The following is a 184,883-nucleotide window of genomic DNA, read 5'->3' as shown; positions in this document are numbered from 1 at the left end:
AGAGGGGTATAAGAGACAGGGGTGCGGGGGCAGGGGCGGGGTTTGCGGCGTCGGCGGCCGTGTCGGCGGGCTCGACGTCGAGCACCAGTCCCAGGCGGCCGGTCACGCGCACCGCCTGCCCGGTCTGCAGCGGCGCTGCGCTGCGCACGCGCCAGCGTTCGCCCTGCACCTCGGCCCAGCCTTCGTCGATGATGCGGCCGGCATTGCCGACCACGCGGGTGTCGGCGATCACCGCGGGCTGCCGGCGCGCACGCACGGCGGCCGTAGACACGCCGAAGCTCAGCGCGGCCGCCGCCAGCGATAGCGTGCCGATTAGCCACAGCGGCACGCCGAAGCCCGGGATATCGGTGTCGATCAGCATCACCGCGCCGAGCGCGAAGGCGACGATGCCACCCAGCCCGAGTGCGCCGAAGCTCGGCAGGAAGGCTTCGGCCACCATGCAGCCGATGCCCAGCGCGATCAGCGCCAGGCCGGCGTAATTGATCGGCAGCATCTGCAGCGCGAACAGCGCCAGCAGCAGGCAGATCGCACCGGCGACGCCCGGCAGCACCATGCCGGGCGTCGAGAATTCGAAGATCAGGCCGTAGATGCCGATCATCATCAGGATCAGCGCGACGCTCGGTTCGGTCAGCACCGCCAGCAGCCGATAGCGCCAGTCGGGCTCGAGCTCGACCACGCTGGCCTGCGCGGTACGCAGCGTGCGCGATGCGCCGGCGGCGACCACCGCGCGCCCGTCGACTGCACGCAGCAGCGCCGGCACGTCGGGCGCGATCAGGTCGACCACGCGCTGCGCCGCGGCCTCGTCGGCCGACAGGCTGACCGCCTCGCGCACCGCGCGCTCGGCCCATTCGGCATTGCGCCCGCGCAGCTGCGCCAGGCCGCGGATATAGGCAGCGGCATCGTGCAGCTGCTTGCGCTCGAGCGTGCTCAGCGAGTCGTCCTTCCTGTCCGAGGCGGCACCGCCGGGCGCGCTGGCCGCGCTGGCCGCACCTTCCGACGCCGGCACGGCACGCACCGGACGCTCCCCGCGCTGACCCCGGTCTTCGCGCTCCGGCCCGCCGATGCCGAGCCGCACGGGGCTGGCCGCGCCCAGATTGGTGCCCGGCGCCATCGCGGCCAGGTGGCTCGCGTAAAGGATGTAGGTGCCGGCGCTGGCCGCGCGCGCGCCGCCCGGATAGACGTAGCTGAGCACCGGCACCGGACTGGCGAGGATGTCCTGGATGATCTGCCGCATCGACGGGTCCAGGCCACCGGGCGTGTCCATCTCCAGCACGATCAGCTGGGCCCCGGCCTGGCGCGCCTGCTCGAAGCCGCGCCGCAGGAAGCTCGCGCTGGCCGGGCCGACGGCGCCCTTGAGCGGAATCAGATAGACCGGCGCCGCCGCGCTCGGCTGCGCACGCGCGGGGTTGGCCGTGCCGCCAGGCTGGGCCAGCGCCAGGGTGATGCCGGCAATCAGCAGCAGCACGGCGGCGAGCCGGCGCGCGAACCTTGCCTGTGCGTTCATGGATCTGCGCTCGTGAAGTGGAGGGCCGCCGATGTCGTCCTGGCCGGCCGAACCGCGGTGCGCGGCGGGCGCCTGGCGGCGCTGCTTCCAGTGTAGGCGACACGACACCGCTTGCCCGGGACGGTGGCGTGGTCTTGGCGGCCCCGCCATCGCGCTTTGCCGGTGGCGGGTACGATAGCGGGATTGCCGACGCGCCAGAACGGAGAATCCGCATCGTGTCAGTCTCGCCCTCCCGCAATCCCGAGCTGGTCCACGGCACGCTCGCCGGCAGCAAAGCCCACCGTCCGGGCGCCTGGGCGGTCGCGCTCGGCGGCCTGGTGTCGCTGGCGGTCGCCATGGGCATCGGCCGCTTCGCCTTCACGCCCCTGCTGCCGATGATGCTGCACGACGGCAGCGTGACGCTGCATCAGGGCGGGTGGATCGCGACCTGGAACTACATCGGCTATTTCGTCGGCGCGCTGGCCTGCCTGCTGATTCGGCCCGATGCCGCGCGGATGGTGCGCTGGGGGCTGGCGGCCACCGTCGCGCTGACGCTGGCGATGGCGCTGCCGCTGGGCATGCTGGCCTGGTCGCTGTGGCGCGCGGCCGCAGGCGTCGCCAGCGCCTTCGTACTGGTCTACACGACGGCCTGGTGCATGCAGCAGCTGGCCGAGGCCGGCAAGCCCGCGCTGGGCGGCCTGATCTTCTGCGGACCGGGCATCGGTATCGTCGCCACCGGGGTATCGGCCTTCGGCATGGTCGGCATGCACTGGAGCGCGGCCTGGGGCTGGATCGCGTTCGGCGTGCTGGCGCTGCTGCTGGTCGCGGCGGTGTGGCGCATCTTTGAGCCCGATGCGGTGCATCGGACGGCCGCAACGTCCACGAGCGCCGCGTCGGCCCGGCGGGCCGCGATCTCCGGCGAAGCCTGGGCGCTGACGGTGGCCTACGGGCTGGCCGGCTTCGGCTACATCATCACGGCGACCTTCCTGCCCGTGATCGCGCGCCAGGCGATGCCGGGCTCGCTGTGGGCGGACCTGTTCTGGCCGCTGTTCGGCGCCGCCGTGGCGCTCGGCGCCCTGACGGCGGTGCGCATCGGCGTGCGGCACGACAACCGCGTGCTGCTGGCGCTGGCCTATGGCATGCAGGCGGCGGGCGTGGCGATCGCGGCGGTGTGGCCGACGCTGGCCGGCTTCGCGCTGAGCAGCCTGCTGGCCGGGCTGCCGTTCACGGCGCTGGTGCTGTTCGCCATGCACGAGGCGCGCCGGCTTGCCGGCGATCAGGCGCCGCGGCTGATCGGCCTGATGACCGCGGCCTACGGGCTCGGACAGATCGTCGGGCCGCCGTTCGCCACCGCGCTGGTGGCCCGCACCGGCGGGTTTGCCGCGTCGCTGGTCGGCGCCGCGGTGGCGCTGCTGATCGGGGCGCTGATCTACCTGTGGCTGCGTCGGGTCGCGCCGCTGCCGTCCGCGGCGGCGCCGCACGCCTGAGCCGGGGCCGACGGTCCACGGCCCTTCGCGCTTGGGCTACAGTATCGCCTTCGCCGCGATCGGCGGCCGGCTTGCGGGCCGGCATCGCCGAACGCGCAAGGAGCCATCGATGTCCTTCGCCCTGCAACCCGCCCGCGCCACCGGCGCTTCCGCCAACGTATCTGCGGCGGCCTCCGAGGCCGAGCGCCGCACCCGCATCGATCTCGCCGCGGCGTACCGGCTGTGCGCGCTGGCCGGCTGGGACGACCTGATCTACACGCATATCTCGGCGACGGTCCCGGACGAGCCCGATCACTTCCTGATCAATCCCTTCGGCCATGCCTTCGACGAGATCCGCGCGTCGGATCTGGTCAAGATCAACGGCCGCGGCGAAGTGGTCGGCGACAGCCCGCATCCGGTCAACGTGACCGGGTTCGCGCTGCACGCGGCCGTGCACGCGGCGCGTCCGGACGCGGTCTGCGTGATGCACCTGCACAATACCGCCGGCGTCGCGGTATCGGCCCAGGCCGACGGGCTGCTGCCGTTGTCGCAGCATGCGATGCGCTTCTACGGCCGGCTCGCCTATCACGATTACGAGGGGCTGGCCTTCACGCCCGCCGAGGGCGCGCGGCTGACCGCCTCGCTGGGCAGCCATCCCGCCATGCTGCTGCGCAACCACGGCACGCTGACGGTCGGCCGCACCGTCGCCGAGGCCTATGTGCTGATGGCCACGCTGATCAAGGCCTGCGAAATTCAGCTCGGCGCGCTGACCGCGAACCGCGTGGTGCTGCCCGCGGTCGAGGTGGCGACGCGGACCTCGGCGCAGCTCGACGACGGCGGCGCCGTCGAGGGCGCGCTGGAATGGCCGTCGCTGCTGCGCAAACTCGATAAAATCGATCCTTCGTATCGGGACTGAGGCGCACCGCCCGCCTCCGTCCTTGCACCAATCATCCATAACAACAGGAGCCATCCATGCCGACTTTCCACGTAGAGATGTTCGAGGGCCGCACCGTCGAACAGAAGCGCAAGTTCGTCGAGGAAGTGACCCGTGTCACCTGCGAAACGCTCGGCTGCTCGGCCGGCGCGGTCGACATCATCATCACCGATGTCAAGCGCGAGAACTGGGCCACCGGCGGCGAGCTGTGGGCCGACAAGAAGTAAGCCCCCGCGCAAGCCCCGCCATCAGGGGGCATCGATGAACCGGCGCCTGGCGCCTCTGTACGGAACCGTCATGCAGCATTTCGCCTCGGACAACTACGCCGGCTTCTGCCCGGAATCGCTGAAGTACTTCCTCGAAGCCAACGGCAGCGGCCACGAGCAGGCCTACGGCGACGACTCGTGGACGCAGAAGGTCTGCGATCGCATCCGCGACCTGTTCCAGACCGATTGCGAAGTGTTCTTTGTGTTCAACGGCACGGCGGCCAACTCGCTGGCGCTGTCGGCGCTGTGCCAGTCGTATCACTCCGTGATCTGTCACGAGCTGGCCCATATCGAGACCGACGAATGCGGCGGGCCGGAGTTCTTCTCCAACGGCTCGAAGCTGCTGACCGCGCCGGGCGCGAACGGCAAGCTGACGCCGGACGCGATCGAGGCGCTGGTCACGCGCCGCAACGACATCCACTATCCGAAGCCCAAGGTGGTGTCGCTGACGCAGTCCACCGAGGTCGGCACCGTCTACACGGTCGAGGAGGTCCGCGCGATCTCGGCGATCGCCAAGCGGCGGCAGCTGCGGGTGCATATGGACGGCGCGCGCTTTGCGAACGCGGTCGCGTCGCTGGGCGTGCATCCGTCCGAGATCACCTGGCGCGCGGGCGTCGACGTGCTGTGTTTCGGCGGCACCAAGAACGGCCTGCCGGTCGGCGAGGCGGTGGTGTTCTTCGATCGCAAGCTGGCCGAGGACTTCGCCTATCGCGTCAAGCAGGCCGGGCAACTCGCCTCGAAGATGCGTTTCATCTCGGCGCCGTGGCTGGGGCTGCTGGAGAACGACGTGTGGCTGTCCAACGCCCGCCATGCCAACGCGATGGCGCAGCTGCTGCACGATCGCATCGCCAGCATTCCGGGCGTGCGCATCATGTTCCCGACCCAGGCCAACGCCGTGTTCGCCGAACTGCCGCTGCCGGCGATCGAGGCGCTGCGCGCGCGCGGCTGGCGCTTCTATACCTTCATCGGCGCCGGCGGCTGCCGTTTCATGTGCGCGTGGGATCTGCAGCCCGAGACCGTCGAGGCGCTGGCGGCCGACATGCGCGAGGTTTGCGCCGCGTGATTGCCGCGTGATTGCCGTGCGATCCGCGCGGATCGCCGTCCGACTCCGGCGCCTGGCGCCATCGAACAGGAAATCGAGCCATGCCCTCCTATCGCTATTGTCCCCACTGCGGCACGCCGCTGATGGCGCTGCCCATGTCCGGGCGCGAACGCATGGCCTGCGTGCAGGACGACTGCCACTTCGTCCAGTGGGACAACCCGCTGCCGGTGCTGGCCGCGGTGGTCGAGTACGAAGGCAAGCTGCTGCTGGCGCGCAATGCCGCGTGGCCGCCGTCGATGTATGCGCTGGTCACCGGCTTTCTGGAGCGCGACGAAACGCCGGAAGCGGGCGTCGCGCGCGAGCTGAAGGAAGAGACCAATCTGGATGCGCAGTCGGTGTCGCTGATCGGCGTCTACGAGTTCATGCGCAAGAATGAGCTGATCATCGCTTATCACGTGCGCGCGACCGGCACCATCGCGCTGTCGGAAGAGCTGGCCGACTACAAGCTGGTGGCGCCGGAGAAGATGCGGATCTGGAATGCCGGCACCGGCTTCGCGGTGGCCGACTGGCTGGCCGCGCGCGGCTATCCGGTGCGCTTCTTCGACCGCCAGAGCGGCGAGGACATCCCCGATCCGCGCCAGGCCGCGCAGGGGGAGGGCGCCGGCGCGACGCTACAATACCGGCCATGAAGCCTGATGCAAGGCTTGCCGACATCGCCCATACCAAGGAAGCAAGGAAGAGACCATGGAGTTCCAGAAGGAAGTGGACGCGCGGGGACTGAACTGCCCGCTGCCGATTTTGCGGACCAAGAAGGCGCTGGCCGATATGGCGAGCGGAGAAGTGCTGAAGGTACTGGCCACCGACCCGGGCGCCACGCGCGACTTCCAGGCCTTCGCCAAGCAGACTGGCAACGAGCTGCTGTCGCACCAGGAGGTCGACAAGGTGTTCGTGTTCTATATGAAGCGCCGGTAAGCCGTTCAACGGTCCGCGCCGCAGACGACAAAGCCGCCCGAGGGCGGCTTTGTTTTTTGGTTGCAGCGCAGACCTGTTGCCGTAGAAATACTTAGCCGTCGTCGTCGTCGGTCGACGGAAACGCCGCCCGCATCGCAGCGACGAAGACTTCGGCCTGCCGAACGATTTCCTCGGCGTCGACGAGTTCGACAGAGTCGTTCTTGTAATCGGCTACCAATCGAACTTCTTCCGCACGCTTGAGAAGGCGCCCCATCTCCTTCGGTATCGGGCCCTGCTTGATGAGATGGTCTCCGAATGCCTTGATCAGACCGCTATGCGTCTTGCCGATGTCCGCCCTTACCGCTGCGCCGGAGGCGAGCAACGCGGCTTTCGCTGCGTCGAACATGGCGTAGTAGGCCCGGTTGCACGCACCGTCCACATCGCCAAGATCCAACAGAGCACGGGCCGATGCACGCGCGCGGTCCGCCTTCGCCATCAATGCTGACGGCGTCAATTTTCCGTTCACAGGCGGACACCCTCCGCGGCAATGTTTCGGAGCAGAGCAGGATTGTCGTACGCCTCGGGATGCTCCCACTCATCCAGCCAGACGGGTAACGGCGAAATATTGACGCCGGTCTCGAGCAGGACATCGAAGGCGACATCAGCCATCGCCAGCTTGGTCGGGAGAAATCGCTGATGCTCGCCGGCGAGAAGGACCGCCACATCGGCATCGCTGTCGGGACGGTGCGTGCCACGGGCGCGGCTGCCGTAGACGATGGCGCCCGCGGTCGGGTAACGGCGAGAAATCAGGCGCAGGAAGCGCCGGACGGCGGCTTCGGTGTCATGGTCGAGGCGGTTCACGAAGGGCTCCCACGGCAAGTGCGGCTCGGATACCGCAGCCATGATAGTGGAATGGTCGGCGCTTCACCATAGCAGTCATTGGCGCGGGCGGTCGCATCCACTGTCGCCCGGCGCGTCCCGTGACCGCCGTGGCGGCCGGGACGACGCTGCTCCGCGCCCGCCTCAGATCCGCTCGCGCAGATAGCTGCCGAACTCGTCGCGGACCTCGGGATGCTTCAGCGCGAACTCGACCATCGCCTTCAGATAGCCGAGCTTGCTGCCGCAGTCGTAGCGCACGCCCTGGTAGCGGTAGGCCAGCACCTGTTCCTGGCCGAGCAGCGACTGGATGGCGTCGGTCAGCTGGAATTCGCCGCCGGCGCCGGGCTTCAGATTGCGAATATGTTCGAAGATGCGCGGGGTCAGGATGTAGCGGCCGACCACGCCGAGATTGGACGGGGCCACTTCCGGATCCGGCTTTTCGACGAGGCCGGCGACCTTGATCACGCCTTCGTCCCACTCGCGGCCATCGACCACGCCGTAAGATTTACTCTGCTCGGGTGCAATTTCTTCCACACCGAGGATGGAGCAGTTGTAATGGTTGTACAGGTCGACCATCTGCTTCATCACCGGCGGCTCGCCGTCGAGCAGGTCGTCCGCCAGCATCACGGCGAACGGGGTGTCGCCGACCAGCTTCTCGGCGCACAGCACGGCGTGGCCCAGGCCGAGCGCCTCGGGCTGGCGCACGTAGAAGCATTCCACATGCGACGGCTTGATCGAGCGGACCACCTCGAGCAGCGCCTGCTTGTTCTTCGCCTCCAGCTCGACCTCGAGCTCGTAGGCCTTGTCGAAATGGTCTTCGATCGCTCGCTTGGAGCGGCCGGTCACGAAGATCATCTCCGTGATGCCGGCAGCCATCGCCTCTTCGACCGCATACTGGATCAGCGGCTTGTCCACCACGGGCAGCATTTCCTTCGGGCTCGCCTTGGTAGCGGGCAGGAAACGGGTGCCGAGCCCGGCTACCGGGAATACGGCCTTGGTGACGCGGGTTTCCATAAAAGAGGCTCCTTCTCAGTTTTGATGTCGTCAGCCTTGCGTTAAAGCAAGGCGCATGCCCTGGACCGCGCTGCCGGCACGGATGCCGACACCGAACGCCGACGCGGCGGTGTCGACGTCATGCCGGCAGCCGTTGCAACTGGTCCTGCAGCTTGGCCAGCGTCTGCTCGAAGTCGGCCAGCCGCTGGTTTTCCTGTTCGACCACCGCCGCCGGCGCCTTGGCGACGAAACTCTCGTTGGCCAGCTTGCCGCGCGCCTTGGCGATCTCGCCGCCGATGCGCTGGATCTCCTTGCCGAGGCGAACGCGTTCGGCGGCGACATCGATTTCGATCTTCAGCAGCAGGTGACTGCCGCCGACGATGGCGATCGGCGCACCGGCGCCTTCGGCCATCAGGGTCTGCTCGTCTTCGAAGACGCGAACCTCGGAAAGTTTCGCCAGCGCCTGGATATAGTGCTTCGCCGCGTGCAGGAACGCGCTGTCGCCGTGCGCGTACAGCGGGATCCGCTGCGCCGGCGAGATATTCATTTCGCCGCGCAGGTTGCGGCAGGCATCGACCATCGCCTTGAGCTGCGCGACCCACGCCTCGGCCGTTTCGTCGATCTTGGCCGCAGCGGCGAGCGGGTAGGGCTGCAGCGCGATCGATTCGCTGCCGTCGCCCTTGCCGCGGCCGGCCAGCGGCCCGACCTTTTGCCACAGCTCTTCGGTGATGAACGGGATGATCGGATGCGCGAGCCGCAGCACGGTTTCGAGCACGCGCAGCAGCGTGCGGCGCGTGGCGCGCTGCTGCGCCGGCGTGCCGTTCTGGATCTGCACCTTGGCCAGCTCCAGATACCAGTCGCAGTACTCGTCCCAGACGAACTTGTAGATCGCGTTGGCGATATTGTCGAAGCGGTATTCGGCGAAGCCCTTGTCGACCTCGGCCTCGACCCGCTGCAGCAGCGACACGATCCAGCGGTCGGCCTGCGAGAAGTCCAGATAGCCGTCCGGGCCGCAGTCCTGGTTGCACGGCCCCATGCCGCAGTCGTGCCCTTCGGTGTTCATCAGCACGAAGCGGGTCGCGTTCCACAGCTTGTTGCAGAAGTTGCGGTAGCCCTCGCAGCGGCCGGTGTCGAAGTTGATGTTGCGCCCGAGCGTGGCGAGCGAGGCGAAGGTAAAGCGCAGTGCGTCGGCGCCGAAGGCCGGGATGCCGTCCGGGAATTCCTTCTTGGTCTTGGCCTCGATCTTCGGCGCATCCTTGGGCCGGCGCAGGCCGGTGGTGCGCTTCTTCAGCAGTTCGGGCAGCGCGATGCCGTCGATCAGATCGACCGGATCCAGCGTGTTGCCCTCGGACTTGCTCATCTTCTTGCCTTCGGAGTCGCGCACCAGGCCGTGCACGTACACGTCCTTGAACGGGACCTGGCCGGTGAAGTGCTTGGTCATCATGACCATGCGCGCGACCCAGAAGAAGATGATGTCGTAGCCGGTGACCAGCACCGACGACGGCAGGAAGTGTTCGAGTTCGGGCGTCTTTTCGGGCCAGCCCAGCGAGGAGAACGGCACCAGCGCCGACGAGAACCAGGTGTCGAGCACGTCCTCGTCGCGGCGCAGCGGCCCGTCGAAGCCGGCGGCCTGCGCCTGCGCGCGCGCTTCCTCTTCGGTGCGCGCGACATAGCAGTTGCCGGCCTCGTCGTACCACGCCGGAATCTGATGGCCCCACCACAGCTGGCGCGAGATGCACCAGTCCTGGATATTGGCCAGCCACTGGTTGTAGGTGCTGACCCAGTTCTCCGGGATCAGGCGGATTTCGCCGCTCTGCACGGCATCGAGCGCGACCTCGGCGATCGAGCGGCCCGGATGGAAGGTGCCTTCCGGCGCGGGCTTGCTCATCGCGACGAACCACTGGTCGGTCAGCATCGGCTCGATCACGCTGCCGGTGCGCTCGCTTTTGGGCGTCATCAGCTTGTGCTTCCTGATCTCGGCCAGCAGCCCTTGGCCATCGAGGTCGGCGACGATGCGGCGGCGCGCCTCGAAGCGGTCCAGGCCGACGTACTGCGCCGGCGCGTTGTCGGCGATCTTCGCGTCCAGCGTCAGCACCGAGATCTGCGGCAGGTTGTGGCGCTGGCCCACCGCATAGTCGTTGAAGTCGTGGCCGGGCGTGACCTTGACCACGCCGGTGCCGAATTCGCGATCGACGTAGTCGTCGGCGATCACCGGGATCTCGCGATCGGTTAGCGGCAGCTTCGCCATCTTGCCGATCAGATGCGCGTAGCGTTCGTCCTCGGGATGGACCATCAGCGCGACGTCGCCCAGCATGGTTTCCGGACGGGTGGTGGCCACCGTCAGATGGGTCAGCCCTGTGCGCGTATCCGGCTCGACCAGCGGATAGCGGATATGCCAGAGCGAGCCTTCTTCCTCGACGCTGTCGACTTCCAGATCGGAGACGGCGGTGCCCAGCACCGGGTCCCAGTTGACCAGCCGCTTGCCGCGGTAGATCAGCCCCTGCTCATGCAGGCGCACGAACACCTCGGTGACCACGGCGGACATCTTCGGGTCCATCGTGAAATATTCGCGGCTCCAGTCGATCGATGCGCCCATGCGCCGGACCTGCCGCGTGATGGTCGAACCCGATTCCTCTTTCCATGCCCACACCTTCTCGACGAAGGCCTCACGGCCGAGGTCGTGGCGCGAGACGCCCTGCGCGTCGAGCTGGCGCTCCACCACGATCTGCGTGGCAATGCCGGCGTGGTCGGTACCCGGGACCCACAGCGTATTGGCGCCGCGCATGCGCGCATGCCGCGCCAGGCCGTCCATGATGGTCTGGTTGAACGCGTGTCCCATGTGCAGCGTGCCGGTGACGTTGGGCGGCGGCAGCTGGATGGCGAAATCGGGCCGGTCCGGGTCGAGGGTCGGCTTGGCGATTCCCCGTTTTTCCCACTCGGGGCCCCATTTGGCCTCGATGGCGGCGGGTTCGAAGCTCTTGGCTAGGGACTGGTCTTGGGCGGTCATGCTTGGGATGTCGATCGATGCGTGAAGGCCGGGCGAGCCGGTGCGGCTCTCGCGGTCTGGTGCGCGCCTGGCGGGCGCGGCCAAAAGGGAGACAAGCCCTAAATTATAGGGGAGCCCGCTCGGTGACGCCCAAAATGCCCATGCGGGGCGCGCCTGCCCGCCGCGCGCCGCTTCACATCCACCGCAGGACGAACCGCAGTATCGCCCCTTCGTTGCCGCCGATGCGTTCGCTAGAGCACGGTCGCGGCGCGCCGCCGGGCCTATCGTCTGCGTTGGGGGCTCGGGCAGGGGACGCCGCATGGCGGTCCGGGCGGGTTGCCGGGGCACGGGCGGGCCCGGCGCAGCTGTCGGCCGACGGCCGGGTCATGGACATGAACCAGAACGATAACGAACAGAATCAGGGAGGCGCCGCCGGCCACAGCCTGGCGCCGCTGCTGCTGCGCTTGCGCCGGGCTCCGGTGCGGGCGCGCGGCCGGGTCACCTTCGAACGCATTCTCGACACCACCGCGTCGCTGCTGGACGAGGTCGGGGTCGAGCGGATCACCACCAATCTGATCGCCAGCCGCGCGGGGATCAATATCGCCACGTTGTACAAGTACTTTCCCAACAAGCTGTCGGTCATCAACGCGCTGTTCGAGCACCAGATGCGCCAGCGCGCGGCCGATTCGCTGGCGGTGCTGCCGTCGGCCGGGGCGGTGGCGGACTGGCGCGCGGTGGTCGATGCGGTGTTCGACCAGGTCCGCACCGCGCGCAGCCGCCAGCCGGGCAGCATCGCGCTGCGCCGGGCGATGCAGTCCTCGCCGGAGCTGCGCCGCATCCACGATGCCACCAGCCGCGAGGTCGCCGAGCTGCTCGCGCGCTGGCTGATGCAGCACCAGCAGGTGGCCGAGGAAGACGCCCGCCTGACCGCGCGCTGCGCCATCGAGGTGCTGACCGCGCTGATGGACCTGGCCGAAGTCGAGGACGAGGCGGTGCGCGAGCGGATCCACGGCGAGGCCCGGCGTCTGCTGAAGGCCTGCCTGGCGCCGTGCTTCGAGCCGCAGCGGCTCGACGACGCGTCGGCGCCATAGGGCGGGTGCCGCAGGGGCCGGAGAGGGGCGCGCCGTTATAATGGCCCGATTCCTCAAGGCCCCTCCCGATGTCCGATCTGCTTGCCAATCTGAACGCCGAACAACTTGCCGCCGTCACGCTGCCGGACGAACCGGCGCTGATCCTGGCGGGCGCGGGCAGCGGCAAGACGCGCGTGCTGACCACGCGCATCGCGTGGCTGATCCAGAACGGACGCGTGTCGCCGGCGGGCATCCTGGCGGTGACCTTCACCAACAAGGCCGCCAAGGAGATGCAGACGCGGCTCTCGTCGATGCTGCCGATCAACACCCGCGGCATGTGGATCGGCACCTTCCACGGGCTGTGCAACCGCATGCTGCGCGCGCATTTCCGCGATGCCGGCCTGCCGCAGACCTTCTCGATCCTCGACAGCCAGGACCAGCTGTCGGCGCTCAAGCGCCTGCTGAAGTCTTTGAGCGTCGACGACGAGAAATACCCGGCCAAGAACCTGCAGTACTTCATCAACAGCGCCAAGGAGCAGGGCCTGCGCGCGGCCGATGTCGAGGCCAACGACGACTTCAACCGCCGCTTCGTCGATCTGTATGCCGCCTACGACGAGCAGTGCCAGCGCGAGGGCGTGGTCGATTTCGCCGAGCTGCTGCTGCGCTGCTACGAGCTGCTGCGCTACAACGACGCGATCCGCCAGCACTATCAGCACCGCTTCCGTCATGTGCTGGTCGACGAGTTCCAGGACACCAACGTGCTGCAATACCAGTGGCTGAAGCTGCTGGCTGGCTTCGGTACCGGCAACGCGGCCGCGGTGTTTGCGGTGGGCGACGACGACCAGAGCATCTATGCGTTCCGCGGCGCCAATGTCGGCAACATGCGCGACTTCGAGCACGAATTCCGCGTGCGCCATCTGATCAAGCTGGAGCAGAACTACCGCTCGCACGGCCATATCCTGGACTCGGCCAACCACCTGATCGCCCACAATGCGCGCCGGCTCGGCAAGAACCTGCGCACCGATGCGGGCCACGGCGAGCCGGTGCGGGTGTTCCAGGCCGGCACCGACGGGCAGGAGGCGAGCTGGCTGGTCGAGGAGATCCGCGACCAGATCGCGCAGGGCACCAGCCGCGCGGAGATCGCGATCCTGTATCGCAGCAACGCGCAGTCGCGGGTGATCGAGCACGCGCTGTTCTCGTCGGGCATTCCGTACCGCGTCTATGGCGGCCTGCGCTTCTTCGAGCGCGCCGAGGTCAAGCACGCGCTGGCCTATCTGCAGCTGCTGGAGAACCCGCGCAACGACGCCGCCTTTGCCCGCGTGGTCAACTTCCCGACGCGCGGCATCGGCGCACGTTCGATCGAGTCGCTGCAGGACGCGGCGCGGCAGTACAACTGCGCGCTGTCGGAGGCGGTGGCCTATGTCGCCGGCGCGGCCGGCGGCAAGCTGGCGTCGTTCGTCCGGCTGATCGACCAGATGCGCTTCGAGACCCGGCAGATGACGCTGCCTGAGACCGTCGAATACGTGATCAATACCAGTGGGCTGATCACGCATTACCAGGCGGAGAAGGAAGGCCAGGACCGCATCGAGAACTTGCGCGAACTGGTGACCGCGGCGCAGGCCTTCGTGGTCGAGGAGGGCTACGGGCTCGATGCGCCGGCCAACGCGATCCCGGTCAGCCGGCGGCAGAGCCTCGATCGGCCGCTGCCGGCGCTGGCCGAGGGCGACCAGGAACAGCAGGTGCTGGACCCGGAAGCGCTGCCCGAGGTGATGACGCCGCTGGTCGCGTTCCTGACCCACGCCTCGCTGGAAGCCGGCGACAACCAGGCGCAGGCCGGCCAGGACGCGGTGCAGATGATGACCGTGCACGCGGCCAAGGGCCTCGAATTCAATGTGGTGTTCATCACCGGGCTGGAGGAAGGGCTGTTCCCGCACGAGAACAGCATGCTCGACGCCGACGGGCTCGAGGAAGAGCGCCGGCTGATGTATGTGGCGATCACGCGGGCGCGCGAGCGGCTGTACCTGTCGTTCGCGCAGAGCCGCGTGCTGCATGGTCAGGTGCGCTACCACATCCGCTCGCGCTTCTTCGACGAGCTGCCCGAGGGCGCGCTGAAGTGGCTGACGCCGCCGGCGCAGAGCTACGGCGCGCAGCGGCGCCAGTCATCGGAAAGCGCGTGGGGCCGCGACTGGTACAAGCGCGCCGAGGACGTGCCCTATACCGGCAGCCGTTCGACCGGCGGCATGGATACCGGCAACGGCTATGCCGACCAGAAGCGGCAGGCCGAGTCCGGCTGGCGCATCGGCCAGCAGGTCTTCCACAACAAGTTCGGCGAGGGCGTGATCAAGGCGCTGGAAGGCGAGGGCGCCGACGCGCGCGCCAATATCGAGTTCAAGCGCCACGGCGCCAAGTGGCTGGCGCTGTCGGTGGCCAAGCTGGACGCGATCGATTGAGGTGGAGCGGTGGGCGAGCGCTGCTTGCCCTCTCCCCCGGCCCCTCTCCCGCAAGCGGGAGAGGGGAGAAAACCAGCGGCAGCGTATTGCGCTCTGTGTTCTCCCTCTCCCCCTCAGGGGGAGAGGGGGTGGTGTCACGCGGCCGCCTGCGTCTCCCCCTCCGGCGGCGCAATATTGAAGCACCCGCGATAGGTCGCGTAGAACGAGCAGTACAGGATCGCCAGCATCAGCAGCGAATACGGCGTCACCAGGAAGGACAGCACACCCTCGGCGCCGAACGCGCTGAAGATCGCCTCGAGGAAGAACGGCACCGCCACCAGCAGCAGCGCGAACAGCATCGCATAGGTGAAGAACGCCCCACGATTGCGCCAGCAGGCGGTCCAGCTGAAGAACAGCGCCTTGACCGGCGGCACGTTGTGCCAGGCGGCCAGCAGCGGCGCGAACCAGAACATCATCGCGATCGGCGTGTACAGCGCCGCGCCGACCAGCAGCGCGAAATACAGCTGGCGGATCGCCTCTTCCGTCGGCGGCTCCTCCTTGAGCAGCACCGGCAGCAGCGCGCGCATGTCGACCAGCGTGCCGGCGATCAGGCTGAGCACGAACACCAGCCCCGCATAGATGCCGCCCAGGATCAGCAGATGGCGAGCGGCCTGCTTGCCGTTGCTGCGAAAGCCCGCCAGCAGCACGGTCGGCATCACCCTGCGGTTCTGGATCACCTCGCGGCAGGCGGTCATGATGCCGACCGACAGCCCCGGCGTCAGCACCAGCAGCGCGATGATGCCGATCAGCGGAATGAAGATCGCGATCTGCGCGGCGATCAGGTAGATGAACAGCAGCATCAGGAAGGTCAGCGGGTTCTTGCGGAACAGCCACAGACCCTGGCGGAACCAGACGTAGCCTTCCTTGGCGGGGACTTCCAGTAGTTGCATGACGAATCGGGTCCGAATCAGGTGCGGCGATCAAGGGCTGCCATCGGTGTGGCGCCCATCAGGTCCAGGGGAGCGCGGTGGCGGCGATGCGCCGGCGCAGGATGCGTTCGAAGTGGGTCGGGTCGTGCGGCTCGAGCATGTCGGCCTCGCGCGGCAGATGGTAGTCCCACAGCCGCGAGACCCAGAAGCGCAGCGCGCCGGCGCGCAGCATGTGCTGCCAGTGCCCGGCCTCGACCGCGTCCAGGGGTCTGACCGCATGATAAGCCCGCAGCAAGGCCGTCGCGCGCGGCGCGTCCAGCTCGCCGCTGGCCAGGTCGATGCACCAGTCGTTGACGGTCACGGCCAGATCGAACAGCCACTTGTCGTCGCCGGCAAAGTAGAAGTCGAAGAAGCCGCCCAGCCGCGACTGGCCGTTGCCGGCGTCCTCGAACAGCACGTTGTCGCGGAACAGGTCGCAATGGCAGGGACCGCCCGGCAGCGCGGCATAGGCGGCGCCGCCGAAGAACGCGCTCTGGAACGCGAGCTCGTCCTGCAGCAGCGCGCGCTGGCGGTCGTCGAGGAACGGCAGGATCTCGCCTTCGGTCTCGCGCCACCACGCCAGGCTGCGCAGGTTCGGCTGCTGGCGCGGATAGCCGCGGCCGGCCAGATGCATGCGCGCCAGCATGTCGCCGACCTCGGCGCACTGCTGGGCGTTCGGCGACAGCTGCGAGCTGCCCGGCAGCCGCGTGACGATGGTGGCGGGCTTGCCCTTGAGCGTGCGCAGGATCTCGCCGTCCTTGCCGGGCATCGGCGCGGGCACGCGAATGCCGCGTTCGGCCAGATGCGCCATCAGATGCAGGTAGTACGGCAACTGGTCGAAGCGCAGGCGCTCGAAAATGGTCAGCACGTAGTCGCGCGTCTGGCCGTCCTGCTCCATCGTCACGAAGAAATTGCTGTTCTCGATGCCCGACGGAATGCCGCGCAGCGCGCGCAGCGTACCGAGGTCGTAGTCGAGCAGCCAATGCGCGATCTCGTCGTGCGAGACCGTGGTGAATACAGCCATACTGTCTTGTCTGGTTGGAACCGGATGTAAAGCCGGATGGCGCCGGCGGACATGGGCCCGCGGCATGCCGTGGCGCCGCGGGCAGCGGCGTCCGGCGCGGCCCGGGAGCGAACCCCCGGCCGGGAGCGGTGAAACGTCGGATGGCGCGCGCGGGCGGGGCGGCCCCGTCCGCGGCAGGCTCAGAACTGCAGCACGCGCACCGAAGGCACGCGATTGACTTCGCGTTCGCGGATGCGCGGCGAGCTGTCCTCGGGACGGCTCATCTGGTACTGCGTGCCGGCGCCGGACTTCACTTCGATATCGACCTGCTGGCCGCGGCGATCGCGGTACTCGCGCACCTGCGTGCCGTCGGCCTCGTTCAGCTGGAAGCTCGGCTCGCGCGGGTGGTTCAACTGCGTGCGCTGCGCCGGGGCGATGGGCTTGTTGTTGATCTCGTTCAGTTCCTGCTGGGACAGCGCGCCGTTGTCGTCCGCGGCCTGCTGGGCCGCCTGCTGGGCCAGCGCCGCCGGCGCGGCCATCAGCGCGAGCACCGTCGCGGCCAGCGTCAGGCCGCGTCGCGCCACCCCGGGCAGGGGCTCCGGCTCGTCCGCGCTGGCGGCCGGAAGGGAATGGGAGGTCATCTCGGGCTCCTGTGCGATGCGCGCGGCGTGCCGGCGCATCCGAATGGGCGCCGCGCGCCGGCAGGGCCGGGGCGCGACTCGGGCATCAGGCTTGCATTCTAGCAATTCCTGCCGCCCGCGGGCCCGCGGCGAGGCGGTTCGGGCACTCCGGGCCGGCCCCGCCGGCCGCCGCCTCACAGATAGAACATCTCTTCCTTCGGCGGGATCGGCGTATCGCCGCCGCGGCGCTCGTAGTAGTCGTAGACGGCTTCGAGTACCTCGTGCGGCTCGTCGACGATCTGCATCAGATCCAGATCGTGTTCGGCGATCAGGCCCATCGGCAGCAGCGTGAAGCGGAACCAGTCGAGCAGGCCCTTCCAGAAGCGGCTGCCCACCATCACCACCGGCACCGCGCGCGACTTGCCGGTCTGCACCAGCGTCAGCACCTCGGCCAGTTCGTCGAGCGTGCCGAAGCCGCCCGGCATCACGATGAAGGCGTCCGAGTTCTTGACGAAGGTCACCTTGCGCGTGAAGAAATGGCGGAAGCGCATGGCGATGTCCTGATACGGATTGCCCTGCTGTTCGTGCGGCAGTTCGATATTGAGGCCGACGCTGGCGGACTTGCCCGCATGCGCGCCCTTGTTGGCCGCTTCCATGATGCCGGGGCCGCCGCCGGAGATCACGGCGAAGCCCGCGTCGGAGAACAGCCGCGCGATGTCGATGGTCTGCTGGTAGTACGGCGAATCCTCGCGCAGGCGCGCGCTGCCGTAGATCGACACGGCCGGCCGGACCTCGGACAGGTACTCGGTCGCCTCGATGAACTCTGCCATAATCGTGAACATTTGCCACGAGGCGCGCGCCTTCTTTGCGGTCGCGCGATCTTCGTCGGCCAGCGCACGCAGGCTGGGAATCATCTTGCGCGGGTTGGCCCGCGCCGCCTTGGCGGACGCCGGCGCATCGGCGGGCGAGGCGGTATCGCCCGGGCCATCGTCGGCCGGGCCGACGGTGACGTTCACATCCATATCCGCAGCCGTGGTGATCTTGCCTTCGTTGGCACGGACCGCCGCGGTCACGGGGTTGCTGCGGCTGCCGGCCACGCCATTGGCGTGGTCGGGGGCGGTGGGTTCACCGCTTGCCGCGGCACCAGTCAATTTCGAGTCCATGGGAATGTCGGATAGTCCTAAAACACTGCTGCTCGTCGATGGGTCGAGCTATCTGTACCGCGCGTATCACGCGCTGCCGGATCTGCGCAACGGCGAAGGCCTGCCCACGGGGGCCATCTACGGCATGATCAACATGCTGCGCAAGCTGCGCAACGATTACCCGGCAGAGTATAGCGCCTGCGTGTTCGACGCCAAGGGCAAGACCTTCCGCGATGCGCTGTACCCCGCATACAAGGAACATCGTCCGCCGATGCCCGACGATCTCGCGCGGCAGATCGAGCCGATCCACGAAGCGGTGCGCGCGCTGGGCTGGCCGATCGTCGTGGTCGATGGGGTCGAGGCCGACGACGTGATCGGCTCGCTCGCCTGCCAGGCCACCGCCGAGGGCATCCGCACCGTGGTGTCGACCGGCGACAAGGATCTGGCCCAGCTGGTGAACGACAGCGTCACGCTGGTCAATACGATGAGCGGCGAAGTCCTCGATCCGCCGGGCGTGATCGCCAAGTTCGGCGTGCCGCCCGAGCGCATCGTCGACTATCTGTCGCTGATCGGCGATGCGGTCGACAACGTGCCGGGCGTGCCCAAGGTCGGTCCCAAGACCGCGGTCAAATGGCTGACCGAATACGGTTCGCTCGACGGCATCATCGCCAACGCGGACAAGATCAAGGGCGTGGTCGGCGAGAACCTGCGCAACACGCTCGAATGGCTGCCGCGTGCGCGCGAGCTCGTCACGGTGAAGATCGACTGCGATCTGTCCGACCCGATCCCCGATTTTCATTCGCTGCGCGACGTCGGCGAGGACAAGGAAAAGCTGGTCGCCTTCTTCTCGCGCTACGGCTTCAAGACCTGGCTGCGCGAGCTGACCGGCGAGAAGCTCCCCGACGCGCGCGCGCAGGCTGCCGCCGCGGCCTCGCGCAACGGTGCGGGCCAGGGCAGCCTGTTCGATGGCCCCGGCGCGGCAGCGGGCGACGACACGCCGGCCGAAGCGCCCCCGGCCGAGATCCGCTACGAGACGGTGGTCACCGAGTCCGCGCTCGAGGAATGGGCGCGCCGCATCGAACGCGCCGAGCTGACCTGCATCGATACCGAGACCACGTCGATCGATCCGATGCAGGCGCAGCTGGTGGGCATCTCGCTGTCGGTCGAGCCGGGCATCGCCTGCTATATTCCGGTCGCGCATCAGGGCCCCGATGTGGCCGGCATGGATGGCCGCGGCCAGCTGCCGCGCGACTTCGTGCTGGCGCGGCTGCGCGCGTGGCTCGAGGATCCGGCTCGCTACAAGGTCGGCCAGCATCTGAAGTACGACGTGCATGTGTTCGCCAACCACGGCATCGCGCTGCGCGGCATCCGCCATGACACCATGCTCGAGAGCTACGTGCTGGCCTCGCACCGCAATCACGGCATGGACAGCCTCGCCGAACGGCTGCTGAACCTGAAGACGCTGACCTACGAAGAGGTCTGCGGCAAGGGCGTCAACCAGCTGTGCTTCGATCAGATCGATCTGGCGCGCGCCACAGAATACGCGGCCGAGGACGCCGACGTGACCCTGCGCCTGCATCGCAAGATGTATCCGCAGTTGGAGGCGGCGAAGGGCCTGCGCTACGTCTACGAGCGCATCGAGATACCGGTGTCGGTGGTGCTGCAGAAGATCGAACGCAACGGCGTGCTGATCGACGCGCAGCGCCTCGCCGCGCAGAGCGCGGAGCTGGGTCAGCGGATGATGGAGCTGGAGCAGCGCGCCTACGAGGCCGCCGGCCAGCCCTTCAATCTGGGCTCGCCCAAGCAGATCGGCGAGATCCTGTTCGGACGGATGCAGCTGCCGGTCATCAAGAAGACCAGCAGCGGCGCGCCGTCGACCGATGAAGAAGTCCTGCAGAAGCTGGCCGAGGACTATCCGTTGCCACGCCTGCTGCTCGACTATCGCGCGCTGTCCAAGCTCAAATCGACGTACACCGACAAGCTGCCGCGCATGGTCAATCCGGCCACCGGCCGCGTGCATACCAGCTACGGCCAGGCCACCGCGGTGACCGGCCGGCTGGCGTCGACCGAGCCGAACCTGCAGAACATTCCGGTGCGCACCGAGGAGGGCCGGCGCATTCGCGAGGCCTTCATCGCCTCGCCCGGCCATGCGATCGTCTCGGCCGACTATTCGCAGATCGAGCTGCGCATCATGGCCCATATCTCGGGCGACGAGAATCTGCTCGGCGCCTTTGCGCGCGGCGACGATATCCACCGCGCGACCGCGGCCGAGATCTTCGGCGTGGCGACCGATGCGGTCAGCAGCGAGCAGCGCCGCTATGCCAAGGTCATCAACTTCGGCCTGATCTACGGCATGAGCGCGTTCGGCCTGGCCAGCAACCTCGGCATCGAGCGCGAAGCGGCCAAGCACTATATCGACCGCTATTTCATGCGCTATCCCGGCGTGGCCCGCTACATGGAAGAAACGCGCCAGACGGCGCGCGAACAGGGCTATGTCGAGACCGTGTTCGGCCGCCGGCTCTGGCTGCCCGACATCAACGGCGGCAACGGCCCGCGCCGCCAGGCCGCGGAGCGCGCCGCGATCAACGCGCCGATGCAGGGCACCGCGGCCGATCTGATCAAGCTGTCGATGATCGCGGTGCAGGACTGGATCGAGCGCGAGTCGCTGGGCACGCGCCAGATCATGCAGGTGCACGACGAACTGGTGCTGGAGGTGCCGACGGCCGAGCTGGAGCTGGTGCGCACGCGCCTGCCGGAACTGATGTGCGGCGTGGCCGAGCTGCGGGTGCCGCTGGTCGCCGAGACCGGCGTGGGCGCGAACTGGGAAGAAGCGCACTGAACCGTCTGAGCCCGCTGAGCGCCGTGATCGGCTCGATGCGGCGCCTTGCCAACCTTGCTGCGTTGCAGCAAACTGACGCAAACGGAAGCAAAAGCACAAGCAAGCAGAAGCAAGCACAAGCAAGCGGCAGTACCCGCCGGCATGCCGGCGGTCCGACCATCCAGAACGGGTAGAACATGCAAACAAGCGCGCATCGGATTGTCGTAGTCGGCGGTGGAGCAGGTGGGCTGGAACTGGTAACGCGTCTGGGCGACAAGCTGGGCAAGCGCGGCGCCGCCCATGTCACGCTGGTCGACCGATCGCCCACCCATATCTGGAAGCCGTTGCTGCACGAGGTCGCTGCGGGCAGCATGGATCAGAACACGCACCAGCTCGAATATGCCGCGCAGGCGCTCTGGCACCATTTCGAGTTCCAGCAGGGCGAGCTGACAGGCCTGGATCGCACGCGCAAGACCATCTCGGTCGCGGCCTGCGTCGATCAGGACGGCATCGAACTGCTGCCCGCGCGCGAGATTCCCTATGACACCCTGGTGCTGGCGATCGGCTCCGTCACGCATTTCTTCGGCACGCCGGGCGCGGCCGAGCATGCGATCGCGCTCGATACCGTCGAGCAGGCCGAGCGCTTCCGCCGCCGGCTGATTTCGGCATGCGTGCGGGCCCAGAACGGGCTCGCGCGGGGCGACAGCGATGGCGATGGCCGGCCCGACGTCGATGTCGCGATCGTCGGCGCCGGCGCGACCGGCGTCGAGCTGTCGGCCGAACTGCGCAATACCGCGCAGGTGCTGAACGCCTATGGGCTGCACCGGCTGGACCAGCGCCGCGACATCCATATCACGCTGATCGAGGGCGGTCCGCGCATCCTGCCCGCGTTGTCCGAGCGTGTGTCGAAGGAAACCGCCGAGCTGCTGCGCAAGCTCGACGTGCGCATGCTGGTCGGCGAGCGTGTCACCGAGATCGGGCCCGACGCGGTCCTGACCGCCAGCGGCAAGCGGATTCCAGCCGATCTGACGGTCTGGGCGGCGGGCATCACCGCACCGCCGGTCCTGAAGACGCTGGGCCTGCCGTTGAGCCGGCAGGGACAGATCGTCGTCAAGCAGACGCTGCAGAGCGAAGAGGACCCGGACATCTTCGCATTCGGCGATTGCGCCAGCTGCCCATGGCCGGCCAAGCAGACCACGGTACCGCCGCGCGCCCAGGCCGCGCACCAGCAGGCCAGCTTCCTGTACGACGCGCTGCGGGCGCGGCTGGAAGGCCGGCCGCTGCCGGAATTCCAGTTCAAGGATCTCGGCTCGCTGGTATCGCTTGGCCGTTTCACCGCGGTCGGCAATCTGATGGGCGGGCTGATCGGCGGCTCGATGTTTATCGAGGGGCTGATGGCCCGGCTGATGTACACCTCGCTGTACCGGATGCACGTGATGGCGTTGCATGGCGCGGTACGCATGGCGCTCGATACGGTCGCCCACTGGCTGCGCAGCAAGACCCATCCGCGCGTGAAGCTGCACTGAGCGACGGCTGCGCGCCGACGCGCGTGGCCACCGGGCGCGGGTGTTTGCCGGCCCGCCGCCCTGCAGCGTGCGCTGAACACCATGTTTGCTTAGAATCGCCTTCCTGATGCCCCGGCTCGTCCGCTGGCGCAGCGTCCGCCCGTCCGCCAACATCAGGAGAGACCGCATGCTCAAGCCCGAAGTGGAAAGCCTCGTACCCGGCCAGACGTTCGACCGGCGCAGCTTCGTCAAGACCGCCCTCGGCTCGGCCTTCGCCGCCGCCGCGCTGCCGGTCACCGCGCAAGCGATCAAGACCGATTTCGACGGGCTGACGGCCGGCGAAGTCACGATCCCGTCCGGCGACTTCAAGATGCCGATCTACCGCGCGATGCCGCAGGGCAAGCGCGATCTGCCGGTGGTGCTGGTGATCAGCGAGATTTTCGGCGTGCACGAATACATCGCCGATACCTGCCGGCGCTTCGCCAAGCAGGGCTATCTGGCGATCGCGCCCGAGCTGTTCGCGCGCCAGGGCGATCCGACCGGCTTCGGCACGATCCAGGAACTGCAGCGCGAGATCATCGCCAAGACGCCGGACAGCGAGGTGCTCGGCGACCTCGATGCGGCGCTCGCATGGGCCGGCGCCAACGGCGGCAACCTTGGCAAGGTCGGCATCACCGGCTTCTGCTGGGGCGGGCGCATCGTCTGGCTCTACGCCGCGCACAGCAGGCAACTGAAGGCCGGCGTGGCCTGGTATGGCCGCCTGAACGGCGATACCACCCAGCTGCAGCCGCGCCATCCGATCGATCTCGCCGCGCAGCTCAACGCCCCGGTGCTGGGCCTGTACGGCGGCAAGGACACCGGCATTCCGCTGGAGGCCGTCGACAAGATGAAGGCGGCGCTGGCCGCGGCCAACAACCCGGCGGCCAAGGCGTCGAAGTTCATCATCTACCCCGAGTCCGGCCACGCGTTCCATGCCGACTATCGACCGAGCTACCGCGAGGCCGATGCGAAGGACGGCTGGCAGAAGTGCCTGGCGTGGTTCAAGGAGCATGGGGTGGCGTAGCGGCATCGCGACGTCGCCTGGGAGTGACGGAACACCTTGGTTGGGATCATCCCTATAATGGGTACGATCGTACCTAAATTGGGGATATAGATGGGACTGGCCGACTTCATGTTCTCGCCGGGGGTCCAGCGTGTACTGGCTCGTGTCTACGGCGAGCCGATGCGGACGTTCACCCTGAGCGAGCTCATTGAGCATGCCGGCGGCGGGCGTGGCAACGGTCAACGTCATATCCAGCGGCTCCTTGACGCTGGAGTGCTATCGGAGGAGCCACGACGGGGCAAACAGCGCGTGATCCGCGCGAATACGGATTTCGCGCTGTACCCGGAATTGCAAAGTATTTGCACCAAGTCGTTTGGCCTGCTGGAGCCGATACGGACTGCATTGCGTCCGTTTGCGACCGAAATCAGCGAAGCGTTCCTCTTTGGATCGGTCGCCCGCGAAGAGGACAACCATCGCAGCGATATCGACGTGATGGTGATTGGAACGGCGCCGATGATGGCGCTAATGGACGCAATGCTGAAAGTCGAGGCGGAACTTGGTCGCCCTGTACATCTGAATGCGTACTCTCCTGCCGAATGGGCGGATCTCGTGAGCAACGACCCCGTCGTTGCACGAATTGCCGCCGGTTCGATCGTGAGGGTGCTACCTGATGTCCCGGCCACATGAGTATGACAATCTGATTCGTCTCCATTGCTTCACCGAGCAACCTCGAACGCCGGGCGCGCTTGAAGCTTATCTAGGCAATGCACAGGCTTACTTGGCTGCCGGACGGCAACTGGATGCTGACGAAGCGCCTATGCCGGTCTTTTCCATCGCCTACGAAGGGTTTTTCCAGGTGGTCCAGGCAGTGCTGGAATTCCATGAGGTACGGATTCGCGATGCCGGACGCAATATGGCGATTCAGCGCGTCTGTGGGGATCTGGGAATGACAAACGCGGAATTTGCTTTTGTGGTCAATGCCCATATGCGGCGCAACGGCACGAGCTATACCTCGCCCTTTCCTCCCATTTCGGCGAGTCAGGCAAGAACCCTGCTGTCGATACTCGAAAAGTATTTGGAAGAGGCGCGCCGCTTGACCGGTGCCTGATGGATTGCACAGTAGCGGGGCGATGAACAGGCGGCTTGCTCCAAGCCCATTGCAAAACCGCCCCCGACCTCCGTACAATGCGGGCTTTGCGCCTCTTGCAACAGTGTTGCGTTTATACGGGCCGACGCGGACACGCCGCGCGGCCCGCGACACGGGCAGGGGCGAACCCTCCGGGAGCCCATCATCTTTTCCACGCTCGTCCTGATCCTGCTGGCCACCGCGATTTCCGGCGTGGGCAGCATTCTTGGTGCCGCCTTGCTGTCCCTGACCGCGGCTTCGCGTGTGGTGGAGCGCATGGTCAGTTTTTCGGTCGGCGTGCTGCTGGCCACCGCCTTGCTGCATTCGCTGCCCGAGGCGTTCGCCTCGGGTGCCGATCCGCGCGCGCTGTTCGGCACGCTGCTGGCCGGCCTGCTCGGCTTCTTCCTGCTGGAAAAGATCTCGCTGCTGCGTCACTCGCACCATCACGAGGGCGACGGGCATCACCACCATCACGGCCATGATCGGGAAGAGGCCGGCCGCAGCGGGCTGACCATCCTGGTCGGCGATACCTTCCACAACTTTGCCGATGGCATCGTGATCGCCGCCGCCTTCCTGGCCGACCCGAAGATCGGCATCGTGACGGCGCTGGCGATCGCCGCGCACGAAATTCCGCAGGAAGTCGGCGACTTCATCGTGCTGCTCAACGCTGGGTTCTCGAAGGCGCGCGCGTTCGCCTTCAATCTGCTGTCGAGCCTGGCCGCGGTGGCCGGCGGGCTGGTCGGGTATTTCCTGCTCGACGAGATGAGCAGCTGGGTGCCGTATGTGCTGGTGATCGCCGCCAGCAGCTTCCTCTATATCGCGGTCAGCGATCTGATGCCGCAGATGCAGCGCAAGCCGCGCTGGCGCGAATCGATCGTGCAGGTGGTGCTGGTCGCCGCGGGCATTGCGGCGATCGTCTGGGTGACCGACGGCACCCACGACCACCACGGGCACGGCGAGGCCGGCCATGGCAGTGCCGGCCATGCGCATGCCGACCACTGACTATTGCTGATTCTCACCAGCCGCCGCTCGACGAGGACGGCCGGCTGGTGATGATGCAGGCTTACCGCTCCCCAGTCGCGACCGGCCGCGCCGGATCCGCGCACCACTCGCTCCACGAGCCCGGGTAGAGCGCCGCGCCGGACATTCCGGCAACTTCCAGTGCCAGCAGATTGTGGCAGGCCGTGACCCCGGAGCCGCACTGCATCACCGCGCGCTCGGCCGGCGTCGTGCCCAGCACGCCACCGAATTCGCCACGCAGCGCTTCGGCCGGCTTGAAGCGGCCATCGGGCTGCAGGTTGTCCTTGAAGCAGCGGTTGACCGCGCCGGGAATATGGCCGCCGACCGGGTCCAGCGTTTCGTTCTCGCCGCGGAAGCGATCCGGCGCGCGGGCGTCGACGACCAGCAGGCTCGGCGACTGCAGATTGGCCATCAGCGTATCGGCATCGACGGTGCCGACCCGCGAGGGGCGCCGGGTCAGGTTGCCGCCGGCATGGGCTTCGGGCTCGGGCGTGGTGCCGCTCTCCAGCGGCAGGCCGGCGGCGACCCAGGCCTGCTTGCCGCCGTCGAGCACGGCAACGGCTTCATGACCGATCCAGCGCAGCAGCCACCAGGCGCGGGCCGCATACATGCCGCCCTGCGCGTCGTAGACCACCACCTGGCTGTCGTCGTTGACGCCGAGGGCGCGCAGGCGCGCCGTCAGCGCGTCCGGGTCGGGCAGCGGATGGCGGCCGTTGCGGCCGCTCTTCTCGCCCGACAGCTCGTTGTCCAGATGCAGATAGAAGGCGCCGGGCAGGTGGCTCTGGTGGTAGGCCGCGCGGCCGGCGGCGGGATCGGTCAGGTCGAAGGAGCAATCGATCAGCACGCTGTGCCGGCCCGGATCCTGGCGCAGCGCATGCAGGTCGGCGCAGGGGATCAGCGTGGTCCAAACGGCTTGGGGCATCGTGAAACCTGTCTAGTGGCGACGGATCGTCGAGGAATCCCGATGATCGCCGAAAGTGACGCCAGCCGCTATCGGCGCGAGGCTGACGGGGGCCGGTGCGGCATGCTTGCCGTGCCGATTTTGCCCGAGATGCTCTCCCTCTCCCGCTTGCGGGAGAGCGCCGGGGAGAGCGCAGTCCCGGGCCGAGGGCCTACACCTCGGGATGCACCTCCGCCTCCGCCGACTTGACGGGCGTGGCCGCCGTCGGCTGGCTGGTGCTCTCCCGCGCGCGCGTCAGCGTGGTCGCAATGCCGCTGGCGATGATCAGGCCCATGCCGAGCCACGACAGCCAGTTCAGCGCGTCGTTCCAGATCATCATGCCCCACAGGCTCGAGAACACGATGCCGGCGTACTGTAGGTTCGCCGTCAGCAGCGTGTTGCCGCGCTTGTAGGCACGCGTCATCGCGGTCTGGCCGAGCGTGGCGAGGATGCCGATGCCCAGCAGCAGACCGGCGCCGTGCCAGGTGTGGCTGCTGACACCGGAGAACATCATCCAGACGAGCCCGGCCAGCGTGCCGACCAGCGAGAAATAGAACACGATGCGGCCTTCGGGTTCGCCCAGCTGGCCGAGCTGCCGCACCTCGACATAGGCCAGCGCCGTGAACATGCCGGAAATCAAACCGACCAGGCCGCCGGTCAGCTGATCCTTGCCGACCGAGGGCTGCAACAGGCAGATCACGCCCGCGAACGACATCACGATGGCGCCGATCAGCTTGCGGTCGGCGCCGCCCGCTGTACCGGCCAGCGCCGCGCCGGCGCCGACGATCAGCGCGATCCAGACCGGCGACATGTAATTCAGCGTCATCGCCGTGGCCAGCGGCAGCAGGGTGATCGAGGTGAACCACAGCATCAGCGCGGTCACGCCGAACAGGCTGCGCTTGATGTGCGTGGTCATGTGGGGCGTGCGCACCGAGATGCCGCTCGAAGCCAGGATCGCCCAGATGATCAGCATGCTGATCATGCTGCGGTAGAACACGATCTCGCCGGTGGTGTACATCTCGGAAGCCAGCTTGACGCCCACCCCCATCAGCGAGAACGAGAAGGCGGCGAACAGCATCCAGAGCGATTGCATGGCGAGGAAAGGCGAGAACGGCGGGAAGTCGGATACGCGGCGCCGCGCCAGGCGGCGCGGCAGCGTGCCGGGCGGCAAGTGAGGTGACAGCCGCTTGGGCGAGCCGATTGTAGCAGTGCTGATGCAATGCACCAAAGCCCATGGGCGGTCATCGCCCAACAGCGTGCGAAGCCGCAACGTCCGGGCCGGCGCAAATAAAAACGGACCGCCGTGGCGGTCCGTCTTGGGGCAGGGAACGGCCGGCGCTCAGGCCGCCGGTCCCATCGCTCGCCGATACCACTCGTGGAAGTGCTGCATGCCGTCTTCCATCGGCGACTGGTACGGGCCGACTTCGTTGTCGCCGCGCTTCATCAGCGCCAGTCGGCCAGCGTCCATGCGTTCGGCGATCTCGTCGTCCTCGATGCAGGTCTCCATATAGGCGGCCCGCTCGGCTTCGACGAACTCGCGCTCGAACAGCACGATCTCCTCCGGGTAGTAGAACTCGACCACGTTGCGGGTCTTGCGCGGTCCCATCGGGTGCAGCGTCGAGATGACCAGCACGTTGGGGTACCACTCGACCATCACGTTCGGGTAGTAGGTCAGCCAGATCGCGCCATGCTTGGGCAGCTCGCCGTTGTTGAAGCGCAGCACGGCGTCGTGCCACTTCTGGTAGGTCGGGCTGCCGGGGCGCTTCAGGCCGGCATGCAGGCCAACGGTCTGCACGCTGTACCACTCGCCGAACTCCCACTTCAGGTCGTCGCAGGACACGAAGCTGCCCAGGCCCGGGTGGAACGGCACGACGTGGTAGTCCTCGAGGTAGACCTCGATGAACGTCTTCCAGTTGTAGTCGCAGTCGTGGACCTCGACGTGGTCGAGCATGTAGCCGTCGAAGTTCAGGTCCTGCGAGACGCCCAGGCGCGCGAGGTCGGTGCGCACGTCGCGCTCGCCCTCGAACAGCAGGCCGTTCCAGTTCTGCAGCGGCGAACGTTTCAGGTGCAGGCACGGCTGCTGGGCGAAATGCGGGGCGCCGAGCAGCTCGCCCTTCAGATCGTAGGTCCAGCGGTGCAGCGGGCAGACGATATTGGAGGCGTTGCCGCGGCCGTTCAGCATGATGGCCTGGCGATGGCGGCAGACGTTGGACATCAGCTCGATGCCTTCCGGGTTGCGCACCAGCATGCGGCCTTCTTCCTCGGCGGCAAGCGTATGGTAGTCGCCGACTTCGGGCACCATCAGCGCGTGGCCGACATAGCCCGGGCCCTTCTTGAACAGCAGCTCCAGTTCCTGTTGATGCAAGGCCTCGTCGAAGTATGCACGGACGGGCAGCTGTGTATCAGCCGGCGCAAGGTTCAGCGCGGTGCTGAGATTGGACATTATCCCCACTCCCTAATAAACAGGCGAAAGCAGTGAACAACCCAACCATCGAAATTGAAATCGATATGGGAAAGACGGTCAGACCCGATGCGCGGGGCACGGTGCCCCGGTTTTCGCTGACGAACCGGGGATTGTACCCTACCCCTGGCATAAGGGTCTGATTTTTTTGCCTTTTTGGCGCGACCGAGGGCACTGACAAGATTAAAAGTGATGTGTCGTTATCTTGTTGAGCGCGTGTGGCGAGGGACTTGGACGGGTTTGCGTCCCGGCCGCGCCGACCCCCTCCATCGGATCGGGCTTGGCCGCGGCGATTTGCCGTAAAATCGCGGTTTCTGGATCGAAACCTTTATGCCAAAGACAACCACCGTGCCAGCCGGCGACGTCGAGCAGGTCCCCACCAGCGCGCCGCCGGCCTCGTACGAGGCCGCCATGGCCGAGCTCGAAGCGCTGGTCACCAGCATGGAAAGCGGTGCCCTGCCGCTGGAGGAATCGCTGGCGGCCTACCGGCGCGGTGCCGAACTGGTCAAGTATTGCCAGCAGATGCTCGAGCGCATCGAGCAGCAGGTCAAGGTGCTCGAGGGCGACGCGCTCAAGCCCCTGGCCGAGCCGGGCAATCAGGCAGAGACCGAATGACCGCCTTCGCGCAGTGGATGCAGGACCAGGCCGCCCGCACCGAAGCGGCGCTGGCGGCCGCCTTGCCGCCGGCGGACCGCCTGCCGGCGCGGCTGCACGAGGCGATGCGTTATGCGGCGCTGGGCGGCGGCAAGCGGGTGCGCCCGCTGCTGGTCCATGCGGCCGGCGAGGTCGGCGGGGCCGACCCGCGGGCCTGCGACGCGGCGGCCTGTGCGGTCGAGATGATTCACGCGTATTCGCTGGTGCACGACGACATGCCGTGCATGGACGACGACGATCTGCGTCGCGGCCGGCCAACCGTGCACAAGGCTTATGACGAGGCCACTGCGCTGCTGGTCGGCGATGCGTTGCAGACCCAGGCCTTCATCGTGCTGGCCGAGACCGACGCGCTCGAACCCGCGGCGCGGCTGCGGCTGGTCGCCGAACTGGGCCGCGCCTCGGGCTCGATCGGCATGGCCGGCGGCCAGGCGATCGACCTGCAGCATGTCGGCCAGCCGATGTCGCTGGACCAGTTGGAAACCATGCACAGGATGAAGACGGGGGCGCTGCTGCGCGCCAGCATCCGCATGGGCGCGCTGTGCGGGCACATCGACGAGGCGGGGCTGGCGGCGCTGGACCGCTATGCCGCGGCGATCGGTTTGGCGTTCCAGGTGGTAGACGATATTCTGGACGTTACCGCGGATACCGCCACATTGGGCAAGACCGCCGGCAAGGATGCCGAGCAGCACAAGCCCACCTATGTGTCGCTGCTGGGCCTGGAGAAGGCCCGAGAACTGGCCGCCAGACTGCGCGACGACGCGCGCAAGGCGTTGGGCGATTTCGGCGCCCGCGCCGCAAGGCTGGCGGACCTGGCCGACCTGATCGTGCTGCGCACGCATTGACAGCGCGCCACGCGACCGATCGCCGTAAAACGACGAGCCGGACGGGAGAATCCGGCGGCAGGACGGATACCATGACTTACGCATTGCTCAATACCATCGACGACCCCGCGGACCTGCGCAAGCTCGACCGCCGCCAGCTGACCACGCTGGCCGACGAACTGCGCGCCTTCGTGCTGGAGTCCGTCTCGCAGACCGGCGGCCATCTGTCGTCCAATCTCGGCACGGTCGAACTGACGATCGCGCTGCACTATGTGTTCGACACCCCGGTCGACCGGCTGGTGTGGGACGTCGGCCATCAGAGCTATCCGCACAAGATCCTGACCGGGCGGCGCGAGCGCATGCAGACGCTGCGCCAGTGGAACGGCATCTCGGGCTTCCCCCGCCGCAGCGAGAGCGAATACGACACTTTCGGCACCGCGCACTCGTCGACCTCGATTTCGGCCGCCCTCGGCATGGCGCTCGGCGCGCGCACGCTGGGCGAGCAGCGCGTGTCGATCGCGGTGATCGGCGACGGCGCGATGACCGCCGGCATGGCCTTCGAGGCGATGAACAATGCCGGCGTCTACAAGGACCTGCCACTGGTGGTGGTGCTCAACGACAACGACATGTCGATCTCGCCGCCGGTCGGCGCGCTGAACCGGCATCTGGCGCGGCTGCTCAGCGGGCAGTTCTATGCGGCGACCAAGAAGGGCATCGAGCGCGTGCTGTCGGTGGCGCCGCCGGTGCTCGAATTCGCCAAGCGCTTCGAGGAACATGCCAAGGGCATGGTGGTGCCGGCCACGCTGTTCGAGGAATTCGGCTTCAACTACATCGGGCCGATCGACGGCCACGATCTCGATTCGCTGGTGCCGACGCTGCAGAACATCCGCCGCCGCGCGCTGGAAGGCGCCGGTCCGCAGTTCCTGCATGTGGTGACCAAGAAGGGCCAGGGCTACAAGCTGGCCGAGGCCGATCCGATCCTGTATCACGGCCCCGGCAAGTTCAATCCCGCCGAAGGCATCCGTCCGGCTGCCAAGCCGGCGCGCAAGACCTATACGCAGGTGTTCGGCGAATGGCTGTGCGATCAGGCCGCGGCCGATCCGCGCCTGATCGGCATCACGCCGGCGATGCGCGAAGGCTCGGGCATGGTCGAATTCGAGCAGCGTTTCCCGGACCGTTACTACGACGTCGGCATCGCCGAGCAGCATGCGGTGACCTTCGCCGGCGGGATGGCGTGCGAGGGGCTGAAGCCCGTCGTGGCGATCTATTCGACCTTCCTGCAGCGCGGCTACGATCAGTTGATCCACGACGTCGCGCTGCAGAACCTGTCGGTGGTGTTCGCGCTGGACCGCGCCGGCCTGGTCGGCGCCGATGGCGCGACCCACGCCGGCGCCTACGATATCGCCTATCTGCGCTGCATCCCCAACATGATGGTGATGACGCCGGCGGACGAGAACGAATGCCGCCAGTTGCTGAGCACGGCCTTCGCGCAGGACTGCCCGACCGCGGTGCGCTATCCGCGCGGCGCGGGGCCGGGCGTGGCGACGCAGGCCTCGCTGGAGACGCTGCCGGTCGGCAAGGGCGAGATGCGCCGCAGCTGCGGCGCGCGCGCCGGTCAGCGGGTCGCCGTGCTGGCGTTCGGCTCGATGGTGCATCCCGCGCTGGGTGCGGCCGAGAAGCTCGACGCCGCGGTGGCCAACATGCGCTTCGTCAAGCCGCTCGATGTGGAGCTGGTCAAGACGCTCGCGCGCGAGCACGACTACCTCGTCACGGTGGAAGAGGGCGTGGTGATGGGCGGCGCGGGCAGCGCGGTGCTCGAGGCGCTGGCCGCGGCCGGCATCGAGATCCCGGTGCTGCAGCTCGGCTTGCCCGACCACTTCGTCGACCACGGCGATCCCGCCTTCCTGCTGTCGCAATGCGGGCTGGATGCGGGCGGCATCGAACGCTCGGTACGCGAGCGTTTCGGCCTGGCGACGCCCGCTGCCACGGCGGCATCCGCCGCAGCAACCAAGGCCGCCTGAGCGGTCGTTCCCACGCACCCGCACCGGCTGCCATCGGCCCGGTGCGGGCGGCATCACCCGAATTCCCTTAGAATCGCTGGTTTTCGTGTTCGCAGCTGCGGGCTGGCGCCGCCGTGTTTTCCGGCGCGCCCGTGGTTTCACACTCGTTGCGCGGCAAGGTGGACTGCGAAGATGCCGCGACCGTAAAGGAAACCGAGGAAATCCGTCATGAATGACATCAATCCGGCCTTCGTGATGCCCGATGTGCAATCGAGCCTGGACACGCGCCAGATCCCGATCCAGCGCGTCGGCGTGCGTGGCGTGCGTTACCCGCTCACGCTGCGTAGCCCTCAGGGTGTGCATCCGACCGTCGGCACCTTCAACCTCGACGTGCATCTGCCGGCCGACCAGAAGGGCACGCATATGTCGCGCTTCGTCGCGCTGCTCGAGGACGAGCGCGAGCCGCTCGATCTGGCCTCGTTCCGCGCGCTGGTGGGCAAGATGCTGCAGCGGCTCGAAGCGCAGGCCGGCCGTATCGAGGTCAGCTTCCCGTATTTCATCAACAAGGTCGCGCCGGTGTCCGGCGTCGCTTCGCTGATGGACTACGAGGTCACGCTGATCGGCGAAGTGCGCGACGGCGTCACCAGGGTCTGGCTGAAGGCGCTGGTACCGGTCACCAGCCTGTGCCCGTGCTCGAAGAAAATCTCGCAGTACGGCGCGCACAACCAGCGCTCGCACATCACGATGTGCGTCGAGCTGGCCGCCGATCTGCCGATCGAGGCGCTGGTGCGGATGGCCGAAGAAGAGGCCTCGTGCGAGCTGTGGGGTTTGCTCAAGCGTCCGGACGAGAAATACGTGACCGAGCGCGCCTACGAGAATCCGAAGTTCGTCGAGGACCTGGTGCGCGACATCGCAATGCGGCTGAACGCCGACGAGCGCATCGTCGCCTATGTGCTGGAAGCGGAGAACTTCGAGTCGATCCACAACCACAGCGCCTATGCGGTGATCGAGCGCGACAAGCGGCTGGGCTGATTGCCGACAGCCAACAAAAACGCCACCCGATGGGTGGCGTTTTTGTTGATGCGGCGCGCGGCTCAGGCGTCCGTCATTGCGCCGCCGGCAGCCGCAGATCGGCCAGATCCCAGCGTGGCGTGACGCCGTAGCCGTACTCGCGCTGCGCCAGCTGCGGCGCCGCCTGCAGCCGCATCGCACCGGCGAAGGCGATCATCGCGCCGTTGTCGGTACAGAAGGCGAGATCGGGATAGAACACCTGTGCGCGCCGCTTGGCCGCGAGCTCGTCGAGCCGCTCGCGCAATTGGCGGTTGGCGCCCACGCCGCCGGCCACCACCAGCCGCTTGTGGCCGGTCGCCTTCAGCGCGGCCATCGACTTGGCGGCCAGCACGTCGACGATCGCGTCGACGAAGCCGCGCGCGAGGTTGGCGCGGTCCTGCTCGCAGATGTTGCCGAGCTTGCGGGCCTGCGTCAGCACCGCGGTCTTCAGGCCCGCGAACGAAAAATCCAGATTGCCCGAATGCAGCATCGGCCGCGGCAGCTCGTAGACGCCCGGCAGGCCGAACTCCGCCAACCGCGACACTTCGGGCCCACCGGGGTAGCCCAGGCCCAGCAGCTTGGCGGTCTTGTCGAAGGCTTCCCCGGCGGCATCGTCCAGCGTCTCGCCGAGCAGCGCGTAGTCGCCGATGCCGCGTACTTCCATCAGTTGCGTGTGGCCGCCCGATACCAGCAGCGCGACAAAGGGGAAGGCGGGCGGATTGGGCGTCAGCAGCGGCGACAGCAGATGGCCTTCGAGATGATGGACGCCCAGCATCGGCACATCGAGGGCGAAGCCCAGTGCGTTGGCCACCGAGGCGCCGACCAGCAGCGCGCCGGCCAGACCCGGACCCTGCGTGAAGGCGATCGCGTCGATGTCGCCGCGCTTGCGCCCGGCCTCGTCCAGCACCTGCTGCAGCAGCGGCAGCACGCGGCGGATATGGTCGCGCGAGGCCAGCTCCGGCACCACGCCGCCGTAGTCGCGATGCATCGCGATCTGCGAATGCAGCGCGTGCGCGAGCAGGCCGGCCTCGGAGTCGTAGAGGGCCAGGCCGGTTTCGTCACAGGAGGATTCGATGCCGAGAACGAGCATGGTGGGGTGCGGAACGTAGAGCCAAGGGCCGGGGGCCAAGGGCCGCGGGGCAAAGCCTGCGAGGGTAGCACAGCAGGCCGTGGCCCGCTTTTCGCTACAATTGCCGATTCTCCAGCGGGACAGTCATGCCACAGTCGCACCCAGCAGCCCAGCCATCGGCGCGCCCATTATCGCCCGAGCAGTCGCGTCGGCGGTCGTCCTCGTCCGTGGGCGGACGTTACGACGTCGCCGTGCTCGGCGCCGGGGCGGCCGGCATGATGTGCGCCGCGGTGGCGGGGCAGCAGGGTGCCCGCGTGGTGCTGATCGACCACGCCACGCGGCTTGCCGAGAAGATCCGCATCTCCGGCGGCGGGCGCTGCAATTTCACCAATCTGCATGCCGGTCCCGCCAATTACCTGTCCGACAACCCGCATTTCTGCCGCTCGGCGCTGGCACGCTATACGCCGCAGGACTTCCTCGCACTGATGCGCCGCCACGGCATCGACTGGCACGAGAAGCATCGTGGCCAGCTGTTCTGCAATGACAGCGCCGAGCAGGTCATCGAGATGCTCCGCGCCGAATGCGGCGCCGGGCAGGTGCATTGGCGCACCGGCTGCACGGTGGCCGAGATCCGGCGCGAAGGCGACGATTTTCTGCTGCTGACGCCCGACGGGCCGGTCGGGGCCGGCGCGCTCGTCGTCGCCACCGGCGGCCTGTCGATCCCGAAGATCGGCGCCACCGATTTCGGCTACCGGATCGCGCGCCAGTTCGGCCTGCCGATCGTCGAAACGCGGCCGGCGCTGGTGCCGCTGACGTTCGATGGCGCCGCCTGGCAGCCGTTCGCGCCGCTGGCCGGGCTGTCGAAGGAAGTCGATATCGCCACCGGCAAGGGCAAGGAGGCCGGCGCCTTCCGCGAGGATCTGCTGTGGACGCACCGCGGGCTGTCCGGCCCGGCGGTGCTGCAGATATCCAGCTACTGGCGTCCGGGCACACCCATCACCATCGACCTGTTCGAGGGCGAGGACGCCGCGGCCTGGCTGCTCGAGGCCAAGAACGGCACCCGCAAGCATCTGGGCAATCTGTTGGCCGCGCGGATGCCGGCGCGGCTGGCCGAAGCCTGGTGCAAAGCCGCGGGACTCGATGCCGCCAGGCTGCCGCACGATCTGCCGGACAAGGCGCTGCGCAAGCTGGGCGAGGCGCTGAACCGTTGGCAACTGGTGCCGTCCGGCACCGAGGGCTACCGCAAGGCCGAGGTGACCCGGGGTGGCGTCGATACCCGCGCGCTGTCTTCGAGCACGATGATGGCGCGTTCGGTGCCGAATCTGTACTTCATCGGTGAGGTGGTCGATGTCACCGGCTGGCTCGGTGGCTACAATTTCCAGTGGGCCTGGGCGTCCGGCGTCGCCGCCGGCAAGGCTGTTGCGGAGAACGCACGGACCGCCGCCCAGGCGGCCGGCAATGGGGTCGCAGCATCGCCGTAAACGCGCACGCTTGACGGATTCCGTGCTAGACTCCAAGTCTTCGTAAAACCGCTAACTCCTTTTTTGGCACATGACCACGATTCGCCTCAAAGAAAACGAGCCGTTTGAAGTTGCGATGCGACGCTTCAAGCGCACCATCGAAAAGAACGGTTTGATTACTGAACTGCGGGCGCGCGAGTTTTATGAAAAGCCGACGGCAGAGCGGAAGCGCAAGAAGGCAGCGGCGGTGAAGCGCCACTACAAGCGCATTCGCAGCCAGATGCTGCCGAAGAAGCTGTACTGATCGACCAGTCGATCGGCTGATCGCCTTTCCGCGTCAGCATCCCGACCCGCTGTGGGCCTTGCTCCGGCGGGTTTTTGTGTTGGTGCTGCGCTTCCCTGTCCGTCCTCGCTCGTCGCGGCTTTGTGCTGACGAGTTCACCTGGAAAGATTGCCATGTCCCTCAAGCAACGAATCAGCGATGACATGAAGGCCGCCATGCGGGCGCGCGAGTCGGAGCGGCTCGGCACGATCCGGCTGCTGCTGGCCGCGATCAAGCAGCGCGAGGTCGACGAGCGGACGGAACTGGACGACGCGGCCGTGCTGGCCGTGGTCGAGAAGCTGATCAAGCAGCGCAAGGATTCGATTTCCCAGTTCCAGCAAGCGGGCCGCACCGATCTGGTGGACAAGGAGAGCGCCGAAGTCGAGGTGCTGCAGGTCTACATGCCGGCCGCGCTGTCCGAGGCGGAAGTGGCCGCCGAAGTCGCCAAGGCGGTCGCCGAGAGCGGCGCCGCCGGTCCGCAGGACATGGGCAAGGTGATGGCGCTGCTGAAAGGCCGGCTGGCAGGCCGCGCCGATATGAGCGCCGTGTCCGGCCAGGTCAGGGCCGCCTTGACCGGCAAATAGCGCGCCGCACCCGTGCGATCGCGTGCCGCAGCACAGCATAGTGGCAATATAGTCACAAATTTCTGGCAAGCTGCGATCGGCGCACTACAATAATTTCACTCTTTGCCGGGTGCAGCACCGCCCGGCTTGCATTTCTACAAGGGTCGCCCGAACTTCGCGGCGGCCCCGTCGTCAGGACGGCCAACCGGGTGATTCCGCAATCCTTCATTCAGGACCTGCTGAACCGCGTCGATATCGTCGATGTGGTGGGCAAGTATGTCCAGCTGAAGAAGGGAGGCGCGAACTTCATGGGGCTGTGCCCCTTCCATAACGAGAAGTCACCATCGTTCACAGTGTCGCCGGCCAAGCAGTTCTACCATTGCTTCGGCTGCGGCGCGCATGGGTCGGCCATCGGCTTCCTGATGGAGTATTCCGGCCAGAGCTATCCCGACGCGGTGCGCGAACTGGCGCAATCGGTCGGTCTGTCGGTGCCCGAGGAGCGCGACCGGTTGCCGCCGGCGCAGCGTGCCGAACAGCAGGCCAAGTCGCTGGCGCTGTCCGAGGCGATGACTAGGGCCAGCGAGTTTTACCGCCGGCAACTGCGTGGGGCGCCGACGGCGATCCAGTACCTGAAGGGACGCGGATTGACGGGCGAGATCGCGGCGCAGTTCGGCCTGGGCTATGCGCCGGACGACTGGCAAGGGCTGGAATCGGTATTCGGCAGCTATCGCGACGACGCCATCGCGGGGCCGCTGATCGAGGCGGGCCTGCTGATCGAGAGCGAAAAACGCGACGCCGACGGCAAGCCGCGCCGCTACGACCGCTTCCGCGATCGCATCATGTTCCCGATCCGCAATACCAAGGGGCAGGTGATCGGTTTCGGCGGCCGCGTGATGGGGCAGGGCGAGCCCAAGTATCTGAATTCGCCCGAAACGCCGCTGTTCAGCAAGGGTACCGAGCTGTACGGGCTGTTCGAGGCGCGGCATGCGATCCGGGAAACCGGCTACGTGCTGGTGGTCGAAGGCTATATGGATGTGGTGGCGCTGGCTCAACTCGGATTCGCCAACGCGGTGGCCACGCTGGGCACGGCCTGTACCCCCGTGCATGTGCAGAAGCTGCTGCGCCAGACCGACGCGGTGGTGTTCTCGTTCGACGGCGACGCCGCCGGGCGCCGTGCCGCGCGCCGTGCGCTCGAGGCGTGCCTGCCCTACGTCGCCGACAACAAGACCATCCGCTTTCTGTTCCTGCCCGCCGAGCACGATCCCGACAGCTATGTCCGCGAGGAGGGCACCGACGCCTTCGCCGCGCAGGTGCGCGATGCGATGCCGCTGTCGCGCTTCCTGTTGCAATGCGTGACCGAAGAGCAGGATCTGCGGCAGCCGGAGGGACGGGCGCGCGCGCAGTACGAGGCCAAGCCGCTGCTCAAGGCGATGCCGGCCGGCGGCCTGCGCCTGCAGATCGTGCGCGAGCTGGCCGAGGCCACCGATACCACGCCGGCCGAGATCGAGGCGGTGTGCGGCCTGGGCAGCGACGCCGCCCGGGTCGGCCGCTTTGCCCAGCCGCGAGCGCGTGCGCGGCGGCAGGCACCGGCCGGGCTGGAGCAGCGCGTGCTGCAACTGCTGATGCGGTATCCGGCGCTGTCGGCCCGGCTGGACGACGACGCCCGTGCGCTGCTGCTCGATGCCGAGTCCGGCGGCTCCGAGGTGCTGTCCCATCTGGTGGCCAGTTGCGACGCGCTGGAGGGCGAGGTCAATTTCGCCGCCTTCAGCGAGCAGCTGGCGCAGTCGCCGTTTGCCGACGTCTATGCCAATGTGCGCGCCGGCGTGCTGCGCGAGGACATCGACGAGGAGCCGGCGACGCTGGAATTCGATGCGGCGATCGCCAAGCTGCTGATCGAGCCGCTGCAGCGCGAGTTGGCGCAGCTGCAGTCGGCGCTGGAGAACGGCACGGCGGACGAGGCGGGCAAGACGCGCATGCGCTGGCTGATCGCGGAGATCCATCGGCGCAAGCGTCTTGGTTGAAAAACGGAATCTGGCCGCCATACCGAAGACAGGCACGCGGCCAGGTGACAGAAGGGCAGCAAAACAGGGAAAAGTCCGTGGGTTTTGGGCTTAAGCCTTGATTTTTCAGGTGAAAACCTCACCTGTCGGGAAGGCCGGCTAGTGGCGACGTGCTACAATAGCCGGTTTGGATTGCGAAATCTTTCTCTCCAGTTCTGGTGAAAGTGAGCGTGCCAATGGCAAAGGCCAAAGCAACCGAAAAGGTTTCCACTAAGGCTCCCCGTTCCGGGAGCGGCAAGGCGTCGACACAAGCGACCGCGGCGGAAAAGCCCGCCACGCGATCTGCGACGCAAGCCAGGTCTGCGCCAGCCAAGTCCGCGCGTCCCGCCAAGGCGGCCGCAACGACGACACCCACCAGAACCCGCGCATCCGAGAAACAGCCCTCGACTTCGGCACGCGAGAGCGGCAAGAACGCCAATGCAAGCGCGAGCGCAAGCGCGCATACGGCAACAGCGGGCGGCAAACGTGCCGCGTCCGAACCTGTTAAAGGCAAGAGTATCCCCGTGGCGAAACAGCAGAACACCGAAGTCGAGAGCAAGCGAACGGCAGCCGCCGGCGCCAAGACCGCCAGCGCCAAGTCCGGCGCCACCGCGGCGGCGTCCAAGGCGCGCGCCGCCACCTCCGCACCCGTAGCATCCCAGCAGCCCGTTGCAGCCGTCGCGCCGGAGCCCAAGAAGCGCGGCCGCAAGCCCAAGGCCGAGATGCTGCAAGATGAAAGCCATACTGACGACGTGAACGACGAGCTTTACGAAGACGACACGCGTGCCGCCGCGCCGGCGGCCGCCCCGAAGACCGAGAAGCAGAAGGCCAAGGACCGCAAGGCCAAGGAAAAGGCGCTGCTCAAGGAGTTCGCCTCGGCCCAGCAGGGCACCGAGGAAGAGCTCGAAGCGCGCCGCCAGAAGCTCAAGGCACTGATCAAGCTGGGCAAGTCGCGCGGCTACCTGACCTATGCCGAGATCAACGATCACCTGCCGGACGACATGGTCGATTCGGAGACGATCGACACCCTGGTCGCGACGCTGAACGACATCGGCATCGCCGTCTACGAGCAGGCGCCCGACGCCGAGACGCTGCTGCTCAACGACAATGCCCCGTCCGCCACCAGCGAGGAAGAAGCCGAGGAAGAGGCCGAAGCCGCGCTGTCGACGGTCGACTCGGAGTTCGGCCGCACCACGGACCCGGTGCGCATGTACATGCGCGAGATGGGTACCGTCGAGCTGCTGACCCGCGAAGGCGAAATCGAGATCGCCAAGCGGATCGAGGCCGGCCTGAAGGACATGGTGATGGCGATCTCGGCCTGCCCGGTCACGATCTCCGAAATCCTGGCGCACGCCGAGCGCGTCGCCAATGACGAGATCAAGATCGACGAATTCGTCGACGGCCTGATCGATCCGAACGCCGAAGAGGCAGTCGAGGAAGTCGGCGTGACGCCGGCTGCGGCGGCCGCCTCCGACGACGAGGAACTCGAATCGGACGACGAGGAAGCCGACGAGGAAGAGGATGACGACGCCGCCGGCGCCGGCGCCTCGGCACGCCAGTTGGAAGAACTGAAGGTTGCCGCGCTGGAAAAATTCCGCGTGATCGCCGACCAGTTCGACAAGATGCGCCGTGCGTTCGAGAAGGAGGGCTACAAGTCCAAGCCTTACATCAAGGCGCAGGAAGCCATCCAGAACGAACTGATGGGCATCCGCTTCACCGCCCGCAACGTCGAGCGTCTGTGCGACACGCTGCGCGGCCAGGTCGACGAAGTGCGCAAGCTCGAACGCGCAATCCTGAACATCGTGGTCGACAAGTGCGGCATGCCGCGCGCCGATTTCGTGGCCCGCTTCCCGGGCAACGAGACCAATCTGGACTGGATCCATACGGTCGTCGCCGACAACAAGCCGTACAGCCCGATCGTCGAGCGTAACGTGCCGGCCGTGCACGAGCTGCAGCAGAAGCTGATCGACCTGCAGGCCCGCGTGGTGCTGCCGCTGAAGGAGCTCAAGGAAGTCAACCGCAAGATGTCCGAGGGCGAGAAGCGCGCCCGCGAGGCCAAGCGCGAGATGACCGAGGCCAACCTGCGTCTGGTGATTTCGATCGCCAAGAAGTACACCAACCGCGGTCTGCAGTTCCTGGATCTGATCCAGGAGGGCAACATCGGCCTGATGAAGGCGGTGGACAAGTTCGAATACCGTCGCGGCTACAAGTTCTCGACCTACGCGACCTGGTGGATCCGTCAGGCCATCACGCGTTCGATCGCCGATCAGGCGCGCACCATCCGTATCCCGGTGCACATGATCGAAACGATCAACAAGATGAACCGCATCTCGCGCCAGATCCTGCAGGAAACCGGCAACGAGCCGGATCCGGCGACGCTGGCCGAGAAGATGGAGATGCCCGAGGACAAGATCCGCAAGATCATGAAGATCGCGAAGGAGCCGATCTCGATGGAAACGCCGATCGGCGACGACGACGATTCCCATCTGGGCGACTTCATCGAAGACACGAACACGCTGGCGCCGGCCGAGGCCGCGCTGCATGGCTCGATGCGCGACGTGGTCAAGGACGTGCTGGACTCGCTGACGCCGCGCGAAGCCAAGGTGCTGCGCATGCGCTTCGGCATCGAAATGAGCACCGACCACACGCTGGAAGAGGTCGGCAAGCAGTTCGACGTCACCCGTGAACGGATCCGTCAGATCGAGGCCAAGGCACTGCGCAAGCTGCGCCACCCGAGCCGCTCCGACAAGCTCAAGAGCTTCCTGGAAGGCAGCTGAACGCTTCCGGGCCTCTAGCTCATGCCTGGTTAGAGCAGCGGACTCATAATCGGTGAGTACGAAAAATAAGGGAGTTTTCTGGCATCCGAATTGCTGTGCTCACGTAGGCTACAAGAAGTCCCTCTTTAAGCAGGGGCCAATTGCGGTAAAATAACCAGTTTTTGGGCCTCTAGCTCATGCTTGGTTAGAGCAGCGGACTTAGCAAGTGCCGTCCTACAGCTTGCAAGAGTACGGACCGCACGGAATGGGTTGCCTTGGGGTAAGTTGGCTCTGCCCCTTGGTAGAACTGCTCAAATTCGGGGAAACCTCTGCTGCTCTAGCAGCGTGGCAATCCCGAGCGAAGCTCTCTTCGAGAGAACGTGTAGAGACTGTACGGGCAGGTCGTAAAGACAAGAGACAGTCCAGACCACAAACCCGAAAGGGGTGGCGAAAGCCATAGCTGGTAAGCATAATCCGTTGGTGCCGGGTTCGACTCCCGGGGGGCCCACCAAATACCTTTAGAAAGCTCCTTCGGGAGCTTTTTTTTACGCCCGTTATGTCTGGTGGTTTTAAATGCTAGATCCATGAAAGAGCTAGGCTATGATTGTGAGTATCGACATGCTCGCCCTTCTGTTACGGGTGAAACGTATCGGCCTAAGGGCATGGAAGGGTTTGATGGTATAGCCTACTCGCCTAGGATTCGAGATCAAGATAGGAAAAAAGCTGGCGTAGCTTAAAGACTGGAACAAAAACGCTGGCGAAAAATAAAAATCTCTCTGGAGGGGTGATGTCCGATTCGTCAAACAATGCAAGATTGCAGCAGGAAGACCTCTTCTATGAAGATCGCTTTCTTGAAAGCTGGGCAGGTGCAATTATCACCAATCCCAGCACGGCCATTGTCGAACTCGTTGCCAACTCTTGGGATGCCTATGCCACTGAGGTCAAAATAAGCTGGCCCGATCCGAAGAGCAACAAGCAGTTCTCCATCTCGGACAATGGCAAGGGCATGACGAAGGCCGAGTTCGATTACATCTGGCGTGCGATGTCCTATGACCGCATCGCCAAGGGTGGTGCCACAACTGTGCCGCCACCAGGCGTAGAAGGCCTTCCTCGCTTCGTCTTCGGCAAGAATGGCAAGGGCCGATTTGCCAGCTTTTGCCTTACGAAGAACTACCAGATCACCTCGATAAAAGACGGCCAGAAGTTCGTTTACAAAGTCAGCAGGACACCCAACAAACCGCTGATCACTGAACTCGTGGAGTTCGTTGAGAAGGATGTGGAGGGGCATGGAACGACCATCACCGGTGAAGGTGAAATCCGTCAGGTCAACCTCTCCGTGGAGCAGGCTAGAGAGCTTCTGGGTGGGCGGTTCCTCGCCAATCCTTCCTTCAAGGTCATCCTGAATGGGGCGCCGATTTCGTTTGCCGATATCAGCAAGTCATCCCTATCCATTGTCGACGTTGATGTGCCAGGCTATGGCACGGTGAAGATCTACCACATTGATACCCGTAAGGCCGATAAGACCACCAAACAGCATGGGATCGCGTGGTGGGTGACGAATCGCGCAGTGGGTGACTGCAAGTGGCGCGGGACAGATGTGGAGCGCATTCTTGATGGCCGAACCGAGAAGGCCAAGCGTTTTACCTTCATTGTTCAGGCTGATTTTTTGAACAAGGAAAATGCGGTCAAGGAGGATTGGTCCGGTTTCCAGGACAACAACGAGGCATGGCTGAAGACCAGGTCAATCGTTCAAGACAAGATCAAGGAGATCATTTCCAACACGAGCTATGCCGAACGCGAAGGGAAGCGGATCGCAGTTCTGGAACGTGTTGGCGAGTCGGTCAATCTTCTTCCGCTACTGAGCAGGGAGCGAGTTACCACCTTCGTCAATGAGGTTGTGGATACATGCCCGAACTTTGGTGAGCAGGAAGTCGTTCAGCTCACCTCCATCCTGGCGAAGCTGGAGAAGAGCAAATCGCAGTATGGCTTGCTGGAGATCTTGCACAACCAAGCTCCGAACGACTTGGACGCCCTTCATGAAGTGCTGAGCCAATGGACCATTGGCATGGCGAAGGTGGTGCTCGACGAGATCCAAGGGCGCTTGAAGGTCATCAACGAACTGCGGATCAAGATTCAGGTGGCAGGCATTGACGAGGTCAAGGAACTTCAACCTCTGTTTGCCAAGGGTCTTTGGATGTTTGGCGACAAGTTTGAATCAATTCACTTCACGTCCAACAAAGGGATGACGACGGTCATCCGTGAGCTATTTGATGGCAAGGCGGAGAAGGCTTCGCTGAACCGTCCTGACTTTGTCATTCGTGGTGACGCTAGCACAGGCTTCTATTCCCTTCCGTCTTACAACGAAGATCACGAAGAGGTTGGCGTCGGCCACCTTGTAATCGTTGATCTGAAAACCACCAAGCTCTCGCTCGGCTCCAAGGAAAAGGAGCAGATTTGGAAGTATGTGAAGGAGCTGAAGAAGAAGGGCTACATTCAGCCTGAGACACGGGTAGATGGCTTCGTTCTTGGTGACCAGATTGAAAGTGGGGAAGGTGGGACCCGCACCGAAGACAATGACAAGGTCAAAATTCAGCCCTTGCTCTATAGCATCATTCTGAGCAGAGCCGAACAACGATTGCTCAAGCTCTATGAACAGGTAAGGGAAGCACCGTTTCTTCTGGAGCAACAGGAAGAGCTAAATAAGTTCGTTGAACCTGTCGCTGTCACACAACTGTCGCTTGCCGAGACGGCGGGTGCGAAATGAACCAGAACGTCAATTGGATCGCCGCGTATAACTACCTGTTTGCATCTCTCAACAGCGAGAACAAGGAGCTCTATGTTGGGGGCTCAACGTTTTGCCGTATGGTTCAGCAGGTCGATCCCGGTTCGCCCAGCTATCAACAATTGCTTGCTTTGAGGCAAAGCCAGGGCAAGTCCAACTCTCGCAAAGATTTTTACTGGGATCTGATCCAAGGGCTTTCTGAGCCTCAACGCTTCCGACTTTACCGTGTGTTTGTAGATCACATTGAGCCGCATGACAAGACTGCGGCCGAAACGATCAGGGACATTGTGTTTGGTGGTAGTCGAGCGGTACCTACAACGTTTGTACCTTTGGACTTGTGGAACTCTGAGAAGCTGAACAATAGCCTCAAGGAAATTGATCACGCCATTGATGCTCACCAGTATAACAGGGCAACAACGCTGAGCTACACCTGCCTTGAAGGACTCTACAAGACGTATGTTCGCAAGCACGTTCCAGAACAGGCAGGGCTGTCCGACCTGATGCCCTTGTGCAAGGCTGTAAAGGACGACATCAGCAGGAAATTACAGGCGCAGGGGCCGTTTCCCGTCGAGATCGTCAATGCCATGCCGACCTTGACCAATGCAATTGCGAACTCAAGGAATGGCTTCAGCGAGTCTCACTTTGCCGACGACTCACAACGATGGCTTGCTCTTTTTGCTCGTGATCTGACCAACTCTATTGGTCGCCTCATGCTCCATTTCATGTGAGGCATTAATCGAAATAAGCGTCGAGTCTATTGATGCGGCATAAAAAGGAAAAACATGAGTAATGACTCCGCTACAACTCGTTGGTGGGAGAACTATCTTGTTCGTTACTTTCTGCCATCCCTTGCGGGAATGGTCATTGTGAGATGGTTGGGTATCAATGTCAAAGATTCTATCGGTAACTATATCCCAACTTTCTTGCTGACAGATTGGAATGATTTTGGAACCGCTCATCTCCTTATCTGGCTCTTGTTTGGCTCACTCTATTGCTACATTGCTTCCTACCCCATCCTTGTTTTCCATTCTACGCGAGTCTTGGATTTCGTGGATAGAAAGGGGACAATGGGGAATCATTGGTTGAACCCGTATGGTCATTCAATCATATTTGCCGTGCTTGCCTACATCTCTGCATGGAAAGATATGCTGTGGCTGGCCGTTGGTGCTGTAGTGATATTTTCTGCCGTCCAGCTTGTTCGGCTTTATGAGGTTTACGCTCGACAGGAATTATTTGGGTTTAATCAGGGCTATGAGGCGAGCATTGCTTACGCTTACCTAAACCGGTTATCAAAAAGGCGGGGTGTTAAGGCGGAGAAGAGTGCGTGGGAGGATGATGAGGGGAATAGTGGTGAAGTAACAAATTCAAGGCTTGTCGATTTGGCTGAGTCATATAAACACCTGAGAGAGCATGGCAATACGGCATTTATATTCCTGCTGGAACTGGCTCTTTGTCCAATCTTCTTTATTGCACTGAAACACCAGAAGGGTGTGGTGGATTTTGGATATGTTGCTATCCTGGTTCTGATATGGATAGTACCGGCAGTGCTAGTTCATCTTCTTGGTCAGCACTTGGAGAGGCGGTATTCTCTTTTTCATCACTGATTGCTGGTTGATCGAGCAAAAAGGCCCTACTTCAATCAGGGTGCCTTTTATGCTTATCAAGGATTGGGCTAGTATCCGTGAACTCCAAAGAGTTGTTGGGCCATGTTGTGCGGTGCAACCATGTTGATGCCAATGCCATTGATTCTGTCGCTATGGCTTCGCAATAGATCCATTGCTTGATCGAGGATCGAAAGTCTCTTTTTTTGTAGATGAGTCCAATACCAACGCATGGCTAAGCCTGCAACGATGTCAGCGAGCTGTATCCCTGTGCTTTCTGGCGAGGCTTTGAAAAATAAGCTGGCAGATTGAGTGATGTTGTAATCTGAGAACGGTGGCTTGTAGCCGAATTTATCCATTTCGATGCCTTCGATTTGCATTTTCGCAAACGCAATGATTTCATCGAAATGAGCTTGCTCATCATGGAATATCTTGCAGCCAGTCAGGTTTCCTGAAAGGCGAAGATTAATTCTGGCATAGATGTTGGTAAATGACGAAAAATTCGGAAGGAGCCAAACATCTTGCCCCCGTTTGCCAGAATCAGGGACAGGCAAAAATCGCTCGTAGGCTTTTTCGCCTTCTTGTTCGATCATCAAGAGGAAATCATCCTTGCTTTCTTCTACCTGCGAGGCGATTTCCTGTGCCATCTCATGATCGTGCGTGCTGACGCAGTCCTTCAATAGATCGAAGAACTCATTGGTCTTGTCATTGGATGGGTTATCCAAGCATCGAACAAACCTGAAAAATATCTCATCAGGAATATTGTGATAAACATAATCTGCAAAGATATTCTTGAGCCATACCGTTTGTTGGGATTCTTCGGTGTTGAAGTATGGCGGCCAGATAAAGCCATTTGTGATGCTGACTGCTAACAGATACTTCTTATCGACAATTTCTATGAAAAATGGGAAGCCATTTTTGGCCACAAGCTCAGTAGCTTCAAGGGCAAAATTTGGCTTTTTCTTTATAACCTTGCTTAGTTTGATTTCGTCGGCTTGGACGTTGTGCTTCCTTTTCAGCGAATTTAGCTCTTCCGTAAGTTTTTTCTCATCAGAAATCCCTACAGCGGCCAGGCAAAAAACTGGTTGTCCCCCAAAGCTAAGATCGGCTTTTGTTTTGCTGAGATCTCCGGTGTTTCCGCTCTCATCAATATAGAATTCATATCGTCCATGCCTTCTGCCATTTAAGGTCAAGCTTCTCAATTCCATAAACTTTGGCTCCATTAGCCTTCTCTGCCTCGCGCACCATCCTCAATTTCCAATGGTGAGTGTAACGGCTTCCTTGATTTCACTATCCTACACAATGGCGATGATGTCTCAGGGGCACATAGAATCGTCTTTGTGCTCTGCAGGCCAAAAATAAACCTGTAAATTTTCTCGGGTGATGCAATCATCTTGGTTGCTTGCCTTGGGTATTGCGTGACCTATTGACAAAAAGATAAATTTTATTATCTATTTGATGTCAATGGCGGGAATATTAAAAATCACTATGAAATGAAGCGAAGCGGAAAACTTGATCTCAATCTTTGGTTGATATCTACTGCTGGATTTTCCCCGGTGCTCTTGATTGCTAGCCATGCCACAACATGCCAGGATCCCACGGCTCGATGGTTTTGCGCCAGGCTTTCGTGCCACTGATATTTCGCTGGTATGTCGGTTTTTTAGACCGCATTTTCATTGTCATAGAACGCCACGGACTCCCCTCTCATGAGTTGGTGAGAAGCCCCCTTGTTGTGTCGATGAAGAGACGGTCGCTCTTAAGATAGCAGCTTCTATCAATCTCTCGTGCCCTCACTTGCCGGACTGGCTGTTCGTCAGGGAGGTATGCCGTTGGCAAGCCTCCGGGGCGGTCTGCTGTTGGGGCAAAAATTGCTCTGGGAGAACGAGGTGCTGGCATCGCCCCTCTCATTCACAGCAAGATGGTTGGTACCACAAGCTTTGCCCGGGCTACGGCGGATAAATAATGGCCTTGAGCAAATGACTTCGGTGTACGAACTCCCGAACACGCGTTCGTCCTCGGTGGTGAGAAAACAAGTCTCACGTATAGCTGGCGGGCCTTAGCGGGGTGCGGCGCGAGAGAGCGAAGGGCTATGGACAGAGGACCTTTGCTGAGAGCTGTGGACTCTTTGTTGTCTGGTCACGCAAGGCTACTCCTAGGCTACATAAAAGCGTTATCTCAAAAAACAGCAACTTGATGCTCATAAGTGGTTGATTTTTAAGGGGCCAAAATTTCGACCAGCAACCTCATAATCCGTTGGTGCCGTGTTCGACTCACGGAAGGCCCACCACTGTAGTAAAAAGGGGTTACGTGCGAACGTAACCCCTTTTTGTTTGCGCTTCAGGCCTGGACGAGGACCCCAGCCATGCATCTCGAACCCGTCGAATCGTCCGTCGTGGCCGCGATCGGCTACGACTACCACGGGCGCAAGCTCTTCGTCGAATTCGTCAGCGGCAATCTCTATCGCTACTTCGACGTCCCGGCCAGCGTCCATCGAGATTTCATGGATGCCTCGTCGAAAGGCGAGTTTTTGAACGACTACATCCTCGGCGCCTACGAGTACGAGCAGATCCGTTAGCAGCGCCGTTGGCAGATTCCAAAACAACAATGCAGACGCAAGCCATCGACACCAAGCCAATTCCCGCGCGCAGTCAGACCCGCCGCCTCTTCCTGCTGACCTTGTGTGCCGGCCTGCTCGGCGTGGCCGCCATGGCATGGCTCGGCGTGCCCGTGCTGCTGCAGCACCAACGCCTTCCCGTGGCGATGTGGGCCGTCGCGCTGGCCAGCGGCGTGCAGAGCGCGTTGTTGCTGGCGCTGGCGGCCTTCGCCGGTGCGGCGCTCGCCGGCAAGGTCGGGCTGCGGGCGCCCGCGATCGCGGCGCTGGCGTCGGGCCGGACACCGTGGCGCGCGCTGCTTCCGCAGTGCTTGCCGGGCCTGGTCGGCGGCGTGCTTGCTGGCGTGCTGCTGTGGGGTTTGATCGCGACGGCGCCCCAAGCCGCGGCGCCCGTCCACAGCGCCTCGCTGCCGCTGGCCGTGCGGCTGCTCTACGGCGGCGTGACCGAGGAAGTGCTGGTGCGCTGGGGCTTGATGAGCCTGCTGGTGTGGGCGCTGTGGCGCGTCGTGCAGCGGCGCCTGGGTACCCCGGCCACGTGGTTGGTGTGGGTGGCGATCGCGCTCAGTGCGCTGGTGTTCGGGCTCGCGCATCTGCCCGCCGCGGTAGGGCTCGCCGGACCGCTCGCTTGGCCGGTGGTGCTGCACCTGACCGGGGCCAACGCGGCGTTCGGCGTGATCGCGGGCTTCCTGTTCTGGCGCTACGGCCTCGAGGCGGCCATCATCGCCCATGTGGTGGCGCATCTGACGCTGGCGGCGATCGTCGGCAGGTAAGCGGCCCATGGCCGGCGAAGCCCCATGGTAGACTCGCCGCCGACCTGCGGCCGTACGGGCTGGAGATGCCCAGATCCTCGATTCTTCCCCAACACCCCACCGTGGCCCCGCCGCAGCACGGCTTCATCCTGACCCGCCACTGGCACGACACGCCCGCTGGCACCGAGATCGAAATCTGGTTGGCCACCGATGACGGTCCGCGGCGCCTGCGTCTGCCGCCGCAGCCGTGCGTCGCCTTTGTTCCCGAAGAGCAGCAACCGCGCGTCGAGGCGCTGCTGCGCGGCGAGCCGCAGGTCGAGGTGAAGCCGCTGACGTTGAGGGACTTTCGGCAGCGCCCGGTCATCGGTGTCTACTGCCGCCAGTACCGGCAACTGCTGCGCATCGAGAAGACGTTGCGGCAGGCCGGCATCGACGTCTACGAGGCCGACATCCGTCCGCCGGAGCGCTATCTGATGGAGCGCTTCATCACGGCGCCGGTGCAGTTTTCCGGCCGGCCGGACGCGGATGGCGCGCTGGTCGACGTGCAGATCAAGCCGGCGGCCAGCTATCGTCCGCGGCTGCGCTGCGTGTCGCTCGATATCGAGACCAGCATGCAGGGCGATCTGTATTCGATTGCGCTCGAGGGCTGCGGCGATCGCACGGTGTTGATGCTTGGCCCGCCGACGGGCAGCGATGCGCAGGACGAGCGCAGCGATGCCTGGGCTTCGACACCACCCCCTCTCCCCAACCCTCTCCCCCTGAGGGGGAGAGGGAGCGAACAAAGCGCACAAAGCGATCAAAGCGAACAAAGCGAACCCGTCCTCTCCCCTCTCCCGCTTGCGGGAGAGGGGCAGGGGAGAGGGAAAGGGCGCTCGCCCAGTCACCGCCTCGAATACTGCGACACCCCCGCCGACATGCTGCACAGGCTGATCGCCTGGTTCGACCGCCACGATCCCGATGCGATCATCGGCTGGAACCTCGTGCAGTTCGATCTGCGCGTGCTGCGCCAGCATGCCGAGCGGCTAAAGGTGCCGCTGCGCCTGGGCCGCGGTGGCACGCCGCTCGAATGGCGGCAGCACGGCACGCGCGAGCACCATTACTTCGCCGCGCTGCCCGGCCGGCTGATCATCGACGGCATCGAGGCGATGCGATCGGCGACCTGGAGCTTCGCCTCGTTCAGCCTGGAATTCGTCGCGCGCTCGCTGCTCGGCGAGGGCAAGGACATCGACGATCCGTACGACCGGATGGATGCGATCGACCGCATGTTCGCCACCGACAAGGCGGCGCTGGCGCGCTACAACCTGAAGGACTGCGAGCTGGTCACGCGGATCTTCCAGAAGGCGGAGCTGCTGCAGTTTCTGCTGGACCGCGCCACCGTCACCGGCCTGGAGGCAGACCGCAGCGGCGGCTCGGTGGCCGCCTTCACGCATCTGTACATGCCGCGCATGCATCGGCTCGGCTACGTGGCGCCGAACCTGGGCGATCAGCCGGAGGAAGCGAGCCCCGGCGGCTTCGTGATGGACTCGCGCCCGGGGCTGTACGACTCCGTGCTGGTGCTCGACTACAAGAGCCTGTATCCGTCGATCATTCGCACGTTCCTGATCGATCCGGTCGGTTTGGTGGAAGGCATCCAGGCGAACGATCCGGCCGACACCGTACCCGGCTTCCGCGGTGCGCGGTTTTCACGCCACCGCCACGCCTTGCCTGCGATCGTCGCGGAGATCTGGCAGGGCCGCGATGCCGCCAAGCGCGATGGCAACAAGCCGCTGTCGCAGGCGCTGAAGATCATCATGAACGCGTTCTACGGCGTGCTGGGCTCGACCGGCTGCCGTTTCTTCGATGCGCGGCTGGCGTCGTCGATCACGATGCGCGGTCACGAGATCATGCGCAGGACGCGCGAGCTGGTCGAGGGGCGCGGATATACGGTGATCTACGGCGATACCGATTCGACCTTTGTCGCGTTGGGGCGCCGCCATGCCGACGAGGAGGCGGACCGCATCGGCCGCGAGCTGGTCTCGCACATCAACGGCTGGTGGCGCGAACACTTGCGCGCGGCATACGGGCTCGACAGCGCGCTGGAGATCCAGTACGAGACCCACTACCGCCGTTTCCTGATGCCGACCGTGCGCGGCGCCGAGGATGGCAGCAAGAAGCGCTACGCCGGGCTGGTGCGCGGCGCGGACGGCAGCGAGCAGATGGTGTTCAAGGGATTGGAGGCGGTGCGCACCGACTGGTCGCCGCTGGCACAGGCCTTCCAGCAGGAGCTGTATCGCCGCGTCTTTCAGGGCGAGCCGTATGCGGACTATGTTCGCGATTACGTCGCGAAGCTGCTGCGCGGCGAACTCGATGCGCTGCTGATCTATCGCAAGCGCTTGCGCCGGCAGCTGGACGACTACCAGCGCAATGTGCCGCCGCATGTGCGGGCGGCCCGCGTGGCCGACGACTTCAACCGCGAGCGCGGCCGGCCGCTGCAATACCGGCAGGGCGCGTGGATCCAGTACGTGATGACCACCGCGGGCCCCGAACCGCTGGAGGTGCGCCGGGCCCCGATCGACTACGACCACTATCTGACGCGGCAGCTGCAGCCGGTCGCCGACGCGATCCTGCCTTTCGTCGGCGACGCCTTCGACAACGTGGTCAGCCGGCAGCTCGGCTTGTTCTAGCCGCGGGCGCGACGCGGTTCCGCTTCAGTTTGCGGCCACCGGCGCGATCGACTCGTGCGGCGTGGCGGTGCGTTGCGCGGCCTTGTGGACCATCGTGTAGGCGTAGTCGATGCCCATGCCGTAGGCGCCGGAGTGTTCCTGCGCCAGGCCGATCACGGCGTCGTAGGTGTCGCGGCGTGCCCAGTCGCGCTGCCATTCCAGGGCGACCTGCTGCCAGGTCACCGGCACCACGCCGGCCTGGACCATGCGCTGCATCGCGTAGTCGTGCGCTTCCTTCGTGGTGCCGCCCGACGCGTCGGCCACCATGTAGATCTCGTAGTCGCCTTCGAGCATCGCGCTCAGCGCGAAGGTCGTGTTGCAGACCTCGGTCCACAGCCCGGCCACGACCACCTTCCTGCGGCCGTTGGCGGCCAGCGCGTCGCGCACCTTCTGGTCGTCCCACGAGTTCATCGAGGTGCGCTCGAGCGTCTTCTGGTTCGGGAACACGTCGAGCAGTTCGGGGTAGGTATAGCCCGAGAACGATTCGCTCTCGACCGTGGTGATGACGGTCGGAATGTCGAAGATCTTCGCGGCCTTGGCCAGGCCCACCACATTGTTCTTCATCAACTGCCGGTCCATCGATTGCACGCCGAAGGCCATCTGCGGCTGGTGGTCGATGATGATCAGCTGGCTGTTTTGCGGGGTCAGGACTTCGAGCTTCGGGTTCGACATGGCGGTTCCTTTGGTGAAATTGGTTGAATCCATCGCGGCGCGCTTCGTTGTGGTGGTGTGCTGCGATGGAGTGAACTATACGGACCGGGTGAGCCGCCAAGCTGACGTGTTTGCGAAATAGTTGTTCAGTAAATTTGAATTTGTGCCGACCCCGTGTTTTCAGGCTGCCGGCAGGTCGGTCTGGTCCGCCTCGTCGAGCGCCGCGACCCGCAGCGTCGCCCCCGGCCATTTGCCCTCGCGCACCAGCGTGCGCGCGACATCGGTCAGCACCACGCGCGCGGCCAGTGCGGCCGGCGACAGTTCGTCGTCGTTCAGGCTGACCAGCAGGTTCGGCCGGCTCGCGCGCTCGTCGAGCAGCGGCACGCTGGCGAGCTGGTCGCTATGGGTGCGGGCCAGCGCCGCGCCGGGCTGGATGGTCGCGCCCAGGCCCCCCTGCACCGCGTCCATCAGCACCGCCAGGCCATCGACCTCGGCGACGATGCGCGGCTGCGCCCTGGCATCGTGAAAGCAGCTCGTCACGAGCGCGCGCAGCCCGTGCGTGCCGCTTGGCAGCACCAGCGGCAGGCCGGCCAGCGACGCCATGGCGACGCCTTCGCCATCGGGCATGCCGGCGAGCGAGCGCACGCCGATCACGAACAGCCGTTCGTCGAGCAGCGGCTGCACGGTCCAGCGCTGCGCGGGTTCGTCGTTGAACAGCATCGCCAGATCGATCTGGCGCGCGTTCAGCATCGAGGCGAGATAGCCCGACAGGCTTTCGACCATGCGCAGCCGCACGTCGGGGTAGCGCTCGGCCATCGCGCGCATGAAGGGCAGGCCGAGCACGCTGGCCGTGGTCGGCGCCAGTCCCACGCTGACATGGCCGGACAGCCGCGCGTGCCGGGCCGCTTCGGCGGCATCGTCGATATGCCGCAGCGCCAGTTGCGCCTGGCGCCAGAAGGCCAGGCCGGCATCGGTGGGCACCACGCCGCTGGAGGTTCGCTGCAGCAGCCGCGTCGACAGCTCGCTCTCGAGGCGGCTGATCTGCTGGCTCAGGGCGGAGGTGACGACACCGAGCTCGAGCGCCGCCTTGCCCATGCTGCCGTGCTGCACCACCGTGACGAAGTAGCGCAGTTGTCTGAGTTCCATGGCTCCGTCCCTTGCCTGTTCTTGTCGTGTTCGAAGGCTGCATGGTAGCGGCATGGTAGCGGCATGCCGCCGGGCGCAGCATATCGGCGTCCACCCTACAGGCGGGTGATGTGCCGCCGCGCAACCTCAAGCAAGATAGCGGCCGTGGGCTCGAATGCATGTCGGCCCCGCTACCACTGACGCCCCGCAGCTCCCCGGCTTGCGGGGCTTTTTTCGCCCTGGAGTGCGGACGTGAACGGCGTGGCCGGGTCAGCGCGACCGCAACACCGCCTCGATCTCCGCGGCGGCTTCGCGCAGCGGCGACAGATAGCGCTCGATCAGCGTGCCGGCATTGCGGCTGCCGAGCACCATGCTGAAGCCCAGGCCCGCGACCACCTTGCCGGTCTGGTCGCGCAGCGGCACCGAGATGCCGGCGAAGCCGTCGACCAGCTCGCTGACCAGCACGCAATAGCCGTCCTCGCGCACCTTCGTCAGCGTGGCCTGCAGCGCCTCGCGCGAATCGACCGTGAACGGCGTCAGTTTTCGCAACGCCGCGCGCGCCAGGTAGTGCGCCAGCGCCTCGTCGTCCAGCCCGGCCAGCAACACGCGGCCCAGCGAATGCGCGTAGGCCGGCATGCGGCGGCCGATCGCCATGTCGACGCGCAGGATCTGGCGCGGCTCCTCGCGCGCGACCAGCACGACGGCGTCGTCGTCCAGCATGCCGATCGAACAGGTTTCGCCGCAGCGGGTCGCCAGCCCGCGCAGATGCGACTGGGCCAGCCGCGGCAGGCTCATCGACGCGAAATACGCGTAGCCGAGCTCCATCACGCGAGGCGTCAGCGAGAACTGCCGGCCGTTCTGCGCCAGGTAGCCGTTGTGCTGCAGCGTCAACAGCAGCCGGCGCGCCGCCGCCCGCGTGACATCGAGGCGGTCGGCCACGTCCTGCATGGTCAGACTCTCGACGCCGCTGGCGAACAGCCGCAGCAGCGCCAATCCCTTGTTCAGGGAGTCGAGCAACTCATCCTTTTTCTGCGTGGGCGCCTCGGCTTCGGGCATGGAGATCGTCCTCGATCGAGCGTTGAAGTGACGTGAAATATACGTCAGCAGAGCGTTGCGGCGATTTTAGTGCGGACTTCGGGCTTGCGCGACCCGGCGGGTCGTCCGTATGATACGGCGTTCCGCGAACAAATGTTCGCAACTCGCGAACCGCCGATTCGAAGCACGGATTCGCATCGCCCAATTCCGCCGACAAGCGCGCTCCCATGCCGGGCGCCGACGGCGACAGCGCCGCGCCAGGGCGCGCCGCAGCACCAGGAGACAGCATGAAGGTGATCACCGCAGAACAGGCGGCGGCATTGGTACAGGACCGATGGACGGTGGCAAGCGCCGGCTTCGTCGGGGCCGGCCATGCCGAGGCGGTGACCGAGGCGCTGGAGCGCCGCTTCCTGCAAAGCGGCCTGCCGCGCGACCTGACGCTGGTCTATTCGGCGGGGCAGGGCGACCGCGGCGCTCGCGGCGTCAATCACTTCGGCAATGCGGGCATGACCGCGTCGATCGTCGGCGGCCACTGGCGCTCGGCGACGCGGCTCGCCGATCTGGCGATGGCCGAGCAGTGCGAGGGCTACAACCTGCCGCAGGGCGTGCTGACGCACCTGTACCGCGCGATCGCCGGCGGCAAGCCGGGCGTGATGACGAAGATCGGCCTGCACACCTTTGTCGATCCGCGCAGCGAGCTTGACCCGCGCTACCACGGCGGCGCGATCAACCGGCGGGCGCGCGAGGCGATCGCCGAGGGCCACGCCAATTGGGTCGAGGCGGTGTCCTTCCGCGGCGACGACTATCTGTTCTATCCGAGCTTCCCGATCCATTGCGCGCTGATCCGCTGCACCGCGGCCGATCCGCGCGGCAACCTGAGCACGCACCGGGAGGCCTTCCATCACGAGCTGCTGGCGATGGCGCAGGCCGCGCACAACTCGGGCGGCATCGTGATCGCGCAGGTCGAGCAGCTGGTCGATCATCACGACAATCTGCAGGCGATCCATGTGCCGGGCATTCTGGTCGACTACGTGGTGGTCAGCGAGAACCCGGCGCACCACCAGATGACCTTCGCCGAGCGCTTCAACGCCGCCTATGTGACGCCGTGGCGCGGCGAGGCGGCGGCGAAATCCGAAGCGGCGACGGCAGCCGCCACGCAAGACACGCAGGCCGTGCCCGCGCCCGTGCTGGACGCCCCCACCATCGCGCAGCGCCGTGCGGTGCTCGAGCTGGCCAGACGCCGGCCGCGCGTGGTCAATCTCGGCGTCGGCATGCCGGCGGCGGTCGGCATGCTGGCCGAAGAGGCCGGGCTGGACGGCTTCACGCTGACGGTCGAGGCCGGCCCGATCGGCGGCACGCCGGCCGACGGCCTGAGCTTCGGCGCGTCGGCCTACCCCGAGGCGGTGATCGACCAGCCGTCGCAATTCGATTTCTACGAGGGCGGCGGCATCGATCTGGCGATCCTCGGCCTGGCCGAGCTCGACGGCCACGGCAACGTCAATGTCAGCAAGTTCGGCGAAGGCACGCAGGCGCTGATCGCCGGCGTCGGCGGCTTCATCAACATCACGCAGAGCGCGAAGGCCGTGGTCTTCATGGGCACGCTGACGGCGGGCGGACTCGAGGTGCGCGCCGAGGGCGGCCAGCTGCATATCGCGCGCGAGGGCCGGGTGAAGAAGGTCGTGCCCGAAGTCTCGCACCTGAGCTTCAACGGGCCGTATGTCGCCTCGCTGGGCGTGCCGGTGCTGTACATCACCGAGCGCGCGGTGTTCGAGATGCGCCCCGACGTGAGCGCGGACTCGTGCGGCGAGGCGCGCCTGACGCTGATCGAGATCGCGCCCGGCGTGGACCTGGAGCGCGATGTGCTGGCGCAGTGCGCGACGCCGATCGCGGTCGCGCCCGACCTGCGGCCGATGGACGCGTGCCTGTTCCGTCCGGGGCCGTTCTCGATCGCCTCGGCGGATTGACGCCCGCGACGACCGGACCACCAGATTCGCGGGGCGGTGCAACGGCCGCCCTTCCTTCCCAAGAAAGACAAGGCCGGACCACCGGCCACGAAGCACCACAAGGAGACCAACCACGCCTTGTTTCGACTGGAACTGACGGGATCGATCCAGCTTCGCCGGGCCCACCGGATGCCCGGCGAATCGCTCGAGTTGCCTGTTTCGCCGGCGCGTCCGACGCGGACCGCGCCGATTTCGGATGACGTTTCTCTTGTTGCCATGCAGAACACAAGCCGCCGTACCTTTGCGCGCCGCCTCGGCGCCGCGATGCTGACCGTTTCCCTGCCGCTGTTCGCCACCCAGGCGTTCGCCGACAGTTATCCCTCCAAGCCGATCCGGCTGGTGGTGCCGTTCCCGCCGGGCGGCCCGACCGATACCGCCGCGCGCATCATCGGCCAGAAGCTCAGCGAATCGCTGAAGCAGCCGGTGGTGGTCGACAACCGTCCCGGCGCGTCGGGCACCATCGGCGCGGAGAACGTCGCCAAGAGCACGGCCGACGGCTATACGCTGCTGGTGCTGGCCACGCCCACGCTGATCGCGCCGCATCTGGTCAATCGCAAGGGCTACGACCTGTTCAAGGACTTCGCGCCGATCGGCGCCGCCTACGATCTGCCGATCGTGATGGTGGTCAATCCGAACGCGCTGCCCGACGTCACCACGCTGCAGCAGTACATCGCCAAGGCCAAGGCCAGGCCGGGCGAGATGAACTACACCAGCGCCGGCAATGGCAGCTTCGGTCATCTGTCGACCGAACTGCTGCAGAACCTGGGCGACTTCGACGTGCAGCACGTGCCGTACAAGGGCAGCGCGCCGGCGATTCAGGATCTGCTGGCGGGCCAGGTGCCGATGATGTTCTCCGACATGATCGCCGCGCTGCCGCACATCAAGGCGGGCAAGCTGCGTGCAATCGCGGTGGGCTCGGCCAAGCGCGTCAGCTTCACTCCAGACGTCAAGACCGTGGCCGAGCAGGGCTTCCCGGGCTTCGAGGCGACCGCCTGGGGCGGCCTGCTGGCGCCGGCCGGCACGCCGAAGGACATCATCGCGAAGCTGTCGGCCGAGCTGAAGGCCGCGCTGGCCGATCCGACGGTCCAGCAGAAGATGCTGGGCGCGGGCACCGTGGCGGCATACATGCCGCCCGAGCAGTTGGCGGCGCGCATGCGCGCCGACGACAAGAAGTGGGGCAAGGTCATCCAGGACAACGGCATCAAGGGCGACTGATACGCCCGCGCCCGTCATGGGCGCACCGTAGCTTGCCTGTCTTAGCGGGGTAGGGTGAGGGCTGGCGATCGCGAGATCGCCGGCCCTTGCTCTTTGCAGGGCTGTGCCTGATCGCCCCGCCCGCTCAGCGCGGCGTCGACGAAGCCGCCAGCGCCTCGCCGCGCGCCAGAAAGCGCCGGTATTCCTCCGCGGGAACGAACAGCCCGCCGGTGGTCCAGACCAGATGCGTGGCGGTGGCCATCAGGTCGGTCAATCCATGACGGGCCAGCCAGGCCTGTCCGGCCTCGGTGCCCGTCAGCATCGCCGGGCCGCTGAAGCCCGCCGCGGCCGATGGCTCGATCTCGATGCCGGCATCCCGCTTCGCCAGATACAGGTCGCGCAGCAGCTGTTCGTCCGCCACGGTGTAGACGCCCGACAGCAGCTCGCGCATCGCCGACGCGGCCAGCTCGGAGGCGCGCGGCACCGCCAGGCCATCCGCCTCGGTGCGATTGGTGAGCCCGTAGTCGTAGACCGACGGATTGCCGCCGACGCCGTTGACCTCGGCGCCGATCATCTGCACCAGGAAGCAGGGCGACTGCGTCGGCTCGGCGAAGAAGCAATGCACGTGCGGGCCGTACCGCTGCTTCAGGCCAAAGGCGATGCCGGCCGGCGCACCGCCGACCCCGCAAGGCAGATAGACGAACAGCGGTCGCCTTGCGTCGGGCGCGATGCCGTGCTCGTGCAATTGCGCGTCGAGGTGCAGCACCGCGGCGCTGTAGCCCAGCAGCAGCGACAGCGAGCGCTCGTCGTCGACGAAGTGGCAGGCCGGATCCTGCTGCGCCTGTGCGCGCCCGGCTGCTACCGCCTGCTGATAGTCGCCTGCGTGCTCGATCACCTCGACGCCGCGTGCGCGCAGCCGGTCCTTCTTCCACGGCTTGGCGTCGGCCGACATATGCACGACCGCGCGAAAGCCGAGCGCGGAGGCCATCACGCCGATGCTCAGGCCCAGATTGCCGGTCGAGCCCACGGCGACCTGGTAGCGCGAGAAGACCGCGCGTGCCGCCGGTTCGGCCAGCACGCCGTAGTCGTCGCCCTCGGTCACCAGAGCGTGCTGCACGGCGAGTCGTTCGGCGAACTCCAGTACCTCGTGGATGCCGCCGCGGGCCTTGATCGAACCGGCCACCGGCAGGCTGTGATCGGCCTTGATCCACAGCGTGCCGCGGCCCGGCGGCAGGCCGATGGCGGGCTGCAGCGCGGAGGCGGGCAGCACGGGCGATTCGATCGCGCCTGCGCTGCCGGCCAGTTCGGGGAACAGCCGCCGCAGCAGCGGGGCAAAGCGGTCGAAGCGGGCCTGGGCCGCATGGACATCAGCTAGACTAATGTCCTTCGCGCCAGCCCGCACCGCCGAGGGGGTTTGCGGCGCCAGCAGCGGATTGGTCCACAGGCATGGCTGTGCCGCGGCCAGTGCCGACAGCAGCGCGGCATCGGCAGCGGGCGCAGCGGTGGCTGCCGGTGTCGGGGATTCGCCGGCATGGGCGAGGAAATCGGTCGGGTCGTTCATGTCGGTGGCCACGGTCGCAAGTTGAGTGGGAAGCGAGGGGGTGCCGATCTTCGGGCCGGCTCGCTGATCGCATTGTTCTCCCGGCATGCCCTTGCCGCAAATCATTGCTGCTGGGTCATGCATTAGTCGAACTAATGGAATGCCGATGGCTGCCACGCTCTCTGCCTCCTTGCTGGCCTGGCTGCGCTGCTTCGAAGCGGCGGCGCGCCACCACAGCTTCACCCGTGCCGCCGGCGAACTGTGCGTGACGCAGGGCGCGGTCAGCCAGCAGGTCAAGCAACTGGAACAGTGGCTGGGACGCCCGCTGTTCCTGCGCACGCCGCGCGCGCTGGTGCTGACGCCGGAAGGCGAGCGGCTGCGCGGCGTGCTGCGCGAATCGTTCGAGGCCATCGAGGGCGCGCTGGGCCAATTGCGTCGGCGCGGCGAGGCGGGGCCGGTCTCGCTGTCCTGTTCGCCGTCCTTTGCGATGCGGTGGCTGACGCCGCGCCTGGGCAGCGTCTTCCGCGATCATCCCGATTTGGCCTTGCGCGTGCATGGCGAATTCCAGGCGCTGGACCGCGGCCGGATGCTGCGCGAGGGCATCGACGCGGCGGTGCGCTTCGATCCCGGCGCCTACCGCGACGTGCATGCGCGGCGCTTTCTCGACGAATGGCTGCTGCCGGTGGCAAGCCCCGCCTTCGTCGCCGCCCATCCGGAACTGCGCGCGCCGGCGGACCTGCGCGGCGCAATGCTGCTGCACGATGTCAGCCCGTGGGACGGCGCGGGCGAGTTCGAAGAGTGGAGCGGATGGCTGCGGCAGGCCGGCGTTACGGTGCCAGACCTGCAGCAGGGGCAGCGCTTCAATCTATCGCAACTGGCGATCGGCGCCGCGCTGGCGGGGCAGGGCGTGGCAATGGGGCGGGCGGCGCTGGTGCTGGACGATCTCGAGGCGGGCCGGCTGGTCGATCTGTTCGGCGTGCACCTGCCGAGCCCGGCCGCCTATTACTTCGTCACGGCCCGCGATCGGAGCCCGGAGGTGGCCGCGATCGAAAGCTGGCTGGAGGCCGAGGGCGCGCGCTTTCAGGCGGCGCGGACGCTCTGGCTCGCGCGTGCGGCCAGGGCACGCAAGGGCCGTCGTGCATCGCCCCGCAGCCGCCGCTAGCCTGCCGGTGCAAGGCGTGGCCGTACCACGGCCGTACCACACTCGCCAGCGTTGCACTACCCCGCAGTAGCCCGCTGTTGTAGAATCTAAGTCTTTGATTCTGTAGCGCTATTGATCGGCTTGCCAAATGTCGCCGATCTCGGCGCGGCAGGGCCTCGAAATCGGTCCGAATTATGGTGCCGATTGCGGTACGGATTGCGGTACGGATTGCGGTACCGGCCCACGGCCCCGAGCCGCCCTTACCGCGCAGGCCAAGCACTGCGCGGCTACCGCCAGTTCCATTGCGTTCGATCGATGCGTGTCCGCTGGCGCCGGGTTCGCCTTCGCCAGACACCCAAACCATGACCACGACCACGAACACGAACACCACTGCTGTACCGACCCCCACCGACGACATCACGTTCGACAGCTTCGGGCTCGACCCGCGCGTGCTGCGCGCGCTGACCGAGCAGGGCTATACCAAGCCGACGCCGATCCAGGCGCAGGCGATCCCGGTGGTGCTGCTGGGCAAGGACGTGATGGGCGCCGCGCAGACCGGCACCGGCAAGACCGCGGGCTTCGCGCTGCCGATCATCCAGCGGCTGCTGCCGATGGCCAACGCGAGCGCCTCGCCGGCGCGGCACCCGGTGCGCGCGCTGATGCTGACGCCGACTCGCGAACTGGCCGACCAGGTCTACGACAACGTGGCCCGCTATGCGCGCCACACCGACCTGCGCAGCACCGTGGTGTTCGGCGGCGTCGACATGAATCCGCAGACCGATGCGCTGCGCCGCGGCGTCGAGATCCTGGTCGCGACCCCGGGCCGGCTGCTCGACCACGTGCAGCAGAAGTCGGTCAACCTGTCGCAGGTGCAGATGCTGGTGCTGGACGAGGCCGACCGCATGCTGGACATGGGCTTCCTGCCGGACCTGCAGCGCATCATCAATTTGCTGCCGGCCCAGCGCCAGACGCTGCTGTTCTCGGCGACCTTCTCGCCCGAGATCAAGAAGCTGGCGGCGAGCTATCTGCACCAGCCGGTGACGATCGAAGTGGCGCGCAGCAACTCGGCCAACGAGAACGTGCGCCAGACGGTCTACCAGGTGCAGGACGGCCAGAAGCAGGAGGCCGTGGTGCATCTGCTGAAGCAGCGTGCCGACCAGGGCCTGTCGCGCCAGTGCATCGTCTTCGTCAACAGCAAGATCGGCTGCTCGCGCCTGGCGCGCCATCTGGAACGCGAGGGCATCAATGCCGCCGCGATCCACGGCGACAAGACGCAGACCGAGCGGATGCAGACGCTGGAAGGCTTCAAGCAGGGCACCATCGACGCGCTGGTGGCCACCGACGTCGCCGCGCGCGGCCTCGACATCGCCGACATGCCCTGCGTGATCAACTTCGATCTGCCGTTCAATGCCGAGGACTATGTGCACCGGATCGGCCGTACCGGCCGCGCCGGCGCCACCGGCGATGCGCTGTCGATCTTCGTGCCGGGCGACGAGCGGCTGCTGGCCGATATCGAGAAGATGCTGAAGCGGCAGATTCCGCGTGCCCAGCTCGAGGGCTTCGATCCGGCCCGCGAACGCAGCCGCGGTGCGGACGACGACCGCCGCCGCGCACGTTCGTCGGAGCCGCGCCGCACGCGTGCCGACAGCGACGATCGTCCGCGCAAGCCCGATCACGGCAGCGCGCGCAACGCCTTCCGTCCGGCCGACGATCCGTTCTTCTCGCGGCCCTATGAGCCGAGCCCGTCGGCCGCGGCCTCGCAGCCGTCTGCGGACTCGACGCTGGATCCGCGCCAGGTCGGTCTGGCCCGTGCCCGGCCGAAGCGCCCGGTCGCCGCGCTGCTGGGCGGCGTGCCGCGCAAGTCCTGATCTGCTGATCGTCTTCCGAACGTTTGCTTAGTTCGCGCCGCCAGACGGCGGCGCAATGGGCGATCTGGCCGCCGGTCCGACCCACCTTGCGGCCCACTGCGCGGTCGCCTCGGCCAGCCAGCCTTCGATGTCGGCGCGGCCGCTCTGCAAGCCCAGATGCGCGCCGGCCGCGCGCAACGCGTCCAGCGGTGCCAGCGCGTCGATCGATTCGGCGCCGGTCTGCTTGCTCAATTTCTCCCCCAATTCGTTGACGACCACCGGCACATGCAGATAGGCCGGCGTCGGCAATGCCAGCAGCCGCTGCAGATGGATCTGCCGCGGGGTCGAATCCAGCAGGTCCGCGCCGCGCACGATATGCGTGATGCCCTGCAGGCCATCGTCGACCACCACTGCCAGTTGGTACGCCCATAGGCCGTCGGCCCGGCGCAGCACGAAATCGCCCAGTTCGGTGGCCAGGTCCTGACATTGCCGGCCCTGCCAGCGATCGTCGAAGCACAGCACCGCTTTCTCGCCGTCCGGCACGCGCACGCGCCAGGCGCGCGGCAGCTTGCCATGCAGGCCGCTGCGGCAGGTGCCCGGGTAGGCCAGGGTCTGATGGCGCTCGCGCACATGGCGCAGCGAGTCGGCGATCTCCTTGCGCGAGCAGCCGCAGGGGTAGACCAGCCCGGCCGCCTCGAGCCGGTGCAGCGCCTCGGCGTACAGCGCCTCGCGGCGGCTCTGCCAGACCGGTTCCTCGTCCGGATGCAGACCAAGGCGATCGAGCGTCTGCAGGATCTGGCGGTCGGCGTCGCGCACGCAGCGCGGATAGTCGATGTCCTCGATGCGGACCAGCCACTGGCCGCCGTGGGCACGGGCGTCGAGCCAGCTGGCCAGCGCCGTGGCCAGCGAGCCCAGATGCAGCGGTCCGGTGGGAGAGGGGGCGAAGCGGCCGCGGTAGTGGCGATCGGAGGGCTTCCCGGCCAGCCCCGGTACTGCGGTCATGCGTGGCTACTCCGGCGCGCCCGGTTGTTGCGACAGCAGCGCCTGCGCGAGCCGCGGATTCTGCAGCTTGTCGGTCCACCATTGCAGCGCCTTGCCGCGATGGCTGGTGCGCCAGGCGATCGTGAAGGTGCCGGGCGCGCGCACCTCGACGGTCTCGCGCACCTGCAGCACGCCGCTCTCGATATGCGGCTGCGCCATCGGCGCCGGCAGCCAGCCGCAGCCCAGGCCGCGGATCTGCGCATCGAGCTTGTCGCGCATGGTCGGCACCACCAGCATGTCCTGGCCGGCCAGCACGCCATGCGTGCGCGCCGGCAGATTGCGCGAGGTGTCGCCGACCGCGACGATGCGATGGCGGGCGATCTGCGTGCTGGTCAGCGGGCCGGGCTCGCTGGCCAGCGGATGATGGGAGGCCACGGCGAACACGAACGGCATTGCGCCGAGCGAGCGGATCTGGAAGCCCTGGGTGCTGGGCGCATCGTAGGCGCCGCCGATCACCAGATCGGCCCGGTTGCTGACCAGCGCGTCCCAGGAGCCGCCCAGCACCTCCTTGGCGAAGCGCAGCCGCGTGGCGCTGTTCTCCGCATAGAAGTCCTGGATGACCGGCAGCAGCGCGCGGAAATTGATCAGGTCGTCGACGACGATATTGAGGCTGGCCTCCCAGCCGGTGGCCAGCCGCTTGACCCGCCGCGCCAGATCGTCGGCCGCGTGCAGCAGGTGGCGGCCTTCGTCGAGCAGCGCGCGCCCCGCCGGCGTCAGTTCGGCGCGGTGGCGGCGCCGGTCGAACAGCAGCACGTCGAGGTCTTCCTCGAGCCGGCGCACCACATAGGTCAGCGCCGACGGCACCTTGCCCATTTCATGCGCGGCGGCGGCGAAGCTGCCCTTGCGTTCGATCGCGTCGAGAACTTCCAGGGATTCGAGAGAGAGTGGCATATTCAGAAATTCTGAATGAGTGCTTGCAAATGGCCCGCCGCCAATATAGCGCAGGCGTCCTAAACTTCCTAGCATCGTTGCAGAACAGACGGTCCATATGCAAGTCCGGCAGGACAACGCCGAGGACCACCAGCCAGGAAGGACATCAAAATGATTGAAATTCGCAAGTCTGCCGAACGCGGTTACGCCGACCACGGTTGGCTTCAGTCGTATCACAGCTTCTCGTTCGCCGACTATTTCGATCCTCGCCATGTGCAGTTCGGTCCGCTCCGCGTGATCAACGAAGACCGCGTCGCCCCCGGCATGGGCTTCGGCACGCATGGTCACCGCGACATGGAGATCATCAGCTACGTGCTGTCGGGCGAGCTGGCCCACAAGGACAGCATCGGCAACGGCAGCGTGATCCGCCCCGGCGACGTGCAGCGGATGAGCGCCGGCACCGGCGTGCGGCATTCGGAGTACAACCACGCCGCGCACGACACCACGCATTTTCTGCAGATCTGGATCGTGCCGGATCGCAACGGCATCGAACCTGGCTACGAAGAGAAACATTTCGACGCGGCAGACAAGCGCGGCCGGCTGCGCCTGGTCGGCAGCCCGGACGGTGCCGAGGGGTCGGTGCGGATCCATCAGGACGTGCGGCTTTACGCCGGCCTGTTCGATGGCGACGAGACCGCGACGCTGACGCTTGCGCCGGGCCGGCGCGCCTATGTGCATGTCGCCCGCGGCGCAGTCGCGGTCAACGGCCAGGCGCTGGAGGCCGGCGACGCAGCCAAGCTCGAAGGCGTGGACGCGGTCAGCCTGGCGCAGGGCGATGCCGCCGAGGTGCTGGTGTTCGATCTGCCGTGATCGGCGACGGGTGCATGGGACGGCGGGCGGCGGCAGGCAAGAGGCAACAGGCAACGAGGTGTAACGCTATGTCCCGCCGGCCGGGCAGGCGGAAGCGCTGTGCTATCTTCTCGCTATAGATAAGCGCCCGGACCGGCACATGGTCCGGGCCGCCCCGGCAGCTCGCCTCGCCGCCTATTTTCGACCCGAGATGACCTTCGTTTCCGTCCTTCTTGCGCTGATCGCCGAGCAGTTCCGCGCCCTGGGCCGCAACAACCCCATTCACGAGATGGTGCGCGCGCTCGCCGAACGGGCCGAGCGCGCCTTCGATACCGGCCGGCCGCGCGATGCGGCGCTGGCGTGGATGACGGTGGCGCTGCCCCTGACGCTGGCCGCGCTGGCGGTCCACCATCTGCTGGCGACGATCAGCGTCGCGCTGACCCTGGCGTGGAATGTCCTGCTGCTGTACCTGACGCTGGGCTTCCGGCAGTTCAGCCACTACTTCACCGATATCCACGACGCGCTCAATCGCGACGACCCGGCCACCGCACGTGCCTTGCTGCACGAGTGGACCGGGCTCGATACCGTGGACATGCCGATCAGCGAAATCGTCCGCCATACGCTGGAGGCGGCCATCGTCGCCGTGCACCGGCATGTGTTCGGCGTGTTCTTCTGGTTTCTGCTGCCGATCGGCCCGGCCGGCGTGGTGCTGTACCGCGTCGCCGAGTATCTGTCGCGGCAATGGAATCTGCCGTCGGCCGAGCGCAGCCCGGCGTTCGGCCGGTTTGCCGCGCGCGCCTTCCATTTGATGGACTGGATCCCGTCGCGGCTGACCGCGATCGGCTTTGCGATCGTCGGCAATTTCGAGGACGCGGTCTACGCCTGGCGCAACCATGCGCGCAAGTGGCGCGACGAGACCAACGGCATCCTGCTGGCCAGCGGCGGCGGCGCGCTCGGCGTGCGGCTCGGCACGCCGCTGGCCGAGGACGACACCAGCGTGGTGCTGGCAAGCCCCGGCACCGGCGCCGCGTTCGACTATGCGCCGGGCATGGAGGATGACGGCGTGCCCGAGCCGGCCGCGCCCGAGCTCGGCGCCGACCCGGGCGTACGGGCACTGCAGTCGGCGGTCGGCCTGGTCTGGCGCGCGGTGGTGTTGTGGATGCTGCTGCTGGCGATGCTGTCGCTGGCGAGCTGGGTCGGCTGAGGCCCGGCCAGGGTCCCGCCAAGTCCGGCTGGCGGCGAAGGCGGCCGGCGCAGGTTTCGCCTCCGATTCAAGGCCGCGGACTGCCGCACTGCCAGCAGGCGCCGAACTGCGCCTCGTGCCATTCGCTGCAGCGGGCGCAACGCCAGCGCGGCCCCGGCGCCGGATTGGCAGCGGCATCCAGCACCGCCCAAGCTTCCTCTTCGCGCGCATCGTCGAGCAGCCACACCTGCGGCGCGCTCTCCTGAAACGGAATATCGCCGGTCGCCCCGGCCAGCCAGGTATTGCGCAGTTGCGCACGGATACCCGCGGCCAGCAGCAGATTGCGGCAGTGCGCCGCATGCACCAGCGAGGGCGTCGACAGCAGCAGTTTCATCGGCGTCACCGGCAGGGGGGATGCTTCAGACCTTATCACGTGGCCGGTGACGAGGCAGCAAATCACGCGATCACCCGCTCCCTCTCCCGCTTGCGGGAGAGGGTTGGGGAGAGGGAATGGGGCGGTGCAACCCGCCTCGGCATTGGCCAATGCCGCTGCCCTCTCCCCCGGCCCCTCTCCCGCGAGCGGGAGAGGGGAGATCTCCTACCGCTTTCTTACCACGGCTTCTGCTGCCTCGACTCGTGCAACAGCTGCAGATACAGCTGATGCCGCCGCGGCGCGATGCCGCCGGCGTCGACCGAGGCCAGCACCCCGCAGCCCGGCTCGTTGATGTGGTGGCAGTTGTAGAAGCGGCATTCGGTCAGCCGCGGGCGGAACTCGGGGAAGGCGCGCTCGAGCATGCCTTCGGACAGATGGTGCAGGCCGAACTCCTGGAAGCCCGGCGAATCGATCAGGCTGCCGCCCTGGCCCCAGTCATCGGGCAGGTGGTAGAGCCGCGTGAACGTCGTGGTGTGCTTGCCCGAATCGAGCTTGGCCGAAATCTCGCGGGTTTGCGCCTCCACCCCGGGAATCAGCAGATTCAGCAGCGACGACTTGCCCATGCCGGACTGGCCGATCAGGATGGTTGCGCGCCCGGCGGTCAGCGGGCGCAGCTGTGCCAGCGCATCGTCGGGGTTGCCGTGCACCGACAGCTCGACGGTCGGATAGCCAAGCTGCCGGTACAGCGTCAGGCGGCGCCGCGCCTCTTCCAGCCGTTCGGTCAGATCGGTCTTGTTCAGCAGGATCAGCGGCGCGATCCCCAGCGCCTCCGCGGAGACCAGCGCGCGGCCCAGCAGATCCTCGGAAAAGCTCGGCTCGGTCGCCAGCACGATCGCGACCTGGTCGATATTGGCGGCCAGCAGCTTGGACTTGAACTGGTCGGAGCGATGCAGCAGATTGCGGCGCGGCTCCACCTCGACGATCACGCACTGATCGGCCGCGGCGCGCTCGACGCGCACGCGGTCGCCGACCGCGCATTCGCTCTTCTTGCCGCGCGGAAACGCATGCATGCGCGTGCGCTCGCCGTCGTCGAGCTCGATCACATAGTGGCGGCCGTGTGCCGCGACGATCAGTGCGGATTCTCGGGTGGATTGGCGCGCCGATGCATTGGGCACGGCGCGGCCGGCGGCGTCGCCGCCACGAAGTCGGGCGGGGCGGCTCATGCGTGCGCCAGCAGCCGGTCGATACGCTGCGCCGCGGGCGGGTGCGAATAGTAGAACGCGCTGTAGAGCGGATCGGGCGTCAGCGTCGAGGCATTGTCCTTGTACAGCTTGACCAGCGCCGACACCAGATGACCGGCATCGGCATGCTCGGCGGCGAACGCATCGGCCTCGAATTCATGCCGGCGCGAGGTCAGGCTCGACAGCGGGCCAAGCAGGAAGGTGAACACCGGCAGCGTCAGGAAGAACAGCACCAGCGCCAGCGCGTGGCTGTCCGACATCAGGTTCGGCAGCACGCCCAGGCCCGTGTAGAACCACGCCTGCGTCGACAGCCAGCCCAGCAGCGCCAGGAAGGCCAGGCTCAGCGCGAACGTCACGACGATGCGCTTGACGATATGGCGGCGCTTGAAGTGGCCGAGCTCGTGCGCGAGCACGGCTTCGATCTCGTCGGCGTTCAGCCGCGACAGCAGCGTGTCGAAGAAGACGATGCGCTTGGCGGCGCCGAAGCCGGTGAAATAGGCGTTGCCGTGCGCGCTGCGGCGCGAGCCGTCCATCACGAACAGGCCCTTGCTGGCGAAGCCGCAGCGCCGCATCAGCGCTTCGATGCGCTGCTTCAGCGTCTCGTCGGTCAGCGGCTCGAACTTGTTGAACAGCGGCGCGATCCACGTCGGGAAGATCACCAGCAGCACCAGGTTGAAGGCCATCCATACGACCCAGGTCCACAGCCACCACCACGGGCCGGTCCGGTCCATCAGCCACAGCACCGCCAGCAGCAAGGGCAGGCCCAGCACCGCGGCGACCACCAGCATCTTGATCGTGTCGAGCAGCCACAGCCGCCAGGTCATCCGGTTGAAGCCGAAGCGCTGTTCGATGCCGAACTGCGCGTACAGCGTGAAGGGCAGCTCGGCCAGCCCGCCGATCAGCGCGACGCTGGCGATCAGCGCGACGCCATAGGCATAACCGGGGCCGAAGGTGCCGTACCAGAACTGGTTCAGCCAGTGCAGGCCGCCGAGCAGCGTGAAGCCGATCAGCACGGCCGCGCCGGCGAGCACCTCGAGCATCGACAGCCGCGTGCGGGCGATCGTGTAGTCGGCGGCCTTGCGGTGCGCGGCCAGCGAGATGGTGTCGGCGAAGCGCGGCGGCACGGTGTCGCGATGCAGGCCGACGTGGCGAACCTGGCGTGCGGCCAGCCAGAGTTTGGTGAGCACCATCACCACCAGGGCGACGAGAAAAAGCAGCGTGAACATCGGGTCCTTGCCTTGTGGGGCGGTCTAGTGCATCGATATGCGAGAATTATATGACTTCGCGCCGGGCACACCCGCCAGGGCCCACGATGCCCGCGCACGATATTCCAATCCCTCCCGCTATCCGATCCTCTCGCAGTCCGATGACAAGCTCCAGTTCCGCCGCCTCCGTACCCGCTCCCGCCTCCGCCACGCCCGCCAAGTCGGTCAAGAGCGAAAACAATCTGGTCTGGCTCGATATGGAGATGACCGGGCTGTCGCCCGAGAACGACCGCATCATCGAGGTCGCGGTGGTCGTCACCGATTCCGAACTGCATATCCTGGCCGAGGGTCCGGTGCTGGTGATCCACCAGGAAGACGCCGTCCTCGATGCAATGGACAACTGGAACAAGGGCACGCACGGCCGCTCGGGCCTGATCGACAAGGTCAAGGCATCGACGCTGACCGAGGCGCAGGCCGAGACCGAGCTGCTCGCCTTCCTCAAGCGCTGGGTGCCGGCAGGCAAGTCGCCGATGTGCGGCAATTCGATCTGCCAGGACCGCCGCTTCATGGCGCGCTACATGCCCAGGCTCGAGGCCTTCTTCCACTATCGCAACCTCGACGTGTCGACGCTGAAGGAGCTGTGCAAGCGCTGGGAGCCGGCGATCCACAAGGGCTTCGTCAAGCGCCAGCTGCATACGGCGCTGGCCGACATCCTCGAATCGATCGAGGAACTGCGTTACTACCGCACGCATTTCATTCGCAGCAGCCAGGCCGAGCAGCAGGGCGCGGCAAGCCCGACCGGCGAGGCATGAAGCCGCAGATTCCCTGACTCGTCGTCCCCGCGGAGGCGGGGCTCCGACGGTTTTCACCTGCCCACGCCAGTCACCGGGTCCCCGCATTCGCCGGGACGACAACCGATCCGCCACGTCCTCCTCACACCATGCTTGAGCGCATCGTCTCGATCATCACGCCGGTCATCCTGATCATCCTGGTCGGCTGGCTGTACGGGCGCAAGGCCCATCCCGACATGGCGGGCATCAATCGCGCCACGCTCGACGTGATCGCACCGCTGCTGGTGGTATCGGCCTTCGTCAGCAAGGAATTCGTGCTGGCCGACCAGCTCGCGCTGCTGGCCTGCGCGGTGGGCGTGGTGCTTGGGTCGGGCCTGCTGGCGCTGGGCGCGGCGCGGCTGATGGGGGCGGACCCGCGCACCTTCGTGCCGCCGATGATGTTCAACAACTCGGGAAACATGGGGCTGCCGCTGTCGGTGTTTGCCTTCGGGCCGGCCGGACTGGCCCCCGCGGTGGCGCTGTTCGCGGCGTCCAACCTGATGCATTTCACGCTGGGCCTGAAGATCGTCAACCGCCATGCCTCGCTGGCGCAGATTTCGCGCAACCCGATGGTGCTGGCGACGATCGCCGGCGTGGGGTTGTCGCTGGCGCGGCCGTGGTTCGCGCTGCCCGATCCGGTCTATCAGTCGATCAAGCTGCTGGGCGACGCCACGGTGCCGCTGATGCTGTTTGCATTGGGCGTGCGGATGAAGGACGTCAATCTGCGCAACTGGGGCATGGGGCTGGCCGGCGCGGTGATCTGCCCGCTGACCGGCATCGTTTGCGCGCTGGCGCTGGCGGCGGTGGTGCCGTTGACCGAGCTGCAGCGCGGCCTGCTGTTCGTCTTTGCCGCGCTGCCGCCCGCCGTGCTGAATTTCCTGGTGGCCGACCATTTCCGGCAGGAGCCGGATCAGGTGGCCTCGATCGTGCTGCTGGGCAATATCGCGGCGGTGGTGTTCGTGCCGGTGGGGCTTTATCTGGGTTTGCGGTAGGGTGTATCGGCCGGGGGGTTTCCCTCTCCCCCAACCCCTCCCCCGCAAGCGGGAGAGGGGAGCGAGTGCGGCCGATGCCTTCGGTGTTCCCCCTCCCGTAAGCGGGAGAGGGAAGCGAGCCCGGCAAACGCCCTCGGTGTTCCCCTCTCCCGCTTGCGGGAGAGGGGCAGGGGAGAGGGCAACCTCGGCGCCGTTCAGCCCTTCTGACGGATCGCGTGCTTGGGCCGCCAGGCCTTGACCACGGCCTCGTCGGTCTCGATGTAGGGCCCGCCGATCAGGTCGATGCAGTACGGCACTGCGGCGAAGATGCCCTGCACCAGCGCCTTGCCGTCGTCGCCGCGCAGCCCTTCGAGCGTTTCGCGGATCGCGCGCGGCTGGCCCGGCAGGTTGATGATCAGCGCCGCATGGCTCTGCGTTTCGCGGATCACCGCCACCTGGCGCGACAGGATCGCGGTCGGCACGAAATGCAGGCTGACCTGGCGCATTTGTTCGCCAAAGCCCGGCATCTCCTTGGTGGCGACGGCCAGCGTGGCTTCGGGCGTCACGTCACGGCGCGCCGGGCCGGTGCCGCCGGTCGTCAGCACCAGATCGCAGCCGGCCACGTCGACCAGTTCGATCAGCGTGCGGGAGATCTGCGCCTGTTCGTCGGGAATCAGCCGGTCGACGCCCTGCCACGGCGAGGTCAGCGTGCGGCCGAACCAGTCGCGCAGCGCGGGAATGCCTTCGTCCTGATAGGTGCCCGCCGAGGCGCGGTCCGAGATCGACACGAAGCCGACGATCAGTTCGTCGGGATGGCGACGGGCGACAGGCTGCACAGCAGGCTGGCTGGTGGTGTGGGGAAGGTCGCTCATGCGGGCTCCTGATCCTCTCCGGTTGACGGCGCGGCGGGCGCCGCGTCGGGCTGCTGGCGCGCCTCGAGCGCGCTCTTGATGGCCTGGAACAGCTCGCGGAAGTGGCGCGGCGGCTTGTTCAGCTGCTGCTCCTTGCGCGCGTTGCGGATCAGGCTGCGCAGGGCCTGTACGTCGACCGCAGGATGCTCGGCGAGGAAACGCGTCAGCGCCTCGTCGTCCTTGAGCAGCAGCTCGCGCCAGCGCTCGATCAGATGCAGCCGGGCGGTCTCGGCCTTGCTGGTGCCCTTGAAGCCGTCCAGCGCGCGCCGGATCGCATCGATCTCGTCGTCGTTCAGGCCGCGCATCACCTTGCCGACATACTGCATCTGGCGGCGCTTGCCTTCGTGGCTGGTGATGCGCCGGGCCTCGCGGATGGCGTCCTCGAGCACCTCGGGCATCGGCACGCGCGCCAGCCGGTCCTTGGGCAGCGCCTCGAGCTCGGTGCCCAGGTCCTGCAGCGCATGCATGTCGCGCTTGCGCTGGGATTTGCTCTTGGGCGAGTCGTCGTCGGGCTCGGGGGCAAAGGCGCCGGGAAAGCCGGCGCCGGGGGAGTGGCGGGGATGTCGCGTCATGGGCGGCATTTTATCTTGCTATGATTCCCGTTTGGGTTTCAGTTTGCCTTCCCGGGCTTCCGGCTCGACGCCGGCATCGCCTCTGCTGCGCGACCTGCGCCAGCCTACATCGCCAGACTTACTACGCCAGACTCACGCATGTCCGATCTCATGACCGACCAGAACGTCCACTTCACCTACACCCAGGCGCAACTGAGCGAAATGGCAGCCGATGTGCTGCGCGTCGCCCGCGAACTGGGCGCCACCGATGCCGCCACCGAGATCTCCGAGGGCAGCGGCCTGTCGGTCTCGGTGCGCAAGGGCGAGGTCGAGACGATCGAGCAGAACCGCGACAAGGTGGTCGGCGTCACCGTGATGATCGGCAAGCGGCGCGGCAATGCCAGCACCTCGGACTTTTCGCCGGCCGCGCTGCGCGCCACCGCCGAGGCCGCCTACAACATCGCGCGCTTCACCGCAGAGGACGATTGCGCGGGTCTGGCCGAAGAAGAGCTGCTCGAACGCGATCCGCTCGATCTGGACCTGTACCACCCCTGGGCCATCGACGCCGAGCAGGCCATCGAGATCGCGCGCCGCGCCGAGGCCGCAGCCTTCGCGGTGTCGCCGCGCATCCGCAACAGCGACGGCGCCAGCGTGTCGGCGCAGCATTCGCAGTTCGTGCTGGCGACCTCGCGCGGCTTCGTCGGGGGCTATCCGTATTCGCGCCATTTCATCTCGTGCGCGCCGATCGCCGGCAGCGGCGGCGGCATGCAGCGCGACGACTGGTATTCGTCCAAGCGCGCGCCGGAAGCGCTGGCCGAGCCCGAAGCGATCGGCCGCTACGCCGCCGAACGCGCGTTGGCGCGGCTGCATGCGCGCAAGGTGTCGACGCGCCGCTGCCCGGTGCTGTTCGAAGCCCCGCTGGCGGCGGGACTGCTCGGCGCCTTCGTGCAGGCGGTGTCCGGCGGCGCGCTGTATCGCAAGTCGACCTTCCTGTACGACACGCTGGGCAAGGCGGTGTTCGCCCCGCATATCGACATCCACGAGCGCCCCCACGTGCAGGGCGCGATGGGCAGCGCGCCGTTCGACGAGGAGGGCGTCAAGACCCGCGCGCGCGACGTGGTGCGCGACGGCGTGGTGCAGGGCTATTTCCTGTCGACCTATTCAGCCCGCAAGCTCGGCATGCAGACCACCGGCAATGCCGGCGGCTCGCACAACCTGACGCTGACCAGCAAGCTGACCGAGCCGGGCGACGATTTCCCGGCGATGCTGCGCAAGCTGGGCACCGGCCTGCTGGTGACCGAACTGATGGGGCAGGGGGTCAACTACGTGACCGGCGATTATTCGCGCGGCGCGTCGGGCTACTGGGTCGAGAACGGCGTGATCCAGTATCCGGTCGAGGAAATCACGATCGCCGGCAATATGGCCGAGATGTTCCGCCAGATCGTCGCGATCGGGGCGGACACGCTGGTGCGCGGCACCAAGGAGACCGGCTCGATCCTGATCGAGCAGATGACGATTGCGGGGAATTGAGCGGGAAGCTCGATCGCTCGAGCGAAGCCGGAGGTGTTCTCCCCTCTCCCGCAAGCGGGAGAGGGAGCACCATAATCGCCGGTGCCGTCGCTTCAGCACTGGCTCGTTCCCGCTACCGCCTACTCCGGCGCCCGTTCGTACGTCACGAACGCATAGTCGAAGCCATTCGCCTCGGAATGGTGCCGTTCGCGCTCGGTGGCGATCCAGCGCTGCGGGTCGATCTCGGGGAAGTGCGCATCGCCCTCGAACTCGGCGTCGATCTCGGTGACGATCAGCCGGTCGGCGCTGGGCAGCGCCTCCGTGTAGAGCTGGGCACCGCCGATCAGGAACGCCTGTTCGACGCCGACACACAGGCGCAGCGCATCCTCGAGCGAGGACGCGATTTCCGCGCCGTCGAGCCGCAGTTCGGGATTGCGGCTGACCACGATATTGCGGCGGCCCGGCAGCGGCCGGCCGATCGACTCCCAGGTCTTGCGGCCCATGATCACCGGCGCGCCCATCGTGGTGCGCTTGAAGTGGGCGAGATCCTCGGGCAGCCGCCACGGCAGCGTGTTGTCGCGGCCGATCACGCCATTGCGCGCGCGCGCGACGATCAGCGTCAGCAGCGTCATACCGCGACCGGGGCCTTGATGGCCGGATGCGATTGGTAGCCCACCAGCGCGAAGTCCTCGTAGCGATAGTCGAAGATCGAGTCGGGCTTGCGCAGGATCTCCAGCTTCGGCAGCGCCATCGGCTCGCGCGCGAGCTGCGTGCGCACCTGTTCCTCGTGATTGCTGTAGATGTGGCAGTCGCCGCCGGTCCAGACGAAGTCGCCGACTTCGAGTCCGGTCTGCTGCGCGATCATGTGCGTCAGCAGCGCATAGCTGGCGATATTGAACGGCACGCCGAGGAAGATGTCGGCGCTGCGCTGATACAGCTGGCACGACAGCCGGCCGTCGGCCACGTAGAACTGGAAGAACGCGTGGCAGGGCGGCAGCTTCATGCGCGGGATGTCGCCGACGTTCCAGGCCGACACGATCAGCCGGCGCGAATCCGGGTTGCTGCGGATCTGCGCGATCAGCTGGGCGATCTGGTCGATATGCTCGCCGTTCGGCGCCGGCCACGAACGCCATTGGTAGCCGTAGATCGGGCCGAGCTCGCCGTTCTCGTCGGCCCACTCGTCCCAGATCGTGACGCCGTTTTCCTGCAGCCAACGCACATTGGTCGAGCCCTGCAGAAACCACAGCAGCTCATAAATGATCGACTTCAGATGCAGCTTCTTGGTGGTGACCACCGGGAAGCCTTCGCGCAGGTCGAAGCGCATCTGATAGCCGAACACCGAGCGCGTGCCGGTGCCGGTGCGGTCCGCCTTGACGGTGCCATGCTCGTACACATGGCGCATGAAGTCGAGATACTGTTTCATCGGCGTCGGAAAGGAAAAAGGGCCGCAGCGCAACGGCATGCGGGCCAGGCCGTCATTCTAGCCGATGCGTCCCGAAGGGGCGCCGGCATGAAAAAAGGGCGGCCCCGATGGAGCCGCCCCTTGATCTACCTGATCCTCCCCGCGAAGGCGGGGACGACCGGATGCTGCTTAGTGGCTTTCCGCCGTCGGCGAACGGCGCTTCTGCACCATATAGCCGGCACCGAGCACGCCGCCGATGATCACGATGTAGAGCAGCCATGCCAGCGCCTGGTTGGCGGCGAAGAACGGCTTGATCAGGGGCTCGCCCAGGATCATCTTGACCGCGGTGAACGCCAGCACGCCGGCGCCCAGGTAGATGATGACCGGGTAGCGGGTCATCAGCTTGAGCACCAGGCGCGAGCCCCAGACCACGATCGGGATCGAGATCAGCAGGCCCAGCACCACCAGCAGGAAGCTGCCGTGGGCGGCACCGGCCACGGCCAGCACGTTGTCGACGCCCATCACGGCGTCGGCGATGATGATGGTCTTCATCGCGCCGGCCAGCGTGGTGGCCGGGGCGCCATGCTCGTCCTCGCCGCTGTCGTCCGACAGCAGCTTGTAGGCGATCCACACCAGCGCCAGGCCGCCGACCAGCATCAGGCCCGGAATCTTCAGCAGCCAGACCACGCCGATGGTCATGGCCGAACGCACCACCACGGCACCGATGGTGCCCCAGACGATGGCCTTCTTTTGCAGATGCGGCGGCAGGTTACGCGCCGCCAGCGCGATCACGATGGCATTGTCGCCAGCGAGCACCAGGTCGATGACGACGATCGACAGCAGTGCCGTCAGAAACTGCATCGTGAACAGATCGGTAAGCCACTCCATGAACTCTCCTATTGGAAACGTGAAATACAGGTTCGCCTGGAGTCATGCAGCCGCGGACGGGAGCCTCTGCAAACCATGAATCCAGGTTGCAAAGGTCTTGCTCGACCGACCGGCGATATCGCGATGTCGCCGGTACGGTCAGCACAACCGGAGGCCGCAATGGGGACGCGGCGCTCGTAATGACGATTGTGCTAAGGGCGGGCTGCCCTGGAGCTACTCCCCTTTGAAGGGGCTTGGCCGTGGTCGGCCTTGCTTGGGCACGGATTATAAACGAGGTCGATGGCGATTGTCGCCTTTGCGGCAAATGGCGTTTACCCTCGCGCACGGCCATGGCACGGGGCGCGCCGGCGCCGCGAACGGTGCCCGTAGGCGGCAAGGCGACAGGCAGCCTGCGCCGATAGCGTCTATTCTTACCGGATCGGCAGTGGCCGATGCGCCGCCGGACAGCAATGGCGGCGTGTCTCCTGCCGGCACCGGGCGCCAGCCGCGCCGGTGTGACCGGGGGTTCGGGGTTGTGCAGTACGCAGACTTGCATCCAGCCACATCAACCGACCAGAAGGAAGAACCCTATGCCGGCTGACCCGTTCGGTATGCCATCGCGCCTTGTCCGGCAGGACGCCGGATCGCGCTCCTCGTCTTCATCGTCCACCGCTTCCACCGCGTCCTCCGCTTCGTCCGCTTCATCTCCCAACGCTGCCCCGCCCACGGCCTCTTCGCTGGCAAGGGCGCAAGCCCGCATCGGCAACGCGCTCGCCTTCGTGCAGCAGTACCGCCACGACGACGAGGCCGAACGGGCCGATCTGATCGAGGGCCTGCTGGCGCCGCACGCCAGCGTCCAGCCCAAGCATTTCTACGACGTGCTGGGCTCGCGTTTGTTCGAGGCGATCACCGCCTTGCCCGAGTACTACCCGACCCGTACCGAGGCCGAAGTCTTCGCCGCCCATGCCGCCGCGATCGGCGCGCGCTGCGGCAGCGGCGGGGTGCTGATCGACCTCGGGGCCGGCAATTGCCAGAAGGCGGCCAGGCTGTTCGGCGTGCTGCGTCCCGCTCAATACGTCGCGCTCGATATCTCGGTCGACTTTCTGCGCGACACGCTGGCCGGCCTGCAGCAGCAGCATCCGCAGATTCCGATGATGGGACTGGGCGCCGACCTGTGCGCGCCGCTCGCGCTGCCGGCGCCGATCCGGCAGGGCCGGCGGCTGTTCTTCTATCCGGGCTCGAGCATCGGCAACTTCGCGCCCGATGCCGCGCTGGCGCTGCTGCAGCGGCTGCGTGCGGCGGCGCGGCCTGGCGATGGCGTGCTGATCGGCGTCGATCTGCTCAAGGACGAGGCGCAGCTGGTTTCGGCCTACGACGATGCGCTGGGCGTGACCGCGGCGTTCAACCGCAACGTGCTGCGCAATATCAATCGCGCCATCGATGCGAATTTCGTGCTGGCCGACTGGCGCCATGTCGCCAGCTTCGATCGCCAGGGATCCCGTATCCAGATGCACCTGGAAGCGGTGCGCGATGTCGAGGTGCACTGGACGGGCGGGGGCCGCGCCTTCCATGCCGGCGAGCGCATCCATACCGAGGACTCGCACAAGTACCGCGTCGAAGGGTTTGCCGCGCTGCTCGAGGATGCGGGCTTTGCCGATCCGGTCTGCTGGACCGACGCGCGGCAATGGTTCGCGGTGTTCCACGCGCGGGTGACGGCCTGAGGGAAGGGCGAGGGCGCAGACCAGCCGGAAGGAGCAGGGAACAGGGAGGGAAAACCGCGGTGTCATAATGTCCGCTGACATGCCGCCGCGCTGCGAGCGGTTTTTCCAGCGGCTTTTGACAAGGCGGGCAACCGATGAGCGGCTTCACCATGCTTCCCGATCTGTATTTCACCGGCGGCCGGCACGACTGGAGCGACGCGCGGCGCCTGCCGCGCGAGGGGCTGGCGCAGGCGCTGGTCGACAGCCGCAACCGCACGCTGGCGTGGTTGTCCGCCTTCGGCGCGGCCCGGCGCGGCTGGATCGTGCCGCGCCAGTACGACGCCGATCCGCCGCTCTGGACGCTCGGCCATCTGGCGTGGCACGCCGAATGGTGGTGCCTGCGCGAGGTGCAATGGCTGGACCGCGGCGGCGTATTGCTGCCGGTGCCGGCCGTCCCCGCGATGCTCGACGGCGCGGACGAATGGTTCGATCCGGAGCGGATCGGTCCCGATGCGCGCTGGGAAATCGCCTTGCCCGACGTCGCCACGCTGAAGCACTACGCGGCCTCGGTGCTCGACGCGGTGCTGCGCCGGATCGCGCTGCTGCCCGACGATGGCGACGACACGCTGTACCCGTTCCGCCGGGCCCTGCAGCACGAGGACGCACAGATCGAGCGCATCGCGGCGCTGCTGCAGGCGCTGGCGATGGCCCCCGACGATCCGACCTTGACCCGCTCGCCGGTCAGCGTGCCCGACGCCGGCACGCTGCAGTTTCCCGGCGGCCGTTTCACGCAGGGCTGGAGCGAGGCTGGCGGCTTCGCGATGCCCGACGAATTGCCCGCGCAGCCGACCTATGTACCGGCCTTCGAGATCGACGCCGCGCCGGTCACCAACGCGCAGTATCTCGAATTCGTCGACGATGGCGGCTACGAACGGCCCAACTGGTGGTCGCCCGCCGGCCGCCAGTGGCTGATGACGCAGGAGCGCTCGGCGCCGCGCTACTGGGAGCGTCATGCGCAGACGCGCGCCTGGATGGCGCTGCGCTTCGACACGCTGCGCACGCTCAATCCCGACGAGGCGGTGCGGCACGTGACGCTGTACGAAGCGCAGGCCTGGTGCGCATGGGCCGGCCGTCGCCTGCCGGCGGAAGTCGAGTGGGAAATGGCCGCGGTGCAGAATCGCGGCGGCTTTCGCTGGGGCATGGTGCGCGAATGGACCGCGACGCCTTACGAACCTTATGCGGGCTTCGGCGACGGGCCGTCGCGCCCCGGTCCCGGCAATAGCGCGATGCAGGCCCAGTTCGGTATCTGTCAGGCCGTGCGCGGCGCCTGCTTTGTCGGGCCGACGCGGCTGCGCCATGCGCGCGCCCGGCTGGCGCTGGCGCCCGAGGAAGACGCGGCCTTCGTCGGCTTTCGGACCTGCGCGATCTGAGCGATCCGAGCGATCCGAGCGTCCGCGTCCGGCGCGCCGATTTGCCGCCCCATAAAAAAGCCCCGCGCAAGGCGGGGCGGAGTTTGTTGCCAGGTTGGCTGCAAGACGCGAGCGTCAGTGGATCACCATCCGCGTGAACGGCTCCACATAGGCCTGCAGCGTGACGAACAGGCCCACCAGAATCGCCAGCACGACCGAGTGGAAGAACACGTAGCGCAGGATGTCGCCCTCGTGGCCGTACCACTTGGTCGCGGTCGAGGCGACCACGATCGACTGCGCGTCGATCATCTTGCCCATCACGCCGCCCGAGCTGTTGGCCGAGGCCATCAACACTGGCGACAGGCCCAGCTGCTCGGCGGTGGTCTTCTGCAGCCCGCCGAACAGCACGTTCGACGCGGTGTCCGAGCCGGTCAGCGCCACGCCCAGCCAGCCCAGCATGGTGCCGAACAGCGGGTAGAACACGCCGGTGTGGGCAAACGCCAGGCCCAGCGTCGCGTCCAGGCCCGAATAGCGGGTCAGGTAGCCGACGCCGAACATCGCGCAGATGGTCAGCAGCGAGTAGCGCACCAGCTTGATGGTGTTCCAGTACTCGCGCAGCAGGCGCGGGACCGAGTAGCCCATCAGCAGACCGCCGACCACGGCGGCGACCAGGATGCCGGTGCCCGCCATCGACAGCACGTTGAAGTTGAACACCGCGGCCTCGGCGACCTGCTGCGGCACCACCGGCGGCACCTTCAGCACGGCCTTGTCCAGGCCCGGGATCGCGTACTTCCACGACCAGATCGCGTCGAACGCCTTCTTGATCTGCGGCACGCCCCAGATGAAGACGAACACGGTCAGGATCACCCACGGCATCCATGCCTTGGCGGTCGAGATGCCGGCGGCGGCAGCATTGGCGCGCGCCTCGGCGGCGACCGCCTCCGGATCGTCGACCTTCGATTCGTCGTGGCGGCCGAGGATCTTGGTGGTGGTCCAGATCTTCTTCGGCTTCCACACCTTCAGGAACAGCGCCAGCGAGCCCATCGACACCAGCGCGGCGATCACGTCCACCAGCCACGGGCCGTGGTAGTTCGACACCAGGAACTGCGGGATCGCGAAGCTGACGCCGGCCACCAGGATGGCGGGCCAGACTTCCAGCATGCCGCGGAAGCCGGCAAAGGCCCAGATCAGCCAGAACGGCACCAGCACCGAGAACAGCGGCAGCTGACGGCCGATCATCGCGGACAGGTCCAGCAGGTCAAGGCCGGTCACCGCCGACAGCGCGATGATCGGCGAGCCCAGCGCGCCGTAGGCCACCGGCGCGGTATTGGCGATCAGCGCCAGGCCCGAGGCGGCCAGCGGCGAGAAGCCCAGGCCGATCAGGATCGCGCCGGTCACCGCCACCGGCGTGCCGAAGCCGGCCGCGCCCTCGAAGAAGGCGCCGAAGCTGAACGCGACCAGCAGCAGCTGCAGGCGCCTGTCCTCGGTGATGCCGGCGATCGAGCCCTGCAGCACCTTGAACGAGCCGTTCAGCGTGGTCAGCCGGTGCAGGAAGATGATGTTCAGCACGATCCAGCCGATCGGGAACAGGCCGGAAGCGATGCCCAGACCGGCGGCCTTGCCGGCCATGGCGGCGGGCATGCCGAAGATCGCCGAGGCGACCACGACGCCGACCACCAGCGCCAATCCGGCGGCCAGATGGGCCTGCAGATGAAAGAACGCCAGCGCACCCAACAGCACCGCGACTGGCACGCCCGCGGCGAGCGTGGACAGGGCCATGCTGCCGAGCGGGTCGTAGACTTGACTCCACACGATTGAATCCTCCTCAGTGATGGGCCGGCGAGCCATCCTTCTGCGGGCGATCCTCGCCGGTTTGCCTGCGCACGCCAGGGACGCGCAGGGGTGACCCAAGCTTCGCGCACGAGCAAGCGAACGATTGTAAGGACGGCTATACGTCACCCGCGATACATCGCGTCACGATGGGCGTGAACCGGATTCAGGAATCAGGGTTAGCCCGGGGCTCGCGCGTCCGGTGTGCAGCGTACTCCAATTGTTGCGGAACGGAAATGTCTGCTTGCCGGCACGGCGGGCGAGGGGAAGCCGCGAGGAGGGCCGAAGCGGTGGGTGGGAGCGCGCTTCCAGCGGAGCGGTGCGCTGCCGAGGCGGCCCCCGGTCGAGCCAGACCGGCGGCCCAGGGTTAAGCCAGGGGCAGCACCAGGATGCCCGACGCGGCCGGCCGCGCGCGCATCTTCGCCAGCCAGCGCTCCAGCTCGGGACGCGGCTGGCGCTCGATCGGCATGCCCATCCAGCGATGGGCGGCGCAGGCCAGCGAGATGTCGGCCATGCTGAAGCGGTCGTCGCAGATGAACTCGCGCCCCGTCAGCGCCTTGTCGAGCAGCGCGGCCAGCGGCTCCGCGCGCGCGATCGAGCGGGCGATCGCGTCGGCGTCGCGGCGCTCCGCCGGCGTGCGCACGGTCTGCACGAAGGCGTCGACCATGGCGGGCGTGAAGGCGGTGTTCTGCCAGTCCATCCAGCGGTCGGCGGAAGCGCGGGTGCGCACGTCCTCGGGCCACAGCGTGCCTTCGCCGTATTGCGCGCACAGATAGCGCACGATCGCATTCGACTCCCACAGCACGAACGGCTCGCCGCCGATATCGGTGCCGCGGAAGTCCTCGATCACCGGGATCATCCGGTTCGGATTCAGGCGGACGTAGGCCTCGGTGTCGAGGTCGCCGCGCGTGACGCCGATATCGATCCGCTCATGATCGAGATGGAGCTCGCGCGCGCACCAGACGACCTTCTGGACGTTGATCGAAGAGAGCCGGCCCCAGATGCGCAACATGTTGGCCTTCCTTTTTCTGACGGTTGTCCTGGTTCAAGGCGAGCGGCCCGCCGAGGACGGCGGGCCCCCGCCGGACTCAGGCCGCCTTGGCCTGCCCGGCCTGCGCCGCGATGGCCTCGGCGAACAGCTTGCCGAGGATCGCCACCCCTTGCTCGATGCGCTCGGGCGGCACCGTGACGAAAGCCAGTCGCAGCGTATTGTGCCGCGGATTGGTGGCGTAGAACGGGGCGCCGGGCACATAGGCGACGTTGCGTTTGACGGCCTCCTGCAGGATCGCCATGCTGTCCAGCCCTTCGGGCAGCGACATCCAGATGAACATGCCGCCTTCGGGCTGGTTCCACTTGACGCCGGCCGGCATATGGCGCGCCAGCGCGTCCAGCATGGCCTGGCACTGGTTGCCGTACAGCGCGCGAATGGTCGGGATATGCGTATCGAGCAGGCCGTCGCGGATGGTCTCGTAGGCGACGCGCTGCGTAAAGCTTGGCGTATGCAGGTCCGAGGCCTGCTTGGCCTGGCACAGCTTGAAATGCAGGTCGGGCGGCGCGATCACGTAGCCCAGCCGCAGGCCCGGGGCCAGCACCTTCGAGAACGAGCCCATGTAGATCACGCCGTCCGGATTCATCGACAGCAGCGTGGGCAGCTGGTTGCCGGTGTAGCTCAGTTCGCCGTAGGGATCGTCCTCGATCAGCAGCACGTTCAGTTCGCGCGCGCGCTGCACCAGCGCCTGGCGGCGCTCCAGCGGCATGCGGCGGCCGGTCGGGTTCTGGAAGTTCGGCAGCGCGTAGAGAAAGCGTGCGCCGGCGGTCAGCTCGGCGGTCAGCGCCTCCGGCTGCAGGCCGTGGTCGTCGCTCGGCAGCGAGACGAACTCGGGCTCGAACAGCGAGAACGCCTGCAGTGCGCCGAGGTAGCTCGGGGTCTCGACCAGCACCGGGCTGCCCGGATCGATCAGCACCTTGGCCAGCAGGTCCAGCGCCTGCTGCGAGCCGGTGGTGATCAGCACGCGCTCGGCATCGACCCCATGGCGGCGCGCGACGAATTCGCGCAGCGGCAGATAGCCCTCGGTGGCGGCGTACTGCAGTGCGGCGTGCGGATTGTCGGCGAATACACGGGCCACCGCCTGTTCCATCGCGGCGACCGGGAAGGTCGCGGGCGAGGGCAAGCCGCCGGCGAACGAAATGACTTCGGGTCGCTCGGTGACTTTGAGGATTTCGCGGATGGCCGAGCTGGTCAGTTGTTGCGCCCGGCGGGAGATGGCCCAATGCATGATGGTCTCTTGGTGTGGTTCTCGCGCGGCGGCGCCGCGCGATGTCGGTCAAATCGGTGTGGCGATGCGCGCGGGGCGCGCACGCCTGAAACGGTGGGGCTGGCCTTATTGCGCGGATTGCACCTCGGCGATCATCTCGATCTCGACGCAGGCGCCCAGCGGAATCTGGGCGACGCCGAACGCGCTGCGGGCATGCTTGCCCTTGTCGCCGAACACTTCGGCCAGCAGCTCGGAGCAGCCGTTGGTGACCAGGTGCTGCTCGGTGAAGTCCGGCGTCGAATTGACCAGGCTCATCACCTTGACGATGCGCGTGACGCGGTTCAGGTCGCCGACATGCGCGTGCAGCGTCGCCAGCAGGTCGATCGCGATCGCGCGCGCCGCGGCCTTGCCGTCTTCGGTGCCCAGCTGGTCGCCGAGCTTGCCGACCCACGGCTTGCCGTCCTTGCGGGCGATATGGCCCGACAGGAAGACCGTGTTGCCGGTCTGCGCCGCCATCACGTAGGCGGCGGCAGGGGCGCCGGCGGTCGGCAGTTCGATGCCCAGGCGGGCGAGGGTGTCGTAGACGGACATGAAGACTCCTGTTCTCGAGAGTTCGGGGTGGTTCAGCGGGTTCGGGTTCAGCGGGATCGTGCCGGCGGCAGGTCGGCGGACGCGGCGCCAGCGGACGCGGGTGCGGCACGCACCGCGGTCCGGCGCCCCAGCGCCACCACCGCGATCACCGCGACGGCGAAACCGATGGTCGGCGCGTCGAGCGGCTCGGCCAGCAGCCAGGCGCCGCCGGCCAGCGTCATGAACGGCTGCAGCAATTGTATCTGGCCGACGCGGGCCACGCCCCCTTTGGCCAGTCCGGCGTACCAGAACACGAAGCCGATGAACATCGAAAAGAGGGAAACGTAGGCCATGCCCAGCCATGCGCGCGTCGACGCGGCGGCGATCTGCGGCAGCGTCTGCGCGGCCATCCAGGCGACCGTGGGCAGCACCACCGGCAGCGACACCACCAGTGCCCAGCTGATGGTCTCGAGCCCGCCGAGTTCGCGCGACAGCTTGCCGCCCTCGGCATAGCCGAGCGCGCCCAGCACCATCGCGGCGAACAGCAGCCAGTCGGCGTGTTGCAGCGCGCCGGCGCCTTGCCACAGCGCAAAGCCGACCACCAGCGCGCTGCCCGCCACCGCCGCGGCCCAGAACGCCATCGACGGGCGCTCGCGGCCGAAGCAGGCGGCGAACACCGCGGTGGCCAGCGGCAGCAGCCCGATCACGATCGCGCCATGGCTGGCCGGCACCTCGCGCATCGCCAGCGACGAGAACAGCGGAAAGCCGATCACCACGCCGAGCGCGGTCACGGCGAGCCGGAACCATTGGCCGCCGCGCGGACGGCGCGCCGCAGACAGCGCGCCGCGCTGCCACAGCAGCGCCAGCGCGAGCACTGTCGCCACCAGCGCGCGGGCCAGCGCCACGAAGGTGGCGTCGAGCTCGGCCACCGCCATCCGCGTGAACGGCAGCGTCTGGCTGAAGATCGCCACGCCGATGAAGCCGAGCAGCATGCCGCCGCTCGGGGCGTCGGCGGGCATGGCCGCCGCCGGTGGATAGGGCGCGGCGGTGTCGCGTTGCGTCATGGCGGGGTCCTGGTGGTGTGCTTCGGCAAGTGTGCGGACGCGTGTTCGGGGCTTCAGGAGACGGCCGGCCGCCCGGCGAAGGCGATCCACAGCGCGGTGGCGGCCAGCGCCAGCCCCATCGCGCGATTGAACCAGCGGATGCGCTGGCCGACCTGCAGCCACTGGCGCAGCGACGCGCCCATCGCGCCGTAGGCGCCGTTGCTCAGGAAGCCGAACACGCCGAACACTGCGCACACCAGCAGGCCGCGCTGCAGCGGCGACGCCGCGCCCGACATGTAGGAGGCGGCGATCGCCAGCGCCAGCATCCAGGCCTTGATGTTGGCGTACTGCAGCGCCACCGATTGCCAGACCGACAGCGGCGCCAGCACCTGCCGGTCGCTCAGCGTGGCGCTGCGGCCGATCTTCGCGGCCAGCCACAGCAGGTACGCGACGCCGGCCAGATGGACGATCGTGGCCAGCACGGGGCTGGCCACGACCAACGTGCCGACGCCCGCCGCGCACAGCGCGAGGATGCTGGCGAAGCCCAGCGCGACGCCGATGCAGTGCGGCAGCGTCGCGCGCAGACCGAAGTTGGCGCCGGTGACCGCGGCGATGGTGGTGTTCGGCCCGGGCGTGAACAGGCCGACCGTCATCAGCGACAGCAGTGCGGCGAATTGCGCAACGCTCAGGCCGGCCAGCCAGACGGACATGGCGGAATCCATCGGCATCGGACTCATGCGGCGGCGCGCGCCGGGGCGGCCTCCGTCCCCATGGCGGCTTCGGCGAAGTTGACCACCACGCGCCGGTTGGTGCGGCTCTTCTTCTCGATCTTGCTGACCACCACCGGGCCGATCTCGCCGACCGCGGCGACATGGGTGCCGCCGCAGGGCTGCCGGTCGATGCCGGGAATCTCGATGATGCGGATCTGGCCGGCGCCCACCGGCGGCGCCGCGCCGATGGTGCGCACCAGATCCGGTTCGGCCGCCAACTGCTCCGGGGTGATCCGGTCGATGCGCACGGGCGTATTGGCTGCGATCAGCGCATTGAGCCGTTCGCTCAGATCGGCCTTGTCCAGCGTGGATTCGGGCAGGTCGAAGTCGATCCGCGCCGTGTCGGGGTTGATGTTGCAGCCGGTGACCGGCACCGGGATCAGCGAGCCGAGCAGATGCAGGCAGGTATGCAGCCGCATCAACCGGTGGCGGCGCGTCCAGTCGATCGCGACCGTGACGCGGTCGCCCGGCGCCAGCGCAGGCAACGCTGGATCGGGCGCGGGCACATGCAGGATCACGCTGCGGTCGGCGCCGTAGACCGTTTCGGCGAGCGCGATCGTGGTGCCGTCGGCCAGCGTCAGGGTCCCGGTATCGCCGGCCTGGCCGCCGCTGCGCGCGTAGCAGACCGTTTCGTCGAGCACGATGCCTTCGGGCAGTACCGCGAGCACGGTGGCGCCGCAGCGGTCGAGATAGGCGTCCTCGTCGAAACGCTTGCGCGTCGGCGGCAACAGGGTGTCGGACATCTGGGTCTCCTGGTTGTGCGGGGGATTGGTATGGGCGCCGTTGCGGGACTGTATCGCCGCGGCGGCCGGTGCGGGCCTGGCAATGCCGCCCTGCCATTCACACCGACGGCAAGTGACGCCCGGCACCCTTTCATCGTCCGTCGATGTTAGACAAGGTTGTCGGTACAGTACCGATACAGTTATTCTGCTGATCCTCAGTACAGTTTTCGGGGCCGTCCATGGAAACAGGAAATCAAGCCGGGTCGCCGCACGGCGAGACGGAACAGACGCCGCCAGCCGGGCAGGAGATCGGCCAAGGGACGGTCGAGGCCGCCGGCAAGCCGGCCCGCGCCGCCAGCCGCCGTCCGCTGCGGCTGGTGTTGCCGTCGGCCCCGCCGGCAGCCGGCGAGCTGCCGGCCGCCGACAGCCTGCCCGACCCGGTGCCCTCGGCGCAGATGACGCTGGTCGGGCAACTGACCGAATGGGCGCGGATGCGGATCGAGGAGCGGGTGTTCCGCCCCGGCATGCGCATGCCGTCGATCCGCCAGCTGGCGCAGGACAAGGGCATCTCGCGCTTTACCGTGGTCGAGGCCTACGACCGGCTGGTGGCGCTCGGCTACCTGGAATCGCGGCGCGGCTCGGGGTTCTTCGTGAGGGATCGTGGGCCTGCCTTCGGTGCCGGTATCGGTGCCGGTATCGGTGCCGGTATCGGGCCCGGTCTGAGCGGGGGCTCGCCGAGCGACGCCACGTCGCCGGCGCCGCATGGCTCGCGCAATATCGACGTGCCCTGGCTGCTGCGCAACATGTTCCACCGCGCCGAGCCGCGCAAGGCGCCGGGGCTGGGCTTCCTGCCCAACGACTGGCTCGACGGCGAGCTGATCGGCAGCGCGCTGCGCGGCCTGGCGCGACAACCCGGCAGCCATTTCCTGGCCAGCGGCACGCCCGAGGGCTTCCTGCCGCTGCGCCAGCAGCTGCGCACGCGCCTGGCCGAACTGGAGATCGGCGCCGCGCCCGAGCAGATCGTGCTGACCTCGGGCATCACGCAGGCGCTGGACCTGATCGCGCGGCTCTATGTCCGTCCCGGCGATCCGGTGCTGGTCGGCGACCCCGCCTGGTTCGTGATGTTCGCGCGCTTCGCCGCGCAGGGCGCGCAGGTGATCGGCGTGCCGTACACCGCCGAGGGCCCCGACCTCGAAGCGCTGGAGCGGATCGTGCAGGCCCACCGGCCCAAGCTGCTGGTCCTCAATTCGGTGCTGCACAACCCGACCGGCACCTCGCTGTCGGCCGCCAAGGCCTTCCAGCTGCTGCGTCTGGCCGAGCAGTACGACTTCCTGGTGGTCGAGGACGACATCTACTGCGACCTGTGCCCGCCCGGCCATCCGGCGACGCGGCTGGCGAGCCTGGACCAGCTCAAGCGCGTGATCTACCTGGGCAGCTTTTCCAAGACGCTGGCCGCCAATCTGCGCGTCGGCTTCGTCGCGGCCCGTCCCGAACTGGCGCAGAGCCTGACCGACGCCAAGCTGCTGGCGGGCCTCGCCACGCCGGAGATCAACGAGCGCGTGCTGTACAAGGTGCTGACCGAGGGCCACTACCGCAAGCACGTCGAGCGCGTGCGCAACCGGCTCGAGCGCGCCCGCGACGAGACCCGGCATGCGCTGGAGAAGCTGGGCCTGACGCTGTTTCCCGGCCAGCACGCCGGCATGTACCTGTGGGCCGATACCGGCCGCGATACCAACGCGATCGCCACCGCCGGGCACGAGGAGGGCTATCTGTTCGCGCCCGGCAGCCTGTTCTCGCCGTCGCAGCTGCCGTCGGGCTGGATGCGCTTCAACGTCGCCTGCGGCCATGATCCGCAGATGCTGGACTTCCTGGCGCGCCAGCTCGACCGGCTGTAGGTCACCGAAGCCGCCCGGTCCCGCACTTGAAAAACCGCCGGGGCGTCCTTATCTGGCCGCCACCGGCGCGGCCATGCCGGCCCGGCCCCGCGCCATGCCCCATTCACGAGGAGAACCATGAACGCCACGCACGAGACGATGAGCTTCCAGGCGGAAGTCAAGCAGCTGCTGCATCTGATGATCCACAGCCTGTACAGCAACAAGGAGATCTTCCTGCGCGAGCTGATCTCGAACGCCTCGGATGCCACCGACAAGCTGCGCTTCGAGGCGATCGCCAATCCCGCGCTGCTGGAAAAGGACGCCGATCTCGCGATCCGCATCGAGACCGACAGCAAGGCCCGCACCATCACGATCACCGACAACGGTATCGGCATGAGCCGCGACGAGGCGATCCGCAATCTGGGCACGATCGCGCGTTCGGGCACCAAGGAATTCTTCGAGCAGCTGTCGGGCGACCAGCAGAAGGACGCCGCGCTGATCGGCCAGTTCGGCGTCGGCTTCTACTCGGCCTTCATCGTCGCCGACCGCGTCACCGTCGAGACCCGCCGCGCCGGCCTGCCGGCCGCGGAGGGGGTGCGCTGGGAAAGCCGCGGCGACGGCGAGTTCACCGTCGATGCGATCGAGCGCGCCGAGCGCGGCACCGCCATCACGCTGCATCTGCGCGAGGGCGAGGACGACTTCCTGTCGGCGTGGAAGATCAAGGACATCATCCGCAAGTACTCCGACCATATCTCGCTGCCGATCCGCATGCCCAAGGAGGTCTGGGACGCCGACACCAGCGCCTACAAGCGCACCGACGAGTGGGAGAGCGTCAACCAGGCCAGCGCGCTGTGGACCCGCGCCAAGAGCGACATCACCGACGAGCAGTACGTCGCCTTCTACCAGCACATCGCGCACGACCACGAGAAGCCGCTGGCGTGGACGCACAACCGCGTCGAAGGCCGCAACGAATACACACAGCTGCTGTACATCCCGGCGCGCGCGCCGTTCGACCTGTGGGACCGCAACCATCGCGGCGGCCTCAAGCTCTACGTCAAGCGCGTCTTCATCATGGACGACGCCGAGCAGCTGCTGCCGAACTACCTGCGCTTCGTCAAGGGCGTGATCGATTCGTCCGACCTGCCGCTGAACGTGTCGCGCGAACTGCTGCAGGAAAGCCGCGACGTCAAGGCGATCCGCGAAGGCAGCACCAAGCGCGTGTTGTCGATGCTCGAGGCGATGGCCGACAGCGAGGACCAGGCCGAGCGCGACAAGTACGCCAGCTTCTGGCAGCAGTTCGGCCAGGTGCTCAAGGAAGGCCTGGGCGAGGACAGCGCCAACCAGCAGCGGCTGGCCAAGCTGCTGCGCTTTGCCTCGACCCATCAGGATTCCGCCGAGCAAACCGTGTCGCTGACCGACTATGTCGGCCGCATGAAGGAAGGCCAGGACAAGATCTACTACGTGACCGCCGACACGTGGACGGCCGCCAAGGCCAGCCCGCATCTGGAGGTGTTCCGCAAGAAGGGCATCGAGGTGCTGCTGCTGACCGATCGCGTCGACGAATGGATGCTGTCGTTCCTGAACGAATTCGACGGCAAGGAGCTGGTGTCGGTGGCGCGCGGCGGCCTGGACCTGGGCGCGCTGGCCGACGAGGAAGAAAAGGCCGAGCAGCAGAAGGCCGAGGACGAATGGAAGGACGTGCTGTCGCGCGCGAAGGACGTGCTGGCCGACAAGGCCAAGGATGTGCGCGTGACGCTGCGCCTGACCGATTCGGCCTCGTGCCTGGTGTCGGACGAAGGGGAGATCAGCGGCTATCTGCAGCGGCTGCTGAAGCAGGCCGGCCAGAAGGCCCCGCAGACCAAGCCGATCCTCGAACTCAATCCGTCGCACGCGCTGGTGGGCAAGCTGCGCCAGCTGGCCGGTGCGGAGGCAGGCGCCGATGCCGATGCCTTCGCCGACCGCGTACACGTGCTGTTCGACCAGGCGCTGCTGGCCGAGGGCGGCATGCTGGAAGATCCGGCCGCCTACGTGCAGCGGATCAACAAGCTGCTGGCCTGATGCCGGCCAGGCGAGGCGTGCCCCCTGCGGTGCAACGTCCGGCGCCAGATACGGCGCCGGCGGACCTGCAGCAAGGGTTGCCGCCGGTGATCGACCGCCATACCCGCGTGCTGATCCTCGGCAGCTTTCCGGGCGCCGCCTCGCTGGCCGCGCGCCAGTACTACGCGCATCCGCGCAACCAGTTCTGGCCGCTGATGGGCGCGCTGCTCGGCGAGCCGCTGCCCGAGCTGCCGTATGCCGAACGGCTGACGCGCGTGCTGGCGCATCGGGTCGGCATCTGGGACGTGCTGGGCGCCTGCGTGCGGCCCGGCAGCCTCGATTCGAATATCCGCCATCCGCAGGCCAACGACTTCGAACGCCTGCGGCAACTGGCGCCGGCGCTGCGCCGCGTGGGCTTCAACGGCGGCACCTCGGGCCGCTTTGCGCCGCAATTTGCCGCGGCCGGCTACGAGACCGTGGTGCTGCCCTCGTCGAGCCCCGCCCATGCCGCGCGCACCTTCGAGCAGAAGCTGGAGCTGTGGCGCGCGCTTCTGTCACAATCGCGGCCGTGATTGACGCCGACCGCTCCTTCGATGGGGCGGTCTTTCCGTAGCTGCCGCATTGCTGACTGCATTGCCGACCGCATTGCTGACCGCATTGCTGACCGCATTTCTGACTGATGACCCTGCTGAAAAGAAAATCGATCGAAGCCGTGGCTTCGCGCCGCCCGGCGCGCGGCGAACGCGAGCGCACCGAGCGCCGACACGATCGCGACACGGCGGCCGACCGTGACCTGCGCAACGACGAGAAACGGATGACGCCGCGCTTTGCGCCGGTGACCTTTTCCGAATGGAATGGCGTGCGCTATCTGCATTTCGGTACCGAATGGGTGCAGGGGGCGATGCGGCTGCGCAAGCCCGATGCGATCGAGCTCGAATACGCGCAGCAGATGATGGCGTGGCTGTTGTTCCTGTCGCCGTCGCAGCGCGATTTCCATATCGCGCAGCTGGGCCTCGGTGCGGCCTCGCTGACGAAGTTCTGCCATCGGCATTTCGCCAAGGCGCGTGTCACCGCGGTGGAGCTGAACCCGGCGGTGATCGTCGCAGGGCGCAGCATGTTCGGCCTGCGCGAGGACGACGCCCGGCTGACCGTGCGCGAGCAGGATGCGTGGGACTATGTGATGGACCCCGCCAGCGCCGGCGCGCACGACGTGCTGCAGGTCGACCTGTACGACGCCACCGCGCGCGGTCCGGTGCTCGACACCACCGCCTTCTACAAGGCCTGCCGGCGCGTGCTGAAGGACCCTGGCGTGATGACGATCAATCTGTTCGGCGACCACGACAGCTTTCCGAAGAACATCGTGCGCATCTGCGAGGCCTTCGACGATCGCGTGCTGGTGTTTCCCGAGGTGCACGACGGCAACGTGATCGCGCTGGCCTTCAACGGCCCGGCCATCGATATCGATTGGGAGACGCTGGATCAGCGCGCACGCGTCGTGCAGGAAGCGACCGGACTGCCGGCGCGGCAGTGGGTCAAGGGGTTGCGGCGCGCGAACGCGCGGCAGGAAGAGCGGTTGAGGATTTAGGCGGGCGATTGGGCCCTCGGTGTCTCCCCTCTCCCGCTAGCGGGAGAGGGGTCGGGGGAGAGGGCAACGGCGCTCGCCGTGCCAGGAGCCCCTCAAAAACCACCTCCCTCTCCCCAACCCTCTCCCCCTGAGGGGGAGAGGGAGAACACCCTGATTACTCCTTGTGGAAGAACTGCGCCAGCGACCACTCGTCGGTGCGGGCTTCGTAGCGTATGCCCTTGCGCATGGCCCACATCGCCAGCTGGCTGTGCGATGGAATGATGGCGTGGTCGGCTAGCGCGAACTTCGCCGCGGCGCGGGCGTTTTCTTCGCGGGCCTTGTCGCTGCTGATCGTGGTCAGCGAGGTCTCGATCAGCTTGTCCAGCTGCGGATTGCTGTAGCGGCCCCAGTTCCAGGTGCCGTAGCCGGTCTTGGGATCGGGCGTGCCGGTGATCGAGCGCAGCGCGACGTCGGCCGCGGCCGAGCCCCAACCGAGCATCTGGAACGAAAAATCGCCCTGGCGCGCGCGGGTGAAGTACGCCGCCACCGGCATCGTCTCGACCTTGGTCTGGATGCCGATGCGCGTCAGCATGCTGGCGGTGGCCTGCGCGACCTGCGCGTCGTTCAGATAGCGGTTGTTGGTCGCATGCAGCGTCAGGCCGAAGCCGTCGGGATAGCCGGCCTGCGCCAGCAGCTGCTTGGCGCGCTGCGGATCGTAGGCATCGGGCTTGGTGCCCGGATGGCCGAAGATCTGCGGCGAGACGATCGACGAGGCCGGTACCGCCAGGCCTTCCGTGATGCGCGAGACGATCGCGTCGCGGTTCAGCGCATGGCTGATCGCGGCGCGCACGCGGGCGTCCTTGAACGGATTCTTGCCGAGCGGCTTGCCGGCGCGGTCGGTCACATAGGGCGGGTCGTCGCGCCACTGGTCCATCTGCCAGAAGATGGTGCGCCACGACACCTGCTGCTCGATGCGAAAGCGCGCGTCCTTCTTCAGCTTGGCCACGTCGGCCGACGGCACGCTCTCGATCACGTCGACATCGCCGGCGAGCAGCGCCGACGTGCGCGCGCCGCTGTCGGTGATGATGCGGAACACCGCACGGTCCCACTCGGGCTTCGGGCCCCAGTAGTTCGGGTTGCGCTCCATCACGATCTCGCTGCCGCGGGCGAAGCGCACGAACTTGAACGGCCCGGTGCCGATCATCGCCTTGCCGCTGTCGAAGTCGGTCTGGTTCAGCGTGGCCGCGATGCGTTTGGGCATGATGGGCACGCTGTTCAGGTCGTTGGCGAGGTTGGCGTAGTTGCGCACGTTCATCGTCAATCGCACCGTCAGCGGATCCGGCGTGTCGATGCGGGCGATCGGCTTGGTGTAGCTGGTGAACGAGCCCGGCGCGTTGGTCAGCTTCTCGGGGCGCTGCAGCGATGCCTTGACGTCCTCGCTGGTGAACGGCGAGCCGTCGTGCCACTTGACGTTGGGGCGCAGCTTGATTTCCCAGGTGGTGGCGTCGATCGGCTTCCACGACAGCGCCAGGCCCGGGATGTAGCGGGCGTTCTTGTCCATGAACACCAGCGATTCGAAGACATGCAGCGCGATCGCGTTGTTGGGCCCGGCGTTGTTCCAGTGCGGGTCCATCGACGTGACGTCGGCCGCGAGGCCGATGCGCAGGTCCTCGGCCTGGGCGGCGCCGGCGGGCAGCAGCGCGAAGGCCGTGCTCGCGCCGAGCGTGGCGAGCAGCGCAGCACTGCTGCGCAGCCAGCCGCGGCGCGACGGCAGGGCAGGGGTCGCGCGGCGGGGCGTGGGGAAGGGACGTTGGCGGTGCGGCATCGTTCGTTGGCTCCTGGTATGGGCCTGCGCGGCGGCGGCTGCCATGCCGGGCAGGCGGGTTCGCGGATGGCTTTGTTGCGCATTGTGCCGATAAATCGCGGCCTGCGTGCGATGGGTGCGTCATATGCTTATGGCGCGGGGGCGATCGATTCGCCGGTAGAATCGCGCCCATGTTCGCCAACTCCCGCCCGATCGCGTCGGCTCAGACCGACGCCCACCAGCAGCTTGCCACCCGCGTTGCCCGCCATCTCGCCGAGCCGTTCCGCAAGCCGATCGGCGAGGTCAGCCGGCGCGCGCTCGAGGCGGCGTTGGCGAGCTGGCAGGCGGCGGGTGCCGCGCCGCTGATCCTCGATGCCGGCTGCGGCGTCGGCGAAAGCACGCTGCGGCTGGCGCAGGCCTTTCCCGATCATTTCGTCATCGGCGTGGATCAGTCGGAGAAGCGGCTGACGGCCGGCAAGGATTGGTGGCAGGGCGCGCTGCCGGACAATTTCGTCTGGGCGCGCGCCGACCTGGTCGATGTCTGGCGGCTGCTGCAGCAGGACCGCATCGCGGTGGCGCGCCACTACGTGCTTTATCCCAATCCGTGGCCCAAGATCGGGCACCTTGGGCGGCGCTGGCATGGCCACGCGGTGTTTCCCGCGCTGGCCGCCTGCGGCGACTATCTGGAGTGCCGCAGCAACTGGCCGGTCTATATCGACGAATTTGCCGCGGCGCTGGCGCTGGTGGACCGCCCGGCCCGGGTCGAACCGTGGCATCCCGAGCAGCCGATGACGCCGTTCGAGCGCAAGTACCAGGCCTCGGGCCATGCGCTGTGGCGCTGCGTCAGCGACAGACGGGCGTCCCAATGAAAACGGCCCGCGTGGCGGGCCGTCGATCGATGCCGTTGCTTCGTGCGGCGCAGTGGCAGACTCCGTGCCGGCCTCAGTGGAACAGCGGCTGCTGCGTCGGCGCGTCCTCGGGCAGCTCGGCGTGCACGATCTCGCCGGAGCGGTCCGCGTACAGCGGCGTGCCGCAGTCCTCGCAGTATTCGGGATCGAACAGCGACGCGTGGCGGAAGATGTCGTCGACGCCGGCGTTGCGCAGTTCCTCGCAGATCTGTTCCAGCGGATTGCCTTGCCCGCTGTCGTCGATCTCGCCCGACTCGCGGCCGTAGACCGGCCAGACGATGCCGTAGATCACGTCCTTCTCGCCGCGCATGGTGAAGGCCACGCGGTATTCCTCGACCTCGTCCTCGCCGAAGGCCGCGGTGACCGCGGCCAGCTGGCCGGCGGTGATATCGAGCGTGCCGCACAGATAGTTGACCGCGGCGCGCACGGTCAGCGGACGGATGCTCTTGTCCGATTCGCGGCACGACAGGAAGAAGGCGTCCGGCAGCAGCAGTTCGAACTCGCAGCCGGGCAGCAGCAGCGCCAGCGAGGGCTGGACCTGGGTGCGCCACTGCTCAAGGCATACCGAGCGCTCGGCGTGGTGTTCCTTCGATTCCTCCTGCCAGCGGAACAGCGGCTGCTCGTGCTCGGCGACCACCACGGCCAGCAGATAGCGCGGGTCGGCCAGGATGGGCGCGGTCTCGGGCAGATCGCGCAGGTCGACCTTGGGCGTGACCCCGCCGAGCGCGGCAGAGATCAGCTTGTGGGTCAGCGCGAAGGTGTCGCTATGTGTGCGCGGCAGCTGATCGATGCTGTACAGATAGGGCGACAGCGCCATGCGGGCATTCGAGGCCACCACATGGGCCTGCAGGTGCACGGCGAGCGTCTGCGCCTGCTCGGGCTTGAGCGCGCCCGACGGAATCGCGTAGCGGGTATGGGCCAGGATCGGGGCCGCGATCAGCAGCGCGTCGTAACGCACGCCGTCGATTTCGACCGTGGCCGACTCGGCCAGCGTCTCGGCCTGCTCGGCCAGGACGTCGGAGGCGTCGACGTTGTGCTTGAACAGATGCTCGAGCGCGGCGTCCAGCGCCGACTGGCTGCCGTTTTTCAGCAGCCGGCCCAGGCGTTGCGATAGGCGCCGTTCCCAATACGCGTCCTCCATGCGGCTACCCGACGCATCGAGCGCAAGCGCGTCGGCGACCAGACGCTCGGCGTCCGGCGACAGTCGTTGAGAGGCCTTGGGGCGAAAACCTGCCATATGCTGAGTTCATCCGTTTTTCGGTAAAACGGTATTCTACTCGTTGCGTTGACACGGCCCAGCGAACGCATGGCAAACCCTGATGGATTCCGCATGGGATCCGGAGTTGGCGCGTCGCGTCATACGCCTGTCATGGAAACGGGCGCTGTCTGGAGCGCTGATCGGCGCGCCGTTCGGGGCGCCGTTTCGCCGTGCAACGTCGTGGAGCGGTGTTCGCCTGGAGTGCCGGCCTGATGCCGTCCGGCCGGGGCCGTTCGGTCAGGACCGCGGGGTCACTTCTGCGTCTTGGCCTCGCCCGAGGCCGGGGCGTGGGTCTCGGTGCCGTGCTGCTCGCCGCCCATCGAGACGTCGCCGCCTCCCTGCATCAGCAGCATCAGGGCGGCGCCGGCGATGACGATAAAGGCGATCAGGATCTTGGCCATGCTTGTCTCCGAGGTCTGGTGGCGGCCCCAGGGCGAGGCCGCGCTGTTCTGTCGATGAGACCCAGTGTGGCAGCGCAGGCTTGCGTGGAACTTACATGCGGCCATGGCGCCCCGTCGAACGGACCGGGGGCCATGGCGCCGACGTTACGCCACCAGCAGCTGCCGCAGCACGAAGGGCAGGATGCCCCCGTGGTTGAAGTAATCCACCTCGATCGGCGTGTCGATGCGCAGCAGCAGCGGCACGCGCTGGGTCTGGCCGCCGTCGCGATGGATCACCAGCGTGACGTCCTGTTGCGGCCGCAGCTCGCCCTCGATCCCCTCGATGTCGAAGGTCTCGGTGCCGGTCAGGCCCAGCGACTGCGGGCTGTCCTCGCCCTTGAACTGCAGCGGCAGTACGCCCATGCCGACCAGGTTCGAGCGGTGGATCCGCTCGAAGCTGCGCGCGATCACCGCCTTGACGCCCAGCAGCTGCGTACCCTTGGCGGCCCAGTCGCGCGACGAGCCGGTGCCGTACTCCTCGCCGCCGAACACCACCGTCGGCGTGCCCTCGGCGATGTACTTCATGGCGGCGTCGTAGATCGACAGCTGTTCGCGCGACGGCTGGAACAGCGTGTAGCCGCCCTCGACGCGGGTGCCGTCCTCGCGCGGCGGGATCATCAGGTTCTTGATGCGCACGTTGGCGAAGGTGCCGCGCATCATCACCTCATGATTGCCGCGGCGCGAGCCGTAGCTGTTGAAGTCGGCCTTCAGCACGCCGTTCTCGAGCAGGTACTTGCCGGCCGGCGACGTGTCCTTGATCGAGCCCGCGGGCGAGATATGGTCGGTGGTCACCGAGTCGCCGAAGATGCCCAGCGCGCGGGCGCCGCGGATGCTGCGCGCGCCGCTGTCCGGCTCCATCGTGAAGTTCTCGAAGAACGGCGGCTGCGCGATATAGGTCGACTTGGGCCAGTCGTAGACCTGGCCCGAGGTGCCCTTGATCTTGCCCCACAGCGTGCTGGGCTTCTTGACCTTCTCGTAGTTGTCCTTGAAGGTCTCCTCGTCCATTGCGAAGCGCATCAGCGCGTTGACCTCGTCCGAGGTCGGCCAGATGTCGCCGATATAGACGTCGCGGCCATGCTTGCCCTTGCCCAGCGGCTCGGTCATCAGGTCGCACAGGATGTTGCCGGCGATCGCATAGGCCACCACCAGCGGCGGCGAGGCGAGGAAGTTCGCGCGGATGTTCGGGTGGATGCGCGCCTCGAAGTTGCGGTTGCCGGACAGCACCGCGGCGGCCACCAGGTCGTTCTGCACGATCGCCTCGTTCAGCGACGGCGCCAGGTCGCCGGCATTGCCGATGCAGGTGGTGCAGCCGTAGGCGGTGACGCCGAAGCCCAGCTTCTCCAGGTACGGCAGCAGGCCGGCGGCCTTCAGGTATTCGGTCACCACGCGGCTGCCCGGGGCCAGCGAGGTCTTGATATGCGGCGCCACGTTCAGCCCTGCCTGCACCGCCTTCTTCGCCAGCAGGCCGGCGGCCAGCATCACGCTCGGGTTGGAGGTGTTGGTGCACGAGGTGATCGCCGCGATCAGCACGTCGCCGTTGCGCACGGAGATGCCGTCCGAGGTCTTGTAGACGCGCTCCAGATCCTCCGGGTCCTTGCTGAAGCCGTTCTCGGCGACCGGCTTGCTGAACAGGTCGGCGAAGGTCTGCTTGACGTTGCCGATCTCGATGCGGTCCTGCGGGCGCTTCGGGCCGGCCAGCGACGGCGCGACGGTGGACAGGTCCAGCGTCAGCACCTTGGTGTAATCGATTTCGCCAGCACGGGGGATGCCGAACAACTCCTGGGCGCGGAAATACGCCTCGAACGCGGCGATCTCGTCCGGCGTGCGGCCGGTGCCGCGGAAGTATTCGATGGTCTTTTCGTCGACCGGGAAGAAGCCCATGGTGGCGCCGTATTCCGGCGACATGTTGCCGATGGTGGCGCGGTCGGGCACCGACAGGCTGGCGGTGCCTTCGCCGAAGAACTCGACGAACTTGCCGACCACCTTTTCGCGGCGAAGCATCTCGGTGATCGTCAGCACCAGGTCGGTGGCAGTGACGCCCTCGCGCAGCCGGCCCTGCAGTTCGACGCCGACGACGTCCGGCGTCAGGAAATAGACCGGCTGGCCCAGCATGCCGGCCTCCGCCTCGATGCCGCCGACGCCCCAGCCGACCACGCCGATGCCGTTGATCATCGTGGTGTGCGAGTCGGTGCCGACCAGCGTATCCGGGTAATAGACGCCTTCCTTCTGGTGCACGCCGCGCGCCAGGTATTCGAGGTTGACCTGGTGCACGATGCCGAAGCCGGGTTGCACCACGCCGAAGGTGTCGAACGCCTGCATGCCCCACTTCATGAACTGGTAGCGCTCGTTATTGCGCTGGAATTCGAGCTGCATGTTCAGGTCCAGCGCCTTCTTCTCGCGGAAGTGGTCGACCTGCACCGAATGGTCGACCACCAGGTCCACCGGCACCAGCGGCTCGATCTTCTTCGGGTTCTGGCCCATCTTCTCGGCGACGTTGCGCATTGCGGCCAGGTCGGCCAGCAGCGGCACGCCGGTGAAGTCCTGCAGCACCACGCGGGCGACCACGAACGGGATCTCGTCGACACGCGCGCCGGTCGGGTCCCAGTTGGCCAGCTGGCGCACGTGTTCCTCGGTCACCTTCTTGCCGTCGCAGTTGCGCAGCACCGATTCGAGCACCAGACGGATCGACACCGGCAGGCGCTCGATGGCGACGCCCAGCGCCTTGCCCAACTGCGGCAGCGAGTAGAACTGGCCCCGGGCGGAGGGGCCGATCTGGAATTCTTTGAGCGTGTCGTTCAAGTTGTGGGGCATTGCCTGACTCCAATCGAAGAGGTGCTATTTGCGGGACTTCGTGCGGGACTTCCGGACTTCGTATGCGAACGCGAATGCGAATGCGCTTGCGCATCGACATGACGTGGCGGCGGCGGGTGGTGATTGCGGCGCCGGCGTGACGGCATCAGCATTACTTTATGCGTCACCTCCGGCACGGGCAACCGGCACGCCACTTCTGCCTTGCGCATCCTGTATCAGTAAAAGAGCTGAACAAATCACATCTTAGGGTGGTGCCATATGGCGCCATTTCAATGCCACTCGATGCCGGTACGACCTCATATGAGGCTATATGACGTACAGATCGACGTATTCGTGCACCGGCATCGCCTCCAGCGCGGCCTGGTCCAGCGACACGTCGAGAATCGCCTGCTGCTGTTTGGGCGGAAAGCGCCGCGCCAGATTGGTCCTGAACTTCTCGACCAGCAGCGGGATGCCGTCCTCGCGCCGGCGCCGGTGCCCGATCGGGTATTCGACCGCGACCTCGGGCAGCACGGTGCCGTCGGCCAGCTCCACCGTCAGCCCGTTGGCGATCGAGCGCTTGTCCGGATCGTGATAGTCGGCGGTGAGGCCGGCATCCTCGACGCAGACGATCTTTTCGCGCAGCGCGTCGATGCGCGGGTCGGCGGCGACGCTGTCCTCGTAATCCTCGGCGGTCAGCCGGCCGAACAGCAGCGGTACCGCGACCATGTACTGGATGCAGTGGTCGCGGTCGGCCGGGTTCGCCAGCGGCCCCTTCTTGTCGATGATGCGAAGGCAAGCCTCGTGGGTGCGGATGGTCACGCGCCGGATATCGGCGGCGCTGCGCCCCATCGCGGCCAGCAGCCCGTGCAGCGTCATCGCCGCTTCGACCGCGGTCTGGGCATGGAATTCGGCGGGGTAGGAGATCTTGAACAGCACGTTTTCCATCACGTAGGCGCCGTACGGGCGCTGGAAGCGGAACGGCTTGCCGTCGAACAGCACGTCGTAGAAGCCCCAGGTCTTGGCCGTCAGCACCGACGGATAGCCCATTTCGCCGGTCCTGGCGATCAGCGCCAGCCGCACCGCCCGGCTGGTGGCGTCGCCCGCGGCCCAGCTCTTGCGGCTGCCGGTATTCGGCGCATGCCGATAGGTGCGCAGGCTCTGGCCGTCGACCCAAGCCAGCGACAACGCGTTGATGATCTCGTCGCGCGACAGGCCCAGCATCTGCGCGACCACCGCGGTCGAGGCGACCTTGACCAGCACCACGTGGTCCAGCCCCACCTTGTTGAACGCGTTCTCCAGCGCAAGGCAGCCCTGGATCTCGTGGGCCTTGATCATCGCCGTCAGCACGTCCTTCATCGTCAGCGGCTTTTTGCCGCCCGCGACGCGCTGGCGCGACAGCCAGTCGGCGGTAGCCAGGATGCCGCCCAGATTGTCGGAGGGGTGGCCCCATTCGGCCGCGAGCCAGGTGTCGTTGAAGTCCAGCCAGCGGATCATGGTGCCGATGTTGAAGGCGGCCTGTATCGGGTCGAGCTGGAACTGGGTGCCGGGAACCCTGGCGCCGTGCGGCACCACCGTGCCGGGCACGACGGGGCCGAGCAGCTTGGTGCAGGCGGGATAGGACAGTGCCTCGAGACCGCAGCCCAGCGTGTCGATCAGGCAGTTGCGGGCGGTGTCGTAGGCGAGGGCGCTCTTGACCTGGTAGCGGGCCACATAGTCGGCGATGTCGACCAGCACCTGGTCCGGCTCGGGACGGGCGTCTGGATGGAGATGCGGAATGGCTGCGGACACGACACTTCCCCTGGGTGTGGTGCTGCGTGGCCCCGCGGGCGTGGTCCCGCGGGGCCGGGTACCGCGTCTTACTGGCGCGGCGCCGCTTGCTGCTCGGTGGCGCCGGCGGCCGGGGCCGTGGTGGCCGGGGCCGCGGCGGCTGCCGGAGCGGCCTGTGCGGCCGGCTCGGTGCCCTGGGCCGGCGGCGCGACCAGCAGCGGGCGGGTCACCGGGGCGCGCAGCGCGCCGGACTGGGTCGGTGCCGCGGCGCCCGCCAGCATGGCGGTGGTCTGGCATTCGTCCGCGAGGCGCTGGCCGTGGTTGCGGTCGAACAGCATGGCCTTGCTCGGGATCACCACCAGATCGAGACCGGATTGCGGATCGAAATAGCGGTCGGCGCCGGTCACCGTGGCCTGGCGGGGCAGGCGGTGGTTACGGCCGTCCCAGTGCACGGTGATCACTTCGTCGCGCAGCATGTTGCCGGCGACGTACAGCGACTTGCCCAGTTCGCACTGCCACTTCTCGCCTTCCGGCACCACTGGGGCGGCTGCGGCGGCGGCCGCGGCCTTGGTCGTGCGTTTCTTGCTGCTGGCCTTGGCCTTGGGTTTGGCGGCGCTCTTCTTGGCCGTGCTGGCCGACTTGGCGGTTTCCTGGGCGATGGCGGCGCTTGCGGCCGACAGCGTGAAGGCGCCGAGACAGGCGGCGAGCAGGAGGTGTTTCATCGGATACTTCCTCGAGATGATGGGTGGATGCGGAAATTGCAGTCTGAGTCTGCGGATTCTGCGCTGTCGCGCTTATTGGTCTTGGGTATCGGGGTATTGCTCGGGTATGGGCCTTGCGGCATGCCGGTCCGGCGGGTTCACGCCAGACGCGGCGCCGCTATTCTCTCCGATTTGCCGGACGGTCGGCGCACCGTCATTCGCGATGGCCCCCAGGGCGGCCGGCTAGCCGAAAAACAGCTCCGTCACATTGGCCGGCAGCGTGGCGCCGGTCGAGTGGGCCCGCTGCAGCAGCGCCCAGTAGTAGCGGTAGCTGGCGCGGTCGTGCAGTTCGCCCTGGTGCCGGATCGGCGCCCAGTTGTTCTCGTGCGCCGCCAGCAGGATTGCGCTGGCCAGGCCGATTTCCTCGTCGCCGGGCTGGAAGGCCTGCACGATCGGCGCGATCTGCGCCGGATGGATGCTCCATTTGCGCAGGAAGCCGAACTCGGCACGGGCGCGCCGGGCGTCCTCGCCGGCCCGTTCCGGGTTCTGGATATCGGTGCTGACATTGTGCGACGGCACCTTGCCGTGGCGATGGCAGGCCGCCGCGATCTCCAGCATGGCGCGGCGCACCAGCGGATGCTCGAACTGCTGCGGCGAGCGCATCGCGTCGCCGGGAATCGCGCCATGATGCGCCGACACGAAATCCATCAGGCCGAAGCTGAGGCATTCGACCTGCACCAGCGAGGCGATGCGGAACACCTGCTCCAGCGCGGCATGGGTTTCGATCAGCACGTGGATCGGGATATGGCGGGCGATGCCGGCCGCACGCGCGGCCTGGTTCACGCGGTCCGTCACGCGTGCGACCTCGACCACGTCGGTGACCTTGGGCACCGTCACATAGGCGAGCCGCGCGCCGGCGCCGGCGACCAGGATGTCGACATCGTCGCCCCAGCACGGGTGCCCGGGGTCGTGGATGCGCACGCCGACGCGGTTGAACAGGTTCTGCGGGCCGTTGATCAGCTGCGCGCACAGCTGCGCATGCTCGCGCTCGCTGCCGACCGCGGCGCCGTCCTCGCAATCGAGCGTCAGATCGAACACCGGGCCGAGCTCCTGCTGCAGCGCCAGCGACTTGCGCATCAGCTTCTCGCTGCCGGCATAGTGATCGCAGACCGGCAGCTGGACCGGTACGGCTTCGCCCTGGAACAAGACTTCGGATGGATGCACGTCGTCGTCGTCTCTAACGGTGGGAGCAGGGAAATCCGGGGAATCCGGGGAATCGGCGGAACAGGGGGATCGCGCCTCGCCATGACGGCGATCGGCGAAACGTCCTGATATACCGCGAAGGCGGCGCGGCCGGTATCGGACATGCGCCTACGCGGCGACCAACAAAAAACCGGGGCCCGCTTCGATGATTCGATGCGGCGCCCCGGTTTCGCATGCGGCGAAGGGAAGGGTATCAGCCCAGCAGATGCTGCACGCCGGCGCGTTCCTCTTCCAGTTCCTTCAGCGTGATGTTGATCTTTTCCTGGCTGTAGGCGTCGATCTCTAGACCCTTGACCAGTTCGTACTTGCCGTTGGCGGTGGTCACCGGGAAGCCGAACATCACGTCCTCGGGGATGCCGTACGAGCCGTCCGACGGGATGCCCATCGTGACCCACTTGCCGTTCGAGCCCAGCACCCAGTCACGCACGTGGTCGATCGCCGCGTTGGCCGCCGAAGCTGCCGACGACAGGCCGCGCGCCTCGATGATGGCGGCGCCGCGCTTGCCGACGGTCGGCAGGAACACGTCGTTGTTCCAGGCGTGGTCGTTGATCAGGTCCTTGACGCTCTGGCCGTCGACGGTCGCGTAGCGGTAGTCGGCGTACATGGTCGGGCTGTGGTTGCCCCAGACGAACAGCTTCTCGATCGACGACACCGGCTTGCCGGTCTTGGCGGCGATCTGCGACAGCGCGCGGTTGTGGTCCAGGCGCAGCATCGCGGTGAAGTTTTCCTTCGGCAGGTTCGGTGCCGACTTCATCGCGATATAGGCGTTGGTGTTGGCCGGGTTGCCGACCACCAGCACCTTGACGTTGCGGCTGGCCACTTCGTCCAGCGCCTTGCCCTGCACCGTGAAGATCTGTGCGTTGGCTTCGAGCAGGTCCTTGCGCTCCATGCCCTTGCTGCGCGGACGGGCGCCGACCAGCAGCGCGACGTCGGCGTCCTTGAACGCGACCTTGGGATCGTCGGTGATCACCACGCCGGCCAGCAGCGGGAAGGCGCAGTCTTCCAGCTCCATCACGACGCCCTTGACGGCGTTCTGGGCCTGCGGCAGGTCCAGCAGCTGCAGGATGACCGGCTGGTCTTTGCCGAGCATGTCGCCGTTGGCGATGCGGAACAGCAGGGAGTAGCCGATCTGGCCAGCGGCGCCGGTCACTGCGACGCGCATGGGGGCTTTAGCCATCTGTAAGTCTCCAAACGAAGAAAGGGAAACCGGCCGGTGCGGCCGGGGCGCGGCGCGCGATTGTCGCGCCATTGCGCCGGGGCACACCGGGAGCGAGGTTGTCGCCACGGGCGGCGGCGCACCGTCCGGCGCCGCGCTCGGCAGGCGGGCGGAGGGGCCGCGGCGGGTCGCGGATGACCGCGGATGACGACAAGGCGTAAGTCTACTGCGAAGCCGGGGACCGCATCCAGCCGTATTCCGGCGGCCCTTGGAGCGCAAGCGCACGCCAGGACACGCGCCGGGAACACCCGCCATGCGCACCGGACACAAAAAACACGGCGCGAGTGTAGGCGCCGTGGCATGGACTGTCAATTCATATGTCTTATATAAGACATAAGACATTTGATGCAGTGCTGGACGCGCTTTGCCGATCTGTGGTGAAATCCGCCTTATGTCCACGTTGCCCACGTCCCTCGCCGCCGCTGTGCCGGCCGCGCAAGATGGCGCCGCCACGCCCGGCGCCGGGACGTCGGCGTCCGCGCCCGCCAGCGCGCCGGCCGCTTCCAGCGCGGCCCCCGGCGGCGCTCCCGGGGCCGCCGGGACAGTGTCCCCGACCTTCAGCCCGCTTTACCAGCAGATCAAGTCGCTGATCCTGCAGAGCCTGCAGTCCGGCGAATGGAAGCCGGGCGAGATGATCCCCAGCGAGATGGAGCTGGCGGCCCGCTACAAGGTCAGCCAGGGCACGGTGCGCAAGGCCATCGACGAGCTCGCGGCCGAGAATCTGGTGGCGCGCCGGCAGGGCAAGGGTACCTTCGTGACGACCCATCACGAGGACGTGGTCAAGTTCCGATTCCTGCGGCTGGTCCCCGACGAGGGCGAGCCGCATTACGGCGCCAGCCGGGTGCTCGAATGCAAGCGGCTGCGGGCGCCCGCCGAAATCGCGCGGCTGCTCGACATCCGCACCGGCGACAGCGTGGTGCAGATCCGCCGCGTGCTGTTCTTCTCCGGCGAGGCCACCGTGCTCGACGACATCTGGCTGCTGGGCGCCAACTTCAAGGGCCTGACGGCGGAGAAGCTGACCGAGTGGAAGGGGCCGATGTACGCGCTGTTCGAGGCCGAATTCGGCACGCGGATGGTGCGGGCTACCGAGAAGATCCGCGCGGTCAGCGCGGACGAGACCGCCGCCGCGCTGCTGTCGGTCGCGCCCGGTTCGCCGCTGCTGTCGGTCGAGCGGGTCTCGTTCACCTATGGCGACCGTCCCGTCGAAGTGCGGCGCGGGCTGTATGTGACCACGCGGCATTATTACCAGAACGATCTGAGCTGAACGGCGTCGCGCCCCACGCGCGAACAACGCATGACGCGGGTGATTGTTGCGCGCCTTGTCGTCAACGGCGGCCGGCATTGCACAGGGCGATCGGAATGCGCGGCGAGGGCCGAAGGATGCGCGCAATTCGGTGTCGCGCCATGGCGTTGCGCACGATTGTCGCGGCCGCGATGTTGGTGTGCGATAGTCGAAAATTATTGGTGCGCCGCGCAACAAAGGCGCTAAAATCACGTGGATTTGCACATTGTGCACTCGGCTCTTTCGTTTTTTTATCGCTAATGGGGTCTCGCATGGCTGAAGCCGTCAAACAAGCCAGGCCGGAGTTCCGGAATATCGGTATCGGGCAACTCGCACGGTACCGGTTGCCCTGGGCCGGCAAGGTATCCATCCTGCATCGCGTCAGCGGTGCGCTGCTGTTCCTCCTCCTTCCTTTCATCCTCTACCTCTTCGAGCAGAGCGTCACTTCCGAACTGAGCTTCGCAAAGTTCTCGGCCCTTCTGTCCGGTGGCTTCGTCAAGCTGGTTCTGCTGGTTCTGATCTGGGGCTATCTGCATCATTTCTGCGCCGGTATCCGCTTCCTCCTGCTGGACATGCACGTCGGCGTGGACAAGCCGTCGTCGGCCAAGTCGGCCATCGCCGTGCTGATCGTCAGCCTGCTTCTGACCGTCGTGTTCGGTCTGAAGCTGTTCGGCGTGTTTTGAGGAGCATGCAAGGTGGCAAATAACAATATCGGTCCCAAGCGTCTGGTCGTCGGTGCCCACTACGGCATGAAGGAATGGCTGGTCCAGCGCGTGACCGCCGTGGTGATGGTGATCTACACCGTCGTGCTGGCGGTGGCATTCCTGTTGTCGAACGGTGCCTCGTATGAGGGCTGGGCGGGCCTGTTCGCCAATCAATGGATGAAGATCCTGACGTTCGTCACGATCCTGTCGCTGCTCTATCACGCCTGGATCGGCGTGCGCGACATCTGGATGGACTATGTGAAGCCGATGGCGGTTCGCCTCGTGCTGCAAGTTCTTACGATTCTGTGGCTCGTCGGTTGCGCGGGCTACGCTGCTCAGATTCTCTGGAGGGTGTAATTCATGGTCGCAGTCAAGACTGGATTGCCGCGTCGGCGCTTTGACGTGGTCATCGTCGGGGCGGGCGGCGCCGGGATGCGCGCATCCCTCCAGCTCGCGGAAGCCGGCCTGAACGTCGCCGTGCTCTCCAAGGTATTCCCCACGCGCTCGCACACGGTGGCGGCGCAGGGCGGCATCGGTGCCTCGCTCGGCAACATGAGCGAGGACAACTGGCACTATCACTTCTACGACACGGTCAAGGGCTCGGACTGGCTCGGCGACCAGGACGCCATCGAGTTCATGTGCCGTGAGGCGCCGAAGGTGGTCTACGAGCTCGAACACTTCGGCATGCCGTTCGACCGCAACCCCGACGGCACGATCTACCAGCGCCCGTTCGGCGGCCACACCGCCAACTACGGCGAGAAGCCGGTGCAGCGCGCCTGCGCCGCGGCCGACCGTACCGGCCACGCGCTGCTGCACACGCTGTACCAGCGTAACGTCCGCGCCAAGACCCACTTCTTCGTCGAATGGATGGCGCTGGACCTGATCCGCGACCAGGACGGCGACGTGCTGGGCGTGACCGCGCTGGAAATGGAAACCGGCGAGGTCTACATCCTCGAAGCCAAGACCACGCTGTTCGCCACCGGCGGCGCCGGCCGCATCTACGCCGCGTCGACCAACGCCTTCATCAACACCGGTGACGGCCTGGGCATGGCGGCGCGCGCCGGCGTGCCGCTGGAAGACATGGAGTTCTGGCAGTTCCACCCGACCGGCGTGGCCGGCGCGGGCGTGCTGATCACCGAAGGCGTGCGCGGCGAAGGCGGCATCCTGCGCAACAAGGACGGCGAACGCTTCATGGAGCGCTATGCGCCGACGCTGAAGGACCTGGCGCCGCGCGACTTCGTCTCGCGCTCGATGGACCAGGAAATCAAGGAAGGCCGCGGCTGCGGTCCGAACGGCGACTACGTGCTGCTGGACCTCACGCACGTCGGCGCCGAGAAGATCATGAAGCGCCTGCCGTCGATCCGCGAGATCGGCCTGAAGTTCGCCAACGTCGACGCGATCAAGGAACCGATCCCGGTCGTGCCCACCATCCACTACCAGATGGGCGGCATTCCGACCAACTACTACGGCCAGGTGGTGGTGCCGAAGAACGGCAACCCCAACGAGGTCGTCAACGGCTTCTACGCGATCGGCGAATGCTCGTGCGTGTCGGTGCATGGCGCCAACCGCCTGGGCACCAACTCGCTGCTGGACCTGGTGGTGTTCGGCCGCGCCGCCGGCAATCACATCATCTCGACCGCGCTCAAGCAGAAGGAGCACAAGCCGCTGCCGGCCGATGCCGCCGACCGCGCGCTGTCGCGCCTGGCCAAGCTGCAGTCGTCCTCGTCGGGCGAGTATGCGCAGGACGTCGCCAACGACATCCGCCGCAACATGCAGTCGCACGCCGGCGTGTTCCGCACGCAGAAGCTGATGGACGAAGGCGTGCAGCGCATCCTGGAAGTGGCCGAGCGCTCGGACAACATCCACCTGAAGGACAAGTCGAAGGTGTTCAACACCGCGCTGGTCGAGGCGCTGGAAGTGGCCAACCTGGTCGAAGTGGCCAAGGCCACGATGATCTCGGCGGCGGCCCGCAAGGAATCGCGCGGCGCCCACGCCCACAGCGACTTCCCGACCCGCGACGACGAGAACTGGCTCAAGCACTCGCTGTTCTACAGCGAAGGCAACCGTCTCGACTACAAGCCGGTCAAGATGCAGCCGCTGACGGTCGAAAGCGTTCCGCCCAAGGCCCGCACCTTCTAAGCACCGCGTAGGCGACTACAGACGACTACAGGACCCACAGAAATGAAGCGTATTTTCGAAGTCTACCGCTACGATCCGGACAAGGACGCGGCGCCCCGCATGCAGACCTACGAGGTCGAGCTCGACGGTCACGAGCGCATGCTGCTCGATGCCCTGGTCAAGCTCAAGAAGCTCGACGAGAGCATCTCGTTCCGCCGCTCCTGCCGCGAAGGCGTCTGCGGTTCGGACGCGATGAACATCAACGGCAAGAACGGCCTGGCCTGCCTGACCAACATGCGCGAGCTGCCGGACCGCATCGTGCTGCGGCCGCTGCCCGGTCTGCCCGTCGTGCGCGACCTGATCGTCGACATGACGCAGTTCTTCAAGCAATACCACTCGATCAAGCCGTTCCTGATCAACGACGAGCCGCCGCCCGAGAAGGAGCGCCTGCAGTCGCCGGAAGAGCGCGACGAGCTCGACGGCCTGTACGAGTGTATTCTGTGCGCGAGCTGCTCGACGTCGTGCCCGTCGTTCTGGTGGAACCCGGACAAGTTTGTCGGCCCGGCCGGCCTGCTGCAGGCCTACCGCTTCATCGCCGACAGCCGCGACCAGGCCACCAACCAGCGTCTGGACGACCTGAACGACCCGTATCGCCTGTTCCGCTGCCACACCATCATGAACTGCGTGGATGTGTGCCCGAAGGGACTGAACCCGACCAAGGCGATCGGAAAGATTCGGGAATTGATGGTTCGCCGCGCGGTCTGAACCTGCTGTACCGGACGACGCCGCCCGGCGTCGTCCGTGAAGGCCAAGCCATATGACGGATCACCCCACCACTTTCTCCCATCAGGCCGACCCGCACAGGCGGGCGCGACTGCGTTGGCGCGCGCGCCGCGGCCTGCTGGAGAACGACATCATCGTCGAACGTTTTTTCAACCGTTACGAGGAGAGCCTGTCCGACGAGGACGTGGCATCGCTGAGCGAGCTGCTCGAGCTCAGCGACAACGAGTTGATGGACCTGCTGCTTGCCCGCAAGGAGCTGGACGGTGAGCTCGACACGCCGCCGATGCGCAAGCTGCTAGGCCTGCTGCGCTCGGTGTGAGTTTGGTCAACACTATTATTCTTAGCATTTGAAGGAACCGACATGACGCCGTCCGATGTGAAAGCCACGCTATCGTTCTCCGATGGGTCCCCCAGCGTCGAGCTGCCGATCTACAAGGGTACCGTCGGCCCGGACGTGATCGACATCCGCAAGCTGTACGGCCAGACCGGCAAGTTCACCTACGACCCGGGTTTCATGTCGACGGCCTCCTGCAATTCCCGCATCACCTATATCGACGGTGACAAGGGCGAACTGCTGTACCGCGGCTATCCGATCGAGCAACTGGCCGAGAAGTGCGACTTCCTCGAAGTCTGTTACCTGCTGCTCAAGGGCGAACTGCCCAACGCCAAGCAGAAGGAAGAATTCGTCGGCCGCGTGATGAACCACACGATGGTTCACGAGCAGATGCAGTTCTTCATGCGCGGCTTCCGCCGCGACGCGCACCCGATGGCCGTGCTGACCGGCCTGGTGGGCGGCATGAGCGCGTTCTATCACGACGCGATGGACATCAACGATCCGCATCAGCGCGAAATCTCGGCGATCCGCCTGATCGCCAAGATGCCGACCCTGGTCGCGATGTCCTACAAGTACAACATCGGCCAGCCGTACATCTATCCGCAGAACGACCTGTCGTACACCGGCAACTTCATGCGCATGATGTTCGCCACGCCGTGCGCGCCGTTCCAGGTCAACCCGGTGCTCGAGCGCGCGCTGGACCGCATCTTCATCCTGCACGCCGACCACGAGCAGAACGCCTCGACCTCGACGGTGCGCCTGGCCGGTTCGTCGGGCACCAACCCGTTCGCCGCGATTGCCTCGGGCGTGGCCTGCCTGTGGGGCCCGGCTCACGGCGGCGCCAACGAGGCGGCGCTGAACATGCTGGAAGAGATCGGCAGCGTCGACAACATCAGCGAGTTCATCAAGCAGGTCAAGGACAAGAACTCGGGCGTGCGCCTGATGGGCTTCGGCCACCGCGTGTACAAGAACTACGACCCGCGCGCCAAGCTGATGCGCGAGACCTGCCACGAGGTGCTCAACGAGCTGGGCCTGCACAACGACCCGCTGTTCAAGCTGGCGATGGAGCTGGAAAAGATCGCGCTGGAAGACGAGTACTTCGTCAGCCGCAAGCTGTACCCGAATGTCGACTTCTACTCGGGCATCGTGCAGCGCGCGCTGGGCATCCCGACCTCGATGTTCACCTGCATCTTCGCGCTGGCCCGCACCGTGGGCTGGATCTCGCAGTGGGAAGAGATGATCACCGATCCGGAATACAAGATCGGCCGTCCGCGCCAGCTGTTCAACGGCGCCGCCTCCCGCGACGTGCCGGACATGGGCAAGCGCTGATTCCCGCGCTTTCCCTCCGGCGTCCCGGAACGCCCCGTGCCCCAGGCACGGGGCGTTTTTCATTCCACCAGGCGTTTTCTCGCCGCTTCGTTCCCTGCCGGCAGGGATTATCCCTACTCAAGCGTTCCGCCGATGGGCCGTAATTCGATGCAGCAATCGGCTGCATCGGGCGGACGGTAAGAGAAGGGGTAATGACATGCTTGGGTCGCTGCGCGCGCGCATCGTGGGACTGTCCGTGGCGATCGTCGTCGTCGCGCTGGTCTGCAATGCCTTCGTCAACCATCTCGTGGCCTCGCGCTACAACGACGAGGCCATCCGCAACAACCTGCGCGCCGTGCAGGCCGGCCATGTCGAGGCCATCGCCGAATGGGTGTCCGCCCATACGGCCAGCATGGCGGCCATGCATGAGGCCGCGCTGCAGGACGATCCGGGGCCCGTGCTCAAGCTGATCGCGCAGGCCGGCGGGTTCCTGAACACCTTTGTCGGCTTCCCGGACAAGCGTCACCATTTCTCCAATCCCGAGAGCGTGAAGCCGGGCTTCGATCCGACCTCGCGGCCCTGGTTCAAGCTCGCTTCCGCGGCCGGCAAGCCGGTCGTCACGCCGCCCTATGTGTCGGCCAGTACCGGCAAGATGGTGGTGACGTTCGCCGTGCCGATCCTGCGCGACGGCAGCCTGCAGGCCGTGGTCGGCGGCAATGTCCCGATGGACGGCGTGGTCAGCAATGTCAGATCGATCCAGCCGACGCCGAGCAGCTTCGGCATCCTGGTATCGCGCAATGGCCAGATCGTGGCGTACCGCGACGACAAGCTGATGCTCAAGCCCATCGGCGAACTGATCCCGGGGCTCGACGGCGACAAGCTTGCCGCGCAGCTGGGCGCCGACTCGCCGCTGGAAGTGGCGGTCGGCGACGAGGCCAAGCTGCTGGGCGTGACGGCCATCCCCGGCACCGACTGGATGGCGGTGATCGCGCTGGACAAGGCCGAGGCCACCGCTGGCATGCGCTCCGTGCTGGTCGCCTCGGTGATCTCGCTGGTGGTGGTGGCGATCGCCGCCGCGCTGATCATGGCCGGCCTCACCGCGGTATCGTTCCGCCGCCTGTCGAGCATTCGCGATGCGATGGTGGCGATCGGCAGCGGCGATGGCGACCTGACGCGCCGGCTGCCGGCGCAGGGCAACGACGAGGTGGCGCAGATCGCCGGCGCCTTCAATGCCTTCGCCGACAAGCTGGTGGGCGTGATGCGGCAGATCCGCGATGCCAGCGAATCGGTGCACGTGGCCGCCAATGAAATCGCCGCCGGCAATGCCGACCTGTCGCGCCGTACCGAGTCGGCGGCCGCGAGCCTGGAGCAGACCGCCGCGTCGATGGAGCAGATCACCGCAACGGTCGGCCAGTCCGAAGCTTCCGCCCGCGCCGCCGAACGATCGTCGGTGCAGGCAAAGCAGGTCGCCGACGAGGGCGGCGAAGCGATCAGCGCTGCGGTCCAGACCATGGGCGACGTGCAGCAGGCAGCGGTCAAGGTGTCCGACATCACCGGCGTGATCGACGGCATCGCGTTCCAGACCAATATCCTCGCGCTGAACGCCGCCGTGGAAGCGGCGCGCGCCGGCGAGCAGGGGCGGGGCTTCGCGGTGGTGGCCGGCGAGGTACGCGCGCTGGCGCAGCGCAGCTCGCAGGCGGCGCGGGAGATCAAGACCCTGATCGAGTCGACGGTCACCAGCGTCAATGCCGGCTCCCAGCAGGTGGAACGCAGCGGCGACACCATGCGCGAGATCGTCGGCAACGTGAACAGCGTGTCGCGGGTCATCTCCGAGATCCTGCACGCGGCGCAGGAGCAGACCCGCGGCATTCTCGAGGTCAATGTCGCAGTGGGGCAGCTGGATCAGATGGTGCAGCAGAACGCGGCGCTGGTGGAGCAGTCGACGGCCGCGGCGACGACGCTGCAGGATCAGGCCGGCAGGCTGGCCAGCGTGGTGCGGACGTTCCGGCTGGATTGAGGGCGGGGCAAGGCAAGGCGAGAGCGAGGGCGAAGGCGAGGGCGGAGGGCCTTCCCGAGGCCCGAAAACCCGTTTTCGCCATCCGCGAAATCCCCCTTTCGCCAATCACATTACATCGCTTGCCGCCGCCAACCCTTGTAGCGCCGGGGTTTCCGGCATAATTCCCTCCGAAGTCAAGCAAACGCAGCCATGCAGCCCCGCGCTGCCACCGACGCTGCGAAGACCTCCTCCCCGCAACTTCTATCAGCGGTGCCGGCCCGCCTACGGCGAGGCTGTCGCCGCCCCCGCGACATGGCCAAGACGCTCTACGACAAACTCTGGGACGACCATACCGTGCACGTCGAGGAAGACGGCACCACGCTGCTCTATATCGATCGGCACCTGCTGCACGAGGTGACCAGTCCGCAGGCGTTCGAAGGGCTGAAGCTGGCCGAGCGGCCGGTGTGGCGCATCAGCGCGAACCTGGCGGTGTCGGACCACAACGTGCCGACCACCGACCGCAGCCATGGCATCGCCGACCCGATCTCGAAGCTGCAGGTCGACACGCTGGACGCCAACTGCGACGCCTACGGCATCACGCAGTTCAAGATGAACGATCACCGCCAGGGCATCGTGCACGTGATCGGACCGGAGCAGGGCGCGACGCTGCCCGGCATGACGGTGGTCTGCGGCGACTCGCACACCAGCACGCACGGCGCCTTCGGCGCGCTGGCGCACGGCATCGGCACCTCCGAGGTGGAGCACGTGCTGGCCACGCAGACGCTGCTGGGCAAGAAGGCGAAGAACATGCTGGTCAAGGTCGAGGGCAAGCTGCCGCGCGGCTGCACCGCCAAGGACATCGTGCTGGCCATCATCGGCAAGATCGGCACCGCGGGCGGCACCGGCTACACCATCGAGTTCGCCGGCTCGGCGATCCGCGACCTGACCATGGAAGGGCGCATGACCGTCTGCAACATGGCGATCGAAGCGGGCGCGCGCGCCGGCCTGATCGCCGTCGACGACGTCACGCTCGAATACGTCAAGGGCCGTCCCTACGCGCCGCAGGGCGCCGAATGGGAGCAGGCGGTGGCCTACTGGCGCACGCTGCATTCGGACCCGGGCGCGCATTTCGATCGCGTGGTCGAGCTGCGTGCCGAGGAAGTGCGTCCGCAGGTCACCTGGGGCACCTCGCCCGAAATGGTAATCAGCATCGAGGACCGCATTCCCGATCCCGACAAGGAAAAGGACCCGACCCGCCGCAACGCGATCGAACGCGCGCTGCAGTACATGGGCCTGCAGCCGAACGTGCCGATCCAGGACGTGCGCATCGACAAGGTCTTCATCGGCTCGTGCACCAACAGCCGGATCGAGGACATGCGCGCCGCCGCCTGGGTGGTGCAGAAGCTGGGCCGCCGCATCGCCTCCAACGTCAAGCTGGCGATGGTGGTGCCGGGCTCGGGCCTGGTCAAGGAACAGGCCGAGCGCGAAGGGCTGGACAAGGTCTTCAAGGCCGCCGGCTTCGAATGGCGCGAACCGGGCTGCTCGATGTGCCTGGCGATGAATGCCGACCGGCTCGAGCCGGGCGAGCGCTGCGCCTCGACCTCGAACCGCAATTTCGAGGGCCGGCAGGGCGCCGGCGGCCGCACGCATCTGGTCAGCCCGGCGATGGCCGCCGCGGCCGCGATCGAAGGCCATTTTGTCGATATCCGCCAGCTCGGCTGACGCATCGCCGACCCCGGAACCAAGGACGAGACCATGGAAAAGTTCACTGTACACAAGGGCCTGGTGGCGCCGCTCGACCGCGCCAACGTCGATACCGACGCGATCATCCCCAAGCAATTCCTCAAGTCGATTCAGCGCACCGGCTTCGGCCCGAACCTGTTCGACGAATGGCGCTATCTCGATGTCGGCCAGCCCGGCCAGGACAACAGCAAGCGCCCGCTGAACCCGGACTTCGTGCTGAACCAGCCGCGCTACCAGGGCGCGTCGATCCTGCTGGCGCGCGACAACTTCGGCTGCGGCAGCTCGCGCGAGCATGCGCCGTGGGCGCTGACGCAGTACGGCTTCCGCGCCGTGATCGCGCCGAGCTTTGCCGACATCTTCTTCAACAACTGCTACAAGAACGGCCTGCTGCCGGTGGTGCTGAGCGAGGCCCAGGTCGACCAGCTGTTCAACGAGACCAATGCGTTCAACGGCTACCAGCTGACCATCGACCTGGAACGCCAGGCGGTGATCACGCCGTCGGGCGCCGGCTTCGAGTTCGACATCGCGCCGTTCCGCAAGTACTGCATGATCAACGGCTTCGACGATATCGGCCTGACGCTGCGCCACGCGGACAAGATCCGCGCCTTCGAGGCCGAGCGCATGACGAAGATGCCGTGGCTGAACAACCGGCTGGTCGGCTGACGGCCAACCCGGCACCGCGCGCATGGCATCGCGCGCATTGATACCGAACCGAAACGACAACAAGGCAAACACAGCATGAAGATCGCAGTCCTGCCGGGCGACGGCATCGGCCCCGAGATCGTCGAACAGGCCGTCAAGGTCCTGAACGCGCTCGACGAGAAGTTCGAGATGGAAACCGCGCCCGTGGGCGGCGCCGGCTACGAGGCCAAGGGCCATCCGCTGCCCGAGGAGACGCTCAAGCTCGCCCAGCAGGCCGACGCGATCCTGTTCGGCGCAGTGGGCGACTGGAAGTACGACAGCCTGGAGCGCGCGCTGCGCCCCGAGCAGGCCATCCTGGGCCTGCGCAAGCATCTGCAGCTGTTCGCCAACTTCCGCCCGGCGATCTGCTATCCCGAGCTGACCGGCGCCTCGAGCCTGAAGCCCGAGCTGGTGGCGGGCCTGGACATCCTGATCGTGCGCGAGCTGAACGGCGACATCTACTTCGGCCAGCCGCGCGGCGTGCGCACGGCGACCGACGGGCTGTTCCCCGGCGCGCGCGAAGGCTTCGACACGATGCGCTACAGCGAGCCGGAAATCCGCCGCATCGCCCACGTGGCCTTCCAGGCCGCCGCCAAGCGCGGCAAGAAGCTGTGCAGCGTCGACAAGGCCAACGTGCTGGAGACGTTCCAGTTCTGGAAGGACATCGTGATCGAGGTCTCGAAGGAGTATCCGGACGTCGAGCTGTCGCACATGTACGTCGACAACGCCGCGATGCAGCTGATCAAGGCGCCCAAGAGCTTCGACGTGATCGTCACCGGCAACATGTTCGGCGACATCCTGTCGGACGAGGCCGCAATGCTGACCGGCTCGATCGGCATGCTGCCGTCGGCCTCGCTGGACGCCAACAACAAGGGCCTGTACGAGCCCTCGCACGGCTCGGCGCCGGACATCGCCGGCAAGGGCATCGCCAACCCGCTGGCGACCATCCTGTCGGCGGCGATGATGCTGCGCTATTCGCTGAACAAGGCGGAGCAGGCCGACCGCATCGAGAATGCCGTCAAGGCCGTGCTGGCCCAGGGCTACCGCACCGCGGACATCCTGACGCCGGGCTGCCGGCAGGTCGGTACGCGCGAGATGGGCGAGGCGGTGCTGGCGGCGCTGTAAGGGCTATCGGGCGTCGGGGACTGCCCTCTCCCCCGGCCCCTCTCCCGCGAGCGGGAGAGGGGAGACCACCGTAGGCATCGATAGGTGCTGCTGGTGTGCTCCCTCTCCCGCTTGCGGCAGAGGGGAGAACACCGTAGGCATCGATAGGTGCTGTTGGTGTGCTCCCTCTCCCGCTTGCGGGAGAGGGCTGGGGAGAGGGCAGTCCCTGTCCCTCGCCCCCGCCACAGCCCCAGCCCAACCCCGCAAAATCGTGTAGACTGCGCCGATGCGCCCGAACCCCCGGTTCCTCCCGACTGACATCGCTTCGCCGACCGCCCTGCGCGCGACGGCCGGCGCGGGTGCGCGCGGCACCATCACCGCAACGACGATTAAAACCATTATCAAAACCACGATCGCCTAGATCGTTCGTCGTGCCTGCTCGTCTTCCCCGCGCAGCCACGCCGGGCGAGGAAAATGCGGGGAAGTTTTCAATCACATCCGAGGTTAGTCATGATTGTAGGTCTCGTCGGTTGGCGAGGAATGGTCGGCAGCGTGTTGATGCAACGCATGCAGGAAGAGCGCGACTTCGACCATATCGAGCCGGTTTTCTTCAGCACGTCCAACGCAGGCGGCAAGGCCCCGGCGATGGCGAAGAACGAAACCACGCTGCAGGACGCCAACGACATCGAGGCGCTCAAGCGCTGCGACGTCGTGCTGACCGCCCAGGGCGGCGACTACACCAACGAGGTCTTCCCCAGGCTGCGCGCCGCGGGCTGGAAGGGCTACTGGATCGACGCCGCCTCGTCGCTGCGGATGAAGGACGACGCGATCATCGTGCTCGATCCGGTCAACCAGGGTGTGATCAAGGACGCGCTGTCCAAGGGCGTCAAGAATTTCATCGGCGGCAACTGCACGGTCAGCTGCATGCTGATGGGCCTGGGCGGGCTGTTCCAACACGACCTGGTCGAGTGGATGACCTCGATGACCTACCAGGCCGCCTCGGGCGGCGGCGCCCAGCACATGCGCGAGCTGCTGACCCAGTTCGGCACGCTGAACGCCGCGGTCAAGCCGCTGCTGGACGATCCGGCCTCGGCCATCCTCGAGATCGACCGCACGATCCTGGCGACCCAGCACGGCCTGTCCGCCGACGAAACGAAGCAGTTCGGCGTGCCGCTGGCCGGCAACCTGATTCCGTGGATCGACAAGGATCTGGGCAACGGCGTGTCGCGCGAGGAATGGAAGGGCGGCGCCGAGACCAACAAGATCCTGGGCCGTGGCGACGGCTTCCTCGGTGCCACCGGCGCCGCGCCGATCGCGGTCGACGGCCTGTGCGTGCGCATCGGCGCGATGCGCTGCCACTCGCAGGCGCTGACCATCAAGCTGCGCCGCGACGTGCCGCTGGACGAGATCGAAGGCATGCTGGCCGCCCATAACCCGTGGGCCAAGGTCGTGCCGAACACCCGCGAAGCCAGCATGACCGACCTGACGCCGGCCGCCGTGACCGGCACGCTGACGATCCCGGTCGGCCGCCTGCGCAAGATGCAGATGGGCGGCGAGTATCTGTCGGCCTTCACGGTCGGCGACCAACTGCTGTGGGGCGCGGCCGAGCCGCTGCGCCGCATGCTGCGGATCCTGATCGAGAGCTGATCGCTTTCCGACTGGCCGACGTGGCGTTGCGGCGGGCCAACATGCAGGCCGCCGCCGCGCCACCCGCTGGCCCACGACGCCGCGCCGATGCGCGGCGTTGTCGTTTCCGGACATTGTCCTGTCGGGGTCTTGGGTCACAATACCGTGCTTTCGCGCGATCGCCCGTCGAACCCCCACCCCGCATGAGGTCCCTGTGAGCCACCATCGCCGCCTCCCCACGCCAGAGCGCCATCCGTACCGTCCGCGCCGCCCGCATCGCCATGCGCTGGCCGCTGCCGCCCTGAGCGTGCTGCTGAGCCAGGCGCTGGTGCCGTCGGCCGCCCAGGCGGCGGCGCTCGGTTCGCTGCAGGTGCGCTCGGCGCACGGCCAGCCGCTGCAGGCGGAGATCGAGCTGCGCGACGTCGCGCCCGGGGAGGGCGAGGGCCTGACGCTGCGGTTGGCGTCGCCGCAGGCCTATGCCGCGGCGGGGCTGACCTATCCCGCCGGGGCCGAGGGACTGCAGATCGAGGTGGCGCGCAACGCCGACGGACGCGCGGTGGCGCGGCTGCGCTCGGCGCAACCGGTCGGAGACAACTTCATCGATCTGCTGCTCGAACTGCATGGGCCGGCGGGAACGGCTGGGACGGCCGGGACGACGGCCACGACAACCAGGGCCTACACCGTGCTGCTGGCCGCGCCGCCGGCAGATCCCGCCATCGCCGCCCAGCCCGACGCCGCCGCGGCGCCGCTGGTGCAGGCCGCCACGCCTGAACCGGTGGCGCCGGCGGCTGCGGCGCCCGTGCAACAGCCCGCGGCGGACGCCAAGCCTGCCGCGAAGCCGGCGACGAAGGCGCCCGCGATGGCCGGCGGCAGCTACACCGTACGCCGCGGCGACCATCTGTACGGCATCGCGCGCGAGCTGGTGCAGCAGCGCGACGCCGTCTCCCTCGATCAAATGGTGGTGGCGCTGTACCGCGCCAATCGCGACGCCTTTATCGCCGGCAACATGAACCGGCTGAAGGCCGGCGCGGTGCTGTCGCTGCCGTCGGCGCAGCAGGCCGGTGCGATCGCCGGGCCGGAGGCGCGGCGCGAGGTCGTCGCGCATACCCGCGCCTTCGACGCCTATCGCAACCGTCTGGCCGATGCCGCGGCGGCGATGCAGGTGCAGCCGCAGAGCGGCCAGCAGCAGCGCGGCCAGATCACCGCAAGGGTGCGCGATGCCGCGGTGCCCGAGCAGGCGCGTGACGAACTGAAACTGAGCAAGCCCGAGGCGGGAGCGGTCGCGCCCAAGGGCACCACGACGGAGGCGGAAGTCGCCCGCGAACGGCAATTGCGCGAGGCGGAGGAGCGTCTGTCGCAACTGCGCAAGAACGTCGGCGACATGCAGCGCCTGCTCGAGATGAAGAGCGCCGAGCTCGCCAAACTGGGGCCGGATGGGCAGCCGGGGCAGGGCGCCAGCGCGCCCGCCGTGGCGCCGGAGCCGGCCGCTGCGGCCGGCCGGGCCGCCACGCCCGCGCCAGGCGCCCAGCCGAACGCGGCGGTTCCAGCGACGTCCGCCAGCGCATCGGCTGCCTCCGCTGCCGCCGCGCCCCCGCTGCAGGCCTCGACGTCCTGGTTCGATGCGCTGCGGCAGAGCCCGTGGACCTTGCCCGGCGGCGGGCTGGCGATCGCCTTGCTCGGCGGTTACGCGCTGTACCGCCGCCAGCGCCGGCCGCTGGCCGAAGAGCCGGAGGCGCAACCCGCCGGCGCCGACATCCTGGCCGGCGCACCGGCCGCATTGACCGGGCTGAGCCTGCCGCTCGACGCCTTCCCGGCGCCCCCAGGCGACCAGCCCACCGCCGCGCCGGCATCTGCCGCGCAGGCGTTCGCCGAGTCGGCGGTCGAGGCGGATGCGGGCAACGACAGCGATGACGGCCACGACGGCCCCGGCGGCAACCCCGACGCCGCCCGCGCCGCCGCGCCCGGGCCGCGTCCGCTGGCCTTCGACCTGGGCGGGATCTCGCTCGACCTCGATGCCGTCGATGGGGCCGATGGGGCCGATGGGGCCGATGGGGCCCATGGGGCCGATAGCGCCGATACCACCGAGACGGGCGACCGGCCCCGCACGAGCTCGCCTGATATCATGGCGCCCCCCGACAGTCGCCCCGACACGCCTCCGCGTCCATAACCCGCATCCATGACCCGTCTTGCCCTCGGCCTCCACTACGACGGCACCGCCTTCTCCGGCTGGCAGTCCCAGCCGCATCGCAATACCGTGCAGGACGTGCTCGAGGACGCCATCGAACGATTCGCCGGCGAGCGGGTGCCGACCACCGTCGCCGGGCGGACCGATGCCGGCGTGCATGCGCTGGGGCAGGTGATCCACCTCGATACCTCGCTGTCGCGCGAGCCGTTCTCGTGGGTGCGCGGCGTCAATGCCTTCCTGCCGCCGACCATCGCGCTGCAATGGGCCAAGCCGGTCGACGACAGCTTTCACGCGCGTTTCGCCGCGTTCGAGCGGACCTACTACTACGCGCTCTATACCGGCCCGCACCGCGCGCCGCTGGTGCACGGCCGCGCCGGCTACCTGATGCTGCCGCCGGGCAAGCGGCTCGACGTCGACGCGATGCGCGAGGCCGCCGCCTGCCTGATCGGCGAGCACGACTTTTCGGCGTTCCGCGCCGCCGAGTGCCAGGCGAAGTCGCCGGTCAAGACCATGTACGAGATCCGCATCCACGCCGACCGCGACTGGGTCTTTCTGCGCTTTCGCGCCAGCGCCTTCCTGCACCATATGGTCCGCAACCTGATGGGCTGTCTGGTGGCGGTCGGGCGTGGGCGTTATCCGGCCTCGTGGCTGCCCGAGGTGCTGGCCTCGCGCCAGCGCAGCATGGCGGCGCCGACCTTCATGCCGGACGGCCTCTATCTGGCCGGGGTCAGGTATCCTGAGCCCTATGGCATTCCGGCCGCCGATCCGGCCGGCAGCCTGTTTCATGGAGTGTTTGCCGATGTCTTCGCCAACTAGCGCGCCGGGCGCCGCAGCCGCCCAAGGCCAGTTCGTACCGGTCCGCCCGCGCACCCGCATCAAGATCTGCGGGCTGACGCGCGAGGACGACGTGCGCGCGGCCGTCGACGCCGGCGCCGATGCGATCGGGCTGGTGTTCTATCCCGGCAGCCCCCGCCATGTCGACGTGGCGCGCGCCGCCGCACTGGCCGAGGCCGCCGGGCCGTTCGTCGCGGTGGTCGGCCTGTTCGTCAATGCCGACCCGGAGGAGATTGCGCACGTGGCCGAGCGGGTGCCGCTGTCGCTGCTGCAGTTCCACGGCGACGAGAGCGCGCAGGACTGCGCCCGGGCGGCCCAGCGCTGCCGGCTGCCGTTCCTGCGTGCCGCGCGCGTGCGTCCCGGCCTCGATTTGGTAGAATTCGGCGATCAATACCGTGACGCCGCTGCGATCCTGCTCGATGCCTTCGTCGAAGGCTACGGCGGCGGCGGTCACGCCTTCGACTGGACTCTGATCCCTCCCGGATGGATTGCGCCTGGCCCCGACACATCAGCATGCAACGGCAATCGAACCGCAAGCGCCGCTCCTCGCATCGTTTTGAGTGGTGGGTTGAACGCGCAAAACGTGGCTGGCGCGATTGAGCGCGTGCGCCCCTACGCCGTCGATGTCAGCAGCGGCGTGGAGGCAGCCAAGGGCGTCAAGGATCCCGCCCGCATCGCGGCCTTCGTGCGCGCGGTGCGCGCCGCGGATGCCGACCGCGCCGCCTGAGCCTGGCGACCGACCGGCGCCGATCACAGACACCGCGCCGGTCCCGCAAGCCACCTTTTTCCCCTGCCGCGGCCGCTCCACCGAGGACGGCCGCGCCACCCGGAAGCCCCACTCATGTACAACCTGCCCGATTCCCGCGGCCACTTCGGCCCCTATGGCGGAACCTTCGTTTCCGAGACCCTGACTCATGCGCTGGACGAGTTGCGCGAGGCCTATGCCAGCCTGAAGAACGATGCCGAGTTCGATGCCGAATTCCGCCGCGAGCTGAAGCACTTCGTCGGCCGTCCGTCGCCGATCTACCATGCGCAGCGCTGGAGCGAGACGCTCGGCGGCGCGCAGATCTACTTCAAGCGCGAGGACCTGAACCACACCGGTGCCCACAAGATCAACAACGTGATCGGCCAGGCCTTGCTCGCCCGGCGCATGGGCAAGCCCCGCGTGATCGCCGAGACCGGCGCCGGCCAGCACGGTGTGGCCACGGCGACCATTGCCGCCCGCTTCGGCATGGAATGCGTGGTCTATATGGGCGCCGAGGACATCAAGCGCCAGGCCGCCAACGTCTACCGGATGAAGCTGCTGGGCGCCACCGTGGTGCCGGTCGAGAGCGGCTCGAGGACGCTGAAGGACGCGCTGAACGAGGCGATGCGCGACTGGGTCACCAACGTCGAGAACACCTTCTACATCATCGGCACCGTCGCCGGCCCGCACCCGTATCCCGCGATGGTGCGCGATTTCCAGTGCGTGATCGGCGAGGAGGCCAAGGTGCAGATGCCGGAGATGACCGGCCGGCAGCCCGATGCGGTGATCGCCTGCATCGGCGGCGGCTCCAATGCGATGGGCATCTTCTATCCGTATATCGACCACCAGGACGTCAGGCTGATCGGCGTCGAGGCGGCCGGCGACGGCATCGAGACCGGCCGGCACGCGGCCTCGCTGAGCGCCGGTGCGCCCGGCGTGCTGCACGGCAACCGCACCTATCTGCTGCAGGATCCGAACGGCCAGATCATCGAGACGCATTCGGTGTCGGCGGGGCTGGACTACCCGGGCGTCGGTCCCGAGCACGCGTGGCTCAAGGACAGCGGCCGTGCCGAATACGTCTGCATCACCGACGACGAGGCCCTGCGCGCCTTCCACGATTGCTGCCGGATCGAGGGCATCATCCCCGCGCTCGAATCGAGCCATGCGATCGCCTACGCGTGCAAGCTGGCGCCGACGCTGCCCAGGGACAAGCTGCTGCTGGTCAACCTGTCCGGACGCGGCGACAAGGACATGCATACGGTCGCCGAACGCGCGGGGCTGACCCTCTGATGCGCCCGCTACTGGACGAGACGCCCGGCAGCGCCGCCGCGGCCACCATCGCGGGCGACGCGATCCCGCTGACCGCCGCGCCGGCGCTGCCGGCCCTGCTGTACCAGGAGGACGTGCTGGACGGCGTGCGCCGGCTGGCCGACGGTTCGATCGACCTCGTGGTCGCCGACCCGCCCTACGGGCTCGGCAAGGACTACGGCAACGATTCGGACCGGCTGTCCGGTCAGGCCTACCTGGAATGGTCCGAGCGCTGGATCGACGCGGTGGTGCCCAAGCTGTCGCCGCGCGGCTCGCTGTATCTGTTCTGCACCTGGCAGTATTCGCCCGAGCTGTTCGTGATGCTCAAGCGCCGGCTGACGATGGTCAACGAGATCATCTGGGACCGGCGCGTGCCCAGCATGGGCGGCACCACGCGCAAGTATTCGTCGGTGCACGACAACATCGGCTTTTTTGCCAAGGCGCGCGACTACTACTTCGATCTGGACTCGGTGCGCGTGCCGTACGACGCCGAGACCAAGAAGGCGCGCAGCCGGCCGCGTTTCGAGGGCAAGAAGTGGCTGGAGGTCGGCTACAACCCGAAGGACCTGTGGAGCGTGCCGCGCATCCATCGGCAGGATCCGGAGCGGGCCGACCATCCCACCCAGAAGCCGCTGCAGATCGTCGAGCGGATGGTGCTGTCCAGCTGCCCGCCGGGCGGGCTGGTGCTCGATCCGTTCACGGGCAGCGGCACCACCGCAGTGGCCTGCGCCCGGCATGGGCGCCGCTTCGTCGGCTTCGAGATCAATCCCGACTATGTCGACGTCGCGCGCGCGCGGGTCGCCTCCGTGATGCCGCTGGCCCGGCCCGATGCGGCGCAGGCCGCGGACGCTGCCGAGGCCGCCGCGCTTGCCGCCTCCGCAGCGTCTACCCCGTCTACCCCGGCAGCCGCCAACGACGCCGGTCCGGCGGACGCGCTGCCTCACCTCGCATCCTGACCATGTCCCGCATCCAATCGACTTTCGCGGCGCTGTCCGCACAAGGCAGGAAGGGCCTGATTCCCTTCATCACCGCCGGCGATCCCGAGCCCGGCCTGACGGTCGCGCTGATGCATGCGCTGGTCGAGGGCGGCGCCGATGTGATCGAGCTCGGCGTGCCGTTTTCCGACCCGATGGCCGACGGCCCGGTGATCCAGCGCGCGTCCGAGCGGGCGCTGGCCAATGGCGTCAGCCTGACCCAGGTCCTGGGCTGGGTGCGCGAATTCCGCCAGCGCGACGCCAACACACCGGTGGTGCTGATGGGCTATGCCAACCCGATCGAGCGGATGGGCGAGCGCACCTTCGCGCAGGCCGCCCGCGAGGCCGGCGTCGATGGCGTGCTGGTGGTCGACTACCCGCCCGAGGAATGCGAGTCGTTTGCCGCGCTGATGCGCGAGCACGGCATCGATCCGATCTTCCTGCTGGCCCCGACCACCACCGATGCCCGCATCGCCCAGGTCGCCAAGGTGGCCAGCGGTTACCTGTACTACGTGTCGCTCAAGGGCGTGACCGGTTCGGGCGCGCTGGACCTGGACAGCGTCGCCGCGCGCCTGCCGGTGATCAAGCGCCACGCCAACCTGCCGGTCGGCGTCGGCTTCGGCATCCGCGATGCGCATACCGCGCGCGCGATTGCCAGCGTGGCCGACGCGGTCGTGATCGGCAGCCGGCTGGTGCAATTGCTGGAGGAAGCGCCGCGCGAACAGGCGGTACAATCGCTGCGTTCGTTTATCGCGGAAATCCGCACGGCGCTGGACGTCAAGGCGTGACGCCTTAGTCGCATATCGGCGGCCGCCGGCGATATTCGCCGCCGACGGACCCCGATTCCTGCCTCCCGCAGCACAGAATATCGGCCCCTAGGCGGCGAGCGTGGTACATTCGCCGCCTTGGCCGATGGCCGGGCCTGCCATCTGCGCGCCAGCGTGTGTCCGTACCGCGCTGGGATGCGACAGGCCGCGGCCCTATCCGAAAGGAGCGTTTTGATGAGCTGGTTGGATAAACTCCTGCCCCCGAAGATTCAACAGACCGACCCCTCGTCCCGCAAGGGCATCCCCGAGGGCCTGTGGGTCAAATGCCCGTCGTGCGAGTCCGTGCTGTACCGGACCGACGTCGAGGCCAATCTGCATGTCTGCCCCAAGTGCGACCACCATATGCGCATCCGCGCGCGCGAGCGGCTCGATTCGCTGCTCGACGCCGAAGGCCGCTATGAGATCGGCCAGGAAATCGTGCCGGTCGACGCGCTCAAGTTCAAGGACTCGAAGAAATATCCGGACCGCATCAAGGCGGCGATGGACGAGACCGGCGAGACCGACGCGATGGTGGTGATGGGCGGCGCGATCCATACCATTCCGGTGGTGGTCAGCTGCTTCGAATTCGCCTTCATGGGCGGCTCGATGGGTTCGGTGGTCGGCGAGCGCTTCGCGCGCGGCGCGCAGGCCGCGCTCGAGCAGAAGGTGCCGTTCATCTGCATCACCGCCACCGGCGGCGCGCGCATGCAGGAAAGCCTGCTGTCGCTGATGCAGATGGCCAAGACCACCGCGATGCTCAACAAGCTGTCGGCCGCCAGGCTGCCGTTCATCAGCGTGCTGACCGACCCGACCATGGGCGGCGTGTCGGCCAGCTTCGCCTTCCTGGGCGACGTGGTGATCGCCGAGCCCAAGGCGCTGATCGGCTTCGCCGGCCCGCGCGTGATCGAGCAGACCGTGCGCGAGAAGCTGCCCGAAGGCTTCCAGCGTGCCGAGTTCCTGCTGCAGAAGGGCGCCATCGACATGATCGTCGACCGGCGCAAGCTGCGTGCCGAACTCGCGCAACTGCTGGCGCTGCTGCAGAAGCAGCCGGCCGACGCGGTGGCCTGACGGACGCCGATCGCCGAAGGATGGTTTGACGACGCGGACCTGGTCCGCGTTTTTCATTGCTGCCGGCCGCTTGCTGCCGGCCTATGCTTCCCGCTGACGTACTCCCTCTCCCGCTTGCGGGAGAGGGTCGGGGAGAGGGCAAAGGGCGCCGGCATGCCGGGCGCCGCATCCCCGCTCCCCCAACCCCTCTCCCGCGGGCGGGAGAGGGGAGAGAACCGAGTAGTCGAACGATCATGCCTATCTTCTCCTCCCTGCCCGAATGGCTGGCCCACCTCGAAACCGCGCATCCGGTCGGCATCGACATGGGCCTGACCCGGATCAGCCGGGTCAAGGAAGCGCTCGGCCTGCGCATCGACGCGCTGGTCTTCACCGTGGGCGGCACCAACGGCAAGGGCTCGACCTGCGCGATGCTCGAGCGGATCCTGCTGGAAGCGGGCTACAAGGTCGGCTGCCATACCTCGCCGCATCTGCTGTCGTTCAACGAACGCGCCCGCATCAACGGCGAGATGGCCACCGACGCCCAGCTGCTGCCGCACTTCGAGGCAGTCGAGCGCGCCCGCACCAGCTTTGCCGATCCGGTCAGCCTGACCTATTTCGAGTTCACCACGCTGGCGATCGTCCATGCCTTCGCCGCCGCGCAGCTCGACGCGATCATTCTGGAAGTGGGGCTGGGCGGCCGGCTCGACGCCGTCAATGTGTTCGATCCCGACTGCGCGATCGTCACCAGCGTCGATATCGACCATGCGCAGTACCTGGGCGATACGCGCGAGAAGATCGGCTTCGAGAAGGCGGGCATCTTCCGTCCGCACGTACCGGCGATCTGCGGCGATCCGATGCCGCCGGCCTCGCTGGTCGAACATGCCGAGACCATCGGCGCCGACCTGTGGCTGGTCGGGCGCGATTTCCAGCATCAGGCCGCCAAGGGCCAGGAGCGCCTGCAGTGGGACTGGAGCGGGCGCGGGCGCAAGCTCAACGGGCTCGGCTATCCGGCGCTGCGCGGCGCCAACCAGCTGCTGAACGCCTCGGCGGCGCTGGCCGCGCTGCAGGCGGTGCGCGACCGGCTGCCGGTCAGCGCGCAGGAAGTGCGCAACGGGCTCGCTTTCGTCGATCTGCCGGGCCGCTTCCAGGTGATGGCGGGCCGTCCCGCCGTGATCCTCGACGTGGCGCACAATCCGCATGCCGCGGCGACGCTGGGCCAGAGCCTCGATAACATGGGGTTCTTCCGCTACACCTATGCGGTGTTCGGCGCGATGGCCGACAAGGACATCGCCGGGGTGCTGCGCCACCTGAGCGACAAGGTCGATCACTGGTGCCTGTGCGACCTGCCGACCCCGCGCGCAGCCCGCGCGCAGGATCTGCTGGAGCACCTGGAGCAGGGCGGCTTCCGCCCGGGCCCGGACGCCACCGCGGCGTGCTTCGCCAGCCCCGAGGCGGCCTATCGGGACGCCATCGAGCGTGCCACCGAGAATGATAGAATCCTGGTCTTCGGATCGTTCTACACCGTGGCCGGCGTGATGGCGTACCGCGCGACCCAGGCCAACTAGCCTGCCGGACCGTTTTTCTCGGGCATTTTCGGGTACTTCCGGGGCACGCGCCGCGGTCGAGCGACAAACTCAAGGGGCGGCCGCGCCTGCCGCCCGCACCGAACCAATCTATGGGCCTGCTTTCGCTGTTTTCCTTCCGCAAGGGCAAAGACGCGGCACCGGAGCGCGCGCGGCGTGCCCGCGGCGCCGATGCCGGGGCGGGGTCACGCGCCGGGACGCGCGCTGGCACGCACGATGCACGCCGGGGCGCCGATGACTACGCGGACGACATGCTGGACCCGGAATTTCCGCAGAAGCAGCGCGCGCGGCGCCGCCTGATCGGCGCGCTGGTGATGACGGTGGCCGCGGTCATCGTGCTGCCGATCGTATTCGAGACCGAGCCGCGTCCGTCCGCCGACCAGATCGCGGTGCGCCTGAGCGGCGGCCAGGGCGAGGCGCAGGCCAAGCCCGAACCGCGCAAGGCCGCGCCGCTGCCGCCGCAGCAGCAATCGCGCCTGGATTCGCAGGCGCTCGACGCCGGCGAGGAACTGGTCAGCGCGCCGGTCACCCGGCCCGCCGACAAGGCGCCGGAAAAGCCGGCCGAAGCGAAGGCCGACAGCAAGCCCGAATCGAAGCCGGAGTCGAAGGCCGAGGCCAAATCGTCCGGCAGCGGCAAATATGTGATCCTGGTTGGCGCCTTTTCCACCGAGGAGAAGGCCAGGCAATGGATGAGCAAGTTGAAGGCGAACAAGGTGCCCGCATATATCGAGCGCAAGGCCATGGCCGACGGCGAGCGCATCCTGCTGCGTGCCGGTCCGTTTACGGACCGCGATGCCGCCGACGCGGCGCAGAAGCGCGTGCGCGAGGTCGGCCTGACCGCCCGCATGGTCGAGCTCTGAGCCGCGGCGCATAGGTCGCATAGGGCGAACAAGGCGGCGAACAAGGCGGCGGATGGGGCCGATAGGGGCGGATGGCGGTGCTCGCGGGAATGCAGTTCACTTTTTTCGATTACGCGGTGGTATTCGTGCTGATCGCCTCGGGGCTGGTCGGCGCGCTGCGCGGCCTGATGCGCGAATTGCTGTCGCTGGTCGGCTGGGTCGCGGCCTTCTTCGTGGCCTACAACTACGTCGGCGTCGCGACGCAATGGATGCCCGAGTCGCTGCCGGGCGGCGCGCTCGCGCGCAGCGCTGCCGGATTCGCGGTATTGTTCTTCGGCACCGTGATTGCCGCGGCGCTGGTCGGCGCGGTGATCGGCCAGTTGCTGGAGACCACCGGCCTGAAGCCGGCGGATCGCGGGCTGGGCCTGGTGTTCGGGGTGGCGCGCGGCGCGCTGGTGGTGATGCTGCTGGTCACGTTGGCCGGCTTCACCAAATTGCCCGACGAACCTTTCTGGCGCGACGCGGTGTCGCGCCCCTACGTCATCGCCGCGATGGAGTCGCTGCGGCCCTGGTTGCCGCCGGAAATCGCCAAATACGTCAGAACGTGAGACCGGGCGCGCGCCCGGCATGAACTTTTCGCGCCTGGTCTGCCATCGGCAGCGCGCAGGGCGCGCCGAATCGAAGCCTTTCCTGGGAGCTTGGCATGTGCGGTATCGTCGGTGTGGTGTCTGCCACGCCCGTCAATCAGTTGATTTACGACAGCCTGCTGCTGTTGCAGCATCGCGGTCAGGACGCCGCTGGCATCGCGACCGCCAACGGCAGCACCTTCCACATGCACAAGGCCAATGGCCTGGTGCGCGACGTGTTCCGCACGCGCAATATGCGCGGCCTGCCCGGCGCGGCGGGCATCGGCCAGGTTCGCTACCCGACCGCCGGCTCGGCCTCGAGCGAGGAGGAAGCTCAGCCGTTCTACGTCAATGCGCCGTACGGCATCATCCTCGCGCATAACGGCAACCTGACCAACTGGCAGCAGCTGCGCGAGGAGATGTTCCGGCGCGACCGCCGCCACATCAATACGCATTCGGATACCGAGGTACTGCTGAACGTGCTGGCCGACGAGCTGCAGCGCGCCAGCAACGGCACCTCGCTCGATCCCGAGATCATCTTCGCCGCAGTGGCAGGCATGCACCGCCGCGTGCGCGGCTCGTATGCGATCGCCGCGCAGATCGCCGGCTACGGCATGCTGGCCGTGCGCGACCCGTTCGGCATCCGCCCGTTGTGCCTGGGCAGCGTCGAGACGACGCACGGCAAGGAATGGATGGTCGCGTCGGAGTCGGTGGCGCTCGAAGGCATCGGCTACAAGCTCGAGCGCGACGTGGCGCCGGGCGAGGCGATCTTCATCGATCTGGACGGCAAGCTGTACACGAAGCAATGCGCCGATAATCCGCTGCTGAACTCCTGCATCTTCGAATACGTCTATCTGGCGCGGCCGGATTCGTGCATCGACGGCGTGCCGGTCTACGACGCGCGCCTGCGCATGGGCGACTACCTGGCCGAGAAGATCCGCAGCGAAGTCAGCGCGGGCGATATCGACGTGGTGATGCCGATCCCGGATTCGAGCCGGCCGGCCGCGATGCAGGTCGCCAACAAGCTGGGTCTGAACTATCGCGAGGGCTTCTTCAAGAACCGCTATGTGGGCCGCACCTTCATCATGCCGGGCCAGGCGGTGCGCAAGAAGTCGGTGCGCCAGAAGCTCAACGCGATGGGCGTCGAGTTCAAGGGCAAGAACGTGCTGATCGTCGACGACTCGATCGTGCGCGGCACCACCTCGTTCGAGATCGTGCAGATGGCGCGCGATGCCGGCGCCAACAAGGTGATCTTCGCCTCGGCCGCGCCGCCGGTGAAGTTCCCCAACGTCTACGGCATCGACATGCCGACGCGCAGCGAGCTGGTCGCGCATGGCCGCAGCCATGACGAGATCTGCCGCATGATCGGCGCGGACCAGCTGGTCTATCAGGACGTCGAGGCGATGAAGCAGGCGGTGCGCGACATCAACCCGGCGCTGAAGGACTTCGAGGCCTCGTGCTTCGACGGCAAGTACATCACCGGCGATATCGACGAAGCCTATCTGGACCGCCTCGAGACCGCACGCAGCGAGGCCGACCGCGAGGGCGGCGGCGATACCGAGCGTTCGCAACTGCATCTGCAGCGCTCGGGCGGCAACGAGTAAGGCTGCCGGTTCTCTCCGGTTTTCTCCCTCTCCCGCTTGCGGGAGAGGGCCGGGGAGAGGGCAAGGCGCTTGTCGTTGCTCATGACGTCGGCATGGCCAGCGCCGCTACCCTCTCCCCCAACCCCTCTCCCGCGAGCGGGAGAGGGGAGCCAGTCCATCACTACCCACGAATTCCCCGACCATGAACGAACCGCTCGACCTCGACTCCCTCGGCATTGATACGCTCGGCGTGCGCGCCGGCACGTTGCGCAGCGAGTTCATGGAGCATTCGGAGGCGATGTATCTGACCTCGAGCTTCTGCTTCGGCAGCGCCGCCGAGGCCGCCGAGCGCTTCGCCAATTCGGAAGAGGGCTATACCTACTCGCGCTTCACCAATCCGACCGTCAGCATGTTCCAGCAGCGGCTGGCCGCGCTGGAAGGCGCCGAGGCCTGCATGGCCACCGCCTCGGGCATGAGCGCGATCCTGTCGGTGGTGCTGTCGTCGATGCAGGCGGGCGACCATCTGGTCAGTTCGCGCGCGATCTTCGGCTCGACCATGACGCTGTTCTCGAACATCTTCTCGAAGTTCGGCGTCGAGACCACCTTCGTCGATGGCACCGACCTTGCCGCCTGGCGCGCCGCGGTCAAGCCGAACACCAAACTGTTCTTCCTCGAGACGCCGTCGAATCCGCTGACCGAGGTCGCCGATATCGCCGCGGTCGCCGAGATCGCGCACGATGCCGGCGCGCTGCTGGTGGTCGACAACTGCTTCTGCTCGCCGGCGCTGCAGCAGCCGCTGCGCTTCGGCGCCGACATCGTCGTGCATTCGGCGACCAAGCATATCGACGGCCAGGGCCGCGTGCTGGGCGGCGCGGTGCTCGGCAAGCGCGACTTCATCATGGGCAAGGTGTTCCCGTTCGTGCGGACCGCCGGCCCGACGCTGTCGGCCTTCAACGCCTGGGTGATGCTCAAGGGCATGGAGACGCTGGCGATCCGCATGGAGCGCCATTCGGCCAGCGCGCTGGCGCTGGCGCAGTTCCTCGAATCGCACCCGGCGGTGGCGCGCGTCTACCATCCCGCGCTGAAGTCGCATCCGCAGCACGAGGTCGCGATGCGCCAGCAGAGCGGCGGCGGCGCAATCGTGTCGTTCGAACTGAAGGGCGCCACGCCTGAGGCGCAGCGCGCCAATGCCTGGCGCGTGATCGACAACACGCGGCTGTGCTCGATCACCGGCAACCTGGGCGATACGCGCACCACCATCACGCATCCGTACACCACCACGCACGCGCGCGTCAGCCCCGAGGCCAAGGCCGCGGCCGGCATCGGCGAGGGCCTGATCCGCATGGCGGTGGGGCTGGAGTCGGTCGAGGATCTGAAGGCGGATCTGCTGCGCGGACTGCGCGACTGATCGTCACCGTCAAGATGCAAAAAAGCCGGCCCGAGGGCCGGCTTTGCTTTTTGGGCGGGTTCCCGCCTCACCGCAGCATCCGCCTGCGCAGCAGCATCATCGCGACGACCAGCGCCACCAGCGCATAGGCGGCCAGTACCGCCACATGCAGCGCCACCTGGTCGGCCGGACGGCCGAGCATCAGCGGCCGGATCAGGGCCACCGCGTGGGCCAGCGGCAGCACCTGCGTCGCGGCCTGCGCGCCGGGCGGCAGCTGTTCCAGCGGGAAGAACACGCCCGACTGCAGCAGCGTCGGCGTCATCACCAGCGTCTGGTAGAACATGAAGAAGTCGTAGCTGGGCGCCAGTGCGGTGACGATCATTGCCAGGCTCGCGAAGGCAATGCCGGCCAGTGCGATCACCGGCAGCGCCAGCAGCGCGTTGGGCATCTGCGCATAGCCGAGCGCGCTCGCCACCAGCATGATGGCGACGCCGGACAGCACCGCCTTGCTGGCGGCCCACACCACTTCACCGAGCACCACGTCGCCCAGCGTCAGCGGCGCATGCATGATGGCCTCCCAGGTCCGCTGCACGTGCATGCGGGAGAACGCCGAATACATCGACTCGAAGCTGGCCGACATCATCACGCTCGAAGCAGTGGTGCCGGCCGCCAGGAAGGCGATGTACGAAACGCCGTCGACGCGGCCCACCAGCAGGCCCAGGCCGAAGCCCAGCCCGAACAGGTAGATCATCGGATCGGCCAGATTGCCGAACATCGACGGGATCGCCAGCTTGCGCCAGACGCGATAGTTGCGATACCAGACCATGGTCCAGTTGCGCAGGTTCAGCGGCCACAGCGGCTGCGGATAGCGCTGCGTGGCGACGGTGGCACCGCGGGCTGATGTTGCGGCGGTGGCCAGCTTGCCGTCGTTGCCCGGGTCCGGGTCTCGTTCGCTCATGGTTTCCTCGATGGTTCGGTGCGTGGCGGGCGGCATGCCGTCCCGGCCTTCGGCCGCTCAGTCGCGCATCTCGCGGCCGGTCAGCTTCAGGAACACATCCTCCAGATTGGCGGGGCGATGCAGATAGCGGATGCCGCCATTGCCGTGCAGCGCGGCCAGCAGCGGTTCCGGTTCACGGACGTAGCAGAACAGCGTCTCGCCGCTTTTTTCGGTGCGCTCGGCCAGCGGCGCCAGCCGTTCGCGCAGCGCGTCCAGCTCTTCGCCATAGACCTCGACCACGTCGCAGCCGATCTGCCGGTCGATCAGCTCGTGCGGCTTGCCTTCGGCGATCTTGCGGCCGCCGTCGATCACGCACAGATAGTTGCACAGGCGCTCGGCCTCTTCCATGAAATGCGTCGTCAGCAGAATGGTCTTGCCGGAGGCCAGCAGCGATTTGAGCCGGTCCCAGATCAGATGGCGCGCCTGCGGATCGAGCCCGGTGGTGGGCTCGTCCATCACCAGCAGGTCCGGATCGTTGATCAGCGCGCGCGCCACCGTCAGGCGCCGCCGCATGCCGCCGGACAGGTCGCGCACGTGCGCGTCGGCGCGGTTTTCCAGGCGGGCGAATTCGAGCAGCATCGGCACGCGCCGTTCGATCTCGGCGGCGGACAGGCCGAAGTAGCGGCCGAAGATGCGCAGGTTCTCGACCACGGTGAAGTCGGGATCGAGATTGTCGAACTGCGGCACCACGCCGACGCGCATGCGGGCCTGTGGAGCGCGGGCGGGGACGGGCTCGCCGCACAGCGTCAGCTCGCCCGAGGCCGGCGTGGTCAGCCCCAGCAGCAGCCGCAGCGTGGTGGTCTTGCCGGCGCCGTTGGGGCCCAGCAGGCCGAAGCATTGGCCGCGCTGCACCTGCAGGCTCAGATCGTCGACGACGACGGTGTCGCCGTATTGCTTGCGCACATGGCGCAGTTCGAGAATGGCAGTCAACGCAGCGTTCCGGTGAAGCGCGCGTGGCGCGATCCCGCCATTATGCCGATCCGCTCGCGATCGGTCCCTGGCGCGCCGCAGCAGGCGCGCCGTCGGTGCGTTACGAGGCGAGCGCGGGCTAGACCGCCCGCCGCGCGCGCAGGCGGCGCATCAGCGAACGGACCAACTCGTGCAGCAGCCAGCCCAGCGCGAGCCCCAGCGCATCGGCCAGGACATCGATGGCGTCGGCGGAGCGATAGGGCGTCATCGACTGCAGCCATTCGATCAGTCCGCCGTAGACCAGCAATCCGATCGGCACCAGCCACGGCCGCGCCGGATAGGCGCGCCATCCGAGCACGCCGAGCGTGGCGAAGGCCAGCAGATGATTGCTCTTGTCCCAGCCGGTGGTCGGCATCGGCGCCGTGGGCGGCATCAGCGCCAGCGTCAGCACGGTGCACAGACATAGCCAGAACGCGAGACGCCACTGCGGCGGGCCGATCGTCAGGCTGGGGAACGGGCGGGAAGACATGCGGAAACGGTTCCTGGGACGAGGCGACAGGAACGTAATGTAGCAGCCGGGGCAGGGGTCCGACATCGGCTGTGGGGATGGGTGGCGCAGCGAGGGTCGTCGGCCAGATGGCTGGTCGAGAGGGCGCTCCCGGGGGAGTGCGACGTTCTCTCCGGCGATGGAGAGAGCGACAGGGCAAAGCGACAGGGGTCACGCGGCGGGCGATGCGCCGCGCCCGCGAGACTCCCGGCGGTCGAAGATGCTCAGTACATCTTCTTCGGCAGCATCTGCATGCGCAGACGCTTGCGCAGGCGCGACTCGGCGGCCTTCTTCTTGCGCTTGCGCTCGGTGGTCGGCTTCTCGTAGGCCGTACGGCTCTTCAGTTCGACGATCAGGCCATTTTGCAGAATGGCCCGGCGGAATCGCCGCATGGCGACGTCAACCGGTTCGCCCGGCTTCAAAACGATCTTGGTCAAAGCTTGTCCTTCGGGGTGCCGCTGCTGCGGCGGGGTGGAACGGTGAGCCTCGGCAGCCTCGAGCCTGCGCTCGCTGCCGATACCCGCGGAGCTGGGTGTTGGCAAAACCCCGCAAGCTCGGCGGGGCAGTGGACCGGAAGGGTGGGCGTGCGAGTCACGACGAGGTCGGTCACGCAGGATGCCAGCGCACCAGTGAAAAGGCCCGCCATCTCGGATGGCGGGCCTTTTATTCTTTGGCTCCCCGACCTGGGCTCGAACCAGGGACCTGCGGATTAACAGTCCGTCGCTCTACCGACTGAGCTATCGGGGAACAGCTGAGAAAAGGATTATAGCCAGTTTCTCGTTACTTCGTCAACAACGTTTCGACATTTTGTTGTCGTTGCGTCATCCGCAAAACGCTGTGCCGAAGTGTCCGGCCTGCCTGCGCATTCATTGGGTCGGAAGCCCTGGGGCCGATCCGGTGCCGCGAATGTGCGTTGGCGAGGGGCGCATTATAGACGGCGGCCGAAGCGAATGCCAAGAAAAATTTGCGGGCCGCAACAAAAAACCGCCCGAAGGCGGTTTTTTGCTGGTCATCCGAGCGCGGATCGGGCTCGTAAATCGCTTCGGGCTCAGTCGAACACCGGCGATTCGACGCCGAGGATCTTGTGCAGCTTCGGCGAGGTCGTCGTGTACTGCATGTGGATCTTCTTCTCGGGGAAGATGTACGGCGCGGCGCCGAAGGCGGCCAGCGCGGCCTCGTGGAAGCCCGACAGGATCAGCTTCTTCTTGCCCGGATAGGTGTTGATGTCGCCGACCGCGAAGATGCCCGGGATATTGGTCTCGAACTTCTCGGTATCGACCTTGATCTGCTTGCGCTCCAGGTCCAGGCCCCATTCGGCGATCGGGCCGAGCTTGGGCGACAGGCCGAAGAACACCAGCAGGTCGTCCAGCGGCATGCGTCGCGTCACGCCGTCGCCGCCGGTGACCTTGATCTCGGTCAGCGCGCCGTCCTTTTCCTCATAGCCGGTGATCTGGCCGACCATGAACTGCATCTCCATCTGCTCGCACAGTTCCTTCATCTTGGCGACCGACGCCGGCGCGGCGCGGAAGCCGTCGCGGCGGTGGATCAGCACGACCGACTCGGCCTTGCCGACCAGGTCCAGCGTCCAGTCCAGCGCCGAGTCGCCGCCGCCGACGATCACCAGATTGCGGCCGTGGAAGCGGCTCGGATCCTTGACGCGGTAGAACAGCTGCTTGCCGTCGAACTTGTCCAGGCCTTCGACCTTCAGCGTGCGCGGCTGGAACGAACCGACGCCGGCGGCGATGAAGATGGTCTTGGTCAGGAAACGGGTGCCGAGCGAGGTCTCGACAAAGAAGCGGCCGTCCTCCTGGCGCTCGACCACCGAGACTTCCTGGCCGAGGTGGAAGGTCGGCTCGAACGGCTCGATCTGCTTGAGCAGGTTGTCGGTCAGCTCCTGGCCGGTGCAGATCGGCACCGCCGGGATGTCATAGATCGGCTTGTCCGGATACAGCTCGACGCACTGGCCGCCGACCACCTTCAGCGAGTCGATCACATGCGCCTTGATCTCGAGCAGGCCGAGTTCGAAGACCTGGAACAGGCCGACCGGACCGGCGCCGACGATCAGCGCGTCGATTTCGAGGGGCTGGCCACCGCCAGCGTTGCCGCCGACCTGGTTGGTGGTGTCCGCGACGGGGTTGGGGATGCTCAAGTCCATATGCGTCCTGATACGTTTGGGGGCACGGCGTGCCCGGCATTGCGGGAAAGCGCGTGGGGACGGCTTTCTCTTTGTCGCTATCGGGTTGGTGTTCGCTGGCGGCGTCGGCTCAGCGCTCGAGGTATTGCAGCTTGCCGGTGGCGTCCTTCCATTCCTCAGCCTCGGGCAGCGGGGCCTTGGTCTTGGTGATCGAAGGCCAGTTGCGGGCCAGTTCGGCGTTCAGGTCGATGAACTGCTGCTGGTCGGCCGGCACGTCTTCCTCGGCATAGATCGCGTTGACCGGGCACTCAGCGACGCACACCGCGCAGTCGATGCACTCGTCCGGATCGATCGCGAGGAAGTTGGGGCCCTCGCGGAAACAATCAACCGGACACACGTCAACGCAGTCGGTATAGCGGCAACGGATGCAGGATTCGGTGACAACGTGAGTCATTTCGGTTCCAGGAAAACGGATCGGCTTCGATGGGAGACTGTTTTTGGCCGCTTGTGCCGGTCGTTATGCCGGTAGTTGTGCCGGCGGTTATGCCGGTACTGCTGCCCGTACAACGCACGCACGCGCGGGACGAGCGTGGACCGCGGCCTTTCAAAGATCGGTATTGTAGCCGACCCGTTCGTCCCGCACAGCGGCCCTATATAGCCGAATCAGATAGTTTTCTTATTTCTTTATGCGGACTCGTTTGGCCTCGGCGCGAGCGTTCGCAGGGTATCGGATGGTTCTTCATCGCGCAGTGGCCCCATGCCCGACGAGGTTGTCCGATGGGGTAGCATGTGGGCCTGATTCGGCACACTTGTGCGGGTTACGCCATGATCATCCAATCTCTGCTCGACACCGACCTCTACAAATTCACGATGATGCAGGTGGTTCTGCATCATTTCCCGGCGGCGCAGGTCGAGTACCGCTTCAAATGCCGCAATGCCGGTGTGGACCTGACGCCGTATGCGGACGAGATCCGTGCGCAGATCGAGCTGCTGTGCCAGCTGCGCTTCACGGAAGACGAACTGGAATACCTGCGGGGCTTTCGCTTCATCAAGAGCGATTTCGTCGATTTCCTCGGCCTGTTCCAGCTCAATGCCAAGTACGTGTCGGTCGGCCCGTCGCCGACGCATCCGGGCGAGATCGACATCACGATCCGCGGCCCCTGGCTGCACACCATCCTGTTCGAGGTGCCGCTGCTGGCGATCGTCAACGAGGTCTACTTCCGCCACACGCAGCCGCAGCCCGACTGGGAGGAGGGCAGGCGCCGGCTGGTCGACAAGCTGGCGCTGCTGCGCATGCCCGGCCGCGACGATTGCGTGATCGCCGACTATGGCACGCGCCGCCGCTTCTCGCGCGACTGGCAGGAGGAGGTGCTGGCCTCGATGCAGCAGCTGCTCGGGCCGCAGCTGGCCGGCACCAGCAACGTGCACTTCGCCCGCAAGCACAACCTGACGCCGCTCGGCACGATGGCGCACGAATACCTGCAGGCGTGCCAGTCGCTCGGACCGCGGCTGCGCGATTCGCAGGTATTTGCGCTGGAAACCTGGGCGCGCGAGTATCGCGGCGACCTCGGCATCGCACTGTCCGACACCTACGGCTTCGATGCCTTCCTGAACGACTTCGATCTGTATTTCTGCAAGCTGTTCGACGGCGTGCGGCACGACTCGGGCGATCCGGTGGCCTGGGGCGAACGGATGCTGGAGCACTACAGCAGGAACCGTGTCGATCCGCGCAGCAAGACGCTGATCTTCAGCGACAACCTCAATATCCCGCGCGTGATCGAGCTGTACGAACGCTTCGGCGGCCGCTGCCGGCTCGCGTTCGGCGTCGGCACCAATCTGACCAACGACCTGGGCTACACGCCGCTGCAGATCGTCATCAAGATGGTCCGCTGCAATGGCCAGCCGGTCGCCAAGTTGTCGGACACGCCGGAAAAGACCATGTGCGACGACCCGGCCTATCTTGGCTATCTGCGCCAGGTATTCGGCGTCGAGCCGGCCTGATCGGAGCGCAGTTTCGGCGAAGCGCACGGGCAGGGGGACTTATAATGCCCGCTGCTCCGGCCACCCGATTCCGATCGTCCGAACCATGAACACCGATTCCGCTCGCGACCGCATCTTCGCCCGTATCCGTGCCGCCCAGGGGCGGCCGGCGCAACCGACCCGAGGCGAGCGCGAGGCGGTGGCCGACTATCTGGCGCGCCATCCGCAGGGCCCGCGTCCCGGCGTGGCCGGCGATCTGGTGGAAGCGTTCAGCGTGCAGGCGCGCAAGATGGCCTCGACGGTCGAGCGGGTCGCGACCCTGGCCGACGTGCCGGCGGCGGTGGCGCATTATCTGAGCGGGCTGGCCTTGCCCCCGCGCGCGGTCGCCTGGCCGGCGCTGGGCGCGCTGGACTGGCAGGCGCAGGGCATCGCCGTCGAATCGCGGCCGCCGCTGCGCGATCCGCAGGCCGACCGCGAACATGGCGACCTGGTCGGCATCACCGGCTGCTTCTGCGCGATCGCGGAGACCGGATCGCTGATGCTGCTGTCCGGGCCCGAGACCTTTGCTTCCGGCGCGCTGCTGCCGGAGACCCATATCGCGGTGCTGCCGGTCGGCCGCATCGTCCCCGATCTCGAGGAAGCCTTCGCGCTGGTACGCGCCGAGCGCGGCGAGCTGCCGCGCGCGACCAATATCATCAGCGGCCCGTCCCGCACCGGCGATATCGAACAGACCATCGTGCTCGGCGCGCATGGCCCCTATCGCGTGCACGTGGTGCTGGTCGATCAGGCCTGAGCGAGCCTGTCGTACCGGACGCGGCATCGCGCGCGGCCCGGCACACGACACCCTGGCGTTTCCGACCCCGCCGCATCCCGTCGCGCCCGCCTTCGCACGCAGGCCGGCATTCCGATTCGAATAACAGCAAACAGGAAAACAGGAGACCGAACACGATGCAGTCTGCCCTCGCGCCGCGTGTCACCAAGCTGCCTCGGCTGGCGACGCCGGCCATGCTGGCGATGTTCCCGGCCATGGCCGGCGCCGCCGAACTGGACGGGGCCACGCTCGGGCCGCTGTGGGCCTTGCCCTTTGCCGGCATCCTGCTGTCGATCGCGCTGTTTCCGCTGGTGGCGCCGCGTTTCTGGCATCACCACTTCGGCAAGGTGGCGGCCGCGTGGGGTCTGCTGTTCCTGGTGCCGTTCGCGCTGACCTACGGCATGCACGCGGCGACCACCAACGTGGTGCACGCGCTGGTGGCCGAGTACATTCCGTTCATCGTGCTGATCGGCACGCTGTATATCGTCGCCGGCGGGATTTGCGTGCACGGCAATCTGCATGGCACGCCGAAGCTGAACACCGGCATCCTGGCGCTCGGCACGTGCCTGGCCAGCGTGATGGGCACCACCGGCGCGGCGATGCTGCTGATCCGGCCACTGCTGCGCGCCAACGACAACCGGCGCCATGTGGCCCACGTGGTGGTGTTCTTCATCTTCCTGGTCGCCAATGCCGGCGGCTCGCTGACGCCGCTCGGCGATCCGCCGCTGTTCCTGGGCTTCCTGAAGGGCGTCGAATTCTTCTGGACCACGCGCCATATCTTTCCCGAGACGCTGTTCCTGTGCGTCGCGCTGCTGGTGATCTTCTACTTCATCGATCGCCACTACTTCCGCAATCGCGAAGAGCAACTGCCGCCGCCGCTCGACCCGACCCCCGACTCGCCCGGCATCCGCATCGACGGCAAGGCCAATTTCGTGCTGCTGCTGGCGGTGATGGCGCTGGTGCTGATGAGCGGCCTGTGGAAGCCGGGCATCGAATTCGACGTGATGGGCACCGTGGTGCCGCTGCCGGCGCTGGTGCGCGATGTCGCGCTGGTGGGGGTGGCGCTGGTGTCGCTGCTGATCACGCCGCACAGCGCGCGCGCGGGCAACGAGTTCAACTGGGCGCCGATCCTGGAAGTCGGCAAGCTGTTCGCCGGCATTTTTCTCACCATCATCCCGGTGATCGCGATGCTCAAGGCCGGCACCGACGGCGCCTTCGCCGGCGTGATTCGCGCGGTCAGCGACAGCAACGGCCAGCCGATCGACAGCATGTATTTCTGGGCCACCGGCCTGCTGTCGTCCTTCCTCGACAATGCGCCGACCTATCTGGTGTTCTTCAATACCGCCGGCGGCGACGCCGCCACGCTGATGACGCGCGACGCCACCACGCTGGCGGCGATCTCCGCCGGCGCGGTGTTCATGGGCGCCAACACCTATATCGGCAATGCGCCGAACCTGATGGTCAAGGCGATCGCCGAAGACCGCGGTGTGCGCATGCCGAGCTTCTTCGGTTATATGCTGTGGTCCTGCGGCATCCTGGTGCCGCTGTTCCTGGTGATGACCCTGCTGTTCTTCCGCGTCTGAGGTTCATGATGGCTTCGCAACCGCACTCCCAACCGCAATCTTCGTCGTCGCGTCCGGCCGTGCTGGTTACGCGCGCGATCTTCCCCGATGTGCTGGAGCGCCTGTCGCAGCATTTCGAGGTCGATCACAACCAGCCCGACGTGCCGCTGGACGCTGCCGCGCTGAAGGCGCGCCTGGCGGGCAAGGCCGGCGTGCTGGCCAATGCCGCGGACCGCATCGACGCGGAACTGATTGGCGCGCTGCCCGAACTGCGCGCGGTCTGCAACATGGCGGTGGGCTACAACAATCTGGACCTGGCGGCGCTGACGGCGGCCGGCATCGTCGCCACCAACACGCCGGACGTGCTGACCGAGACCACCGCCGACTTCGGCTGGGCGCTGCTGATGGCGACGGCGCGGCGCGTCACCGAGTCGGAGCACTTCCTGCGCGCCGGCAAATGGGAGCGCTGGTCCTACGACATGTTCCTCGGCATGGACCTGCACGGCAGCACGCTCGGCATTCTCGGCATGGGCCGGATCGGCCAGGCGTTGGCGCGGCGCGCCGCCGGTTTCGGCATGACGGTGCTGTATCACAACCGCAGCCAGCTGCCGGCCGAGATCGAGCAGGGGCTCGGCGCGCGCTACGTCAGCAAGGCCGAGCTGCTGCGCGACGCCGATCACCTGATGCTGGTGCTGCCCTATAGCGAACAGAGCCACCATGCGATCGGCGCCCCCGAACTCGCACAGATGAAGCCGACCGCGACGCTGATCAACCTCGCGCGCGGCGGCATCGTCGACGACGCGGCGCTGGCGCAGGCGCTGCGCGACAAGCGCATCTTCGCCGCGGGGCTGGACGTGTTCGAAGGCGAGCCCAGGGTCCATCCGGCCCTGCTGGAAGTGCCCAACGTCGTGCTGACCCCGCATATCGCCAGCGCCTCCGAAAAGACGCGGCGCGCGATGGCCAATCTCGCCGCCGACAATCTGATCGCCGCGCTCGGCGCCGGCCCCGATGCCGGCCGGCCGCCGTGCGCGCTGAACCCCGAAGTGCTGGCGCGCCGCTAGCGTGCCGCTGCTGCCGCCGCGGTCGTCTTTGCCGAGGCGGCGCCTTGCTTCATTACCCCATCCCCGATGTCTACCTCCTCGCTGATCCTGATCGCCCTGGCGGCGATCCTGCTGCTGACGTTGCTGTCGCTGGCCCTGCTGCTGACGCGCGGGCGCGACGGCGGCACGGCCGAACTGCTGCAGCGCCTGGCCGACTGGCGCGAACGCGGCGAGCGCGACAGCGAACGGCTCGAACGCAGCCTGCGCAGCGAGGTCGCCGAGGCCGCGCGGCTGGGGCGCGACGAGACCAGCGAGCAGATGATGCGCTTCCAGCAGACGCTGTCGGCGCAGATGACGCATATCGCCACGCTGCAGAACAACCAGATCGACATGTTCGCGCAGCAGCTGGCCAAGCTGACCGAATCGAACGAGCGGCGGCTGGGCGAGGTGCGTGCCACGCTGGAGCAGAAGCTCAAGGACATCGAGGCCAACAACGCCGCCAAGCTCGACGAGATGCGCCGCACCGTCGACGAGAAGCTGCACGCGACGCTGGAGCAGCGGCTGGGCGAATCGTTCCGCATGGTGTCGGACCGGCTCGAGCAGGTGCATCGCGGCCTCGGCGAGATGCAGATGCTGGCGCAGGGCGTCGGCGACCTGAAGCGCGTGCTGACCAATGTGAAGACGCGCGGCACCTGGGGCGAGGTCCAGCTCGAGATGCTGCTGCAGCAGATCCTGACGCCGGAGCAATACGCGCGCAACGTCGAGACCGTGCCCAATACGGGCGCGCGGGTCGAGTTCGCGATCCGCTTGCCGGGCAAGGAAGTGGGCGTCGGCAACGGCAGCAACGGCGCCGGCAACGGCACGGTCTGGCTGCCGATCGACGCCAAATTCCCCAAGGAGCAGTACGAACGGCTGACCGACGCGCAGGAGCGCGGCGATGTCGAAGGCGTGGCCGCAGCCGGGCGCGAACTGGAGGTGGCGGTCAAGCGCGAGGCCCAGACCATCGCCGAGAAGTATCTGTCGCCGCCGGCCACCACCGACTTCGCGATCCTGTTCCTGCCGACCGAGGGCCTCTATGCCGAGGTGCTGCGCCGGCCCGGCCTGACGGACCTGCTGCAGCGCAATCACCGTGTCACGGTGGCCGGCCCCACCACGCTGACCGCTGTGCTGAACAGCCTGCAGATGGGCTTTCGCACGCTGGCGCTGGAAAAGCGCTCCAGCGAGGTGTGGGAGGTGCTCGGCGCGGTCAAGACCGAATTCGGCAAGTTCGGCGACGTGCTGGCGCGCACGCGCGACACGCTGGAGCGTGCCGCGCGCAATATCGAGCAGGCCGAGGTGCGCAGCCGCCAGATGGCGCGCAAGCTGCGCAAGGTCGAGGCGTTGCCGTCCGAGGCGGCCGAGCAGTTGCTGGGCTTGCCGGAGGACGAGGAGGGCGAAGGCAGGCCAAACGATGCCGGCCCGGCGGCCTGACGTTGCCTGCCACGCCGTCGCGACAACAAAAAAGCGCATCCGTCTGGATGCGCTTTTTGTTGGGAGAGAGCCGGGCTGCGAAGCCTTATTGCCCCTCGTGCGGCAGATTGCGGATCGTCACCTCGATGCCGCCGAAACGGGCTGCCACCCAGTTGTACGCCTTGCAGGCCAGCCACAGCAGGCCGAAACCGACCAGCGCGTTCAGAATCAGCGCGGTGAACACCGTGATGCCGGGCAGATCGCCATAGCGGACAAAGGCCACGAACAACCCCATCGACACGATCGGCACCGAGAAGCACAGATAGACCAGAACGAGCGCGCGTGCGGTCTTGACGGGGTGGAGGTAAGCGATCTCCTGATTCATGACAGCGTGGCAGTGGGGAAGAGTTGGGGTGCGGCAAGTGTAGCGAATGGGTGGCGTGGCGCATAGCCTCGCCCCGCCGGGGCGGCCAAAAGCGGTCGCCGGCACGGTTTCGATACGCAAAAAAACGACAGTGGGAGCGGCGGTGCTGGCGCTGGCAGGGGCCAGCAGCGGGGCGTTACAGCAGGCCCTCGAACAGCATGACCTCGACCGGATCGCCGGCCGCCACGCTGCCCTGCTCGTGTCCCAGCACGATGAAGCAGTTGGCCTCGCTCATCGACCGCAGTACGCCGGAGCCCTGTTGGCCGGTGATACGTACCTCCCACTGGCCGTCGGCGCCGCGCGCCAGGATGCCGCGCTGGTATTCGGTGCGGCCCGGCTTCTTGCGGATCGCCTGCGCGCTGCGCACGCGCATCAGCGGCGGCGGCGCGATGTCCGCGCCCATCATCCGGTGCAGCGCCGCGCGGACGAAGTGGTAGAAGGTCACCATCACCGCGACCGGATTGCCCGGCAGGCCGAACAGCAGCGCCTGCCGGCCGTTCGAGGCGATGCGGCCGAAGGCCATCGGCCGGCCGGGGCGCATCGCGATCTTCCAGAAGGTCACGTCGCCGAGCTCGGCCATGATCTGCTTGGTGTAGTCGGCCTCGCCGACCGACACGCCGCCCGAGGTGATCACCGCATCGGCGTTCTCGCAGGCGCTGCGCAGCGCGGCTTCCAGCGCGGCGGGGTCGTCGCGCACCACGCCCATGTCGATCAGCTCGACATGCAGACGGCGCAGCATGCCGTGCAGCGTGTAGCGGTTCGAATCGTAGACGCAGCCCGCGTCGAGCGGCTCGCCGATCGAACGCAGCTCGTCGCCGGTCGAGAAGAACGCCACGCGCAGGCGACGCCGTACCTTGACCTCGGCGATGCCGAGCGAGGCCAGCAGGCCGAGGTCGGCCGGCTGCAGCACGCGCCCCCGGTTGAGAGCGGGTTTGCCGCGCGCCAGATCCTCGCCGCGCAGGCGGCGGTTGTCGCCGGCGCGCACCGCATCGGCGGCAAAGCGCACGGCCTCGCCGGACGCGTCGGATGCCGGCTGGGTGAACTCCTGGGGAATCACGGTATCGCAGCCGGCCGGCATCACGGCGCCGGTCATGATCCGTACCGCTTCGCCGGCCTTCGGCGTCAGCCCGTGCGCCTCGCCGGCCAGCGCGGTGCCGATGACGCGCAGCGTCACCTCGTCGCCGGCCGTCTGCAGTGCGGCGCTGGCGAAGGCAAAGCCGTCCATGGCCGAGTTGTCGTGCGCCGGCACGTCGATCGGCGACACCACGTCCTCGGCCAGCACGCGATCGAGCGCGCCGCGGATCGCAACCTGCTCGATGCCGCTGACCGGTTCGATCACCTCGGCGATGATCCGGTTTGCCTGCGCCACCGGCAGCGCGCTGGGATCGTAGTCGGACAGGCAGGAGATCACGGATTGCAGGGACGGCATGGCTTGTCGAGGTCGGGTTTGGGGTCGGTTTGGGATGCGGGTTCGGGTCGGTGCAGTTTGTCTGCCGGTATCGGACGCGGCCGCGGCCACAGCGAAAGAATCAGCGCGCCTCGAAGGTGCGCAGTTCGTCCAGCGTATTGATGTTGGCGAACGGGGCGGCATCGTCGAACGGCACTTCGGCCAGGCGATGCTGCGAGGCCCAGGCCTCGATCTTGCGGCCCCCGCCGTTGAGGAAAGCGACCAGGCTGTCCAGCGCGGTATGCGGCATCAGCAGGAATACCGGCTGGGTCTGGCGCCGGCCCTGTTCGTCGACGGTGACCGGCATCGCCATCTCGGCGCCTTCGCGCTCGATCGCCTGCGCCAGCCGCGCCACCAGATCGGTCGGCAGGAACGGGGAATCGCACGGCGCGGTGACCATCCAGCGCGTCTGGCACTGTTCCAGGCCGGCGAGCATGCCGGCCAGCGGACCGGCGAAGTCGGGCACCGAGTCGGTGACCACCGGCACGCCGAACGATTCGTAGGCGGCCAGATTGCGGTTGGCGTTGATCAGCAACGCACCGGTCTGCGGCGCCAGCCGCATCATCGTGTGCATCGCCATCGGTGCGCCGCGCAGCGACTGCAGGCCCTTGTCGGTGCCGCCCATGCGGCTGCCGCGTCCGCCGGCCAGGATCAGGCCGGTAATGTCATCGCGTTCGATCATCGCGGGTGCAGGAAGAAAAAGGGGTGAAGCGGTGAAGCGTTGAAGGGATCGGAGGCAAGGCGGCGCGCCTAGCCTCCGATATAGGACATCTCGATCTTGTGCGCCGCGCGGGCCGCGCGAACCTGCGCGTCGCCGCGCTGCTCCGAATAGTTGTCGGTGCGCTCGCGCCAGATGCCGGCGATCGCGTTGGCGATCTCGAGGTCGCTGTGCTGGCCGCGCAGCAGGGCGCGCAGATCGTAGCCCTCGGTGGCGAACAGGCACAGATAGAGCCGGCCCTCGGTCGACAGCCGGATCCGGCTGCAATCGCCGCAGAAGGCATGTGTGACGCTGGAAATCACGCCGATCTCGCCGGCGCCGTCGCGATAGCGCCAGCGCTGCGCGGTCTCGCCGCTGTAGTTGGCGGCGATCGGCTCGAGCGGAAATTCGGCATCGATGCGCGCCACCACTTCGTCCGACGGCAGCACCTCGTCCATGCGCCAATGGTTGCTGGCGCCGACGTCCATGAATTCGATATAGCGCACGATGATGCCGCTGCCGCGGAAATGGCGCGCCATCGGCACGATCTCGGCGTCGTTGGTGCCGCGCTTGACCACCATATTGACCTTCAGCGGCGCCAGGCCGACAGCCTGCGCGGTCTCGATGCCCTTGAGCACGTCGGCCACGGCAAAGTCGACGTCGTTCATGCGGCGGAAGGTGGCGTCGTCGATCGCATCGAGGCTGACGGAGACCCGCGTCAGCCCGGCATCGCGCAGCGCGCGCGCCTTGCGGGCCAGCAGCGAGGCATTGGTGGTCAGCGTCAGGTCCAGCGGCTTGCCGGCGGGCGTCTCGATGCGCGCCAGCATCTCGACCAGCTTCTCGATGTTCTTGCGCAGCAGCGGCTCGCCGCCGGTCAGCCGGATCTTCTCGACGCCGTGCGCGACGAACAGGCGCGCGACGCGTTCGATCTCCTCGAAGCTGAGCAGCTCCGAATGCGGCAGGAAGGTGTAGTCCTTGTCGAACACCTCCTTCGGCATGCAGTAGACGCAGCGGAAATTGCAGCGGTCGGTCACCGAGATGCGCAGATCGTGCAGCGGCCGTCCGCGGCGGTCGGCCAGCAGGCCGGTCGGCGTTTCCAGTTGCGCGGGGATCGCGGGCTTCATCGAGTGATACCGATGCTCGCGCAGATCGAAGATGGGAATGACGGATTCGGTCATGTCGTGATAGGTCGCCGCCAGCCCGGCGCCGTTCTGCCGCCATTCTAGCCGAGCTTGCGTCGCGGGGCCGGCGGGGCAGGCGGTGGGGCGCTGGCGGCAAGAAAAAAGGGGACGGCGTTGCCGTCCCCTTTCGTTGCGTCATGGCGCCGGTTGTGACGCCTGTCCGTCGCGCCTTATTGCTGCGCGGCGGACTGCTGCGCGTCCATGGTGACCTCGCGGCCTCCGGTCTCGACCAGCACCATCGGACCCTGCGGCAGCGGCGGCAGCGGCTTGCGCTCGCGCGGCACACGCGGGGCCGGCACGAGGCTGGCCGCGGCTTCCTGGGCCGCGCGGTACTTGGCAGTGTCGGTGTGCACCCACTGCAGACCGGCCGCGTTCAGCATCGGCTCGAGCGCTTCGGTCGACAGCGGGGCGGCTGCGGCTGCCGGGGCGGCCACGGGCGACGCGGCCGGCGCGGGCGCAGCTTGCGCCTGCTGCGGGGCCGGCTTGGCGACCACTTGCTCGGCCGGCTGCTGGACCGGCTGCTGGACCGGTTGCTGGACCGGTTGCTGGACCGGTTCGCGGACGGGCTCGGCGGCTGCGGCCGGGGCCGTTTCCTCGGTGACTTCGGTCGTCACATCGGCCGTCGCTTCCGCGGCGGCTTGCGCAGGCACTGGCTCGGCGGCTGCCGTGGCCGGTGCTTGCGGCGCCGGGGCGGTCGGGTCGACGGCTTCGGCCGGCGATACCTGGGTCGCGGCGGAGCTGCCCGGCGCCAGTTCGGCGGCGATCACCGGAGCGGGGGCCGGCTCGGCCGGCAGGGCCTGGGTCGGCATCGCCTCGGTCGGCGCGACGCCGGCGGTTTCCGCTTCCGCGGCGGCAACCGCAGCGACCGGCACCGGCGTCACGTCGGCGGCTTCGCTGGCCTCGGCCAGGGCCTGGCCAGTGGCCGGCATGGCGTTGTCGGCCAGCGCCTCGACGCCTTCGGCCTCGGCGCCCTCGGACGTTTCGGTGACGGCGCCTTCCTCGCGTTCGCGGCGATAGCGGTTGCGGCCGCGGCGATTGCGGCGGCGGCGCTCTTCGCCTTCGCCGTTTTCAGCGGTGTCCGCGGTTTCAGGCAGGTCGGCGCGGACGGCGCCGGCCTCGTCGGTCAGCGCGGCGACGGGCACCGGCTGGGTCGGCACACCGGCTTCCACGTCGGCCAGATCGGCGTCGGCGGCGCGGGTCTCGCTGCGCTCGCGTTGCCGCTCGCGCTGGCGCTCACGGCGTTCCTGATTGCGCTCGCGACGGTTCTCGCTGCGCTCGGTGCGCTCGCCACGGTCCGCTTGCCCGGCTTCCGGCTGGCGGGCCTCGGCCTGCACCAGTTGCGCTTCCGGCTGGCGGGGCTGGCGTTGCGCACGTTCGGTACGCTCGCCGCGTTCGGTGCGATCGGTGCGTTCAGCCCGTTCCGCACGGTCCGTACGTTCGCCGCGTTCGGCGCGCTCGCCACGATCGGCACGCTGACCGCGGCCGGCCTGACGCTCGCCACGTTCGGCGCGCTCGCCGCGCTCCGCACGGTCACCACGCTCGGCACGGTCGCCGCGCTGGCCTCGATCGCCACGCTGGCCGCGCTCGCGCCGGCCGCCCTCGGCACCATTGGCGCCGGTGCGGCCTTCCGCCGCGGCGGGCTTGGCCGGTTGCACCGGGGCCGGTGCCGGACGGGCGCCGAACAGGCCCTTGAGCCAGGCGATGAAGCCGCCGCTGCCGATCGGCTGCGTGGCCGCGGCGGGGGCCGCCGGCTTGGCCGCCGGGGCTTCCTGGCGCGGAGCGCGCTCGGGGCGCGGCACCGAAACGGGGGCGGGCTGCTCGGGGGTGATGCCCTTGACCGCCGCTTCCTGGCGCGGCTTGGCGTCTTCCTTCTTGCGGCTGCTGTAGCTGGTGTCCGCCTCCAGTTCCTTGGCGGCGGCCTCGGCCATGCGGTAGCTGGCGGTGCTCTCTTCCAGGCGCGGATCGTCGTGGCGCAGGCGTTCGAGCTTGTAGTGCGGCGTTTCCAGATGCTTGTTCGGGATCAGCAGCACGTTGACCTTGAAGCGCAGCTCGATCAGGTTGATGTCCTGACGCTTCTCGTTGAGCAGGAAGGCGGCGACCTCGACCGGAACCTGGCAGTGGATCGCGGCGGTGTTTTCCTTCATCGCCTCTTCCTGGATGATGCGCAGCACCTGCAGGGCGGACGATTCGGTATCGCGGATATGGCCGGTACCGTTGCAGCGCGGGCAGGTGATATGCGAGCCCTCGGACAGCGACGGACGCAGGCGCTGCCGCGACAGCTCCATCAGGCCGAAGCGGCTGATCTTGCCCATCTGCACACGCGCGCGGTCATGGCGCAGCGCGTCCTTCAGGCGCGTCTCGACGTCCTTCTGCGCCTTGTTCGACTCCATGTCGATGAAGTCGATGACGATCAGGCCGCCCAGGTCGCGCAGGCGCAGCTGGCGGGCGATCTCGTCGGCCGCTTCCAGGTTGGTGCGCAGCGCGGTTTCCTCGATGTCGGCGCCCTTGGTGGCGCGCGCCGAGTTGACGTCGACCGAGACCAGCGCCTCGGTGTGGTCGATCACGATGGCGCCGCCGGAGGGCAGCATCACCATGCGGGAATAGGCCGATTCGATCTGGTGTTCGATCTGGAAACGCGAGAAGAGGGGCACGTCGTCCCGATACTTCTTCACGCGGTTCATGTTGTCGGGCATCACCACGCTCATGAAGGCGCGGGCCTGCTCGTAGATGTCGTCGGTGTCGATCAGGATCTCGCCGATGTCCGGCTGGAAGTAATCGCGGATCGCGCGGATGACCAGGCTCGATTCGAGATAGATCAGCAGCGGCGCCTTGTTGTCCCCGGCGGCGCCGTCGATGGCCTTCCACAGCTGCAGCAGGTAGTTCAGGTCCCACTGCAGTTCTTCGGCCGAGCGGCCGATGCCGGCGGTGCGGGCGATGATGCTCATGCCGTCGGGCACGGCCAGCTGACCCATGGTCTCGCGCAGTTCCTGGCGGTCCTCGCCCTCGATCCGGCGCGACACGCCGCCGCCGCGCGGGTTGTTCGGCATCAGCACCAGGTAGCGGCCGGCCAGCGAGATGAAGGTGGTCAGCGCCGCGCCCTTGTTGCCGCGCTCTTCCTTCTCGACCTGGACGATCAGTTCCTGACCTTCGTGCAGCGCGTCCTGGATGCGCGCGTTGCGCACGTCGACGCCTTCCTTGAAATAGGCCCGGGCCACTTCCTTGAACGGCAGGAAGCCGTGGCGCTCTTCGCCGTAATTGACGAAACACGCTTCGAGCGACGGCTCGATGCGGGTGATCACGCCCTTGTAGATATTGCCCTTGCGCTGCTCGCGCCCGGCGGTTTCGATGTCGATGTCGATCAGTTTCTGACCGTCGACGATGGCGACGCGCAATTCCTCCTGCTGCGTCGCATTGAACAGCATGCGTTTCATCGCAAACCCTCGTTCCAATGCCGCGGCCGGCACCGGTGGTGCCGCGCGGCGTTTCAAATGCACGCGAGGAAGCGAGAGGTGGCGTGAGAATTGCCGAAGGCGCCGGGGCGAATGCAAGCCGCCGGCTGGGCACGGGTGAAAGAGAGAGACGTCGGCGGCGCGCTGCGCGGGGTTCGGACCGCCATGCCTGCCATGCACGCGCTGCGCGCAGGGTCAGACGGCGATTTCGGACGGAGGCCGGGGTGCGGGGAGGGCAGCGACGACAGGATGCCGCTTGCGCTTCGGGTCGCACCGGGGCCGGCCACGAACGGCCAGGACGCGTCAAAGAGCAAGGTTGTCGGACGCGGCGGCATGCCACCACGACCTGAGCGACCGACAAGGCAGGCGCACCTGCTGCTTGTTGGAGTTCTGCGACCGGGCGCCGCGATTGTCACCATGTCGTCGATCAGGCGAGGGGCCAGGCAACCGGCCGGCACCGATTTCCGGTGCGGCGGGACTTTCTCTCACCGAAGCGAATGCCGTATCGGCATCCGCCATCAAATTCTGTTCTACCTGAACACTCTGCTCCCACGTGACCGAGTCCGCGCCGAACCCGCCTTTGGGCGGTTTCCTGCGCGCAGTCGGCACCGTGCGTGCTGCTTGTTACGTTATTGACTGCTATCTGGCTGCCAGCGGGGCTGTCGGCCGGTACCGCCATTTGCCCGTCCGGCGCCTGCGGGTTACGCGATGGCGGGGGACTGAGCCGGGCCGGCGGTGACCCGAAGTGTAAAATGCGACAATTCGCTTACACCGCTTGCGCTGCCGGCTATGGCCGGGGTAGCGCGGAAATTATATTTGAAAATGAATGAGTTACGCCATCGAATTGAAAAAGAGGTGCGATCCGGCACGGATGCGCCCCAGGTGGCGTATGTGACCATCGGGGAAGACGCCGACGGTCAGCGCATCGACAACTACCTGCTGCGCGTCGCCAAGGGCGTGCCCAAAAGCCACGTCTACCGCATCCTGCGGTCCGGCGAAGTGCGGGTCAACAAGGGCCGGGTCGACGCAACCTACCGATTGAAGCTCGGCGATGTTGTGCGTATTCCGCCACTTCGGGTGGCGGCAACGGCCGCCGCGGACACCTACGTGCCGGCGGCCTCGTTCCCGGTGCTGTTCGAGGATGCCCACCTGCTGGTGATCGACAAGCCGGCCGGCGTGGCCGTGCACGGCGGCTCCGGCGTCGCCTTCGGCGTGATCGAACAGCTGCGCCAGGCCCGGCCGGAGGCGCGCTTTCTGGAACTGGTGCACCGGCTCGACCGCGAAACCTCGGGCATCCTGCTGCTGGCCAAGAAACGCGCCGCGCTGGTTCATCTGCACCAGCAGATCCGCGACAACGCGATGGACAAGCGCTATTTCGCCTGCGTCGCCGGCGAATTCGGCCACAACCGGCAGCACGCCCGCTTCCCGCTGTTCAAGTACACGACGGCGGACGGCGAACGCCGCGTGCGCGTGCAGGCCGACGGTCAGCCCTCGCACACGGTCTTCAACCGCGTCGCGTCGTTCCCCGGCTACACGCTGCTGGAGGCCGAACTCAAGACCGGCCGCACGCACCAGATCCGCGTGCACCTGGCGCAGTTGGGCTTGCCGATCGTCGGCGACGACAAGTACGGCGACTTCTCGCTGAACAAGGCGCTGGCGCGCGCCGGCGCAAAGCCCGGTTTGAAGCGGATGTTCCTGCACGCGCACCGGCTGACGTTCGTGCATCCAGGCACCGGCCAGCCCCTGACGCTCAGCGCGCCGCTGCCGGAAGAGTGCGAGGCCTTCCTGCGCCAGCTCAAGCAGATGGGGCAGGCAGGCGGGGCGTCCGCATCCCATTCCCTGTAGCCGGATGACACCGTCGTCCCGCCAGACAGCCCCATTTTTCGACCGAGAACCCCCATGGCCCGGCAACGCTTCGACCTGATCGTCTTCGACTGGGATGGAACCCTGATGGATTCCACCCCGACCATCGCCAAATGCATCCAGCTGGCCAGCCGCGATCTGGGGCTGCCGGTGCCCGACGAGGACGCCGCCCGCCACGTGATCGGCCTCGGGCTGAAGGACGCGCTCGAATATGCGATTCCGACGCTGGACCCGGTCGACTATCCGCGGCTGGCCGAGCGCTACCGCTACCACTTCCTGACCCGCGATGCCGAGCTGGTGCTGTTCGAGGGCGTGCGCGAGATGCTGGAGGCGCTGCGCGAGCAGCACTATTTCCTCGGCGTCGCCACCGGCAAGACCCGTGTCGGACTGCAGCGGGCGCTGGCGGCCACCGGCCTGACGGCGCTGTTCGACGCCACCCGCTGCGCCGACGAGACGTTTTCCAAGCCGCATCCGGCGATGCTGCACGAACTGACGCGCGAGCTTGGCCAGGAGATGGGGCGTACCGTGATGATCGGCGACACCACCCACGACCTGCAGATGGCGGTCAACGCCGGCGCGCATGGCATCGGGGTCTGCTATGGCGCCCATCCGGCCGACTCGCTGCGGGCGATGACGCCGCTGCACTGCGCCAGCTCGATCGCCGACCTGCACGACTGGCTGCATACCCATGGCTGATTCCGGCCCCGGACCTGCTCCCGATACGACGGCGGGCGCCGCTGCCTTGCCGGACGGCGCCCGCCGACTGTGCGCGGCCGACGATCTGGTCGAGGGCGGCGTCGGCGTGCGCTTCACGGTGGGGATCGGCGGCCGGGAGATCGGCGCCTTCGTGGTCCGCTACGAGGGCGCGGTCCATGGCTATCTGAACCAGTGCGCCCATGTGCCGATGGAACTCGACTGGCAGGAAGGGCACTTTTTCGAGTCGTCGGGCCTATACTTGATGTGCGCAACACATGGCGCGGTCTATCAGCCCGACAGCGGACTGTGCGTCGGCGGACCGTGCCGCGGCGCCTCGCTCGCCAAGCTGTGCGTCGAGGAGCGCGACGGCGCCGTCTACTGGGTACCGGAATCGCCGTACGACGATCCGCCCTCGCCACCGTCGCCGTCTGCCGCATCGTGAGCCGCGGACGCCGCGACCGCGCATGAGCCACGTTTTCACCGGGAAACCATCGGGGCCGCCCCCGCAACGTCCGCAACGTCTGCGCAGCGGTGCCCGTTCGAGAGTATTTGCATGACAGACCAGAACAAACCGCCGGCGAACCCGAACGAGCCCGATAACGAGGCGGGCCGTGGGGGTCGTCAGGATCGTCGGGATCGTCAGGACGAGCGCGGGTACGAGGACAGGCTCGAGGACAGCGGGCGGCTCGAAACCGCGCGCCACGCCGACTACCCGCTGGAAGCCGAGGTCCGCGATGCGGAGGCGGCCGCGCGCCGCGAGTCGGTCGAGCGCAAGGCGCGGCTCAAGGGAGAGTCGGCCGGGCCGGTCAAGACCGGCGCCGGCTGGGAGCGCGACGTGCTGGAACGGGTGCTGATGGCAACCTTGCGCGAACAACGCGCGGCGCGCCGCTGGAAGATCTTCTTCCGCCTGGCCGGCTTTGCGCTGGTTGCGCTGGTGCTGTTCTCGCTGTTCGACTTCAAGCCCGATGGCGCCATCACCAGCGGCCGGCATACCGCGATGGTTACGCTGGAGGGCGAGATCGCTGCCGGCACGCCGGCCAGCGCCGAGTCGATCAACGCCTCGCTGCAGGCCGCCTTCGCCGATGCCAACGCGGCCGGCGTGATTCTGAAGATCAACTCCCCGGGCGGTTCGCCGGTGCAGGCCGGCATCATCAACGACGAGATCCAGCGGCTGCGCGCGCTGCATCCGTCCAAGCCGCTGTACGTCGTGGTCGAGGAAATCTGCGCCTCGGGCGGCTACTACGTCGCGGCCGCGGCCGACAAGATCTATGTCGACAAGGCCAGCATCGTCGGTTCGATCGGCGTGCTGATGGACGGCTTCGGCTTCACCGGGCTGATGGACAAGCTGGGCGTCGAGCGCAGGCTGTACACGTCCGGCGCCAACAAGGGCATGCTCGACCCGTTCTCGCCGGAATCGCCGCAGCAGAAGGCCTTTGCCGAGCAGATGCTGCGCCAGATCCACGAGCAGTTCATCGCGGTGGTCAAGGAAGGGCGCGGCAACCGCCTGAAGGACGATCCCACGTTGTTCTCGGGCCTGTTCTGGTCGGGCGAGCGCAGCATCGAGCTGGGGCTGGCCGACGGCCTGGGCAGCGCCGAATCGGTGGCGCGCGACGTGCTCAAGGCCGAGAACATCGTCGATTACACGGTCAAGGAGAACATCGCCGAGCGCGTGGCCAAGCGCTTCGGCGCCGCGGTGGGTACCGCGGCGGCCAAGACGCTGATGTGGAGCTCGCGGCTGCAGTCGCTGTACTGACCGCCGGAACGGCAGACCGCGGCGTCGACTGACTGCATTGCCGCCGATCCGCGCGGCGCTCAGGCCGCCAGGATCGAAAAGATCGCCGGCCGCTTGTGCAGTTCCAGCCGGCCCGGCTGCCAGGCCGACAGCGGCTGCGTGACGATGGTCTCGGTGGGCAAGGTCAAGTCCACCGCGATCGACAGCAGCGTGGTGCCCGCGCAGCTCGCCTTCAGCGCGGCCAGCAGCGCGTCGTTGCGATACGGCGTCTCGATCCAGACCTGGGTTTGCCGGTGCTTGCGCGACCATTGCTCCAGTTCGCGCAAACGCTGCGTGCGCTCGGCCGGATCGACCGGCAGATAGCCGTTGAAGGCAAAGCTCTGGCCGTTCAGTCCCGACCCCATCACCGCCAGCAGGATCGAACTGGGCCCGACCAGCGGCCGCACGCGCACGCCGCGCGCATGAGCCAGCCGCACCAGGTTCGCGCCCGGGTCGGCCACCGCCGGCACGCCCGCCTCCGACAGCAGCCCGGCGTCGCGGCCGGCCAGCACCGGCGCCAGCAGTTCCGCCAGCGCGGCGTCCGGCGTATTGACGTTCAGCTCGCGGATCTCGATCTGCTGGATCGGCCGCGCCAGCGGGCAAGTCTCTGCCAGCTTCTTCAGATAGGCGCGCGCGGTCTTGGCGTTTTCGGCGACCAGGTAGTCCAGGCGCGCGGCAATCTGCTGCACGTCGGCCGGAATCACGGCGGGCAGCGGATCGGCCTCGTCGCGTTTGCCCAGCGTGTTGGGGATCAGGTATAGCGTGCCGCTCATGGGCGGATTTCCTCGACAGCGGAAAGGGGAAGGGCCCCGGGGATTCTCAGGCGGTGAAGAACGGATAGCCGACGCGGCGCAGCATGCTGGTTAGCGCGATCAGCGGCAGGCCGACCAGCGCGGTCGGGTCGTCGGACTCGACGCGCGACAGCAGCGCGATCCCGAGCCCCTCCGACTTGGCGCTGCCGGCGACGTCATAGGGCCGCTCCAGCCGCAGATAGGCCTCCAGCTCGCTGTCGTCCAGCTCGCGGAAGGTCGCCTCGGTGCGTACATCCTCCAGCTGCACCTCGCCGCTGCGGCCGTCCAGCAGGCACAGCGCCGAATGGAACGTCACGGTGCGGCCGCGCATCCAGCGCAATTGCGCCAATGCCTGTTCGTGGGAACCGGGCTTGCCGACCTGGGCGCCATCGAGCGTGGCGACCTGATCGGAGCCGATCACCAGCGCGCCGGGGTGGCGGGCCGCGATCGCTTCCGCCTTGCGGCGCGACAGGCGCAGCGCGGTGGCCTCGGGCGCCTCGCCCGGCAGCGGCGTCTCGTCGATGTCGGGCACGTCGATCTCGAACGGAATGCGCAGGCGCTCCAGCAGCTCGCGGCGATAGCGCGAGCTGGAGCCGAGAATCAGTCTGGGCAGCGCGGCGGGCGCCGCCGGGGCCGGCACAGCGGGGGTTGCAGCGGAAGACATATAAGTGATTGAAGCGAAAGAGGAATGCGCAGCAGCGAAAGCGCTTGCGGCTTTGACTGCGGCGGAAAAATCAACGTATAATCACGCGTTTTACCGCGCAGGCATCTGCCGCGTGGTGTCCTGCAGGTATCCGGTGCGGCGCGGTTCGTCCCCTTGTGCGGCGGCCTCGTCACACAGCGGCCACTGCGGCGGCAGGACCAGAGCTTTCAAGCAGCATTGCCAGCGCCCTCCGGTACCGGCGCACTCAGCGACATGACTCAGCCCATCGACTTGCAAGCGTTCGATCTCTTCGAGTTCTGCCGGTCCTCGGGCTCGGCGGCCGGCGAGATCGCGGCGCGTGAATTGCCGCGCATCATAGCCGAGACCTCCGCCGAAGCGCCAGCATCGGCCCCGGACGAAGTGTTCGGCTACACCATGAGCGGTTCCGTTCGCGACGAAGCGGCCGAGCCCGGCAAGCCGGCGCGCCGGCGCCTGTTCCTCGATCTGGCGGTGCAGGGCAGCATGTGGCTGAACTGTCAGCGTTGCCTGGCGGTCTACGCCGAGCCGATCTCGACGGCGACGCGGTTCGAGGTGGTGGCCAGCGAAGCCGAGGCCGACGCCGCGCCGATGGACGACGACGAGATCGATGTCATCGCCGGTTCGCGCCGCTTCGATCTGCTGGCGCTGATCGAGGACGAGATCCTGCTGTCGCTGCCGGTGGCGCCGAAGCACGAGGTCTGCCCCGCGGTGCACGAGAGTCTGGTTACCGGAGCCGACGGCAGCGTCGAGCCGGAACCCGAGGACGAGCAGCAAGAAGAAAAGCGGCCGTCGCCCTTTGCGGCGCTGGCCAGTCTGAAGACGAAGCACTGACGCTGGGACCTGTCCGCAGCGGCGCGCTTCCGCAGTAAAAACGTCGTACCCCGAATCAGCATCCGGCCGGGCCCGGCTACGCCTCGTGCGGGATGCGTGTGTTAATATCCGCAAATTCTCCAAGGAGTCATCATGGCAGTTCAACAGAACAAGAAGTCGCCGTCCAAGCGCGGCATGCATCGTTCGCACGATCACCTGTCCGTCGCGCCGCTGGCAGTCGAGCCGACCACGGGTGAGACGCACCTGCGTCACCACGTCAGCCCGAACGGCTACTACCGTGGCCGCAAGGTCGTCAAGACCAAGAACGACTGAAGCATTCGCTCGGCGTGACGCTGCGTCCCGCACGCGCTTGCAGGTAGAAGACATACAAAGAAGCGGCAAACTCCTTGCCGCTTTTTTGTTGGGTGCGGCAAGCGCGGACGCTGGCGTCGCTTTCCCTGCGAGGCTGCCGCAGCGCGGCTTCGACGCCTCGCGCATCAGCAAACAATGACGATCAAACTCGCTATCGACTGCATGGGCGGCGATCACGGCGTATCCGTGACGGTGCCGGCGGCGATCAGTTTTCTTGCCGCCCACGAGGATGCCGAGATGGTGCTCGTGGGGCTGCCGGATGCCATCGAGCCGCAGCTCAGGAAGCTGCACGCGCTGAACCATCCGCGCGTGACCGTGGTGGCCGCCACCGAAGTGATCACGATGGACGACCCGGTCGAGGTCGCGCTGCGCAAGAAGAAGGATTCGTCGATGCGCGTCGCGGTGACCCAGGTCAAGGAAGGCCGTGCCGACGCCTGCATTTCGGCCGGCAATACCGGCGCGCTGATGGCGGTATCGCGCTATGTGCTCAAGACCCTCGAGGGCATCGAGCGCCCGGCCATCGCCACCACGATCCCGAACGAGCAGGGCTGGGGCACCACGGTGCTGGACCTCGGCGCCAATGCCGACTGCGAACCCGAACATCTGCTGCAATTTGCCCGCATGGCCGAGGCCATGGTCGCGGTGGTCGATCACAAGGAACACCCGACGGTCGGCCTGCTGAACATCGGCGAGGAAGTGATCAAGGGCAACGAGGTGGTCAAGCGCGCCGGCGAGCTGCTGCGCGCCTCGGAGCTGAACTTCTACGGCAACGTCGAGGGCAACGACATCTTCAAGGGCACCACCGATATCGTCGTCTGCGACGGCTTCGTCGGCAACGTGGCGCTCAAGAGCACCGAGGGCCTGGCCAAGATGATCGGCAGCATGATCAAGGAGGAATTCACCCGCTCCTGGTTCACCAAGCTGCTGGCCGGCATCGCAATGCCGGTGCTGACGCGGCTGGCGCGGCGGCTCGATCCGGCCCGCTACAACGGCGCCTCGCTGCTCGGGCTGCGCGGCCTGGTGATCAAGAGCCACGGTTCGGCCGATGCCCACTCTTTTGAGTGGGCTATCAAACGCGGGTATGATGCGGCCAGGAATGGCGTCATCGCCCGTATCACGCAGGCGTTCGCCAACAAGACGAGCACCGCGGGCACCGCATCCGCGGGCCAGGAGACGGACCCGCCGGACGCGGGTCGCAGCGCACACGCCGCATGATCCTGCCCTGCATCACTCAGGCAGCGGCGACGCCGGTGCCCCTGGTCCCACGCCCCGCGCGCCAGCACCGGCCAGGCCGGCATGCCGCCGCGCCGGGTTCGCGCTGAGTCCGGCAATACGATCCGACACCACATGACAAGCTACGCAAAAATCATCGGCACGGGGAGCTACCTGCCTCCGCGGCGCGTCACCAATCACGAGCTCGCGGCGCAGCTGGCCGAGAAGGGCATCGAGACCAGCGACGAGTGGATCGTCTCGCGCAGCGGCATCTCGGCGCGCCATTGGGCCGCGCCCGATGTCACCAGCAGCGATCTGGCGGTCAAGGCCGCCGAACGCGCGCTGGAAGCGGCCGGCATCGATCGCCAGCAGATCGACCTGATCATCGTCGCCACCTCCACGCCCGACTACGTGTTCCCGAGCACCGCCTGCCTGGTGCAGCAGAAGCTCGGCATCACCAACCATTGCGCGGCGTTCGACCTGCAGGCCGTCTGCTCGGGCTTCGCCTATGCGCTGGCCACCGCCGACAAGTTCATCCGCAGCGGCTCGCATCGCAACGTGCTGCTGATCGGCGCCGAAGTGTTCTCGCGCATTCTCGACTTCAACGATCGCACCACCTGCGTGCTGTTCGGCGACGGTGCGGGCGCGGTGGTGCTGACCGCGTCGGACGAGCCGGGCGTGATGGCCTCGGCGATGCACGCCGACGGCAACCACGTCGATATCCTGTGCGTGCCGGGCAATGTGGCGGCCGGCAATATCACCGGCAATCCCTTCCTGCACATGGATGGACAGGCGGTGTTCAAGCTCGCCGTCAGCGTGCTGGACAAGGTCGCGCGCGAAACGCTGGCCGCGGCCGATTTCCCGGCCGAGAAGCTGGACTGGCTGATTCCGCACCAGGCCAATATCCGCATCATGCAGGGCACCGCGAAGAAGCTGGGCCTGCCGCTCGAGCGGATGATCGCGACCGTGCACGAGCACGGCAACACCTCGGCTGCGTCGATCCCGCTGGCGCTCGACGTGGCGGTGCGCGACGGGCGCATCCGCCCGGGCCACCACGTGCTGATGGAAGGCGTTGGCGGCGGTTTCACCTGGGGCGCGGTGCTGCTGCGCATGTAATTCGCAGGCCGGTGCCGGGCATCGGGTGGGCGCAGCAGAATGCGCGCGCGGCACGATGCGCGATCGCGCACCGGCGACTCAATTTTCAAACCGATCGGAATCCGATGAAATTCTCATTCGTCTTCCCCGGCCAAGGCTCGCAGTCGGTCGGAATGCTCAATGCCTTCGCCGACAACCCGGTGGTGCGCGCGACGCTGCAGGAAGCGTCCGACGCGCTTGGCCAGGATCTCGCGCGCCTGATCGCCGAAGGCCCGGCCGAAGAGCTGAACCTGACCACCAACACCCAGCCGGTGATGCTGACCGCCGCGGTGGCGATCTACCGCGCTTGGCTCGAGGCCGGCGGACCGGCGCCGGCGCTGGTGGCCGGCCATAGCCTGGGCGAGTATTCGGCGCTGGTCGCCGCCGGCGTGATTCCCTTTGCCGACGCGGTGCCGCTGGTGCGCTTCCGCGCGCAGGCGATGCAGGAAGCGGTGCCGGTGGGCGAGGGCGCCATGGCCGCGATCCTCGGCCTGTCCGACGACGACGTGCGCGCCGCCTGTGCCGAAGCCTCGGCCGCCGGCGTGGTCGAAGCGGTCAACTTCAACGCCCCGGCGCAGGTGGTGATCGCCGGCGCCAAGGCCGCCGTGGAAAAGGCCTGCGAAATCGCCAAGGCCAAGGGCGCCAAGCGCGCGCTGCCGCTGCCGGTGTCGGCGCCGTTCCATTCCTCGCTGCTCAAGCCCGCCTCGGACCGCCTGCGCGAGCGCATGGCCGGCCTGACCTTTTCGGCGCCGTCGATCCCGCTGATCAACAACGTCGACGTGGCGATCGTCGACGATCCCGAGGCGATCAAGGACGCGCTGGTGCGCCAGGCCGCAGCGCCGGTGCGCTGGGTCGAGTCCGTGCAGAAGATGGCTGCCGACGGCGTCACGCATGTGTTCGAATGCGGTCCGGGCAAGGTGCTGGCCGGCCTGACCAAACGCATCGACGGCAATCTGGTCGGCGGCGCGATCGTCGATCCGGCCTCGCTGCAGGAAACGCTGGCGCTGGTGCGCGGCTGATCCGCGCAAGGCCAGGCGAACAAGGAGAAATAACGGGATGAGCAAGACCCTGGACAATCAGGTCGCGCTGGTGACGGGCGCCTCGCGTGGCATTGGCCGCGCGATCGCGCTGGAACTGGCCCGGCAGGGCGCACTGGTGATCGGCACGGCCACCAGCGAGAAGGGGGCCGCCGCGATCGGCGAATATCTGGCCGCCGAGCAGCTCAAGGGCGCGGGCGCGGTGCTGGACGTCAACGACCCGGCGCGCTGCGAGGCGCTGATCGACGAGATCGTCAAGAATCACGGCGGCATCCATATCCTGGTCAACAATGCCGGCATCACGCAGGACCAACTGGCGATGCGGATGAAGGACGAGGACTGGAGCGCGGTGATCGACACCAATCTGACGGCGGTCTTCCGCCTGTCGCGCGGTGTGCTGCGGCCGATGATGAAGGCCCGCGGCGGACGCATCATCAACATCACCTCGGTGGTCGGTTCGACCGGCAACCCGGGCCAGATGAACTATGCTGCGGCCAAGGCGGGCGTCGAAGGCATGACGCGCGCGCTGGCGCGCGAAATCGGCAGCCGCAACATCACCGTCAATTGCGTCGCCCCGGGCTTTATCGATACCGATATGACCAAGGTGCTGTCGGAAGAGCAGCATGCCGCGCTCAAGACCCAGATTCCGCTCGGCAGGCTCGGTCAGCCGGAGGACATCGCCAACGCGGTGGCCTTCCTGGCCGGTCCGCAGGCGGCTTATGTGACCGGCACCACGCTGCATGTCAACGGTGGCATGTATATGAACTGAGGGGGCGCGACGCCTTGGCGTCACCCCCTTTTTTAGAAGAACGGGCGCATTTCTTGCGAAAGACTGCGGACGGCATTTTCACGGGCCAAACCTGCTAAAATGCGCCCACTTTTTTGTCGAACTTCCCTGGAGGGCTAAATGGACAATATCGAACAACGCGTCAAGAAGATCGTGGCAGAGCAACTCGGCGTCGCCGAAGCCGACATCAAGAACGAATCCTCGTTCGTGAACGACCTCGGCGCCGACTCGCTCGACACGGTCGAACTCGTGATGGCGTTGGAAGATGAATTCGGCATGGAAATTCCCGATGAGGAAGCCGAGAAGATCACGACCGTGCAGCAGGCCATCGACTACGCGTCGGCGCACGTCAAGGCGTAAGCCTGTCGGATCCGGATTCCGGGCCACAGAAAACGGGCAGAGGGGTCGCCAGATCCCGTTGTGCCGTTTTCTGTGGCTTTCGTTTGTTCGAGCAAGCGGAGTTGTGATGGAGCCCAAGCCGGCTCCATCGTCGGCCATCGTGCCGTCAGGCTGCCGGCCGGTCTTCGGGCCGTCGGTCTGGCCGGCATGCTGGCCGGTGCGCCGGCGTGCCGGCGCGGCGGAATCGCCATGGCGCCGTCCCGGCGCCCCGGCCGACCGCCCGTTCCGCCTTGCCTCACCCACCCGTAGGAAATCATAGTGAGCCGTCGTCGCGTCGTCGTCACCGGGCTCGGCCTTGTGTCTCCGGTCGGAAACACGGTTGCCGAAGGCTGGGCCAATCTGGTTGCCGGCAAGTCCGGCATTGCCACCATCACCAAATTCGATCACTCCGCGCTGGCCGTGCACTTCGCCGGCGAGGTGAAGGGCTTCAATGTCGAGGACTACATCCCGGCCAAGGAAGCCCGCCATATGGATACCTTCATCCACTATGGCATCGCGGCCGGCACCCAGGCCCTGCGCGACAGCGGCCTGGAAGTGACCGAGGCCAACGCCGATCGCATCGGCGTGCTGGTCGGCTCGGGCATCGGCGGCCTGCCCATGATCGAGGATACGCACGCGGAGCTGACCAATCGCGGTCCCCGCCGGATTTCGCCGTTCTTCGTGCCGGGTTCGATCATCAACATGATCTCCGGCCACCTGTCGATCAACCACAACCTGAAGGGCCCGAACCTGGCCGCCGTGACCGCCTGCACCACCGGGCTGCACAGCATCGGCCTGGCCGCGCGCCTGATCGAGGCGGGCGACGCCGACGCGATGCTCGCCGGCGGTGCGGAATCGACCGTGTCGCCGCTGGGCATCGGCGGTTTCGCCGCGGCGCGGGCGCTGTCGACCCGCAACGACGATCCGGCGGCCGCCTCGCGTCCGTGGGATATCGACCGCGACGGCTTCGTGCTGGGCGAAGGCGCCGGCGTGATGATGCTCGAGGAGTACGAGTCGGCCAAGGCGCGCGGCGCGAAGATCTACGCCGAGCTGGCCGGCTTCGGCATGAGCGGCGACGCGTTCCACATGACGGCGCCCAGCACCGACGGTCCGCGCCGGTGCATGATCAATGCGCTGAAGAATGCCGGCGTCAATCCGGACGAGGTCCAGTACCTGAACGCGCACGGCACCTCGACGCCGCTGGGCGACAAGAACGAGTCCGAGGCGATCAAGCTGGCCTTCGGCGAGCACGCGTACAAGATCGCGGTGAACTCCACCAAGTCGATGACCGGCCATCTGCTGGGCGGCGCCGGCGGCCTGGAGTCGGTCTTCACGGTGCTGGCGCTGCATCACCAGGTCGCGCCGCCGACGATCAACATCTTCAATCAGGACCCCGAGTGCGATCTCGATTACGTGCCGAACACCGCGCGTGAAATGAAGATCGACGTGGCCGTCAAGAACAACTTCGGCTTCGGCGGTACCAACGGCACGCTCGTCTTCCGTCGTGCCTGAAGCCGGCGCCCGCCGGCCGCTCCCTAGCTTCCTGTCCCCGGGACGTCATCCGCAGCGTTGGCTGCTGACGGCGTTCCTGGGCTGCGAGCTTGCCGCGCTGCTGTGGTTGCTGTGGCGGGCCGGGCAAGGGTGGGCCGCGGGCGAAAGGGCGCCGCTGTGGTGGGCGGCCCTGGCGGTCGCGGCCACGCTGTGGGGCGGGCGCGCCTGGCAAGGTGCCTGGCGGGCGGCGGCATGCCGCCTGGTCGGCATCGCGACGGGCGATGCGAAGACGGAAATCGTCGTGGCGGTGCCGAAGGGCGGCCACGTGCGTGCCCGTGTGGCGGCGTGCTGGCAGCTGGGCGGCCTCGCCACGGTGCTGCGGCTGACGCCCGCGCAGGATGGGGACGGCGCCGTGCCGGGCGTGCTGGTCATCGTTGGCTGTTGCATTGCCGGCGAGCGGGACAAGGCGGACGGTGCGCCGCAGCGGGCGATACTGCGCGCGCTGCATGCGTCCTGAGCATCGCTTTGAATACAATCGGACGGCCCAACCGGTGCCGCTTAATGCATACTGACGCCCTGTGGCATTCGCCCCGGCTGTCAATACGCTTTTCGTTCCGCGGCGGTCTCGCGGGGTGCGGCGTAGGTAAAATACAACGTTTGTTTTGACAGCGATACCAAGAGATACACTGCAGGTGAACTATTCGTGAGCGAACGCGAAGCCGACCAGCTCCTTGTTGAACGCGTCCAGCAGGGCGACAAGCGGGCCTTTGAACTGCTGGTGGCCAAATACCACCGCAAGATCATCCGGTTGATCTCGCGTCTGGTCAGGGACCCCGCCGAAGTCGAGGATGTGGCGCAAGATGCCTTTATCAAGGCATATCGCGCCTTGCCCCAATTCCGCGGGGAATCGGCGTTCTACACCTGGTTGTACCGGATCGCTGTCAATACGGCCAAAAACTATCTGGCCACGCAAGGCAGGCGTCCCGAGGCGTCCAGCGATATCGATGCGGAAGAGGCTGAAACTTTTGCGGATGGTGAGCAACTAAGGGATATCAATACGCCGGAGTCGATGCTCCATACGCGCCAGGTGGCAGACACCGTCAACCGCGCGATGGAGGCCCTGCCGGAGGAATTGCGAACCGCCATCACGCTGCGCGAGATCGAAGGCCTCAGCTACGAGGAAATCGCCGAAGCGATGGGGTGTCCGATCGGTACGGTCAGATCGCGCATTTTCCGGGCACGCGAAGCGATTGCGGAAAAACTACGCCCGCTGCTGGGAACGGCAGAGGGCAAGCGGTGGTAGAAGTCAAAAATATGTCGTGCGGCCAGCGTTGCAGCCTGCTCCTGCATCGAGAAGCGACAGTATTGTGACGGGATTGTTCGGTGTTCGATGGTTATCGAGGGGTTGGAAATGGGTCAGGCTCACAGGCAATCGGTTCATGCGCCCGAGGCAGCGGAGCAGATTTCCGCATTGATCGACGGCGAACTGGCGCCGCATGAATTCGAGGCCGTGCTGGCGCTCGCCAAGAGCGAGCCGGGCCAGGAGCAATGGTCGGTATTCCAGTTGATCGGCGACACGCTGCGCTCCGAGGACCTGGCCCATGCCGGGTCGACCGCGGCCTTCGTGTCCCGCTTCGCCAGCCGTCTTGAAGACGAACCGCACCTGCTGGCGCCCGCCGCGCTGGCCGATGCGCCGGTACGCCGCCATCGGCTGCTGCTGCGCCCGTCGTGGGTGCGCCGCGTGATGCCGGGCACCGCGATCGCGGCCGCCGTCGCGGCGGTCAGCTGGGTAGTGGTGCCGCAAATGCGCGATGCCGATCCGGCCGCGCCCGGCGCCATCGTCGCCAGCACCAGTGAAGGCGTTCCCGCGGCCCCGAAGGCCACCGGCGTGCTGACGGTTGCCGCCGATGCCGGCCAGATGATTCGCGATCCGCGCCTGGATGAGTACCTGCGGGCTCACCGGGTGTCCGTGACGACCAATGCCATGGTGCCGACCATGCGCAACGTCGCCAATAGTGCAAGCTTCTCTCAGGACAACACGCAGGAATAATGCCGGACATGCAAAAAGGATGGGCGCCCGCCCAAGCAGCGGGCGCACAAGGAATAAGGGCCCTGAGGAGGTCCTTTTTTCTCGCCTTGTGCCTGACGGCCGCGGTGGCGACGGCGCAAACGCCCGAACCCACGCTGGCGCGCCGCGATGCCGCGGCCTGGCTTGGCAAGATTCACCGCGCCGCGCAGCGCGAAAACTACGTCGGTACTCTGATCTACCAGCGTGGCAGCGTCATGCATGCCTCGCGCATCCAGCATTTCAGCGATCTGGTGCACAACGAGTACGAGCGCCTCGAGACGCTCGACGGCAAGCCGCGCGAGGTACTGCGCCAGAACGACATCGTCCATAGCCTGATCCCGGAAGCCAAGCTGGTGGTGGTCGAACGCCAGGACGCCAAGGACCGCTTCCCGGCGCTGCTGGCGACCAACAAGAGCGATGTGCTCGATCTCTACGAGATGCGGCGGCTGTCGCCCGAGCGCGTGGCAGGCATGGAATGCGAAGTCTTCTCGCTGGTGCCGCACGACGGCGCCCGCTATGCGGTCCGCCTCTGGGCCGAGAAGCACTCGGGCCTGCTGATGCGCGCACAGACCATCGGCGAGGGCGGCAAGGTGCTCGAGCAGGTCGCGTTCTCGCAGATCGAGATCGGCGTGCCATCGGAGAAACAGAAGATCCTCGGCGCGATCAAGAGCGCCGGCAATTGGCAGCGCTATGAGATCAACTACCAGCCGGCCAATATCGCCGAAGAGGGCTGGCTGATCACGGTGCCGGTCAAGGGCTTCCAGAAGATCCGCGAGGTGCGCCGCCCGCTGGGCGATCTGCGCAGCGCGCAAGGCAGCGGCCGCGAGCAGGTGTTCGAGGTGCTGCAGGTGGTCTATAGCGATGGCCTGACCGGGCTGTCCGTCTTCATCGAACCGGTATCGGATCAGCGGGTACGCCGCGAGGGCGTTGCCTCGCTCGGCGCGACCCAGGTGGTGGTGCGCAAGGTCGCCGATTTCTGGATCACCGTCGTCGGCGAGGTGCCGGCGGCCACGGTCAAGCAGTTCGCGGCCGCGGTGGAATACCGCGCGCCCAAGCCGCGCTGAGCCGGGATGCGGCGCGCGCCGGCGCGCCGGCCTGCACACGCCGGGCATTCTCCGGATATTCCGTGGACACCCTCCGGGCTGGCCCTGACTGGACCGGACGCCCCGGCTTGCTTACCCTGTTACGCTGAACTCGCGGGAGTCGACCATGTCGTCAAACTATTACGCCGTGGCCAGGACCATGGCATTGGCCGCCGTGCTGGCGGCGGGTCCCATGCTGGCCACGCCGGTCCATGCGCAGGCCACCGCTTCCAATTACAGCCTGCCCGACTTCACCGACCTGGTCGAGCGCGTCAGCCCCGCCGTGGTCAACATCCGCACCACCGAGCGCGTGCGTTCGCGCGGCATGACGCCCGAGGACGAGGAGATGGCCGAGTTTTTCCGGCGCTTCTTCGGCATCCCGATGCCGGGCACGCCCGCGCCGCCCGGGTCGTCGCCGCGCCGCGGCCAGCCGCCGCAGGGCGAAGAACAGAGCCGCGGGGTCGGCTCGGGCTTCATCATCAGCCAGGACGGCTACGTGATGACCAACGCCCACGTGGTCGCCGATGCCGAAACCATCTACGTCACGCTGCCCGACAAGCGCGAATTCAAGGCCAGGCTGATCGGTACCGACCGGCGCACCGACGTCGCGCTGCTGAAGGTCGATGCCAACGGCCTGCCGCGCCTGCAGATGGGCGATTCGAACAAGATCCGCGTCGGCGAATGGGTGCTCGCGATCGGCTCGCCGTTCGGCCTGGACAATAGCGTGACCGCCGGCATCGTTTCGGCCAAGGGGCGCGACACCGGCGACTATCTGCCGTTCATCCAGACCGACGTGGCGGTCAACCCCGGCAACTCGGGCGGACCGCTGATCAATCTGCGCGGCGAGGTGGTCGGCATCAATTCGCAGATCTACAGCCGCAGCGGCGGCTATATGGGCATCTCGTTCGCGATCCCGATCGACGAGGCGCTGCGCGTCAGCGAGCAGCTGAAGGCGACCGGCAAGGTCACGCGCGGCCGCATCGCGGTGGCGATCGGCGATGTCACCAAGGAAGTCGCCGATTCGCTGGGCCTGGGCCGGGCGCGCGGCGCGCTGGTCGGCAGCATCGAGCCGGGCGGTCCCGCCGAGAAGGCCGGCATCGAGCCCGGCGACATCATCCTGAAGTTCAACGGCCGCGATATCGAGCGCGCCTCGGACCTGCCGCGCCTGGTCGGCGAGACCAAGCCGGGCACGCGTGTGCCGATGCAGCTGTGGCGCAAGGGCGGGACGCGCGAGGTCACCATCACCGTGGCAGAGCTGGAGCCGGATGCCAAGCCGCGTCCGCGCGCCGGCACCACGCCGGGCGACGACGGTGCGGCCGGTGCCAAGCCCAATGCGCTGGGGCTGGTGGTCGGCGACCTGTCCGAGGTCCGGCTGCGCGAGCTGAAGATCAAGTCGGGGGTCGAGGTCCAGGCCGCTGAAGGGGTTGCGGCGCGCGCCGGCATCCGTCCGGGCGACGTGATCCTGCGCCTGGGCGACACCGATGTGACCAGCGCCCGTCAGTTCAACGAGCTGGTGCGCGGCCTGGACAAGAGCCGGATGGCGGCGATCTTCGTGCGCCGCGGCGACGCCACCCAGGTGCTGACGCTGCGGCCCAACGGCGGCGCAGCGCGCTGACCGCCGTCCCCGCGCAAGCGCGGACCCGGCGTCTTTCCGCGCGCACATCGCGCGGGTCGCCGGGTTTCACGCTGCGGGGGGCGACGGGATAACCCCACCGATTTCGGCCGCCCCGCATTTTCCCCGTTCCGTTGCGCGATTGAGCTGCGGGACCCCCTTGAAAATCCGGTAAAATCGCGGTCTGGCGCAAAAGCCGCCGACCCTGTGACAAACGGTCGGGCCGAAGCGCGCCACCAACCTGCGGCCGGGCCCAGGCGCGCCCGGCGGGCCGCCCGTCCCTCCGCCCATGACATGCTGTGCCGCGGCCGGATGCGCGTACGTCGCCATCGCCCGTTGCCAATGCGCTGCCGCGGCGCTCCCCTGACCAACCGATGGACCATATCCGTAACTTTTCGATCATTGCCCATATCGACCACGGGAAATCGACCCTGGCCGATCGCATCATCCAGCTGTGCGGGGGCCTTTCCGACCGCGAAATGGAGGCCCAGGTCCTGGATTCGATGGATATCGAAAAGGAGCGGGGCATCACGATCAAGGCCCAGACCGCGGCGCTCAGCTACAAGGCGCGCGACGGCAAGGTCTACAACCTGAACCTGATCGATACCCCGGGACACGTCGACTTCAGCTACGAAGTCAGCCGCTCGCTGTCGGCCTGCGAAGGCGCGCTGCTGGTGGTCGACGCCTCGCAGGGCGTCGAGGCCCAGACCGTGGCCAACTGCTATACCGCGATCGAGCTCGGCGTCGAAGTGGTGCCCGTGCTCAACAAGATCGACCTGCCGCAGGCCGATCCCGACAACGCGATTCAGGAAATCGAGGACGTGATCGGCATCGACGCGCACGACGCGACGCCGTGCTCGGCCAAGACCGGCCAGGGCGTCGAGGACGTGATCGAGGCCATGATCGCCAAGGTGCCGCCGCCCAAGGGCGATCCGGATGCGCCGCTGCAGGCGCTGATCATCGATTCGTGGTTCGACAACTACGTCGGCGTGGTGATGCTGGTGCGCGTGGTCAACGGCACGCTGCGTCCCAAGGACAAGGTGCTGCTGATGGCCAACGGCTCGCAGCATCTGGTCGAGCAGGTCGGCATCTTTTCGCCCAAGTCGATCCCGCGCGAGTCGCTGTCGGCAGGGCAGGTCGGCTTCGTGATCGCCGGCATCAAGGAACTGAAGGCAGCCAAGGTCGGCGACACCATCACCACGGTGGCGCGCAAGGCAGAGGCGCCGCTGCCGGGCTTCAAGGAAGTCAAGCCGCAGGTCTTCGCCGGTCTCTATCCGGTCGAGGCCAACCAGTACGAGGCGCTGCGCGAATCGCTGGAAAAGCTGCGGCTGAACGATGCCTCGCTGCAGTTCGAGCCCGAAGTCTCGCAGGCGCTGGGCTTTGGCTTCCGCTGCGGTTTCCTCGGCCTGCTGCATATGGAGATCGTGCAGGAGCGGCTCGAGCGCGAGTTCGACATGGACCTGATCACCACCGCGCCGACGGTGGTCTATCAGGTGCAGATGCGCGACGGCACCATGGCCCAGGTCGAGAACCCGGCCAAGATGCCGGACCCGAGCAAGATCGACGCGATCCTGGAACCGATCGTCACGGTCAACCTGTACATGCCGCAGGATTACGTCGGCTCGGTGATCACGCTGTGCACGCAGAAGCGGGGCACGCAGGTCAACATGAGCTACCACGGCAAGCAGGTGCAGCTGACCTACGAGATTCCGATGGCCGAGATCGTGCTCGATTTCTTCGACCGGCTCAAATCGGTATCGCGCGGCTACGCGTCGATGGATTACGAGTTCAAGGAGTACCGCGTTTCCGATGTGGTCAAGGTCGATATCCTGATCAACGGCGACAAGGTCGATGCGCTCTCGATCATCGTGCACCGCTCCAATTCGCAATACCGGGGCCGGGAGGTTGCCGCCAAGATGCGTGAAATCATTCCGCGCCAGATGTACGACGTCGCCATTCAGGCGGCAATCGGCTCGAACATCATCGCGCGCGAAAACGTCAAGGCGCTGCGCAAGAACGTGCTGGCCAAATGCTATGGCGGCGATATCTCGCGCAAGAAGAAACTGCTGGAAAAGCAGAAGGCCGGCAAGAAGCGCATGAAGCAGGTCGGCACGGTGGAAATTCCACAGGAAGCGTTCCTGGCCATTCTGCAGGTCGAAGAGAAATGACGCGCCGGACGGCAAACGTGGCGAATCGGCGCAGCGCCGGTCCAGCCTACATGCCCCCCGGCCCGCACCAATAAGATTTCGCCAACGATCTAGCCGTCATGAATTTTGCACTGATCCTTTTTGTGCTGGTGGTCATCACCGGTATTGCCTGGGTGGCCGACAAGCTGGTGTTCCAGAAACAGCGCCGCGTATCGGCGCAGGCCGCGCTGGCCGAGTTCGATGCGCGCCGCGCCGCGATGCCCGGCCATGGCGCCGGCACCGAAATCGAGACCTCGCGCAGCCGCCTGGCCGAGGAGAAGCTGCGCCAGCCGTGGTGGCTCGAGTATTCGGCCAGCTTCTTCCCGGTGATTCTGGCGGTGTTCGTGCTGCGTTCGTTCGTCGTCGAGCCGTTCAAGATCCCGTCCGGCTCGATGATCCCGACGCTGCTGATCGGCGACTTCATCCTGGTCAACAAGTACGAGTACGGCCTGCGCCTGCCGGTGATCAACAAGAAGATCGTTTCGCTGGGCGAGCCGCAGCGCGGCGACGTGATGGTGTTCCGCTATCCGAAGGACCCGTCGCTCGACTACATCAAGCGCGTGATCGGCGTGCCCGGCGATGTCGTCAGCTATGAAAACAAGCGGCTGACCGTCAACGGCAAGCCGGCCCAATACGAACCGCTGCCCGAGTACCTGGACGAGGAACGGCTGTCGTACTCGAAGCATTACCGCGAGACGCTGCCGGGCGGCGCACCGCATGGCATCCTGAACGATGCCGACCGTCCGGCCTTCGTGGCGGGCGCCGACCCCGATTTCCCGTTCCGCGAAAACTGCACTTACAATCAGCAGGGCGTGACCTGCAAGGTGCCGTCGGGTCACTATTTCGTCATGGGGGATAACCGGGACAACAGCCTGGATTCGCGCTATTGGGGCTTCGTGCCGGACGAGAACATCGTCGGCAAGGCATTCCTGATCTGGATGAATCTCGGCAACCTGGGCCGGGTGGGGTCGTTCCAATAAAGGGCGGCCGCCGGCCGGAGCGCGCCATTCGACTACCTCTTCGGGAACGCAGTACTGACATGAACCTCGACGCCTTGCAGCAACGACTCGGCTACCGTTTCAGCAAGCCCGAATTGCTGCAGCAGGCGCTGACGCACCGCAGCCATAGCGCGCAGCACAACGAGCGGCTCGAATTCCTCGGCGACTCGGTGCTGAACTGCGCCGTCGCGGACATGCTGTACGGCATGTTCGGCAAGCTCGACGAGGGCGATCTGTCGCGGGTACGGGCCAATCTGGTCAAGCAGCAGGCGCTGTACGAGATCGCGCAGATGCTGCAGCTGTCCGAGTCGCTGCGGCTGGGCGAGGGGGAGCTGAAAAGCGGCGGTTTCCGCCGCCCCTCGATCCTCGCGGACGCCCTCGAAGCCATCGTCGGTGCGGTCTTTCTCGACGCCGGTTTCGAGGCCGCCCGCAGCCTGATCCGCAAGCTCTATATCCCGATCCTCGAGCAGGTCGACCCCCGCACGCTCGGCAAGGACGCCAAGACGCTGCTGCAGGAATACCTGCAGGGCCACAAGATCGCGCTGCCCCAGTACAACGTGATCGCGACCCATGGCGCCGCCCATAACCAGCAGTTTGAAGTCGAATGCATCGTGCCTAAACTGGAGGTGCAGGTATTCGGCACCGGGGCCTCGCGCCGCGCCGCCGAACAGGCGGCCGCCAAGCTGGCGCTGGAAGAGGTGCAGCGGCTGGTGCCCCAGCTGCTCAAGCGCAGCCGCGCCGAACGCACCGGCAAGACCCGCAAGCAGCCCGTTCCCCCGGATCCGCAGTTGTCTCTCAGGTTGAAGGAATGACCGAATCGAATCGCCCGCAGCCGCAGTCCTCGGACTCCGCCGCGGCAAACCCGCCCGCGGCATTCCGCTGCGGCACCGTGGCCATCGTCGGGCGGCCCAACGTCGGCAAGTCGACCCTGGTCAATGCGCTGGTCGGCCAGAAGATCAGCATCACCTCCCGCAAGGCCCAGACCACGCGCCACCGGCTGGTCGGCATCCAGACCACCGACGACACCCAATACGTGTTCGTCGACACGCCGGGCTTTCAGACCCGGCATGCCAGCGCCCTGAATCGCTCGCTCAATCGCGCGGTCACGTCGACGCTGTCGTCGGTCGACCTGGTGCTGTTCGTGGTCGAGGCCGGGCAATACGGCCCGGACGACGAGAAGGTGCTGACGCTGCTGCCGCGCAATACGCCGGTGCTGCTGGTCGTCAACAAGATCGACCGCGTGCCCGGCGAGCGGCGTTCGGAAATCATGTTCCCCTTCCTCGAGAAGATGGGGCAGCAGTTTCCGTTCCGCGAGGTGGTGCCGATGTCCGCGAAGACGCGCGACCATGTCGAACGCCTGCTCGGCATCATCCGGCCCTATCTGCCGGAAGGCGAGCCGATGTACGACGCCGATGCGATGACCGACCGCAGCGAGCGCTTCCTCGCCTCGGAGATCATCCGCGAGAAGGTGTTCCGCTGGACCGGCGACGAGCTGCCGTACACCAGCACCGTCATCATCGACAAGTTCGAGACCGAAGGCCGGCTGCGGCGCGTGTTCGCCACCATCCTGGTCGAGCGCGATGCGCACAAGGCGATGGTGATCGGCAGCAAGGGCGCCAAGCTCAAGCAGATCTCCACCGAGGCGCGCCTGGACATGGAGAAGCTGTTCGACGGCAAGGTCTACCTGGAGCTGTGGATCAAGGTCAAGAGCGGCTGGGCCGACAACGAAGCCGGATTGCGTGCCTACGGATATGAGTGACCGCCCGGCGGTCCCGGCGCCTGCGCGGCGCGGGACCGCCTCCGCGCGCCGCGCGGACCCGGTGGCCGAGGAAGCCGCCGAAGTGCTCGACAGCGTCGGCGCCGAGCTGGCCAGCGCGCGCGCGATGATGGATCGCGCGATGCGGATCGTACCGGCGCGCACCGAGCTGCGCGTGGTCAATCAGCCGGGCTTCGTGCTGCATGCCTGGCCGTATCGCGAAACCAGCCTGATCGTCGATGTCTTCACGCGCGATCACGGCCGCATGGCGCTGGTCGCCAAGGGCGCCAAGCGCCCGCATTCGGCGCTGCGCGCGGTGCTGCAGCATTTCCTGCCGATCTCGCTGTCGTGGAGCGGGCGCGGCGAGGTCAAGACATTGACCCGCGCCGAATGGATCGGCGGCATGCCGCCGCTGGCCGGCGAGGCGCTGCTGTCCGGCTTCTATCTGAACGAGCTGCTGTTGCGCTTCTGCCCGCGCGAGGACGCGCACGAAGCGCTGTTCCGCCATTACATGGCGACGCTGACGCGGCTGGGGCAGGGCGAGCCGGCCGGGCTGGTGCTGCGCAGCTTCGAGCGGGTGCTGCTGCAGGAGACCGGCTTCGCGGTGGCGTTCGATCGCTGCACCTCGACCGGCGAGGCGGTGCAGCCGGGGCTGGACTACGTGTACCAGCCCGAGCGCGGCGTGCGGCGCGCGCATGCCAGCGATCCGTCGTCGTGGCCGGTGGTGTCGGGGCAGACTCTGCTCGACATGTCGAGCGACGACTACAGCCGGCCGCAGACCGTCACGCAGAGCCGCGCGCTGATGCGCTTTCTTCTGCATTATCATCTGCAAGGCGTGCCACTGAAGACGCGCCAGATCCTGATCGACCTGCAAGCCCTGTGATCACCCTATGATTTTCCACGCTCATCCCGGCGTCATTGCGCTCGGCGTCAACATCGACCACGTGGCGACGCTGCGCAACGCGCGCGGCACCGTGTATCCGGATCCGATCCAGGCCGCGCTGCAGGCCGAGGAGGCCGGCGCGGACCTGATCACGCTGCATCTGCGCGAGGATCGCCGCCATATCCGCGACGCCGATGTGCGCGCGCTGCGGCCGCAGCTGGCCACGCGGATGAACCTCGAATGCGCGCTGACGCAGGAGATGCTGGACATCGCCTGCGAGATCCGTCCGCAGGACGTCTGCCTGGTGCCCGAGCGCCGCGAGGAAGTGACCACCGAAGGCGGCCTCGACGTGGCCGGCCGCTTCGAGCAGGTCAAGGCGGCGTGCCGGCAGCTGGCCGATGCGGGCATCCGCGTGTCGCTGTTCATCGATGCGCAGCCCGAGCAGATCGAGGCCGCCGCCGCCAGCGGCGCGCCGGTGATCGAGCTGCATACCGGCCGCTATGCCGATGCGGAAACCGCTGACGTCCAGGCGCTCGAATTTCGCCGCATCGCCGATGGCGTCGAGACCGGCCTCAAGCATGGCCTGGTGGTCAACGCCGGCCACGGCCTGCACTACACCAATGTGCAGCCGATCGCCGCGCTGCCAGGCATCGCGGAACTGAATATCGGCCATGCCATCGTCGCCCACGCGGTATTTGCCGGCTGGCAGAACGCGGTGCGCGAGATGAAGGCGATCATGGTCGCCGCCCGGCTCGGCACGCGCTATCCCGCGCCGAAGGCTCCGGCGTGATCTACGGCGTCGGCACCGACATCATCCAGATCGAACGCGTGCGCGGCGTGATGGCCCGCACCGGCGGGCGCTTCGCCGAGAAGGTGCTCGGGGCGCAGGAACTCGCGATCTACCACCGGCGCCGCGCCCGCGTCGAGAAGCGCGGTCTGGCCTTCCTGGCCACGCGTTTCGCCGCCAAGGAGGCCTTCTCCAAGGCGATCGGGCTGGGCATGCACTGGCCGATGACCTGGCGTGCGATGGAGCTGCTGAACCTGCCGTCGGGCGAGCCGTATGCGCATTGCCACGGCGAGCTGGCGCAATGGCTGGGCGACCGCGGACTGACGGTGCGCGTCAGCGTCAGCGACGAACACGACTATGCGGTCGCCTTCGCGATCGCGGAACGGACGGGGCCGGCCGAAGGATCGGGCGTGGCCTTCCCCAGATAACACGGATCACTCCTTCTCTTTTCACCGATGACCAAGAAGAACGCAGGCAAGCGACCCGGCCCGGTCGTGCTGGATGTCAAGGGCAAGCAGCTGGACGCCGACGATGCACGCCGCATTTCGCATCCGCTGACCGGCGGCGTAATCCTGTTCGCGCGCAACTTCGAATCGCGCGCGCAACTGGTGTCGCTGACGCGCGAGATCCGCGCGCTGCGCGACGACGTGCTGATCTGCATCGACCATGAAGGCGGCCGCGTGCAGCGCTGCAAGACGGACGGCTTCACCCATCTGCCGGCGATGGCCAAACTGGGCGAGCTGTGGGATCGCGACGTGCTGGCCGCAACCCGCGCCGCGGTGGCCTGCGGCTATGTGCTGGCCGCCGAGCTGCGCGCCTGCGATATCGACCTGTCGTTCACGCCGGTGCTCGATCTCGACTATGGCCGCAGCGGCGTGATCGGCGATCGCGCCTTCCACGCCGACCCGCGCGTGGTGGCGATGCTGGCCAATCATCTGACCCATGGTCTGCTGCTGGCCGGCATGGCCAATTGCGGCAAGCATTTCCCGGGACACGGCCACGTCGAAGCCGATTCGCACGTCGCGGTGCCCGTCGACGAGCGCACCCTGGACGAGATCCTCGAACAGGACGTGCGGCCGTATCAGTGGATGGGCATGACGCTGGCCTCGGTGATGCCGGCCCACGTGATCTACCCGAAGGTCGACCCGAATCCCGCCGGCTTCTCGCGCTACTGGCTGCAGGACATCCTGCGCGGCCAGCTGGGTTTCGAGGGCGTGATCTTCAGCGACGACCTCAGCATGGAAGGCGCCAGCGTCGCGGGCACCGTCACGCAGGGCGCGCGCGCCGCGCTGGACGCCGGCTGCGACATGGTGCTGATCTGCAATCATCCCGAGCGCGCCGACCAGCTGCTGGCCGAGCTCGACGTGTCGATCGACAAGGCCTCGCAGCGGCGCGTGCGCCGGCTGTTCGCACGCGGCAAGGCAATGGACTGGAACAAGCTGGAGCAGGATGCGGGCTATCGCAGCGCGCTGCGGCAGCTGCGCGACGAGGCGCTGATCGGCTGAGGCCGTCGCGCTCGCGGCGAGGAACGCCCCGCAATGAAAAAGGGCAGCCGGTCGGGCTGCCCTTTTTTCGTCTCGGCACGGACCGCGAGGGCCCGTTCCCGTCGCCTTAGTTGGCGCGGCTGCGGTATTCGCCGGTGCGGGTGTCGATTTCGATCTTGTCGCCGATGTTGCAGAACAGCGGCACCTGCAGTTCGAAGCCGGTATTGATCTTGGCGTTCTTCAGCACCTTGCCCGACGAGGTGTCGCCCTTGACGGCCGGCTCGGTGTAGACGATCTCGCGCACCAGCGTGGTCGGCATTTCAACCGAGATGGCCTTGTCGTTGTAGAACACCACTTCGACGTTCATGCCGTCTTCGAGGTAGTGCAGGGCGTCGCCCATGTTGTCGCTTTCGACTTCGTACTGGTTGTAGTCGGCGTCCATGAACACGTACATCGGGTCGGCGAAGTACGAGTAGGTGCACTCCTTGCGATCGAGCACGACCACTTCGAACTTGTCGTCGGCCTTGAACACGGCCTCGCCCGGCGCGTCGGTCAGCAGGTTCTTGTACTTCATCTTGACGACCGCGGCGTTGCGGCCCGACTTGTTGTACTCGGCCTTCTGCACGACCATCGGATCGGCCCCGATCATGAACACGTTACCGACGCGGAGTTCCTGTGCGGTTTTCATCTGAACTAATCTTCCTGAATTAAGAATGTCTGGGAGTTCGGCGTGGCGAGGGCGCGCCGCGGGGGCGCGTTCGCGATCCGTGCTCAGTTCCCGCGCGGGGCCCGCGGGTCGGACGCCGCAAGGCGCCGTGCGGGCAACCCAGGATGTCCAGCCCGGCCGCCATCAAATCAACCCGCTATTTTACCCGACTTTCGCAAAACGCTACGAGGTTCGCTGCGAGATCGCCGAGCGCGGCCAGGCTGTGCGGCCAGCGCTGGGCCGTGCGGGCCAGGCCAGGCAGCGCGTCGCGCAGGCCATCCCACGCGGCCGCGACGTCCTCGGGTGCCGCAGCGCCGTTCCACACATGCCAGAAGCGGGTGAGTGCCTCCGCGTCGGCCGGCGCGCCGATCTGCTGCCGATACAGCGCCAGGAAGGCGTCCAGCTTGACGCGATGGGCGTCGTCGGCCTGCGGGTAGATATGCCAGACGAAGGGACGCGCGGCCCACTGCGCGCGGACGAACGAGTCCTCGCCCCGCACGAAGTTGAGATCGCAGGCCCATAGCAGCTCGTCGAACTGCTCCTGCGGCAGGAACGGCACCTGCTGCAGATGCAGGCTGCCCAGCGCAACGGCGGCGCCGGGCGATGCAGCCGCGGCGGCGTCCACGCCGGCCCAGGCAAACGCCTGCTGCGCCGCCGGGCCGGACGGCATCAGGCACTGCACCGGCTCGTCGCCGTCGCGCCAGCGGGCCAGCAGGGCCGGCAGCGCGGGATTCGGATAAGCGAACAGGCTGATGCGCCGCGCCCCGTCGATCGGCGTCACGCCGAGCCGGTGCCACAGCCGCGCCTGCGCCGCCGGCGAACCGGTGAAGTGGCGCCGCTGCATGCTAAGCAGCGATTCGCGCAGCACGCCGCCGGTGCCCGGCTCGAAGCCCGGGAAGAAGAAGTACTTGGTCAGCGGCAGGCGCGGATGCGGCGAGGCCATGCCATGGTGTTCGCGCACCCATGGCTCGGCGCTCAGGTATTCGAGATTGACCCAGACCGGCTTGCGCGGGGCCTGGGCCATGCGCGCGACGAAACCCGGCGGCAGCTCGCAGGCGAAAGCCTCGATCACCGCGTCGTGCGGCGCGATCTCGCCTGTCGACGCACCCGCGGGCTCGCCCAGGCCCTCGTCGCTGCCCGCGATCCAGCGGCGCACCTCGACGCCGGCCAGGCGCTGGTGGCTGGCGGCGGGATCGATTGCCGGCGCCAGACGGGAAAAACTCGCCAGATCGTCGACCCACAGACGCACCGCGTGGCCATGCTCCTGCGCCAGCTGGCGGGCCAGCCGCCAGCAGACACCGATGTCGCCGAAGTTGTCGATCACGGTGCAGAAGATGTCCCAGGAGCGGATGGTCATAGCCGGAATTGCTCTAAACTTGCGATTTTAGAGCCCCGCGAGCCTTCGCGCGTGCAGCGTTCCACGTTCGCGGCGGCCCATCGCATGTTCCTGCCGCCTTCCCCGATGTCACGTCCGGACCCGCATCCCACTGGCTCGCCCGCCGAGGCCGAGCCGAGTATTGACACGCCTGAGCCGGTGCCGATCGACGCGTCGACTGCGCCCGCACAGGCCGGCGTACCGGAGCAGGGCCCGGACCAGGAGCAGGAAGGCGGCTTCGACCCGCGCACGGCGATTGCCGCGCTGCCGGGCCTGCCCGGGGTCTACCGCTATTACGACGCGGCCGGCGCCGTGCTCTACGTCGGCAAGGCGCGCGACCTGAAGAAGCGCGTCTCGAGCTATTTCAACAAGACCCAGCTGTCGCCGCGCATCGCGATGATGGTGTCGCGCATCGCCCGCATCGACACCACGGTGGTCCGCAGCGAGGCCGAGGCGCTGCTGCTCGAGAACAATCTGATCAAGGCGCTGACGCCGCGCTACAACATCCTGTTCCGCGACGACAAGTCGTATCCGCTGCTGAAGCTGTCGGCGCACCGCTATCCGCGCATGGCGTACTACCGCGGCGCGACCGACAAGCGCCACCAGTATTTCGGCCCGTTCCCGAGCGCGCATGCGGTGCGCGAAAGCATGCAGATCCTGCAGAAGGTGTTCCAGCTGCGGACCTGCGAAGACACGGTCTTCAACAACCGCACGCGGCCGTGCCTGCTGCATCAGATCCACCGCTGCACGGCGCCCTGCGTCGGCGCGATCAGCGAGGAGGATTACGCGCGCGATGTGGGCAACGCCGCCCGTTTCCTGCAGGGCCGTCAGAAGGAGGTGCTGGAGGGGCTGCAGCAGAAGATGGAGCAGCACGCCGAGCGGCTCGAGTTCGAGCAGGCCGCGGCCGTGCGCGACCAGATCGGCGCGCTGTCGACGGTGCTCAAGCGCCAGGCCGTCGAGGAAGTCGGCCAGAGCAGCGACATCGATATCCTGGCCGTTGCGGTGCAGGGCGGGCGCGCCTGCGTCAATCTGGCGATGGTGCGCGGCGGCCGGCATCTGGGCGACAAGGCGTATTTCCCCGCCCATGTCGAAGAGGCGGCGATGATCGTCGACGAGGAGGGCGAGGACGTGGTCGCCACGGCCGAGGCGGCCGAACCGCTCGAACCGGGCGCACCGGCCGAGGCGGTCGAGGTGGCCGAGGCAGCCGAGGCAGCAGCGCCCGGCGCCGCGACGGCCGAACGTGTCGCTGCCAACGTGCTGGCCGCCTTCATGGCGCAGCACTACCTCGATCAGCCGGTGCCGCCGATCCTGGTGGTCAGCCACGCGCCCGCCGACGGCGCGCTGATGGAGGCGCTGACGATGCAGGCCGGCCGCCGCATCACGCTGATCCGCCAGCCGCAGGGCCAGCGGCGGGCGTGGCTGGAGATGGCGCAGCAGGGGGCGGCGCTCGCGCTGGCGCGGCGTCTGGCCGAGCAGGGCAGCCAGGAGGCGCGTACGCGGGCGCTGGCCGAAACCATCGGCATCGAACTCGACGATCTGGGCGCGCTGCGGGTCGAATGCTTTGACATCAGCCATACCGCCGGCGAGGCGACCCAGGCCTCTTGCGTGGTGTTCCATCACCACGCGATGCAGAACAGCGAATACCGGCGCTACAACATCGACGGCATCACGCCGGGCGACGACTACGCGGCGATGCGCCAGGTGCTGACGCGCCGCTATCAGAAGCTGGTCGAACGCGGCCAGGAGGACAGCGCCGCGATGCCGCATATCGTGCTGATCGATGGCGGCAAGGGGCAGGTCGAGGTCGCGCGGCAGGTCTTCGAGGAACTGGGGCTCGATATCGGGTTGCTGGTCGGCGTGGCCAAGGGGGAGGGCCGCAAGGTCGGACTCGAGACGCTGGTGTTCGCCGACGGCCGGCCCGCGCTGGAGTTGGGGCAGGGCAGCGCCGCGCTGATGCTGGTCGCGCAGATCCGCGACGAGGCGCACCGCTTCGCCATCACCGGCATGCGCGCGCGCCGCGCCAAGACGCGCACCACCTCGCGGCTGGAAGAGATCGAAGGGATCGGCGCGCGCCGGCGGCAGAAGCTGCTGACCCGCTTCGGCGGCATCCGCGGCGTGATGGCCGCCAGCGTCGACGAGCTCGCCAGCGTCGACGGGATATCGCGTACGCTGGCCGAGGAAATTTACCGGCAGTTGCACTGACCGGCGCCGGTTCGCTTCGAGAAATGCTCAATTGATGTCGGAATCGGCGACAATCGCGTGATTGTCCCGTCCTCGACCCTGCCGATCCGCCTATGCCGCTGAATATTCCGATCCTGCTGACCTGGCTGCGCGTCGCCATGATCCCGCTCGTGGTCGGCGTCTTCTATCTGCCCGATGCCTGGCTGTCGATGCCCAACAAGAACCTGACGGCGGCCGTCTTCTTCATCGTCGCGGCGGCCACGGACTGGCTGGACGGATTCCTCGCGCGGCGCTGGAACCAGACCTCGTCGTTCGGCGCCTTTCTCGACCCGGTCGCCGACAAGCTGATGGTCGCCGCCGCGCTGCTGTCGCTGCTGGCGCTGGACCGCGTCAGCGACCTGATCGCGCTGGTGATCATCGGTCGCGAGATCACCATTTCGGCGCTGCGCGAGTGGATGGCGCAGATCGGCGCCTCGAAGAGCGTTGCCGTCAATTTCCTGGGCAAGCTCAAGACCACGTTCCAGATGATCGCGATCCCGCTGCTGCTGTTCGACGCGCCGCTGTTCGGCATCGACGCCGGCATGCTGGGCGGCTGGCTGATCTACGTGGCCGCGGTGCTGACCCTTTGGTCGATGTTCTACTACATGAAACTCGCGTGGCCGCAGATCCGCGAGCGCAGCGCGGCCGCCGCCCGGGCCGCCGCGCAAAAGTGAGGATCACTGCAAAAATATGCTTGACTTCATTGTCGGATGTTTGCATAATTTCGTTCTCGCTTCTGACGAAACAAAACGAACGAAGCGAGATGCAGAAAGAAGCGGTCTATATGCAGTGATTTAGCACCGTTTTACTGCATGTGCAGTACGCAGGACACTGCGGGAGTAGCTCAGTTGGTAGAGCGCAACCTTGCCAAGGTTGAGGTCGCGAGTTCGAGACTCGTCTCCCGCTCCAGAATTTTCTGGTCGATCCGGTCACGACTTCCGGGTTAGCCGCAGCAGGTGTCATGCGGGAGTAGCTCAGTTGGTAGAGCGCAACCTTGCCAAGGTTGAGGTCGCGAGTTCGAGACTCGTCTCCCGCTCCAGTCCGAAAGGGAAGCAGCGCTTCCCTTTTTAGTTTGCGATGCTGCCGCATCGGCCTCCGGCGCCCGGAAGCCACAGCGGCTACAATCCAGCATCCAGGTCACCCGGCGGGGTGGCAGAGTGGTTATGCAGCGGCCTGCAAAGCCGTGTACGCCGGTTCGATTCCGACCCCCGCCTCCATCGATCTCCCTGCGCTGTAGCAACCGGTCCGCGGTCTTGCCGCCGGTTCTTCCCGTTCACGATGTATTTCCTGCGCCTTTTCGCGGCTTTACCGCGTGGCGCGCGTGATACATTACGTCTATCGCACTTGTCGTCGCCGCTGCTGGACCATGCCGGCAACGTGCCCCGGCCCTCACGCCGCGGGCGCCGCTGCCGGTGGCGACGACTCCCATTCGGTTTCATTTCCGCAGGCTGTCCGCCCGGGCGGCGCCGGCACCAGGCCCCGTCGATGGCGGCGTGTCCGCGTCGATCGGGACCGGATCGCCGTTCGACTACCCGGCGCCACGCCGGCCATCAGAAGGAAACCACCACGCATGCATCACGCTACTCCGCTCATCAGCACCATCGTCGGCGGCATCGTCCTGGCCTTTGTCCTCGGTGCGTTGGCGGGGCGCTTACGGTTGCCGCCGTTGATCGGCTACCTGTGTGCGGGCGTGGTGGTCGGACCCCATACGCCGGGCTACACCGCCGACCAGGCGCTGGCGCCGGAGCTGGCCGAGCTGGGCGTGATCCTGCTGATGTTCGGCGTGGGCCTGCATTTCTCGATCCGCGACCTGATGGCAGTGCGCAAGATCGCGATCCCGGGCGCGGTGGCGCAGATCGGCATCGCCACGTTGCTTGGCATGGGCGTGGCCTGGGGCTTCGGCTGGAGCTGGGGGCAGGGTCTGGTCTATGGGCTGGCGCTGTCGGTGGCGAGTACCGTGGTGCTGCTCAAGGCATTGCAGGACCGCGATCTGGTCGATAGCGAGCAGGGCCGCATCGCGGTCGGCTGGCTGGTGGTCGAGGATCTGGCCATGGTGCTGGCGCTGGTGCTGCTGCCGGCGCTGTCGGGTCTGCTGGTGCCGGCGGGCACCGGCGGCGACGCCGAGGCGGCCAGCGTGACCGATATCCTGCTGACGGTGGCGCTGACCCTCGGCAAGGTCGCGGCCTTCGTCGCCGTGATGCTGGTGATCGGCCGCCGCTTCATTCCGTGGATGCTCGAGCGCATCGTCTGGACCGGCAGCCGCGAGCTGTTCCGGCTCGGCGTGCTGGCGACAGCGCTCGGCGTGGCGTTCGGCGCCTATTCGCTGTTCGGTGTTTCGTTCGCGCTCGGCGCCTTCTTCGCCGGCATGGTGCTGGCCGAGTCGGAATTCAGCCACCGCGCCGCCGAGGAATCGCTACCGCTGCGGGACGCCTTCGCCGTGCTGTTCTTCGTCTCGGTCGGCATGCTGTTCGACCCGATGGTGCTGGTGCGCGACCCGTGGGGCGTCCTGGCGACCGTATCCATCATCGTGGTCGGCAAATCGGTGGCAGCCCTCGGTATCGTGCGGATGTTCGGCTATTCGAACCGGACCGGCATGACGATTGCCGCGAGCCTTGCGCAGATCGGCGAGTTCTCGTTCATTCTGGCCAGCCTCGGCGTGTTCCTGCAGATCCTGCCCGAGCGCGCCCAGAGTCTGATCCTGGCGGGCGCCTTGCTGTCGATCGTGCTCAATCCGCTGCTGTTCCGCTGGCTGGACCGTTACGTGGCGCGTCAGAACGAAGCGGGCGAGGCGCAGGCGGCGTAATCAGTGCGACGGGGCCGTGTCCGGGCCCGGTCGGCTTTTCGACCGCTCCAGTTCTTCCGGTTCTTCCAGTTCCAGCCGTGGCGCGGTCTTGCGCAGGTATTCGGTAAAGGCCAGCAGGCCCTGGGTCGGATACTTGTCCTGATGCACGACCAGATGCCAGGGCCGCACCAGCCGCGGCAGGCCGCGGCGCAGCGCCACCAGCGTGCCGCGCGCCAGCTCGTCGCGCACCACATGCAGCGACAGGCAGCTGACGCCGAAGCCGCTCATCACTGCGCGCTTGATCGCTTCGGCGTTGCCCAACTCGAGCGCAAAGCGTAACGGACCGAGCAGCGGGGCCAGCCGCTGCTCGACGATCTCGCGCGTGCCCGAGCCGCGCTCCCGCACCAGCCAGTCCGCCTCGCGCAGCGCCGCCAGATCGCCATCGGCCTGCGCCAGCGGGTGGCTAGCGCCCACGACCACTACCATCTCGTCGTCGCACCAGTGCACGCTGGACAGCTCGCGTTCATGGCAGGTGCCCTCGATCAGCCCGATATCCACTTCCAGGCGCAACAGCTGCTGCAACACGTCATGGGTGTTGCCGATGCTGAGGTCCAGTGCGCAGGGTTGGCGCTGGGCCTGGCGGAAGCCGGTCAGCAGCGCGGGCAGCAGGTAGCTGCCGATCGTATTGCTGGCCGCGATGCGCAGCTGCACGCCGGCGTCGGCGGCGAAGCGCTCCAGTTCATGCGCTTGGTCCAGCAGCGACAGCGCGCGCGGGAAGAATTGCCGCCCGGTCTCGTTGATGGTCAGCCGTTTGGCAACGCGGTCGAACAGGCGCCGGTCCAGGGCACGCTCCAGATCGGCCAGCGCCGCGCTGACGGCGGACTGCGACATCGCCAGCGCCTCGGCGGCGGCGGTCGTGCTGCCGTGCTGGACCACGGCCACAAAAACGGCGAGCTGGCGCAGCGTCAGCCGCAACGGGCGATGTTGCATATCTATATATCCGGTAAGAAATAACGATATTACCTGTTTTACAGATGAAAGGTCGGTTGTTACGCTGGCGTCATTCTTAGCCGCCCGTGTCGCCACCACGCCATGCCGACCACCTCCATCC

General features: G+C 67.0%; 163 protein-coding genes and 4 tRNA genes. 106 read left to right on the top strand and 61 right to left on the bottom strand.

Going from position 1 to position 184,883, the window contains the following annotated elements:
- A partial coding sequence (locus J5T34_RS11200; RefSeq protein WP_208579796.1) for an NfeD family protein occupies positions 1–1,504 on the bottom strand: 1,504 nt, incomplete at its 3' end.
- 245 nt (positions 1,505–1,749) lie between these two features.
- Here J5T34_RS11200 and J5T34_RS11195 point away from each other — a divergent pair.
- The 6 genes from J5T34_RS11195 (at position 1,750) to J5T34_RS11170 (ending at position 6,163) form a co-directional block, all read left to right on the top strand.
- Positions 1,750–2,970, top strand: coding sequence for a YbfB/YjiJ family MFS transporter (locus J5T34_RS11195; protein WP_244258841.1), 1,221 nt, complete (start codon positions 1,750–1,752; stop codon positions 2,968–2,970).
- Between the two features lie 109 nt (positions 2,971–3,079).
- Positions 3,080–3,865, top strand: a complete 786-nt coding sequence (locus J5T34_RS11190) for a class II aldolase/adducin family protein (RefSeq protein WP_208579795.1) — start codon at positions 3,080–3,082, stop codon at positions 3,863–3,865.
- Between the two features lie 56 nt (positions 3,866–3,921).
- Positions 3,922–4,110, top strand: coding sequence for a 4-oxalocrotonate tautomerase (locus J5T34_RS11185; RefSeq protein WP_006578927.1), 189 nt, complete (start codon positions 3,922–3,924; stop codon positions 4,108–4,110).
- A 70-nt stretch (positions 4,111–4,180) separates the two neighbouring features.
- Positions 4,181–5,212, top strand: coding sequence for a threonine aldolase family protein (locus J5T34_RS11180; RefSeq protein WP_174107608.1), 1,032 nt, complete (start codon positions 4,181–4,183; stop codon positions 5,210–5,212).
- A gap of 80 nt (positions 5,213–5,292) precedes the next feature.
- Entirely contained in the window at positions 5,293–5,880 is a 588-nt protein-coding gene (locus J5T34_RS11175; RefSeq protein ID WP_208579794.1) for an NUDIX hydrolase, read from the top strand.
- A gap of 55 nt (positions 5,881–5,935) precedes the next feature.
- The gene (locus J5T34_RS11170) at positions 5,936–6,163 is read left to right on the top strand and encodes a sulfurtransferase TusA family protein (RefSeq protein ID WP_006578930.1); all 228 of its coding nucleotides are present in this window, start codon (positions 5,936–5,938) and stop codon (positions 6,161–6,163) included.
- Positions 6,164–6,254: 91 nt separating this feature from the next.
- On the opposite strand, the gene J5T34_RS11165 is transcribed toward J5T34_RS11170, so the two are convergent.
- The 4 genes from J5T34_RS11165 to J5T34_RS11150 all read right to left on the bottom strand — a co-directional run bounded on the left by J5T34_RS11165 (position 6,255) and on the right by J5T34_RS11150 (position 11,021).
- Positions 6,255–6,668 (bottom strand): HEPN domain-containing protein, encoded by a 414-nt coding sequence (locus tag J5T34_RS11165; protein WP_347880646.1) that lies wholly within the window; start codon positions 6,666–6,668, stop codon positions 6,255–6,257.
- Positions 6,665–7,003, bottom strand: a complete 339-nt coding sequence (locus J5T34_RS11160) for a nucleotidyltransferase domain-containing protein (protein ID WP_208579793.1) — start codon at positions 7,001–7,003, stop codon at positions 6,665–6,667. The genes J5T34_RS11165 and J5T34_RS11160 overlap by 4 nt, the downstream gene beginning before the upstream one ends.
- Positions 7,004–7,165: 162 nt before the next feature.
- Positions 7,166–8,035 (bottom strand): UTP--glucose-1-phosphate uridylyltransferase GalU, encoded by an 870-nt coding sequence (galU, locus tag J5T34_RS11155; RefSeq protein WP_174107604.1) that lies wholly within the window; start codon positions 8,033–8,035, stop codon positions 7,166–7,168.
- Between the two features lie 118 nt (positions 8,036–8,153).
- A complete protein-coding gene (locus J5T34_RS11150) occupies positions 8,154–11,021 on the bottom strand; it encodes a valine--tRNA ligase (RefSeq protein ID WP_208579792.1) in 2,868 nt (955 codons plus the stop codon).
- 371 nt (positions 11,022–11,392) lie between these two features.
- Here J5T34_RS11150 and J5T34_RS11145 point away from each other — a divergent pair, with 371 nt between their 5' ends.
- Both J5T34_RS11145 and J5T34_RS11140 read left to right on the top strand, forming a co-directional pair.
- Positions 11,393–12,091: a TetR/AcrR family transcriptional regulator gene (locus J5T34_RS11145; RefSeq protein ID WP_208579791.1), complete on the top strand. Its 699-nt coding sequence runs from the start codon at positions 11,393–11,395 to the stop codon at positions 12,089–12,091.
- A gap of 68 nt (positions 12,092–12,159) precedes the next feature.
- The gene (locus J5T34_RS11140) at positions 12,160–14,520 is read left to right on the top strand and encodes a UvrD-helicase domain-containing protein (RefSeq protein WP_208579790.1); all 2,361 of its coding nucleotides are present in this window, start codon (positions 12,160–12,162) and stop codon (positions 14,518–14,520) included.
- 134 nt (positions 14,521–14,654) lie between these two features.
- On the opposite strand, the gene J5T34_RS11135 is transcribed toward J5T34_RS11140, so the two are convergent.
- From J5T34_RS11135 to J5T34_RS11120, 4 genes are all read right to left on the bottom strand, one after another.
- Positions 14,655–15,449: a BPSS1780 family membrane protein gene (locus J5T34_RS11135; protein WP_208579789.1), complete on the bottom strand. Its 795-nt coding sequence runs from the start codon at positions 15,447–15,449 to the stop codon at positions 14,655–14,657.
- A gap of 58 nt (positions 15,450–15,507) precedes the next feature.
- Complete coding sequence (locus tag J5T34_RS11130) at positions 15,508–16,491, bottom strand: homoserine kinase (protein ID WP_208579788.1); 984 nt, start codon at positions 16,489–16,491, stop codon at positions 15,508–15,510.
- Between the two features lie 179 nt (positions 16,492–16,670).
- The gene (locus tag J5T34_RS11125) at positions 16,671–17,111 is read right to left on the bottom strand and encodes a hypothetical protein (protein WP_244258826.1); all 441 of its coding nucleotides are present in this window, start codon (positions 17,109–17,111) and stop codon (positions 16,671–16,673) included.
- A gap of 173 nt (positions 17,112–17,284) precedes the next feature.
- Positions 17,285–18,253: a TIGR00730 family Rossman fold protein gene (locus J5T34_RS11120; RefSeq protein WP_208579786.1), complete on the bottom strand. Its 969-nt coding sequence runs from the start codon at positions 18,251–18,253 to the stop codon at positions 17,285–17,287.
- Between the two features lie 4 nt (positions 18,254–18,257).
- Here J5T34_RS11120 and polA point away from each other — a divergent pair, with 4 nt between their 5' ends.
- The 6 genes from polA to J5T34_RS11090 all read left to right on the top strand — a co-directional run bounded on the left by polA (position 18,258) and on the right by J5T34_RS11090 (position 25,725).
- Positions 18,258–21,071 carry a DNA polymerase I gene (gene polA, locus J5T34_RS11115; protein ID WP_208579785.1) on the top strand — a complete coding sequence of 938 codons (2,814 nt, stop codon included), beginning with the start codon at positions 18,258–18,260 and terminating at the stop codon, positions 21,069–21,071.
- A gap of 176 nt (positions 21,072–21,247) precedes the next feature.
- Entirely contained in the window at positions 21,248–22,576 is a 1,329-nt protein-coding gene (locus J5T34_RS11110; protein ID WP_208579784.1) for an NAD(P)/FAD-dependent oxidoreductase, read from the top strand.
- 166 nt (positions 22,577–22,742) lie between these two features.
- Positions 22,743–23,618, top strand: a complete 876-nt coding sequence (locus tag J5T34_RS11105; protein WP_208579783.1) for a dienelactone hydrolase family protein — start codon at positions 22,743–22,745, stop codon at positions 23,616–23,618.
- 90 nt (positions 23,619–23,708) lie between these two features.
- Positions 23,709–24,284 carry a nucleotidyltransferase domain-containing protein gene (locus J5T34_RS11100; RefSeq protein ID WP_208579782.1) on the top strand — a complete coding sequence of 192 codons (576 nt, stop codon included), beginning with the start codon at positions 23,709–23,711 and terminating at the stop codon, positions 24,282–24,284.
- A complete protein-coding gene (locus tag J5T34_RS11095; RefSeq protein ID WP_208579781.1) occupies positions 24,268–24,705 on the top strand; it encodes a hypothetical protein in 438 nt (145 codons plus the stop codon). The genes J5T34_RS11100 and J5T34_RS11095 overlap by 17 nt, the downstream gene beginning before the upstream one ends.
- Before the next feature lie 231 nt (positions 24,706–24,936).
- Entirely contained in the window at positions 24,937–25,725 is a 789-nt protein-coding gene (locus J5T34_RS11090; protein ID WP_347880645.1) for a ZIP family metal transporter, read from the top strand.
- 61 nt (positions 25,726–25,786) lie between these two features.
- Here J5T34_RS11090 and J5T34_RS11085 read toward each other — a convergent pair whose 3' ends face one another.
- From J5T34_RS11085 to J5T34_RS11075, 3 genes are all read right to left on the bottom strand, one after another.
- The gene (locus J5T34_RS11085) at positions 25,787–26,665 is read right to left on the bottom strand and encodes a sulfurtransferase (RefSeq protein ID WP_208579780.1); all 879 of its coding nucleotides are present in this window, start codon (positions 26,663–26,665) and stop codon (positions 25,787–25,789) included.
- Between the two features lie 190 nt (positions 26,666–26,855).
- A complete protein-coding gene (locus J5T34_RS11080; protein ID WP_174107591.1) occupies positions 26,856–27,776 on the bottom strand; it encodes a DMT family transporter in 921 nt (306 codons plus the stop codon).
- 246 nt (positions 27,777–28,022) lie between these two features.
- A complete protein-coding gene (locus J5T34_RS11075) occupies positions 28,023–29,126 on the bottom strand; it encodes an aromatic ring-hydroxylating oxygenase subunit alpha (protein WP_208579779.1) in 1,104 nt (367 codons plus the stop codon).
- Positions 29,127–29,474: 348 nt separating this feature from the next.
- Between J5T34_RS11075 and J5T34_RS11070 the strand changes: the two genes are divergently transcribed.
- The 4 genes from J5T34_RS11070 to folE2 all read left to right on the top strand — a co-directional run bounded on the left by J5T34_RS11070 (position 29,475) and on the right by folE2 (position 33,651).
- On the top strand, positions 29,475–29,759 hold the full coding sequence (locus tag J5T34_RS11070; RefSeq protein WP_208579778.1) for an exodeoxyribonuclease VII small subunit: 285 nt from the start codon (positions 29,475–29,477) through the stop codon (positions 29,757–29,759).
- A complete protein-coding gene (locus J5T34_RS11065) occupies positions 29,756–30,640 on the top strand; it encodes a polyprenyl synthetase family protein (RefSeq protein WP_208579777.1) in 885 nt (294 codons plus the stop codon). The genes J5T34_RS11070 and J5T34_RS11065 overlap by 4 nt, the downstream gene beginning before the upstream one ends.
- Before the next feature lie 71 nt (positions 30,641–30,711).
- The gene (gene dxs, locus J5T34_RS11060) at positions 30,712–32,640 is read left to right on the top strand and encodes a 1-deoxy-D-xylulose-5-phosphate synthase (RefSeq protein WP_208579776.1); all 1,929 of its coding nucleotides are present in this window, start codon (positions 30,712–30,714) and stop codon (positions 32,638–32,640) included.
- 207 nt (positions 32,641–32,847) lie between these two features.
- Positions 32,848–33,651 (top strand): GTP cyclohydrolase FolE2, encoded by an 804-nt coding sequence (folE2, locus tag J5T34_RS11055; RefSeq protein ID WP_208579775.1) that lies wholly within the window; start codon positions 32,848–32,850, stop codon positions 33,649–33,651.
- Positions 33,652–33,724: 73 nt separating this feature from the next.
- Here folE2 and tsaD read toward each other — a convergent pair whose 3' ends face one another.
- Positions 33,725–34,759 (bottom strand): tRNA (adenosine(37)-N6)-threonylcarbamoyltransferase complex transferase subunit TsaD, encoded by a 1,035-nt coding sequence (tsaD, locus tag J5T34_RS11050; protein WP_208579774.1) that lies wholly within the window; start codon positions 34,757–34,759, stop codon positions 33,725–33,727.
- A 206-nt stretch (positions 34,760–34,965) separates the two neighbouring features.
- On the opposite strand from tsaD, the gene J5T34_RS11045 reads away from it, so the two are divergent.
- From J5T34_RS11045 to J5T34_RS11010, 8 genes are all read left to right on the top strand, one after another.
- Positions 34,966–36,219 (top strand): NAD(P)/FAD-dependent oxidoreductase, encoded by a 1,254-nt coding sequence (locus J5T34_RS11045; protein ID WP_208579773.1) that lies wholly within the window; start codon positions 34,966–34,968, stop codon positions 36,217–36,219.
- 70 nt (positions 36,220–36,289) lie between these two features.
- Positions 36,290–36,502, top strand: a complete 213-nt coding sequence (gene rpsU / locus J5T34_RS11040) for a 30S ribosomal protein S21 (protein WP_006576196.1) — start codon at positions 36,290–36,292, stop codon at positions 36,500–36,502.
- A 152-nt stretch (positions 36,503–36,654) separates the two neighbouring features.
- Positions 36,655–37,104, top strand: a complete 450-nt coding sequence (locus J5T34_RS11035; protein ID WP_208579772.1) for a GatB/YqeY domain-containing protein — start codon at positions 36,655–36,657, stop codon at positions 37,102–37,104.
- A 188-nt stretch (positions 37,105–37,292) separates the two neighbouring features.
- A complete protein-coding gene (gene dnaG / locus J5T34_RS11030; protein WP_208579771.1) occupies positions 37,293–39,104 on the top strand; it encodes a DNA primase in 1,812 nt (603 codons plus the stop codon).
- A 215-nt stretch (positions 39,105–39,319) separates the two neighbouring features.
- A complete protein-coding gene (rpoD, locus tag J5T34_RS11025) occupies positions 39,320–41,899 on the top strand; it encodes an RNA polymerase sigma factor RpoD (RefSeq protein WP_208579770.1) in 2,580 nt (859 codons plus the stop codon).
- Between the two features lie 766 nt (positions 41,900–42,665).
- On the top strand, positions 42,666–44,642 hold the full coding sequence (locus tag J5T34_RS11020; protein WP_244258824.1) for an ATP-binding protein: 1,977 nt from the start codon (positions 42,666–42,668) through the stop codon (positions 44,640–44,642).
- Complete coding sequence (locus tag J5T34_RS11015; protein ID WP_208579769.1) at positions 44,639–45,388, top strand: hypothetical protein; 750 nt, start codon at positions 44,639–44,641, stop codon at positions 45,386–45,388. The genes J5T34_RS11020 and J5T34_RS11015 overlap by 4 nt, the downstream gene beginning before the upstream one ends.
- A 54-nt stretch (positions 45,389–45,442) precedes the next feature.
- Positions 45,443–46,264: a hypothetical protein gene (locus J5T34_RS11010; protein WP_208579768.1), complete on the top strand. Its 822-nt coding sequence runs from the start codon at positions 45,443–45,445 to the stop codon at positions 46,262–46,264.
- Between the two features lie 68 nt (positions 46,265–46,332).
- Here J5T34_RS11010 and J5T34_RS11005 read toward each other — a convergent pair whose 3' ends face one another.
- Positions 46,333–47,469 carry a DUF3800 domain-containing protein gene (locus J5T34_RS11005; protein WP_208579767.1) on the bottom strand — a complete coding sequence of 379 codons (1,137 nt, stop codon included), beginning with the start codon at positions 47,467–47,469 and terminating at the stop codon, positions 46,333–46,335.
- 1,154 nt (positions 47,470–48,623) lie between these two features.
- On the opposite strand from J5T34_RS11005, the gene J5T34_RS11000 reads away from it, so the two are divergent.
- From J5T34_RS11000 to J5T34_RS10985, 3 genes are all read left to right on the top strand, one after another.
- Positions 48,624–48,836 carry a KTSC domain-containing protein gene (locus J5T34_RS11000; protein WP_208579766.1) on the top strand — a complete coding sequence of 71 codons (213 nt, stop codon included), beginning with the start codon at positions 48,624–48,626 and terminating at the stop codon, positions 48,834–48,836.
- Positions 48,837–48,865: 29 nt separating this feature from the next.
- Complete coding sequence (locus J5T34_RS10995; protein ID WP_208579765.1) at positions 48,866–49,642, top strand: CPBP family intramembrane glutamic endopeptidase; 777 nt, start codon at positions 48,866–48,868, stop codon at positions 49,640–49,642.
- A gap of 65 nt (positions 49,643–49,707) precedes the next feature.
- Positions 49,708–52,284 (top strand): DNA polymerase II, encoded by a 2,577-nt coding sequence (locus J5T34_RS10985; RefSeq protein WP_244258822.1) that lies wholly within the window; start codon positions 49,708–49,710, stop codon positions 52,282–52,284.
- A gap of 24 nt (positions 52,285–52,308) precedes the next feature.
- Here the strand turns inward: J5T34_RS10985 and J5T34_RS10980 are convergent, their stop codons facing one another.
- From J5T34_RS10980 to J5T34_RS10970, 3 genes are all read right to left on the bottom strand, one after another.
- Complete coding sequence (locus tag J5T34_RS10980; RefSeq protein WP_208579764.1) at positions 52,309–52,995, bottom strand: hydrolase; 687 nt, start codon at positions 52,993–52,995, stop codon at positions 52,309–52,311.
- 159 nt (positions 52,996–53,154) lie between these two features.
- On the bottom strand, positions 53,155–54,120 hold the full coding sequence (locus J5T34_RS10975) for a LysR family transcriptional regulator (protein WP_208579763.1): 966 nt from the start codon (positions 54,118–54,120) through the stop codon (positions 53,155–53,157).
- A gap of 249 nt (positions 54,121–54,369) precedes the next feature.
- Positions 54,370–55,155, bottom strand: a complete 786-nt coding sequence (locus tag J5T34_RS10970) for an IclR family transcriptional regulator domain-containing protein (protein WP_208579762.1) — start codon at positions 55,153–55,155, stop codon at positions 54,370–54,372.
- 266 nt (positions 55,156–55,421) lie between these two features.
- On the opposite strand from J5T34_RS10970, the gene J5T34_RS10965 reads away from it, so the two are divergent.
- A complete protein-coding gene (locus J5T34_RS10965) occupies positions 55,422–57,098 on the top strand; it encodes an acyl CoA:acetate/3-ketoacid CoA transferase (RefSeq protein WP_208579761.1) in 1,677 nt (558 codons plus the stop codon).
- A 255-nt stretch (positions 57,099–57,353) separates the two neighbouring features.
- On the top strand, positions 57,354–58,352 hold the full coding sequence (locus J5T34_RS10960; protein WP_208579760.1) for a Bug family tripartite tricarboxylate transporter substrate binding protein: 999 nt from the start codon (positions 57,354–57,356) through the stop codon (positions 58,350–58,352).
- Positions 58,353–58,476: 124 nt separating this feature from the next.
- On the opposite strand, the gene J5T34_RS10955 is transcribed toward J5T34_RS10960, so the two are convergent.
- A complete protein-coding gene (locus J5T34_RS10955) occupies positions 58,477–59,892 on the bottom strand; it encodes a D-serine ammonia-lyase (protein ID WP_208579759.1) in 1,416 nt (471 codons plus the stop codon).
- Between the two features lie 145 nt (positions 59,893–60,037).
- Between J5T34_RS10955 and J5T34_RS10950 the strand changes: the two genes are divergently transcribed.
- Positions 60,038–61,033: a LysR substrate-binding domain-containing protein gene (locus J5T34_RS10950; RefSeq protein ID WP_208579758.1), complete on the top strand. Its 996-nt coding sequence runs from the start codon at positions 60,038–60,040 to the stop codon at positions 61,031–61,033.
- A gap of 341 nt (positions 61,034–61,374) precedes the next feature.
- Positions 61,375–62,880 (top strand): DEAD/DEAH box helicase, encoded by a 1,506-nt coding sequence (locus tag J5T34_RS10945; RefSeq protein ID WP_208579757.1) that lies wholly within the window; start codon positions 61,375–61,377, stop codon positions 62,878–62,880.
- A 27-nt stretch (positions 62,881–62,907) separates the two neighbouring features.
- Here the strand turns inward: J5T34_RS10945 and gluQRS are convergent, their stop codons facing one another.
- On the bottom strand, positions 62,908–63,861 hold the full coding sequence (gene gluQRS, locus J5T34_RS10940) for a tRNA glutamyl-Q(34) synthetase GluQRS (protein ID WP_208579756.1): 954 nt from the start codon (positions 63,859–63,861) through the stop codon (positions 62,908–62,910).
- A 6-nt stretch (positions 63,862–63,867) separates the two neighbouring features.
- On the bottom strand, positions 63,868–64,791 hold the full coding sequence (locus J5T34_RS10935; protein ID WP_174107567.1) for a LysR family transcriptional regulator: 924 nt from the start codon (positions 64,789–64,791) through the stop codon (positions 63,868–63,870).
- Positions 64,792–64,941: 150 nt separating this feature from the next.
- On the opposite strand from J5T34_RS10935, the gene J5T34_RS10930 reads away from it, so the two are divergent.
- On the top strand, positions 64,942–65,640 hold the full coding sequence (locus J5T34_RS10930; protein WP_208579755.1) for a pirin family protein: 699 nt from the start codon (positions 64,942–64,944) through the stop codon (positions 65,638–65,640).
- Between the two features lie 190 nt (positions 65,641–65,830).
- On the top strand, positions 65,831–66,823 hold the full coding sequence (locus tag J5T34_RS10925) for a CobD/CbiB family protein (protein WP_208579754.1): 993 nt from the start codon (positions 65,831–65,833) through the stop codon (positions 66,821–66,823).
- Between the two features lie 67 nt (positions 66,824–66,890).
- On the opposite strand, the gene J5T34_RS10920 is transcribed toward J5T34_RS10925, so the two are convergent.
- The 3 genes from J5T34_RS10920 to J5T34_RS10910 form a co-directional block, all read right to left on the bottom strand.
- Positions 66,891–67,196, bottom strand: coding sequence for a putative signal transducing protein (locus tag J5T34_RS10920; RefSeq protein ID WP_208579753.1), 306 nt, complete (start codon positions 67,194–67,196; stop codon positions 66,891–66,893).
- A 215-nt stretch (positions 67,197–67,411) separates the two neighbouring features.
- The gene (gene rsgA, locus J5T34_RS10915) at positions 67,412–68,398 is read right to left on the bottom strand and encodes a ribosome small subunit-dependent GTPase A (protein ID WP_208579752.1); all 987 of its coding nucleotides are present in this window, start codon (positions 68,396–68,398) and stop codon (positions 67,412–67,414) included.
- Positions 68,395–69,642 (bottom strand): M48 family metallopeptidase, encoded by a 1,248-nt coding sequence (locus J5T34_RS10910; protein ID WP_150084899.1) that lies wholly within the window; start codon positions 69,640–69,642, stop codon positions 68,395–68,397. The genes rsgA and J5T34_RS10910 overlap by 4 nt, the downstream gene beginning before the upstream one ends.
- Positions 69,643–69,782: 140 nt before the next feature.
- Here J5T34_RS10910 and orn point away from each other — a divergent pair, with 140 nt between their 5' ends.
- Together orn and J5T34_RS10900 are read left to right on the top strand one after the other, a co-directional pair.
- Positions 69,783–70,433 carry an oligoribonuclease gene (gene orn / locus J5T34_RS10905; RefSeq protein WP_208579751.1) on the top strand — a complete coding sequence of 217 codons (651 nt, stop codon included), beginning with the start codon at positions 69,783–69,785 and terminating at the stop codon, positions 70,431–70,433.
- A 128-nt stretch (positions 70,434–70,561) separates the two neighbouring features.
- Complete coding sequence (locus tag J5T34_RS10900) at positions 70,562–71,443, top strand: AEC family transporter (RefSeq protein WP_208579750.1); 882 nt, start codon at positions 70,562–70,564, stop codon at positions 71,441–71,443.
- Between the two features lie 194 nt (positions 71,444–71,637).
- On the opposite strand, the gene mog is transcribed toward J5T34_RS10900, so the two are convergent.
- Complete coding sequence (mog, locus tag J5T34_RS10895; protein WP_208579749.1) at positions 71,638–72,294, bottom strand: molybdopterin adenylyltransferase; 657 nt, start codon at positions 72,292–72,294, stop codon at positions 71,638–71,640.
- Positions 72,291–72,905, bottom strand: coding sequence for a ribosome biogenesis factor YjgA (gene yjgA, locus J5T34_RS10890; protein WP_432207652.1), 615 nt, complete (start codon positions 72,903–72,905; stop codon positions 72,291–72,293). The genes mog and yjgA overlap by 4 nt, the downstream gene beginning before the upstream one ends.
- Before the next feature lie 138 nt (positions 72,906–73,043).
- On the opposite strand from yjgA, the gene pmbA reads away from it, so the two are divergent.
- On the top strand, positions 73,044–74,414 hold the full coding sequence (gene pmbA / locus J5T34_RS10885) for a metalloprotease PmbA (protein ID WP_208579747.1): 1,371 nt from the start codon (positions 73,044–73,046) through the stop codon (positions 74,412–74,414).
- A 119-nt stretch (positions 74,415–74,533) separates the two neighbouring features.
- On the opposite strand, the gene J5T34_RS10880 is transcribed toward pmbA, so the two are convergent.
- The 3 genes from J5T34_RS10880 to J5T34_RS10870 all read right to left on the bottom strand — a co-directional run bounded on the left by J5T34_RS10880 (position 74,534) and on the right by J5T34_RS10870 (position 76,683).
- A complete protein-coding gene (locus J5T34_RS10880) occupies positions 74,534–75,025 on the bottom strand; it encodes a dihydrofolate reductase (RefSeq protein WP_208579746.1) in 492 nt (163 codons plus the stop codon).
- A complete protein-coding gene (locus J5T34_RS10875; RefSeq protein ID WP_208579745.1) occupies positions 75,022–75,816 on the bottom strand; it encodes a thymidylate synthase in 795 nt (264 codons plus the stop codon). The genes J5T34_RS10880 and J5T34_RS10875 overlap by 4 nt, the downstream gene beginning before the upstream one ends.
- Before the next feature lie 168 nt (positions 75,817–75,984).
- The gene (locus tag J5T34_RS10870) at positions 75,985–76,683 is read right to left on the bottom strand and encodes a TerC family protein (protein ID WP_208579744.1); all 699 of its coding nucleotides are present in this window, start codon (positions 76,681–76,683) and stop codon (positions 75,985–75,987) included.
- 590 nt (positions 76,684–77,273) lie between these two features.
- Here J5T34_RS10870 and egtD point away from each other — a divergent pair.
- Both egtD and J5T34_RS10860 read left to right on the top strand, forming a co-directional pair.
- The gene (gene egtD / locus J5T34_RS10865; RefSeq protein ID WP_244258820.1) at positions 77,274–78,383 is read left to right on the top strand and encodes an L-histidine N(alpha)-methyltransferase; all 1,110 of its coding nucleotides are present in this window, start codon (positions 77,274–77,276) and stop codon (positions 78,381–78,383) included.
- Between the two features lie 134 nt (positions 78,384–78,517).
- A complete protein-coding gene (locus J5T34_RS10860) occupies positions 78,518–79,792 on the top strand; it encodes an SUMF1/EgtB/PvdO family nonheme iron enzyme (RefSeq protein WP_208579743.1) in 1,275 nt (424 codons plus the stop codon).
- Between the two features lie 114 nt (positions 79,793–79,906).
- Here the strand turns inward: J5T34_RS10860 and J5T34_RS10855 are convergent, their stop codons facing one another.
- From J5T34_RS10855 to J5T34_RS10825, 7 genes are all read right to left on the bottom strand, one after another.
- Positions 79,907–81,583 (bottom strand): L-lactate permease, encoded by a 1,677-nt coding sequence (locus tag J5T34_RS10855; RefSeq protein WP_208579742.1) that lies wholly within the window; start codon positions 81,581–81,583, stop codon positions 79,907–79,909.
- Positions 81,584–81,968: 385 nt separating this feature from the next.
- Positions 81,969–82,613: a glutathione S-transferase family protein gene (locus tag J5T34_RS10850; protein ID WP_174107552.1), complete on the bottom strand. Its 645-nt coding sequence runs from the start codon at positions 82,611–82,613 to the stop codon at positions 81,969–81,971.
- A 76-nt stretch (positions 82,614–82,689) separates the two neighbouring features.
- Positions 82,690–83,877 (bottom strand): PLP-dependent aminotransferase family protein, encoded by a 1,188-nt coding sequence (locus J5T34_RS10845; RefSeq protein ID WP_208579741.1) that lies wholly within the window; start codon positions 83,875–83,877, stop codon positions 82,690–82,692.
- Positions 83,878–83,982: 105 nt separating this feature from the next.
- A complete protein-coding gene (locus J5T34_RS10840) occupies positions 83,983–84,447 on the bottom strand; it encodes a RidA family protein (protein ID WP_208579740.1) in 465 nt (154 codons plus the stop codon).
- A gap of 47 nt (positions 84,448–84,494) precedes the next feature.
- Positions 84,495–85,445, bottom strand: a complete 951-nt coding sequence (locus J5T34_RS10835; RefSeq protein ID WP_432207655.1) for a DMT family transporter — start codon at positions 85,443–85,445, stop codon at positions 84,495–84,497.
- A gap of 98 nt (positions 85,446–85,543) precedes the next feature.
- Positions 85,544–86,179: a LysE family translocator gene (locus J5T34_RS10830; RefSeq protein ID WP_208579739.1), complete on the bottom strand. Its 636-nt coding sequence runs from the start codon at positions 86,177–86,179 to the stop codon at positions 85,544–85,546.
- 23 nt (positions 86,180–86,202) lie between these two features.
- The gene (locus J5T34_RS10825; protein WP_208579738.1) at positions 86,203–86,982 is read right to left on the bottom strand and encodes an alanyl-tRNA editing protein; all 780 of its coding nucleotides are present in this window, start codon (positions 86,980–86,982) and stop codon (positions 86,203–86,205) included.
- A gap of 434 nt (positions 86,983–87,416) precedes the next feature.
- On the opposite strand from J5T34_RS10825, the gene J5T34_RS10820 reads away from it, so the two are divergent.
- The 4 genes from J5T34_RS10820 (at position 87,417) to J5T34_RS10805 (ending at position 92,457) form a co-directional block, all read left to right on the top strand.
- Entirely contained in the window at positions 87,417–88,856 is a 1,440-nt protein-coding gene (locus J5T34_RS10820) for a PLP-dependent aminotransferase family protein (protein ID WP_432207654.1), read from the top strand.
- Positions 88,857–88,973: 117 nt separating this feature from the next.
- Entirely contained in the window at positions 88,974–90,893 is a 1,920-nt protein-coding gene (htpG, locus tag J5T34_RS10815; protein WP_208579737.1) for a molecular chaperone HtpG, read from the top strand.
- Entirely contained in the window at positions 90,893–91,444 is a 552-nt protein-coding gene (locus J5T34_RS10810; RefSeq protein WP_244258817.1) for a DNA-deoxyinosine glycosylase, read from the top strand. Before htpG ends, J5T34_RS10810 begins: the two co-directional genes overlap by 1 nt.
- A gap of 107 nt (positions 91,445–91,551) precedes the next feature.
- Entirely contained in the window at positions 91,552–92,457 is a 906-nt protein-coding gene (locus tag J5T34_RS10805; RefSeq protein WP_208579736.1) for a spermidine synthase, read from the top strand.
- 154 nt (positions 92,458–92,611) lie between these two features.
- Here the strand turns inward: J5T34_RS10805 and J5T34_RS10800 are convergent, their stop codons facing one another.
- Positions 92,612–94,261 carry an ABC transporter substrate-binding protein gene (locus J5T34_RS10800; protein WP_208579735.1) on the bottom strand — a complete coding sequence of 550 codons (1,650 nt, stop codon included), beginning with the start codon at positions 94,259–94,261 and terminating at the stop codon, positions 92,612–92,614.
- 170 nt (positions 94,262–94,431) lie between these two features.
- Between J5T34_RS10800 and trmB the strand changes: the two genes are divergently transcribed.
- Positions 94,432–95,109 carry a tRNA (guanine(46)-N(7))-methyltransferase TrmB gene (gene trmB / locus J5T34_RS10795; protein ID WP_208579734.1) on the top strand — a complete coding sequence of 226 codons (678 nt, stop codon included), beginning with the start codon at positions 94,432–94,434 and terminating at the stop codon, positions 95,107–95,109.
- Positions 95,110–95,182: 73 nt separating this feature from the next.
- On the opposite strand, the gene J5T34_RS10790 is transcribed toward trmB, so the two are convergent.
- The 7 genes from J5T34_RS10790 to J5T34_RS10760 form a co-directional block, all read right to left on the bottom strand.
- Positions 95,183–96,385, bottom strand: coding sequence for a DUF2863 family protein (locus J5T34_RS10790; RefSeq protein WP_208579733.1), 1,203 nt, complete (start codon positions 96,383–96,385; stop codon positions 95,183–95,185).
- Between the two features lie 272 nt (positions 96,386–96,657).
- The gene (locus tag J5T34_RS10785; RefSeq protein ID WP_170265902.1) at positions 96,658–96,807 is read right to left on the bottom strand and encodes a hypothetical protein; all 150 of its coding nucleotides are present in this window, start codon (positions 96,805–96,807) and stop codon (positions 96,658–96,660) included.
- A 144-nt stretch (positions 96,808–96,951) separates the two neighbouring features.
- A complete protein-coding gene (gene acnA / locus J5T34_RS10780; protein WP_208579732.1) occupies positions 96,952–99,657 on the bottom strand; it encodes an aconitate hydratase AcnA in 2,706 nt (901 codons plus the stop codon).
- Between the two features lie 306 nt (positions 99,658–99,963).
- Complete coding sequence (locus J5T34_RS10775; RefSeq protein ID WP_432207653.1) at positions 99,964–101,415, bottom strand: bifunctional 2-methylcitrate dehydratase/aconitate hydratase; 1,452 nt, start codon at positions 101,413–101,415, stop codon at positions 99,964–99,966.
- Between the two features lie 80 nt (positions 101,416–101,495).
- Positions 101,496–102,128, bottom strand: a complete 633-nt coding sequence (locus J5T34_RS10770) for a hypothetical protein (RefSeq protein WP_208579730.1) — start codon at positions 102,126–102,128, stop codon at positions 101,496–101,498.
- A gap of 222 nt (positions 102,129–102,350) precedes the next feature.
- Complete coding sequence (locus J5T34_RS10765; RefSeq protein ID WP_208579729.1) at positions 102,351–103,331, bottom strand: HpcH/HpaI aldolase/citrate lyase family protein; 981 nt, start codon at positions 103,329–103,331, stop codon at positions 102,351–102,353.
- A gap of 232 nt (positions 103,332–103,563) precedes the next feature.
- Complete coding sequence (locus J5T34_RS10760; protein WP_174107537.1) at positions 103,564–104,547, bottom strand: malate dehydrogenase; 984 nt, start codon at positions 104,545–104,547, stop codon at positions 103,564–103,566.
- 430 nt (positions 104,548–104,977) lie between these two features.
- Here J5T34_RS10760 and J5T34_RS10755 point away from each other — a divergent pair, with 430 nt between their 5' ends.
- Positions 104,978–105,850, top strand: a complete 873-nt coding sequence (locus tag J5T34_RS10755) for a GntR family transcriptional regulator (protein ID WP_208579728.1) — start codon at positions 104,978–104,980, stop codon at positions 105,848–105,850.
- Positions 105,851–105,911: 61 nt separating this feature from the next.
- On the opposite strand, the gene J5T34_RS10750 is transcribed toward J5T34_RS10755, so the two are convergent.
- Entirely contained in the window at positions 105,912–106,142 is a 231-nt protein-coding gene (locus tag J5T34_RS10750; RefSeq protein ID WP_208579727.1) for a hypothetical protein, read from the bottom strand.
- On the opposite strand from J5T34_RS10750, the gene sdhC reads away from it, so the two are divergent.
- The 24 genes from sdhC (at position 106,141) to J5T34_RS10635 (ending at position 132,203) form a co-directional block, all read left to right on the top strand.
- Positions 106,141–106,551, top strand: coding sequence for a succinate dehydrogenase, cytochrome b556 subunit (gene sdhC / locus J5T34_RS10745; RefSeq protein WP_174107535.1), 411 nt, complete (start codon positions 106,141–106,143; stop codon positions 106,549–106,551). The genes J5T34_RS10750 and sdhC overlap by 2 nt on opposite strands.
- 66 nt (positions 106,552–106,617) lie before the next feature.
- Positions 106,618–106,929: a succinate dehydrogenase, hydrophobic membrane anchor protein gene (gene sdhD, locus J5T34_RS10740; RefSeq protein WP_052511249.1), complete on the top strand. Its 312-nt coding sequence runs from the start codon at positions 106,618–106,620 to the stop codon at positions 106,927–106,929.
- 3 nt (positions 106,930–106,932) lie between these two features.
- On the top strand, positions 106,933–108,711 hold the full coding sequence (sdhA, locus tag J5T34_RS10735) for a succinate dehydrogenase flavoprotein subunit (RefSeq protein WP_149316990.1): 1,779 nt from the start codon (positions 106,933–106,935) through the stop codon (positions 108,709–108,711).
- A gap of 42 nt (positions 108,712–108,753) precedes the next feature.
- The gene (locus tag J5T34_RS10730) at positions 108,754–109,455 is read left to right on the top strand and encodes a succinate dehydrogenase iron-sulfur subunit (RefSeq protein ID WP_149316991.1); all 702 of its coding nucleotides are present in this window, start codon (positions 108,754–108,756) and stop codon (positions 109,453–109,455) included.
- A gap of 52 nt (positions 109,456–109,507) precedes the next feature.
- Entirely contained in the window at positions 109,508–109,792 is a 285-nt protein-coding gene (locus J5T34_RS10725; protein WP_208579726.1) for a succinate dehydrogenase assembly factor 2, read from the top strand.
- Between the two features lie 42 nt (positions 109,793–109,834).
- Complete coding sequence (gene gltA / locus J5T34_RS10720; protein WP_208579725.1) at positions 109,835–111,136, top strand: citrate synthase; 1,302 nt, start codon at positions 109,835–109,837, stop codon at positions 111,134–111,136.
- A gap of 196 nt (positions 111,137–111,332) precedes the next feature.
- Positions 111,333–113,132, top strand: a complete 1,800-nt coding sequence (locus J5T34_RS10715) for a methyl-accepting chemotaxis protein (RefSeq protein ID WP_208579724.1) — start codon at positions 111,333–111,335, stop codon at positions 113,130–113,132.
- Between the two features lie 291 nt (positions 113,133–113,423).
- Positions 113,424–114,833, top strand: a complete 1,410-nt coding sequence (leuC, locus tag J5T34_RS10710) for a 3-isopropylmalate dehydratase large subunit (protein ID WP_174107531.1) — start codon at positions 113,424–113,426, stop codon at positions 114,831–114,833.
- A 33-nt stretch (positions 114,834–114,866) separates the two neighbouring features.
- Positions 114,867–115,517 (top strand): 3-isopropylmalate dehydratase small subunit, encoded by a 651-nt coding sequence (gene leuD / locus J5T34_RS10705; RefSeq protein ID WP_208579723.1) that lies wholly within the window; start codon positions 114,867–114,869, stop codon positions 115,515–115,517.
- 75 nt (positions 115,518–115,592) lie between these two features.
- A complete protein-coding gene (gene leuB, locus J5T34_RS10700) occupies positions 115,593–116,660 on the top strand; it encodes a 3-isopropylmalate dehydrogenase (protein ID WP_208579722.1) in 1,068 nt (355 codons plus the stop codon).
- A 265-nt stretch (positions 116,661–116,925) separates the two neighbouring features.
- On the top strand, positions 116,926–117,060 hold the full coding sequence (locus tag J5T34_RS24065) for a hypothetical protein (protein ID WP_279633747.1): 135 nt from the start codon (positions 116,926–116,928) through the stop codon (positions 117,058–117,060).
- 89 nt (positions 117,061–117,149) lie between these two features.
- Positions 117,150–118,286, top strand: coding sequence for an aspartate-semialdehyde dehydrogenase (gene asd / locus J5T34_RS10695; protein WP_208579721.1), 1,137 nt, complete (start codon positions 117,150–117,152; stop codon positions 118,284–118,286).
- 193 nt (positions 118,287–118,479) lie between these two features.
- Positions 118,480–120,432, top strand: a complete 1,953-nt coding sequence (locus J5T34_RS10690; RefSeq protein ID WP_208579720.1) for a type IV pilus assembly protein FimV — start codon at positions 118,480–118,482, stop codon at positions 120,430–120,432.
- Positions 120,433–120,441: 9 nt separating this feature from the next.
- Positions 120,442–121,266, top strand: a complete 825-nt coding sequence (truA, locus tag J5T34_RS10685) for a tRNA pseudouridine(38-40) synthase TruA (RefSeq protein WP_208579719.1) — start codon at positions 120,442–120,444, stop codon at positions 121,264–121,266.
- Entirely contained in the window at positions 121,250–122,011 is a 762-nt protein-coding gene (locus J5T34_RS10680; protein WP_208579718.1) for a phosphoribosylanthranilate isomerase, read from the top strand. Before truA ends, J5T34_RS10680 begins: the two co-directional genes overlap by 17 nt.
- Before the next feature lie 114 nt (positions 122,012–122,125).
- Positions 122,126–123,319: a tryptophan synthase subunit beta gene (trpB, locus tag J5T34_RS10675; RefSeq protein WP_208579717.1), complete on the top strand. Its 1,194-nt coding sequence runs from the start codon at positions 122,126–122,128 to the stop codon at positions 123,317–123,319.
- Positions 123,319–124,293, top strand: a complete 975-nt coding sequence (locus J5T34_RS10670; RefSeq protein WP_208579716.1) for a DNA-methyltransferase — start codon at positions 123,319–123,321, stop codon at positions 124,291–124,293. Before trpB ends, J5T34_RS10670 begins: the two co-directional genes overlap by 1 nt.
- Before the next feature lie 2 nt (positions 124,294–124,295).
- Positions 124,296–125,099 carry a tryptophan synthase subunit alpha gene (gene trpA, locus J5T34_RS10665; protein WP_208579715.1) on the top strand — a complete coding sequence of 268 codons (804 nt, stop codon included), beginning with the start codon at positions 124,296–124,298 and terminating at the stop codon, positions 125,097–125,099.
- Between the two features lie 213 nt (positions 125,100–125,312).
- On the top strand, positions 125,313–126,185 hold the full coding sequence (accD, locus tag J5T34_RS10660; RefSeq protein WP_208579714.1) for an acetyl-CoA carboxylase, carboxyltransferase subunit beta: 873 nt from the start codon (positions 125,313–125,315) through the stop codon (positions 126,183–126,185).
- Positions 126,186–126,418: 233 nt separating this feature from the next.
- Complete coding sequence (folC, locus tag J5T34_RS10655) at positions 126,419–127,729, top strand: bifunctional tetrahydrofolate synthase/dihydrofolate synthase (protein ID WP_208579713.1); 1,311 nt, start codon at positions 126,419–126,421, stop codon at positions 127,727–127,729.
- Between the two features lie 110 nt (positions 127,730–127,839).
- Positions 127,840–128,607: an SPOR domain-containing protein gene (locus J5T34_RS10650; protein ID WP_208579712.1), complete on the top strand. Its 768-nt coding sequence runs from the start codon at positions 127,840–127,842 to the stop codon at positions 128,605–128,607.
- Between the two features lie 89 nt (positions 128,608–128,696).
- The gene (locus J5T34_RS10645; RefSeq protein ID WP_208579711.1) at positions 128,697–129,194 is read left to right on the top strand and encodes a CvpA family protein; all 498 of its coding nucleotides are present in this window, start codon (positions 128,697–128,699) and stop codon (positions 129,192–129,194) included.
- Between the two features lie 95 nt (positions 129,195–129,289).
- Positions 129,290–130,816: an amidophosphoribosyltransferase gene (purF, locus tag J5T34_RS10640; protein WP_208579710.1), complete on the top strand. Its 1,527-nt coding sequence runs from the start codon at positions 129,290–129,292 to the stop codon at positions 130,814–130,816.
- A 181-nt stretch (positions 130,817–130,997) separates the two neighbouring features.
- Positions 130,998–132,203: an O-succinylhomoserine sulfhydrylase gene (locus tag J5T34_RS10635; RefSeq protein WP_208579709.1), complete on the top strand. Its 1,206-nt coding sequence runs from the start codon at positions 130,998–131,000 to the stop codon at positions 132,201–132,203.
- Between the two features lie 67 nt (positions 132,204–132,270).
- On the opposite strand, the gene J5T34_RS10630 is transcribed toward J5T34_RS10635, so the two are convergent.
- The 7 genes from J5T34_RS10630 to fdxA form a co-directional block, all read right to left on the bottom strand.
- A complete protein-coding gene (locus J5T34_RS10630; protein ID WP_208579708.1) occupies positions 132,271–133,140 on the bottom strand; it encodes an ABC transporter permease in 870 nt (289 codons plus the stop codon).
- Between the two features lie 57 nt (positions 133,141–133,197).
- Positions 133,198–134,109 carry a nodulation factor ABC transporter ATP-binding protein NodI gene (gene nodI, locus J5T34_RS10625; protein ID WP_208579707.1) on the bottom strand — a complete coding sequence of 304 codons (912 nt, stop codon included), beginning with the start codon at positions 134,107–134,109 and terminating at the stop codon, positions 133,198–133,200.
- Between the two features lie 118 nt (positions 134,110–134,227).
- On the bottom strand, positions 134,228–134,617 hold the full coding sequence (locus J5T34_RS10620) for a VanZ family protein (RefSeq protein WP_208579706.1): 390 nt from the start codon (positions 134,615–134,617) through the stop codon (positions 134,228–134,230).
- A gap of 242 nt (positions 134,618–134,859) precedes the next feature.
- The gene (rpsU, locus tag J5T34_RS10615) at positions 134,860–135,072 is read right to left on the bottom strand and encodes a 30S ribosomal protein S21 (RefSeq protein WP_006578041.1); all 213 of its coding nucleotides are present in this window, start codon (positions 135,070–135,072) and stop codon (positions 134,860–134,862) included.
- 234 nt (positions 135,073–135,306) lie between these two features.
- Positions 135,307–135,382 (bottom strand) — tRNA-Asn (locus J5T34_RS10610).
- Between the two features lie 301 nt (positions 135,383–135,683).
- On the bottom strand, positions 135,684–136,790 hold the full coding sequence (locus J5T34_RS10605) for an NAD(P)/FAD-dependent oxidoreductase (RefSeq protein ID WP_174107513.1): 1,107 nt from the start codon (positions 136,788–136,790) through the stop codon (positions 135,684–135,686).
- A gap of 109 nt (positions 136,791–136,899) precedes the next feature.
- Positions 136,900–137,223, bottom strand: a complete 324-nt coding sequence (gene fdxA, locus J5T34_RS10600) for a ferredoxin FdxA (RefSeq protein WP_208579705.1) — start codon at positions 137,221–137,223, stop codon at positions 136,900–136,902.
- Between the two features lie 371 nt (positions 137,224–137,594).
- On the opposite strand from fdxA, the gene pncB reads away from it, so the two are divergent.
- From pncB to rmuC, 5 genes are all read left to right on the top strand, one after another.
- Entirely contained in the window at positions 137,595–138,770 is a 1,176-nt protein-coding gene (gene pncB, locus J5T34_RS10595) for a nicotinate phosphoribosyltransferase (protein ID WP_174107511.1), read from the top strand.
- 85 nt (positions 138,771–138,855) lie between these two features.
- Complete coding sequence (locus tag J5T34_RS10590) at positions 138,856–139,542, top strand: LutC/YkgG family protein (RefSeq protein ID WP_208579704.1); 687 nt, start codon at positions 138,856–138,858, stop codon at positions 139,540–139,542.
- Between the two features lie 155 nt (positions 139,543–139,697).
- Positions 139,698–141,143, top strand: coding sequence for a sodium:proton antiporter (locus J5T34_RS10585; protein ID WP_208579703.1), 1,446 nt, complete (start codon positions 139,698–139,700; stop codon positions 141,141–141,143).
- An 8-nt stretch (positions 141,144–141,151) separates the two neighbouring features.
- Positions 141,152–142,183: a 2-hydroxyacid dehydrogenase gene (locus J5T34_RS10580; protein WP_208579799.1), complete on the top strand. Its 1,032-nt coding sequence runs from the start codon at positions 141,152–141,154 to the stop codon at positions 142,181–142,183.
- A 66-nt stretch (positions 142,184–142,249) separates the two neighbouring features.
- The gene (rmuC, locus tag J5T34_RS10575; RefSeq protein WP_208579702.1) at positions 142,250–143,632 is read left to right on the top strand and encodes a DNA recombination protein RmuC; all 1,383 of its coding nucleotides are present in this window, start codon (positions 142,250–142,252) and stop codon (positions 143,630–143,632) included.
- An 85-nt stretch (positions 143,633–143,717) separates the two neighbouring features.
- Here rmuC and J5T34_RS10570 read toward each other — a convergent pair whose 3' ends face one another.
- The 5 genes from J5T34_RS10570 to J5T34_RS10550 form a co-directional block, all read right to left on the bottom strand.
- The gene (locus J5T34_RS10570; RefSeq protein ID WP_174107506.1) at positions 143,718–143,996 is read right to left on the bottom strand and encodes a hypothetical protein; all 279 of its coding nucleotides are present in this window, start codon (positions 143,994–143,996) and stop codon (positions 143,718–143,720) included.
- Between the two features lie 175 nt (positions 143,997–144,171).
- On the bottom strand, positions 144,172–145,464 hold the full coding sequence (moeA, locus tag J5T34_RS10565; RefSeq protein WP_208579701.1) for a molybdopterin molybdotransferase MoeA: 1,293 nt from the start codon (positions 145,462–145,464) through the stop codon (positions 144,172–144,174).
- A 100-nt stretch (positions 145,465–145,564) separates the two neighbouring features.
- Complete coding sequence (gene mobA / locus J5T34_RS10560) at positions 145,565–146,164, bottom strand: molybdenum cofactor guanylyltransferase MobA (protein WP_208579700.1); 600 nt, start codon at positions 146,162–146,164, stop codon at positions 145,565–145,567.
- Positions 146,165–146,232: 68 nt separating this feature from the next.
- Positions 146,233–147,357, bottom strand: coding sequence for a GTP 3',8-cyclase MoaA (gene moaA, locus J5T34_RS10555; protein ID WP_208579699.1), 1,125 nt, complete (start codon positions 147,355–147,357; stop codon positions 146,233–146,235).
- A gap of 173 nt (positions 147,358–147,530) precedes the next feature.
- A complete protein-coding gene (locus J5T34_RS10550; RefSeq protein WP_208579698.1) occupies positions 147,531–150,791 on the bottom strand; it encodes an Rne/Rng family ribonuclease in 3,261 nt (1,086 codons plus the stop codon).
- An 840-nt stretch (positions 150,792–151,631) separates the two neighbouring features.
- On the opposite strand from J5T34_RS10550, the gene J5T34_RS10545 reads away from it, so the two are divergent.
- The 4 genes from J5T34_RS10545 to J5T34_RS10530 all read left to right on the top strand — a co-directional run bounded on the left by J5T34_RS10545 (position 151,632) and on the right by J5T34_RS10530 (position 155,121).
- A complete protein-coding gene (locus J5T34_RS10545; RefSeq protein ID WP_208579697.1) occupies positions 151,632–152,654 on the top strand; it encodes an RluA family pseudouridine synthase in 1,023 nt (340 codons plus the stop codon).
- A 54-nt stretch (positions 152,655–152,708) separates the two neighbouring features.
- Positions 152,709–153,368: an HAD-IA family hydrolase gene (locus J5T34_RS10540; RefSeq protein ID WP_208579696.1), complete on the top strand. Its 660-nt coding sequence runs from the start codon at positions 152,709–152,711 to the stop codon at positions 153,366–153,368.
- Positions 153,361–153,810 (top strand): Rieske (2Fe-2S) protein, encoded by a 450-nt coding sequence (locus J5T34_RS10535; protein ID WP_208579695.1) that lies wholly within the window; start codon positions 153,361–153,363, stop codon positions 153,808–153,810. Before J5T34_RS10540 ends, J5T34_RS10535 begins: the two co-directional genes overlap by 8 nt.
- Before the next feature lie 111 nt (positions 153,811–153,921).
- Complete coding sequence (locus J5T34_RS10530; RefSeq protein ID WP_208579694.1) at positions 153,922–155,121, top strand: S49 family peptidase; 1,200 nt, start codon at positions 153,922–153,924, stop codon at positions 155,119–155,121.
- Between the two features lie 59 nt (positions 155,122–155,180).
- On the opposite strand, the gene J5T34_RS10525 is transcribed toward J5T34_RS10530, so the two are convergent.
- Both J5T34_RS10525 and J5T34_RS10520 read right to left on the bottom strand, forming a co-directional pair.
- Positions 155,181–155,912, bottom strand: coding sequence for an SAM-dependent methyltransferase (locus tag J5T34_RS10525; protein WP_208579693.1), 732 nt, complete (start codon positions 155,910–155,912; stop codon positions 155,181–155,183).
- 46 nt (positions 155,913–155,958) lie between these two features.
- Positions 155,959–156,594 (bottom strand): Maf-like protein, encoded by a 636-nt coding sequence (locus J5T34_RS10520; RefSeq protein WP_208579692.1) that lies wholly within the window; start codon positions 156,592–156,594, stop codon positions 155,959–155,961.
- Between the two features lie 252 nt (positions 156,595–156,846).
- Here J5T34_RS10520 and J5T34_RS10515 point away from each other — a divergent pair, with 252 nt between their 5' ends.
- The 21 genes from J5T34_RS10515 (at position 156,847) to nagZ (ending at position 176,710) form a co-directional block, all read left to right on the top strand.
- On the top strand, positions 156,847–157,443 hold the full coding sequence (locus J5T34_RS10515) for a DUF177 domain-containing protein (RefSeq protein WP_208579691.1): 597 nt from the start codon (positions 156,847–156,849) through the stop codon (positions 157,441–157,443).
- Between the two features lie 132 nt (positions 157,444–157,575).
- Complete coding sequence (rpmF, locus tag J5T34_RS10510) at positions 157,576–157,755, top strand: 50S ribosomal protein L32 (RefSeq protein WP_006577657.1); 180 nt, start codon at positions 157,576–157,578, stop codon at positions 157,753–157,755.
- A gap of 174 nt (positions 157,756–157,929) precedes the next feature.
- Positions 157,930–159,009, top strand: coding sequence for a phosphate acyltransferase PlsX (gene plsX, locus J5T34_RS10505; RefSeq protein WP_208579690.1), 1,080 nt, complete (start codon positions 157,930–157,932; stop codon positions 159,007–159,009).
- Positions 159,010–159,141: 132 nt separating this feature from the next.
- Positions 159,142–160,122, top strand: a complete 981-nt coding sequence (locus tag J5T34_RS10500) for a beta-ketoacyl-ACP synthase III (RefSeq protein ID WP_208579689.1) — start codon at positions 159,142–159,144, stop codon at positions 160,120–160,122.
- A gap of 104 nt (positions 160,123–160,226) precedes the next feature.
- A complete protein-coding gene (gene fabD / locus J5T34_RS10495) occupies positions 160,227–161,159 on the top strand; it encodes an ACP S-malonyltransferase (RefSeq protein ID WP_208579688.1) in 933 nt (310 codons plus the stop codon).
- Positions 161,160–161,196: 37 nt separating this feature from the next.
- Positions 161,197–161,946, top strand: a complete 750-nt coding sequence (fabG, locus tag J5T34_RS10490) for a 3-oxoacyl-ACP reductase FabG (protein WP_174108853.1) — start codon at positions 161,197–161,199, stop codon at positions 161,944–161,946.
- A 138-nt stretch (positions 161,947–162,084) separates the two neighbouring features.
- Positions 162,085–162,324 carry an acyl carrier protein gene (gene acpP, locus J5T34_RS10485; RefSeq protein ID WP_006577662.1) on the top strand — a complete coding sequence of 80 codons (240 nt, stop codon included), beginning with the start codon at positions 162,085–162,087 and terminating at the stop codon, positions 162,322–162,324.
- A gap of 297 nt (positions 162,325–162,621) precedes the next feature.
- Positions 162,622–163,854, top strand: a complete 1,233-nt coding sequence (gene fabF / locus J5T34_RS10480) for a beta-ketoacyl-ACP synthase II (protein ID WP_174108854.1) — start codon at positions 162,622–162,624, stop codon at positions 163,852–163,854.
- On the top strand, positions 163,847–164,350 hold the full coding sequence (locus J5T34_RS10475; RefSeq protein WP_208579687.1) for a hypothetical protein: 504 nt from the start codon (positions 163,847–163,849) through the stop codon (positions 164,348–164,350). The genes fabF and J5T34_RS10475 overlap by 8 nt, the downstream gene beginning before the upstream one ends.
- A gap of 186 nt (positions 164,351–164,536) precedes the next feature.
- Complete coding sequence (gene rpoE / locus J5T34_RS10470; protein WP_006578764.1) at positions 164,537–165,136, top strand: RNA polymerase sigma factor RpoE; 600 nt, start codon at positions 164,537–164,539, stop codon at positions 165,134–165,136.
- Between the two features lie 108 nt (positions 165,137–165,244).
- Complete coding sequence (locus tag J5T34_RS10465) at positions 165,245–165,883, top strand: sigma-E factor negative regulatory protein (protein WP_208579686.1); 639 nt, start codon at positions 165,245–165,247, stop codon at positions 165,881–165,883.
- 8 nt (positions 165,884–165,891) lie between these two features.
- Positions 165,892–166,965, top strand: coding sequence for a MucB/RseB C-terminal domain-containing protein (locus J5T34_RS10460; protein WP_174108857.1), 1,074 nt, complete (start codon positions 165,892–165,894; stop codon positions 166,963–166,965).
- Between the two features lie 145 nt (positions 166,966–167,110).
- Complete coding sequence (locus J5T34_RS10455) at positions 167,111–168,598, top strand: DegQ family serine endoprotease (protein WP_244258816.1); 1,488 nt, start codon at positions 167,111–167,113, stop codon at positions 168,596–168,598.
- 371 nt (positions 168,599–168,969) lie between these two features.
- Positions 168,970–170,763 carry a translation elongation factor 4 gene (gene lepA / locus J5T34_RS10450; RefSeq protein WP_174108859.1) on the top strand — a complete coding sequence of 598 codons (1,794 nt, stop codon included), beginning with the start codon at positions 168,970–168,972 and terminating at the stop codon, positions 170,761–170,763.
- A 98-nt stretch (positions 170,764–170,861) separates the two neighbouring features.
- Positions 170,862–171,761, top strand: a complete 900-nt coding sequence (gene lepB / locus J5T34_RS10445) for a signal peptidase I (RefSeq protein ID WP_208579685.1) — start codon at positions 170,862–170,864, stop codon at positions 171,759–171,761.
- 59 nt (positions 171,762–171,820) lie between these two features.
- Positions 171,821–172,591: a ribonuclease III gene (gene rnc, locus J5T34_RS10440; protein WP_006578554.1), complete on the top strand. Its 771-nt coding sequence runs from the start codon at positions 171,821–171,823 to the stop codon at positions 172,589–172,591.
- Entirely contained in the window at positions 172,588–173,538 is a 951-nt protein-coding gene (gene era / locus J5T34_RS10435) for a GTPase Era (RefSeq protein ID WP_174108861.1), read from the top strand. Before rnc ends, era begins: the two co-directional genes overlap by 4 nt.
- Positions 173,531–174,418 carry a DNA repair protein RecO gene (gene recO, locus J5T34_RS10430; protein WP_208579684.1) on the top strand — a complete coding sequence of 296 codons (888 nt, stop codon included), beginning with the start codon at positions 173,531–173,533 and terminating at the stop codon, positions 174,416–174,418. The genes era and recO overlap by 8 nt, the downstream gene beginning before the upstream one ends.
- A 7-nt stretch (positions 174,419–174,425) precedes the next feature.
- Positions 174,426–175,208, top strand: coding sequence for a pyridoxine 5'-phosphate synthase (gene pdxJ / locus J5T34_RS10425; RefSeq protein ID WP_208579683.1), 783 nt, complete (start codon positions 174,426–174,428; stop codon positions 175,206–175,208).
- Positions 175,205–175,633 carry a holo-ACP synthase gene (gene acpS, locus J5T34_RS10420; protein WP_208579682.1) on the top strand — a complete coding sequence of 143 codons (429 nt, stop codon included), beginning with the start codon at positions 175,205–175,207 and terminating at the stop codon, positions 175,631–175,633. Before pdxJ ends, acpS begins: the two co-directional genes overlap by 4 nt.
- A 27-nt stretch (positions 175,634–175,660) precedes the next feature.
- A complete protein-coding gene (gene nagZ, locus J5T34_RS10415; RefSeq protein ID WP_149317045.1) occupies positions 175,661–176,710 on the top strand; it encodes a beta-N-acetylhexosaminidase in 1,050 nt (349 codons plus the stop codon).
- 106 nt (positions 176,711–176,816) lie between these two features.
- Here the strand turns inward: nagZ and efp are convergent, their stop codons facing one another.
- Both efp and earP read right to left on the bottom strand, forming a co-directional pair.
- The gene (gene efp / locus J5T34_RS10410; protein ID WP_006578548.1) at positions 176,817–177,377 is read right to left on the bottom strand and encodes an elongation factor P; all 561 of its coding nucleotides are present in this window, start codon (positions 177,375–177,377) and stop codon (positions 176,817–176,819) included.
- 175 nt (positions 177,378–177,552) lie between these two features.
- Positions 177,553–178,752 carry an elongation factor P maturation arginine rhamnosyltransferase EarP gene (gene earP / locus J5T34_RS10405; protein ID WP_208579681.1) on the bottom strand — a complete coding sequence of 400 codons (1,200 nt, stop codon included), beginning with the start codon at positions 178,750–178,752 and terminating at the stop codon, positions 177,553–177,555.
- A 105-nt stretch (positions 178,753–178,857) separates the two neighbouring features.
- On the opposite strand from earP, the gene uvrC reads away from it, so the two are divergent.
- The 6 genes from uvrC (at position 178,858) to ybaL (ending at position 183,793) form a co-directional block, all read left to right on the top strand.
- Positions 178,858–180,972 (top strand): excinuclease ABC subunit UvrC, encoded by a 2,115-nt coding sequence (gene uvrC / locus J5T34_RS10400; RefSeq protein ID WP_208579797.1) that lies wholly within the window; start codon positions 178,858–178,860, stop codon positions 180,970–180,972.
- A 92-nt stretch (positions 180,973–181,064) separates the two neighbouring features.
- Entirely contained in the window at positions 181,065–181,664 is a 600-nt protein-coding gene (gene pgsA, locus J5T34_RS10395; protein WP_174108868.1) for a CDP-diacylglycerol--glycerol-3-phosphate 3-phosphatidyltransferase, read from the top strand.
- 159 nt (positions 181,665–181,823) lie between these two features.
- Positions 181,824–181,899: transfer RNA gene (locus tag J5T34_RS10390), tRNA-Gly, on the top strand.
- A gap of 54 nt (positions 181,900–181,953) precedes the next feature.
- Positions 181,954–182,029 (top strand) — tRNA-Gly (locus J5T34_RS10385).
- A 104-nt stretch (positions 182,030–182,133) separates the two neighbouring features.
- Positions 182,134–182,207: transfer RNA gene (locus J5T34_RS10380), tRNA-Cys, on the top strand.
- 353 nt (positions 182,208–182,560) lie between these two features.
- Positions 182,561–183,793, top strand: a complete 1,233-nt coding sequence (gene ybaL / locus J5T34_RS10375) for a YbaL family putative K(+) efflux transporter (RefSeq protein WP_208579680.1) — start codon at positions 182,561–182,563, stop codon at positions 183,791–183,793.
- Here ybaL and J5T34_RS10370 read toward each other — a convergent pair whose 3' ends face one another.
- Entirely contained in the window at positions 183,794–184,762 is a 969-nt protein-coding gene (locus tag J5T34_RS10370; protein ID WP_208579679.1) for a LysR family transcriptional regulator, read from the bottom strand.
- Positions 184,763–184,883: the final 121 nt, after the last annotated feature.

It is taken from the genome of Cupriavidus gilardii (assembly GCF_017598945.1).
Taxonomy (GTDB): domain Bacteria; phylum Pseudomonadota; class Gammaproteobacteria; order Burkholderiales; family Burkholderiaceae; genus Cupriavidus; species Cupriavidus gilardii_E.
This window is presented reverse-complemented; position numbering and strand designations above follow the sequence as displayed.

What these genes read in the sequence shown, in the direction of transcription:
- J5T34_RS10825 (WP_208579738.1), bottom strand. Translation starts at nt 86,982, where the DNA reads ATGTCCGACACCCTGTTGCCGCCGACGCGCAAGCGTTTCGACGAGGAC.
- J5T34_RS10860 (WP_208579743.1), top strand. Translation starts at nt 78,518, where the DNA reads ATGAGCGGCTTCACCATGCTTCCCGATCTGTATTTCACCGGCGGCCGG.
- J5T34_RS10835 (WP_432207655.1), bottom strand. Translation starts at nt 85,445, where the DNA reads ATGCCCGCCGACGCCCCGAGCGGCGGCATGCTGCTCGGCTTCATCGGC.
- sdhC (WP_174107535.1), top strand. Translation starts at nt 106,141, where the DNA reads ATGGCTGAAGCCGTCAAACAAGCCAGGCCGGAGTTCCGGAATATCGGT.
- J5T34_RS10465 (WP_208579686.1), top strand. Translation starts at nt 165,245, where the DNA reads ATGGGTCAGGCTCACAGGCAATCGGTTCATGCGCCCGAGGCAGCGGAG.
- J5T34_RS10955 (WP_208579759.1), bottom strand. Translation starts at nt 59,892, where the DNA reads ATGAACGACCCGACCGATTTCCTCGCCCATGCCGGCGAATCCCCGACA.
- J5T34_RS10755 (WP_208579728.1), top strand. Translation starts at nt 104,978, where the DNA reads ATGTCCACGTTGCCCACGTCCCTCGCCGCCGCTGTGCCGGCCGCGCAA.
- J5T34_RS11180 (WP_174107608.1), top strand. Translation starts at nt 4,181, where the DNA reads ATGCAGCATTTCGCCTCGGACAACTACGCCGGCTTCTGCCCGGAATCG.
- J5T34_RS10455 (WP_244258816.1), top strand. Translation starts at nt 167,111, where the DNA reads ATGTCGTCAAACTATTACGCCGTGGCCAGGACCATGGCATTGGCCGCC.
- J5T34_RS10635 (WP_208579709.1), top strand. Translation starts at nt 130,998, where the DNA reads ATGAACGAACCGCTCGACCTCGACTCCCTCGGCATTGATACGCTCGGC.
- nagZ (WP_149317045.1), top strand. Translation starts at nt 175,661, where the DNA reads ATGACCAAGAAGAACGCAGGCAAGCGACCCGGCCCGGTCGTGCTGGAT.
- J5T34_RS10730 (WP_149316991.1), top strand. Translation starts at nt 108,754, where the DNA reads ATGAAGCGTATTTTCGAAGTCTACCGCTACGATCCGGACAAGGACGCG.
- J5T34_RS10645 (WP_208579711.1), top strand. Translation starts at nt 128,697, where the DNA reads ATGCAGTTCACTTTTTTCGATTACGCGGTGGTATTCGTGCTGATCGCC.
- J5T34_RS10620 (WP_208579706.1), bottom strand. Translation starts at nt 134,617, where the DNA reads ATGTCTTCCCGCCCGTTCCCCAGCCTGACGATCGGCCCGCCGCAGTGG.
- lepA (WP_174108859.1), top strand. Translation starts at nt 168,970, where the DNA reads ATGGACCATATCCGTAACTTTTCGATCATTGCCCATATCGACCACGGG.
- purF (WP_208579710.1), top strand. Translation starts at nt 129,290, where the DNA reads ATGTGCGGTATCGTCGGTGTGGTGTCTGCCACGCCCGTCAATCAGTTG.
- J5T34_RS10785 (WP_170265902.1), bottom strand. Translation starts at nt 96,807, where the DNA reads ATGGCCAAGATCCTGATCGCCTTTATCGTCATCGCCGGCGCCGCCCTG.
- J5T34_RS10810 (WP_244258817.1), top strand. Translation starts at nt 90,893, where the DNA reads ATGCCGGCCAGGCGAGGCGTGCCCCCTGCGGTGCAACGTCCGGCGCCA.
- J5T34_RS10830 (WP_208579739.1), bottom strand. Translation starts at nt 86,179, where the DNA reads ATGTCCGTCTGGCTGGCCGGCCTGAGCGTTGCGCAATTCGCCGCACTG.
- J5T34_RS11005 (WP_208579767.1), bottom strand. Translation starts at nt 47,469, where the DNA reads ATGGAATTGAGAAGCTTGACCTTAAATGGCAGAAGGCATGGACGATAT.
- J5T34_RS10805 (WP_208579736.1), top strand. Translation starts at nt 91,552, where the DNA reads ATGACCCTGCTGAAAAGAAAATCGATCGAAGCCGTGGCTTCGCGCCGC.
- J5T34_RS10545 (WP_208579697.1), top strand. Translation starts at nt 151,632, where the DNA reads ATGAATGAGTTACGCCATCGAATTGAAAAAGAGGTGCGATCCGGCACG.
- gluQRS (WP_208579756.1), bottom strand. Translation starts at nt 63,861, where the DNA reads ATGACCGCAGTACCGGGGCTGGCCGGGAAGCCCTCCGATCGCCACTAC.
- J5T34_RS10535 (WP_208579695.1), top strand. Translation starts at nt 153,361, where the DNA reads ATGGCTGATTCCGGCCCCGGACCTGCTCCCGATACGACGGCGGGCGCC.
- era (WP_174108861.1), top strand. Translation starts at nt 172,588, where the DNA reads ATGACCGAATCGAATCGCCCGCAGCCGCAGTCCTCGGACTCCGCCGCG.
- plsX (WP_208579690.1), top strand. Translation starts at nt 157,930, where the DNA reads ATGACGATCAAACTCGCTATCGACTGCATGGGCGGCGATCACGGCGTA.
- egtD (WP_244258820.1), top strand. Translation starts at nt 77,274, where the DNA reads ATGCCATCGCGCCTTGTCCGGCAGGACGCCGGATCGCGCTCCTCGTCT.
- rpoD (WP_208579770.1), top strand. Translation starts at nt 39,320, where the DNA reads ATGGCAAAGGCCAAAGCAACCGAAAAGGTTTCCACTAAGGCTCCCCGT.
- truA (WP_208579719.1), top strand. Translation starts at nt 120,442, where the DNA reads ATGACCCGTCTTGCCCTCGGCCTCCACTACGACGGCACCGCCTTCTCC.
- fdxA (WP_208579705.1), bottom strand. Translation starts at nt 137,223, where the DNA reads ATGACTCACGTTGTCACCGAATCCTGCATCCGTTGCCGCTATACCGAC.
- leuC (WP_174107531.1), top strand. Translation starts at nt 113,424, where the DNA reads ATGGCCAAGACGCTCTACGACAAACTCTGGGACGACCATACCGTGCAC.
- uvrC (WP_208579797.1), top strand. Translation starts at nt 178,858, where the DNA reads ATGTCACGTCCGGACCCGCATCCCACTGGCTCGCCCGCCGAGGCCGAG.
- J5T34_RS11020 (WP_244258824.1), top strand. Translation starts at nt 42,666, where the DNA reads ATGTCCGATTCGTCAAACAATGCAAGATTGCAGCAGGAAGACCTCTTC.
- J5T34_RS10935 (WP_174107567.1), bottom strand. Translation starts at nt 64,791, where the DNA reads ATGCCACTCTCTCTCGAATCCCTGGAAGTTCTCGACGCGATCGAACGC.
- J5T34_RS10650 (WP_208579712.1), top strand. Translation starts at nt 127,840, where the DNA reads ATGGGCCTGCTTTCGCTGTTTTCCTTCCGCAAGGGCAAAGACGCGGCA.
- fabD (WP_208579688.1), top strand. Translation starts at nt 160,227, where the DNA reads ATGAAATTCTCATTCGTCTTCCCCGGCCAAGGCTCGCAGTCGGTCGGA.
- J5T34_RS10945 (WP_208579757.1), top strand. Translation starts at nt 61,375, where the DNA reads ATGACCACGACCACGAACACGAACACCACTGCTGTACCGACCCCCACC.
- gltA (WP_208579725.1), top strand. Translation starts at nt 109,835, where the DNA reads ATGACGCCGTCCGATGTGAAAGCCACGCTATCGTTCTCCGATGGGTCC.
- J5T34_RS10995 (WP_208579765.1), top strand. Translation starts at nt 48,866, where the DNA reads ATGCAGACGCAAGCCATCGACACCAAGCCAATTCCCGCGCGCAGTCAG.
- J5T34_RS11065 (WP_208579777.1), top strand. Translation starts at nt 29,756, where the DNA reads ATGACCGCCTTCGCGCAGTGGATGCAGGACCAGGCCGCCCGCACCGAA.
- J5T34_RS10985 (WP_244258822.1), top strand. Translation starts at nt 49,708, where the DNA reads ATGCCCAGATCCTCGATTCTTCCCCAACACCCCACCGTGGCCCCGCCG.
- folC (WP_208579713.1), top strand. Translation starts at nt 126,419, where the DNA reads ATGCCTATCTTCTCCTCCCTGCCCGAATGGCTGGCCCACCTCGAAACC.
- J5T34_RS11095 (WP_208579781.1), top strand. Translation starts at nt 24,268, where the DNA reads ATGTCCCGGCCACATGAGTATGACAATCTGATTCGTCTCCATTGCTTC.
- J5T34_RS11010 (WP_208579768.1), top strand. Translation starts at nt 45,443, where the DNA reads ATGAGTAATGACTCCGCTACAACTCGTTGGTGGGAGAACTATCTTGTT.
- J5T34_RS10850 (WP_174107552.1), bottom strand. Translation starts at nt 82,613, where the DNA reads ATGTTGCGCATCTGGGGCCGGCTCTCTTCGATCAACGTCCAGAAGGTC.
- rmuC (WP_208579702.1), top strand. Translation starts at nt 142,250, where the DNA reads ATGTCTACCTCCTCGCTGATCCTGATCGCCCTGGCGGCGATCCTGCTG.
- J5T34_RS11070 (WP_208579778.1), top strand. Translation starts at nt 29,475, where the DNA reads ATGCCAAAGACAACCACCGTGCCAGCCGGCGACGTCGAGCAGGTCCCC.
- J5T34_RS10910 (WP_150084899.1), bottom strand. Translation starts at nt 69,642, where the DNA reads ATGTTCACGCTGCTTTTTCTCGTCGCCCTGGTGGTGATGGTGCTCACC.
- pdxJ (WP_208579683.1), top strand. Translation starts at nt 174,426, where the DNA reads ATGATTTTCCACGCTCATCCCGGCGTCATTGCGCTCGGCGTCAACATC.
- J5T34_RS11185 (WP_006578927.1), top strand. Translation starts at nt 3,922, where the DNA reads ATGCCGACTTTCCACGTAGAGATGTTCGAGGGCCGCACCGTCGAACAG.
- mobA (WP_208579700.1), bottom strand. Translation starts at nt 146,164, where the DNA reads ATGATCGAACGCGATGACATTACCGGCCTGATCCTGGCCGGCGGACGC.
- trpA (WP_208579715.1), top strand. Translation starts at nt 124,296, where the DNA reads ATGTCCCGCATCCAATCGACTTTCGCGGCGCTGTCCGCACAAGGCAGG.
- leuB (WP_208579722.1), top strand. Translation starts at nt 115,593, where the DNA reads ATGAAGATCGCAGTCCTGCCGGGCGACGGCATCGGCCCCGAGATCGTC.
- J5T34_RS10920 (WP_208579753.1), bottom strand. Translation starts at nt 67,196, where the DNA reads ATGAAACTGCTGCTGTCGACGCCCTCGCTGGTGCATGCGGCGCACTGC.
- J5T34_RS11150 (WP_208579792.1), bottom strand. Translation starts at nt 11,021, where the DNA reads ATGACCGCCCAAGACCAGTCCCTAGCCAAGAGCTTCGAACCCGCCGCC.
- J5T34_RS11125 (WP_244258826.1), bottom strand. Translation starts at nt 17,111, where the DNA reads ATGACCTCCCATTCCCTTCCGGCCGCCAGCGCGGACGAGCCGGAGCCC.
- J5T34_RS10840 (WP_208579740.1), bottom strand. Translation starts at nt 84,447, where the DNA reads ATGTCCGTCTACGACACCCTCGCCCGCCTGGGCATCGAACTGCCGACC.
- J5T34_RS11170 (WP_006578930.1), top strand. Translation starts at nt 5,936, where the DNA reads ATGGAGTTCCAGAAGGAAGTGGACGCGCGGGGACTGAACTGCCCGCTG.
- fabG (WP_174108853.1), top strand. Translation starts at nt 161,197, where the DNA reads ATGAGCAAGACCCTGGACAATCAGGTCGCGCTGGTGACGGGCGCCTCG.
- J5T34_RS10520 (WP_208579692.1), bottom strand. Translation starts at nt 156,594, where the DNA reads ATGTCTTCCGCTGCAACCCCCGCTGTGCCGGCCCCGGCGGCGCCCGCC.
- J5T34_RS11015 (WP_208579769.1), top strand. Translation starts at nt 44,639, where the DNA reads ATGAACCAGAACGTCAATTGGATCGCCGCGTATAACTACCTGTTTGCA.
- sdhD (WP_052511249.1), top strand. Translation starts at nt 106,618, where the DNA reads ATGAAGGAATGGCTGGTCCAGCGCGTGACCGCCGTGGTGATGGTGATC.
- J5T34_RS24065 (WP_279633747.1), top strand. Translation starts at nt 116,926, where the DNA reads ATGCGCCCGAACCCCCGGTTCCTCCCGACTGACATCGCTTCGCCGACC.
- J5T34_RS10590 (WP_208579704.1), top strand. Translation starts at nt 138,856, where the DNA reads ATGAACACCGATTCCGCTCGCGACCGCATCTTCGCCCGTATCCGTGCC.
- J5T34_RS11085 (WP_208579780.1), bottom strand. Translation starts at nt 26,665, where the DNA reads ATGCCCCAAGCCGTTTGGACCACGCTGATCCCCTGCGCCGACCTGCAT.
- J5T34_RS11100 (WP_208579782.1), top strand. Translation starts at nt 23,709, where the DNA reads ATGGGACTGGCCGACTTCATGTTCTCGCCGGGGGTCCAGCGTGTACTG.
- J5T34_RS10980 (WP_208579764.1), bottom strand. Translation starts at nt 52,995, where the DNA reads ATGTCGAACCCGAAGCTCGAAGTCCTGACCCCGCAAAACAGCCAGCTG.
- J5T34_RS10870 (WP_208579744.1), bottom strand. Translation starts at nt 76,683, where the DNA reads ATGGAGTGGCTTACCGATCTGTTCACGATGCAGTTTCTGACGGCACTG.
- ybaL (WP_208579680.1), top strand. Translation starts at nt 182,561, where the DNA reads ATGCATCACGCTACTCCGCTCATCAGCACCATCGTCGGCGGCATCGTC.
- J5T34_RS10790 (WP_208579733.1), bottom strand. Translation starts at nt 96,385, where the DNA reads ATGGCAGGTTTTCGCCCCAAGGCCTCTCAACGACTGTCGCCGGACGCC.
- accD (WP_208579714.1), top strand. Translation starts at nt 125,313, where the DNA reads ATGAGCTGGTTGGATAAACTCCTGCCCCCGAAGATTCAACAGACCGAC.
- J5T34_RS11145 (WP_208579791.1), top strand. Translation starts at nt 11,393, where the DNA reads ATGAACCAGAACGATAACGAACAGAATCAGGGAGGCGCCGCCGGCCAC.
- J5T34_RS10670 (WP_208579716.1), top strand. Translation starts at nt 123,319, where the DNA reads ATGCGCCCGCTACTGGACGAGACGCCCGGCAGCGCCGCCGCGGCCACC.
- J5T34_RS10525 (WP_208579693.1), bottom strand. Translation starts at nt 155,912, where the DNA reads ATGAGCGGCACGCTATACCTGATCCCCAACACGCTGGGCAAACGCGAC.
- J5T34_RS10820 (WP_432207654.1), top strand. Translation starts at nt 87,417, where the DNA reads ATGACGCTGGTCGGGCAACTGACCGAATGGGCGCGGATGCGGATCGAG.
- rpmF (WP_006577657.1), top strand. Translation starts at nt 157,576, where the DNA reads ATGGCAGTTCAACAGAACAAGAAGTCGCCGTCCAAGCGCGGCATGCAT.
- J5T34_RS10845 (WP_208579741.1), bottom strand. Translation starts at nt 83,877, where the DNA reads ATGCATTGGGCCATCTCCCGCCGGGCGCAACAACTGACCAGCTCGGCC.
- J5T34_RS10580 (WP_208579799.1), top strand. Translation starts at nt 141,152, where the DNA reads ATGGCTTCGCAACCGCACTCCCAACCGCAATCTTCGTCGTCGCGTCCG.
- J5T34_RS10760 (WP_174107537.1), bottom strand. Translation starts at nt 104,547, where the DNA reads ATGGCTAAAGCCCCCATGCGCGTCGCAGTGACCGGCGCCGCTGGCCAG.
- J5T34_RS11140 (WP_208579790.1), top strand. Translation starts at nt 12,160, where the DNA reads ATGTCCGATCTGCTTGCCAATCTGAACGCCGAACAACTTGCCGCCGTC.
- J5T34_RS10900 (WP_208579750.1), top strand. Translation starts at nt 70,562, where the DNA reads ATGCTTGAGCGCATCGTCTCGATCATCACGCCGGTCATCCTGATCATC.
- acpP (WP_006577662.1), top strand. Translation starts at nt 162,085, where the DNA reads ATGGACAATATCGAACAACGCGTCAAGAAGATCGTGGCAGAGCAACTC.
- polA (WP_208579785.1), top strand. Translation starts at nt 18,258, where the DNA reads ATGTCGGATAGTCCTAAAACACTGCTGCTCGTCGATGGGTCGAGCTAT.
- J5T34_RS10800 (WP_208579735.1), bottom strand. Translation starts at nt 94,261, where the DNA reads ATGCCGCACCGCCAACGTCCCTTCCCCACGCCCCGCCGCGCGACCCCT.
- J5T34_RS10550 (WP_208579698.1), bottom strand. Translation starts at nt 150,791, where the DNA reads ATGAAACGCATGCTGTTCAATGCGACGCAGCAGGAGGAATTGCGCGTC.
- J5T34_RS10370 (WP_208579679.1), bottom strand. Translation starts at nt 184,762, where the DNA reads ATGCAACATCGCCCGTTGCGGCTGACGCTGCGCCAGCTCGCCGTTTTT.
- J5T34_RS11175 (WP_208579794.1), top strand. Translation starts at nt 5,293, where the DNA reads ATGCCCTCCTATCGCTATTGTCCCCACTGCGGCACGCCGCTGATGGCG.
- J5T34_RS10715 (WP_208579724.1), top strand. Translation starts at nt 111,333, where the DNA reads ATGCTTGGGTCGCTGCGCGCGCGCATCGTGGGACTGTCCGTGGCGATC.
- sdhA (WP_149316990.1), top strand. Translation starts at nt 106,933, where the DNA reads ATGGTCGCAGTCAAGACTGGATTGCCGCGTCGGCGCTTTGACGTGGTC.
- pncB (WP_174107511.1), top strand. Translation starts at nt 137,595, where the DNA reads ATGATCATCCAATCTCTGCTCGACACCGACCTCTACAAATTCACGATG.
- J5T34_RS10460 (WP_174108857.1), top strand. Translation starts at nt 165,892, where the DNA reads ATGCAAAAAGGATGGGCGCCCGCCCAAGCAGCGGGCGCACAAGGAATA.
- tsaD (WP_208579774.1), bottom strand. Translation starts at nt 34,759, where the DNA reads ATGCTCGTTCTCGGCATCGAATCCTCCTGTGACGAAACCGGCCTGGCC.
- J5T34_RS11080 (WP_174107591.1), bottom strand. Translation starts at nt 27,776, where the DNA reads ATGCAATCGCTCTGGATGCTGTTCGCCGCCTTCTCGTTCTCGCTGATG.
- J5T34_RS11075 (WP_208579779.1), bottom strand. Translation starts at nt 29,126, where the DNA reads ATGTCCAATCTCAGCACCGCGCTGAACCTTGCGCCGGCTGATACACAG.
- J5T34_RS10515 (WP_208579691.1), top strand. Translation starts at nt 156,847, where the DNA reads ATGACTCAGCCCATCGACTTGCAAGCGTTCGATCTCTTCGAGTTCTGC.
- acnA (WP_208579732.1), bottom strand. Translation starts at nt 99,657, where the DNA reads ATGCCCCACAACTTGAACGACACGCTCAAAGAATTCCAGATCGGCCCC.
- J5T34_RS10680 (WP_208579718.1), top strand. Translation starts at nt 121,250, where the DNA reads ATGTCTTCGCCAACTAGCGCGCCGGGCGCCGCAGCCGCCCAAGGCCAG.
- asd (WP_208579721.1), top strand. Translation starts at nt 117,150, where the DNA reads ATGATTGTAGGTCTCGTCGGTTGGCGAGGAATGGTCGGCAGCGTGTTG.
- J5T34_RS10725 (WP_208579726.1), top strand. Translation starts at nt 109,508, where the DNA reads ATGACGGATCACCCCACCACTTTCTCCCATCAGGCCGACCCGCACAGG.
- J5T34_RS10965 (WP_208579761.1), top strand. Translation starts at nt 55,422, where the DNA reads ATGAAGGTGATCACCGCAGAACAGGCGGCGGCATTGGTACAGGACCGA.
- J5T34_RS10630 (WP_208579708.1), bottom strand. Translation starts at nt 133,140, where the DNA reads ATGAGCGAACGAGACCCGGACCCGGGCAACGACGGCAAGCTGGCCACC.
- J5T34_RS10530 (WP_208579694.1), top strand. Translation starts at nt 153,922, where the DNA reads ATGACAGACCAGAACAAACCGCCGGCGAACCCGAACGAGCCCGATAAC.
- rsgA (WP_208579752.1), bottom strand. Translation starts at nt 68,398, where the DNA reads ATGAGCCGCCCCGCCCGACTTCGTGGCGGCGACGCCGCCGGCCGCGCC.
- J5T34_RS11105 (WP_208579783.1), top strand. Translation starts at nt 22,743, where the DNA reads ATGCTCAAGCCCGAAGTGGAAAGCCTCGTACCCGGCCAGACGTTCGAC.
- J5T34_RS11135 (WP_208579789.1), bottom strand. Translation starts at nt 15,449, where the DNA reads ATGCAACTACTGGAAGTCCCCGCCAAGGAAGGCTACGTCTGGTTCCGC.
- folE2 (WP_208579775.1), top strand. Translation starts at nt 32,848, where the DNA reads ATGAATGACATCAATCCGGCCTTCGTGATGCCCGATGTGCAATCGAGC.
- pmbA (WP_208579747.1), top strand. Translation starts at nt 73,044, where the DNA reads ATGTCCGATCTCATGACCGACCAGAACGTCCACTTCACCTACACCCAG.
- htpG (WP_208579737.1), top strand. Translation starts at nt 88,974, where the DNA reads ATGAACGCCACGCACGAGACGATGAGCTTCCAGGCGGAAGTCAAGCAG.
- J5T34_RS10930 (WP_208579755.1), top strand. Translation starts at nt 64,942, where the DNA reads ATGATTGAAATTCGCAAGTCTGCCGAACGCGGTTACGCCGACCACGGT.
- J5T34_RS10750 (WP_208579727.1), bottom strand. Translation starts at nt 106,142, where the DNA reads ATGCGAGACCCCATTAGCGATAAAAAAACGAAAGAGCCGAGTGCACAA.
- rnc (WP_006578554.1), top strand. Translation starts at nt 171,821, where the DNA reads ATGAACCTCGACGCCTTGCAGCAACGACTCGGCTACCGTTTCAGCAAG.
- J5T34_RS10975 (WP_208579763.1), bottom strand. Translation starts at nt 54,120, where the DNA reads ATGGAACTCAGACAACTGCGCTACTTCGTCACGGTGGTGCAGCACGGC.
- galU (WP_174107604.1), bottom strand. Translation starts at nt 8,035, where the DNA reads ATGGAAACCCGCGTCACCAAGGCCGTATTCCCGGTAGCCGGGCTCGGC.
- J5T34_RS11000 (WP_208579766.1), top strand. Translation starts at nt 48,624, where the DNA reads ATGCATCTCGAACCCGTCGAATCGTCCGTCGTGGCCGCGATCGGCTAC.
- J5T34_RS11120 (WP_208579786.1), bottom strand. Translation starts at nt 18,253, where the DNA reads ATGGACTCGAAATTGACTGGTGCCGCGGCAAGCGGTGAACCCACCGCC.
- J5T34_RS10585 (WP_208579703.1), top strand. Translation starts at nt 139,698, where the DNA reads ATGCAGTCTGCCCTCGCGCCGCGTGTCACCAAGCTGCCTCGGCTGGCG.
- dxs (WP_208579776.1), top strand. Translation starts at nt 30,712, where the DNA reads ATGACTTACGCATTGCTCAATACCATCGACGACCCCGCGGACCTGCGC.
- leuD (WP_208579723.1), top strand. Translation starts at nt 114,867, where the DNA reads ATGGAAAAGTTCACTGTACACAAGGGCCTGGTGGCGCCGCTCGACCGC.
- J5T34_RS10960 (WP_208579760.1), top strand. Translation starts at nt 57,354, where the DNA reads ATGCAGAACACAAGCCGCCGTACCTTTGCGCGCCGCCTCGGCGCCGCG.
- J5T34_RS10925 (WP_208579754.1), top strand. Translation starts at nt 65,831, where the DNA reads ATGACCTTCGTTTCCGTCCTTCTTGCGCTGATCGCCGAGCAGTTCCGC.
- J5T34_RS11130 (WP_208579788.1), bottom strand. Translation starts at nt 16,491, where the DNA reads ATGGCTGTATTCACCACGGTCTCGCACGACGAGATCGCGCATTGGCTG.
- trpB (WP_208579717.1), top strand. Translation starts at nt 122,126, where the DNA reads ATGTACAACCTGCCCGATTCCCGCGGCCACTTCGGCCCCTATGGCGGA.
- mog (WP_208579749.1), bottom strand. Translation starts at nt 72,294, where the DNA reads ATGAGCGACCTTCCCCACACCACCAGCCAGCCTGCTGTGCAGCCTGTC.
- lepB (WP_208579685.1), top strand. Translation starts at nt 170,862, where the DNA reads ATGAATTTTGCACTGATCCTTTTTGTGCTGGTGGTCATCACCGGTATT.
- efp (WP_006578548.1), bottom strand. Translation starts at nt 177,377, where the DNA reads ATGAAAACCGCACAGGAACTCCGCGTCGGTAACGTGTTCATGATCGGG.
- J5T34_RS10770 (WP_208579730.1), bottom strand. Translation starts at nt 102,128, where the DNA reads ATGAAACACCTCCTGCTCGCCGCCTGTCTCGGCGCCTTCACGCTGTCG.
- yjgA (WP_432207652.1), bottom strand. Translation starts at nt 72,905, where the DNA reads ATGACGCGACATCCCCGCCACTCCCCCGGCGCCGGCTTTCCCGGCGCC.
- pgsA (WP_174108868.1), top strand. Translation starts at nt 181,065, where the DNA reads ATGCCGCTGAATATTCCGATCCTGCTGACCTGGCTGCGCGTCGCCATG.
- moeA (WP_208579701.1), bottom strand. Translation starts at nt 145,464, where the DNA reads ATGCCGTCCCTGCAATCCGTGATCTCCTGCCTGTCCGACTACGATCCC.
- J5T34_RS10950 (WP_208579758.1), top strand. Translation starts at nt 60,038, where the DNA reads ATGGCTGCCACGCTCTCTGCCTCCTTGCTGGCCTGGCTGCGCTGCTTC.
- J5T34_RS10880 (WP_208579746.1), bottom strand. Translation starts at nt 75,025, where the DNA reads ATGACGCTGCTGACGCTGATCGTCGCGCGCGCGCGCAATGGCGTGATC.
- J5T34_RS10500 (WP_208579689.1), top strand. Translation starts at nt 159,142, where the DNA reads ATGACAAGCTACGCAAAAATCATCGGCACGGGGAGCTACCTGCCTCCG.
- recO (WP_208579684.1), top strand. Translation starts at nt 173,531, where the DNA reads ATGAGTGACCGCCCGGCGGTCCCGGCGCCTGCGCGGCGCGGGACCGCC.
- trmB (WP_208579734.1), top strand. Translation starts at nt 94,432, where the DNA reads ATGTTCGCCAACTCCCGCCCGATCGCGTCGGCTCAGACCGACGCCCAC.
- J5T34_RS10970 (WP_208579762.1), bottom strand. Translation starts at nt 55,155, where the DNA reads ATGCCCGAAGCCGAGGCGCCCACGCAGAAAAAGGATGAGTTGCTCGAC.
- rpsU (WP_006576196.1), top strand. Translation starts at nt 36,290, where the DNA reads ATGACCACGATTCGCCTCAAAGAAAACGAGCCGTTTGAAGTTGCGATG.
- J5T34_RS11035 (WP_208579772.1), top strand. Translation starts at nt 36,655, where the DNA reads ATGTCCCTCAAGCAACGAATCAGCGATGACATGAAGGCCGCCATGCGG.
- J5T34_RS10540 (WP_208579696.1), top strand. Translation starts at nt 152,709, where the DNA reads ATGGCCCGGCAACGCTTCGACCTGATCGTCTTCGACTGGGATGGAACC.
- orn (WP_208579751.1), top strand. Translation starts at nt 69,783, where the DNA reads ATGACAAGCTCCAGTTCCGCCGCCTCCGTACCCGCTCCCGCCTCCGCC.
- earP (WP_208579681.1), bottom strand. Translation starts at nt 178,752, where the DNA reads ATGACCATCCGCTCCTGGGACATCTTCTGCACCGTGATCGACAACTTC.
- J5T34_RS10875 (WP_208579745.1), bottom strand. Translation starts at nt 75,816, where the DNA reads ATGAAACAGTATCTCGACTTCATGCGCCATGTGTACGAGCATGGCACC.
- moaA (WP_208579699.1), bottom strand. Translation starts at nt 147,357, where the DNA reads ATGACCGAATCCGTCATTCCCATCTTCGATCTGCGCGAGCATCGGTAT.
- J5T34_RS10570 (WP_174107506.1), bottom strand. Translation starts at nt 143,996, where the DNA reads ATGAATCAGGAGATCGCTTACCTCCACCCCGTCAAGACCGCACGCGCG.
- J5T34_RS10605 (WP_174107513.1), bottom strand. Translation starts at nt 136,790, where the DNA reads ATGGACTTGAGCATCCCCAACCCCGTCGCGGACACCACCAACCAGGTC.
- J5T34_RS11110 (WP_208579784.1), top strand. Translation starts at nt 21,248, where the DNA reads ATGCAAACAAGCGCGCATCGGATTGTCGTAGTCGGCGGTGGAGCAGGT.
- J5T34_RS11190 (WP_208579795.1), top strand. Translation starts at nt 3,080, where the DNA reads ATGTCCTTCGCCCTGCAACCCGCCCGCGCCACCGGCGCTTCCGCCAAC.